We start from the raw sequence: 188,152 nt of genomic DNA on the forward strand, positions 1-188,152 counted from the left end.
CATGGCGTATGTACATCATCCGGCCAGAGATTGATAAAACAGGGCTGTCCTTTATGCCTGCCCAGGAAATCAAGTGTTTTATCTACAAAATACTTTGTCCGGTCCCACCTTTTGATGCTGTCCTTATCCGACCATATCCAGTCTGTGGCGGTAAGGAACGGATCGGGCTGCGGGCTTTCGTAGGTGCTGGCATGTTCGTCAAATCCATATTGTTCAAAACCCGGTGCGTTCTTCACATCCCTTCCTCCACCCATATGCCACTTACCGAAATGCCCGGTTGCATATCCCGCCTTTTTAAAAAAGCGGGCGATGGACGGCGCGGCGGGATCGAGGAAGTCCGCCTGCTGGGCATTCCGGTTGTGTTTTTTGTTATCCAGGTAGGTGGAGAAGTTCCATCTGCCGGGATACATACCGGTGAGGAGCCCCGCCCTGGAGGGCGAACAAATAGGAGCGGCACTGTAATACTGCGTAAATTTCCGGCCGTTTTTAGCGAGCCGGTCTATATTGGGCGTAGGTACAAATTGCCCGCCGAAACAGCCGATATCACTAAAGCCCATATCGTCCGTCAGAATAAAAATGATGTTGGGAGGAGGTTCCTTTGATGCATAAAAGCAATAGGCTGGCATTGTATCCGCCAGCAGGACCATTGTTGTGATCATTGCCGCAAGAAAGGCATATAGCGGGTTTTTCAATTTGTTGGTCATTGGATTTTATTGATTACGCTAATTTGGTTTGCTGTGAGAGCCCTTTAAAATAAGAAATTACGATGATCAAAACAAGTGTTGGCTGGGGTGCTCAGTCAGCGCCGCCGTCCACATTGTCAAATGTTTCCCGCTCTTTTGGCGTGATGCTGTAGCGGAGTGAAAAGATCGGCCCATAATAAATATCAAATTGTGTTCCGTTCGTTCTTAGCTGCATTTGCGCAATAACCCCGGCGAGCGCATGCAGGTTCTTTGTAAGGCCGGCGCTGTAATAAACAGATTGCCGGAAAATATCAAACCGGTTGGGAGCATAGTCTTTATCCGCGAATTTCAGCATCAGTTCCATATAATAGGAAACGTTGGGCGTTTTCAGCCAGGCTTTCGGATTGTCCTGGCGAAGAAAATGATTGAACCCCACTCTTGCCCTCACCCTCGGTATCACCCTGTCTATGCCCTCCCGGTCGTCAAAAAACTTAGTTTCAAACCTGATCTGCTGGAATAGGCTCCCTTTGGGCATCTTCTGGGCAAAGGAGCCCATCACGATCAGCCGTCTTTCCAGGGTTTCATAGTTGCCGGCTTCCTTTATTTCATATTTTTTGTTGTGCGCATAACCCAGCCAGAACTTCATGTTTTTAAGCCCGGAGTAGGATATCCACGGCCTGATAACGAACCGTTGCCCGTAGGCGAACGGATTGCCGTTATCATATGAACCCTGGGTAACGAATTGCAGGTCCACTTCACCGTCCAGTTTCCATTTTTTTACCAGCGGGAAAGAAAAATCCGTTTCGCTGATGGAAGCGGGAATAAAGCCGAAGGTATACGGAGGCGGAGACGGAGTCTGTGCAAAAGCGCCGCTGCATGCGAATAACAGCATAACAGGAAAGATCAGCCTGTATTTGATCGTATGTTCCCAGCTGCACTGTTTGATATTTGTTTGCATTTAGATCGGGTAGTTTAATAAAGAAATACAACCTGTCATCAGAACTTTCTGAAATTGTAATTGTATCCCAGCAGGAAACCAATGGCGCTGTAACGGGCCTGGGTAATGGTGGTAGCTCCCTGGAGGAAATTTTCTTCTGCTATCTTGCTGTAATTGCCGTCCTGTTCTTTGTACGGATCATTTCCCACACTCAATTGCAGGCCGAGGCTGATACTGCTCCTGTTTTTCCGGATAATGCACCCACCCACAAGATGGTAGATATTCCAGGAAGTAAGATCAGGTTTGATGCCTTTTTCTTTGGCCAGCGCTTCATCGTAATAGGATTGATTGTTGCGCAGGCTGAACAGCAATGATATCCGTTCATTCAGGGAATGTTCGTATCCCACGGCGATATTTAAAACGGATTCAGCCGCAGTTTTCACCCGCAGGAAATTATCGCTGCCCAGGGAGGGGTACAGGTCTGCCGGCCGTACAAAAGCCGCGGGTTTTGCCTGCATGATATCATATATGCCCTCCTGGCCGTTATATTGAATGGCAAACGCCAGCAGCGACCGGCGGAAATGGACATTTAATCCGCCGCTTACCGCATAAGGCGACAAATATTTGGTTTTGAGCTTTTCCTGGCGGTCGTTTGCGGTAAGGTCCTGCCGCCTTCCGTTATATTTGATGGCTGTACCGGTGAGGTCTGCCGCCACCGTTCCTTTACCCATAAAACCCAGCCCCGGCGTGGTAACCGTGAGGCCCGCATCGAAACGTTTCGTTTTGTAAGCAGCGGCTATTTTGGCTGCATACCTTACATGATAGTAGTTAAAATTCTGTAGGAAAGTGGCTGTGACCAATTGCCTGTCGGCATTGTTCAGAAAAAAACGGGAAAGGGTGGCCTTGGTATAATTGGCCGTGCGGACCGTAAAAAGGTTGGTGATGCCGATAGCGAATTTCGGATTGAGTTTGTAGCCGATGGCTATGGCGGCCGCTACTTCATGTACCGAAGTACTGATACTTTGCTGCCCGATGAATTCTTCATCTCCCGGGCTTTCACTGTCATCCACGATCTGCTGGAAGCCGTCGAACCGTGCGGTAGCCTTGAAGTCAAAATTCACCGGCGATACAAACCCATACCCTATTTTGAGGCGTGGATTTTTGGTTTCGAACATCCCGGTAACGAGTAAAGGTATGGTGGCGATGTTACTGCTCTTGAAATCCGCCCGCTGCCCGAGCGCATTTTTAATCTTAATGTTCTCAACCTGGTAAAGGTTGGCATTGATGGATACGGACGCTGTATCGATAAAGGCAAGTGCCGCGGGGTTGTAATAGAGGGTTGTATTATCGTTTGTGCCACCTACTACCGCTCCGCCCAGCAGTGCGGACCGGGTTCCGAAGGCCTGCGTCCAGTAATGCGTATCCTGGGCCGGTAAATGAGACACCATGAGCAACAAAATCAGTAAAAGACCGAGAGCTTTCATGCGTTGTGTTTAATATGCGACGTATGGATGGACCTGGTACCGTGCGTTTTGCAAATGCTTTGAAAAGCAGGCGCATAACAATGACCTCATTCGGGCATTGAATGAAAAATTTCCGCGTGGTAATGTTGTTATGCTTAGTGAGAGTGTAGAAGTAGGCAGTAGGTGCCGTCAACCAATAAAAACACTTTTGAAGCCGGTTTGTTCATTTCGGGTTTATTTTTCTAAAAAAAGCCGCTGCAGCCCCATGACCAGGTACAAAGGCGCTGCGGCAAACGCTGGTATTAATAAAAAAGCCGCTAACATTTAGCGGCTTTTTTATTACCTGTACAGAAGGCGGGAGGATATCAACACGGTGGTATCCATACAGGCAAATATGTGAGGTGGACAGGCAATGGACGCGGTATTCTTTGATAGTATCTACCAATTGTCAGTACGGAAGGAAGAGGCCGGCAAACCTTCCGTATTATATAACTCGCCCGTGAACCAGTCTTTAAAGGCATACCGGACAGCTACCGGATTTTTTACCTGGTCAGACCGCACGCGGATACCGGTAGCCGTTATTTTGGCCTCCGCAGCATGAAAGACCTTATCCTCACCTGCTATCTCAAACAGGGTAAGATCCTTTGCTCCTGCATACAGGCCGTTTTGTGCATGGTCGAAAGTGAGATCAACCGTATCCTTGTTTATTTTCATGGACTTGTAAACCGGGCCCTGGAATGGAAGCAGATTGAATCCATAATCCCGTGCCAGCGCACAATAAGCCAGGCGTTTACCGACCGTCATTTTGTCCGGGGGGTGGATGGATAATTCTTTCCCGGCATCAGCGGTTACCGCCATAGATGAATTGGGGATCAATTGCAGGGCTTGCAGCTGTGCTTCCCTGAGATAAGCTGATCTTTTATCGTTGTCGTATTTGAATGGAGCGATCTGTACATAATAAAACGGCCATTCACCACAATTCCAGCGTTTACGCCAGTCGGCTACCATTGCCTGCATCAGTTGCGGATACTCCTGGTAGTTTTTCCGGTTGGCTTCTCCCTGGTACCATAATACCCCTTTGATACTAAAACCAACGATGGGATTGATCATTGCATTATAAAGCACGGCAGGGCTATTCTGATTCAATTTTACGCCATCGCCCGGAGCCGGGACCTTTACCGAAGCAAAGGGCTGTAAACCGGCGGCGCTCATCCATGCTTCAATGCGGGTTCCGCCCCAGGATGTGTGAATAATACCGACAGGGACATCCAGCTTCTCCTGGATGATCCTGGCAAACAGGTAGGCAACTGCGCTCATCTCGCTCACGCTTTCCACATCCGCTTCTTCCCAGGGGAGCACCTTTGCATCGAACTGGGCCCGGTCGGAGGACTGGCGTGTAACCTGGAACAACCGGATCCTGGAATTCTTCGCGTTCATCAACAGGTCGTTTGACCCTTCAATGGGCTGGTTGCGAAATCCTTTAACGGGCATGGACATATTCGACTGGCCTGAGCAAACCCATACTTCCCCGATGAGTATGTTATTCAGCACCAGTTTTTCACCATCGTCGAAAGTGATACTGAAAGGGCCGCCTGCTGCCGGAGTACTTACCGAAACATGCCAGAGGCTGTCGTTTCCTGCCTGGACAGTATACAATTTTCCATTCCAGCCGGTGGTGATCTTCACCTTCGCGGCGGGACGTGCTTTCCCCCAAAGAGCGGCGTTTGTTTTTTGCTGAAGCACCATGTTGTGATCGATGACAGCCGGGAGTATAACCTTGGCGCTGGCAGCCGTATTCACCAGCATAAACAGGCCAATGCATGTTATTATTTGTTTCATATGCCGTATTGATTAGTATATTTTTTGTTGCGGTATAACATTTTGAAAAGCCGGTTTTATCGCTGAAGAAGGATCATTTGTGCCGCGAGGCGCTTGCCCATTTCCGTAGCCGAAGCAGCATCGAAATGGGTTTTGTCTCCCTTGTGAACAAGCCCTTCCGAACTGGCGACAGCGGTGTTTTTTACTTTCCCGGGCAATTGCCTTAGCTGATCATTCACCAGTTTATAGTTGTCACGGTAGCGCCCCAGCTCGCCGGCAACAAAGGGCAGGTTGTTATTTCCGGCCTCCTGCCGCAGGCGGCCGATAAGTGATTCCAGGTCACCAAGGTAGCCGGAAAATTTTTCAATTTTGCTGTTCGCTTCTCCCTGGTGCCAGATAATGCCTTTGATCACGCCGCTTTTCATGGCTATATGCAGCCTGACTACTGCATCATCATATGCATACTTTTTGGTCGCGGGATCCATGGTTGCGGGCTGCCATGATTCGATCGGTGTGCCGCCGACGGCACAGGGGATCAGCCCGATCCGTACGGAAGGGTTGGCTTTCGCCATTTCCAAACCAAATGCAAGACCTGGCCCGACTCCTGCCCGGGCTGGTTTATCAAAATGCAGGGGATGCGACGCTGTTACCCATTTATTCTCTTTATCCAGCATCAGCACACCGGGTTGCGAAAGGTCGCGGTATTCGGCGGTGATGATCCCCCGGCCGGCCATGTTGGATTGCCCCACCAGCAGGTAAAGGTGAAAGGCAGGATCCGGCTGGTCCGGCTTTGAAAATGAAGTTAGCAGCAGCATTGTTGCGAAAAACAAACTTCCGGCTTTTATCCTATTCATTGATGTATGTTTAATGATGTACTGTTTATTAAGGCTCAGGTTGCCCGTTTAGCAGCCATGGCAGGTTAAATTTTTGAAATTCGATGGACCAGTGGCTGTTGGTGGAGGAAGGTGTTTCTTTTTGCTCCACTAAAGCGCCGATAGCAAAGTCAGCTGTTTTGGTCATGCTGGAGTATCCGCCTTTTCCCAGTGCAGCCGCTTCTTCCGGCGTTATAGTATTATGCAGCCGCCGGCTGGCATACCAGGTCTGTCCTTCGTTGTAACTTACACGGGCGGTCATATTGTAACGCGTGCTTTCACTGGCTGAATTCAGGAAAATAATACGGGATCGGTCGCCTGCATATCGTATGATCGAGCCCTGGCAACGCGGATCAGGCAACGCGGCAGCTGGGGTAAATGCTGAAAAGCCCCCTTCGATCGTACCGGTGGAGATATGGCGCCTTTTGGCATCCTGCCAGGGTGTTCCGCCGGGCCGGTCGTTTCGCATAAGCGTGCCGTCTGTCCGTTCAACCAGGGTGCCTTCATCCGTTCCCGCGGGAATGATCTGGTAATGCCAGGTTTGCCCATGGTCGTCGCTGTAAATATTACGCCTCCTGGCAGGGATGATCAGGCGGCCGGGTTGGGGGCCTCCGGTTGTTTGTATACCAACGCCCGGCCCCATAGCATCCCACGTCATCGTGGAAGGTAATAACGTACTCGTTTTATCGACAGGTGTTGCCCAGGTCGCGCCATTATCATCACTCCATGTTAAAAAGACGCGCCTTTCTCCCCAGGTGTCAACCGGTTCCGTATCGCCGCTGCCGTTTTCACTGTGATCGGCATCGTTCCATGACATAAAGAGCCATACCCGGCCGGTGTCCCAGTCAACAACTGCCGTGGGGTTACCCCATGTGCCAAGGGTGGCCCCTGCTACAGTTTTGAGTGATGACCAGGTTGCACCGTCGTTCAGGGATGTTTTATATACGACGTTAATATTGCCGTAATCGTTGTCACTATCCACTCTTCCTTCGCAGATAGCTATGAGCGTACCGTTGGTGGTGCGTACGATTGAAGGGATACGATATGCATGAAAGCCGCCGGTGCCGCCGTCAAACAGCTTAATGCTTGTGTGCACTGGCGCCGCCGCCGCTACATTGGATTGAAGACCGAGCTCGCTGGCGTCGATGCGTTCCGGTATGGCGGTTCCTTTCCGGCAGGCGGAGATAGAAGTGAGGCAAGCGATGGCGGCGATGGCCGTCATTTTCACATGCGGCAGAAACTTTCGCCGGAAACCGTCGTATAATGGTTTACGCGAAAGGCGTGGAAATGGGGATCGAACGGGGAATGGATTCAGGTTCTTTTTCATGATATTGTTTGTTTAGAGGAGATACAAAACAACGGTCAGGGAACTTTAACTTCGATCTCCCGCACAACACTTAACTGGCCTTCATAACTGGCATTGGAAGCGATAAAGACCGCCTTGTAAGTTCCCGGTGTAGTATAGTTGAACGAATAGCTGCCGAGGGTTGGATTAATGGTGCTCTTTATGGCGATGGGCCTGTCAGGTCCCATATCGGTCTTGGTGATCTGAAATGCTTTGCTTATCGCCCACGATTCCGTATGCACATCTTTGTTGATGTGGTTCCCATTGAAGCGGATGGCTCCGGAGCTTTCAATAACCGCGCCACGGCCGGGATCAACGATCGCTCCGTCGTTGATGAGGTTCCAGTCCGCTGTAGTAAGCGTTGCAAGCGAAGTAGCGCCCAGGTCTGTCTCTGATTGCAGCGAAAAGGCACGGATGCGCCAGGTGGAATTGGCCCCGTTCTCTGTTTGCGGTTTGCAGATGTAGCGGTATGCATAATAAAGAGGCTTCCCATCCACCACAAGATTCCTGAGATCTTTCGTTCCGGACGGCAGGGATGCAGATGCCCCTCTCGTATTCAACACATAGTCACCGGTGATGTCCGTCCATGTCGCTGCATGAATGTTTGTTATGTCATAGGTGCCGTTAAAGTCGGAGGAAACCATGACTGACAACTGATCGTCCTGCGTTCCGTTGTTAAGCGTGGTGGAAAACGAGGAGAGCAGTGCCTTAACATCCAGGATGCGCCCTTCCCGGTAGGCGTAATCGTTGCCGAGAACGCCGGGATAAAAGGAAATAACGGCTGCATCGCCGGAGAAGCTGAAGGTGACCTGCCTGACCGCGTTGCCGGCAGAATCGACAATGGAATTGACCTCGTAGCCGGTTATGCCAAAACCGGGCTCGCTGATACCTTCTTTAACACAGGAAGCAAAGATACCAAGGCAAAAAGCGGATATGATATACTTGAGTCTCATATTGATCAGTGTTAGTGAATGATTTTACCATCCCGGGTTCTGAACGAGCGCGCGGTTCAGCGACATCTCATTAGTGGGAATGGGGAACAGATAATTTTTCTCTGAAACGTTGAGGCCCGCTCTTGATTCAAATTTGTAAGCCGAGGCGGCAATCTGGCTGATCTCCGTACCTGCTGCGCGCATCTCGGCGATGAACTCCTGCCAGCGGATGAGGTCGCCTTTTCTCAGGCCTTCAAAGCATAACTCCCGGCTGCGTTCATCGTGGAGGAAGGCGCGGAAGTTATTCTGCGAACTGTAATCGCCGGGTTGAACATCTGCATCGCCGGGCGTGGTGATCTCCGCGATTGCAACGGCTCCGGTTCCGCTGCCGCCTGTGATCGTAACGGTTGGCGCCGAGGTATAAAATGCACCCCGGTCTGTTATGGTGATCGCAGTGATCCTGCCGCCGGAAACCGTCGCGTGTGCTGTTGCTCCGCTGCCGCCACTCCCCGTGATCGTAATTACCGGAAGGTTTGTAGCGGAGTAACCGCTGCCCCCGCTTGTAACGGTTATCCCGCTTAGATTTTCTCCATGAATATTTTTGCCAAAGGCTCTCCGTCTCACCAGGTTTACTGCATCTACAGCCTCGGAGGATGGCATTGCGCTCAGCTCGTTATCCGCTTCCGCAAACATCAGCAGAACGTCTGCATAGCGCAGGATCGGGTAATTGATCGGGGTGAAGCTGGTACTTTTAGGCAGTAGTACTTCATACATCCTGCGGTACTTGCCGCAGCTTCGTTGCCAGGTATTGTTTTCCGGCCAGTATTGCTTTTCAGCATCGTTGGCTCCTCCGTAGATATAGGGTGCAATATTCCAGTCGCGGCGCTCATCGAGCGCCTGGTAACGGTTATAGAAGCGGGGAGTTGCATTGATGCGCCCAAGACTGTAGCCGGTGTCTACATTCATACAGCGGATGCCATTGCGGGAGCCGAGACGGCCGCTTTCCGTGTATGCATCTGAACGGTTCCCCCAGAATTCAACTTCGAAGAGGTTTTCCTTGATGTCATATTTATCGGCCGAAAGATGGATGAATACCTGGCTATAGGAATTATTCAGGGCATGCGCGGCCTCTGCATCGTCAATCACCTTTTTGGCCCAATCACGGGCGTCCGTATATTTTGACCTGTCATTCAGCGGATAACCAGCCATATAAAGACATACCCGCGCGAGTATCCCGCGTACGGCGGACTTGTTTGCACGGCCGCCGAAGCCCACCGTTTTAATAGAGGGGACCAGTATTTCCGCTTCTTTGAGGTCCGCCAGTACCTGGTTGTAGACCTGCGATAGCGGAGCGCGCGGCCGTTGTGTATCGTCGGGCGACCTGGTGGTGTTTAGGATCAGCGGCACATCGCCCCACATCTGCGCCAGCAAAAAGTAGTAATAACCGCGAAGGAAAAGGGTTTCTCCTTTGATCACCTTTCTTTTTGCCTCATCCATCACCGGCCGGTCTATATTTTCCAGGAGCAGATTGGCGCGCCCGATTCCGTTATAGAGCGTTTTCCACGTAGCGGCTACTATCGGGTCTGAGCTGGAAAAATTGTACACCTGCACGCCTGCGGTAACGCCGGCATGACCGTACACCCCTTCATCCGTGATATCGAAGTGGTAGAAGGCATTGTCTCCATAGAGATCAGGACTGCCCAGTACGTCGTACACCCCTGTAAGCGCATAGGTAAGTTCCTTTTCCGTGTTATAGTATGTTTCAGGAGCCAGGAAATCGCTCGGTACGGTTTCAAGGAATTTATTACAGGAGCCCTGGGTTATCAGAGCGATTGCCAGAAGTGATAGGTAAAATGACTTCATGTTGCTATTTATTTAAGAACTAAAAACCAGCCCTGATGCCGAAAACCAGCGTCCGGGCCCTTGGATAGGCGGAATAATCAAAACCAGGCGTCAGGGCGGAGTTCCGTACCGAAACCTCTGGGTCCATACCGGAATATTTCGTCCAGGTGTATAGGTTCTGAGCTGAAACCGTAGCCGATAAACTTTTCACGAAGGTGGGCCGCAGGAGTTTGGCAGGGAGCGAATACGCAAGTGAAACGGTTTTGAGCCGGAGATAGGACCCGTCTTCCAGGTAGTAGTCCGAATAATACCCTGCCGGGCCGTATCCCCCGGTTCGGAACATTTTGCTATCCTGGTTATCTGCTGCCCACCGGTCGTTGTAAGAAGCAAATTGATTCAGGTTGGCGCGGTTATTCACATTGCCCTCAAACATCATCCGGTTGGCATTGTAGATCTGGTTGCCGTACGACCACTGAAAGAATACATTCAGGTCGAAACCTTTGTAGCTGAAGTTATTGTTAAAACCTCCCGAATGTTTGGGCAGTACCCGCCCGATGACTACCCTGTCCTTTTCATCCACAACGCCGTCGAGATTGATATCCTTATACCGGATATCACCGGGCTGAACGCGGTATCTCGCCATACCGTTCGTAGGCTCGGACAGTTTGAGGGTATATGTGCCGGCGGCCGATTTTTCAAAATCATCTACTTGGTACAACCCGTCGGTAAGATAACCGAAGAACATGGCTGCGGGCCCGTTGAGGGAAGCCATGTAAAGCGGTACTGTATTAAAACTGTTTTCCCATCCTACCGTGCTAAGTAAATTATCCTGGTTCTCAGCGAGGCCTGTCACCTTGTTCCGGTTAAAACTGATATTAATATCACTGTTCCAGGAAAATGAATTTGTCCTGACGTTGACCGTGGTTAGCGTTAATTCAAGGCCTTCGTTGCGCACTTCGCCGATATTTTTGAAGACGTTGGAAAAACCTGTGGTCGTTGGAAGACTGGCATTCAGCAACAGGTCGGAAGTGGTTTTGCGGTATACGTCGGCATTGAACTGGATGCGGTTATCCAGGAAACCGAGGTCAAGGCCCACATCTATCTGGGTGGTATTTTCCCATTTGAGTTTGGAGTTGCCCAACGATGTCTGGATGACGCCGGTAGAGGGGCTTCCGTTATGGAAAGAGTATGAAGCGCCTACCGGGCTGGTGAGTGCCGGCAGGGTGGCGAAATCGTTTACGCGGTTGTTGCCCGTTACGCCATAACTTGTCCTGAACTTCGCCTCGGAGATAATTTCCAGTGACTTCATGAAACGCTCTTCCTTCAATCTCCAGGCAAAAGCGGCGGACGGAAAGTAGGCCCAGCGGTTTTCGGGAGAAAACTTGGAGGAACCGTCCGCACGAAAGCTCACCGTAAACAGGTACCGGGAAAGGTAGTTATAGTTCACCCGACCGAGGAACGAACTGAGCCTGTTTTCTGAAGCTGATGAAGACGTTGACCCCGGGATGCCCTGCTCCAGGCCGGCGACGCCCAGCGACTCATTCGGCACGTTCTGCGATAAAAATCCATAGCCGGCGGCTTTTGTGCCCTGCAGGGTAAAACCTCCCAACACTTCCACCTTGTTATACCGGTTGATCCTTTTGGTCCAGGTCAGCGTGTTTTCATTCAGCCAGCTGTTTCTTTCGGCATAATTGACGCTGCCGAACTGGCCGCGCGTGTTATTGGGAAATAACGGCGTGCCGCGTGATGTGAGTGAATTGTAAAAACTTGTATTTCTCCGGATAAGGCTTTCAACGCCTCCGCTTATCCTTAGTTTCAGGTCCGGGATGATATCATATGTAATAAAGGCATTGGCGATGAGATTGTTTGAAACCGATTTACGGTGTTCGTTTTCGGCCGAGAGGATCGGATTGACCCTGTAATCCATCGTCTGATCGATATCCTCGTCAATCAGATCGTCACCAAGATCATCGGTGGCCGGATCCAGGCTTCTACCGGATACCGGGCGGGATCCCCAGACGGAGTACAACAGGTAGCTGCTGGCGCCGTTTCCCGCATTTGCCGCCGAGGCGATCTGCCCGTCGTTGCCAAAGCGGCTGTAGTTTACGTTGATACCCATGTTCACCTTTTTGCCAATGGCCTGATCTAAAACGAACCGACCCTGGTAACGGCTCTGGCCGGTATTTATCAGCACTCCTTCCTGGTCTGAGACGGAGCCTGAAACAGCATATTTCGTTTTGTCGTTGCCGCCGCGGACGGCAAGGTTGTAAACCTGCATAGGCGCCCGGCGGAACAGCCGGTCCTGCCAGTTGATGCCGGAAGTCCGTTTGTAATCCTCCAGCGTTAACCCGTTTGTCAGGTAGGTGTCGGTGGTGGTTTGATCATCCCGTTCGAACTGGTAACGCACAAAATCATAGGGGCTCATCATCGCCATCCGTCTGGTCACTTCCTGGAATCCGAAAGATGCAGTTGCTGTGACGGCCGGAGCACCGGTTTGCCCGTGTTTTGTTTCGATCACTACTACGCCGTTCGCGCCCCTTGCGCCGTAGATCGCAGTAGCGGATGCGTCTTTCAGGATGTTGATCGTCTTGATATCTTCGGGGTTAAGGGACATATTCTCCGGGTCTTCTATCGGGAAGCCGTCTATGACGTAGAGCGGTGAATTGCTTTGCGACAGCGAGTTTGCGCCGCGTACAACAATGTTGATACCTTCGGCTCCGGGCTGCCCGTCGTTAGACGATACCTGCACACCCGCAACCCTTCCCGCGAGCGCCTGATCGAAGGATAGGACAGGGGCCTTCTGCAGATCCTCCACACGTACCTGGGCAACAGAGCCGGTCAGATCTTTTTTAGCGGTGCTACCATAGCCGAGTACGACCACTTCATTCAGGCCGGTGGCGTTGGGTATGAGTGTGGCGGAAACAGATGTTCGCCCCCTGACGGGCACTTCGGCGGTTCTGAACCCCAGGTAGGTAAAAACAAGGATACCTTCAGCGTCAGGAATGCTGATCCTGTAATTGCCGGCCGTATCCGTTCTTGCAGCGGCGGTTCCGTTTTTAAGCCTGATGTTTACGCCTATCAGTGTCTCGCCTTTGCTGTCTGTAACGCGTCCTGCTACAACGACAGGCGGGCGCTGCGCCGAAGCCGTCCAGGGCAACGACAGGACCATGAGCGCCACCGTCATCATTGTTCCCAGGCAGCGAAGTAAAGGCACACTGATGCGAACGAAACCCGTTAAAGTTGTTGGTTCGTGGTACATGTGATAATTGATTTGATTGATAGTTTTCGCCGTACAGGCCTCCGGCAATCCGGGCCCGTCAGCAGCGGTTATTTTTATAATAAATGACTCCGGTCATCAGCTATGTAACGTTGCGTAGCGGAAAATAAAATACAAACAGGGAGATGTTAACCAGTCAACCATTTAAGGCCGTCACATGACTTTTTCTGAGGGAGAGGTCCGTGATCTCATAGTTTTGGATTCTAATTTTCTTAATCGTGGAATTCTTCTTTTGATACACCTGTGTTTTAACAAAAATTGCTAAATGGTATCGAAAACAAATCTAGTAGATATGTAGTACATATCAAAATGTTTTTTTAAAAAAGGTAACATTTTTTACCTGTGTTCTCCATTCGTACCGACCATTGGCGGGCGAGCGGTTTACAAGGGATACTAATCTTTTATTACCGCTGTAACCCTTAGTGTACATCTAACACATCCGATAGGTGTAATTCTGCCGGGCTGGGTTTGTTTATCTTTTTTATTAAAAAAATCTAAAATAGATGAAGGTTATATTTTGTTTTGTATAATTGTAGTACATAAGATATAGAAGTGGCATTTGAAAGAACATTCCATCAGGGATAATACAATGATGAAACTTAAAATGTTGTTACCAACAGTTATGAAAGATCAAAAGAATAATGCGATATTTTTTTATACTGCCAGGCGCACTTTTGTAGCAGTGTCACTATTGATGCTGGCAATGAGCGGCTGCCGGACAAATAAAGGATTGAGCGATAATAAACAGCAGCCCAATATCCTCTTTATCGCAATTGACGACCTGCGCCCTCAGTTGGGATGTTATGCGGATACAATTGTACAAAGCCCTCATATTGATAAACTGGCGGGATCGGGTGTTTTATTCAAACGTGCTTACTGCCAGCAAGCTGTTTGTTCTCCTTCACGGACTTCCTTAATGACGGGAAGAAGACCGAATACGACAAAGGTTTGGGATCTGAAGACACATTTCCGTACTACCATCCCGGATGTAGTTACATTGCCGCAATATTTTAAAAACAACGGTTATCATACACAAAGTATCGGTAAGATCTATCACGATCCCGCGGAAGCACAGGATGCCCTTTCCTGGTCGGCGCCGGAAATTCTTGCACTGACAAAAAAAGACGGCAAATATGTTCTGCCTTCAAACCTTAAGAGTAAATCTTCAAAAGCAGCGGCGACGGAACTTGCAGATGTGCCGGACAACGCATATATCGACGGACAGGTAGCGGATCAGGCACTGGAGGTTTTAGGAAAGATCAAAGACAAACCCTTCTTCCTGGCGGTAGGATTTCGCCGTCCGCATTTGCCTTTTAGCGCGCCAAAAAAGTATTGGGATATGTATGACCGGGAAAAAATCCCTCTTCCCGTTCAGCACACACTTCCTTCCAATATACCGGCCTATGCGGCACATAATAGCGAAGAGCTTAGAGGATACAGCGGCATCGGCTCCGGAAATTCAATCGCTGATTCAATAACGCGGGAATTACTGCACGGTTATTATGCTGCGATCAGTTATACTGATGCACAGATTGGCAAAGTACTGGCGGAACTGGACCGTTTGAATTTAACCAGGAATACCATCATTGTTTTGTGGAGCGACCATGGATTCCATCTGGGCGAAAAAGGGTTGTGGGCAAAAGCAACCAACTATGAACTGGATACCAGGGTGCCCTTAATTATTGCCGCTCCGGGGAAAGGAAGGGGTATCACGTCTGACAGACTGGTGGAATTGGTAGACTTATATCCGACCTTAGCCCAGCTGGGCGGCCTCCCTGTTCCCGAAGGACTGGAGGGCACTTCCCTGGCACCGTTGTTGACGAAGCCGGATCAACCCTGGAAAAGCGCCGTGTTCAGCCAATTCCCCCGGCCCTGGCAGTACAAGGGTGAACCTGCAACTATGGGATATGCTATGAGAACAGAGCGTTACCGTTATGTGGAGTGGCGTAACTTTAAAACAGGTGAAGTGAAAGCGATGGAGCTTTATGACCACCAGTTGGATCCTGGTGAAGTAAATAATATAGCCAATATCCCGGAGAATAGTACTTTGATCCATGAACTACAGCAGCAGCTCCGGGATGGCTGGCAGGCGGCGCGCCCGGGCGGGTTTTAATGTAGCAGGTATTGTTTCCCCTTTGCCGATGAATTTATGGATGGATGCCTGCCGGCAGATAATTTTTTTTATATTGTTCCATACAGCCGGAAAGGAACGATGTCATCAACCCCCATGTCAGCGGTATATGTACTCGGGCCTGGTTCCCCGGCCGGAAAAACGGGAGGTTATGCTGACAACGCCACCCCGAATAAATCAGTAACAAATATCCTGACCCATGATCGTCAAAAAAAACCTGTCACTGAAAGCGATCTTCCGCTTTGCGGGCCAGCACCTGATCTGGCTTTTGCCCTGGATGCTGGTGGTACCAGCACTTTATTATTTTACCCACTGGAAATTCCTCACCATCCCGTTGTTGCCGCTTTCACTGGTCGGTACGGCAGTGGCGTTTTATGTGGGCTTCAAAAATAACCAGTCATATGACAGGGTATGGGAAGCCCGGAAAATATGGGGCGCCATTGTGAACGACAGCCGGAAGCTGGCCACCCTGATAAAAAATTACCGTGCCGAAAAGATCTCTGTTTCGGCTGAGGGCGCCAGAACCAGGAAAGAAGTGGTTCACCGCCACATTGCTTACCTGTACCAGTTACGGGAACAATTACTGCGGCCCACCCAGTGGGAACATGTAAGCCTGAGCGGGATATTCGGGAGTTACAACCAGCGCCGTCGGGACCGTTTCTTTAATAATTTCAAACAGGAACTGGATGAGGTGGCTGAAAGACCTTACCTGTCCGAAGAAGAACTGCAAAGCCTCAATGGGTTCAATAACAGGGCGGCGCAGCTTTTAGACAAACAAACACAATCCGTACAGGCGTTGTATGACATAAAAGAGATCAACTGGATGCAGCAATCGGACCTCCAGTCGGTATTGAACAGTTTTTACAATGAACAGGGAAAGGCGGAACGGATCAAAAACTTTCCTTTCCCACGTAAATATGCCAGCTTCAGTTTTGTATTCGTCTGCATTTTTGTTTTCCTGCTGCCTTTTGGCATGGTGGGCGAGTTTGCGAAACTGGGCGATGGGATGATCTGGCTAAGCGTGCCTGTCAGCGTCATAATTGGGTTTGTATACGTGGTGATGGAATTAATAGGCGACTATTCCGAAAACCCTTTTGAAGGACTGCACAATGATATTCCGATGCTGGCTATCTGCCGGACTATTGAGATCGATATGCTGCAGATGATGGGGGAGAAGGATATACCCAGGCCTGTGCAGCCTAAAGAAGGTATTTTGTTATGATAACAGAAAAGGGGAGGCATTAATATTCTCCCCTTTGCCGGCGGTGATCCCGCTTTGAAACCAATCAGCTTTGTAGAAAAAGGGATTTAATGCATGGAATGCAGCCCCAGCTTGTTACCCTCGGTGTCGGTAAACATTGCGAAGAAACCCATTTCAGGGCTGATCTGCGTTTTAGGTACAAGCACCTTTCCCCCGTTTGGCCCGATCTTGTCCAATACGGTCTGCAGATCATCGCCCGCATTCAGGTAAACAACTGCGCCGTCCCGGGTGGGTTTGTAATCCTTTCCTTTTGCCAATACAATACTGACGCCTTCTCCGTCGCTGGGAAATACACCCATCTGCACCCCGTCCATTTCCGTTTGTTCGATAAGGATGCCTAAAATGGCCTGGTAAAATGTGACCGATCTTGAAAGGTCAGCGGCGGGGATTTCTACAATTGACACTAAGTTTTTCATATTTTCCGTTTTGGTTACTGTTGAATCAGCTTTCTGTGTTTCTGAAACCGGGTTGTTTTGACTATTACAAGCCCAAAAAACCATTACAGGAATAACTGCCGTAACGAATACTGCTTTTCGCATTTTTACACTCATTTAGGTGAATAATGCAAAGTAAAAAAACGGGGAAAATTAAAATTGTAAAAACGCGACATCTCAGTCACCTGTGTAGAAAATAGCGGATAGTGCCATGTTCTCATCATCTAAAAACTTTTTGGGATTGATGCCCGTAAACTCCTTAAAGTCCTTAATAAAATGCGCCTGGTCGTAATACGCGCTTTCATAAGCGATCCGGGTAAGGTTTTCAGTCTTTTGGTTCAGCAGCATTTTTAAGGCCGTCTGTAGCCGGATGACTTTCCCCAGTTGTTTGGGGCTTAAACCTACCTGTTTAAAGAAATTCCGCTCAAGCTGTCTTCTTTTGGATAGGTCTTCTTTCAGGATGGAATGGATCGATGTATTTCCTTTGGTTGATAGAAGGGTGTCAACGGTTGTTTTTACGATATGGTCGATGGTTGCCTGTTCATGGAGTTTATTGGAAAGAAAAGCTTCCACGATCTCAATCCGTTTTGCATTGTTCTCTGCCCGGATAATATTTTGTTCCAGTTCTTTAGCGGATCTTTCTTCAAAGAGCTGGCAGATGGGTGTTTCTTTATTGGCCAGGTCCTTCACGGGTGTTGTGATGAAGTTGGCGAACCCATAAGGATAAAAGCGGGCGGCGAAACACTGAACATAACCTGTCGGTTCAATGATGAACGGCTCCGTAATTTGTCCGACTACTACCGCGCGGGGTTGTATGATAAATTTGGTTTCGGAGGTATACCGTTTTATATCGTCACCCAGTATGAATATCATTTCAATACAGCCGTCCGGCAGGATGCGTTGTTTTTGCGCATCGGTTTCGGCGGGTACTTCCAAAGACCAGTAACATTTTACAAGGGATGCCAGGTCTGTATGCGGCTGAAATGTCTGATAGTTCATGCCAGGAGGTTTAACCAGGGCTAATGTAGGGAAATTTTAAGCGGGTCGGCCGGGGGCAGGTAAAATTTGTCGTAATCCCCTACCCGGAAAGTCGCATTTACCCTGCCGTAACCCGGTTTTTCTGCCGAAATTGTATCGTGAAAATGAGCAGGGCGGCGTACAGCAAACCATCACTTAAAAGATCTGCATATGAGTCAAGTCAAAGTAGCCTGTTTTTCCATTTCCCTGGACGGATTTGGCGCAGGTGTTAAACAGGATAAGGCCGAACCCCTGGGAGTAGGAGGGGAAGAACTGCACAACTGGATATTCCCGACAAAAATGTTCCGGAAGCTGGGACGTAAAGATGACGGAACGGGAGGCCTGGATAATACATTCGTGGAGAAGTCATTTGAAAACGTTGGCGCCTGGATCATGGGACGGAATATGTTCGGGCCGGTCCGCGGCCGCTGGCCGGATGATGCATGGAAAGGCTGGTGGGGCGAAGATCCGCCTTATCATGTCCCGGTGTTTGTTTTGACCCATCACCCCAGAAAACCCGTAACCATGAAAGGAGGCACAACATTCCATTTTGTTACCGGTGGCATCGAAGCTGCGTTACAGGAAGCCCAAAAGGTGGCGAACGGGAAAGGCATCCGTATCGGCGGCGGGGTGTCCACTATAAGACAATACTTACAGGCAGGCCTGATCGACGAACTGCACCTGGCAATTTCACCCCTCTTTTTGGGTTCGGGAGAGCATTTGTTTTCAGGGATCGATATGATAGCGCTGGGTTACAACCAGGTAGAAACCATGGCTGGTGAAAATGCGACGCACATTATCATAAAGAAGGGATAAGCGAAAAGACTAACTGCCTGTCCATCTTTGCATTTGGATGGGCTGTCATTTTTAGATATCTTGGCGCATTAAACCTGGAAGGACATTTAGATGGATACGAACAAAACCGCCACAACTATACTGCAAACAAAACAGCATTTCGAAATTCTCGACGGATTAAGGGGCGTTGCCTCCCTGGCGGTCGTAATATTCCATTTTATGGAATGGGTGTTCACCGATTTAAGCCAGAACTTCATCGGGCATGGTTTTTTAGCGGTCGATTTTTTCTTCTGCCTTTCAGGATTTGTGATCGGATATGCCTATGACGACCGCCTTGCAAAAATGGGCGTCCTTGAGTTTTTTAAATCGAGGGTCATCAGGCTGCACCCGCTGGTGATAGCTGGATCGGTGCTGGGTCTGCTGGCATTTTTATTCGACCCGTTTGGCGGGCATCCCGAATCATACAGCACCGGTAAGATCATCCTGGCATTTGTCAGCTCGCTATTGCTGATCCCCATGCCCGCCATAGCCGACCGCGGATATAACCTGTTCAGCTTCAACGCACCGGCCTGGTCGTTGTTTTGGGAATATGTCGCCAACATCGTTTACGCATTTGTACTGTGCAGGCTCAAACGCGGCTACCTGGTGGTGTTAACCATCATTGCGGCCATGGCGATCTGCTGGGTGTGTTACCGTTCCGGCAACTTACTGGGCGGCTGGAGCGGCCCCACCTTTTGGGACGGGAGCGCCCGGATATCGTATTCTTTTATGGCGGGATTGTTGATTTACCGTTCCAACTGGATCATTAAAAACAAGCTGGGCTTCGTCGGCCTGGCCATATTATTATCCCTGGCCTTTATCATGCCCTTCTCGGAATGGAACTGGTTATCCGAATCCCTGGTGGTACTGTTTTATTTTCCTTTGCTCATAGCTTTGGGCGCCGGAGCTACGTTAAAACCCGCCTTTAAAAAGCTCTGCGTTTTTTCCGGGAAGATCTCTTACCCGTTGTACATGACGCATTATGCCGTTTTATGGATGTTCGGCAATTATTACACCAGCCATAAGCCCGGCAATATGCAGCTGGCTTTCATCGTCATTTCCGGGGTCATCCTGCTGGTGGGAGCGGCGTACCTGGTGATGGTGTTTTATGATATCCCCGTGAGGAAGTATTTAAACGATAAACGGAAGGAAAGGCTGGTCAGGCAGAAGGTCGGAGGGAATTAATCCCGGCGGGATCACGAAAGCAGACAATATTTAAAGCCGCATAAAACGTAGTGTTCATCAAAATCTCCTTCCGGATATAAGGGCCTGTTTCCATATATCAATCGCCCCGGCCATTTCTGTTTCATCCAGGGAACAATAACCTATGCGTATGAAGTCATTCGGTAAAGAAACATTAGGCTTAAAAAAATAACGGCTGCCATCACTGATCTCTAACCCCAACTTTTCTGCATGCAGGGCAACCTCCCGGGCACTTATATTTTTTCCGTAGGCCGCCCAGATGGCCAATCCACCGTTCGGCCGGTCAAACGTAAGATAATCTCCCAACTGCTCTCGCAGCAACCGGCAAGTATTGTCCAACCGCCCCTGATAGATCTTATATGATTTTTTGATGTGCCGGGAAATTTCACCGGTGCTCAAAAGTTCGGCGATCGCTTCTTCCAGCAACTGTTCACCTTGCCGGTCAATTAATTTACGAAGGGCGGCGGCTTCGTTTATCATCACTTCAGGGGCCACCATAAACCCGATCCGGATACCGGGCGCAATGCTTTTGCAAAAGGAACCTACATAAATGATATGTCCGCCCGTATCCAGGCTTGCCAGCGGTAAAAGAGGGTTACTGGTAAAGTGATAATCAAAATCATAATCATCTTCAAGCAATGCAAAACGGTACTTGCGGGCGAGGTTCATCAGCCGCATCCGCCGCTCCGCACTCAGGGTGACCGTAGTAGGCCGGTGGTGATGCGGGATAATATAGATCATCTTGGGCGCTTTCTTTTTACACAACTGCTCAATCCTGTCTACATCCATACCCTCTTTATCTACCGGAATAAATACCAGGTTCGCTCCCGCCAGCTTAAAGGTTTGATTCGCGTCCATATAACCAGGCTCCGGTACAAATACCGTGTCCCCGGGGCGGACGAGCAGCTGCGTAGTCAAATAGATGCCCATCGCCGTCCCTTTGGTGACCAGTATTTCTTTTTCTGTGACCTGCATGCCCCTGGTCTTGTTTAAAAATGTAGCAAGTTCTACCCTGAGACGATAGGAACCTTGTTCCGGGCCATACATGAGCAACCGATTTGTAAAGCGGCTCTTCCCAAATCTTCTGTATTCCCGTACCAGCTGCTCGATAGGGGCAATTCTGGGATCAGGAAAACCGTCATCGATCTTATACAAAGGCGCCTTAGCTCCTGGGATATCGATTTCCACATTGGGGTCTATCCTAGTTGCTCCGTTAGAAGGTCGTTTTATGATCAGGGGAAAGCCCGGCTGCCGGCTTCGTGTCGTATTGGGAGGCACTGCACGGGCAGCCGTATCCGGCAGCTGCCTGGAAACATATACGCCACTTCTGTCCTTTGTTTCCACCCAGCCTTGCGCGCCCAGTTCCTCATAGGTCGCCACCACTGTTTTGCGATTGAGCTGCAGGGCCTGCGCCAGTTCACGGGAAGAGGGGAGGGCCTCCCCGGGTTTCAGAATGCCGCGGCAGATCAGCTGGATGATTTCCGATTCCAATTGCAGGTACAATGGACTATGCTGCCCGTCTTTTTTAAATGAAATTGCAAGGAATTTTTTAATCATAACTGGACCCCTGAATATTTTGAAATTGGACCCTCAAGGTAACCAAAATTGCACATAATTTTATGTGGGGAATGCATAAGATCATAGGTACAACTTTTGGTATAAAATCTTGCTGAAATGCAGTAATGATCAGTGTTAACGCTAAAAACTAAAAAGATGAAAACAGTTGTGTATGGCAACGTTTTTTCAGTAAACGGATGGTTGCCGATAAACAAAAAAGGAGGTGTATTATGAAAGCTATTGTTGTAACGGACCGGGCTGCGGGAACAGCCGGGATGAAACTGGTAGAACGGCCCGAACCCCAGGGGCTTGGTGACCTCACGGGCGCGAACTACGGCGATGTCGTTGTGCAGGTGTATGCATCAGGATTCACCGGGGATGAGCTGTCCTGGCCCTCGACCTGGGTTGACCGCCTAGGCCGCGACAGGACGCCTACGATCCCCGGCCACGAGGTGGCCGGAGTGGTTACCGCTCTCAGCTATGGAACGACGGGGCTGTCGGTAGGGCAGCGGGTATTCGGCCTCACGGACTGGACCCGCGACGGCACACTGGCGGAGTATGTAGCTGTCGAGGCACGCAACCTTGCGCCGCTGCCGGGCGATGTTGACTTCACGGTGGGCGCAGCCCTCGTAATGCCGGGCCTGACCGCGTGGCAAGGATTGTTCGAGCACGGCCGCCTTCGTGCGGGACAAACCGTTCTCGTGCACGGTGCGGCGGGCGTAGTCGGTTCTATGGCCACCCAGCTCGCAAGGGAGGCCGGCGCGTACGTGATCGGCACCGGACGGGCTTCCAGCCGTCAGACGGCGCTCGACTTCGGCGCGCAGGAGTTCGTGGACCTGGAGAACGATGCCCTGGAAGATATTGGCGGAGTTGATCTTGTTTTTGATGTCCTCGGCGGAGATATCGTAACGCGTTCTGCGGCCGTGATCCGCCCCGGAGGAACGCTGGTGACCATCGCCGGCCCGACCGAGGCACGTCCAGTCAACGGCCATACGGTAGACTTTGTCGTTGTACCCGATCGCGCCCAGTTGATTGCGCTCGTTCAGCGGGTGCGGGAGGGACAGCTGCGTACGAATATCGGCACCATCGATACCCTCGACGATGCTGTTGCCGCCTTTAATCCGGCCAAGCGTGCTAATGGGAAGACAATCATCCGCGTTCGTCCGTAAAACGGTCTGAAATCCCAGGATCTTTAATGCTTATTTGTCGAAGTTAAAATCTAAAATAATGATTCGTAAAAAACAAACCCTACGTTTGTTTCCAAAAGATATAACAGGTGATATCATCAAAGACCGCCAGGAAGTTACCGTCAACTGGCGTGCAGGCGAGCTGGTGCTCGATGAACCTACATTCAACGGGGGTAAAGATATCGGCCCCGATCCGTTTACGACTGTCTTGTCCGGCCTGGTAGGCTGTACATTGACGACCTTGCGTATGTATATTAAAAAGAAAGAATGGGATATCACAGACATACATTGCTCAGTGAATATGCTCCAACAAACAGAGCCATTTAAAACTTCCGTTTTCAGGACACTTTCGTTCGGTCAGCCCGTAACTGATGGGCAAAAAGAACGGCTACTCTGGATTGCAATGAATTGCCCGGTTGCAAAGCTGCTCCAGGGAGAGATCAACATAGATACGCGGCTGTCTGATGACCCAACTGTGCCGGCAGGTATGGGAAACTATCCTCCATTGGATCAGGCTTCTACCGATGCTACAGAAGGCTATGCGACCCAGTTATGAGAATGCGAAAAAATTAAGGGGACTACCTATTTTTATTTTTCCTATTCATCCACCCCCTGGCTAAAAAACGCCAGCATTTGTTCCAGCGCCGTTTCCGAGTGCATTTTTTCGCCGTTTTCCAACGTATCCTGCGTGGCTGCCGCGCCTCTTGCGATCATTTGTGTTTCAAAATGTGAGATGGCGGTCTTTATATCCGGAAATTGATCACCGGTTAAACATGCTGCCAGTTCAAATGCATCCTGCATGGCTACATTTGCTCCTTCGCCGGCAAACGGAGGCATACGGTGCGCCGCATCGCCGATCATCGTAAGGTTTTCCTGCGTTTCCCAGGTTTGATCCAGGGGGAAATAATACTGCGGGCGGGGAATAAAAAAGGATTCTTCGCCCATGAAAAATTCGTACCATGCATCGCTCCAGCCTGCAAATTCTTTTTTGAACCAGGCCAAAGCCTGCGCTTTGTTTTTGAAATCAATGCCGCTTTGTGTCACCCAATTTTCGGGTACTTTGGAACTCGCTACAAACATAATGGAACCATCGCCTTTAGTGCCGTACCCGATAAATTGCTCATTGCCAAAAGCCATCACTTTTCCGCCTTTTGTAAATTCAAATAGTTTCGGTGCATTGATGTCTGCGTGATAGATATTTCCTTCGATCAGGGTAATGCCGGAATAGACGGGCTGAATAACGCTGATATATGGACGGATCCTGGAATTGGCGCCGTCGGCACCGATAACGATGTCGGCATAGGCACTGGAGCCGTTATTAAAATGCAGGACCCAGCCATTGTTCTTGTTTTCCATAGAAACGAAATGGCTGTCCCATATGATGGTGCCGGGTTTCAGCGAGTTCAGCAAAATGTCCCGCAAAGGAGCGCGGTCGATCTCGGGGCGGTGTTCCGTAACCGGTTTTTCGGTGTTGTGATCATCCAGCAGGATATGGAGCGATGGATCCACAATGCGCGTCCTGCCGGCAATGGGGCGGTGGTGTGCATAAAAGGCATCCAGCAGCCCCGCACGTTTCATGGCTTCCAGGCCGGTTCCTTCATGCAGGTCGAGCGTAGATCCCTGGACGCGTACATCGCGGCTGGCATCCCGTTCATACACATTTACATCCACGTTCTGCATTTGAAGAAGACGGGCGAGGGTTAATCCGCCCATTCCACCGCCTACAATGGCTATTTTTTTATTTTGTACTAACATAATTTCGGGTTCTGAATTTATGCGACAAAATTATTTTGATGTGAGGGAGGATAATAGTATAAATCGGTCGTTTTTATTTTTTAACAATTCTTTAGGTACTACGCCGGTGAACTTTTTTATCTCTTTGATGAAGTGCGTCTGGTCGAAATAATTCTCCCTGGGGAAAAGTTTCCCTTCCGCTATATGTTCCAGGGAAGCACGAAAACGGAGTATGCTGCAATAGGTTTTTAATGAAATACCGAATTGCTGGTTAAAATAACGGTTGATCTGGCGGCTGCTCCAAAAGACTTTTTCGGAAAGTTCTTTTACCGTGATGGAACCTTTTGAGGCGTAGATCAGTTCAAACAAGTTTTGTTTTCGTTTATCAATTTCTTCCGGCAAAAGTGACTCAATTGTTTTTGTAGTTTTTTCTACAAATTTGTCGAAACGCTCCAGGTCAGTTTCCGAAAAGCCCCAAAAGCCGGGAGGGAGGTTTTTTCCATAGTTTACGATGTCCGAGATGGTTTCGCGGAACAGGTATTCCACGGCAAGTAGTTTAAAACTGACAACAAACATACAAGCCCCGGCGGGTATGACGGTTGGAATGTAATGGGTACCCACACCAAGCAGTACAATACGAAACGGGTCTGTTGCTGATTTGTAAAGGGATAGATCAATGCGTCCGTCGGGTAGTCCGATAGTTTCTTTATTACTTCCGGACCGGTTGTGCAAAAACCAGAAACTGTCTACAAAATCTGAGAGGTTTTTGCCGGGTTTAATGATATTGTAATGCAGATCATTGTCCATGGGTAGTATCTTCTGGTTTATAAAGATACTTCATCGCGCTTTTCTCAACATGGGCCGTAAAACAGGGGAGCTGCCGGATTGAATTTCGCCGATCACCTCGAAACCGTGACGCTCATACAGTGAAATATTCCTGGGATTGGAAGATTCGAGATAGGCGATGGATCCGTCACGGTCAACTGCCATGAGCGCTTCAGTCATCAGTGCGGATCCTGTCCCCGAACCCTGGTGCGCCGGGTCTACGCCTATCATCGGCAGGTACCAGTGCGGTTCGGTTGGATGGAACTTTTCCATTTTCTCAAAAATTACCTCCATATCCTCTTTTATACGATCGTCAGTGTTTTTGTCGAACAGCTGCTTTAGGGCTTCTTCATCCGATTTGGCACCGGGCGGTAACCATAAGGCAACACCGGTGAAACCATCGGCAATGTAAGCCGTCCCCTTCCCGAACGCGCTTCCGCCAAAAGCTTTCGCTATCGAAGGAAATGCTGCCAGGTATTTTGCCGGGTCCGGCAGGGACCATCGGGCCATCGGATCAGTGCTGAATGCCAGCGTTAATACGCCAATGGCGCCGGCCTGATCCGGTGCCATTGCTGTTTTTATGATCATATCGGTACGTTTTTATAAAGATACTTCATTTAACGAAGCGAGTGCCATTATGGAGAATACCCCGCTTCAGCTCATCTTTTATCTATAACTTTGACATAGGTTTGATCATCAGTAATTATTGCAAATACATTCAGTATGCCATTCGAGTATTTTCACTCCTGTTTGGATTTGAGGCCCTATATTCAATCTTTCTGGACGCTTAAAGGTGCCGGTGAAACTTATGATACCCTATACCCGGATGGTTGCGTTGATATTATTGTAAATTTAGGAAAGAGGGTTGTCGTAACCCAGAAAGACATTGTACTGGAAGAGCGGTGCGTCTACCTGGGTGGCGCATTAACGGAATCGATATGTGAAAAAATCCCGGAGGAAGTTTATCTTTTGGGTATTCGTTTTTCACCCGGTTGCTTCGGACATTTTTACGCTCCCCAATTTTTAGGTGACATCAGGGATGATTGTGTCCAGGTTAGTGAAGATTTTGTCCCTCCATGGCAAAACTTACTGCAAGACCCGGTATCTGCATTAAACCTTTTCTTTTGCGAAAAACTGCGGGCATTTCACAACCCGGTTAGGGATGCTGCCGCGAAGATCATACAATCTGGCGGTAATGCTTCATTAAGCGAAATTGCAATAATTTGCAGCAAGTCACCCCGTCAGACCGAACGTGTATTTAAACAGTATGTCGGGCTTACCCCGAAACAGTTTTGTAAAATAGTAAAGTACTCCTGCACACAGGAGTTATTGGCCGCCAGGGCTCCTTCGGAAACCTTATTAGCCATTGCCCTGGCAGCAGGTTATTATGACCACGCTCACCTTACGAAGGAATACAAAAAAATTACCCGGCGAACTCCTTCCGGTAAATAACTTGTCGTTTTTATACAAACGTCCTGGTGACCGATCGGATACCTTTGCTGAAACAATAAGATGTTTTTGCCGCAGCCTTATTGTCATCTTTCACGCAATAAAATAGTAAGGGTATGAAATTTACATCCAAAACATTTTTAAACATCGGCGGCTTCGCGTATTTACTTCTCGGAATTGGGCATATGTCGTATGAATTGTTTTTGACGGATTCAGCGGCCGATTTAAAACTGAGGTCATTTTTAGACAGTTATGACTTCAGTATATTTGACAATTCATTAAGCCTGTATCAATTTCATACTGGCTATAGCATAATGATGGCTACGCAGGATCTTTTAATAGGCGCACTGTGCCTTACAATGCGCAATCCCGGGAGAAGTTCATTGCTGATCCTTATGGTGGCTGGATTAATAACGCCGGTATTGGTCAGGAACTTTTTTACAGGAGGGCCTCCGTTATATTTATCTATCATTGCCGCCGCTGCATTTATACTGGCCTTTTGGAAGTCCTTTCATGTTACAAAGCGGGAAGCGCTATAATATAAGTTGCGATGCGCATTTATTTCTGACGCTCTTCATCTTTAAAGTCCGTGATGGCATTTCCATCATAACGATGCACTCCATTAAAAGATCCAAACCAGAATTTTCCATCAGTAGCTTCTAAGATCCCGAAAGTCATTGATTTATTTGCTATTTCGGTTACCGTTGGCTTTTTATCAGACAGGGACTTTCCGTCATACCGGGAAAGTGCCCAGGCCTTGCCGGCATCCCTTTCTGAACTGGTCCAGATATTACCTTTTTTATCTTCGATTATATAGCCGACAAATTTCTGCGTGAAATTGGTAAATGTACTGCCGTTATAGCGCCAAAGGCCATCCGTTCCGCCCAGCCAGATATTGCCTTTTTTATCTTCGATTAGCGAACGAACATTCTTAAAAGGTTTGTTCTCATGGGTGAAAACGGTAAATTTTTCCCCATCATACACGAAGGTATTGCCTCTTGTAGCAAACCAAAACTTGCCTGTTTTGTCTTCAATAATGGAATTAACTTCATAAGGAGGCCTATTCGGAAAAGTTTTCCCTGTCCGGTCTTCATTCATCGCCTCTCCATTTATGATATAATTCCGAAAGGATTTCCCATCGTAACGGCTTGCTCCTCCAAAAACACCGAACCAGATGTAGCCTTTTTTATCTTCATAAATACAACCCACATCATTATTAAGAAGTCCATCCCTGGTTGTGAAATTTTGAAAGGATTTTCCATCGTAATAGTAAACACCTGAGCCAACAGAAGCGAACCAAAAATTTCCTTTTTTGTCTTGCAAAACAGAGAAAAAGCGGGCCGAACTCACTTTACTTGTAATATTGGTAAAAGATTTTCCATCGTACCGAAAAATGCCATCAAATGCGGCAATCCAAATGTTGCCCTTTTTATCTTGTATGATATTTCGGGTTATACTTTTAGGCCCGTGGGAGGTAATGATATCTTTGGTTTCGGAGTTGATAGTTTTTTTTCCTCCTGTTTGGCTTTGTCCATAGGAAGTGCAAAAAATAAGCAGCAGGAACAAAACATATTTGCCTATATATTTGATCATTTTCTTTAATTTATTAAGTGTTTAAAAAGCCTAAAAGCAGGTTCAGTAAGTGATGGATAGTTTGTTGTTCAGTTTAAAATTTTTGCAACTACTATTTCATTTTCTCAAGACTATCAATCGAAGATTGAATATCTATTAACCGGGTATAAACGGTTCCAAGTTGTTTCTTTTTAGCCTCTGCGCTGTCGTAAACGCCTTTTTGTATGTAGCCACCTATCCTTTCGGTTATATTATTAGCGCTATCTTTTAGGATTTTTTGTTCGTTCAAAAGTTTTGCCCTCACATCATGACGATTGCATCCGCAAGCGAACAGTATGAGAATGCTTAAAACGGCTAAATATTTCATATGAATTTTAAAGTTTTTGTATATTCTGATATTTATTTTTTTGCTACGATTTTCATAAAGAGTTTAACGTCATCCGAAATCGTTACATCACCTGACTTATCAAAGAACTTTTCTGATCTATAATTGATACCCCAATCTGTTCGATCAATGATCAGCGTGCCATTCACGATGACAGTTCCGTCCATTCTGTCCTTAAAATGCATGATGGCTGGAAAAGTAACAGCCTTCGTGATACCTTCAATGGTCAGGTTCCCTGTAACTTTTATATTCTTCTCTGCCACTTTTATATTTTCATTATTCCATGTTTCAACCTTCGTAATGGCGAATGTAGAAACAGGGAATTTTTTGACATCAAAAAATGCAGGTGATTTATTGTGTGGACATTGATCATCAAATTTTTGTTCAATTGTATTCATGTCGACTTCAACTGCACCGCCCACCAGATGACTGTTTTCGAGCAACAATTCTCCTTTTAATATATCGACGTCCCCGGTACTGGAACCATCACCAAGTAACATAGAACCTTCCCATGCACCAAGTAGCGAAGAGCCTTTCCATATTACAGCACTTTGTTTCGTATCTATGATATATTTTTTCTGACCGTCTTTACGATAAAAGTCCGTGATGGTGGTTCCATCATAACGATACACCCCGGTTGCAGATCCAAACCAAATACCTCCGTCGTTAGCTTCCAAAAGCCCCAGAAAGGCATTTCCTGACATAATTTCGGTTACAGCGGGCTTATTATTATACAAGGACTTTGCATCATAACGGGAAAGTGCCTGGATATTCCAATTAGCGGGATTTACTGAGCCAGTAGTCCAGATGTCTCCTTTTTTATCTTCGATTATAGTATAAGCGCCTCTCTGCGATACCTTAGTAAAGGTACTGCCGTCATAGCGCCAAAGGCCGCCGGTCTGGCTTACTTTCCAGCCATTGAAACCGCTGAGCCAGATATTGCCTTTTTTATCTTCCATTATACCCCAAACGTCGAGAAAGGGTTCACCTTTATGGGTTAAAGTGGTAAATTTTTCCCCGTCATAAACAAAGGCGTCGCCCCTTGTACCAACCCACAATTTTCCTGTTTTATCTTCAATGATTGTATTAATATCATTATTCCAATACCCTTCTTTATAAAAAAGCGAGGGGTTCGGGTTTTTAAAATTTCGAAAAGACTTCCCGTCGTAACGGCTCAGGCCATTTCCGGTAGCGAACCAGATAATACCTGCTTTATCTTCATAAACAGACATCACCCGGTTATCTGCAAGTCCATCCTTTGTAGTAAAATGTCTTAGCGCTGCCTGTCCGTTAGACACATGGTCGTTGAATAAAAAAGCACCTGAATCAGTCGTAGCGAACCAAAGATTTCCTTTACGGTCTTCCAGGGCGTCCCAGAATCTATACTGACCTATTTTACTTGTAAGATTTGTAAAGGATTTCCCATCGTATCGAAAGACATCACCAAATGATGAGTTGTTTGGGCCAGCAATCAAAATGGTGCCATTTCTGCCTTTTTTTATATTACGAACCATCATGTTAGGACCTATGTCTTTAATTTCGGACTGGATAGTATCTTTTGGTACGTTTGTTTGGTTTTGCCCACAGGAAGTGAGAAAAAAAGACATTAAGAACAAAACATATAAGTGTGTGTATTTCATGGTTTATTTATTTAATATTGGTAATATTTGGGCGGTTTCAATAGCGGTTTATCACATAAAAGTTGATACGGCGAAATTACTTTGATATCTTTCAGGGGCGGGCATTTGGATTGTAAATAGAAATGTAAACTTTGTAAATAAATGGTAAATAGTATGTCTCAACGCCGAAATTTCCTCCCGGGTAAGCGCAAGTACCTGTTCGGATTGATATTACTCTCGTTTATCGCGCTGGTCTGCGCGGCTTTCAGTATGACCGGCGGTGACGACTTTGCCTTCGCCAGGAGGGAAGTTTTGCTCCGCCGGATCGGGCATGAAATACTCCTGCAGTCGGGGGACAGCACCTCAAGGGTGCTCCCGGTAAAAAAGATCGCCGAAAATGAATACCAGATCAGGTTTGAGAAGGACCTTACTTTTCAACCGGGCTCACTGGTGAATACTACCCGGCGTTTGTTGGCCGATGACCCCCTCGGAAGTGATTATATTGTTAACGTTCTGAACTATGACGGCTCCAGTGTAGCTTATGGATACGCTATATCCAAAAATAAAAAGGAGGATATTGTAGCATGTATAGGAAGGGAGCAACCCAGGGCGCGTTACATGATCAACATTAAATTCAAACCGTCGGGAATAAATACAGCAAAGACCGGGTATCTCCTGGGCAGCCTGCCACTTTTAGCATTTGTTGGTTTTATTTTTTTGAGATCTGCTAAGCCGCGGAGAGTTTTAGCTGGCGATCAGGATACAAATGATACTGGTGATACCAGCCTGTTCACTTTGGGTTCGGTGTTGTTCGATGCGAAGAACCGGCATCTCATCATACATGGAGAGACAATAGACCTGACCGGCAAGGAAGCCCGTGTATTGCACATTTTCGCATTGTCTCCCAACGAGACCATAGAGAGAAGCCGGCTGCAAAAAGAGATATGGGAAGATGAAGGTGTTATTGTGGGGCGCAGCCTGGATATGTTCATATCAAAACTTAGGAAAAAACTGGAAGTTGATCCGAAGATCAAAATTGTAGTTATACGGGGGAAAGGGTATAAGCTTGAGATTAGCTTTCAATGAACTTTTTGAGAACAGTTTAGGGTATAACATAACTTTCATATTCCCGCCACTTTTGCCAAACCCGTGTTAGCGGTTCGGGCTTTTGCTCTTAATGCATTTTTCTTTGAGTTATCAATTTATATGAGTCAATGTAAAAATATTAAAATCAGGATTTTCTTTGTTTGTTTCTGGTGATTGAAGAAAGTTAAATTTCGCCAATAGTTTAATTGAATGTTGATTTTCCTTGTGAGTAACCGCAACTATTTTTTGAAACTGCAATGTCTGAAAGGAATAAGCAATAACTTCCTCTGCCGCTTCTTTCATTATTCCCTGGCTCTGGAATTTTGTCATAAGCTCATACCCGATTTCGCAGCTATTTTTTTCGCCTGAAAAGTCAAAAAGACAAATTGTCCCAACAAATGTTTTTGTTTTCGTCAGCGTAATTACCCAATAAATGGAATTATTTTTTTGAATGTTATCATTAACCTTGTTGATAAAGTTTATTGCATCTTCAATTGTCTTGCTTGGTTCTCTGTCAAGATATTTGTTTATTTCTGTGTCGGAACGCAATGCAAAAATATTTTGCCGGTCATCAGTTGTTAATTGTCTAAGAGTGAGCCTTTCAGTTGTCAAAATTGGGAAAGGTTTGAAATTTCTATTTACCATTCTATCTTATTTACTTTGTCTAAAAATTAGATTATTTTATATCGTTATAACTTTATGCAATGAAAATACATATCCTCTTATATTTTCTATTGATTACTTTACTTCAATTTCCAGCGTCATGCAACCATTGCGATGGGAAAGATTTAGGGTTTTATTTTGTCGGAGGGCGTAAAGATGATGAATTTAAAATTTACATAAATGGGATTCTCCAGAAAGAGAGAAAAATTGAAACTGATTTTAGTAATAACCTATCTCAACCCCCAAGGCCAATTTTTCGGTATTGTTCAGGCAAAGATTCTTTAAAAATAGGCCTCGCTTTAAATAATCGAGATACTATTTTTTATGTACATCCAAAAGATATTAAGGACTGTTATATCGGTGTTGATGTATTGGGATATTTTGTTGTTTACTACAATCATGAAAAAGGCGGATTGGGCCCTTTTAGCCCGGTTAGATAGTTGTAACTGTTATTTTAACATAAAATATTAAACCTGCGCTAGACGCAGGTTTAATATTTCCCAGTGATCCCGCTGGGCAAAAAATAAAGCCTCAATTACCGTGTGTTTCCGGGGCCGAACACCAACGGTCCGCTCAATATGATGATCAACCTGCCGGTAGGTAGCACAAAACTGCTGTTCCTAGCTTTGGGAGATTGAACTCTTTCGGGAAGTGATTCCGAAGTATTATAGAGGATGCCCGGTTAAAATCATAACCGGGCATTCCGATCCTTTATAATTTCAATTTGGTGAATTTGATCTTTGTCACTTTGCCGTCTGCATCCACAAAATTCCCCGAATATAGGCCGTTGGTCAGGCTGCTGATATTGATGGTCATAGTACCTCTCAGGCCTTGTATATTTTTTTCGAGCATTCTGTTGCCGATCATATCTGTAATATAAAAGTTCACCCAGGAACCATCGCCGATGATCCTCAGAGTGATTTCCGAATTGGCTGGGGTGGGATACAGTTGCACTTCGCGGCTATTGTCGCCGTTCAGCAGTGTGAACTCCAGTATGTTGCTGTAATAATCCGCAGGACATGCGGCTACGCCGGCCACCATGCACCTGATCACCGAAGCCTGGTCCGTGGGGCGGTAGGAGAACGTGGAGCGGTTTTCGTTGGGGAAATAATTCCATCCGCCGCCGTTGCTGATCTCCCATACATATCCATATATGTCCATTCCGGGCTCTACGCTGGCCGTGAGGACGGTAGCGTCTCCGCTGAACAGCGTGGTTTTGCCGGAAATGGTCACCTTGGGTGAAGTATGCGGCAATACCTGTATGGTAACCGGTTGACTGGCGGCCCGTTCCATATGGCAACTGGCGGCATCGTAGAATTCCACGGTCACCACATCACCGTTAGCCGGAGTAGAGTTGGTGTATTGCATTTCGTTGTTTCCCACAGCGATGCCGTTCTTTTTCCACTCAAATACTGGCGAACGCGCGCCTTCCGTGGCGGTGGCGTTGTATATGGCAGGCTGGCCTTTACAAAGCATCTTGTCTTGTACGGAGAGGCTCACCTCGGGGAAAAACGCTTCTACCGCTACACGGATCGTGTTGCTTTGAGACACTTTAAGGCCGCAGGGCGTCTGGTCGGAAACGATCACATATACATCGCTTTCCGGGCTGAGCGTACTGGTAGTGAAGTACGGCAGGTTCTCGCCCACCTGATTCCCTCTCAGCATCCATTTGTAATGCAGCGGTTTTCTAGGGCTTTCGGACACCGCAGTAAATGTAACAGGCGTACCGTAACATATCTGGTCTTTTGTGACGGTTATTTTTACAGGCGCCTGGAAGTCGTTCGCCTTTACCACAATGGTGTCGCTAAAGAGTGTAAGTGTATTGCAGTATCCCTGTGTTGTGACGGTAAGGGTTACTACATCGTTATTGTGGGCCTGCATTTCAAAGTTGCTCAGCCAGGTTTTCGAAACACCATTCACTTTCCAATCGTATCTCGTATTAGTGCCTTCATTTCTGATGTTTGCGCTGAATGAGATGTAAGCACCCTGACAAACGCCGGTGTCTGATACAGCTATCGTTACTGAGGGCGTTATTTCTTTTATCAAACGAAGGGTGATCTCGTTGCTTTCTACGGTTACCGTGTCTCCGCATCCATTGGTGGTGGTCATTCTTACCTTTACCCGCTCTACGGAATCCGTCATATTATAGATATGATAGAATTCGTCGGTTTCGTCTCTCGGTGGAGTTGGCATGCCATTCCGTATCCATTTATATTTCGGGGCAATACCTGTATTCGCCGGTGTAGCCCTGAAAACGCCGTTGCGCCCCTGGCAAATGAGCGTATCCGGTATGGCAAGTGTCACAGATGGAGGCAGCGGTGATTTGATATTTACCTGCAGGGTATCGTACCGGGTACCAGTGCAACTTCCGGCGTTGATGGCCTTTATGATGTACTGTGTTGTATCCGGGATACTGATGGATAGTTTTGAAGGGCCTGTTATAAAGGCGCTGCCATTGGTGCTCCATTCGTAAGTCCCGCCTTCGTCCGCAACGCCGATGGTAAGCGGCTCTCCAGGGCATATGGTGGTATCCGGCCCGAGGAATGGCATGCCTTTCAGCCGCACGAGCACAGAATCGCCGGCGGTAACGCCATTGCCCGCGGTAACGGTGAGATAGTACATGGTGGGCCTGGATGGACTTACCAGTGGGTTGGGTTCGCGGGAAACGAATCCAGTGGGGATGGAGGTCCAGTAATAGCGGTAGCCGGGCGTGGCCTGCGCTGTGCCGATACGTACGGTTGTACCAGGGCAGGCGGCTGTATCCATACCTGCGTCAGCCACTGGAGGCTGCTCATCCATACAGAAATCAAGGTTCGTTTTCATGAACACATTACCTGGATTATTCACCGGCATATTAAACATACTGGTGGGCCCTTCGTAATACATGCGCACGGAGCCGCCGAAAAGGAAGTTATTTTCTCCCGCATTCAGGAAGTGATCCGGTACGTGCCAAAGGTCCATACTCCTGCCGCTTTTGCTGATCTTTTTTAATACACCGGCGGTGTCGTAACGCGCTACAAAAAACTCGGAATCCATCAGGCGTACCTCTTTGTGGTTCCCGTCCCTGGAGGTGAGCCTGAATGTCGTATCAGCAATTCCGTTCAGCGCGAGGAAGCCGGTTACGAGCAGTTCCTGGTTTTTGAGCACTACCGTTCCGCCGCGTGCGTAATAAGTAGCGTAACTGGCGTTGTGCCAGCGGTATTTACCTTTGTCGTCAAACTTATATACGGCAAAGCCCTGGGTGCTGTCCCTGACTTCAATGGTGCTGCCGTCGCTGTGGGTGATGAAGTGGGGGATGACCGCTTGGTAATTGTTCGCTTCGGTACTTCCCGCGAGATAGAAATGTTTCCAATCAGCATCGGCTACGACGCTTTTTATCCTGGAACCGCTGCTGAAGGAGCTATCGTTGAAGGTATTTATCCATTCCGCTTTACCGGAGCTGTTATACTTCATGAAAAAGCCCGTGGAGTTGCCTGGGTAGGACTGTTTGAAAGATTTGTATGTTTCGCGTCCGGCATTGTAGATCTCCATCCCGTATTCATACTGGCCTCCGAGGAAAGTATTGCCGGATGGATCCGAGATGATATCTTCCAGCTTGCAGATATTATTGCCGTCATCGAACTTAATATGCGTGCCCCATTGAAGATCTCCGTCCCTGTTGAGCTTCAGGATGTATGTCCCGGTTTCCGGGTTATTATAGTCGTACGACGGGTAATTAAATATCTCATGCCAGCGGTATTCTTTGTAATTGAAATACAACAATCCCCCGTTGAATGTGCCGGTCAGGAAAACGTTTTCGCCGTTGATTACCAGTTTCTTTGGGTGCGGTGCATACCGCGAATTGACCTGGTCGTGCAGCACGGTGTGCCATAGATATTTTCCGTAGGGGTCGAGCTTCATGATAAAACTATAGGAACCCCAGATGTCCCCGTATATAGCTGTCCTCAGCATAACGGAATCGCCGTTCATGAAGTACATATATTTCAGTTCGCTGAAAGCGCCCGCGAGGTAGATATTCCCGTCTTGGTCCGTTTGTGTGGCGGTGATGCCGCCGCCTTTCATGTATACATACCATTTCAGCACGCTTTCACCGCTGTAATTGCCGGCATAGGAAGTGGTTCCTTCCGGCAGGTTAACAGTTACACCGTAGCGGCTGCCCAGCGTGGTGTGGCCGGTGAGCTCCGCCGCTACCAGGAAGCCGCCATCGGGCGCGGTCGCCATATCCTTTGTAGTTACGTTGCCGTCAGCAGAAGGCTGCGCGATATAACATACATCGGGGATGGTGTTTTTATCATAAATATTGACGGCGGGCATCGTAGCGGTGTCCCGGCAACCGTTGCGGCTAATAGCGGTGAGCGTTACGGTTTTCATGCCTGGGCTGGCATATGATACGGCTGGCGGATAACGTTCGCCGCTGCCGGTAATGCTGGCATCTTCGTTGAACTGCCATTGCAAATGCGCGGCATCGCGGGAAAGGCTGTTGAACTTTACCGGTTCGCCCGGTGCGATATTCAGCATGTTTGCCTGGAAAGCCGCAGTGGTCTGTTCTACAGCGATCATTATCTCACCGAAGGTTTTTGATACGTGTGGGGCATTGGGTATGGACGCCCTGATACGGTACGTACCGCTCCGTGATATGGGCCAGCTCGTGAAAGTAAGATCGCCGCCCTGCCCCAAGGCCCTGCCAAATACATTTTCCAGGCTGTCCACCAGTTCGTATACGATACCTGTTACGGACCGCTGGATAGTGAGGCTTACCGGCCCTGTTTTGCAGCGCAGGGGCGTCAGAAGGGTGACCGGCACTTCTTCCGGTTTCTCCAGGTACACAAATCCGGGAACCTGGCCTTTGCCGTTCTCGGTGATCAGGGTGATGTTGCCCGAAGCTCCGTCTTCTACCCTGGCGTGTACTTCAGAGGCGTTATTGTTTCCCCAGGCGTTGGAGCGCACGCCGCCAAAATATACCGCCTTCACACCAATACCGATGTTAAGCCCTTTGAGGATCACCTCGGTGCCTTTGGTGCCTTCCATCGGCCAGGCGGAATAAATTTCAAGCAGGGGTGTGAAATGGACGTATTGTGTAACGGTATCTGATTTTATCCCATTGGTTACGATCAGCGTAATCGTATCTGTTAGTTGTTTGGTGCTGCTCCGCTGGTAGCTGGCATTGTAGGAAGTGGCTATTTCCCGGCCGTTCAGCATCCAGCTGAACTGATATTTCGGAGACGACGCGTTCACCAGGTCCACCGTGTTGTCAATATCATAACCGCTGGTATCCACGGTAAAAAATGCGCGGGGCTCCGGCATGCCGCCGCCGTTATATGCCTGCTCCAACAGCCCGTGGTCGCCGCCTGCCAGTATATAGCCTGAAGGAAACACCTGGAGGTCGTTGTGTGTATAGTTGGCGTACGTAAATCCTCCACTCCTTGGAAGAGGCTCCCATACTTTGCCGGAATCTGTGGTCTTATAGAGGGTATAGGGGTCGGAAGACAGGGCGATGGCCGTACTGGCATCCATAAACCTGACATCCTTTATAAATATGGAGGGGTAACGGGGAGCGGATAACGCGCGCCAGGTATCGCCGCCATCTTCGGTAAAAAACGATTGGGGGCCAGATGGGCCATTGGTGGCGTGCACAAATCCTTTTTGCGGTGTGAAGAAATGCACACCGGTGTTTGGCCCGCCATATACCGGCCCCAGCTTCCAGACGTATTCCGAAGCTTTATCTGTAATAAAATACAAGCCGGCGGAAGATTCCGTATAGGCCACGATGTGTGTGGCATCTATCAGCTGGATGTGATCAAGCCCGGATATCTCGTAAGTGAGCCACCAGCTAAGGCCGCCATTGTTTGTTTTCAACAGCCCGTCCGGTGAAACGGCGTAGCCGGTAACCCTGTCCGGCAGAAAACATATGTCCTGCACCCCCTTGCTTTCCGGCAGCGGTGTGTACACCCGATTACCATGTTGAACGAGTTTGTATTGATCTCCGCCGTCCGTGGAATAAAGGATAGCAGGTTCCAGCCCGTAATCACCATATACCAGCAGGGTATCTTTACTGAAAGCCTTCACCCCGCGGATATTAAACCCGAAAGTAAGGTTCACTGTATGAAATCCGTAGTTGACGTTGCCGGCAGTAATATATTTTTTGATATAGGTCTTGCCACTGTCTACCGTATAGCCGACCCATTTATTGGTGGCAAGATAACCGGTAGATGGAGAGAAGAAGTCAATCTTTTGAATACGGAGGTCTGCATCCTGATCAAGGTACAGCTGTCTGACCTGTGCCTGAGTGGGGATTAAAAAACAAAACATTCCGAGCAACCATACTGAAATACGGAAATTGTAGAAAAAACTCATATGTATTATTCTGAGGTATAGGAAATCGTCGGTCTGGCCTCCGTTTAACTCGCAAATTTAAGTAATCGCAGGCGGAATAGAAAGGCGGGTAGGGGAATGATCCACTTCTGGATGAACCCCATTACTTCCCAATGACTGAGATATTGCTCCGTAATGAAATTTCATACTATTCAATGGAACTATTTCTCCTGCTATAGTCAAGTAAGAAGTCCGCTATTTGAAATGTTTCCGGCATGTCGGAATTCAATGGCATGTTGCGCCGGATTAGCGCACCTACCCGATAGGTCAGTTCTCTACCATCAAAAGGCATGCATAGATAATCGTCGAGCCCGGCAGCAAAAAGGGGCGCTTTATGTAAATAATAAAGTTCCCCGGTTTGCCTAATAAACCGGATGACAACGCGAGAATACGGAAATATTTAATTTTGACGTAATTATTTACGTCAAAATGCTGCATTTTTTCATCATTTTCGTAGCGTGTCACCAAATTTGAACAATGCATCTGGTGTGAAAGGATAGAAAAAAATTCTAGAATGACGTACAAAAATTTAGTTCCTGCAACAGTATTTATTTCATATAGCTGGACGACCCCTGAACATCAGGATTGGGTGACCAGTCTTGCAACAAGGCTAATGCAAGATGGCGTAGAAGTTAAGTTTGATAAGTGGGAATTGAAAGAGGGCCATAATAAGTACATCTTTATGGAAACTATGGTTACATCTGAAGAAATAGATAAAGTTCTTATTGTTGTCGATAAGGAATATGCTAAGCGTGCGGATGAAAGAAAGGGAGGTGTTGGAACAGAAACCCTTATTATTACGCCAAAAGTATATGAAAATGTTAAACAGGAAAAGTTTATACCACTTGTAAGAGAAATAAATGATGAAGGGAAAGCTTATCTGCCGGCATATCTTGACGGCAGGATATATATAGATTTTTGTAACCAGGAACAGTTCGAGACGAGCTATGAAAGACTGCTTCGTAATATTTATAATCGACCTGAACATAGCAAACCGAAGAAAGGGCAACCGCCAGGCTATTTGACAGAGGAAACCCCAATGCATTTCAGAACGACAACTATGGTTCGGGCTTTGGATGTTCAAGTTGATAAACATCCAAGTCGCGTTGAAAGGTCATTCGGCGAATTTCTGGAAGAGTACATTGGGAATCTGATGGATTTCGTTGTTCCTGAAGAAACAGAAAAAACAATTGAAGCTGTGGGTGCCAGAGTATTGGATATCTTTTCGTAGTATTCACTGCTGAAACAAGACTATGTTACCTATTTGGAGAAGTTATTTAAAAGTGGGATTTCGTTTGATTCAGATATAGTACTTCGTTTTTTTGAAAAACTATTCCATGCCAAAGATCCACCGGAAACAAATGGACATACATCACAGCGATACCGATATGAACATTTCGTTTTGATTACGGAAGAGATTTTTCTTTATACCGTTACTATTTCTGTAAAATACAACAAATATGATCTGTTAGCTGATATCTTTCATTCAAGATATCTTCTTTCGAGAGATGGCAGATCAAATGATCCGGAAAGTTTTTCAGCCTTCAATGAAAGTTATCGTCTCATCGATGATTATTATAAGAAATTAAAGGGCAATAATTATTTCAGCGTACAGGCCGAAATAATTATGAATCATTTGAGTACCGGAATCACCCGGCAGCAAATAGTAGAGGCGGATTTACTATGTTATTATATCGCGAGCATAAGAGGCGGCTATTATTTTCCAAGGACGTATGTGTATAGGGACGAATATAGCCGCAATTTTGAGTTTTTTAATAGACTGGTTTCACGGAAGCATTTTGAGAAAGTAAAAGATGTCTTTGATGTAGAAAATACTGACGAATTATTGGAGAAGTTAGCAGAGTTAAATGCAAGGGGGCCTCAAAGGGGATATCCCGCATCTTTTAGTAAGATACCCGCTCCAGAATGGTTTATAAAGAATGAAGAAATTGGGAAATCGAGATAAGCAATTTTATGGAACGCTGTTCGGTAGAATTAATTTGAAGTATAACCGGCAAGAATAGATTAACTTTAATAAAACCTAGTTCTTTACTTCTCGCAAAAACTCAGTCAAAAAGTTTGCTTGCAAATTGTTTGAAATTCTCCTGAAAACAATAAAGGCCTCCTCACGGAAGCCTCTATAACTATTTGGTATTCAGTACCCGGGACGGGAGTCGAACCCGTACGAGCCTTGCAGCTCACAGGATTTTAAGTCCGGCGTGTCTACCAATTCCACCACCCGGGTATCCTGCCTTGTAAATGTAGACATTTGTAAACATTCACAAAGAACTTTAAACAAAAATTCCAAACCGCTTGTGACAGTTTGGAACCTTCATAATGGAGCGGAAGACCGGGCTCGAACCGGCCACCCCGACCTTGGCAAGGTCGTGCTCTACCAAATGAGCTACTTCCGCATTACTGTATAAGAACTTTTTTCTGTTGGGATTGCAAAGATAGGAATTGTTTACAATCTGCAAAGTATTTTTTTATCTATTGAAAAAATTCATACGTGTATCGTACCATGCCCAGCAGCTCTTTCCCTTTACCATAGCAGTCTTCCCGCGCCGGCAATCCCTTTTCGTCATAGCTGTATTTCCATACCAGGTAGTCCCCCGTTTCAATGTTCACCACCGTCATTTGCGCCAGCCTGCCGCTGCCGTCGTACTCAAAATTATAGTCCGGCAGCATCCTTTTGCGGCTCGGGTGGTAGCGCAGCACGTCGGTAAGCCGGCCCTGCGCATCGTAGTTGTAATACACGCGCTGGCGGCCCGGGGCGGCTTCTTCGGTTACGCGGCCGCTGGTATCTGTTTTGAATACCACGATGCTGCTGTCCAGCCCTTCTTTTTTGATCACCAGCTGAGCCAGCCGGCCCGTACTGTCATATACAAAGCGGCGTTTTTCCGAGGTGCGGAACTTGTCTTCCGTTCCCCTGGAGCCCGCCTGGATCTCCGCCAGGGCGCCTTCGGGGGTATACTGGTACTGCATCGTGCTGATGTTGTTCAGCGTGCTATCCACCGTGCGGGTAAGGCGGCCGGAGGCGGAAAAGGTGGAGGTGAGTACGGATTTGCCGCTCACGCTGCTCTGCGTCACCGCCCGCAGCTGCCGGAAAGTGGCGTTGGTACCGCGGATGCAGATGAAGTCATTGTCCGTTTCCTGGTTGGCATCCAGCGTTTTAACGTGCTGGAAGCTCACTTTGTTGGTTTTGAACAGGGCCATGGTAGCCGCCGTCTGGGCGGTGTTGTACACGTCCTGGTAATAATACTGGGCCCGGGCGGCAGTGCCCAGGGCCAAAAGGAGAAGTATGGTGGTCAGTTTACGCATGTTTGGCTTCGATGATCGCAAAAGTACTAACGTTCCGGGCAATTTAAAACGTATATGCATGAGAATAATTCATAAATCTATATCTTTAACCGTCCTAAACCTGCGAACCAGTTTGAAAACACAGCATATCAGAAAAGACAAAAACTGCCTTAACTGCGGCCACGACGTGCCGGACCGTTTTTGCGGCCATTGCGGGCAGGAAAATGTGGAAACTAAGGAATCTTTCGGCCACCTCGTGAGCCACTTTTTCCAGGACATCACCCACTACGATTCCAAACTCCTGCTCACGCTCAAATACCTCTTTTTTTACCCCGGCCACCTCACCAAAATGTATATGCAGGGCCACCGGATGGATTATGTGAACCCCATACGGCTGTATGTGTTCACCTCGTTCGTGTTTTTCCTCATGCTCAGTTTTGTACAGGAGGGGCATAACCCCTACGACCGTCACCGCAAGGAGCCTACCACCCGAATGGTGTTCGACACCACCGGCACCAGGCTGCAGCAGGCGCTGGACAGTGGAAAGGTAGAGGCGGACGAGATCGAAAAAACCAAAGCGGCCATCGCGGTGATGCGGACGATGCGGGAGCTCTCTCATGATACCACCGGCCGCGCCACTGCCCGATACGATTCCCTGCAGGCCGCCGTGCCCGAAAATGAAAAACATGGTTTTATCCTCCGCAATTTCCTCCACCGCTATTATGAAATGCAGGACAAATACGGGGAAAATGTACAGGACGTGATCCGCGACAAGATGGCGCACAACTATCCCAAGCTCATGTTCCTGCTGCTGCCGTTCTTCGCGCTGCTGCTCAAATGGTTCTATTTCAGGAAAGCCCATTATTACGCGGATCATGCCATCTTCGCCATACACATGCATACCTTCATTTTTATGACCGGTATCATCGCCGTGCTGCTGAACCTCCTGCTGCACAGCGATAGTGTCTATGCCTGGTTCATGATACCGGTGTATATTTATTTTGTGTTCGCATTGCGCAATACCTATGCCGTATCGTTCGGCATCGCCCTGCTGGATTCTGTGCTCATATTGATCTGTTATGCGCTGGGTACCCTGATTGTCGCTTTGTTGTTCCTGTTGCTTATTTTCGCGATAGCATAGTTGATGGATGTCAAGATCTGAATCGTTCATTATCCTAAACCCGGATTATAGCTTTGAGTACACAGCACCTGAGAAAGGACAAAACATGTCTCAACTGCGGCCAGGAAGTACAGGTCCGTTTTTGCAGCTATTGCGGGCAGGAAAACGTGCAGACCAAAGAATCCTTCAGGCACCTGGTGAGCCATTTTTTCCAGGATATCACACATTACGATTCTAAATTCCTCACTTCCCTCAAGTTCCTGTTCTTTTATCCCGGGCTGCTTACAAAAGAATACATCAACGGCAAACGGATGGCCTACATCAATCCCATCCGGTTGTACGTCTTCACGTCGTTTGTATTTTTCCTCATCCTGGGCATGACGGGCAATCGTGATAATCCCTACGAACGGGAGGTACAGGCCAAACAGCAGAAGGAGTTCGAAGCGATGCTCATGCAGGCGGACAGTTTGCAGGATGCACTCCGGCAGGGCAGGGTAGCCCCCGCGGATACCGCTTCCACGCGCAACAGGATCCAGGTGCTCAGGGTGATGGGCACGGATACCATCCGCAATGCCGCGCACCTGTACGATTCCATCCAGCAGTCCATGCCGCCGCAAATGCGTGAAGACTGGTGGGAACGCAAAATACAGACCCGCACCCTGGAAATGCGCGACAAATACGGCACAAACATGGGGAAGGCCTTTGCGGATAAGGTACTGTACAGTTTTCCCAAACTGATGTTCCTCCTGCTGCCGTTCTTCGCCCTGCTCCTGAAATGGTTCTTCCGCCGGAAGTCATGGGTGTATGCGGATCATGCTATCTTCTCCATTCACTTTCACACCTTCATTTTTATGTTCGGCATCCTGGGGATGCTCCTCAATACGCTGCTGCATTCGGAAACGCTCTTCGGCTGGATGATGATCCCGGTGTTCCTGTATTTTGTGTTCGCCGTACGGAACGCTTACCAGGTGAGTACCGGCACAGCCCTGCTCCGGTCGCTGGGCATCCTGGCGGCGTATGCGCTGGGTACGATCATGGTCGGGTTTATCTCCATTTTTCTTATTTTCGCTTTCTCGTAACCACCAAAATCATACACCATGACCGGATTCATTATCGTGCAGCCGCAGGTACGGCCTTTTGTGGCGCATATTCAGCTGAACAGGCCCAAAGAGCTGAACGCCCTGAACCTCCAGCTGATGCAGGAATTGAGGGATGCGCTCCGTGAGCTGGACGCCGATGAGCAGGTGCGGGTGATCGTGATCAGCGGGAATGAAAAAGCTTTTGCGGCGGGTGCGGACATCCGGCAGATGGCGGGTCTCACGGCCATGGATATGTATAATATCGATCAGTTTGCGACCTGGGACGCGATCAAAAAGATCAAAAAGCCCCTCATCGCCGCTGTCAGCGGTTTTGCCCTGGGCGGCGGCTGCGAGCTGGCCATGCTCTGCGATATGATCGTGGCCGCGGAAACGGCGAAGTTCGGGCAACCGGAGATCAAAATAGGGGTGATGCCCGGCGCCGGCGGCACACAGCGGCTCACCCGCGCGGTAGGCAAAGCCCTCGCTATGGAAATGGTGCTCACAGGGAAATTTATATCCGCGGAAGAAGCACTGAAATCAGGGCTGATCAACCGGATCGTACCGGTGGACCTGTACCTGGAAGAAGCGTTCCGTCTCGCGGCTGAAGTGGCGAAACAAAGCCCGCTGGCCGTGAAGATGGCAAAGGAATCCGTGTTGCGCGCCTTTGATAGTACGCTGGACGAAGGGCTGCATTTTGAAAGAAAAAACTTTTACCTGCTCTTTGCCTCCGATGATCAGAAAGAAGGCATGAACGCCTTCATCGAAAAAAGAGAGCCGGTATTTACAGGTAAATAACCGATAAAAATTTTGAGTCAATGAATAATCTATTCGAACAACTGCTGGCGAACAACAAAGAATGGGCCGCCGAACAGGTAGCGCGCGACAAGGACTTTTTTAAACGCCTGCAGGACCAGCAGGCCCCCAAGTTCCTCTGGATCGGCTGTTCGGACAGCCGGGTGCCCGCCAATGAGATCACCAATACCCAGCCGGGAGAGATCTTTGTACATCGCAATGTGGCGAATATGGTGATCCATACGGATATGAACCTGCTCACCGTGCTGGAATACGCCGTGAAAGTGCTCGGCGTGGAGCACATCCTGGTAGTGGGCCACTACGGCTGCGGCGGCGTAAGGGCTTCCATGACGCAGACGAACTATGGCATCATCAATCCCTGGCTCAAACATATCAAAGACGTATACCGCCTGCATAAGGACGAGATAGACGCGCTGGGCAGCCACGATGCCCAGGTGGACCGCCTCACCGAGCTGAACGTGATAGAACAGGTGAACAACCTTGCCAAAACCATCACCGTACAGCAGGCCTGGGCCGATGAAAAACGCCCGCACCTGCACGGCTGGGTATACGGCCTGAAAGACGGGCTCATCAACCCCGTGTATCATGTACCGCCCTGCACCCCGCAGGATCCCGTGTATGAGTTTAACCTTAAGTCCTCCTTATGATCAGGCTCGCCGCCGTATGCTGCCTGCTGGCGCTGGCCTGCCAGCGCCCCACCGGCTCCGCGAAGAAACATCACCGGCCCGATTCCGTGTCCATGATCCCGACGGACACCATGATCCATATCACGGACACGACGGTGATGCCTTCGCTCATCGAATCCTGGAAGGCTTTTGAAAAATACAACGGCAAATACGCCGCGGATATCAAACTGCTGGAGCAGAAGCCTCTCCGCGCACGCCTGAAGGAAATGCTCGGCGCGGAAGAAGCGGATTTTATCGCGCGGTATAAAGTGACGCCGCCGGTAGAGGTGGAGTCCGGCGTGTTGTTCAACGAAGGCTGCAAACCGCACAACTGTTCGGTGGAAGAAGCGGCCATCGCCATCGACATGAAAAAGGATGTGATCTATATCGGCATCGCGCGGAACAAAGCGGTGAAGCTCTACGGCGAAAAAGGAGACGCGGCTTATCCCGAAAAGCTGCTCACCTGGATGATGAAGTTCGAAGAGTAAGCCGCCGGCAAGTCAAAGGTTCCCCAGGAAAGTACTGAGGGACTGCCCCGTTTTTAAGCCCAGTTTTTTACGGATCCGGTAACGGTGTATTTCCACGCCCCTCACGGAAATATTATGCAGTTGGGATATTTGTTTGGACGAGAAGTTCAGCCGCAGGTACGCGCACATTTTCAGATCGCTCCGGGACAGGTCCGGGAATTCTTTTTTCAGTTTGCCCAGCAGGTCGTTGTTCACTTCATCAAAGTGCTCGGCGAACTTATCCCAGTTGGCATTGCTTTCTTCCGCGCCTTTCACCAGGGAGATGAGTTTTTTCATTTCGGTTTCCCCGCCGGCGGAATGATTCAGTTTAAATACCTGGTCTTTCAGTTTGCTTAAAGTATCCGTATTGCCCGCCAGCTGCATGGTCGCGCTGGCCAGTTCCTTGTTTTTAAGGGCTACTTCACCCGCCAGTTTTTCATTCTGCAGCTGGATGATCTCCTTTTCATTTTTCTCCCGCTCCAGCTGGTGAATGTATTCCAGCTGTTTTTTCTTTTCATCGAATTTTTTCTGCTGCCGCTGCAGGATCTGTTTGTGCCAGGCACCCAGCAGGTATACGGCCAGGATGGTAAGGGCAAGATAAGCCAGCATGGCCCAGGTGGTTTTGTACCAGGGAGGGTGAATGGTAAAGGCATAAGCCAGCTCTTCGGAGGCATTGTGCAGGTTGTCCCGCGCCTTCACCCTGAAGGTGTACCGGCCGTCCGGCAGGTTGGTATAGTCCTTGGCCGTTTTGCTGCTCCAGGAAGACCATTCTTTTTCATATCCTTCCAGCCGGTAGCTGTATTCAATGTCGTTGGTAAATCCATAGGCGGGCACGCTGTATTCAAAATGAAAAGCGTTGAAGCCGGGGGGCAGCGAATGGATCTCATCCTGCTGTTGGGAATAACCGCCCTGTGCGTTCCGGTAAAAGAAACCGCCGGACAGCAGGCTGTCTTTTTTCCCGATGGCTTTGGCTTCATTCAGGAAAATGGTCAGCGCCCGTTCCTGCGACACGTATTTTTTATAATTGATGTGGATGGCCCCTTTTTCCGAGCCGATAAAGATGTTCTCCGGGTTATAAGGGTAGATGTTGTCGAACTTCGAGAGCATATGCGCTTCCAGCTCCGGGAAAAACGTGAGGGAGTAGGGGCTCTTTGAAGTATCCATAGCGGAAAAACGCGCGAGGCCCACCTTCCTGCCGCTGCAAAACCATATGTTGCCTTCCGGGTCTTCTTTCATATACCGCAATGCCATGCCCGCAAAGACGGATAAAAAATCCGAAGGGATAAACCTTCCTGCCGCCGCGTCAAACTCATACACGCCGGATTCCGTGGGGAACACCACGCGGTTTTTTATTTTGAATACATAATTGTTGAACGCGGAGGGCAGGCCGCTGGCCGCGGAAAAAAAACGGGCGGTATACCGCAGGCTGTCCGGTGATACCTGCAGCCGGTATATGCCCCGGTACGGGTGTGAGGACCATATATCCCCGTTTTCGTCGATGGTCAGGAAGCGGTAAGAGTCCGAAGTGCCTTTCAGCCGGCCCGCGTTTTCGAACCGGCCTTCCCTGAAATGCAACAGGTCTATGCCCCAGTAACCGCCCACAAGAATATTTTGTATGGGATATACGGATGTGAGTGGCAGGAATTTCCAGGAGCCCATGCCCTGCGAGATGGGGAACGCTTCCCGGCCCCGGATCACAAACGTGCCGGTGTTGTGGGTGGACAATAATTGCCCGTTGATCTCTTCCAGCTGCCAGGCTTCGCCGCGGTCGCTGCCTTTTATGAGGGAGAACAGGCTTTTCTGGCTGCTCAGGTCGCCCCCGCTGCCGGCCAGTGGTGCGGCATATACGCCGTTGGAGGTGGAGAGGTACAGGTGATCGTTGTAAATGAGGGTGGAGTAACCGATCACGTCGTTCACCCTGTCCGGCCGGAGGAACCGGATCGGCGAGCTGTAATTGATAAAGGCGATGGCATTGTCCACGCCGGCCCAGATATTTTGGTCCCTGTCAACAAAGACGGCTGTAGCATTGTTATTTTGTAGGCCCTCCGCGACAGATATCCGCTGGATCAGGCGGTGGCAGGCATCGCGCACGAGGCAGCCTTCCAGGGCGGTAGCGGTTACAAAGGCGCTGTCGCTCAGCCTGGCAAACGATGGGGTGTATATATATTCCTGCGGGATACCCTGGATACTGACAACGGAATCCTGGTGCAACCAAAATGAAACATTATTAAGCGTCTCAATGCGATAGTTTTCCTTCCCTGATGGAAACACAGCAGTTACGGTCAGGTCCTGCAGCAAACTGCCATTTACCAGCGGCATCCAGCGGTCGTTTTTATACTCCAGCAGGCCGCTGCCGGCGTCCTGCGCAAAGAGGCGGTTCCCGGCCTTCCCGAGAAAGGACCATTCCCTGGCGGGCTTAAATACCGCGATGCGGTTGTTGTCCAGCTTAAAGATCCGGTCGGACACCCGGAAAAAGACAGATTTTTCATGAACAATGGTATTCCACACGTCTGCAAAATCCTGGTACTGCCTGGGAATGAGTTTTTTGAGAGAGGTATAATGTAGCGTGTTATGACCGCCCGCTTCAAAATACCCGATCTCATCCTGTCCGCCAGCGTAGATCCGGTCGTTTGGGCCGATATAGACAGACCGCAGCACCGTTTTATTGGGCAGCGGGAACAGTTTCCAGAAACTGCCGTTGAAAGTCACCAGTCCCTCATCGTTTGCGAAATACATGATCCCTTTGTTATCCTGTTTGATATCCCAGGTACGGCTGCCGCCATTAAATAAGGCCTTGTGGTAATTCACGACAAAAGGCGTCCCCAAAGTATTCTGTGACCGGGCGGGGAGACTGAAGAGTGTCAGCAGGAGGACTAAAGTTCTCATATACAGGAATTTCCTACTTAGATGAGGTGATGAAGTAATTTGAATTTACTGAAAAATAGGCACTTAGAAATTTTTGATGTGGAAATGATGTAGTGAAATTAAGCGCTCCGGGTAAGAAGGTCGTTAATTTTGAACTACAGTTTGACTAACCGCTACTATAACCTGAATTTAAATTGCCACGTATGAAGTATTATTTATCATTCTGCTTTATTATCGCTATTCTCTTAACAGGGACTTTTGCATCCGCCCAGGCCCAAAGGTCTGTGAAAGGCAAGGTGCAGGACGCCCAGGGCCTCCCGGTCCCCGGCGCCACCATCACTGTAAAAAACACGCCCGGCATCGGCGCCATCTCTTCCGAAGCGGGCACATTTACCATTTCAGTGCCCGCCTCCGCGGATTCGTTGGTGATATCAGTGATCGGGTACAACCGGCAGGCCGTTGCCGTGTCGGACAATGTGGAGATTACGCTGGATATAGCTGACGGGGCTACCCTGGAACAGGTGGTGGTGATCGGGTACGGTACCCAGCGAAAGGGAGACCTCACGGCGCCCATTACCACCGTGAACACGGAAAACATGATGAAACGCACCACGTCCACCCCCATGGACGCCCTCCAGGGCAGCGTGCCCGGGGTGCAGATCATCGGGAACGGTGCGCCCGGCAGTCCGCCGAGCGTGCGCGTAAGGGGCGTAGGCTCGTTTAACAACGAATCTCCCCTGTATGTAGTGGACGGGATGTTCGTCAACGATATCAGTTTCCTGAACGCCGCCGATATTGCGGACATGTCCATCCTGAAAGATGCTTCCGGCGCCGCCATCTATGGTGTGCGTGCGGCAAACGGCGTGGTGCTCATCACCACCAAAAAAGGGAAGCTGAACATGAAGACCCGCGTGACCTACAACGGGTATGTGGGCATACAGGTGCCCGTGAACGTGCTGAAAATGGCCGACGGGAAACAATACACTAATTTTTCGCTGCAGCGGGGCACCACGCAGGACAGCACGACGGTAAGGCTCTCCTCCGAAAGATTCGGCGGCAGCGGTCTGAACCCCACCACCAGCACGGACTGGTACGACGAGCTGCTGCGAAAGCAGGCCCTGATCACCAATCACGGTATAGACCTCCAGGGCGGCAGCGAGCGGGTTACTTATTCGGTAGGGCTCAATTACACCTACCAGAACGGTATCCAGGATGCCAAGAACAGTTTTGAAAGATATAACGCCAGGTTCCAGCTGGAAGCGAAAGCATTCCCCTGGCTGAAAGTGGGCTTTACCACCTATATCACCAACTCTACGACATTTGTACCGAACGCCGAGGCGTTCTCGGATGCGTTTTCCGCCACGCCGTTATTCCCGGTGTATGACGAGCAGAACGTGAACGCATTCCCGGTAAAATTCGCCTCTGCCGCCACCATTGGCCGCGAAGATGCAAACCCGGTGGCTTCCGCCTATTACAATTACAACAAACTGAAACAATTCCAGGTACTGCCTACGCTATATGCGGAAGCCAGTTTCTGGAAAGACAAACTCACCTTCCGTTCCCAGATCAGCCAGCTGTATTCCTCCAGCCTGCGCACCCAATACAGCCCCGAGCGCAACCTGGGCCCGGGCACCAGCGTTACTGTTTCCAATTTAAGGTCCACACAGGAACGTAATACCAATTACATCCTGGATAACCTGCTCACCTACCGCGACGGAGCGGGGAAACACCACTGGTCCCTGCTGCTGGGCCAGTCCACACGTGAGGAACGCTGGAGGCAGACCTGGGTGTCTGCGAACAATGTACCGCTGGTGGAAGAATCCTGGTACGTTGGCCAGGGAACGAGGGATCAGAACGGGTACAATGAAGACGGATTTCGTAATGCGGGCATGTCCTACTTTACACGCGGCACTTACGACTATGACAACAAATACCTGCTCACCGCCACTTTCCGCGCGGACGGCAGCTCCAAATACCAGACCAAATGGGGTTATTTCCCCTCCGTGGGCCTGGGCTGGGTAGTCACCGGTGAGAATTTTATGAAAGGCCAGCGGGTGTTCGACTTCCTGAAGCTGCGCGGCAGCTGGGGCAAACTGGGTAACGACGGCGTGAACGCCAATGCCGGGTATGCCATCGTGAACACAGGAAGTGCGAACTCGGCCATTTTCGGCAGCGGCGCCATTGCAAACGGTGAATATATACCCGGCTATACGGTGAACAGGTTCTTTACGGATGTTACCTGGGAAGTAGTGACGGAATGGGACGCCGGTGTGGACTTTGAAATGATCGGCAGAAGACTGAAAGGTTCCGTGGACTATTACACCCGTAAAACAACGGATGCTGCATTTGACAGGCCCTTCGGGTTTACCTACGTCAGCATTTACGGCAACTGGGCCGAGATGGTGAATAGCGGTTTTGACGTGGCACTGAGCTGGGACGATAAAATAGGGGACCTGCATTACCAGATCGGCGGCAACTTTTCCACCCTGAAAAACGAAGTGACGGACCTGGGCTCGCTGCCCAGCCTGATGAGCGGGGTGTTCCCCTTTGTGGCCGAGTTCCCGAACAAGATAGAAGTAGGGCAGTCGCTCCGGTATTTCTACGGCTATGAAATGGAAGGCGTGTACCAGTCGGCGGACGAGATCGCCAAAGACCCCGTGGCCTCCAATTACAATGCAACGGCACTGTCCAAGATACAACCGGGCTGGCTGAAGTATAAAGACCAGGACGGCAACGGCATCCTGGACAATGCCGACCGTGTGAACATAGGTAGTTACCTGCCGAAGGTCACCTACGGGTTCAACCTGGGCCTGGATTATAAAAACTTCGATTTCAGCATCGCTTTCCAGGGATCGGCGGGCAACAAAATACTGAACCTGAACCGGGGTAAATTATACAAAGCATCCAACTCGCTGAACATAGATGAAGAGTTTGCCAGCAATATGTGGAACGGGGCGGGCTCTACCAATTCTTATCCGTCGGCCCGCGCCATTGCGGACGGTTGGTTTAAGGTGGGCAGTTCCTTCTTTGTGGAAAACGGTTCTTACCTGCGCGTACAGAACATACAACTGGGATATACTTTCAACGTGGGCAGATCCAGCGCGCCATCGAACATACGTTTATATCTCACAGCGGACCGGCCTTTTATTTTCACCAAATACAACGGTTTTACGCCTGAGATCACAGGCCCGGGTTACGACATGAACGTATATCCCGTATCGGCCACGTACAGCTTTGGCGTAAGAGCCAGTTTTTAATGAAAGGGTTATCACTAACACAAAAAATTCGTTATGAAAATAAATAAGCAAATAGCGGCATTGGTAATGGTGATTGCCATGCTGACCGGTTGCTCCAAATTCCTGGACCGCCCCTTGGAAAACAGGGCGCAGGCAACCGAAATTGATTACGCAAACACCTCCCTGATGTACCAGCCTGTATCGGGCGTGTACAGGACTGCCGCCAGCGGCACGTTTGCAAAATGGATCAGCGTTACCATCCGCAGCGTGCGCGGCGATGAAATAGAAACGGGGAATGATGACGCGGGGCAGATCGCCATCCACAATTACCAGAATAACGTGACCGTAAAAAGTTACTGGGGGATCAATGATATGTGGATCAGCATTTACGGCGTAGTGCTGGCGGCAAACAGCGCGCTCGAAGAGCTGGACCAGTTTGGCCAGCGTATCGGTTCCGGCGATGCAGCCAACCAGAAGCTGCACGCGCAATACGAGGCGGAAGTGCGGTTTTTCAGGGCGCTCGGGCATTACTGGGCCAGCAGGTACTGGGGCGATGTGCCGGTGCTCGGTATAGAAAGCAATGACCCGAACGCATTGAGCAACGCCACCAAGACGTCCCGCGCGGATGTATTGGCGCATGTGATGGAAGAAATGGATTATTGCATCGCAAACCTCGAAGACGCCCGCCCGAACCAGGCGGCTCATGTGGGCGGCGTAACCAAATACACCGCGCTGATGCTGAAAGCAAAAGCCGCGATGGACCTGGCCGGCAACAACAACGGAAGCCCGATGTGGGACGTGGTGCTGGATTGCACGAACCAGATCACCACCAGCGGCAAGTTCAACCTGTTCCCCGATTATTACCAGCTCTGGAAAAAACCGGGAAAACTCTCCAATGAAGCGATCCTGGAGTTTCAATATTCAGACTTCGGCAATGCCACCGGCGATATCGTTACCTCCGGCGGTGCAAACGAACTGTGGGGTAATTTCTTCCTTTTCCAGGGACCTGAAAATACCTACGGTATGCCCATATCCGGCGCCGGCTGGATGGTGCCCTCCCAAAAAGCGGTGGACTTCCTGACTGCACGCCAGGATACATTGAGGATGAGAACGACCATCCTCCGTTGCGGGGTGAACGGTGTACCCGGCACTACCGCCGTTACGCCGGATGGTGACCAGGTGTCAGGGAACGCGGGGCTGAAAAAATATTTTAACGGCAAGTCGTATTATCCAAAAAACCAGATGACTGTGGACCGTGTGGATTATTACGGCGCCAATAATAACATCCGTGTATTCCGTTATGCGGAAGCGCTGCTGATGAACGCGGAAGCCAAAGTCCGCAAAGGGCAGAGCGGCGATATTCCTTTTAACGAAGTGCGCGTCCGCGCGAAACTGTTACCGATCAATGGCGTCACCATACAGCAGGTGCTGGACGAACGCCGCGCGGAACTGATATGCGAGTGGTGGGGCGAAAGGTTTAATGACCTGCTGCGCACCGGCCAGGCGGCCACTGTATTACCGGGCTTTATCACCGGGCAAAGCGAATTCCTGCCCATACCGCAGGAGCAGGAAGACAGGAACAGCAATCTTAAGAATTAGTCATATACTGTGGGAGCATTGTAACAACAGCCTTACGGGCTGTTAAAAAAAAGGCCCCGGTGATATACCGGGGCCTTTTTATGTTGTATTGGTAGTGTCTACTTGAATTTCGATTTCAACGCCAGCAGTTTTGCCTGGAAGTCATTCAGCGGCGCTTCTTTGGCGGGTTTGTTCTCCTTGCGTTCTTTACGCTGTCCGCCGCCACCGCCGCCGGTAACGGGTTCATTATCTTTCATGGACAATGAAATACGTTTGCGCTCGATGTCCACTTCCAATACGGTCACCGTTACTTTCTGGTTCAGTTTCACGGCTTCGTTCGGGTTGCTGATGAACTTGTTCGAGAGGTGTGAGATATGCACCAGGCCGTCCTGTTTCACGCCGATGTCCACGAAGGCGCCGAATGCGGTGATGTTTGTTACCACGCCGGGCAGCGTCATGCCGGGGTGTACGTCTTCCATGGATTTGATGCCTTCGGCGTATTCAAAGATGGCGATCTCGTCGCGGGGGTCGCGGCTGGGTTTGGAAAGTTCCTTGAGGATGTCTTCCAGTGTGAGCTGGCCCACTTCTTCGCTGATGTATTCTTTTACGTTCACCTGTTTGCGCAGTTCGTTGCGGCCGATCAGTTCTGATACGGTGCATTTCTGCCCCGCCGCAATGGCTTCTACCACGGGGTAACGTTCGGGGTGCACCGCTGAGTTGTCCAGCGGGTTGTCGCCGTTCTCGATGCGGAGGAAGCCCGCGCACTGTTCAAATGCTTTATCGCCCAGGCGGCTTACTTTTTTCAGTTCCTGGCGGTTTTTGAACGCGCCGTTTTCCTTGCGGTACTTCACGATGTTGTCCGCGAGGGAAGGGCCGAGGCCGGAAACGTACGCCAGCAGGTGTTTGGAAGCGGTGTTGAGGTTCACGCCCACATTGTTCACGCAGCTTACCACTACGCGGTCCAGGCTTTGTTTCAGGTGGCTCTGGTTCACGTCGTGCTGGTACTGTCCCACGCCGATGGCTTTGGGGTCGATCTTCACGAGCTCTGCCAGCGGGTCTATCAGTCGGCGGCCGATGGATACGGAACCGCGTACGGTCACGTCTTCGTTCGGGAATTCTTCGCGCGCCACTTCGGAAGCGGAGTACACGGAGGCGCCGCTTTCGTTCACCATGAACACGTTCACTTTTTTACCGAAGTCGATCTTTTTGATGAAGTCTTCCGTCTCGCGGCCCGCGGTGCCATTACCCACGGCGATGGCCTGGATCTCGTATTTATTCACCCAGTTGCGGAGCAGGTGCTCGGCGTCCTGTGCTTTGTAGTTTTTTTCGAGGGGGAACATCACGTCGTGCGCGAGCATATTACCCTGGTTGTCCAGCGCAACGGTTTTGCAGCCGGTACGGTACCCCGGGTCCACCGCGATCACGGCTTTGGGGCCGAGCGGGGCCGCAAGCAGCAGCTGGCGGAGGTTTTCAGCAAATACGTCGATGGCTTCGGTATCTGCTTTTTCTTTGGCGGCGGCGCGGCTTTCGTTTTCTAGTGAAGGGCGCAGCAGGCGTTTGTACGCATCCGCGGACGCTTTTTCAACCTGCTGGCTGGCGGGGCCGCTGCCGGTTACAAACTGTTTGGTGATGATACCCTGCGCTTCTTCTTCATCGGGAGAAATATTTCCGAAGAGGATGCCTTCCGCCTCGGCGCGGAGGATGGCCAGCACGCGGTGGGAGGGGATGGTATGCAGTTCTTCCTTAAAATCGAAGTAGTCTTTGTATTTCACGCCTTCGGTTTCTTTTCCTTCTATCACTTTGGAACTGAACTGTGCGGTATGAATGAAGAGTTTGCGGAGTTTATCGCGCAGCTCGGCGTTTTCGTTGATCCTTTCGGCGATGATGTCCCGCGCGCCTTTCAGGGCTTCGTCCGAAGAGGCTACCTGTTCATTGATAAAGGTTTTGGCGGCTTCGTCTATTTCACCGGATGCCTGTGCCATGAGGAGGTCCGCCAATGGCTCAAGGCCTTTTTCGATGGCGGCCATGGCGCGGGTCTTGCGTTTCGGCTTATAGGGAAGGTACATATCCTCCAGTTCGGTGAGCACCCAGCTGGTTTCCAGCTTGCCGAGCAGCTCATCGGTCATTTTGCCCTGTTCCGTAATGGTCTTGATGATGAATGCCCGGCGGTCGTCCACTTCCTGGTAGCGTTTGCCCAGGTCTTCCACTTTGCCTATCTGCACCTCGTCCAGGCTGCCGGTATGCTCCTTCCGGTAACGGCTGATAAAGGGTACGGTGGAGCCTTCTGCCAGTAAGCTCATGGTATTCTCAGCCTGCTTCATCGAGATGTTCAGCTCAGCAGAAATGAGGGCCACGTGTTTCGGATTCATATTCGTTTCTTTTGTGATTTTGCTAAGGCCGCAAAGCTAATTAAATTGGCTATTCCGCCAAGAAAAAGAAATTAACAATAAACCGGCCAGCTTTTCCACCCGCGCGGATATCCTGAAATTGCATTATTTTACCGCTTCTTAGCGCCAGATCATTAATATTAAATGTTATGCAGCCGGAACAAGCCTTTAGCCGATTATTACAGATTATGGACGACCTGCGGGAGAAATGCCCCTGGGACAGGAAACAAACCATCCAGTCCCTCCGGCAGCTCACCATCGAAGAATTGTACGAACTGGCCGATGCCATTACGGACGAGGATTTTAAAGGCATAAAGGAAGAACTGGGCGACCTGATGCTGCATATCGTGTTCTACGCGAAGATCGGCGCGGAACAACAGCAGTTCACCATCACGGACGTGATCAACGGCGTGTGCGACAAACTCGTGGCCCGTCACCCGCATATCTACGGGGACGTGCAGGTGGCCGACGCGGAGGAAGTGAAGCAGAACTGGGAAAAGCTGAAACTCAAAGAAGGGAAAAAATCCGTGCTCAGCGGGGTGCCCGTGGCGCTGCCCGCCCTGGTGAAGGCCATGCGGCTCCAGGAAAAGGCCAAACAGGTGGGTTTTGAGTGGGATAACCGGGAGCAGGTATGGGATAAAGTGGAAGAAGAAATGGGCGAGCTCCGGGAAGCCGTCGAAAAAGGCGATCAGGACGAAATAGAGGCCGAATTCGGCGATCTGATGTTCTCCCTGGTGAACTACAGCCGGTTTTTGAAAACAGACGCTGAAAACGCCCTGGAACGTACCAATAAAAAATTCCTCCGCCGGTTTATGCTCATGGAAGAAATGGCCGCCCAAAACGGCAAAAGGTTGGACGAAATGAGCCTGACGGAAATGGATGGCCTCTGGAACAAAGTAAAGGAAGGCGAATAACATATGCTCGATATCAAGGAAATAAGGTTCTTTATCCTCCGGAACGGTTATCTGCTCATCATTGCGGCATGGCTGTTCACCTTCGCGTTCCTGTTCAACAACTACTGGAGTTATTATTCTTCCCCCCATGGTGTGCAGCGCAGCCTGGAAAGCGACATCAGCAGCCGGCAGCAGGCATTTGCCGAACTGGCTGCGGATACGGCGGTGGTGAATAGTTTTTTCAAAGGGAATTATAACGAACGCACGGTAAAAGAAATCTACGGAGAGAACTTCTTCGTGTTCGCGTACGATTCTCTGGAATACGGCCCCCGCCTGAAATTCTGGAGTACAAACACCGTACAGCCGCCGGTGAGCGAAGGTTTTTTTCCCGGCGTTACGTTCAGGAGACTGGCAAACGGGCATTATGTGATCATGTGCCACCGCGCCGGCCCCCGGAAATACCTGGTAGGGCTTATCCCGGTAAAAGAAGAGTTCGCCATCAGCAACGATTACCTGGGCAGCTCGTTCTACGGCCGCCCCGCCATAGGGCATGAATATACCATTCAGAACCGCCCGCCCGGCCTGCCCGTGCTGGATGCGAACCAGACCATCCTGTTTTACCTCCACTACGATCCTTCCAAATCAGAAGCCTCCCCCAGTCTCACCAGCGTATTGCTGCTCACGCTGGGCTGCATCTGCGTGTTTATATTCATCAATCTTTTTGCCACGCTGATGGCCAAAAAGCTCACGCCGGGCTGGGGGTTCCTCTTCCTGCTGGTAGTGGTGGCGGGCTTTCGGCTGCTCACGTACCTGTATCCTTTCCCGATAGACCTGGGTAGCCTGAACCTCTTCAAACCCACGATCTACGCGAAGGATGATGTATTCCGCAGCCTGGGCGACCTCTCGCTGAACGTGCTGCTCACGTTCTGGCTGATCCTCTTTTTCCGGCAGCATGTGCGCACTATCCACCCGCCAGTGCTCCGCAAAAAGTGGCAGGGCTGGCTCATCATCGGCACCGCGGGGCTCGTGATGTTCATCGCCGGGCAGTTCCTGCTGGACCTGATACGCAGTCTTGTAATAGATTCCAAGATATCCTACGACGTCACTAACTTTTTCAGCCTGAACGAATACAGCGTGATCGGCAGCATGAGCCTGGGTTTCATCGCCATCAGCTTTCTGTTCTTTTCGCAGATCGTCAATTACCTGCTGAACCAACTGACGGATTTCCAGTACCGCACGAAATACATCTCCCTGGCGGTGGTGGGCCTCATATGGCTGGCCTTCAGGTTTAACCTGCCGGATTTCAGCGCGTCGGTGGTGCTGATGTTTTGGCTGCTGGGCTATGTGGGGATACTGGATCTGCTGGAGCTGCGTTTTTCCAATAGCTCCGCCACGCTGCCCTTTATCATGTGGATGCTGATGATGACCGTCACCACCTCCGCGGTACTCATTTATTACAACAACCAGAAAGAGCTGACCACCCGCCTCCGCGTGGCGCAGAACCTTTCCAAGCAGCGCGATCCCTACACAGAGACCCTGCTGAACGACGTAGGGGAGCGGCTGACCAAAGACGCATTCGTACGCCAGTATTTCCAAAGTCCTACAAGAGATTACAAACAGAAGCTGGAAGCCATGCTGCGCGAAAAATATTTCCCGCGTTACCTCAGCCGGTTCCTTTTATCCTTCTACACCTACGATGCGGAAGGCCAACCGTTGTACAACAGCGATCCCGTGCCCTTCATCGCTTTGCAGGGCCGCATCATGGGCAATACCCTGGCGCATGTGCTGGGCAACGACCTGTATTACGACGAGCGCAGTTTCCGCGATTACAGTTATATCGGCAAAAAAGAATTCACGGGGTACGACGGCCTGCCCGTGGGATATTTGTTTTACGAAGTACGCTCCGAAGCGGAGATCGCGCAGCCGGACAGGCTGTACCCGGAGCTGCTCATAGAAGCGGGCGCGGACGATCTCGGGCAGGAGATCACGGACCAGTATTCGTACGCCGTGTACGACAAAGGCGTGCTGGTGAACAATCACGGCAATTATCCCTTTAGGACGCGCCTCAGCCCCGGGGAGATCCCTGGCGCCGATGCGGTGTTTGAAGAAGAAGGGAAAAACTCGCTGCTGTATTACAAAGCGTCCAAAGACAAGCTGGTGGTGATGGTGCGGAAGACGGCGAATTTCCTGGAGTTCATCACCCTGTTCGCCTACATGTTCTGCCTGTTCCTGCTCATTATCGGTATTTACAGCCTGCTGGACCTGCTGATCAAAGCAAGGCTCCGCATGTCCAACCTGCGTACGCTGGTGAAGCTGAGCATCCGCACCAAAGTGCAGACCACCATCATCGGCGCTGTGGTGTTCGCTTTCCTGGCGCTGGGCCTGGCCACGATATTGTTCTTCTATGGCCGCTACCGCGCGGAGAATGCGGAAAAACTCAGCAAGACCGTGCACAGCATCGGGCAGGATATCGAAGAAGAATTTTACACGCTCCGCCAGTTCGATGAAATGGATATGATCTATGATTCCATTTTTGCTTCGCGGCTTTCCATTGCTATTGGAGACATTGCCACGGAGCACAACGTGGACATCAATATTTACGATACAGACGGCCAGTTGCAGCTTTCCGCGCAGCCGCTCATGATAGAAAAGGGCCTGCTTTCGGAGGCGATGAACCCCGTGGCGTATTTCCAGCTGAGCAGGCTCAGCAAGATCCAGTACATACAGGAAGAGCGGATCGGCGATATGAAATACATCAGCAGTTATGTGCCGCTACGCAGCCAGGGGCGGGTATTTGCGTATCTCAATGTGCCTTACTTCGCCACGCAGACGGAGCTGAACCAACAGATATCCACCTTCCTGGTGGCGCTGATCAATATCAATGCGTTTATCTTCCTGATCGCGGGCCTGCTGGTGCTGCTGATCTCCAATACCATCACCAAATCCTTCTCCCTGATCACGAATAAACTGCGCAGCGTAAACCTCGGGCAGCACAACGAACAGATACAGTGGGACAACGACGATGAGATCGGCCTGCTGGTGGCGGAGTACAACAAGATGGTGCAGAAGCTGGAAGTGAGCGCCGAAATGCTGGCCAAAAGCGAAAGGGAAGGGGCCTGGCGTGAAATGGCGCGGCAGGTGGCGCACGAGATCAAAAACCCGCTCACGCCCATGAAGCTGAGCATTCAATACCTGCAACGCGCGATCGCCAACGATTCACCGGATGTAAAAGCGCTCTCGCGCAGCGTGGCGAACACGCTGGTGGAGCAGATAGAGCACCTGTCCAATATCGCGTCGGACTTTGCGGCCTTTGCGCATATCACGAAAGTAAATAACGAGGTGTTTTCACTGGGCGAAGTACTGCAATCCGTTACAGCGCTGTATATGAGCAGCCCCGAATGTCATATTTATTATGAGCGGCAGGAAAAACCTTACCGGGTGGATGCGGATAAAACGCAGATCAACCGCGTGTTCACCAACCTGCTGCAAAACGCGATACAGGCCATTCCGGAAGGGCAGGAGGGGCATGTGACCCTCAGTGTACAGGAAGAAGGCGGCGACCATGTGATCGTGGAAGTGATAGACAACGGTACCGGCATTCCGCCGGAAGTACAGCCGAAAATATTCGTGCCGAACTTCACGACGAAATCCTCCGGTACCGGCCTGGGCCTTGCGATGTGTAAGAACATTGTAGAGCAGGCGGGCGGTGAGATCTGGTTCAAAACCACGCCGGGCATGGGTACTACGTTTTTTGTCAGGCTGCCGCTGGTGGCATAGGGTATGAATTTACTTCGCGTCGGCTTTTGCGGTACCTTCCGTAAGCTCTGATTTCAGGAATTCTTTTTTGAAGAAAAAGTGCAGGACTTTTGATCCGCCACCTTCTGTTAACGGATATGCATCCACGAATTTCCAACCCAGCGAACCCATGTAGTTCAACGCGTCTACCACGGAGTTGAAATTTTTCGCTTTGCCCAGGTCGTCTTTGATCCGCGCGTCTTTAAATTCAAAGAACTTTTTTTCCTGCCCGAAGTCGATCTCGATCGTCACTTTCGTGCTGAACATTTTGGCAGTAGCGATCAGCTCGCAGTACTTTTCTACTTTTTCCTGGGCGTAGGTGCTGGCGGATAACAGGAGCAGGGAGAAGAAGATGATTTTTTTCATTTCGGTTAAATGTGGGTTGATGTTTATAATCTGGTTTCCGGGGCTAAGGTAGTGTTATTGCTGAATGCCCCCAAACCCTTTGCCAGAGCGGGTTTAATTTCATGGTTTTCTGTTTTTATGGCTACTGGTTTCCCGGTATTCCGGGCATAAAAAAAAACCGTCCCGGTGATATACCGGGACGGTCTTTACTATTTTTAATGCTGTAAGACTTTAGCTTTCGTTGGTAACAACAAAACTTTCCTTGATCTTATCCAGCAGCTTACTTTCGATCATTTGTTTGGCGAGGTTGATCATGTTGGAGAAAGCCCTGGCGCCGGAAATACCGTGCCCGATGATCACCGGTTCCGCCACGCCCAGAACGGGTGTGCCGCCGTATTGTTCAAAATCGAACCGGTTGAAGTATTCATCCTTGATGTTGCGGCGTACGGCCACGTCATGGAAGGACTCGGCCATTTTCAGTACCACGTTGCCCGTAAAACCTTCGCAGACGATCACGTCCACGGTGTCTTTGAAGATGTCGCGGCCTTCCACATTACCGATGAAGTTGAGGAGGGGGTTCTCTTTCAGCAGGGGATAGGTGGCCTGAGCGAGCAGGTTGCCCTTGCCTTCTTCTTCCCCGATATTCAGGAGGCCTACTTTCGGAGCAGAGGTGCCCATGATGTATTGGGAGTAGAGGGAACCAAGAATGGCGAACTGAACCAGGTTTTCCGGCTTGCAGTCCGCATTGATGCCCACATCCAGCAACAGCCCCAAAGTACCGTTCTCGCGGGGGAGGATGGTCGAAATGGTGGGGCGCTGAACGCCTTCGATAAGTTTGATGGAATAGATCGCGCCTACCATCATTGCCCCGGTGTTGCCGGCGCTGATGAACGCGTCAATCTTTTTGTTCTGTAGAAGATAAAAGCCGATGGAGATGGAAGACTGCGGCTTTTCCTTAAGTGCTTTGGTAGGGTGTTCATTCATCCCGATAACCTGGGATGAATGAACAACTGTATATCTTGATTGGTCCAACTTTGCGCCCGAGAGCAGCGGTGTTAAGGCCTGCTCATCACCAATCAGCACAAGGTGCGCATCTGTTGCAACACTGTCTAAAAATAACTGTACTCCTTTTACTGCTTCTGCGGGGGCATAGTCGCCACCCATCATATCAAGCCCGATTCTCATGAACTGTAATTTGTCTGTTAGCTCGGGTGTAAAATTAGTAAAAATTATTATTTAGCGGCAGCTTGTTTTTCCAAAACAACTTTTCCTTTGTAGAACAGTTTGTTCTCTACCCAATGAGCACGGTGTCTCAGGTGCACTTCGCCGGTAGCGCTGTCTGTGCTTAAAGTGTCAGCAACTGCCTTGTAATGCGTTCTTCTCTTAGCTGATCTTTGTTGCGAGTGTCTGCGTTTAGGATTCGGCATCTTATTTAATTTTTAATTGTCTACGTATTTGTTTTTAATTGTCACGAAACTTTTCCAATCCTTTCCAGATCGGGTTCGTATCGTCGTCGCCCGGTTTGTTCATTTTTGCCAGCATCTCCAGCACTTTCGGATCGCAGCCGCTGGTTCCGTCCGGATTGTCCGGGTGGATGCGCTGCATCGGGATGCTGAGATTGATGAATTCGTACACGAAGTCCGCCACGTTCAGGTGGCTTTCCGTCCGGTTGATATATGTAACATCCGGATCTTCATCAGCATTCATCTCCTCGGGATTCTCCACCAGCTTTACCACCTGGTTAAAATCATCCCATAACTGCATCTCGAAAGGCTGGCCGCAGCGGTCGCAGGTAACTGTCACAGTACCCCCAACCTCGAATTTCAACAGGAAAAACCCCGTTTTCTTGTCAAACTGCAACTTTACAGTGGCGTTACAGTTCGAGAAATCCTGCTGACCGTAGTTCTCAAAGAAACTGTCAGTGATCTGGTATTGGAATGTATGCACCCCGGGCGTCAGACCTACAAAAGCTATGTCGAATTCGCGGAGTTGCTTCATATCTAAAACCTCACTTTTAGAGGGATGCAAAGGTAAACAAATATTCGCAAAAGCAAAAATTTCCTACTTTTGTTGATTGTCAACCAGATATTATATATGAAAATATATAAAAATGTCAGATATTTAGGAATAGATACTTTCGTCAAAATTAATAACTTCATACCGTACTCGGACAATTTCTTGTGTATGCCTTATGAAATCCTATAAAGCCCCCTATTCCCCAGACGATATGGCACCTAAAGGTAGAATAGGCCGGACAAAAAAACGCTCTCTGAAGACCACTCCCTCCCCAACAGAAGGGTTACCGGATATTTTTGCCCTCCCCATTTCAGTTTACCTCCAGAATACCAATGCAGGCGTACTTGTTTCCGATGAAAAACACCGTTTCATCTGGGGCAACGACGTGTTCATGGGTTACAACACCTTCCCGTACTCCGGCAATGTCATCAACCTGGCCTTTCAGCCGTTTATTGACCATATTGCCCCCCTTTTAGCGGAATCAGCCGGATTTGAGCTGAAAATGAAAGAGTTACGGAAAAAGAAAAAACCATTCTTCGGCTGGGAACTGACCTTCAAAACAGGTCATATCCGCGAAATAAGTTATATCCCCGTGTTCGACGGCCGCCGTTTTGCCGGCAGCATCTGGCAGATCGTGGACGTTACCCGTCACCGCCAGTGGCAGGAAGAATTGAAACGTACGGACGAAAAATACCGGGTGATCCTCGATAATCTCAACGCCGCCCTTTGCGAAACGGACCTGGAAGGCATTATCCTCAAAGTATATGAGAGTTTCTGCCGCATGTCCGGCTACACCGAGGAGGAGCTGATCGGCCGCAACATTACGGACGTATTTGTGCCCGAAGAGAACCGGGAATATGCCCGCAACCTCCGCCGTTACCGCGTGGAAAAGAAACTCGCCCTGCTGTACGATATGGAGATCGTGCTGAAAGACGGCACCCGCAAATGGGTGCTGGCCAGCTCCGGCAATATCTACGACCGGGAAGGCAACCCCATCGGCGGCGTGGGCATCCATATGGACATTACCCCCCAGAAAATACTGCAAAAGGAGCTGGAAGTGGCTAAACAGGCCGCCGAGGAAGCCCAGCGCGCTCAAAAGGAGTTCCTGGCCAATATGAGCCACGAAATACGTACACCCCTCAATGCCATCATCGGTATGGCCCACCTGCTGGACGAAACCACCCTCAACGAGGAGCAAAAGGAATACATCAAGATCCTTAAACACTCCTCCGGCATCCTCCACGGCCTGATCACGGACATCCTGGATATTTCCAAGATCGAAGCCGGCAAACAGGAAGTGCATCCCCGGGAATTTGACCTGCGGGACCTCATCCAGAGCATGAAACACACCTTCCAGCTGAAACTGGCCCAAAGGCCGGTGCAGGTGACGGTGGAACTGGACAAACGCATCGATTCCCTGCTCATCGGGGACGATATGATTTTGAACCAGATACTGATGAATTTGTTAGGTAATGCGGAGAAATTCACCAAAGAAGGTGAAATTGCAATAAAGGTTTATCTTGAAAACATACAGGGCAATGCGCTCTGGATCAGGTTTAAGGTATGCGATACCGGCATCGGTATCCAGAAAGACAAGCTGGAACTGATCTTCCAGAACTACAAACAGGCGGAAAAAGACATCCGCGAGCGGTATGGCGGCACAGGCCTGGGACTGGCCATCGCCAAACAGCTGGTGGAACTGCAGGGCGGGAAAATATCCGTGGAAGAAGGGCCGGAATTCAGCACCTGTTTCAGTTTTACGCTGCCTTTCATAGACACCCGGAAGTCCGTGAACCCGGCCGCCGGGGAGGAACTGGAAAACAAATATTCAAGGATCGATTTCGGGCAGGCGAAAGTGCTGGTGGTGGAGGATAACCCGATGAACCTGAAATACATCATCAGCCTGCTGGAAAAATATAAGATACATTACCAGCTGGCCACAAACGGCCCCGATGCGCTGTATTTCCTCGAATCCAGGCAGTATGACCTGGTGCTGATGGACATCCGCATTCCCGGCATGGACGGTTTTGAGCTGGCAAGGAAGATCAGGGAAGATGAAAGCCGGCCGAATGTGGCCACGCCCGTCATCGCCACTACCGCGGCGGCCGTGCCCAGCACGATATCAATGGCGCGCAGCATCGGTATTACGGACATACTGACCAAACCCTATACGCCAGATCAATTGTTGCAGGTGCTGAACAAGTATCTCAACGAAGACGAAACAGAAATCATTATGGAAGTGCAAAATATAAGTGGTTACGAATTCCATCCGGCGCTCGACGTCAGATACCTGAACACCCTCTATGAAAGCAATATCGGTTACGCCATCGATCTCTTCGAGATATTTGTAATGACCATCAAAGAGGAAATGGGGAAACTGGAGAAAGTGGCGCAGGAGAGGGACTGGGAAAAACTTAAATTCCAGGTCCACAAGATCAAGCCTAACTTTTCAATGGTGGGGCTTACCTGGGTGACAGGTAAAATGGAAGCCCTTGAAGGGATACTGCGCAAAGCGGAAGACCTGGACGTGATCCCTGGCATGCTGGAAGAGATCACCACGGAAGTGAACAATCTTTATCCCACTATCGAATCCGAATTACAAAAGATGTATGCGTTCGTGAAGAATCATGAAAATTCCTAATTGTATTGTTGTAACACATCCTTCACATCATTGAAGTAATTCCCGCCGAAAAGATTGAGGTGTACCAGTAAAGGGTACAGCTGGCACAGGCCCAGCCGCTGCTGCCATCCTGATTCCAGGGGGCGGATGGCCTGGTATGTGTAATAGAACCTTGTGTCGAACCCGCCGAACAGGCGCGTCATAGCCAGGTCCATTTCACGGTGACCGTAATATACCGCGGGGTCGAAGATCACCGCTTTGCCATTGCTGCCAACGAGGAAATTACCGCTCCACAGGTCACCGTGCAGGAGGGAGGGCGGCTCGTCCGGGAACAGCTGGGGCAGGCGCCTGCAGAGATTCTCCAGCTGCTGCAACACGGGTTTGTCTATCCTGTAATTGTCAAAAGCCATTTTAGCCAGCGGCATCAGGCGGTTAAACGCATAAAAAACCGCCCAGCTGGAATAAGGTGTATTGTATTGTTTGAGTGATCCGATATAATTGGCGGCATTCAGCCCGAAATAAGGCCTCGTCTGGTCGTGCAGGCGTGCAACGGAGGCCGCGAAGTTCTCCCAGAAATCGGGCGCCGCATTGCCTTTATCCAGGTATTCCAGCAGCAGGAACGCACGGTTGCCCGCGGTACCGAAACAAAGCGGCCTGGGCACGGTGATGACGTTGGCCGCCCCCAGCTCTTCCAGCCCGCTCAGTTCCTTTTCGAACATATCGGGATATTTGCGCGCATCGTTCATCTTGAGGAAATACCGGCCCTCGGAAGTATCCAGCAGGAAAGTTTCATTGATATCACCGCCGTGTATCCGCTCTGCGTGATTTATCTGTATTTTCACCGATAATTGGCGGGACAGGGTTGTGTTCAGCTCCCGTTTGATCATTTCATCAATCATAGTCCTTCAACTTAAAATGGAAACAAGGGTTCAGCTCAGAAAACATGTCATTTCAATTGCGATCAGTATAACGGGTATACTTTTGCTGACCTGGATCATTGCCGCTGATGGGTGGCTGGCAGAGCTCTACTTTCATAGGTGGTACGAGTTTATCAGTACTTTATTAAGAAATATTTTTGGAAGGGTGCCTTTCAGTATTGGCGATGTAATATACAGCGTCTGGGTCGTAATTGGTATAATTTTTTTGTTAAGAACCTTATGGGTGCTCATTCGTGGCCGATGGAAGGAATTGCTGGCGATGGCATTAAAAGGCGTTTCTTCCCTGCTCTGGCTGTATTTTATTTTCCTGCTGTTCTGGGGCGGGCATTACCACCGCACTACCATGGTGGCGCACCTGGGTTTTAAAACGAAGGACTATACCACCGCGGACCTTTACCTGCTCACGGATACGCTGGTAAAACTCGTGAATCGCGACAGGGCTGTGATGGATACAAAGCCGCTCGGCAAAGAAGAAATGTTTAAAATGGCCGCCAAAGGATATAATAATCTCGCGAAATCTGCTCCCACACTGGTTTATCGGCATACTTCCGTAAAATCCTCTATGTTCAACAAATACCTCAATTACCTGGGTGTAACCGGTTACCTCAATCCTTTTACAAATGAAGCGCAGGTGAACACCACGGTGCCCGCTTTCCAGCAGCCTTTTGTGACCTGTCATGAAATAGCTCATCAGCTAGGTTTTGCACCGGAAGAAGATGCGAATTTTGTGGGATACCTGGCTGCCAGCAGGATGGAAGACGGCCGTTTCCGTTATGCCGCCAATTTTGATATGCTGCTCTACAGCATCCGAAGGCTGGGGCGCCGGAATAGTTATCTGGCAAGGGTTTTGTGGGATAAAACGGCGCCGGGCGTGCGGGAAGATGTACGGAAACTGATAAAGTTTTATGAACAATATGAAGGACCGGTAGATGATTATTCGGCGGTCCTGTATGATCAGTACCTCAAAGCGAACCGCCAGAAACATGGTATCCGCAGCTACAGCGAAGTAATAGGATGGCTGATGGCATATTACAGGATATAAATAACCCAAAACGCCCTTCTAAGTCCGGGTAAAGTCCGGGTAAAGTCCAGGTAAAGTCCAGGTAAAGTCCAGGTATGCTACTATGATGCTGGCACTGTATCGGTACAATACCGTTATAATACCGCTCCCTAACCTTCCTCTAACCACCCCCTGATATATATTAGTTCATCATCAGCACATTCACGCTCCGCTGAAGGATGTTAAACGCGATCTCCGCCATCAGGTTTTCCCTGTCCAGCGTGGGGTTCACTTCCGTGATCTCAAAACAGCAGATCTTACGGTGCTGCATAAATTTCGAGATAAGGTCTTCCGCTTCCCTTTCCCTCAGGCCGTTGCTCACAGGCGTGCCCGTGCCGCGGGAGATAGACGCGTCCAGGCTGTCCACGTCAAAGGAAACATAGATATACTCGCAGTCGCTGAGATAACGGAATACGGAACGGGCAATGGCTTCAGGGCCTTTACGGCGCACCTCGTTAGTGGTGAACACCTTCATGCCGTACTTTTTGATCAGGTGCTCTTCTTCTTTTTCATAATCCCGGAGGGAGATGAATACAATGTCTTCCGGCAGTACCTTGGGTGATATTTTCCCGAGGTTTTTCAGGTTGTTCCACATCCGCAGGGTATTATCGTCCAGCTCATGCACCTTGTGGTCTTCATTGTCTTCCGCGATGGAAATGGCCAGCGGCATACCGTGCATATTACCGGAAGGCGTGGTGAAAGGCGTGTGAAGGTCCGCGTGCGCGTCTATCCATATCACGCCCAGCTTGGCTTTGGGCCTTGCTATCTTGAGCCCCGCAATGGTGGCCCCGGCCGTGCTGTGATCGCCGGACAGCACCACGGGAAACCAGTTTTGTTTGATAGTATCGCAAACGCTTTTGCTGATGCGCTCATATAAGGCATGTGTGCCTTTGATACGTTTGGCGTAGGGGGATTCTATCGGTTCAAAAAGAAGTTTGTTCTCTGTTTCGATCTCTTCTGTGGGGAAGTGTACAAAGAAATTGCTCATAAAATCGAGCGCGGCAATCCTGATGGCATCCACTCCCAGGCTGGCGCCGCGTGTGCCCGCGCCAATCTCGGATTTAACCTCAATGATCTTGATGTTTTTCATACAATGTTTTGGTGTGTAACCGCTTATGCTGGAACAAAGGTAATCGTATTACGATAAATTCCAACGTCTAACCGGGTTTATCCCAGTATGCTGCGGCTGATCACGATCCGCTGAACTTCGGACGTGCCTTCGTATATCTGTGTGATCTTCGCGTCGCGCATGAGGCGCTCCACGTGATATTCTTTTACATAACCATAGCCGCCGTGCACCTGCACCGCTTCCGTGGTCACCCACATAGCGGTTTCGGAGGCAAACACTTTTGCCATGGAGCCGCTGAGGGTATAGTCCATTTGATTGTCCTTTTCCCATGCTGCGCGCAGGCACAGCAGCCGGGCGGCTTCTATGCGGGTGGCCATATCCGCCAGTTTGAACTGGATGGCCTGGTGCTGGGAGATCTCTTTCCCGAATGCTTTTCTTGTTTTGGAATATTTTAAAGCAAGCTCGTATGCGCCGCTGGCGATGCCCAGGGCCTGGGAAGCAATACCGATGCGGCCTCCGCCCAGTGTTTTCATGGCGAACTTAAACCCGAAACCATCTTCGCCGATACGGTTTTCCTTCGGCACCTTCACGTCCTGGAACATTACGCTGTGCGTATCGCTGCCACGGATGCCCAGTTTGTTCTCTTTCACGCCAATGGTAATGCCTGGTGTGTTTTTCTCCACGATCAGCGCATTGATGCCTTTGCTGCCCTTTTCGGTGTGCGTTTGTACCATAACAAGGTATGTGCTGGCGGAATTACCGTTCGTGATCCAGTTTTTGGTGCCGTTCAGGAGGTAATGATCGCCTTTATCTTCACCGATAGTACGCTGCGAAGTAGCGTCGGACCCGGCTTCCGGCTCGCTGAGCAGGAATGCGCCGATCACTTCGCCTTTTGCCAGTGGTACCAGGTATTTCTGTTTTTGTTCTTCCGTACCGTAGGTTTCAAGGCCCCAGCATACCAGGGAATTGTTCACGCTCATCACGACAGATGCGGAGGCGTCTATTTTGGAGATCTCTTCCATGGCCAGCACATACGAAACTGTGTCCAGCCCGGCGCCGCCGTATTTAGGGTCAACCATCATGCCCAGGAAGCCCAGCTCGCCCAGTTTTTTGACTTGTTCCGTAGGAAACTTCTGGTGCTCGTCGCGTTCAATTACGCCCGGCAACAATTCGTTCACCGCAAAGTCTCTTGCCGCTTTTTGGATCATCAGGTGTTCTTCCGTTAACTGAAATTCCATGTAAAATTTGTTTTAGGATAAGATTGTTGGTGTCTACAAACCTATTTTAAAATGAGGATGTAAAAAAATCACCCTGTCAGAATTTAACGGTAACAAGCATTTCCCCGGTATTGTTGAATATTTTGCAGCATTCAGGCCGGATTTATGGGGCTTTTACATTTCCGGCCGCGCTTTAAATGCTTAAAGTCTATTATTTTTGTAGGAATATGGCAGTGAATTTTAACAACTACCGGCAGGTGCAGCAGCAGCTCGAACCCTACCATGCCAGGCTGGTAGCGGTATCAAAAACCAAACCCGTTGAAGATATCCGGGAACTTTACACAGCGGGCCAGCGCATATTCGGTGAGAATTATGTGCAGGAAATGGTGGAAAAGGCCGGCCTTCTCCCGGAAGACGTGCAATGGCATTTCATCGGCCATCTCCAATCCAACAAGGTGAAATACATCGCGCCGTTTGTGAGTATGATCCACGGGGTGGACAGCCTGAAGCTGCTTTCCGAGATCAGCAAACAGGCCCTGAAACACAAACGGGTGATAGACTGCCTGTTGCAGGTACACATCGCCACGGAAGAAACCAAGTTCGGCCTGGATGAAACGGAGCTGTTCCAGCTGCTGGACCAGGCGGGGAGCCTTTCCGGCATACGCATCACCGGCCTGATGGGCATGGCCAGCAATACGGACGATGAAACGCAGATCCGTAAAGAATTTGCGGGCCTCAAAATCCTGCGCGATACCATCTGGGAAAAATATTTCCCCGGCACGGCGTTTTTCAAAGAATTATCCACCGGCATGAGCGGTGATTATAAACTCGCGCTCGAAGAAGGCAGCACGCTCGTACGCATCGGCAGCCTGCTTTTCGGTGCAAGAAACTATGCTTAATCAGACACTATGAAAAAATTAATGATCGCTGCCATGATAGGCCTGGCCGCATGCAGCGCGGAAAAAAAGGCAACATTAGCCACCGGCCCCTGGCAGGCTCACCTGCTGCGGGAAGACGGCGGGGATATCGTGTTTAACTTCGACCTGGCGGACAGCTCCGGTAAAAAATCCATTCACATCATCAACGCCGGCGAACGTATGCTGGTGGATGATGTAAGGCAGGAAGGAGATTCCGTGTTTATCCGTATGCCCTTTTTTGATTCCGAATTTAAGACCGCATTACAGCCGGACGGCAGCCTCCAGGGGCTGTGGATTCGCCACCTGGCAGACAAGGACGTGAGTATCGCGTTCAAGGCCATACCGGGCATCGCGGACCGCTTTCTGACCGCCAGCCCTTCCAAGCATAATGTGTCCGGCCGCTGGCCTACTTATTTTACCTCGGCAGATGGGAAGGATACGAGCTTTGCCATCGGTGAGTTCGCACAGAACGGCAGTGAGGTGACCGGTACCTATCTCACCACCACCGGCGATTACCGTTACCTGCAGGGCGTTGTGGACGGCGATACGCTGAAACTTTCCACCTTCGACGGGTCGCATGCCTACCTGTTCACCGCCAAAGTGGAAAACGATTCCACCCTCAGCAGCGGCGTGTTTTTCGCGGGTATCACGAACAAAGAACAGTTCACCGCAAAAAAAGACAGCTCCGCCAAACTCCAGGACGCCACCACCATCGCCACAGTGAAAGAAACCGGCGCCACGCTGGATTTCAGTTTCCCGGATGTGAACGGGCAGAAGGTATCCATCAAAGACGAACGGTTTAAGAACAAAGCCGTGATCATCCAGATCTCCGGCTCCTGGTGCCCGAACTGTATGGACGAAACCGCTTATCTCAGCGACTGGTACAAGCAGAACAAAGACCGTGGCGTGGAGATCATCATGTTGTGTTACGAACGCACGACTGATTTTGATAAATCAAAAAGCGCGGTGCAGAGTTTTATCAAACGGTTTGATGTAACCTATCCTGTGCTCATCACCGGCGTAACACCTTCAGATCCGCAGAAAACGGAGAAAACACTGCCTCAGCTGACGGCGCTGAAAGGTTTCCCCACGACCATTTACCTGGACAAAACAGGCAAAGTGAAAGAGGTGCATACCGGCTTTAACGGTCCTGGTACGGGTGAACATTACGAAACCTACAAAAAGGAATTCAACCACCTGATGGATGGGCTTCTTCAGTAACGTATACACGGCATTTCATCACGAAAGGGCGTCCTGTTATCAAGGCGCCCTTTTTTTATGCGTAATTCCGCGTTATATTTCGGATATCAATCACGTTTATGAAAACAGTATTCCTTTTCCTTGCCAGCGTTTTGATTATCATGCCCTGTATGGCGCAGCAACCGCTAAAGCCGGCAACGAACGCCGCGGAGGCAGGGTTTTCCGCCGAAAGGCTCGCCCGTATAGACAGTTTTTTTAACGACGCTATTGCCAAAGGTTACGCGCCCAACGCGGTGACTTTTATCGCCCACAATGGCCGCATTGTGCATAACAAGGCGTACGGTTACAGCAATATTGAAAAGAAAACACCGGCGCGCACGGACGACTTTTTCCGCATTGCTTCGCAGACCAAACTGGTGACCACCATTGCCGTGCTGATGTTGTACGAGGAAGGAAAACTGTTCCTGGACGATCCCGTGGCCAAATTCCTGCCCGAGTTCAGGGATATGCAGGTGCTGGACAGTGTGGACAAAACGACGGGCCAGCCTGTATTGCATAAAGCAAAAAAAATGGTGACCATCCGCCATTTGTTGTCCCACACCGCGGGCATTCCCTACCAACACCCCACGCACAAGGTGCCCGGTGGCGCCCTCAGCGACCTGGACGGGCTTACGCTGGACTCGCTTATCAGGCAGGTGGCGGCGCGCCCGCTGGTGCATGAGCCTGGAGAAAAATTCACCTATGGTTACAATACCGATATTGCCGGGAGAGTGGTAGAAGTGATCTCCGGTCAGAATCTGAGCGACTTCTTTGCCAGCCGCATCTTTAAGCCGCTGGGGATGAAAGACAGTTATTTTTACCTGCCCGCTTCCAAAGCCGGCCGCCTCGTGGAATTGTATTCAAAAGGAAGGATGAACGACCCGATCACACTCAGCGGCAGCGTGGGCAATCGTACTTTCCCGATTGGGGGTAAACAGACGCTGTTCCTCGGTGGCGCGGGCCTGGTGTGCACTGCGTCGGATTATGCGATCATCTGCCAGCTGATACTCAACGGCGGCAGTTACAATAATGTGCGCCTGCTTTCCCGTAAAACGGTGGACCTGATGGGCCGCAACCAGATCGGCGATAACTTTGTGTGGGACCGCAACGATAAGTTTGGCCTGGGTTTCCAGATCATTACGGACGATACGCGGTATGGGGATCAGGCCAGCCCGGGGTCGCTTACCTGGGGCGGCGCTTATTGTTCAGAGCATACGATAGACAAGAAGGAGGGCCTGATCATGCTGGTGTTTACGAATGTGAGCCCTTACGCATGGTATGGCGATTTTGTAAGGAAGTTCAGGGTATTGACGTATGGGGCATTGGAGTGAAATTTGCAATTTTTTGCTTTGAATATCTCCGAGTTTCGGAGAGTTTCTCGGATGTTTGGACCGGATGGAAAACTGGTTTAAATTGCTTTCGAAATACCAGTGGGGCGGCGATTTGCAGAGGAAGAATTTTACTTAAGGCATACTGTTCTTAATTAAAGTAACTTTGTTGTTATGACTACAACCTCAGCAAATAAAAAAGCGTTGAAAGACGCAAAGAAAAACAAACAGTCAGCGCCCAAAAAAGATGCAAAAAAAGCATCGAAAACCACTGGTAAAAAAGATTCGTTAACCCGTAAAGCGTTATTAATGAAAGCTCAGTTTATCACTGACAGCTCCGGAAAAAAAGTAGCAGTAGTGTTGCCTGTCAAAGCATTTGAAAAAGTGATGGAAGACCTGGAAGAGTTGGATGACATCCGTCTTTTCGACCGTGCCAAACGATCTGCCGCCAAGGGCGTGCCTATGAAGGACGCATTCAGCCAGGTGGAAGCCAGGCGGGGTAAAAAAGCCTGATAAATGTACCGGGTATCAATCCAACCGCGGGTGCTAAAGTTGCTCGAACGGATGGATGACCCTGGCTATACCAGGATCAAAACAGCGATCGCCGCCTTGGCGTTTAATCCGCGCCCGCATGGATACAGAAAATTGAAAGGCAGGGAGGGTTACCGTATCCGGGTAGGGGATTACAGGGTCATTTATACAATAACCGATTTTATACTTTCCGTGGAAGTGCTTGATCTTGGCCACAGGAACGAGATTTATAATCAATAAAAACGAGGTTTTTTATGCTTTCAGGGAATATGAAAAAAGATAAAAAAGAACCATTCACTTTTAAGGTGACAGTTTGCAAAAACATGCAGGACTACAGCAAGGAACCATATTTCGTAAAAAGGCTGGAAGCTGCCAGGGAAGCGATAAAAAAATGGGGCGTGCCGGAGCAAATTCTTACCGGTAAACATTAGTTGCATAAACACCGCCAGTGAAAGTGTGTTTTGGGGAAGTGCTTAACCTTGGCCACGGGATTTACAATCAAAAAAAGCGGCCCCTTCACTAGAAGCGCCCGCTTTTTTAAGGATATCTTGAATTTGAGTGTGTCTTAAAATTCGTTCTTCCACATCATACTTTCCACCGGCCGCACCGTTCTGCCATTGTATTTCGCATTGCCTTTTTTGTTGTAAAGGATTTCGATCTCGCCTTCTACCGCGAAATAGATCAGCTGGCCGATAGGCATGCCCGCGTATATACGCACGGGTTGGGCGCAGGAAATTTCCAGCGTCCAGGTGTTGCAGAACCCAACGTCTCCCTTGCCGGCGGTGGCATGGATGTCTATACCCAGGCGGCCCGTACTGCTTTTGCCTTCCAGGAACGGCACATGCGCATGGGTTTCCGTGTATTCCAGCGTTACACCCAGGTACAGCGTGTTTGGCTGGAGCACAAAACCTTCGTCAGGAATCTCAAAATGCAGGATCTCGTTATGCCTGCGGGCATCCAGCACCCTGTCCGCATAAGTAGCGAGGTATTTTCCCAGGTGCACGTCGTAGGAATTGGTGCCCAGGTATTTGCGATCATAAGGGCTGATCACGATAGTGCCCTTTTCAATTTCCTCTAAAATCCTTTTGTCAGACAAGATCATGATGTGTGGTTTGTTTAGGTTTAGGCCAGTTGGGTATTTCCGTTTAAATTCGCGTTTAATAGCGGCGAATTTATGGCTTTAATACGAACGATACAAATTGACCCCGCCACGAAGCTGGGAGTGTGGAAAATTGGTGAAGAAGAAGCTTTTTTCAGGGCCGCGGTCAACATCGAGCCCGGTGTACACCACCCCCACAAGCGTCTCCAGCATTTTGCCGGCCGTTATCTCCTCCAACTGCTGTTCCCGGACCTCCCCGTGAACGAAATCCGCATCCTCGAAAGCAGAAAACCGTATATTCCCGGAAATCCTTATTATTTTTCCATCTCGCATTGCGGCGATTATGCCGCCGCCATTGTGAGCAAAAGGGAACATGTAGGCATTGATATTGAAAACGTTCAGCCAAAGATAGGCCGTGTGGCGCATAAGTTCCTCGCCCCCAGGGAAGTGGAGTTTATGTCCGCAGCCAATAAACTGCAGCACCAGACCGTCTGCTGGTCCGCCAAAGAAGCGGTCTACAAATGGTACGGGCTCGGCGGGCTGGACTTCAAAGCCAATATGCAGCTGCAATCCTTCCTCTTTCAACCCGCTGGTTTCATCACCTGCGACTTCCTGAAAGACGACCGGATCGCCTGCCTGGACCTGCAATACATCCTGGAAGATAACCTATGCCTGGCCTGGACGGCGGGGGAAAGAAAACAATAAGACAAACATGAAAGTATTTCTGCTCGGTTTTATGGGTGCCGGAAAATCCTATTGGGGCAAACAACTCGCCATACACTGGAACCTTCCTTATTTTGACCTGGACGATGTGATCGTGGAAAGGGAGGAAATGTCCGTAGCCGAGATCTTCGCGGAAAAAGGCGAAACCTATTTCCGGGAGCTGGAAGGCAAAGTGCTGCGCGAGCTGGCGCTGGACAACGATGAATTTCTCATCTCCTGCGGCGGCGGCACGCCCTGTTTTTCAGACACGATGGACTTCATGAACAGCGTGGGAACCACGGTGTGGCTGAACCCTTCCGTGCCCGTAATGGTGGAGCGGCTCCAACGGAAACAGGCCAAAAGACCCCTTATCCAGGATATGTCTGCGGAAGACCTCGCCGCCTTCACGGAGAAAAAATTAATGGAACGCCAGTCTTTTTATGAGCAAAGTCAGGTGATCATCAGCGACGATGAGATATCTTTGGAAACTTTTGATAAATTGATCCCGCATGCATAAAACATTTCTCATATGGGCGGCGCTTTTGGGCGCACTGGCAGTGATCCTTGGCGCATTTGGCGCGCATAAGCTGAAGGAACTGGTGCCCCCTGAAACCGTGAGCACCTTCCAGACCGGCGTTACATACCAGTTTTACCATGTCTTTGCTTTGCTGGCCGTGGGTATCCTGTATGCGCATACGCCCGGGCCTCAGCTGGTATGGGCTGGCAGGCTTTTCCTGGCAGGGATACTTCTGTTCTCCGGTTCCCTGTACGTGCTTACCCTCCTGAAAGCCACCGAAACAGTGGGGCTCCGCGGCATCGGCGCCATTACGCCCATTGGCGGGCTGGCGTTTATTGCCGGATGGGTATGCCTTTTGCTGGGCATTCTCAAAAAATAAAGTTTGTATGATCAGAAAGGCCACCCTATGCCTGTTTTTATTACTGTCCGCCACGTCGTATGCCCAACAGAAGGGTGCATATAAAGACGTCAGCATTCCCAACAAAGACATTACGCTTTCCGGCACGCTGATCATTCCGCCCGGGGACAAACCCGTTCCCGCAGTGATCCTCATTTCCGGTAGTGGCCCGCACGACCGGAACGAAACCATAGCAGGCAAAAAGCCGTTCCTCGTGATCGCGGAATATCTTACCCGGCGCGGCATCGCCGTGCTCCGGTACGATGACCGCGGTACCAGCCGTTCCACCGGCGATTATGAAAGCGCCATACTCCCCGACTTTGCCGCTGATGCGCAGGCCGCTTTTAATTTCCTCAGGAAGGAACCGGGCATCGACCCCGGAAAGATCGGCATATTGGGCCATAGTGAAGGCGCTATGATAGGGCAGATTATGGCAGCAGGGGAGAAATATCTGGGATTTTTTGTGTCCATGGCCGGCCCCGCGCAGGACGGTATCCTCATGGCGAAAGAACAATCAAACTTGCTGTATAAAGACCTGCCCGCGGCCGAAGGCAAAGTGCTGAGAGATATCATGGACACCCTGCGCCAGGTGGTGCTGGAGGAAACAGATACCGTTGTTATGAACAGCAGGATCTTCAATTTTGTCGGGAAACAATACGACAGTGGCGAACTAGGGCTGGGCGGGTTGATCACCAAAGAACAATTTGTGGAGATGTACATCGCGAATTACAGACGGCCTGGTTTTAAGGCTTTGCTGCTGCATGACCCCACGAAATTTTACTCCCGCATCAAATGCCCGGTGCTGGCCGTCAACGGGGATAAGGACGTACATGTGGACTGCGAGGCTAACCTGCGTGCATGGAAAACCGGCCTGACAGCCACTGGCAACTCCAGGGTAACCATAAAAGCCTTCCCCGGCCTCAACCATCTTTTCCAGCGTTGTAAATCCTGCACAATATTTGAATACGGAGAGCTGCCTGAAACAATATCTCCCGAAGTTCTGGCGTATATTCAGGAATGGATAGCCGTACAAACCGGCCTGAAAAAAAGTTAAAAATGAAACTGAGCACGCTCTGTTTATTGTTCCTTTTTCTTTGCCACGGCGCTTTTGCGCAGGAGGCAAAGCCCGCTGTGGAATACATCAGCGAGGATGTAACGTTTCCCAACAAAGTTGATTCCATCACACTGGCGGGCACTTTTTCATTTCCGCAAACCAATGGAAAATTCCCGGCGGTGATCATCATCAGCGGCTCGGGCGGCCAGAACCGGGACGGGCTGATGCTGGGGCATAAACCCTACCAGGTGATCGCGGACCATCTTACCAAAAACGGCTTTGCCGTGCTGCGTTACGACGACCGTGGGATAGGAGCCTCCACCGGCGTAATGAAAGGGGCAGATATCGCGGATTTTACCCGCGATGCCAAAGCCGCGCTGGTTTACCTCCGCAGCCGCAAAGAGGTGGATACAAAAAAGACCGGTATCATTGGTCATAGCGAAGGCGGCGCCATCGGGCTGGCGGTGGCGGCGGAAGACCCTTCATTGGGTTTCCTGGTTTCCATGGCGGGACCGGGCGTGGACGGCGTACAGATGATACTGGCCCAGACGGAAGCCATCTACCGGAATATGGGCATGAAAGACAGCATGGTGCGGATCAAAGTGGCAGAGCAGCGGGCTATGGTCACGGCCATTGCAGAAGAGCCGGATACCGCGAAACTGAAAGCCCGGATCGCGGAGAACGCCCAAATACAATACGCCGCAAACCCTTCGCTGAAGCCGTCAGTGACAGAGGATAACTATACAAAAATGCTGGTGAATGCCTACATGGTACCCGAGTACCTGTCCATCATCCGCTTTGACCCCGCAAAATATTATCCTTCCGTGAAATGCCCGGTGCTGGCCATGAACGGAGCGAAAGACATACAGGTGATCAGCAGTGTGAACCTGGCGGGATGGCAGAAGGGCATCCGCGGTGTGACCATCAAAGAGCTGCCGGGCCTCAACCACCTGTTCCAGGAGTGCAGGACCTGCAGCGTACAGGAATACAAAACCATTACACAAACCATATCCCCGGCCGCTCTGGACGAACTGACCAGTTGGGCACGGCAAATTACCGGGCTGCAGAAATAATTTCCGCGATTGCCCGGGCAATAGTTAATTTTGATTTCGATTATGGCAGGTAACAAACTGAAATCAGAGAAGAAAGAACCTAAAAAGAAAAAAGAGCAACTACCCGATCCAACCACCCTGAAGCCCGATAAGGAGCCTGAAGTGAAGGTGAAGGAACTGGTGAAGGACGAGCGCACCCATAAAGTACTGGGCGCTTTTTTCCTGTTGCTGGCATTGTACTGCTTTATCGCTTTTACTTCCTACCTCTTCACCTGGGAGGAAGATTTCGATAAGGTACACCGGTATTCTTCTTCGGTGCTGTTCAGGCACGAAGTGGAGGTGGACAACCTGCTGGGCCGCCTTGGCGCTTTCACTTCCCACTGGTTTTTCTTCAAAGGGTTTGGCATCGCTTCTTACCTGTTCTGTTATTTCTTTTTCATTATTGGTATCAATTTCATTGTAGGCCGCCGCGTGTTCCGCTTCTGGCGCAATGTGAAATATATCATTTTCGGATTGCTGTTTATCAGCATGACGTTTGCATTTCTTACCGGCAAATCCACCTTCCCCTGGGGCGGCGCGATGGGCGATGCCCTGAACCGCTGGACCAGCGGCTTCCTCGGTAAGACTGGCGCGGGTTTGCTGCTGCTGGTGGCCGGGCTTAGCTGGATCATCTGGAAGTTCAACGTGGATTTCAAATGGCCCGAAAAGAAACCCAAACCGGTGAAGGAAAAAGAACCCTTTGCAGGATTTGGCGAGCCGGATGAAGAAGAGGAAGGAGAGCCGGCGCCGGTATTTACGGCGCCCGCAAAGAGCAACGCCATGAAAGGCGATGGAAGCCAGATAACGGTCATCCCGCCCGCGGAAGAGGAGGACTTTGAGCAGGAGCTTCAGCTTATCGAAAAAGAAGAACCGGCCGCGAAGGTCATTACTTATATTCCGCCCACACCTGTACCGGAACCAGAGCCCGAACCTGAAGAAGAGCTGGTCATGACCATGCATGAACCGGAGCTTGAACCCGAACCTGAGATATACACGCCTCCGCCTGTTTCCAAAAAGAACACCGAAGCAGCAGAAGTAGCTTTCGAGATCAAACCGGTGTACGAAGATCCTTCGGATGAAGAAGTGGAAGAAATTGTACCCGTGCGCGAAGCCGTGCCCGTAGACCCCTACGAGCCCACCCTGGACCTGCGGGATTACAAATATCCTTCGCTGGAAATGCTGGAAAACCATGGATCGGATAAGATCGTGCAGGACACGACTGAGCTGGAAAAAAACAAAAACCAGATCATCGATACGCTGAAGAACTACGATATCGCTATCCAGAAGATCAGCGCCACCGTAGGGCCCACCGTAACCCTGTACGAGATCGTGCCCGCCGCAGGTGTACGTATTTCAAGGATCAAGAACCTGGAGGACGATATCGCGCTGAGCCTTTCCGCGTTGGGCATCCGCATTATTGCGCCCATCCCGGGCCGTGGTACCATCGGTATCGAGGTGCCGAACGTGAAAAAGACGATCGTGTCCCTGCGCAACATGCTGGCCTCCGACAAGTTCCAGCACAGCCAGATGGACCTGCCTATCGCCATCGGCAAAAAGATCGACAACGAAAACTTTATCGCGGACCTTGCCAAGATGCCCCACCTGCTGATGGCGGGCGCCACAGGGCAGGGTAAATCGGTGGGCATCAACACCCTGCTGGTATCGCTGTTGTATAAAAAACATCCTTCGCAGCTGAAGTTTGTGCTCGTGGACCCGAAAAAAGTGGAGCTTTCGCTGTACAAACTGATCGAAAAACACTTCCTCGCCAAACTACCCGGTGAAGAAGACGCGATCATCACAGACACCAAAAAGGTGGTGCATACGCTCAATGCGCTTTGTATTGAAATGGACCTGCGTTATGACCTGCTGAAAGAAGCGGGCACCCGCAACATCCGGGAATACAACGGCAAATTCACCCAGCGCAGGCTCAACCCGCAGAAAGGCCATCGTTACCTGCCGTTTATCGTGCTGGTGATAGATGAGTTTGCGGACCTGATCATGACGGCGGGCAAAGAAGTGGAAATGCCGATCGCCAGGCTGGCGCAGCTGGCCCGTGCCGTGGGTATCCACCTGATCATCGCCACGCAGCGCCCGTCTGTGAACATCATTACGGGTACGATCAAGGCGAACTTCCCGGCGCGTATCGCATTTAAAGTATCATCCAAAATAGATTCCCGCACCATCCTGGACATCGGGGGGGCGGAGCAGCTCATTGGCCAGGGGGACATGCTGATCTCCTTTAACGGGGAGCTGGTGCGCCTCCAGTGCGCATTTGTGGATACACCCGAGGTGGAAAGAGTGGCCGAATTCATCGGTGAGCAGCGTGGTTACCCGGATGCGTTCCTGCTGCCGGAGTACATCGATGAAAAGGACATGGAAGGCAAGGACTTCTCCCTGGCGGACCGTGACCCCCTCTTCGAAGAAGCCGCCCGCGTGATCGTGCAGAACCAGCAAGGCTCCACTTCGTTGCTCCAGCGGAGGATGAAGCTGGGTTACAACCGGGCGGGCCGCCTCATGGACCAGCTGGAGGCAGCCGGGATCGTTGGCCCCAATATGGGCAGTAAAGCGCGGGAAGTGAACGTTAAAACCGAAGCGGACCTCGAGGAAATCCTTAATAGTATGTTATAATTTAAGCCAACTGTATTGCATACTTCCGCATTTGGCGGAAATAAACGAATTTTGCATTTTTTTAACATGGCGGTATAAACTTACCGGCATAAGATTTGGTCTAATTCCCTACAACTACAACATTTAAATTTATGATGATGAAGAAAACGGTATTAACGGGTTTGATCATGTGCGGGATGGTAATAGGCGCCAGCGCCCAGGCCCCAGCCCAGTCGCTCGGTAAAAACGACCCGAAGGCCAAAGTGGTGCTGGACGGCGTGAGCAAAAGGTTCAAATCCCTCAAAACTGTTATTGCCAATTTCATACTCAAGGTGGAAGGCGCCAATAACAGCGTGAACGACACCAAAAAAGGCTCCGTTTATGTAAAAGGACCTAAATACAAGGTGATCATGGACGGGCAGGAGATCATCAGCGACAACAAAACGTCCTGGACCTACGCCAAAGACGTGAACGAAGTGACGATCAGCAACGTGGACCAGAGCAACAGCAGCATGACGCCCGCCAAGATCTTCACCAACTTCTACGACAACGACTTCCTGTACCGCCTGAACGGTGAAACCACCGAAAAAGGCAAGGTATTGCAGAATATAGAACTGACGCCGACCGATAAATCCAAAAACTTCTTCAAAGTGCTGGTGGACGTGGACAAAAAGAACCAGACCCTGGCCCGTATGAAGGTATTTGAGAAAAACGGCAACAGGTATACCTACGAGATCACCAATTTTACGCCCAACGGTGCTGTAAAAGACGATCTGTTCACCTTCGACGCCAAAAAATACCCTGGTGTGGAAGTGGTAGACCTCCGGTAGTTAAACCTTTTCAGCATAATAGTCAACGGCTCCCGTACTGGGGGCCGTTTTCATTTACGGACGCGAGTCTCCGCCCAATGTCATCTGTCTGCCGTAACTAGCAGAACTTTACTTTTTTTTGCTACATTTGCCAAGTTTTATTCTAAAAATCAAGCAATATGGCATACGACGTAATCGTAATTGGTAGCGGCCCCGGTGGATACGTGGCGGCTATCCGGGCTTCTCAACTGGGATTTAAAACAGCAATAGTAGAAAAGGAGAGTTTGGGCGGTATCTGTTTGAACTGGGGTTGTATCCCGACCAAGGCATTATTAAAATCCGCACAGGTAGTTGAATACATCAACCATTCCAAGGATTACGGCGTAACCGTGGAAGGTTCCGCGGTGGATTTTCCCGCCGTTATCAAACGCAGCCGTGGCGCGGCCGATAAAATGAGCAAAGGCGTTCAGTTCCTCATGAAGAAGAACAAGATCGACGTGATCATGGGCACAGCCAAACTGAAAGCCAAAGGCCAGGTGGAGATCACCGATAAAGACGGTAAAGTATCCGTTCAGGACGCCAAACACATCATTCTCGCCACAGGCGCTCGTGCACGTGAACTGCCGAACCTGAAGATCGACGGTAAGAACGTGATTGGTTACCGCCAGGCGATGAACCTGCCTACCCAGCCTAAAAGCATGATCGTAGTAGGTTCCGGCGCTATCGGCGTTGAATTTGCTTACTTCTACGCAGCCCTGGGCACCAAAGTGACCATCGTTGAATTCATGCCGCGCATCGTGCCGGTGGAAGACGAGGATATCTCCAAAGAGCTGGAAAAGATCTATAAGAAAAAAGGTATCGAGATAATGACCAACGCCAGCGTGGAAGCGGTGGAAGGCACCAAGAACGGCGTAAAAGCCAAAGTGAAGACCGCCACCGGCGAAGTAACACTGGAAGCTGACGTAGTACTGAGCGCTGTGGGCATTTCCGCCAACATCGAAGGCCTGGGCCTCGAAACACTGGGCGTGAAGACCGATAAAGGCAAGGTTCTTGTTGACCCGTACTATTCCACCAACGTCCCCGGCGTATATGCCATCGGCGACATGGTTCCGGGCCCGGCCCTGGCGCACGCAGCTTCGAAAGAAGGTATCGTTTGCGTGGAGCAGATCGCTTACAACGAAAAGAAATACGACCACAAACCCCACCCGATCGACTATAACAATGTTCCGGGCTGTACTTTCTGCTCTCCCGAGATCGCTTCGGTAGGCTACACCGAGAAACAGGCCAAAGAAGCCGGTTACGAAGTGAAAGTGGGCAAATTCCCGTTCACCGCATCCGGCAAGGCTGTGGGCGCGGGCGCAACCGAAGGTTTCGTAAAAGTGATCTTCGATGCCAAATACGGCGAATGGCTGGGTACCCACATGATCGGAATGAACGTAACAGAAGCCATTGAGCAGACCGTTACCGCCCGTACCCTCGAAACCACCTATATGGAAGTGCTCAACTCCATCCACCCGCACCCGACCATGAGCGAGTCAGTGAAAGATGCGATCGAAGTGGCTTACGGCGAAGCAATTCACCTGTAAATCAAACGATTGACAAAATACCGCGAAGGCCGTACCGTTTGGTGCGGCCTTTGTTTTTGTAACATACGGGCCTGTAATACAATCATATTGGAGAACTCCATTCCACCTTTGTTTTCCCCGCAAAACCGGCTTGTTAATCCTCCGGTTATCTGTAAATTGCCGCTTTGATTCACCAAACCCATCTTATGAGGCAAAAAATCGCTATGTACTCGCTGATTGCAGTATTATCCCTGGCCCGTCTTTCCGCTTTTGCCACGGAAGGCATGTGGCTGCCGCAGCTGCTCGGCAGGCTGAATGAAAAGGAAATGAAGGGCATGGGCCTGAAGATCACCGCGGCCGATATCTACAATGTGAACAAAGGCAGCCTGAAAGACGCCATTGTAAGTTTTGGCGGCTTCTGCACCGGGGAGATCATTTCCTCCAAAGGACTGCTGCTCACCAACCACCATTGCGGCTACGACGCCATTCAGAAACACTCCTCCGTTCAGAATAATTACCTGGACAAAGGCTTCTGGGCCCGCAGCATGCAGGAAGAACTACCTAACGCCGGCCTTACCGCCACCTTTATCGTGCGCATCGAAGATGTGACGAAGCAGGCACTGGAAGGCGTGGCCGGCAATCTTACCGAAAGCCAGCGCCAGAGCGCGATAGACAAAAACCTGAACAGGATCAAAGAAACCGCGAAAAAGGAAGCCTGGCAGGAAACCCTTATCAAACCTTTTTTTGAAGGCAACCAGTATTTCCTGTTCGTTACCGAAACATATAAAGACGTACGCCTCGTAGGCGCCCCACCTTCTTCCATCGGGAAGTTCGGCGCGGATACGGACAACTGGGTATGGCCCCGCCACACCGGCGACTTCTCCATTTTCCGGGTATATGCCGGCAAAGACAACCGCCCCGCGGAATACTCCGCGGACAATGTGCCCCTTCAGCCCAAACATTTCCTGCCCATCTCGCTGGACGGCATCGACGCAAACGATTTTACGATGGTGTTCGGTTTTCCCGGCCGTACCAACGAGTACCTGCCTTCCGAAGCGGTAAAACTCACCGTGGATGGCCAGGACCCCGCCCGCGTAAGCATGCGCGACGCCGCGCTGAAAGTGATAGACGGGTTTATGCGCAAAGACGAGCAAATCAAAATACAATATGCGGCCAAACAAGCTTCCACGGCCAATTCCTGGAAAAAATGGATCGGGGAGATGCAGGGTGTACGCCAGACAGGTGGTATCCGGCGCAAACTGGATTACGAAGCGCGTTTTCAGCAACTCGTAAAAAACAACGCGGAATACCAGGGCACCTACAGCGGGCTGCTGGATTCGCTGAACAATCTTTACAAAACACAGGCGCCTTATGCCATCGCCCGCGACTACTACACCGAACTGATCCGCAACGCGGAGATGCTGGGTTTTGCGAACAGCGCCATCACCTTGCTGCAGGAAACACGGCTGAAAGGAGAGGAGCAATATGAAACGCTCAAACAGGCCTTTCTCGCCAAAGTAAAACCGCAATACGGGAACTATAACAACGATGTGGACCGCGAAGTGGCCACCGCCCTGCTGGATATCTATTTCAAAGAAGTGCCGTCGAATAAGATCGGAGGAGAAGCATACCAGATATGGATGGAAACGAACAAGGACGGTAAGACCACTGCCAATAAAATGTACAGCCAGTCAGCCTTTACGTCATACGACAAGCTGGCCGCATTCCTCAACAGGTCTTTCAAAACCGTGTCCGCCGATGTATGGAAAGACCCCGCTACCCGCCTGATGATAGGCCTGCGCAACGGTTATATCGACTTTGTCAACAAACCTTACGACGAGCTTCAGCCGGAGATCAACCGCCTGCAACGCCGCTATATGGCCGCGCAGATGGAAGTGATGAAAGACAAACGTTTTTACCCTGACGCGAACAGCACCCTGCGTATCACCTACGGGAAAGTGAACGGCTACGCGCCACGCGATGCGGTAAAATATGACTTCGCGACAACGCTGGACGGTGTGATGGAAAAATATAAACCAGGCGATTACGAGTTTGACGTGCCTGAAAAATTACGTGAACTCTACGCTCAAAAGGATTACGGCCAATACGGCGCCAACGGCAAAATGCCGGTATGTTTTATTGCCAGCAACCACACTACCGGCGGCAACTCCGGCAGCCCCGCGCTGGATGCTTACGGCAACCTCATCGGTCTCAACTTTGACCGTACCTGGGAAGGCACCATGAGTGATATCAATTATGATCCCGCCATCTGCCGGAACATCATGGTGGATATACGGTATGTATTGTTTATCGTGGATAAGTTCGCCGGTGCAAAAAACCTTATTGAAGAACTGAAACTGGTACATCCGAAAAAGGCTAAACCAAAAGTAACGCCGCTAAAAAAAGCAGCGTAATAAAAAAGCCGGTCAGCATTGACCGGCTTTTTTATTACCGAACAGATACTTTACCAGTTCGCGTAGGAAATCATCTTATTTCATCAGGCACCGCGTACAGTGCATATTCATGAAGCCGTTCTTCCGTCATGGCAGATACGATTGTTTGATGGTTGCGAGTTTTTTGCGGCAGATCACAAAATTGATGATAGCCGCTAAAAGGATGCCGATGGTCAGCGTAAATTCAACAGGGATGGTAAGGTGGCTGGATACATTCCGCCAGAAACCGCCTTTCTCCAGCGGGCGGTGAACGATCAGCCAGAAAAGGATGAGGTTTACCGGCAGCAGTACGCCAAATACGAGGGCGGCGTAACGGAAATAGGTCTTCGCCTGTTCATATTTCACTTCCGCATATTCCACGGCGATATATTTCAGCACTTCTTCAATCTCATACGGCTTCAGGCCGTAATGGGTCAGCGCTTCCGGGATGTCAGCGTCATCGTCGCTGATCCGGGCAAGGCCGAGCGCGTATTGCGCGTAGTGATGAAGGGTGCTTTTGTCCATACCGGTTAATATGCTTTTATCTCGTACACGATGGAGCTGCATTTATCTACATGCCGCCATGCTTTCCAGTAGGAGCGCAGGCCGTTCCAGCCGCCGGCTGCCATACCGCTGCCGCCTTTGCTGTTTTTTTCGCTGAGCAGGCTCACGTAGAAGGCGTCGAACACCATGGGATGTTTCTGCACGATCTTCAATTCATGGCGTTGCAGCAGGATGTCCATGGAGCGGGGAGAGAAATGGTAGAGATGGCGCGGCACATCGTATGCGGCCCATTCCGCTCCATAGATGCGGGCATCGGTGGAGGTGTAGTTGGGCACGGCGATCAGCAGCGCGCCGCCGGGTTTCAGCAGGGTGCGGATCTGCGCGAGGTATTTGTGCAGGTCGTGTACATGCTCCAGCACATGCCACATGGTGATGCAGTCGAACTGGGCGGGGGCGAGGGAGAAAAGCTCTTCCACGCTTTGTGTGTCCAGTTTGTAAAGGTTGCGTGCGTTTTCGCGTGCGTCCGCATCGGGCTCAAGGCCGGTAACGTCCCAGCCGAGCAGTTTCATGTGGTGGAGAAACGCGCCGGTGCCGCTGCCGATGTCCAGCAGGCGGCCCTGTTTTACGCCCGCGGCGGTTTTTACCCAGTTCTGTTTGGAACGCATGGTGATCTTGCGCACGCTGTGATACATGCGGTTGATCAGCCCCTCGTGGGTTTCGGTATGTGAAATGTATTCTTCGGATTTGTAATACCGCCCTATTTCATGCTGCGGGGGAACGTCCTGTGTGAAGCGGCCGGTACAGGCTGCGCATTCCCAGATGTCGAAGGTTTCTTTCGATACGGTATAGTCCCTGGCGGTAAGTGATTTTCCGATCTTTCCTGATCCGCAAACAGGGCATTGCTGGTAATGGATACTACTCATGGTTATGATAAAGCTGGCTGCAAGATAAGTAAATTAAATCCCCCTGTACTCCCCCCACACATTCCGCAGGCTGTCCGCGATCTCGCCGAGGGTACAGTAGTTTTCCACCGCTTCCACCACCAGGGGCATCAGGTTCTCCGGAGTCTGCGCGCGGGCCGCGATGGCCTCCAGCAGGGATGTTACCTTTTTGTTATCCCGGCGGCCGCGGAGGTTTTCCAGTTTTTCCGACTGCACTTTCCGGATACTGTCGTCTATCCTGAACACATCCGTGTCCGGCTCTTCTTTGACGGTGAATTTATTGACGCCCACGATGATCTTTTCCCCGTTTTCGATCTCCTGCTGGTACTGGTATGCGCTCTGGGCGATCTCGTCCTGGATGAAACCCTGTTCTATCGCGCTCACGGAGCCGCCCATGGCGTCTATCTTGCTAATCAGTTCCCAGGCACGGGTTTCCACTTCTTTGGTGAGCGATTCCACGTAATAAGAGCCGGCCAGTGGGTCCACGGTATCGGCAATGCCGCTTTCGTAGCCGATGATCTGCTGGGTGCGTAGCGCAATGCGTGCAGCCGCTTCCGTTGGCAGGGAGATGGCCTCGTCATACCCGTTTGTATGCAGGCTTTGCGTACCGCCGAGTGTGGCGGCAAGCGTCTGCACGGCTACCCGCACGATGTTGTTGTGCGGCTGCTGCGCGGTGAGCGTGCTGCCGCCGGTCTGGGTGTGAAACCGCAGCATCTGCGCTTTCGGGTCCGTGGCACCCAGTTCTTTGGTAATGTGCGCCCACATGTTGCGCGCCGCGCGGAACTTCGCCACTTCTTCAAAAAGGTGGTTGTGCGCGTTGAAGAAAAAGCTCAGCCTTTTGGCGAACACATTGATATCCAGTCCCACTGCCTGCGCCGCCTTCAGATAGGCCTTGCCGTTGGATAGGGTGAAAGCCAGCTCCTGTACCGCGTTTGCGCCTGCTTCGCGGATATGGTAGCCGCTGATGGAGATCGTGTTCCATTTGGGCACTTCACGGCTGCAATAGTCAAAAATGTCGGTGATGAGCCGCATGGAAGGCTGCGGGGGATAAATAAAAGTACCGCGCGCGGCGTATTCTTTGAGAATGTCGTTCTGGATAGTGCCGGAGATCTTCTGCAGGTCCGCGCCCTGTTTTTTGGCAAGGGCGATGTAGAGCGCCAGCAGGATAAACGCGGTGGCGTTGATGGTCATGGAAGTGGATACTTTTTCCAGCTCGATGCCGGCAAACAGGATCTCCATATCTTCCAGCGAATCAATGGCTACGCCTACTTTGCCCACTTCGCCTTCCGCCATGGCATGATCGGAATCGTAACCGATCTGCGTGGGCAGGTCAAAGGCCACGCTGAGGCCGCTTACGCCCTGGCCGAGCAGGTAATGGTAACGTTTGTTGGATTCTTCCGCGGTGCTGAAACCCGCGTATTGCCGCATGGTCCACAGTTTGTCCCGGTACATGGAGGCGTGGATGCCCCTGGTAAAGGGAAATTCGCCCGGCATTTCATTCATCGGCAGGGGAGTGGCATACAAGGGCCGTATCTCGATCCCTGAATCCGTCCTGATCTTCTTTTCCATATTTACAATGTTACTTTAAAAACGATAAATTGCGGTAAATTTTGTTGCTCGGCTATGTTTACGTATTTGTTGTTGGCGCTTACGATCGGATTGGCGGCGCTAAGTATATGGTTGATGTACCGGGCTTCCCGGAAACCCCTTGCAGACCTGGTGTTCACCGCAGTGTTCGCCGCTTTCCTGGCTTTGTTCATTTACCTCTACGGTATGTGGGTATTCCTTAGTGTATACCTGAAGTACGTGTTCGGTATCCTGTTCCTCCTCAGCACCGCCTGGTTCTTTATCCGGCGAAAGGTGACCCTTCGCGCCCGTCCTATCTGGATGAAGTTTATTTTTACCATTTTGCTGGGCATTGCGAGCGTTTTATACTTCACCGGCACCACCGGGGTGCCCAGGACGGTTGAGCTCGATTTTCCGCTTAAAAAGGGCCGTTATTTCGTTTTACAGGGCGGGAAGGGACTGCCCACCAATATCTTTCACTTCAGCCTGCGCGGCGCGATCTACGCCATGGACATCGTGAAGCTGAACAAATACGGCAACCGCGCCAATACCGTTTTTTCCCGCAACCTGGAAGATTACGCCATTTTCGGCGATACGATCTACAGCCCCTGCGCGGGCAAAGTAGTGCGGGCATACGGCGACAATCCCGACAATATTCCGCCTAATATGAACCGCGGACCGAAGAATACAAACATGGTGGTGATAGAAGGCGAGGACTACATCGTGTTCATGGGCCACCTGAAACGGGGCAGCATAATGGTAAAAGAAGGGGATATCGTGAAGATGGGCCAGCCGCTGGGCTGCGTGGGCAATTCCGGCTTCAGCACCGAACCGCACCTGCATATACAGGTGCATTCCATAGAAAAAGACAAGCCCTGGTATGCCAGCCCGCCGTTGTACATACGGTTCAATGGGAAAACTTACCTGCTGAACGAAATGATCAGGGAAAAAAATCTATAAAAGAAAAAGAGACCGCCTGGTCTCTTTTTCTTTTATAGTTGATATCGTTTTACCGTTGCATCAGTTTTCTTGCTTCGGCGTTGATGATCTCTATCGCAATATCCGAAGGGGATTCCGGCTGCAGCATGAATAGTTCCAGTATCTGTTTGTTCAGCTCAATGGAAGGCGCATCCGGCGGCAGTTTCAGGGCAATCTGGTTGATGATGGAGATCGTTTGTTCCTTCACCGTTTTCACCGCTTCCCAGGCCTGCGCCGTTACATATATCTGCTGCGAAACATTATGATCGTATTCGGATTTGATGCTGGACACCATGCCGATCTGCATATCCAGTACGGAAAACCCCGGCTGGTTCACCCGGCTGATCAGGTTCTGCGGGGCAATACGCTCTACGAACAGCACGATCCTTTCGTATGCCTGCAGCTGCAAAGGCAGCACCACATCACCCTGGCCGCCTTCGGTTTTACCTGAAGCGGATTTCAACCCTTTTTCCCTTTCTTCTTTTTCTTTCTTTTCGCCTTTTTTCAAGGTGTCTTTCAGCGTCCAGATAACGAGCACTACCGCACCTGCAATAATTACAATAAATAAAAGTTCCTGACTGGATGGCATAATCGGGTGTGTTTTAGAATCACAAATATAACAGGTTTTTATTATTTGTAAGTTAAAACCTGCGGATTTAAAATATGCCAGGCCTTGTGATACTATTTTCACCATTCTTCTCCTTGCTCTCTCCTTGCTCCTTCCTTCGACGATCGTTGCTCTATCGTTCGACCAGGCTATAGGTTAATCCAGTACCAGTATGGGCCATTTTTATCCTCCCGGGCGCGGATTTCTCCTCCCCGGCGGGCAGTTTAAATGGCTGTTGATGGCGGGAAAAATGTTAACATTCGGGCAAACTGATCGGGATATTCACCGCCAGGCCCCCGTCAGAGGTTTCCTTGTACTTGGAATTCATGTCCTGCGCGGTTTCCCACATGGTTTTCACCACGGCGTCCAGCGATACTTTGGCCAGTTCCGGGTTGCTCTGGAGGGCGAGCTGCGAAGCGGTGATGGCTTTGATCGCGCCCATGGTGTTCCTTTCGATGCAGGGCACCTGCACGAGGCCGCCGATAGGGTCGCAGGTGAGGCCGAGGTGGTGCTCCATGGCTATTTCCGCCGCCATCAGCACCTGGCGCTGGCTGCCGCCCATACATTCCGTAAGGGCCGCGGCTGCCATGGCCGAAGACACGCCTATTTCCGCCTGGCATCCGCCCATGGCGGCCGAAATGGTCGCGCGTTTTTTGAAGATGCTGCCCACTTCAGAGGCGGTAAGCATAAACTGGATGATCTTTTCGGTATGCAGGCCATCGCAGAAGGTGATGAAATACTGCAATACGGCGGGTATCACGCCCGCGGCGCCGTTTGTGGGGGCGGTCACCACCCTGCCGAAAGAAGCGTTCTCTTCGTTTACGGCAAGGGCGAAACAGCTTACCCAGTCCAGCGTGTAGGAGAAATGTTCCCCGCCCGCGCGGATGGCTTCCACCCAGCTGTTATAGTCGGTGTAGGTTCTTCCTTTTAAAAGTTTGGTGTTGAGCGCCGCGGCCCTCCGGCCTACTTTCAACCCGCCGGGCAGCTCACCCGTGGTATGGCAGCCGCGGTAAATGCAGTCGCGCATCACCTGCCAGATCTGCATAATGCCGGCTTTGGTGTCCGCCTCGCTGCGCCAGGCCTGTTCGTTTTCCATCACCACTTCGGAGATGGAATAACCGGTTTTGATGCACCATTGCAGCAGCTGTCTTGCCGTATCGATGGGAAAAGGCAGGTCCACGCTGTTTTTCCCGCCGCCTGCGGTTTCTCCTTCCTTTATCACAAAACCGCCACCGATGGAATACCAGGTGGATGCCAGCTGTTCGCCGTTTTGCAGCGTTACCAGGAAAGTGAGGGCGTTCGGGTGGAAGGGGAGGGATTCATCGTAGAGGAATTCGATGTCTGTGAGCGGATCGAAATGGATCCCGTATTTGCCTTGCAGCAGGAGCTTCTGTTCGCGGCGTATCTTTTCGATCTTCGCGTCTATATCGTTCACATCGCAGGTAACGGGGTCTTCGCCGCCGAGGCCCAGCTGAATGGCTATATCCGTACCGTGGCCATGACCTGTTTTGGCAAGGGAGCCGTACAGCAATATACCGAGGCGCTGTACAGAAGGGAGCGTGCCCGCTTCTTCCAACTCACTGATAAAACGCATGGCGGCGCGCCAGGGGCCTAATGTATGTGAGCTGCTGGGTCCTACGCTTATCTTGAAAATATCAAATACTGAGATACACTCGTGTGGCACAATAAACAGGTTTAATCTCCAAAGTTAAGGGATTTGGGTCCACTTCTGTTCCGCGCAAAAAAAATACGCGCTACCGCAAGCAGTAACGCGCATTATGTTGACAGATAGAGAAAGACTTACTTATTCCACCACACTTTTCCGTAGAGGCCGTCTCCCGCACCGCCGAACTGGCGGCTAACGGCGTCCGTGTAATTGGTGGCGTTGTTGAACACCTCGTCCGGCGGATAGCCCTGGCGGTTAGGCACGTCCCTGCCTTGTGGTTTCACGAAGGTGGGGAAACCCGTTCTTCTCCATTCGGCCCAGGCTTCGAAGCCGTGCATGAAGAGGTGGATCCAGCGTTGATTGCCGATCTGCTCGTACCCGGTGGCGGCGCTGTAGGCCATACCGGGGGAAGCCATCATTACACCATAACCGGTGGTATCGTTTTTATTCCACTGGCGCAGGGATTGTTCAATAGCCTGTTTGTAGAACCCTTCCGCGGCGGCGTCTCCACCGCCTATCCAGCCGAGCTTGGCGGCTTCGGCCTGTGCGAAAAGGGCTTGTGCATAGGTTACGAGGTATACCGAAGCATCCTGTTTGCGCTGTTCCGCGCCCAGCAGGCTGAATGCCGTGGTGCTGAGGCCGTCCAGCGCGCCGAACGGAAGGCCCACGTATTGGCCGCCGGTGTTTTTATCTCCGTATATGGGAAGGCGGGGATCGTTTACCGGTTTCATTTTGTTCACCAGCAGTTCGCTGAGCGCCCACCATTTGCGGTTCTGATCCGTGATCTGGTCGTACCAGTAACTTTCGTTCGCCGCTTCCGCCAGGTGTTTGAACACGAGGTTGCTGGTATTGCTGGTCATAATGCCGGCTGCGATCGCTTTGTTGAATTCGTCGCGGCCTTTGGTGGCATTGGCTTTGGAGATGCGCAGCGCCATCAGCAGGCGGATGGTATTGCCCAGTTTTTTCCAGTGGTCCATGTTGCCGTTGTACAGCACATCGTTGCTGATACTGCCGGCCACGATGGATTTGTCCGCTTCGTCCAGCATGGAGAAGAGGGCATTGTAGATGGATTCCTGGGAATCGTATACGGGCGTGAATTTCTCCGCGCCTTTGAGCGATTCTGAATAAGGGACATCGCCCCAGCGGTCTGTAATATGCCAGAAATAATAAGCCTTCAGGATCTTCGCTACCGCCAGCTGGTTGGGTATGGGGCCTTCTTTGGCGTCCAGCTGTTTGGAGGTGATCACTGTTTCGAGGTTCATAAGCGGCCCCTGGTAAATACCGTAGAAACTGGCTGATACCTGGTTGTATAATGAAAGGTTAGGATACTGTGTTTCCGACAGATACTGCGCGTTGTATTCGCCCTGCGGAGATTCCTGCAATACGGGCAGGTACAGCTCCGAATTGGCGATCAGCTGCGTGTTGGAAGCCTGGCTGGGCAGGTTTGTATCGACATTGATGTCGCCAAATTTGTTGCAAGCCCCCAGGATGAAAGTGATTCCTGCTAGAACAATTATTCTTTTCATGGTGTGTGGCTTTAGAAATTGACGATAAGGTTTACTCCGTAAGAACGTACCGTGTTGGCCTGGCCTGATTCAAGCCAGCTGATGCTCTGGCTGCCGCTTGAAAGTTCTGTCGGGTCAAGGCCCTTCGGTGCTTTCTGCCATATCATCCACGGGTTACGCGCTATCAGCGCCACATTGATGCTGCTGAAAGGAAGCTTAGCCAGTTTCGCCTTATTGAAAGTATATCCCAGCCTCAGTTCCCTCAGTTTGATATAATCGCTTTCGTACAGCCATTCTTCGTATACATGTGTGCCCAGTACGGTGCGGTAATAGGCACGGGCGTCCACGTAGGCGGTCACCATCTGTTTGGTGGAGGCGCTCATGCCGGTTACTTTCACGCCGCCGCCTTCCGCCAGCGGGTCACGTACGTTTTTACCGTTTTCGTTGATGGCCGCGGTTTCTTCCGCCATACCGGTTTTAACGGCCAGCATCCTGGATCGGCTGAAGAACATACCGCCCACCTGGTAGTCGATCATCGCACTCAGGTCGAAGTTGCCGATGGTAAAGCTGTTTTGCCATCCGCCGGTGGCATCGGGCAGTACGGAGCCGAAGTTGTGGGTGGCTTCTGTGTACAGCGGCATATTGTTCGTGCCCAGCAGGATGTTCCCGGTAGCGGAATCGCGCTGGTATGCCTTGCCGATGAGGCTGCCGAAAGGTTTGCCCACATATGCGTTGAGATAAGCCGTCACGCCGGAATAGGTGGAGGAGTACAGCGGGTAAACGCTCTGGTTGGGCGCCAGTTCCTTCACCATGCTTTTGTTCATGCTGATGTTGAAAATGGTGTTCCAGGTGAATATCTTTCCGCGTACGGGAGTGGCCGATAGCGCTATTTCAAATCCTTTGTTCTCGATCAGCCCCGCGTTGATGATGGTGCCGCTGTAGCCACTGGTGCCGGAAAGCGCGAGGGGGATGATCTGGTTTTTATTTTTCTGGAGGTAATAAGTGAAGTCCAGTCCGAGCCTGTTGTCCAGGAACTTGAGGTCCACACCGGCTTCGTAGGAATGTGCGAAGGACGGTTTAAGGTTCTGGTTCACGAGGTTGTCCAGCACATAGAGCGAGTTCACCGCCGCGCCGGTAGCCGGTCTGTAAATGCCGCCCACGCCGTAGTTCAGCGAAGTGGCGAACACGCTTACGTCCGAGCCGGCCTGTGCGTAGCTGAGGCGCAGTTTGCCGTAGGTGAGCGGTTTCCATTTCAGCACATCGCTGAAAATAAAGCTGGTGGACACGGAAGGGTAATAATAAGAGTTGTTGTTTTCGTTGAGCGTGGAGGTATTGTCGTTACGCAAAGATGCTTCGAGGAACAGCAGGTTCTTATATCCTACGGAAGCCATGCCGTATGCGCTGCGGATCTTTTTCTCCAGCAGGTAGGAGTTCACAACGGGCCGGTCTATCGAAGCGGCGAGGCTGTAATAACCGGGGCTGGAAAGGCCGCCGGCGGTGGCTCCCGTGATATAAGTGTATTTGCGGCTGTAGATGTTCCCACCCAGGTTTACGTTGAAGGAAAAGTCGTTCACCGTTTTGTTGTACTGCGCGAGGAACTCGTAGTTCATCTCTTTGTTCTGGTATTTATCGTTGGAGTAGGCGGGTACTCTTCTGCTGCCGAAGGCGATCCTGGTCTCGATGTTCTGTGTATACATATCCGCGCGTACAAATCCGCTCAGTTTGAGGCCGGGCAGTACGTTGTAGGTGAGGCCCACATCGCCGAAGAAACGATCACGGCTGTCGTTGCTGGTGTTTTCGTATGCGTCGAAATAGGGATTGTCCCAGTAAAGCGGTTCAAAGTCCGTCACGATGCCGCTGCCGCCGGTGGTGGGAGGGGTGATGTTCCAGTGAAGGTTTGTACCGTCCGCGTATTTGTAGTTCCGCATACGTTTCATATCCATGTTTCGCTGGAACCATTGCACGATATAACGGGAGCCCCACTCGGAGCCCTGTGAGGGGCGCTGGGCATTGTTGTTCGCGTAGTTGATATTGGTGGACACCTGGAGTTTGCTGGTAAGGTCCAGTGAGGCGCTAACGCCCAGGTTGTTCCTTTTCAGCCAGCTGTTCGGCTCCACGCCGTTGATATTGGTGTTGTTGTAACTGAGGCGGAAGGTCGCGTTTTCGCTGCCGCCGGTTACATTGATGCCGTTGTTGAACGTGGTGCCTGTTTCATAAAAGTCCTCGATGTTGCTGGGGTGGGGCAGGAAAGGCGTTTCCTTGCCGTATTCGGCGTCGAGGGGATAGAAGCTGTACACCTGGCGTACGGGCGTGCCGTCCATTTTAGGCCCCCAGCTTTCGTCCCAGTCTGTCTGTACTACTTTCTGGCCGTTGGCGAGGGTGTTCCAGGTCTGTTTGGAGCCTGCGCCGTAAAGGTTTTGCAGTTCCAGGAAGTTGGCCGCTTTTTCTATGGAGAAGGCGCTGTTCAGCTGTACGTTCACTTTTTTGGCGCCGCGTTTTCCTTTTTTGGTGGTGATCATGATCACGCCGTACTGGCCGCGGAGGCCATAAAGGGCGGAGGCGGTGGGGCCTTTCAGTACGCTGATGTCCTCTATATCTTCGGGGTTGATGTCCTGTGCAAGGTTGCCATAATCCGCGCGGTCGCTGCCGGCGAAATTTGAGTTGGAGATGGGTGTGCCGTCCACCACGATCAGCGGCTGGTCTCCTCCTGAAATGGAGTTTACGCCGCGTATCTTGATCTTCTGGGTACCGCCCATGCTGGCGCCGGAAGAGCCTACCACCTGCACGCCGGCCACTTTGCCGGCCAGTGCGCCCAGTACGTTCTGGTCTTTGGCATAGGTGAGGTTTTCTCCTTTCACGCCTTGTGTGGCATAGCCGAGGGCGCGCTGGTTGCGGGTGATGCCGAGTGCGGTCACGACTACTTCGGAAAGGTTGGTGTCACCGTCCTCGAGGCTGAACTCGGCGGTGGCGGTCTGGTTATTCACCACGGTCACTTCGGAGATAATGGCTTTGTACCCCATGGCGGTGGCCTGGAGCTTGTAGGTGCCGGGCTCTACGCCGGTGATGGAAAAACGGCCCTGATCGTCTGCCACGGCACCTTTGGTGGTGCCTACGATCTGCACGGTGGCATAGGCCAGCGGCGCACCGGACGCATCGCGTACCACGCCCCTGATACCGCCATCAAAAGGTGCCGGCACGCTCCTGCTGGCCGCGTTGGCCAGTAAGGGGGCCGCTCCTTTTTTGATGACGATATTGGCGTTCACCTGCTCGTAGCGGAGGTCTGTAGTGCGCAACAGCTCCTCAAGCAGGCGGCTGACGGGGATGTCTGTCGCGTGATAAGTGATATTGTTGTAACCTGCAACGTCCTGGGTTCTGTAAGTAAAAGAGCAGTCGGCCAGCGCTTCGATCTTTTTGAATGCCTGTTTGAGCGAAGCATTTTTCAGCTCAATAGACACTGTGATCTTGTTCAGGTCCTGCCCGCTGCCGGAAGCGGCCATCAATAAGCCGTTGATTGTGAGCAATATGGCCAGAATAGAAATCCTCATAATACACCTTTTGAATTGGAGCCGCCGGAAGATGGGCACCGGCCGCTGTTTTTCATTGCATAGCGGCGCAATGAAATTGCTTTTTTCTACATACAAATTCATAGCTTTGGTAAGTTTAATAATTCACGAAAAGGGATTATTCTACTGCAAACAGGAGCCGCTGCCAGGTCGCAATTGGAGCGGCTCTCTGCTTTTTTGTAACAATCAGCCGGATGCAGGAGTGCACGGATGGTTCATGATCTCTAGATTTTGGTTAATGTATCGTATATACCCCTTCTGTCAGTGACAGCCGGGTGTCTGTAAGTTTGCACAGTACCTGCAGCGCCTGTTCTACGCCAATGTTCCGCTTAAACGAAGTACTTACCGGCACGGACTTCAGTCCTTCCTGCAATATCATCACTTTTACGTCGTACACTCTTTCGAGGTCCGCGATGATGTCCGCCAGCGTTTCCCCGTCATATTGAAGGTCTCCCTGCTTCCAGGGCGCCGCTTCGGCCACCAGTGTTTTTTTGCCGGTATGCGCGAAGTTGGTGATGTCCACTTTCAGCTGCTGGCCTTTGGTGAGGGTGGCAGGGGCGTTTTCCCCGTAATTCACGCGCACTTTGCCCTGGCTTACGCTCACCACCACATTTTTCCGCCCGGGATAGGCCTTGATGTTAAAAGCCGTGCCCAGCACCGTGGTGGATACTTTCCCGGTGTGGATGATGAAGGGTTTCTGCTCGGCGTGCTCCACGTCGAAGTAGGCTTCGCCGGTGAGGTATACCTCTCTTTTATCTTCTCCGAACTTTTCCGGGAATTCCAGTGTGCTGGCTGCGTTCAGCCATACTTCGGAACTGTCCGGCAGCAGGATGTGTTTGTATTCGCTGCGGGCGGTATGCTGGCGGGCCATATGCGAGGGCTGCACCGGTTTTTGCGCCGGCATGAGCCAAAGGGCGGCGCCTGCGGCTGCCACAAAAAAGGCGGCCATGGCCAGCGCTTTCCGGAGAATGGCCCGGTTGCGCCGGTAGGGTACCACCAGCTGGCCGTTTTCGTCCACGTAGGCATCCGCGGGAACGTTGGCGGCCTCCGCCTGGTAAGCCTGGCGGATCAGCTCGCGCACCGCCCCGTCGTGGGCGCTCTGGCGCAGGAGTTCGAAGAACTCTTCGTACTCCTGCCGGGTACAGGTGTTGTCCCGGTATCTTTTGAATAAATATTGTATCCGTTCTTCCATCGCGGTTGGTTGTATTGGTGTATATATCCGGAAGACGGAGCAGCGGGAAAATGTTCCTATCGGGTTTAAAAAAAAAGTGAAGATTTTTTCGAAAGGAAGGGGGAAACCTGTAACCTGGTGATAAAGTGGAATTTATAAAAGCGGGAGGGTTCAGCCTGGTGGATCAGAAAAGGAAAGGGAAAATAAAAGAAAGCGGCCCGGCCGTTTTGGCCACAAAACTCCGGATGGCCTGGAGGGCGGTGGATAGCTGGTTTTTGACGGTATGACGGGAGATTTTCAGCTCTTCGGCTATTTCCTGATAGTTGAGCCCCTCCTCCCGGTTGAGGCAATAAATGAGCTTCCTTTGAGGCGGCAGGCGGTCTATCGCCTTTTGCAGGATGTGATGATATTCCCGGGCTTCCACCATACTGGCGGTGGCCTGCGCGTTTGGCGGCATGGATTCCCAGATGGTCTGGCGCAGGCGCTCATCCGCGGCGGCTTTGCGCAGGAAATCTATCACCCTGTTTTCGGTGAGGCGGTACAGCCAGGCATCCATATTACGGATCTGGCCAAATTCGGCCCTGTGCTCCCATAGCTTGATAAATACGTCCTGGATCACATCCTGGGCGTAAGTTTCGGACTTGGTGAGCCTGAGGGCCAGGGCATACAGCCTGCCTTCATGCTGGCGGAATATCTGCATAAATTGCAGTTCCACCGGGTCCTTGCATGGGGTGCGGTATCTCGTTTCATTGTGCATGCAGAAAGCGGGAATAATTACAGCGATTTGGTTGATCTCGGTCTTTTTAAATGTAGTACATTTTCCCGGAAATATAAAATGCCTGTTGCGGTGAACAACAGGCATTTTTATAAAAAATTCAGTCTGAACTAGTAATAATAGTTATTCAGCTTTACTTCGAAGATCAGCACGGAGTTCGGGGGGATGGTTCCTTTATCCTGGTACTGGTAGCCCAGCACGGAAGGAATGAAGTAACGCACGGTGCCGCCTTTGGTGGTTTTCATCGGGCCTACCTTAAAACCCGCGATAAGACCGGGCTGGCCCAGGCGCATGTCGCCAAAGGTCTGGCCTACAGCGGAGTCGAAGCGCGTGCCGTTTAGCAGGAAACCTTTATAATCGATGTTAAAACGGTCTGTCAGTTTGATGGTATCCCCGCCCTGGCCGTTCGTAAGTACTTTAAAATATACGCCGGTGGTATCGCGCACGTAACCGGTGAGGTTGTTCGCGGCAATGTAGTCCTTGATGGACTGCTCGTCTATCGCAGCCTGTTTGTCATAGTCATACGGGGGCTGGTCGTCATCTTTTTTGTTGCAGGCAAAGATCAGAACGACCGCCAGGAGGCTCACAAGGCCTAAAATGTTTCTCTTCATATATTGTTCCGGTTATTTAATATCGATAAGGCTTACGTCGCATTCAAGAATGGCATTGGGCGGGATGGTGCCGGGCACGCCTACCTGGCCGAAAGCAAGCCGTGAAGGAATATACAGTAAAATGCGCCCGCCTTTGGTGATCAGCGGCAGGCCTATCTGCCAGCCGGCGATATGGTTTTTAAGCTGCCGGTTGTCAAAAGAGGTGGGCAGCAGGCTTTGTTCCACGATCCTGGGGTTGCCCAGGATGCGGCGGGTAAAGGTCACTACCGGCACCTGGTTGAACTTGATCGTGTCTTTTTCATTACCCTTGTCCAGTATTTTATAGACCACGCCGCTGGGATGGTACAGGACGCCGGAGTCCTGGCGGCTGTCTTTCAGGTAATCCCTGATCTGCTCGGTGTCTTTATACACTTCCTCGAGTGCGGCGTCCAGGCTTACATCGTCACCTTTCGAACAGGAGGCCAGGAGCGCAATTTGTACCGCAAGTATGAATAATGTCAGAATTCGCCGGTATAACATGCCTGAATTTAGTGTTTTTTCAAAAATACACCCGTTAAACGGCCGGGAAGGGAGGAAAGTTACAAAGAAAAAATCCCGCCCGTGGAATACCAGGGGCGGGACTTGGAATTTTTATTCCCGGAAGGATTAATAATCCATACCCATACCGTGACCACCTGGCATAGAGGGGGCAGCGGATTTAGGCTCGGGTTTATCAGCGATCACGCATTCAGTGGTCAGCAGCATACCAGCGATGGATGCGGCGTTTTCCAGGGCAATGCGGGCTACTTTGGTAGGATCGATTACACCGGCGGAGAGCAGGTTTTCGTATACTTCAGTGCGGGCATTGAAACCGAAGTCACCTTTGCCTTCTTTCACTTTCTGTACTACGATGGAACCTTCGATACCGGAGTTTTCGGTGATCTGGCGCAGGGGCTCTTCGATAGCGCGTTTTACGATCGCGATACCGGTCTGCTCGTCTTCGTTGTCACCTTTCAGTTTGTCCAGGGATTCGATGGCGCGGATGAACGCAACACCACCACCGGCGATGATACCTTCTTCAACGGCAGCGCGGGTAGCGTGCAGGGCGTCGTCCACACGGTCTTTCTTTTCTTTCATTTCCACTTCAGTGGCAGCGCCAACGTACAGTACAGCTACACCGCCGCTCAGTTTGGCGAGGCGTTCCTGCAGTTTCTCGCGGTCATAATCGGAAGTGGTTACTTCGATCTGTGACTTGATCTGGTTGATACGGCCCTGGATGGCAGCTTTATCACCTTTACCGCCTACAACGGTCGTGTTGTCTTTGTCGATGGTTACGGATTCAGCGCGGCCGAGGTAAGTCAGGTCGGCGTTTTCCAGTTTGTAACCCTGCTCTTCGGAGATTACCACACCTGCGGTGAGGGTAGCAATGTCCTGCAGCATTTCCTTCCTTCTGTCGCCAAAGCCGGGAGCTTTAACAGCAGCTACTTTCAGGGTGCCGCGCAGTTTATTTACCACCAGGGTAGCCAGTGCTTCACCTTCGAGGTCTTCGGAGATGATCACCAGGGGAGCGCCCTGCTGGGCTACTTTTTCCAGGATGTGCAGGATGTCCTTCATGGTGCTAACCTTCTTGTCGTAGATCAGGATGTAAGGATTCTGCAGTTCAGCCTGCATTTTTTCGCTGTTGGTAATGAAGTAAGGGGAGAGGTAACCACGGTCAAACTGCATACCTTCCACTACTTCTACGGTAGTTTCAGTGCCTTTTGCTTCTTCAACGGTGATAACGCCGTCTTTGGTCACTTTCTGCATCGCTTCGGCGATCAGTTTACCGATCTCTGCGTCGTTGTTTGCGGAGATAGCGGCTACCTGTTCGATCTTTTTATTGTCGTTGCCTACTTTTTCGGACTGGCTTTTCAGGTTTTCAACAACCACTTTTACAGCTTTGTCGATACCGCGCTTCAGGTCCATGGGGTTGGCGCCTGCGGCTACGTTTTTCAGGCCTTCGCCGATGATGGACTGGGCCAGAACGGTAGCGGTGGTGGTACCGTCGCCTGCAATGTCAGCAGTTTTGGAAGCCACTTCTTTTACCATCTGGGCGCCCATGTTCTCGATGGGGTCTTCCAGTTCTATTTCTTTCGCTACGGTTACACCGTCTTTGGTCACGCTGGGAGCGCCGAATTTCTTCTCGATCACCACGTTACGGCCTTTGGGGCCCAGGGTCACTTTTACAGCGTTAGCCAGGGTGTCAACGCCTTTTTTCATTTTGTTGCGGGCGTCTGTATTAAAAAATATCTGTTTTGCCATAGTTGTACTATTTTCTTTGGTCGTGTTTTAAAAATGATTCAGGATGGTAGTGGATTAGATAACCGCGAGAATGTCTGATTCGCGCATGATCAGGTAATCGTCGCCTTCCAGGCTGATTTCGGTACCGGAGTATTTGCCATACAGCACGGTATCGCCCACTTTCACACTTACGGGTTCATCTTTTTTACCGGGGCCGGCTGCTACTACCGTACCACGCTGCGGTTTTTCTTTAGCGGTATCGGGGATGATGATGCCGCCTGCGGTTTTTTCTTCAGCTGCTGCGGGTTTTACGATCACCCTGTCTGCCAGAGGTTTAATACTTAAATTTTTAGCCATTGTGATTCTATTTTTAAAAAGATGAGTGTTTGAATAACTGTATTTGACGGTTTTTCCTTTAACGAAGATTATGCCAACCGGCCTGTTTGGCCGTTTAACGTGCGGGAACGAGCCAAATTTTCAGGAAGCAAAGATACACAATTAGAAACGGGACTGTCAAGAAATGACATTTTTTCATTTTTTACCTGTCAGGCGCCCTTCCGTGGCAGTTTAAAGCCGGCCGGATCGCCCGCCCCGGGAAGTATTTTTTATAAAGTCCTTGTAAAACAGTAGATTTGCGGCCATTTTCCTAAGCGTACAATGATCAGTAGAAGAAACATCCGGGTAAAAGTAATGCAAACGCTGTATGCCATGGATACCATGGAGCAGGAGACGGTGAAACCAGGCACTGCTACAAGTTTGCTCAATGAGAAGCTGGACCAGACCTGCCAGATATTCACCTATATACTCTACACACTGGCCCGCGTGGCCCAGTATGCGGAGACCGACGCGCAGGCCAGGGCCAACAAGCACCTGCCCAGCGCACAGGATCTTGCGGTGAATACCAAAGTGGCGGGCAACGACTTTGTGTTCCAGGTACTGGGAGACAAAGGGTTCCAGGTGAATCTCGAGACATGGAAGCTTCGCAAGTACGAAGATATGGACCTCACCCGAAAGCTGTACAACCAGCTGGCGGAAACGGAAGTATATAAGACCTATATCGCCGAACCCTCCAGGGAAAAGGCTTCCGAGAAACATATCATCGAATATATCTATAAAAACATCCTGGAAAAGAACGAGCTTTTCCGCCAGCATATGGAAGATACCTTCCTGCACTGGGGCGATGATGAGGATATGATGGGCATCCTGATGGGCAATTACCTGTCAAAACCCCAGCTGTTCAACTTCCTGCAGCTTATCAGCCGTGAAAAGCTGGAGTACGCCAAGGACCTGCTCACCACCGTGATCAACAAAAAGGATTACTGCATGGAGCTGATCAAACCGAAGCTCCAGAACTGGGACCCTGAGCGCATCGCGGCCGTGGATATGCTCCTGATGGAAATGGGGGTCTGCGAATTCCTGTATTTCCCCACCATCCCCACCAAAGTGACCATCAATGAGTATATAGACCTGGCTAAAGCCTACAGCACGCCGCAAAGCGGGCAGTTTGTGAACGGCATCCTGGACAATATCCTCAAAGACCTGCAACAGTCGAACCTGGTGGAGAAAACGGACCGAAACAAGAAATAAAGTTCATTTTATATGCGACCGATCTTATACCTGTTTTGCGTTGCGGTAATGGCCGTTACAGCCTGCGGCAGCCAGTCCGGCAAAGAGTCTTCCAGGGCTACAGACGCTATGGACACCACAAAAGGGATCTACCCGGTGATGACTTTTGAAAAGGAAAGCCATAACTTTGGCAATGTGGAAGAAGGGGAACAGGTGGAATATTCGTTCAAATTCACCAATACCGGCAAACGTGACCTGCTGATCACCAAGGCGGAAGCCAGCTGCGGATGCACCGTGCCGGAATGGCCGAAAGAACCGCTGAAACCGGGAGAAAGCGGGTATATGAAAGTGAAGTTCGACAGCAAAGGCCGCCCGGAAGGCTATACCGAAAAAGAACTGTATATTCAGGCCAATACCGATCCTCCCATGATCAACGGTCCCAAGATTCAGTGCGTGATCGTGGCAAAGAAATAGTAATTTTACCAGCTTCAAATCAATAAACAACATACGATGTACAACTTATTAAACGTATTTCTGATGACGCCTCCCGCAGGTGGCGGTTCCGGTGGTGGAATGGGCAGCATGGGCACCCTGCTGTTCTTCGGTGGTATGATCCTCGTGATGTGGCTCTTTATGATCCGCCCGCAGACCAAAAAAGCAAAAGCACAGAAAACATTCATCGATAACCTGAGAGAAGGTGACAAGATCGTAACCATTGCCGGCATTCACGGTAAGGTGAAAAAGATCAACGACAACAACACCCTCCAGATCGAGGTGAGCCCCGGTACTTTCTTCACTGTAGAACGTTCTGCCGTGAGCATGGAATACACCGCCGCTATCAATAAAGCTACCGAGACCAAATAATCCGGTCACCGGCCGAAATAATGAAAAGAGAGAAGGTAATATTCCTTCTCTCTTTTTTTGTTTATTTTGCCCTAATATGCAGATCATAGGCATTACCGGAGGCATCGGGTCAGGTAAAACGACCGTCGCGAAGATTTTTTCCCTACTGGGCATTCCCGTCTATTCGGCGGACGATGCGGCTAAGGAAATCATGGTAAACGACCCCTTGCTCGTGTCCCAGATCAGGGATCATTTTGGCGATGCGGCCTACTTCGAAGACGGCACGCTCAACCGTAAATATATCTCCAATATCGTGTTTGCCGACAAGGAACAGCTGGCCGTGCTCAACTCCCTCGTGCACCCCGCCACCATCCGCGATTCCGAAGCCTGGGCCCGCCGGCAGAGCAGCCCCTATGTGCTCAAGGAAGCCGCGTTGATGTATGAAACGGAGTCGTTTCATCATGTGGACAAAGTGATCGTGGTATCCGCCCCGCAGGCCATGCGCATCCAGCGGGTGATGAAGCGCGATAGCGTGGACCGCAACGCCGTGCTGGCACGTATGCACAAACAGCTGGATGAGGCCATCAAACTTAAACTGGCGGATTACATCATTTACAACGACGAACAGCAGATGGTGATACCCCAGGTGCTCAGCCTGCACCGGAAACTGCTGGAAGATGCCCGGCAGGCCGGTAAAAACTTTTCCTCGGACGGGCAGGCATGATTTCCCGCCACTGGTTTAACTTTTTCTTAGCACCGCCAGCCCGGCTTTTAACTTTTCCTTAGAACGCTTTGCTATAGTTTCAGGGCATGACTTCCCGGTTCCTGGCCCTCATGAGCGCGTCCGTATGGTGTACCACCGCATCCGCGCAGCAATTCCTGAAAAGGGATACCCTTCCTTTTCCCCGCTATACCTTTCCCCTGAAGGATTCCCTGAAAAAAGACACTGTGCCCATGCGCGTCTACCAGCTAAAGGAATTTAACGTCCGGCACCGCAATTTCAGTGAAGATTCGTTGCAGCTGGCGAAGCTGCAAAAGAAGGGCTTTAAGTTCATCATGCCCAAACTGGATGGTGAAAAAGGGATCGCTTACGAAAAAGACGGCAGAACGCACCATCTGCCCGGCGTGGCGGTGAATGTGGCGGCTATCGCATCGGTATTTGACTTTAAGAAAAAAGCGCGGGACGAGGCTTTCCGGCGCAGACTGGTGAGCACTATGCAGGAGCGGGAAGTGGATAAAATGTACAATGCCTACCTGGTGGGACGGTTCATCCCTCTGCAGGGGGACAGTCTCTATGAATTTATTGATAAAACCCGGCCCAATGCCGCTTTCCTGGCCGGTATCACCGCTTATGACCTCGGCGTGTACGTGAAGCGGCGGTATAAGGAATACCTGGATACGATACCCGGCGGGGCGAAAACGGAATAAGCGTTATTTTTTAATAAAAGCGGAATGGCGCCCGGTAAGGCGCCATCCATCTATCTTTCAGCCGGTTTTTGCTTATTTCAGCTTAGCCAGCCATTCTTTCATTCTTTTCATCCCTTCCTGTATGCGGTCCATACCGGTGGCGTAAGAGATGCGGATACACTCCGGCTGCTCGAAAGCCGCCCCGGATACCACTGTTACGTTTGCCTTGTGCAGCAGGTACATGCAGAGATCATCCGCATTGTTCACCGTAGTATCGTCAAAAGACCTGCCATAAAAGTGGCTCATGTTCGGGAACATATAAAATGCGCCGTCCGGTTCGTTCACTTTTAATCCTTCGATCTCTTTCAAAGCGTTGTAAATAAAAGCGCGTCTTTCACGGAAAGCGGCCACCATTTCATTGGACGTATCCAGCGGGCCGCGAAGGGCGGTGATGGCGCAGCGTTGTGTGATGGAGCAGGTCGCGGAGGTGAACTGGCTTTGTACCATATCGCAGGCCTTTGCTATTTCCAGCGGCGCGGCCAGGTAACCCAGGCGCCAGCCGGTCATGGCAAAACCTTTGCTCAGCCCGTTGATGATTACCGTACGGTCTTTCAGCGTGCCGAAGCTGGCGATGCTGCTATGCGGCGCCACGTAGTTGATGTACTCATAAATTTCATCGGAGATGATGAAGATCTGCGGATGTTTTTCGAACACTTCCGCCAGGCCTTTCAGTTCTTCGTGCGAATACACGGAGCCGGTGGGGTTGCAGGGGGAAGAAAACATAAACAGCTTCGTTTTCGGTGTGATGGCCGCTTCCAGCCTTTCCGGCGTGATCTTGTATTCATCTTCGATGCCGCAGGGCACGAACTTTACCACGCCCTGGCAGAGTTTTACTAGTTCTGAATAAGTGACCCAGTAAGGCGTGGGGATGATCACTTCATCGCCGGGATTGACGATGCTGAGCACGGCGTTGGCAATGCTTTGTTTGGCGCCGGTGCTCACTACGATCTGCTCGGGAGAGTATTCCAGCGCATTGTCCCGCTGCAGCTTATATGCCACGGCCTGTTTGAGGTCTGCATATCCCGCTACGGGCGTGTAATGTGTGAAACCTTCATCGATGGCTTTTTTGGCGGCTTCGCGGATGTGCTCGGGCGTGTCAAAGTCCGGCTCGCCGATACTGAGGTCCACAATATCAATTCCCTGTGCTTTCAGTTCGCGGCTGAGCTTTGCCATCCTGATGGTTTGCGGCACGGATATCCGTGTTAATCTTTCGGCTAGTTGCATAGACGTTATTTTTTTGGGTTGACCGCGGCAAACCTACTGCAAAAAAATGAAAAAAGGTCCCGGACTTATGCCCGGGACCTTCTTAAATAAACTGGAGCGTATCGTTATTGGTAAGCGACTACTTTGATCACCGGTTTAGTGGTGCCGGTAGCGCCTTTCTGGCCCATCAGGTAGATGTTGTAAGCACCGCCGGTGGCAGTCAGCGCGGCATCGCCTTTCACGGCAATCTCAGCACCTGCTGCGTCTTTTACCGAAATAGTGGTGGTACCTACGTCCACTGCTTCAAACTGTGAATATCCGCCGCCTTCGAAGTCCGCGAAATAACGGGAAGGGAATATTTTATTTGCACCGATGAACACGTCCACGCCGTCGGGGCCTGGCATCAGGTTGTAGAAACGTACGTTGGTCTTGGTCCTGGAAATGCCGTCGAAGTCTTCATTCAGGCGGAACACTTCAACGCCGCTGCCCTGGTCGCCATACACAATGATGGTGTTGTATGCGGAGGTGTCATAAAGCGCGGTAAGGGTGTTCAGCGTACTGTCCGCACCGCCTTTTTTGAAATCGAATTTGTAGGTGTTCGGTTTAAAACGTGCTCCTACCGCTTCGCCGAATGCGATGGGGGTGGGAGTGATCTTTGTACCATCCTGGATGATGTCCAGTCCGTAAACGGGGCTGGCCACACCATTCACGAACGCGATCAGTGTCTGCGGTTCGGGAGGGGTGGGATCACTGTTTTTCAGACAGGAGGAAAAACCGGTAATTGCAACTGCCATCGCGGCCAGTGTCCATAAACGGCTCTTTTTAGTTACCATGCGCTCTTTCATTTTATGTTTTAATACTTATAGGTTTACGGTTGTTGTGGTTTCCGGCTGTAAGTCACTTTATAACGCTCAAGGTCCGGTTTGTATTTTCTAATGCGGTTCAGCTCTGTTTCGTAGATCACATTCCCGAGTTCTTTCAGAAATGGCTGGCCGGTTGATTCAAAGTCGTAGGTATCATCCCCGATGATGCCGTCTTTATTGACATACACTGTTGCGGAAAGCATGAACTCCACGCCGTTGGCAAAGTCTGCAAAATAAGCCACATCTGTTAAAAAGCCATACGCCCAGCCCGGTTTGTTGAATATCCTGAGGCCTGCGGGCAGCTCCGTTTTGGCATCCGCCCCGCCCAGCAGGTATTTGACGTAGTTACGGTGAAATTCCGTGGTGTCGTATACGGGCCAGTCCGTCTCAGTTGGCAATTGGGACATATACCGGTACAAAAACCGGTAATCCTCCTCCGTTAAACGAAATCTGCGCGAAGAAGTTACACTTCCGGGAAAAATTACGCTCCGGAGGATATTATGGAGGTCTTCCAGCACGATCCGGTTCTTTTCGGAGAAGTTAAACGGCGTTTCCACTAATTTTTTCCCGTCATAATGGGCTTTGCCCACGGAGTCTTTCCGGGGGGCGAAGGCGAGGGTGCTGCGCTGCTCGGGCTGGAAATAGAGGGTTTCGTCCTCCTCTCCGTCTTCCCCGGGCCTCACGAAGCGGATGCCGTTCGTCAGGCGGTTCGCCTCCTGCGGCAGGGCGATATCGAGGCGGTGGCGGATCTGGGCGGAGGTGTACCCCTTGTCCCACAGCCCGCGGTTGATCCCTTCCTGCCCGAGGAATTCGTAGAGACGATTAAAGGCGTCGTTGTCGCTGACGAGGAATATTTTTTTAATATAATGAGCAATGGACGGCTGCAGGTCCTCCGCACTGCTGTCTGTGGACACGGCCGGGGTAATGGCTGACAGACTGTCCGTATGCATGGGCGTGTATTTGTCGATCCCCAGCCGGTTCATTTTCTCCAGGGCCAGGAAGGCGGCCGGCATTTTTACCGTAGAAGCAGGGTAGAAGTAGGTTTCAGGGGAAAGGCGATAGGTAAAATCCGTGAAAACCGGGCGGTTACGGGCATCCCGGTCTATCCGGGTGTAAATAACCTGCAGGCGGTATTCGGCCGGATCGGCCATGACAGGGCCAAGGCGCTGACTGTTGGCTTTCAGCAGCGAATCCAGGAATACATCCGTATTTTTTTGCATCGAAGTAGAAATTATCGCCCTGGGAGTTTGGCAGTTCGTAAAAAAAACCAATATTGCACCTGCCAGAAAAAACCGTTGCGCCATAGAAGGAAATTTTTATGCCGGAATGCAGCTCAAAACCAATCACATAGTGGTTTTTGAACTGTTTGTAACCGGGCTTTAATATATCAATTTAAATTCTATCTTTGCAACTCTTAAAAAATTTATATTAATAATCAAACAAAATGCAACTAAAAGGACTGGTTAGATTTTTTGCTGTCGCACTGATCCTTATCTCTTTGTATCAATTGTCCTTCACGTTCGTGGTGCGGAACTATGAGAAAAAGATAAAGACCTCGGCCGAAGCCTATGTGGCCGGGCAGTACCCCACTGCGGAACAGAAGTATCCCGGTAACAAGGAAGCACAATCCCTGTACAGAGATACATTGAACGATTACACAAAAGCGCGTTCGGAACAGTTACTGGATAGCGCCAGTGGCAAAGAGATTGCAGGATTCCCCTGGTTTACCACCTATACCAAAGCAAAAGAAAAGCAGCTGAACCTGGGCCTCGACCTCCAGGGCGGTATGAACGTAGTACTGGAAGTGAGCGTAGAAGATGTTGTACGCCAGCTTGCCAATCAATCCAAGGATCCCGCATTCAACAACGCGATCGCCAAGGCAAAAGAACGTAAAAAGAGCAGCCAGTCCGACTTTGTGACCCTGTTTGGCCAGGCTTACAAAGAAGAAGCTCCCAATGGTAAACTGTCTTCCCTCTTCGCCAGCGCGCAACAGAAGCAGATCACCTTCAACAGCAGCAATGACGAGGTGCTGAACATCATCCGCAACGAATCCAGGGCGGCGATCAAAAACACCTATAAAGTATTACAGAACAGGATCGACAAGTTCGGTGTGGCTTCACCTTCCATCAACCTGGACGAGAACCGCGGTATCATTTCCGTGGAACTGGCCGGTGTGGATGACGCGGAGCGCGTACGTAAGTACCTGCAGGCCAGCGCCAACCTTGAGTTCCGTGAAACATACAAAACCAGCCAGCAGTTCTACGACGAAGTGCTGCTGCCGATGAACGAAGCCATTAAAGCATCCCAGGGCAATGCCAGGAAAGTGGACACCGGTGCCGTGAAAACAGACTCCGTTACCGCCGCCGCTCCTGCCGCTGCTCCCGGTGATACTACCGGCTCTCTCTCCTCGCTCCTCGCGAAGGATTCTTCCGGCAAAAATGTAGCCGGCGGTGATTCCGCCGCGCTTGCGCTTGCAAGGGACCAGAAAGAGATGCCCCTGTTCATGGTTTTCAAGATCAACCCTGAACCCAGCTCCGTATTGGGCCAGATCTTACCGAAAGATACCGCTACTTTCCGCCGTTACCTGGAGCTGCCCGCTGTAAAAGCGGCTATGCCCAAGGACCTCGTGTTCCTTTACGGCCCTTCCAATAAAGAAGACCGTACCCAGCCCCTGCAGATATTCGGGGTGAGAGTGAACCCGGCCAACCCGAAAGCGAAGATCACCGGTGAAAGGGTGATCGCCGCCCGCGCGGACTTTGGTGAAAACCACCAGGTGGAAGTGACCATGAGCATGGATAACATCGGTACCCGTGACTGGCGCAACCTTACCCGCCAGCTGAAACCTACCAATCCTGACGACCGCAGCACTTATAGTTATGTAGCGATCGTACTGGACAATGTAGTGTATACCGCACCTTCCATCATCAACGAGATCCCGAACGGTAACTCTTCCATCAGCGGCAGCTTTACCCTCGAAGAAGCGGATGACCTTGCGAACATCCTGATGTCCGGCCGTATGCCCGCCCCCGCCAAGATCGTGCAGGAGCAGGTGGTAGGCCCCACCCTGGGACAGGAATCCATCGAAGCCGGCGCAAAATCATTTATCATTTCCTTCGTGGTGATCTTCATCCTGATGCTGGTATACTTCAATACCGGCGGCTGGGTGGCAAACATCGCGCTGATACTCAACCTGCTGTTCACCGTAGGCATCCTGGCCTCGCTGGGCGCCACGCTCACCATGCCCGGCATCGCCGGCCTGGTGCTCACCATCGGTATGGCAGTGGATACGAACGTAATTATCTTTGAAAGGATCAAGGACGAACTGAGCCGTGGTAAAACCTACCAGCAGGCGGTGGAAGACGGTTACAAACGTTCTTACGCCCCTGTACTGGACGGTCACATCACCTCCCTGCTCACGGCCTGCATCCTGTTCTACTTCGGCCTCGGCCCCGTACTGGGCTTCGCCACCACGCAGATCATCGGTCTGCTCCTGTCCCTGTTCTGCGGTATCCTCGTATCCCGTATGATCACCGACTGGTGGACGAACAAAAAAAGGCACCTGGAGTATTTCACACCGCTTTCCCGCAGGATCTTCAGACATGCCAAATACGACTTCGTAGGCATGCGCAAATACACCTATATCATCTCCGCTGTAGTACTGGTACTGGGTATCGGTTCCTTCTTCAACGGATTTGACCGTGGGGTGGACTTCAGCGGCGGCCGCAGCTACACCGTGCGCTTCGACAAACCGGTGAACCGCGAAGCTGTACACGAGGCACTGAACAAAGAATTCGAATCTGAAACCTTTGTAAAGACCATCGGTACCAACAACCAGCTGAACATCACCACTGCATACAAGATCGATGATAACTCAGACGCTGCAAACCAGGAAGTACAGGCCAAACTGGTGAACGCCATCAAACCGTACTACGACGGCGGCCTGGACAAAGCCACCTTTGAAAGCAAATACCTCGTTGGGTCACAGACTGTAGCCCCCACCATTTCGGATGACTTAAGGAACGGCGCTATCAAAGCCACCATCCTGTCCCTCCTCGTGGTGTTCCTCTACATCCTGCTGCGATTCAACAAATGGCAATACTCTATCGGTACCATCTTCTCCCTGCTGCACGACGTACTCGTAACGCTGGCGGTGTTCTCATTCTGCCGCAACATCGTACCGTTCGCACTGGAGATCGATCAGCACTTTATCGCGGCGATACTGACCGTGATAGGCTTCTCGATGAACGATACCGTGATCGTGTTTGACAGGATCCGTGAGAACTTCCGCCTGACCAAAGGCGGCGATACCAAAACGATCATCAACCGTGCGATCAACGAAACGCTGAGCCGTACGATCATGACCTCTGTGACGGTATTCCTCACCATCCTGATCCTTTTCATCTTCGGTGGCGAAGTAACCCGTGGTTTTGCATTCGCGATGCTGATCGGCGTACTCACCGGCGCTTACTCTTCCATCTTTGTAGCGGCTCCCGTTCTCGTGGACTTCGATAAGAAGAACACCCTGGGCAATGAGGCTGAAGCAGTGAAGATTGAAAAAGCTCCGCCATTAGTGAAAGGCAAATAAGCTGAAAGAAATCTTTAGATAAAAGGCCGTCCCGGTTGGGGCGGCTTTTGTTTTTTTCGGGAATGCCGGGCCGTTTTGGAATATCCGGAGGAGGTTTGAGGTGAAAAAAGAGGAAGTTGCAGCATTCCGGGCGATCTCTTTTGATGGTATTTTAGCAAAAAGGGGAGCTTATACGATAGATATAGGATCGTTATAGGAGAGATATAGGAGAGCGTTCCGGTGGGAGGGTTAATATAATATAAGAGGCCGTCTCCTTTGCTGGGAGACGGCCTCTGTTGTAATAGTATTTTTACCTCAGCTACACGGCAAATGAGGTGCCGCAGCCGCAGCTGGAGGTGGCGTTCGGGTTGGTAAAGGTGAATCCGCGCGCGTTCAGCCCGTGCTGGAAGTCAACTTCCATGCCAAGGAGGTACAGGCCGTGGGATTTCTTCATCACTACCGGGATGCCTTCAATTTCGTAAACCTCGTCATCTTCCATCTTAGCGTCAAAGCCCAGTATATAGGAAAGGCCGGAGCATCCCCCGCCTTTTACGCCGATGCGGAGGTATTGGCTCTGGTCAAAGCCTTCTTCCGCACGGAGGCGTTGCAGCTCCTGGATGGCGCCGCTGGTGAGATTTATAGGTGCGTTGGTGATTGTTTCCATTGTTTTGATCCGATTTATTATACAAAAATACGGAAAAATGAAGAATGTGTGTTGTCACATGATAGTCAGTGAAGCAGACATGAAAGTAAAAAATTGTATGTAATTTGTTTCCCGGTGTCTAACCCTTCTTATATGCAAAGATTACTATGCCTAGCCGTGGCCGTTTTATTAGCCAACCAGGCGGCTGCACAATTATTCGGCGGAAACCCGCCTTCCCAGAAGTGGCAACAGGTGAATACGGATACGGTGCGGGTGATCTTCCCCAAAGGCATGGATGCGCAGGGCCGCCGGGTGGCGGACCTGGTGCAGCATATGAGCCGGTACAACACCGGTACCCTGGGGACAAAAGTGAAAAAGATCAACATTATCCTGCAGCACCAGACGCTGCAGTCCAACGGTTATGTGCAGCAGGGGCCTTTCCGCTCCGAATTTTACATTACCCCGCCGCCGAACAGTACGGACCTGGGGTCCATCAACTGGGTGGACCAGCTGGCCCTGCACGAATACCGGCATGTAGTGCAGAACAACAACTTCAATAAAGGCGTCAGCAAGGTGTTTTCCATCCTTGGCGGCGAGCTGGGGCAGGGCGCGGCAAACGGCGTTGCCGTGCCGGACTGGTTCTGGGAAGGGGATGCCGTAACCATGGAAACCGCCCTCAGCCTGCAGGGCAGGGGCCGCCTGCCGGCCTTTTTTGACGGCTTCCGCGCGCTCACGCTGGCGGACAAAGATTATACGTATATGCAGGTGCGCAACGGCTCCCTGCGCAAATACATGCCCAATCATTACAACACCGGTTATCTCATGAGCAGCTACGGACGGCTGCAATACGGAACGGACTTCTGGAAAGGCGTTACGGACGATGCGGTGTGTTACCGCGGGGTATTTTACCCCTTCAGCCAGAGCCTGAAACGCCGGACCGGCAAAAATGCCGCTGCGTTTTTCGCCGCCTCGCTGGATTATTACAAAAAAGCCTGGGAGCCGAAAGAACACGAAACGGCCGATACGCTTACGCCCGCCGGCCGCACGGTATCCAATTACCGCTATGTGTACGCGGTGGACGACAGCACGCTGATCTACCTCTATAATTCCTACAAACAGATCGCCAGCTTCAAACTGCGGCACGCGGACGGGCGGGAAGAGCTGATCACGCGGCCAGGTATAGGGTTTGACGATTATTTCAGCTACCGCAACGGGCGCATCCTGTGGACGGAAAGCCGCTATGATCCCCGCTGGAACAGGAAAGACTATTCCATCGTAAAAGTATTCGACCGGAATACCGGGAAAACTATGACGCTGAACCATGCCCGCCGTGTTTTTTCGCCGGACCTGAGCCATGACGGGAAAATGATCGTGGTGAACGCGGTGACGCCGGAACAGCGGTACCAGCTGGAGATACTGGATGCCAATACCGGAGAAGTGCGTGGAGCGCTGGTTAACCCGGCCAACTGGTATTATACTTACCCGAAATTTACCGGGGATGACCAGTACATCATCAGCGCGGTGCGTAACCAGCAGGGAAAAATGGCTTTGATCAGGCAAAAAGCGGATATCCTTGAAACAGATAAAAACGGCGTCATGAAAGGCAAGTGGAGGTCGTACCCTCCCATGCGCGATAAAGGCGACTTTTCCATCGGCGGCAAGTGGGGTGCTGATCCGGCCCGCAGCACAGGGGATACGGCTACCGACCAAGTGCTGTCCATCCTTGAAGAAGCAGGAGAAATTCAGGTCCTCATTCCCTTTGGCAACCCCACCATCGGCATTTCCAGCATAAAAGGGGATATGGTGTATTTCCAGGCTTCCTTCGGCGATGCGGACAATGTATACGCCATACCGCTGAATGGCGGGCCGGTACAGCAGGTCACTCACCGGCCAAACGGCGTGAGCCATATGGCAGTTCAGGATAACAAAATCATTTTCAGCGAGTTTACGGCCGAAGGGTACAAACTCCTCCGGAAACCGCTGGAAGGCAGCACGCCTTTCGATCCGCAAAAGGATAACCAAAGCGCATGGTTAAAGCCCGATTTAGGCGAAGAAGGCAACATCCTTGACAAGGTGCCGGTCAGCGATCTGAAGGCCCGTAAATACGCTAAAACACACCGTCTTTTTAATTTTCACAGCTGGATACCGAGCATCAACGATCCGGAGTACGGCCTGTACCTCTATGGGGACAATGTGCTGGGCACCCTGCAAACAGCCATAGGCGCCTACTACAATACGAACGAAAACAGCCCCGCCATCAGCGGATCGCTCACCTACGCGGGCCTTTTCCCTTACCTGCGCACCGGCGCGGATTACCGCATGGACCGTTACCTCTACGTAAACGATACCGTATCGGTGGAATGGAACGAGCTGGACTGGTTCGGCGGCATGAGCATCCCGCTCACGTTCTCCGCCGGGAAATATCTGACCGGTCTCACCATCGGCGGTAATTACCACGAAGTGAACCGTAAGAGGGCGAACAATTCGAAATACCGCTTCCGCGACAGCCACATCCAGTACCTGGACCTGAGCCTCGGCTTCTCCAACCAGCGGATCAAGGCATTGCAGAATATTTATTCGCACTTCGGGCAGTCGCTGAGCGTGCGGTACAACAAATCCGTGAACAATGTGCCGGCGGAGCAGATCTATGGCCGCCTGGACCTTTACCTACCCGGGTTTTCCGCCAATCACAGCATTGTGTTGCAGGGCGCTTTCCAGCAGCGGGATACCATGCTGAGGTATTCTTTTACAGATAACTTTGTGTATGCAAGGGGTTACAACAAACCGTTTTACGAAAGCATCTGGAAAGTGGGCGCCAACTATCATTTCCCGATCGTATACCCGGACTGGGGATTTGCGAACCTGCTGTATTTCACACGCATCAGGGGGAATGTTTTTTATGATTACAGTTCCGCTTACAACTTTAGAAGCAAACAGGATGTTACTTATGCATCCACGGGAGCAGAGCTTTTCTTTGACACAAAAATCGGGAACACGCTGCCTTTCACTATCGGGGTGCGATACAGTTACCTGCTGAATACGAACCCCGGAGATCCCTCGCGGAAAGACCGTTTTGAAGTGACAGTACCTTTGCAGCAATTATTTGCCTTTTAAAAAATGAACATGAGACCATCGTTGAATAATAAGCAGCCTTTTTATATCAAGCTGAGCCATGTGCTGCTGAGCCTCGTGCTGATCGTGGTGATACTGCGCACGATGAAGGAAATACTGGCGCCGGTGGCTTTCGGTTTCCTGTTTGCCGTGCTGCTGCTGCCGCTGGCGCAGGGTTTGGAAAAACTGAAGTTCTCCCGCGCCTGGGCTTCCACCGTGGCGGTACTCCTGTTTGTGATCTCGATGCTGGGCCTCGTATATTTTATTTCCTGGCAAACCACTTCTTTTCTCACGGACCTGCCGGTGCTGGAAAAAAGAATGATGACGCTGGCCAACGATCTGACCATTTGGATAGATGAAAAATTCAAGATCGATTCCGACCAGCAGGTGGCCTGGATCAATGAGACGGCGGCCAAAAGCGTGAGCACGGTATCCGCGTTTGCGGTGAACGCGGTGTCTTCCGTTTCTTCCATGCTGATCTTCCTGGTGTTTATCCCGTTGTATACTTTTTTCCTGCTCTTTTACCGCCGCCTGCTGATGAACTTCCTGCTGAAACTTTTCAAACGCGAACATGCGGATGAAGTACATGAAATAATGGCGCATTCGCGGCTGGTGATCAAAAGTTACGTGGTGGGATTGTTCATTGAAATGATCGTGGTGGCGGGGTTATACATTATTGCACTGCTGTCGCTGGGTGTAAAGTATGCGGTGCTCTTAGGCACGCTGGGTGCTATTTTTAACGTGATCCCCTACATCGGGATGGTGGTGACGATCTTTATAACGGTGTTGGTAACGCTTACTACAGGCACTCCCGCGCTGGCTTTGTGGGCGGCGCTGGCGATGTTCGGCATTCACCTGCTGGATGCGAACGTGCTGTTGCCGCGCATTGTTGGTTCCAAAGTATCCATCAATGCAATGATCACTTTGCTGGGCGTGTTTATCGGCAGTATGGTCTGGGGAATTGCGGGAATGTTCGTTTCCATACCCGCGATGGCATTGCTTAAGATCATCTTCGACCGTATCCCGAATATGCGTGCCTGGGGATTGCTGATGGGGCAGGGGGAATGATCAGTTCACCACGATGCGCAGCTCCGGTACCCGGTAGAATTTATCGCCGGTATAACGGATCACGATGTTGGAGAACAATAATACTTCGCCTTTCTGCACGGTTTCTTTCAGCCGGGTGCTCCATAAAGTACTGAGCTTGTCGCTTTTGAAGGAATCGCCGGTGGTTTCCGTGTAAAAGCCCACCTGCTGCGTGGTATCGTTCAGATGCGCTTCTTTTGATTCATAGGTAAAATCAAAAGACACGACCGGGAATTTGTTGTTTTTCTGATCACGCACGATAAGCGAAGAATCGAGGAGTTTTACCACTTCGGGGCGGGGGAGGGTATCGCTGAGGAAGATGCCCCAGGTAGTGCGGAAACCAAGCGGTTTTTCCTTTGCAGCTGCCGGTTTTGCAGCGGGCTTCGGGGTGGAGGGTTTCCTCACCTGAGCCGTGGCCGCAGCGGAGCAGCAAATAAAAAACAATACTGTGTAAAATAGTTTCTGCATCATAGGGAATTAAAAGAAAAGCCCGTCCGGTTACTAAAACGCCGGACGGGCTTTTAAATTATAACAGTTTAAGACTTTCTTCGATAGCCTGGATGCGCGCCTCGCAATCCGCTTTTTTGCGGCGTTCCGCTTCTACGGCTTCCGGCTTGGCGTTCTGCACAAACTTTTCGTTGGCAAGCTTGGCGTCTACGGACTTCAGGAAACCTTGCTGGTAGACGAGGTCTTTCAGCAGCGATTCTTTCTGGGCCGCGGGGTCCACCTCGGTATCCGTCACCATGTAGAACTTATCCTTGCCCACTACCAGCGATACAGCGCCGGGAATGGCTTCTTTTGTGTAGGTCAGTTCGCGTGCGTTCAGCTGTTTGGCCAGTATACTTTCGATGCGTTGGAAAGCATTCTGATGGCGCGTCTCGATATGCAGCGCGATGGTGTCTTTGGGTTTCACCTGGTTTTTGTTGCGCGCGTCGCGGATGCTGGTGATCACTTCTTTTGCCAGCGCGCCTTCCACCAGGATAGGCTGGTGAGTGGCGGCGGGAGCAACAAACTGGCGGATCACGAGGTCATCGCCGGGCTGTCGCTCGCGCAGCAGGTGATACAGCTCTTCCGAAACAAATGGCATGAACGGATGGAGCAATTGCAAAAGGCGTTCGAAGAAACCGATGGTCTTTTCGTACACGCCTGCGTCTATCGGCTGTTCAAAACCGGGTTTGATCCACTCCAGGTACCAGGAGCAGAAATCGTCCCAGATGAGGCTGTATATGGCTTTGAGGGCTTCGCTGAGGCGGAAGTCCTTAAAAAGTTTTTCTACTTCGGCATGTACTTCATTCAGGCGGTTTTCCATCCATTCCACGGCAAATTCCGGAACGGGCGCGCCGGTGTTCTGCCCGGGTTTCCACATCTTCACCAGTTTGAGCGCGTTCCACATCTTGTTGTTGAAGTTGCGGCCCTGCTCGCAGCTGGTATCGTCAAACAGCAGGTCGTTGCCGGCGGGGGAAGAGATCATGATGCCAAAACGCACGGCATCCGCGCCGAAGCGTTCGATCAGTTCCAGCAGATCGGGCGAGTTGCCGAGCTGTTTGCTCATTTTGCGCCCCAGCTTGTCGCGCACCATACCAGTGAAGTATACGTCGCTGAAAGGTTTTTCGTGTTTGTATTCCAGGCCCGCCATGATCATACGCGCCACCCAGAAAAAGATGATATCCTGGCCGGTTACGAGCACTGAGGTGGGGTAATAGTAGTTGATGTCCGCATTATCGGGCTGGCTGATACCGTTGAACACTTCCATGGGCCAGAGCCAGGAGGAGAACCAGGTATCCAGGCAGTCTTCGTCCTGGCGGAGAGTGGTGGCCGTTTTGCCGAATTTCTCCGCATACAGTTTCAGTGCGTCGTCATGCGTTTCAGCTACTACAAACTGGCCCGCATCGTCGTACCAGGCGGGGATCTGCTGGCCCCACCAGAGCTGGCGGGAGATACACCAGTCCTTCACGTTTTCCATCCAGTATTTGTAAGTAGCCAGGAAGCGGTCGCCGGGGTGGATCTTCACCTCTCCATTCACTACGGCGTCCAGCGCGGGTTGCGCCATGTCCGCCATTTTTACGAACCATTGCGTGGAGATGCGGGGTTCTACAACCGTATCCGGGTTGCGCTGGCTGTAACCGAGGCGGGTGGTGTATTCCTGTTCTTTTACGAGCAGGCCTTCTTCCGCGAGGGCGGCTATTACTTTTTTACGGGCGCGGAAGCGGTCTTCGCCTACGAACACGATGGCGGCAGCGCTCAGCGTGCCGTCGTCGTTCAGCGTGTCTACTACTTCCAGGTTGTGTTTCAGGCCGAGGTTATAGTCATTGATGTCGTGCGCGGGCGTTACTTTGAGGGCGCCGGTGCCGAACTCTTTGTCTACATATTCGTCGAAGATCACGGGCACCTTGCGGTTCACCAGCGGTACCACGGCGTAGTGGCCTTTCAGATGGGCGTAACGTTCATCGTCCGGGTTTACGCAGATGGCGGTATCGCCCATGATGGTTTCGGGGCGCTGCGTGGCGATGGTGATGAATTCACCGGTGGCTTCCCCGGCGGCATTTACCACGGCGTATTTTACATGATAGAGTTTGCCATTGATCTCTTTATATTCCACTTCCTCGTCGCTGAGGGCGGTTTTGGCTTTGGGGTCCCAGTTGATCATACGGGCGCCGCGGTAGATGAGGCCTTTATTGTAAAGGTCTACGAACACGCGGATAACAGCCTGGTAATAATGATCGTCCATGGTAAAGGACACACGGTCCCAGTCCACGGAGCAGCCCAGTTTTTTGATCTGGTGGTAGATGATGCCGCCGTATTTTTCCTTCCATTCGTAGGCATATTTGAGGAATTCCGGGCGGGTGAGCTGGCTTTTCTCGATGCCTTTTTCCTCTTTCAGCATGTTTACCACCTTGGATTCGGTGGCAATGGAAGCATGGTCGCTGCCGGGCACCCAGCAGGCGTTGAAGCCGCTCATGCGGGCATGGCGCACCAGGATGTCCTGCACGGTTTCGTTCAGCGTATGGCCCATGTGGAGCACGCCCGTTACGTTTGGCGGGGGGATCACGATGGTAAAGGGAGGCCGTTCGTCGGGAACGGAGCGGAAATACTGCTTGTCCATCCAATACTGGTACCATTTGTCTTCTGCCGAGGCAGGGATGTAGTTCTTCGAAAGTTCCATGCTGTTCATAATAAGGTCTGCAAAAATAGCGGAGATTCAGGAGAGAAGGAAATCAGCGATCAATATATTGAATTTTTGTGATAGGAAATACCGCTTACCGGGGCTGATGGGGGCCGGAGATGAGGTGCTCTGCCTGGTAAAACAGGTATTTTTACGGGTGTTGCGGTTGAAATTTAACTTTACTTTCGAATTATAGCAGCGATTGACCCCGAGTATCCAGAATGACCCCTGTCAACTCAAAACCTACATATATGCAAGTTTTAATGAAAGTCCCCTTTCTTTTGCTGATTATCAGCTTAATGGCAATTTCCTGTAAGAAGGACGGCCCTGCAGGCCCGGCGGGTAAGGACGGTAATGCGAATGTGACTGTTTTTAATTTCGGCAGCCGGGTGGTTACCACAGCTTCCAATTATGTGCTTTCGGGTATATCGCGCGGGCGGATAGACAGCAGCATGGTGCTGGCATATTACAATCCCGTTCCGGAGGATGAAAGCGCATGGTACCCGGTGCCCGGCCTTGGTTCATTGGGCGCTTACGAAACGCGTTACTTTATTTCCCAGACCTCAAATGATTATACTTTTTCTGTAAGACTGGTAACCCCTGCCGGTGCTGCTTACACTACACCCGTAACGTTCCGGAAAATGAGGATATTTATTGTACCGGCAAACAACGTGGTGAATGTGAACGGCAGGATGGCAGGGCCTGATCTGAAAGATTATTATGCGGTGAAGGAGTTTTACAACATACCGGATTAAACGTTTATGCTTCACTGTAACAGTGCCGCAGGGTTTTAAACCTTGCGGCATTTTGTTTTTAAGAAAAACCGGTCATCTGTTAAGTGAATTCATGCAACGGTTAACCAGCCGGAAGAGTTGGGCGCGGGTGAAATAGTTTTACGGAAGAAATCAAATCCTTACCTGAAAACAATTCAATATTATGAAGATGATCCCCCAAAACGCATTATTCCTGCTGTTATTCACTGTTACACTGTTTGCCTGCAAAAAAGAAGGCCCGGCAGGTCCGGCGGGCGCTGCCGGCCAGCAAGGCGTTCCCGGTCCGCAGGGCCCCGGCGGCACGCAGGGTAAAACGGGCAGCGCAAACGTGACCGTGTATACTTTTCCCTCGAGGACCTTCGTGGCGTGGAGCGATTTCGAGATCCACAATATTTCCAAGGGAAGGGTGGACTCCAGCCTGATACTGGGATATTTTAATACCGGTTCTGATGCGGCGCCCAGCTGGTACCCGATCCCCGGCCCGGGCCCGGTTGCAGCCTATGAAACAAGATATGCAACGTATTTCGGCGGTGCCGTGCCTAATCAATACCTTGTTTTTTCGGTGCGTGTCTCAAAGCCGAACGATCTTGCGACGCAATATCCCAGTGCGGTAACTTTCTACAAAACGAAAGTATTCATCATACCGGCGGCCACGGTGATCCCCGGGGGTAAAAAAGCGCTGCCTGACCTCAATAACTACTATGAAGTGAAGGAATATTATGGAATAGAAGACTGATATGACCGGATACCCGCCATAAAAAAGCCGTCCCGAATGCTTTCGGGACGGCTTTTTCGTATAGTGAATGCTGTTATGCCATGGTACGGATGGCTGCAATGGTCTTTTCCACCATTTCGGGCGTGATATCCAGGTGCAGCACTATTCTCACCTGTGTTGTGGAGATGGCCATCACACGGATGCCTTCGCGCTCCAGGTAATCGCGGAACTTAACGGGCGTCCAGCCGCCGTGCACTTCGAAAATGAGGATATTGGTCTCCACGGGCAGCATATGGCCTACGAAAGTCTGTTCCAGCAGTGCCGCGGCTATCATTTTGGCGTGAGTGTGGTCATCCGCCAGTCTTTCCACGTGATGCTCCAGCGCATAAATGCCGGTAGCGGCCATAAAACCTGCCTGGCGCATACCGCCACCGAGTTTTTTACGCACGCGCCGCGCTTCTTTGATGAACGTTTTGCTACCCAGCAGTACGGAGCCCATAGGGCAGCCGAGGCCTTTATTGAGGCAAACGGAGATACTGTCGAACACCTGGCCGTACTGCGCGGCGGTTTGCCCTGTGGCAAGCAGCGCGTTGAACAGGCGGGCGCCGTCCAGGTGCAGTTTGAGGCCGTGTTCGGTACAAACAGCTTTTATCTTTTCGATCTCTTCCCAGTTGTAGCAGCATCCGCCGCCGCGGTTGGACGTGTTTTCGAGGCAGACGAGGGAGGTGCGGGCCTTGTGAACGTCATCGGGATTGATGGCGGCTTCCACGTCCGCCGCTGTGATCATGCCGCGGTCGCCTTCGAGGGGGCGTACCTGTGCGCCTGCGTTGAAGGCGATGCCGCCGCCTTCATATATATACACATGAGCGAGGGAGCTGCAGATCACTTCGTCTCCGGGCTGCGTGTGTACTTTAATGGCGATCTGGTTGCTCATTGTGCCGGAAGGGCAGTAAAGTGCCGCCTCCATGCCAAAAAGTGCTGACATCCTGGCTTCCAGTTCGTTTACGGATGGGTCTTCGCTGAAAACATCGTCCCCGATGGGGGCTTTAAGCATGGTCTCCAGCATGGCCGGAGTGGGTTTTGTGAAAGTGTCGCTCCTGAAATCCATTAAATAATTTGCAATAGGTGGTTAGATAAATTAGAGAAGTTATTAATTTGAATAAGTATATTTTTCAATTGTTAAAATTTAGATAAACCCCCGGAAATACTGACGATTTCGCTATTAAATTCCGTTTATATAAAGTACTTTGTTATACTGAACAGGCATTGAGACTGTTCTGATTAAGTGCTCAGCTATTGAAAGTGAACAGGTAACGAGCATTCTTGCCCCGGTATAAGTAACCCAGCCTAACCATATCACAGCAATTTGGAAGAGTGGGGGATTAGCACGATCTTTGCAGACTTATTTTGGCAACCGTGTAAGATATACCATTTAAATGTTACAACAAAATTATCTTTCGGCTGTTAATATAATATTCTTAAACTAATACTTGTAAAATATGAGGCAACTTAAAATTGCCACCCAGATCACCAATCGTGATTCGCAGGCGGTAGAAAAGTACCTGCAGGAAATCTCGAAGATCCCTTTGTTAACTCCAGAGGAAGAGACGATTCTGGCACAGCGCATAAAAATGGGCGACCAGCGGGCTCTTGAAAGATTAACTACAGGAAACCTTCGTTTCGTTGTTTCTGTGGCCAAACAGTATCAGCACCAGGGCTTAAGCCTCTCCGACCTCATCAATGAAGGTAATTTAGGGTTGATCAAGGCAGCACAACGTTTCGACGAGACCAAGGGTTTCAAATTCATTTCATATGCCGTATGGTGGATCCGCCAGTCCATATTACAGGCATTGGCTGAGCAGGGCCGTCTGGTCCGCCTGCCACAGAACAAAATTGGCACTTACAATAAAGCGAATAAAGCCTACATGGCATTTGAGCAGGAGAACGAGCGCGAGCCTTCCACGGAAGAGCTGGCCGAGATCCTGGAAATGTCCGAGTCAGAAATCAACAATATCTTCCAGAGCAATACCCGCCATATGAGCCTCGACGCACCTGTGCACGAAGCTGAAGATGTAGCCATGGGTGATCTCCTGGAAGGTGGCGATGTGACGGACGACGATGTGATGCAGGATTCGCTGAGAGAAGAGATCCGCCGCGTGCTCAAGTCCCTGAGCCCCCGCGAAGCGGAAATTGTGAACGCGTACTTTGGTCTGGATGGTGAAAACGGCGCAACAATTGAACAAATAGGACAAAAGTATGATTTGACTAAGGAACGTATCCGCCAAATCAAAGAGAGAGCCATCAAAAGGCTGCAGAAGGCCCGCTATAGCGGTGCACTGAAATCCTATCTGGGATAATTGGTTTTAGTTTAATATAATCTTTCGAATCTGGGATAAAAGCATCCCGCCCTATGTAAATGTGGCGGGATGCTTTTTTTTATACCTATAGGGTCCGTCTATAGCTATATAGAGTCAAATAGCAACCATTCGTACCCTCCCGATTCGAAAATCTCCTCTTTACCCTTTATTTTTGCAATCCTATGCGAAAGGCATATTTCACACTCGTTTTTCTGACAGTAACCGGAGCGGCTTGTGAAAAAGAGATCAATGTTGACCTTCAGCGCACCGAAGACATGCTGGTAGTGGAGGGGATCATTGAGCAGGGGGCCTTCCCCATGGTGCGGATCAGCAGGAGCCTGAACTACTTCAGTAAGATCACCCCGCAGCAATTGCTGGAATCATTTGTGCACGATGCGAACGTGACCGTCAGCAATGGCGCACGTACCCATCGGCTGCGCGAATACAGTACGGACACCACGGGAGGCGTGGCGCTGTACTTTTACACAATTGACACGGCGGACCTGCAGACAGCTTTTCTCGGTGAAGCCGGTAAAAGTTATACCCTCCGGATAGAAGCCGAAGGGAAAGTGCTGCATTCCATCACTACCATCCCCGAGCCGAGGCTTACGCTGGACACTATGTGGTGGAAAAACGCGGGGGGAGATGATACGGGGCGTGCCCGTATATTGGTGAAAGTGACAGACCCGCCTGAAAGAGGCAATTATGTCCGTTACTTTACATCCAGGAACAAAGAACGTTTCCTGCCGGGGCTGAACTCGGTGTTTGACGACCAGGTGGTGAACGGCACCAGCTTTGACGTGCCGCTGGACCCGGGAGTGGACAAAAACAGGAGTATCGATTTTGATGATTACGGCTTTTTCAGCAAGGGGGATACGGTCACACTGAAATTCTGCAACATAGATCATAATACCTATGATTTCTGGCGCACGGCGGATTTCGCCTATACCTCCACGGGCAATCCTTTTGCATCGCCCACACGCATACTGGGCAATGTGACCGGCGCGCTGGGTTATTGGGGAGGTTACAGCATTACTTACAGAACCATTACTATTCCAAAATAAAATCAAAACCAACACCAACACATTAAACAACAGCATGGAAAACAAGACTTCACAGGAACATGTACATGTACTGATCATCGGGTCAGGCCCGGCGGGGTACACGGCAGCCATTTATGCCGCCCGCGCGAACCTGAAGCCCGTCCTATACCAGGGCATACAGCCCGGAGGCCAGCTTACTATCACTACCGAAGTAGAAAATTATCCCGGTTACCCCGAGGGCATTCAGGGCCCGGAAATGATGGTGGACTTTGAAAAACAAGCCACCCGCATGGGGGCGGACATCCGTTACGGTTTAGCCACCGCGGTGGATTTCAGCTCACAGCCTTATAAAGTGGAAATAGACGAAGAAAAGACCATCACCGCCGATTCCATCATTATCGCCACGGGCGCTTCCGCCAAATGGCTGGGCCTGCCCAGCGAGCAGCGCCTGAACGGCAGCGGCGTATCCGCCTGCGCGGTGTGCGACGGGTTCTTTTTCCGTGGTAAAGAAGCGGCGATCGTAGGCGCGGGAGATACCGCGGCCGAAGAAGCCCTGTATCTTTCCAAGATCTGCTCCAACGTACATATGCTGGTGCGCCGTCACGAAATGAGGGCCAGCAAGGTAATGCAGGACAGGGTGCTGAAAACGTCCAACATCATGGTATACTGGAACACGGAAACACTCGAAGTGACCGGTGAAAACAAGGTGGAAGGCGTACGCATCCTCAACACCCAGACTAAAGAGGAAAAAACGATCCCCATCAACGCATTTTTCGTAGCCATCGGTCACCAGCCTAACTCCGGCATCTTTGCGGGCAAGCTGGAGATGGACGACCAGGGGTATATCAAAACCATCCCGGGCAGCACCAGGACGAGCGTGGAAGGCGTATTCGCCTGCGGCGACGTGCAGGACAAAACCTACCGCCAGGCCGTAACAGCCGCGGGCAGCGGGTGTATGGCCGCACTGGACGCGGAAAGATATCTTTCCGCCAAAGGACATTAATATTTATCACGGGGCTGATTTAAAAGGAATTCAGCAGGAGAGCGGCCACCCACGGTTCCTCCCTGCCACACAGGATGCCTTTCAGATCGGCCCTTTATCTTTATCATCATGCTGACCATTGCGCTGGAAAGTATCAAATTCTTTGCTTATCACGGTTTGTATAAGGAAGAACAGGTGCTTGGCAATCATTTTATCCTCGACGTGCAGGTGAGCATCCCTGAGCCGGAGCATCCATCGATGCTTTCGGAATCTGTGAACTACGAAGAGCTGTACAGTATCGCCCGCCGCGTGATGGAAGTGCCGCAACCCCTGCTGGAGCAGGTAGTGCACGACATTACCGCCGCTATCCGCGCAAAATACCCGTACGTCACCCATTCCAAAGTAACGCTCCGGAAACAAGCTCCGCCGTTCGGGGGCGACCTGGCATTTTCCGTGGTGAGCCTCGAAAAACAATATTGAGCGGAGGCTGTTATTTACAGGCAAGAAAACTTATTTTTGGTGACCCTTAAATTCAAGTCCTATGCTTAAGAAAACCATCTTCATGCTTATGCTCTGCGGCATCGCGCTGGCTGTAAAGGCCCAGAGCGCGGAAGAACTGCTCGCGCAGGCGCAGCTGCTTACCAAACAATACAAAGAAACCGAAGCCCTTGCCAAATACAGGGAACTGTTGCAGGTATCCCCTGGTCATGTAACCGCTTTTGTACAGTCGAGCCTCATCTGTAGCCGCGAAAGCACGCGCCAGAAAGACAAGGCCGTTAAACAGGAATGGCTGGAGCAGGCCAGGATAGCCGCGTACGAAGCGTTGAAGGCGGAGCCCGAGAACCCCGAAGCCAATTACGCCCAGGCCGTGTATTACGCCAGGCTGGCGCAGATATCCGGTGCAAAGGAAAAAGTGGCTGCCGCTAAAGAAGTGAAAAAGTATGCGGACCTTGCCCTGAAGTTTAAACCGGATTATGCGGAAGCCTTTCACCTGATCGGCAAATGGAATTTCGATCTGTATAACCTCAGCTCCATTGAAAAAACGGCGGCTAAAGTACTATTCGGCGGCGTGCCGCCCGGCACGATGGAAGAAGCGATCGCTAATTATGAAAAATGTATGCAGCTGAAACCGAATTATATCGTCAACTACCTCGACCTTGCCATAGCATTCAAACAGAACAACCAGGAAACACAAAGCATGGAAGTGCTGAACAAAGCCATGAAGCTCCGACCCATGTTCCAAGATGATATTGCGTACAAAGCCGAATGCAAAAAAATGTTGGACGCCATGCAATAGCCCGGAAAAGGCGACGGTAAAACACGAAACATGGTAAACCGGCTATGGTTATAAGCCACGATCAGCCGGGGATGGCAGACCCCGGCGCCCTACAATCACACAACCACTAAGCCAGTACCTTCCCTTTCCATCGCCCGCTGCGCAGGTACAGCCACGCCAGCCCGCCCATGGTGATCCAGTATACGAACTCGGCGCCCCAGGCCCAATGCAGCGGGCTCCGCCATTTCTCGATGATCACGATACAATAAGTAAGATATACGATCACGGAAGCGAACTCGATCAGCAGGTTGATGCGCGTATTGCCCGTGCCGGTCACCCCGTTGAATGTAATGGCCGTCATGGCGGAAAGCAGCATCACCAGCGTACACACCCTGATGGAAGGGATGGCGTCCGTGATCAGCGTAGTGTCTGAAGTATAGATCTGTAACAACTGGTAAGGGAAAAGATTGATCAGCAGGCAGACAAACGACGCGCAGAGGAATGCAATACCGATGATCCTTTTTACCAGTTTCAGAACATCCCCTTCACGCCCTTGCCCGATAAGGTTGCTCACCATCGTATTGCAGGTGGAAGCCAGCGCCCAGGTGAATATCCCGAACAGCCCGAACACACTCCTCATCATGTTGGACACTGCCAGCGGGCGCTGCCCCAGGTGCTCAATAAATATAAAGAACACCAGCCAGCTGCCGATGCTGAAGAGGAACTGCACAATCAGCGGCGCGGAAATGGTCAGTATGTTTTTTATCACCTGCCAGTCCGGTTTAAACCGTTCAAACAGCCTGAACTTAGCCGGGAACTTCAACAGGAAAAGCAGGCAATAAGCCGCAACAAAGCCCGTCATCTCCGCAATCACGGAGGCGTAGGCCGCCCCGTTCAGCCCCAGCGCCGGCATACCGAGGTTCCCGAAGATCAGTCCATAGTCCAGCGTGATATTCGCTATTTCCTGGAAAATGGAAGTGATAGCCAGTAATTTAGTGTTGCCGGTACCGATATAAAAGGCGTTGCAAAGGCTCATGAGCATCAGGAAAGGAAGTCCCCATATCCGGATGCGCACAAAACCAGAGGCGGCATCCCGGATGGCGCCATCGTGGAGGGATGCGGAGAAAAACGCAGGAGCGAAAGCGTAAGTGATAAAGATGGCGAAAGCGGAGAAGACCAGTGCAAGGAAAAAACCGTTGGAGAATATCCGGCCCATGCCACCGTAGTTCATTTCACCGGCCCTCCGCGCGAAAAGCACCTGCAAGCCGTTGTTCAGCCCGTAGGAGATCATATGCATGACAAGGTAATAGATGCCCGCGATGCCGTTCACCGCAAAGGGGAATTCTCCCAGGTGGCCGAGGAAGGCGGCATTGGTCATGTGATTGATCTGCGGAAGAATAAGGGCGAGACAAATGGGCCCGGCGATCTTTATAATCTGTTTGTACGATAAGTTAACTTGCATATGTCAGGTTTCCGCGCGAAAATTTAGGCCAGCAAGTTATTGAAAAAGAAGCTCCCGGCGATGAGTTTGGCGCCTAAAAGGAGCAATTCCATTCGTCCGTTTTAAATCAGGTTTCTCCTGCCTGCTCCAACGGATATCAAAGTTTTCATAAAAAGAACCGGGCTATGTGTTTCAGGGCTGTGGGCACAGCTTTTTATGGAAATTTTAGTATCCGTTGGAGCTTTTTGTTTATTATTGTGCCTTTAGTCTGTTAAACTTCTTTTTCAAAAATGCCCGTGGCATACACCATACAACCGACATACGCGATAGACGACGCCTCCCTGCTGGAGACGGACCTCACTACCTGCACCCTGCTTGTGCTTATCGGCGCGGGCACGTTCAGTTACGCGGTGATGTCTCCCCTGCACCGGAAGTTCCTGGCGCTGAAGAGTTACAGCTACCAGCCTAAGACGGTGGCGATGGCGGACCTGGAGATGATCGAGCAGATATTTGATGCGGACAAACTTCTTTTTACGGCTTTTAAACAGGTGCTGCTGGCTTTCGATTCGCCGGACAACACACTGGTGCCGGAAAAACATTTCCAGCCGCACCTGAAAAAGGATTACCTGAGGGCCGTGCTGCCTGAAAAACTTCATGAAGCCGTGCTGACCGATATGCTGCCGGACCTGGGGCTGGTGAATGTATTTGCGGTGGATAAGGATACGCTGGGATTCCTGCGGAAAGAATTTTCCACAGACAGCGTGATCCACGCGCATTCCGCTTTGCTGAAAGCTTACCAGGGAGACCGGGACATCCACCAATCCGAAGGACTGGCCTTTATTGAAGTGGCCCCCCAGCAATTTACATTAACCATTTACGCCGCCGGCAAGCTGCAGATGCAACAGCAGTATATTTACCGGAGCGGGCTTGATATCGTTTATTACATCGTCAATTCCCTGCGCCAGCTGGGCTTTGCGGAGCAGCAGGCCAGGATCAAACTGGGCGGCGCGGTGACACAGGATTCCCAGGTATACCAGGAGCTGAACCGCTTCCTGCCAAGACTGGAATGGGTACACAAACCTGACGGGTACCTGTATATCCCGAGAATGAACGAATTGCCGCCGCATCATTTCCACAATCTTTATGCTCTGGCATTATGCGTATAATAGGAGGCACATTGGGCGGTCACCGGATCAGCCCCCCTGCGAATATGCCGCATACACGGCCCACTACGGACATAGCGAAAGGCGGACTTTTTAATATCATCGAAAACAACCTGGATATCTCCACCCTCAAAACGCTGGATATCTTCGGCGGCACCGGGGCCATCAGTTATGAACTGGCTTCCCGCGGAGCTACCGATCAGACGATCGTGGAGAAAGATAACGCCATGGCGGACTTCATTGCCAAAACCGCCGCCACGCTGGGCGTAAATCTCAAGCTGGTGCGGATGGACGTGTTCAGGTTCCTGGAGCAGTGCAACGAGCAGTTCGATTTTATCTTTGCCGGGCCGCCTTATGCGCTGGGAACGATAGACGAGCTGCCGAAGATCGTTTTCAAAAAGGAGCTACTGAAGCCGGAAGGCTGGTTTGTGCTGGAACATACGCCGCGCAACGACTACAAACAATTCAGCTATTACCGCTCTCAACGGAATTACGGAACCACTATTTTCTCTATATTCATCAACCGGGAAGAATTACGGAAACCCTCTCCCGGAGAATAACACATCAAGTATGCAAAGAATCTGCTTATTCCCCGGTACTTTCGATCCAGTAACGCTGGGCCATACCGATATTATCGACCGGGCGCTGCCGCTTTTTGATGAACTGGTGATCGGCATCGGGGTGAATTCAGGAAAAGAACCAATGTTCAGCGTGGAGCAGCGGGTGGAATGGATCAGGGAGATCTACCGCGGCCAGCCTACCATCAGGGTAACTTCATATGAAGGGCTGACGGTGAATTTCTGTAAAGAGATAGGCGCTAAGTTCATCCTGAGAGGTATCCGTTATGTGAGTGATTTTGAATATGAAAAAGCGATCGCGGACATCAACCGGAAAATGGATCACGATGTGGAAACCATATTCCTGACCTGTTCCCCCGAATATTCCACCATTGCCAGTACGCTGGTAAGGGATGTGATCCGGCATGGCGGGCCCGCGGCGCAGTTCCTCCCGGAGCAGGTTGCGGAATCGATCATCGGGGCGGCAAAGAAAAAATCGTAAAAAGCTATATAACATGAAACCAATCTGGTTTTCGCTGGATATCTCACTGGACCAGCTCAATGAAAATGCTGCGAATACGATGGGCCCTTACCTGGGTATGGAGTTCACGGAGATAGGCCCGGATTACCTGCGGGCGATGATGCCGGTGGACCACCGTACTATCCAGCCTTACGGGTTGCTGCATGGCGGAGCTTCCGCGGCATTGGCCGAAACGGTAGGGAGTGTGGCTTCCGCGCTGGTGATAGACCAGCAGAAGCAGATATGCGTGGGGCTGGAAATCAATGCAAACCACGTGAGAGGCGTACGTGAAGGGTATGTGCATGCCATTGCCAAACCTTTGCATCTCGGCGGCACCACGCATGTATGGGACATCCGTATTACGGACGACCATCACAAGCTGGTGTGCGTGAGCCGGCTCACGGTAGCCGTATTGCCGAAAAGAGAGCAGGTTTAATACCGGTTAAACCGCTTCAGTAAATAGTTCGCACCCTCCAGGCATTCCGGCGGGGAGTACCGGTGAATCATGGGGCTCCGTGTCATTCCACGGAGGAGTACGGCGGGGCCGAAAATCGTTTACCCCCTGTTCTTTTCCGCCACCAGGTAATGCATCCGGGCAATCACTTCGTGATCCAATACGTTGAAGCCGGCCGCGGTAAGCATCATTTTTACCTGTTCAATCCCCAGCCGCAGTTTTTGATAGCTGCTTACTTTCTGTATCCACTGCCCGTTTATTTTTTCCATCAGCACATCAAACACCCTTACAAATCCCGGGAAATATTCCAGGAAACAGGTGTGTATGCGCTCATCCTCCGCTTTTACGGGAATGAACCTTTCCTCCCCGTGCAGCTCCTGGGTGAGATCGCGGAAAGACAATACCAGCTTGCCTGAAGCCGGCAGCATCCGTTGCCATTGCTCCAGCAGGGTACTTACCTGCTGCACGCTTTCAAGATGGGTGAGGGTATCGCCCATACAGGTGATCAGCTCCGCATCCATGGCGTACTGCGCGCTGTTTGTGAGGTTTGCCAGGATGGTGCGTACAGGCATGCCCTTGGCGCGGGCGTTCAGCTCGGAAAGAAGGTGCTGGTTGAAGTCCACGGCAAATACAGTGAACCCGAGATTGGCCAGGGAGATGGTCTGCAGGCCATGGCCCGCTCCAAGATCAACAGCCACGCGGTTGCCGGAGGGGGTAATGTGTTTGCGGGTGAAGTAGGCTTCCTGTTCCTGCTGCTTCGTCTCGAAATTCCCGGTCATCCAGGCATAGAAGGCAGCCAGGTGATTGTCATAATGGTCTTTGGCATTCATAGGTTAGAGTTTATATCCTGCTTTTACTACCACATCAACGATGTTCTGGTAAGAGTATTGCATGTACTTGCCCAGGTTATCCGGGCGTATCCACTGGATGTCCATAATATCTTCTTCGATCTGGGGGATGGTGAGTTCCGTGCCGGTAAAGTACATACGGTACCAGTAGCTGTGTTTCAGCACTTTTTTCTCTTTGAGGGGGTAATAATGGTAAGTTTCGGTGATGAGGTGGCCCAGCCGTACGTTCCGGAGGCCGGTTTCTTCCTGCACTTCGCGGAGGGCGCATTGTTCGAGGGTTTCCCCGTCATCCAGCTTGCCTTTGGGCATATCCCACTTACCCCGGCGGAACATCAGCAGCACCTCGCCGGTGGCATTGGTGATAAGGCCTCCCGCCGCGACAAACTCCGTAAAGTGACTTTTCACCTGCGCCAGCACGGTTTCGGGGTTTGGGCTCCGGAGCACGGCCATGGGCAGTTCGCCTTTGTCCAGCAGGCGGATGGTCTGGGCGGTCTCTTCGTCAGAAGGGGAAAAAAGGGTGGCGGCATTTACGAATTCGGGGGAGAGATGTTGTTGCAGACCGGCTATTACCAGCGGCTTTTCATTTATATATATATTAACGGGTGTTTCCATGCTGCAAAAATAATCCTTTGCATTATTCATCGTACTTTTGCCCCCGTTATGAATAATGTCAGCGAAAAACAGGTAGCTGAAAAGCTGCTCCAGATCCAGGCCGTGAAACTTAGCCCGGCTCAGCCCTTTACCTGGGCTTCAGGTTGGAAATCTCCGATCTATTGTGATAACCGCACGGTGTTATCTTATCCGTACGTTCGTGATTTTATCAAATCCGAGCTGTGCAACCTGGTATTTGAAACATTCCCGGACGCGGCCGTTATTGCCGGCGTGGCTACGGCGGGCATCCCGCATGGTGCAATGGTGGCGGATCAGCTGAAGCTGCCCTTTATTTATGTACGCTCCAAGCCGAAGGAACATGGCATGGGCAACCGGATCGAAGGCGTATTGCAGCCCGGGCAGCCCGTGGTGGTAGTGGAAGACCTGATCTCCACCGGCAAAAGCAGCCTGGAAGCCGTGCAGGCTATCCGTGAGGCAGGCGGCGAGGTGATCGGTATGGTGTCTATCTTCAATTATGGGTTTGATATAGCCGTAAAAGCATTCGAAGCAGCAGGCGTACCGTTTAAATCCCTGAGCAATTACAGCGCCCTGATAGAACTGGCGGTGGAAAAAGGCCAGGTATCCGCGGATGAGCAGGATACCCTGAACGCCTGGAGATCAGCTCCCGATGTATGGGGGAAATAAACGGGATATATTTACGTTTATTTGTATATTGTGAGTCTCTAAATAATCATGCTATGCGTATCATTCAATTAATGCTGGTGTTCATGTTGTGCGGTGCAGGAGCTGCCATGGCCCAGGCTAACAAGCAGACGCTCGTTACGGCAAAGATCAAGGTGCCGACGGTGCAGTGCAATATGTGCAAGGATAAGATCCAGCGCTATTTCCTGAAAGAAGAAGGTGTAAAGAGTATGGTGGTGGACGTTAAAAAGAAAGAAGCTACTGTAAAATATTATACCGACCGTACGAATATCGAGAACATCAAGACCGGTATTGCCAATGCGGGTTATGATGCGGACGATGTGACGGCGAATGAAGATTCCTACAACGATCTGCCCAAGTGTTGCAAGAAACCGGAAGATGGCGGCGGGCCTGTGAAGAAAAAAGGATAAAAAGAAAGATATTGATGTTGGCCGTCCCGGTATTCCGGGGCGGTTTTTTTGTGCCTATACTTCCCCGTCATCTTCTTCCTCTTCCTCAGCATATTCCCAATCGTCTGCTGTAGAAGCCCGCCATGCCTGGCCACCAAACGGTAAGCTAAACAGTTCATTTATTGACGGGTCAAGCCGGGTTACTTCCTCAAAGCTTACCAGAATTATATCCTTTCCGTCGGGTTCCGGGGTGGTGTGGAAATGCCAGGCACCGTCCTCATCGTGGTAAACAGACAGTACGGGATCACCCTTTAATGCCTGTTTTGTGACAAAAACCGCCGTATTTCTTTCTTCATAAAATTTAAAATCCGTACTCCTGTCGAGCAAGGGTTGTTTGAATTTCCAGGCAGGATTAAACTCCGGATCCCATGGGAAATGGTGTTGTTTATCCGGCCAAACGAGCTGTAACAGGGGGAAATCGAATGTCATATCATAAAACCAGCCTGCATATCCTACATAATCCTGGTAATATTCTTTGTCCACCTCAAGGAACCGTATCTCAAAACCCTCCAGGAAACCGGTATAAGTTCTGTTCGCCGTCAGGGTTTCTCCTTTTTTGATAAGGTCGCAGGCATGGTTAAGAATGGATCCCATTACCGCAGGTTTTAAGCCGAAGCAGATCAGTTCCGGGTGCCCAAACTCCTTGTAAAGACCGATGGAATAAACAAAACCAGGCAGCGCATCTGTATTGATCTGTACCAGATGGCAGCCAAATTTTGAGATGTTATCGAGGATAGTTTGCCTGGCGTCCTGGCCGGAGGGGTCTTGAAGGTCTGACATCTTAATAGTTTGAGATGAATTACGCGGTTGTAAACTTGTCGTCATAAGGACAAAGAAGGGGGGATTTTACGCTTGCCTGAACGATCCGATCAGAAAAAATCCAATTTCTGTTTCGTTTCGCAACGGATCGGGAAGGGAAGAAAAACGCCTTTTTTACCCACTTTGCAGTTTCCGGATGCCTTAATCGTCACTTCTTTATTCCCCAGGGCGCCGAGCACATTTTTAAAAACGTTGCCCATTTCCACCTCCAGTTTCACCGGGAAATAAAAAGTGTCCCGCGCCGGGATATCGATCAGGGTATCCTGGAGGGAGTGGCCCACTTTTGTATCGTCCAGGAAAACGTCGAATTCCGCATCCTTCAGGCGGAGGGAAAAGTTGTTCGGGTTAAAATAAGCAAGCTCCATTTTAACGGTGCTTTTTGAAAAGCTCAGGCTCTCAAAATCGAAGCTGGCTACCCGGAGAAATTCCAGGTCCTTCATTTTATCGCAGGAGCTAAGACCTCCCCAAATGAGCACAATAACGAGACACCATTGAAACCGTTTCATGAACTGCTGATTAAGAATTTTATCAAACCTACGAAACTCCCTCTAAACAATACGTTAAAGATTCCTTTTTGGAAGGCTGGGAGCGGGCCTCCTACTTCACATTTTACTTCAAATAAAAACGAGTCAAAATCAATCATTTTTCTCACTAAGAACTTTAGTATTTTTGTTGACTTTTAGAATTCAGCTTAAAGTAGCGGTTTACTAAAGTAAATAGCATATTTAATATAATTCTATGAACTGCATTTCAATAAATTATGCCGTTACACCAAGAGCTTAACATTAAATTTCAAACAACAGGTTTTGATCGTTTTTACACTCGCAAAAGTTCAAAAGTGACTATATGACAGAAGTAGCCAATTCAAAAACATTACTAATTGAAAGTCAATATTTTCCATCAATTTATTTTTATAAAACTTTAATTGAAGGGCAAATATTACAAATAGAGAGATATGAGCACTACCAGAAGGTGAGTTTCAGGAACCGTTGTTACATCGCCGGGCCAAACGGCGTCATACTTTTGAGCGTTCCCCTTTCGAAAGGAAAAAATCAGCGGACGGTGATGAAGGACGTCCGGATCAGTAATGAAGAAAACTGGCAGGGTCTCCATTGGAAGACCCTCACTTCGGCTTACCGCCGGTCACCCTTTTTTGAATACTTCGAACCGGAGCTGGAAGGTTTGTACGAACGCCGGTTCGATTTTTTGCTGGACTGGAATATGGCCTGCCTGGAATGGGCGAACAAAGCTTTGGGGATCAGCCCGGAGATCAGGCTGACCGATTCCTTCCAGAAAACCTACGACCCGGCGGCGGGTATCATCGATAAAAGGGATCATATGGTGCCTGGTCAGCTGCCGGCTGCGGGAGCCCCGGAATACACCCAGGTGTTCGGGGAAAGAACCGGCTTTTTCCCGAACCTTAGCATTCTCGATCTGTTATTCTGTGAAGGAAAAAGGGGACTGGAACTATTAAAATGATTCTGAAGCAATTGTAATATTCCTGTCATGCTCTTATATATGAGGGATAAAGCTTCTGGATGATTGATATTTTAATTGAACATAAATGCATTCAATGAATTAAAAATCAGTGAATTAATCTAGTTTTCCACCTTTCATAAAAAAGAGGGAAAATTTTTGGATTTCCATTGGAACAAAATAGTAGATTTGCATCCGATTTTGCTGGTCAAACGACTTACGTAGGTGTATAAACCAGAAGTTTCCAGCTCATTTATACTGTAGTTTAAGTTTTATTACTAACTCTAAAATTCATTCACAGCGTTAAATGAACAACACCTACACGGACCTCGTTAACCAAACCTTCGAGTTCCCCCAGGAGGGTTTCGAAGTGAAGGAAAACAACCTGATATTTAACGGGTTGGATATCCGGGCCCTGATCGATAAGTACGGGACGCCTTTCAAACTGACCTATCTTCCCAAGATCGGGATGCAGGTGAACAGGGCGAAAAAGATGTTCCATGATGCGATCAAAAAGAACCGGTACGATGGCAATTATTATTATTGTTATTGCACCAAAAGTTCTCACTTCTCCTTTATAATGGAGGAGACCCTGAAGCACGATGTGCATATCGAAACCTCCTTTGCCTACGATATTGACATTATCAATAAACTGTACGAGAGGAAAAAGATTTCGAAAGACACGTTCATCATCTGCAACGGTTATAAGACCAAAACTTATACCCGGAGCATAGCCAAACTGGTGAATAGCGGTTTTACCAACGTAATACCCGTGCTGGACAATAAAGAAGAGCTGGAGGACTATTCCAAGTTCGTTCGCGGCAAGGAACCCCTGAAACTCGGGATCCGGATCGCGGCGGAAGAGGAGCCGACATTCGACTTTTATACCTCCCGTTTGGGCGTAGCCCCCCGCGACATCCTCGAGTTTTACGTGGACAAGCTGAAGGGCAATCCGAAGTTTGAGCTGAAAATGCTCCACTTCTTTATGAACAAGGGGATTAAGGATGATATATTTTACTGGAGCCAGTTCAACAAAGTGTTGAACCTCTATTGCCAGCTGAAGAAGATTGCTCCCGAACTGGAGAGCATCAACCTCGGCGGCGGCTTCCCGATCAAACACTCCCTCGGGTTCGACTACGATTACGCTTATATCGTAAACGAGATCGTGGCCAACATCAAGAGCGTTTGTAAAAAGAACAAAGTGCCCGTTCCGGACATTTACACGGAATTCGGGTCGTTCACAGTGGGAGAGAGCGGCGCGGTGATCTACAGCGTACTGGGTGAAAAACAGCAGAATGACCGTGAGGCCTGGTATATGATAGACAGTTCTTTCATTACCACGCTGCCGGATACCTGGGGCATAGGGGAGAAATTCCTGATGCTGCCTATCAACAAATGGGACCAGGAATACCAGGAGGTGCATCTTGGAGGGCTTACCTGCGACGGGTACGACTTCTACACCTCGGAAGAGCACATCAACGCCGTGTTCCTTCCGAAGCTGACCAACGGAGAGCCGCTGTATATCGGTTTCTTCCACACCGGCGCCTACCAGGATCAGCTGAGCGGGTACGGGGGCATCAAGCACTGCCTGATCCCTTCCCCCAAACACGTGATCGTGGGGTACGACAAAAACGGACAATTAAAAGATTGGTTATATGCCAAAGAGCAAACCGCTCAAAGCATGTTGAAAATTTTGGGTTATTAAAAAAATGGGTTAGTAATCCACTTAAAAACCCTCCGGTTCTCCGGAGGGTTTCTTTTTTTATAGCGGTTATAACCCGGTGCAACCGTTCGTACCAAAACGGCCGGTATTCCCAAAGGGGTTCAGTAATTTAAGTAAGGATAACCCGACGACTACGTTCTCTTTCCGCCCCTTTCGTTTTACGGAACCTGACTATCACATAATTGAATAGGCTCTCCACCCGGAGAGCCTACAATTTCATAGGATAGATCGATCCAACATTCATAGCAAGGGAATAAACGGAATACGAGGTATAAGGCAAAAGGGACAATTCACGGTACAAGGTAAATGGAACAAATCATGGCATAAGGAAAAAGGAAATCTCAAGGTATCGGGCAATAGGTTACGATTAATTGCTTCATTCAAAATTAGTTCGCCGGAATCCGATTGCAAATACCACTTAGTTGTATCTTTTAACAACTTTTTTACACAAAATGCGTTGCGCTACTTTTTATTCCATACCCGATAATATTAAATTAGGCTGATTTATCTATTATGAAATACTTGCATCTCATCCCGTTCGTTTTATTAATTATATGTTCCCGCCCGGCGGCAGCACAGCATTCAGAGGAAGAATCTGTAAAAAGTGCCATCCGTCAGCTATTTGAAGGAATGAAACGTGGGGACAGCGCGATGGTAAAGGCTGTGTTCTATGAAAACCCTGTAATGCAGACCGCGCTTACCACCAAAGACGGTACCCTGAAACTGGTCACCGCTTCCCTTGAAAAATTTCTAACAGCAGTAGGTACGCCTCACACGGACGTGTGGGATGAGCGGATTACGTTTAGCAAGGTTTTAGTGGACGGCCCGCTCGCAAGTGTCTGGACGCCATACTCGTTTTACCTCAACGACAAGTTCTCCCATTGCGGGGTCAATTCCTTTCAATTATTCAAAAGCCCGGAAGGATGGAAGATCATTTACCTGGTGGATACGCGAAGAAAAGATAACTGCCTGTAAAGGATCTATTCAGGCTGCCCGCCGTCCAGGTACTGGATGGCGGTATCGCATTGTTTTTCAATCTCGGAGAAACAGGCGTCCAGCATTTCGGTGTTGCCCTCTATATTTTCGGTCTTGCCCGAGCGCGAAAGCCCTTTTACCAGCAGGAACTGCCTGGACAGCTTCTGGGTGATCATGGCGGTGAACTGCTGCTGCTGCTCCAGCCTTGCCTTCTGTTCCAAACGCGTGATATTCAGGTAATACACTCCCCATACCCGCAGGCATACGATCATGTAACCCGCCATCAGGAAGGGGGTAGCCAGGTATTTGTCAATAGCGGAATAGGTTGCCGGCAGCAGTACGGGTACGTTGTTTATTTTGATAAACGCCACCAGGCCCAGGTACAGGAACAAAACGGCGCTTAGTCCCGTCGCCGCCCGGAGGTTGATCACAAAATAACCAAGCAGGCAGGCCATCATCCAGGGTATGGCATAAATGGGGGATACGTCCAGGTCGTTTGTAAAGGAGCTGAGCATGGGTATCACCAGTGTATTGAGCGAGGCTACGGTGCCGGCTATGGCAATATTTACCCCGGCGGCCATGAGCAGGGCGCATAACACGAAAATGGAAACAAAGGAAACGGTGATAAAGGTGTTTGCCCAGTCGTGATGGTAAGCCACGGCGCCCAGGAAAGGCAGTAATACAAGGCTGTAGAAGAAAAGGTAGTCGAACAGCATTTTGATACGCGCCTGCTCATAAGGGCAGGAGGTACTGCGTATAAGCCTGCCTGTTACCCATTTTTCGGCGATGCCGTAAAGGGTGTTGGAAAGGCGTCGTATGCTGCTCGCTGTGGCTGACATGATAGGGGACAGGCTTTATATGGTTCTTCAACAAGGTACTCTCATCCGGCAAGCCTGCCATTCAACGTTAGTGGTAAATTTGGGGCATAAAAAAGGAGCCGCTCTTGAAAGAGCAGCTCCGTAATGTTGAAATTCGAATGTCAAATCGCAACTATTCCTAACCCTTATGCAACTGTAATTTCTTTTACGGCTTCCTGTTTTGCCTCTTTTTTAGGCAGGGTCAGTTTCAGGACACCGTTATCGTATTTCGCGTTGATCTTCTCCGCGTCCACGTTCTCGTCCAGGTTAAAGGAGCGGGAGAATGAACGGAAGCTGTATTCGCGGCGGATGTGTTTGTCGGTCTCTTCTTTCTGCTCCACTTTCTTTTCGGCGCTGATAGTCAGGGTCTGAGCGTCCAGTTTGATCTTGAAGTCTTCTTTTGCCAGGCCGGGGGCTACTACGTCCAGTACATAAGCTTCTTTGGTTTCGCTGATGTTCACCGGGGTGTGGCTGCCGAAGAAATCGGAAGTGGCGAAGTCGCGGTTAATGAATTTGCCGTTGAAAATATCGTCTACAAGGCTGCTAAAGGTCTTAACCGGCTGATGATTAAATTTTACGAGTGTCATAGTGTTTATAATTTTTTGAGTTAAACCATTTTTTTCGGTTACGTTGGGTGTAGATCAAACGGGATACCAATGCCGGAAAACGGTAAATTCAGCAGGAAAGGCGCTACTTTTAATGACAAGTTGTCAAATAATCTTCAAAATATCGGACAAATTGACGGAATCAGGATTCTGAGGCTGTCGTCCGGGGTAGGATGCGGGCCATGCTTGCCGGGCCGTAGAGAAGCCTGTTATGGTAGTATTTTGCTTTTTACCTGGAAAGTTGCCGTTCACTACCGGTGAAGCTACGGGAACCAGCCATGGTGCATATAGGAGAGATACAGGGAAGGCGGAGTTGAGGTGGACTTGATGTGGACTTGATCCGGCGTTGATCCGGTTAATATGCCATCAGGGGAGGAGGTGAGCCTGCGGAGTTTTCAAGAGAAGGCCGCTGGAACAGGATATTTATTGAAGTATGTCGATATATTATTAACTTTGTAAAAAATATACAATTATGTACCCTGCGGAACTCGTGATGCCGATGAAGGCAGAATTAACAGATAATGGTTTTGAAGAATTACTGACGCCCGGAAAAGTGGATGACGTATTAAAGGAAAGCGGTACTACCCTCGTGGTGATCAACTCCGTATGCGGCTGCTCCGCCGGTACAGCCCGCCCCGGTGTGCTGATGGCGGTGGCTACCAGCGAAAAGAAACCCGACAGGCTGACGACCAGCTTTGCGGGCTTTGACGCAGCTGCGGTACAGCAGATCCGTACGCACCTGATGCCTTATCCCCCTTCTTCCCCGTCCATCGCCCTTTTCAAAGACGGCCAGCTGGTGCACTTTATCGAGCGCCACATGATCGAAGGCCGTTCGGCTCAAATGATCGCAACCAACCTGTTGGCTGCTTTCGACGAATACTGTTAATAAATAGGAATAACGGTTACGGATGCTGTTTTTAAATTCGTAATGGTTAATTCATATTTGAAATGTAACTTGGTGGTTTGATTTTCCAACTGACTCAATTCGGCTTTGTTCATAGGAAAACAGATCACCATTTTTTTTGCCTATGTATCCTAACTTGTATTACGCTTTTAAGGATTTGCTCGGGGTGGAAATCCCCTTTCTTAAAGTATTGCAGACGTTCGGTTTTTTTGTTGCGCTGGCCTTCCTGGCAGCGGCTTATGTGCTCACCTCCGAATTACGGAGGCGCGAAAAGCTCGGTCTGCTTCATCCCGTACCTGAAACCACCACCATCGGTAAACCCGCATCCATGGGGGAGATCATCACCAGTGCGGTGATCGGTTTTATTATAGGTTTTAAAGTATTGGGTCTTATACCCGGCTTTGGCGGCAACGCAGGGGGCGACCTCCGCGATTATCTCCTCTCCGCACAGGGCAGCTTCATCGGCGGCATACTCGTGGCGGCAGCCATGGGATACTATAAATATTATACAAAGAAAAAGAAGGCCCTTCCCACTCCCAAACAGGAAAAAGTAATGGTATACCCGCACCAGCGGGTGCCGGACTTTACCATCATGGCCGCGGTGGCCGGTTTGATAGGGGCGAAGGTGTTCCATAACCTGGAGAACTGGGGAGAATTCATGAAAGACCCCTGGGGATCCATCTTTTCCGCCAGCGGCCTCACCTTTTATGGCGGCCTGATCGTGGCGGCATATGTAATTATCCGTTATGCCCACAAAAAAAGCATCAACTGGAAACACCTGATAGACAGCGCAGGCCCCGCCCTGATGCTGGCTTATGCCATCGGCCGCATGGGCTGCCAGTTTTCCGGCGATGGCGACTGGGGGATCAACAACAGCGCGTATGCTACAGACCCTTCCGGCAAAGTCGTGAAGATCGCGCCCGCGCAGTACCAGGAGATATTGCACAGGGATTCCGCGTATTTCACGCGGCAGTTCGGCAGCCTGGAAAATGTGCCCCACCGCAGCTTTGAGAAGCCCGCTTCGCTCAGCTGGCTCCCCGATTATTTTGTGGCTTACAGCTACCCGCACAACGTGGTGAACGATGGCATCCAGCTGGAAGGCTGCACCGGAGAGTATTGCAGCGCCCTGCCCGTGGGCGTTTTCCCGACGCCATTGTATGAGATCATCGTGTGCGGCCTGTTCTTTATCGTGCTGATGGCCATCCGCAAAAAAGTGACCACGCCCGGCGTGATCTTCGGTATTTACCTGATCCTCAACGGCGTGGAGCGTTTCTTCGTGGAAAAGATACGCGTCAATACAAAATATGATATCTTCGGCTTCCATCCCACCCAGGCAGAACTGATCGCCAGCCTGCTGGTGATAGGAGGGGCTGTACTGATCTGGTACGCCCGCAAAACGAATACGCCTAAAACAGCCTAGATGCAGCGTCATCCGAATTTAATTCCACTTTCGCACGAACATAAAAGCCTGCTTTTTGTGTGCAGGTACCTGAAAACAGATGCGGCCCCTTACGAGGGTTACCCGCTGGACACCAATGCCAAAATGGATTACATGGTAAAGGTTTTCCAGGAAGTAATGGTGCCGCACATCCAGAAAGAAGATCATTTGTTTGAGCAATGCAGGGGCTTTTTTCCTGAAATGGATACGATGCTGGACGAGCTGCTGGACGAGCACCGGGTGATTTCCGGGATGTACAGCGCGCTGGTGGACAGCAAAGACCTTATAACGGATATGGATACACTGGCGCGGAATCTCGAGGAACATATCCGGAAAGAAGAACGGGTCGTTTTTGAGAAAATGCAGGAACTGTTGCCCGATGTATTGGATAAGCTGAAGTTCGACTAAACGTTTTATTATCAATCTCCCTATATCATGAAAAAAACAATCCGGCTAATGGTTTGCGCGCTGGCCGTATGCCTCACCGCACACGCGCAGCTTGATACAAGTGGCCCCAGGGCAACGGAAGAAGAGCCAGAACAGGAGCTTTCCGAAGCAGAATACCTGGCCATGGCCAAAGTTTACACCGATTCCGTCAACGCCACATTTTCCTACAAAACAGGTATTATCAAACTGGGCAGCGGCGCCGTGCTGAACGTGCCCAAAGGTTTCCGTTACCTGGATGAGAAACAGAGCCACCGCGTGCTGGAAGACTTGTGGGGCAACCCCAAAGCCGCCACCCTCGGCCTGCTGGTGCCGGATTCGCTGGGTCCCATGAGCCCCGGCTGCTGGGTGTTCGATATCTCTTTTGAAGAGATCGGTTATGTGAAAGATGAAGATGCGGACAAGATAGATTACAACGACCTGCTGAAAGAACTAAAAAAAGAAACGCTGGAAGGCAATGCGGAAAGGGAAAAGCAGGGATATGACCCGATCGAGTTCATCGGCTGGGCTTCCACGCCTTATTATGATAAAGACAAGAAAACCCTTCATTGGGCGAGGGAGCTGAAATTCGGTGACAATGAAGATCATACGCTGAATTACAACGTGAGGATACTGGGGCGCAAAGGCGTGTTGTTTATGAATGCCATTGGCAATATGGAGAACCTGGAGGCGATCCGGCAGAACATCCCGGCGATCCTGGCCGCTACCACTTTCGAGAAAGGCGATGCTTATGCGGACTTTGACCCCGGTGTGGATGAAGTGGCCGCCTGGACCATCGGCGGGCTGGTGGCTGGAAAGGTATTGGCTAAGGCCGGCCTTTTTGCCCTGGTGCTGAAGTTCGGGAAGTTCATCGTGCTGGGCCTCATCGCTGGCGGCGCCGCTCTCTGGAGATGGATCACCGGCCGCAGGAGGAAAAATGAACTGGAAGACGGCTGGGTGATGCCCGCACCGAAAAAGGAAGGACCGTCGGAGCCGGAAACAGCTGCTTTGCCTGAAGCCGGGGAGGACCGGAAAGACGGCGGAAGCACATCATCCTGATCCGCAGCATATATATTATTATATAAAGGGAACCACCGGAAAGGGTGGTTCCCTTTTTTCTTTTGCCCCCATTCCACCCCCGATAAGCCCCGCTCATCAACTTACCAGGAAAACTTTGCAACATATTTAAAACCCGGTCGTCTTTTATCTGAATGCGATTTGCGAACGGAACAGCATGGATTTAACCTAACTAAGTTTTCCAGATTCAATTCCCGGTTTTTACCAATCGTCACCAGAATACGACCACTTGTGTATAATTATGTACTATGTAAAGCATACTACCTACCTTTACACTGTAGTTGATAAAGAAAGGAACTATACGAAAACACAAAAACTACAAAATCTACAATCCTCCTTATATGAAATCTAACTTTATGCTCCTGATCCTCAGTTTGTTACTAATAGGTAACAGTTTTAACGGACAGGCCCAGACCACCCCCACACAGATTAACGAAAAAGGTAAAGTGACCGGCGTAGTTTTAAAATCAGGTAACAAACCCGTTGAATTTGCCACTGTAACGCTCCTCAAAGTAAAAGACTCCTCCCTTGTAAAAGGGGCTATTGCGGACATCGAAGGGAAATATGTTTTTGAAGGCATCGCCGAAGGCCAGTACCTGGTAGCCGCCGCGAACATGGGTATGAAAAAGAATTTCAGCCAGGCCATTAAAGTGAACGGCTCTCCCGTGAAAGTGCCTGCCATCCTGCTGGGAGAGGAGACCCGCAGCCTGAAAGAAGTAAACGTAACGGGTAAACGCCCTTTTATAGAACAGAAAGCCGATAAAATGGTGGTGAACGTGGAGAACAGTATTGTGGCCGCGGGCGGCACCGCGCTGGAAGTGCTCCAGCAATCACCCGGCATCCAGGTAGATAAAGACGACAATATATCCATGCGTGGCAAGAACGGTGTGATCATCATGATCGACGGCAAACCCACAAATATGACTCCCCAGGACGTTGCCCTGCTGCTGAAAAATATGCCCAGCTCTAACATTGACCAGATAGAGCTGATCGCCAATCCTTCCGCCAAGTACGATGCAGCAGGCAACGCCGGGATCATCAATATCAAACTGAAAAAGAATTCCAACTTCGGTACAAACGGCAGCGTGAACGCCACCTACGGACAGGGCGCCCTGCCCCGCGGCAACGCCGGCATCAACCTGAACCACCGCAACAAGAACATCAACGTGTACGGTTCTTACAACTACAATTACAACCGCCAGTTTGAAGCCCTGGACATTTACCGGGACAACATCGAGAACAACGGGCGTATTGTATTCGACCAGCATTCGAATCTGAACAAAACGAGCCAGTATCACGGCGCCAAAGCGGGCATAGACTGGTTCCTGAACAAGAACCACACCCTGGGCGTGATGGTGAACGTGGCGGGCAACCGCTGGAAAGGGGATGGCGCCAGCCAGACCTGGATCGGTAACGGCGAGAGGGTCGATTCCAGCCTGAAAACCATTACCGTGAACACCCAGAATATGAACCGCCAGAGCTACAATCTCAACTACAAAGGGAAGCTGGACAGTACGGGGAAAGAACTGAACATCGACCTGGATTACTCCCGCAATGCTGAAAATCAGTACTCAGACCTGTACTCCGGCTACATGGACGCACACGGGAAAATTTATTTCCGCGGCGACACTACCCGCAGCCAGCAGCCTTCTGTGATCAATATCAAAACCGCGAAGATCGATTATACCCATCCGCTGAAAAACAACGCCAAGTTCGAAGCCGGTATCAAACTCAGCTTCGTGAACTCGGACAACAATTCCCGTTTCGATTCCCTGCGGTATGGCAACTGGGAGTATGACTACAACCGCTCCAACTATTTCATTTACAAAGAGAATGTGAACGCGGCGTACATCAACTTCAGCAAACAATTCAAAAAATTCGGTGTACAGGCCGGCCTGCGCGCGGAACAGACCAATGTGGAAGGCAATTCGGTAACGCTCAAACAGGTGAATGACACCAGTTACCTGAACTTTTTCCCCAGCATCTTCCTGAGTTATGCCGCCGGCAAAGACCACCAGTGGGGCGTGTCTTACAGCCGCAGGCTCCAGCGCCCGAGCTACGACGACCTGAACCCCTTTGAGTTTTACCTGGACCGGTACACCAAAGCAGGCGGTAACCCGAACCTCCGCCCGCAGTACTCCAGCAACTTCGACATCACACATACTTTTAAGTCTATCCTGAGCACAGCCATCGGTTACAGCCATACAACAGACATGCTGTCCCGCATCCTGGAGCCCGGTGTGGACCCGGAAACAGGGGATACCACCATCATGGTGTACAAATACATGAACGTGGCCAAAAAAGACAATATCAACCTGAACATCTCAGCGCCGTTCCCCATTACCAAATGGTGGAATTCATTCACCACGCTGTCTGTTTTTTATAACGCTTTCGAAACAACTGTACAGAAAGAGTTGATCAAACGCGCTTCCGGTGGCTTCTTCGGCAACACACAACATACGTTCACACTGGGTAAGGGTTATACCGCCGAAGCCTCCTTCTGGTACAACTCCGCGCAGATCTCACAGGAAGGGCTCTTTAAAATGAACCCGATGTACGCCTTCAACCTGGGTTTCCAGAAAACCGTGCTGAAAAAGAAAGGCACCATACGGCTGAATGTGAACGATGTATTTAACACCCAGCGCTTCGGCGGCACATACAACGTTACCAACCGCGAAGTCAAACTCGCGAACCGTTGGGACAGCCGCCAGGTAAGGGCCACTTTCACCTACCGCTTCGGCAACTCCAATGTAAAAGAAGCCCGCAACCGTAAAACCGGGCTGGAGGATGAGCAGAACAGGGTGAAATAACACAAACACGTACCTAATCATGTTTTAGGTATATAAGGATGGAAAGAACGCGGCCTCTTGCAGGTCGCGTTCTGTTTTTATATCCCAATGATTTTCAGTATTTTCAAAATAGTTGTATCCCAAATGCAACCATCGTTTTAATCCCGCGTCTTTAATATGACTTTATACCCTGACAATTTGGAAAATACGCCTGTAACTAATCAAATCGTGGTACGCTGCCGCAAGGGAGACGTAAGGGCATACCGCGAACTGTATGAGGCGTACTCCAAAGCGATGTACAACATCTGCCTGAGGATGACGGGGTATTCGGCCGATGCGGAAGATGTGTTGCAGGAGGCATTTGTACAGGTGTTCAAAAACCTGGACAAACTGGCGACGGACAGCAGCCTCACCGCCTGGATCAAAAGGATCGTGGTGAATCACTGCCTGAGTTATCTCCGCAAAAAGAAAGTGTATTTCGAAGAAGTGGGGGAGACGGAGTATGAAGAAGAAAATAAGGTGGACGAATCGGAACACGCCATGACGGTGTCCGCCGTAAAAGAAGCCATCGGCCAGCTGCCGGACGGCTACAGGACAGTGATCAATCTTTATCTCTTCGAAGAGTACTCCCACCGCGAAATAGCATCTCTGCTGGGCATATCGGAATCTACCGTCAAAACCCAGTATATGCGCGCCAAAGAAAGAGTACGGCAATTGGTGAAAATAAAAACGAGAGAAGTATGAAACTGGAAGATTTTATTCAGCAAAACAGAAGTGCGTTTGAAGAAGAAGGGCCCGGCCCGAAAGTGTGGGCTGCGCTGGAAAAGGAGCTGCCGGTAAAGCAGAAGACCAGGGTGATCACGATGATGGCCCGCCACTGGTGGAAAGCTGCCATCCTGGTTGCACTTGTGGCAAATGCGGGCATCCTCCTCACTTTCCTGCAAACTAAAAAGGAAGTGGCTGTGGTGATCCCCGAAATGCAGGAGATGGAGCAGTTTTATACCACCCGCATAGAGCAGAAGCTGGATGAACTGAAACAGATACCGGCCGCCGAACTGGGGCTGGACAGCACTACCCGCAACGAACTGGAGCTGCGCAACGAAACCTACCGGATGCTGGAAAAAGAACTGGCCGGCAACCCGGGAAACGAACGCATCCGCTCCGCCATGATCCGCTACTACCAGATGAAACTGGAGCTGCTTGACAAGATACTCGATGAGCATAATAAATATAACAACGACGCTAACACTAACTCCACACCGTTAAATAAGAAAGATGTTCTCTAAATCTACATTATTACTCTTGTTGTTTTGCCCGCTCCTGGTGTTTGCCACCAAGGGTGACGAAGAACATAAACTACGTGTCACCAGGACATTCAAAGCCGGCGACGGATCGAAGATATTCGTCCAGAACAAATATGGAAAGATCGTGGTGAACATCTGGGACCGCCAGGAATGTAAGGCTGATGTTGAGATCGTCGGTTTTGGCAACAATGCGGAACAGGCCCGCAGAATGGCTGAAATGGTTGAAATAAAGGCGAATGAAAGCGGGAACGTAGTAAAGCTGGAAACCGTGTACAATGCAAGCGGTACGGGCAAATGGTTCAACTTCGGCAAAAAGGATTCCCGCGATTATGTGAACGTGAATTACAACCTCTACGTACCCGAAAATATCGCGATGCTGATGCTGGAAAACAATTTCGGCGATGTACTGGCCCGTAAACTGCCCATGTACAGCATGATAAAGGTCAACTACGGTTTTATAGACATCACCGAAGCCACTCAAAAATTGCAATTGCATATCAACTATACGGACAAATGCCGCATCGGCGCGGCCAGGGATATGGAAATACACGCCAATTATTCCAGTATGCGGGTGGGCAACGCGGGCGACATCGAGCTTCATTCGAACAATGGTTCCTATACATTCGGTACTGTCGGCGCGATGAATATCCATTCCAATTACGATGACTTTAAGATCCAGGGCATGAAATCCCTTGACCTGGATGCGAACTATACAGATATCAGGTCCGAAAAGCTGAACGGCGGCCCGGTATCGGTAAAAGCGAATTACGGCGATGTAGCCCTGCGCAATATCAGCAGTGAATTCAAGACCCTCAGATTCAGTATAAATTACACCGATGTGAGGGTGGGCCTCAGCTCCCGCGCGTCCTTCCGGTTAAAGGCCGTGATGAAGAACGGTGATCTGAAAACGGGTGATTTTGACTTGAAAAATGTAAACCAGATACGCAACAATTCGAACCTCTCCTTTTCCGCCATAACTACCAACGGATCGGATGCTTCGCCCTCCATCATTATAGATGGAAGGTACAGCGATGTGAAGTTGGAAGGAGAATAACACAAACTCCTCTTAAATCCAAAACCATGAAGAAAACTGCAACCTTGTTATTTGCTGCGCTCATTGCCATCTCCGGAAGCCTGCTTGCGCAGGAAAGAGTGAGCGGCAATGGCACCCTGAAGAAAGAACAACGCACTGCCAGCGGTGCTTTCAGTGAGATCTCCACCGCCGGGAAATTCAAAATTTTCCTAAAACAGGGCAATTCCCACTCCATTGAACTGGAAGCTGACGAAAACATCCTTCCCTACATCGAAACGGAAGTAAAGGGCGATGAGCTGGAACTGAAATTTAAGAAAGGGTATAACATCAATCCCAGCAAACCCATTACAGTATGGCTCACGCTGGCCAAATTTGAGGAAATAAACGCCAGTGGCCAGGTTGAACTGGTTTCCGATGGTGCTTTTAAAGGCTCCAAACTTGAAGCGAACTTCAGCGGCAGGGTGGACGCCAAACTGAACCTGCAGTATGACAAGCTGGAAGTGGCGATGTCCGGTTCCGGCAAAATGAAACTCGACGGCCGTGCGGACGATACCGAGATCAGCGTATCCGGCTCAGGGGAAATTGATGCGCCTGAAATGCAGTCCCAGAACATGGAGATACATATTTCCGGCAGCGGCAACGCCAATGTGAACGTATCCCAAAAACTGGAGATCGCGATTTCCGGGAGTGGCAGCGTAAATTATAAAGGTGCTGCGAGCGTAGAGCAGGCAGTGTCCGGCAAGGGCAAGGTGACCCACCAAAACTAAGCTGCTTTCCGTATCTTAGCGTATAAAAATATGCCGCTTATGAGAAGAGACATTTTGTTAATCCTGGGCCTTGCTTGCAGCTTACAGGCCATAGCGCAGGAACATCCCGTAGCTATTAACGCGCCCGCGGAAGCGGTGACCGTTATCAGGAATAACACGGCCACTGAGGTCAAAGACCAGGGAAACACCGGCACATGCTGGTGTTTTGCCACTACATCCCTTATCGAAAGTGAATGTGTGAAGAAGGGGGGAGAAAAACCTGATCTTTCTGAAATGTTCACCGTCCGCAATGTGTACCTGTACAAAGCCCGTAATTACGTTATGCGCCAGGGCGACGCGAAGTTCGGCGAGGGTGGCCTCGGCCACGACGTATTGATCGTAGCCGCAAAATATGGCCTCATGCCTGAATCCGCTTACAACGGCCTCGCAGCGGGCCAGTCATCGCCGGATCACAGCAAGATGGCGGACACGCTTAAAAAATTCCTCGACACGATGTTGCGCAAAAGGCCCATCCCCGTTAACTGGGAGCAGCAGTACGCCGCGCTGATGGACGAATACATGGGAGGCGCGCCCCCCGCCACATTCGAATATCACGGCCGTTCCTACACCCCGCAGCAATATGCAAAGGAAGTGGTAAAGTTCAATCCGGACGATTACGTGAACCTTACCTCGTTCACCCATCATCCTTATTACAGCAATTTTATTCTTGAACTGCCGGATAACCACGCCAACGGCAGCTTTTATAATGTTACGCTGGAGGAGCTGATAGGCGCCACCAAAACGGCGGTGCAGAAAGGGTATACCGTGATGTGGGACGCGGACGTAAGCAACCGTGGCTTCGTATCCTCCAGCGGGTATGCATTTTCGCCGCAGGCGGACAGTCTTTTTAACCGCAAAAAGCCCAACCCGGATTTGCAGGAAGTGAACGCCACACCGGCTTACCGCCAGGAGCTGTTCGAAAAGCTCGTTACGCAGGACGATCACCTGATGCACATCACCGGTATCGGGAAAAGCCCGGAGGGTAAATCCTTTTTTATCGTGAAAAATTCATGGGGTAAACAATCGTCACCATTCGGTGGTTATGTATATGTGTCGGAACCGTATTTTGCGGTGAACACGATTAATATTATTGTCCCGAAAGCAGCGCTGGACAAGAGCTTGCTCAAGAAGCTGCAGATCAATTAAGGTTTAAGAGAAATAGATTTAAAACGGCGGCAGGAGTTTTTCTGCCGCCGTTTCTTTTTAAAGTTGGCATAGGGGGAATATAATGATGAGTGCTGTTTATACGAGTCTTTTGATCAGCAGGTCTATCACCCGTGTGTCCAGCGCGTCCGCCAGCTGTGCGGCCGTGCGAAGGGTTACATTGATATCTCCTTTTTCCATGCGGGAGATGTCCGCATTGTCCACATTGCAGCGGGAGGACAGTTCCCGTTGGCTGTATCCTTTCTCCTGCCTGATACGCCGGAGGTTGTCGCCGAAAATTGATAGTATTTCAGATTCTTGCGATGCCATTGATTGTTTGTTTGCTCTGCGGGCAAATTGGATTTTTTTGTTGATGTAAGTGCTGGGTAAAAACCCTACATGCAAAAATGAATACGCTGTTAAGTTGGTGTAATTAATTCATTTAAGCATTGGGTCTTTGCCCTTCATGGGTGTTTGTGCCGCTGAAACGATCTGTGACAGAGGGTTTCGGGAGATGTGTCAATCAAAGGCAGTGTGAAATATTTTAGCTGTGTAGTATTTCAAAACCTGAAATATTCTCCAATGGTCCTTCTGTGATATCCAGCGCGGATACTTTTGCGCCGGAGGGGCCAATGCGGCACCAGTCGATAAATTCGTCCATGGCGTGCCGCGGGCCTTCCGCAACGATCCATACATGGCCGTCTGGCAGGTTTTTTACAGCGCCGGTGAGTCCCAGCCTGACGGCTACAGACCTTGCGGTGGCCCTGAAATAAACGCCCTGTACTTTACCTTTCACTACAATTTCTTTGTGGATCATGTTCTCTTAACAATTAATCGGGTAATAAATATAACAATGATGAGTGGCCGCGGGTTTTACCCGGCGGTGATGCAACGTTGCAATTGCCCGATATCAGAGGCAAAAGCCGTTGCGCCGCCGGGGTAAAAGATAAAGAACCGGGACGGGCCGTTGTCCGGTTCCTGCACTTCGTGCACCTGGATGTATAATGACGGATGAAAGTAAAAATATTCAACGGCAGCGGGGGAGATGTTCCTTTTTTGCTGCTCCAGCTGGAAACCGGCCCTGGAAAGCCAGGAGAACACGGTTTGTGCTCCGGAGGGTTTCATGCGCCCGTTTGTATATAAAGGTTTGATATTGACCCATTCCATGTTTTCTAAATTTAGCGGGGACTGATTCAAAAGCTGTTGGGCATTTGACCAACAGCTGCATTTTTTTTGATTTGTATAAATATCCGCGTGCATCAGGCCCTGGCAAAGGTTGCCCCTCCGCCATGGTCTGTGCGGTTCCTTACAGGACGCGGCAGTTAAATCATTATTGTGTAACTCATGGCTGAAACGGCAGTTCCAGGAACGCCGTTCTCCGCGATGAATTGACCGGGCGCAGTTTCCCCGGGCGCGGACGAATAACCGTTATGCGCCGGGGCTTCCAGCCCGTAGAATGCAAATGCAAAATACAAGGGTGAATCGGATGGGTCGTAAGTAGGGAAAAGAGGGGCCGGGAGATTAACGCCCGACCCGATGAGATATGATACTGACTCTTAAAAAAATAGGTTGTGTCTCTTAAGCTGCGTGGTTAAACAGGGGATGCCTGGCCGGCGTATCCTTTCCAAACAAAAATTCCCGCACCATTTCATATTTGCCGCCGCCCGCCGGTTTTCTCAACAGGCTGAAACTATGACAATGAAAACTGCGCACAAACATCTTGTTGGCAAGATAAGGCACCAGCTGGTTGAACTGCTGCTGGTTGACGGAACGCGCCAGCGTGATATGCGGCTTGTAAGCGCCGGTCCTCAGCTCGAACGCATCCAGGATCCTGCGGTGCAATTCTTCCACCGGGCGGGGATTGGCCACGTTCACATAAAACATATGTTTCGTGTCTCCCTGCCTGCAATGATCTATCCGGGAGGTATACACCGTGAAAGCCGACTGATCCGTTACCAGGGCTTCGAGCATCTTTACGAACTCGGTTTCATACCGCTCCGGAAATTCCGAACGGAAAAGAGCGATATGAGCCTGTGAAAACGCACCCGGGAAAGGGCCTAGTTCTTCCGCGATCAGGTGCTTGTACATGCTCACATCCTGCACCGTTTGTGCGTCAGGTTGTAACACCAGCATGTAGTCATATAATACTTCCTGTTCCATGTCTTTATGATTAAGCAATCATCAATTTGAAACAATCACTATCGTTTACAGCATCGCGATAATGATCCCCTCTTTTCACAATACAAATATAAAACTATTTCCTGAAATACTAAAATTATTAGCAAAAAATACTAAAAAAATGGCTGATGGTTTTTGCCCATCAGCCGTCCCTGCTATGTTTCCGCAGTTATTACAAGCTTTTGATGATCGCAGCGAAGTCCGCGGCCACCAGCGAAGCACCGCCGATCAGCCCGCCGTCCACGTCAGCACTGGCAAACAGCTCGCCCGCGTTGGAAGGTTTCGCGCTGCCGCCGTACAGGATCGTAATGCCCAGCGCCGCTTCACGGCCGAATTTTTCGGCAATGCGGGAGCGGATGAATGCATGCATGTCCTGCGCCTGCTGCGCACTGGCCGTCAATCCGGTACCAATGGCCCAGATCGGCTCGTATGCGATGACAATATTTTTGAGCGCGGCCGCATCCAGGTGATAGAGGCTTTCCTCCAGCTGGCGGGCCACAAATTCATTCTGTGTTTCTGCTTTCCTGATCTCCAGCGGCTCTCCGCAGCAGAAGATGGGTTTGATGCCGTTTGCCAGCGCCAGGTCTATCTTTTTGGCAAGCTGCGCATTGGTTTCGGAGAAATACTCCCTGCGTTCGGAATGCCCGAGTATCACATAATCCACGCCCACGGACGCAAGCATTTCCGCGGATACCTCGCCGGTGAAAGCGCCGGATTTTTCGCCGGCGCAGTTCTGTGCCGCCAGGTAAATACCAGGATAATTGCGGATGAGCTGTTTTACCCGCGCCAGGTAAGGGAAGGGGGGAGCTATTACCACTTCCTGGCCTTCCGCCAATTTGATGCCGGCGGAAACGATGTCATTCACCAGCTGTTCGCCCTGCGCCAGTGTGAGGTTCATTTTCCAGTTGCCTGCTACAATCTTTTTTCTCATAGACGTTACGTTACTTTTGATAAGAGGCGCGAAAAATACACATTTATCCCTGAAATATCCGCGTAAGTATTTGCCTGTCCTGCTCGCTGAGCGAAACGCCTTTCAGCTGCATCCACGAATCGGCGTCCCGGAGGGCTTCCGTGAGCCGGTACCGGTCTGTGATACCCGCGCCTCCCCAACTGAATGAAGGCAGGAATTTGGGCGGAAAATTGCCGCCAAACACATTGCAGCTCACTCCCACCACGGTACCGGTATTAAACATGGTATTGATACCGCTCCGGCTGTAGTCACCCATCATCACGCCGCATTTGGTGCCGGCGGGCCAGGCTTCCTGTTTGGCTTCCATCCACACCCTCACTTCGCCGGCATTGTTCTTCAGGTTGGAACAGCTTGTATTGGCGCCGAGATTGCACCATTCGCCGATCACGGCATCGCCCAGGTAACCGTCGTGGCCTTTATTGGAATGGTCAAAAAATACGGAGTTTTTGATCTCGCCGCCGGCCACGCAGCGGTGGCCAAGCGAGGTGGCGCCATAAACGCGCGCGCCCATCTTCAGCACGGAATGTTCGCCCATCCCGAAAGGCCCCCGGATAAGGCAGCCTTCCATCACTTCGGCGTTCCTGCCGATGTAAATAGGGCCGGTGGAGGCATTCAGCACGCTGTGCTCCACTTTGGCGCCGGGCTCCAGGAAGATCTGAGAAGGGTTCTCAATACGGTTCGTTTGGGAAATGGAGGCGCTTTTACGGCCTTTGGTGAGCAGCTCAAAATCGGCACGGAGCGCCGCATCGTTGTACTGTGCGATATGCCAGGGCTGGTCTATACGGATGATTTCACCTTCAAAATCAATACGGCTGGCTGTGGGCACAAAAAAGTCATCACCACTTACGGCTTTGGCCAGCAGGCGGCCGTTTTTATAAATTTCCTGGCCGGGCTGCAGTTTCACTATCTCTTCCACGATGGCTGCGGAGGGGAGCAGGTGCCCGTTCAGCAGGATGGTAACGGCATTTTTGGGCGCCTTTATGAGCGGGAATTTATCCTGCAGGTAATCCATTGTAAAATGGCTGATAGGGCTGATCCCCATCCACTTTTCCCACTTTTCGGTAATGGTAAGAAGGCCGATGCGGCAGGCCGCAACCGGGCGGGTATGGGTAAAGGGGTAGAGCTGGTCGCGTTCAGGCGAGTCAAACAGGATGTAGTGCGGGTTCATATTGGTAAAATAAAAAATCCCGCCGATATGTTACCGGCAGGATTTGTTAAAATATTTCCAAACGCTTATTTAGCGTCTTTCTTGTAACGTTTGTTGAACTTGTCGATACGGCCTGCGGTATCTACCAGTACGTTCTTACCTGTATAGAAGGGGTGAGAAGTATTGGAGATTTCAAGCTTGATCAACGGATACTCGTTACCATCTTCCCATTTCACGGTCTCGCGGGTAGGAGTGGTAGAACGGCTCAGAAAGCTATGCCCGTTAGACATATCTTTAAACACTACGAATCTATAATTTTCCGGATGGATTCCCTGTTTCATATCAAAAAAGTTAAATACAGAGCGCAAAGGTAACAGATTATTTTAAATAAGCCAAGAAGTTTTTAGCTTTTCATATTTACATACTGAAGGGGAATACCCAGGTTCGCCTCCTTGCATTTTTGTATAACTTCCTGTAAATCATCTATTTTCTTGCCAGTTACCCGTACAATATCGTCCATGATCGCGACCTGAACCTTTAAACCGGCGTCTTTGATCATTTTCACTATTTTTTTGGCATCTTCCTGCTTAATGCCGTTGCGGATCGCGACATCTTTTTTAACCACCTTGCCGCTCTGGTAATGTTCCTTGCTGAGATCGTAAATAGAAGCGTCCAGCCCCTGGCGCATGGTACGGCTGATCAGCACATCTATCACCTGGTCCAGCTTCATATCAGACTCCACTTCCAGTTTCAGTACCAGTTCTTTTTTATCCAGCTCAATGCTCACATGCGAGCCTTTGAAGTCATAACGGGTAGTGATCTCTTTTTTGACAGTATTGATAGCGTTGTCCAGAGTTTGAAGGTCTACTTTGCTCACGATGTCGAAAGACGGCATAAACGGGCTTTTTTAATGGTGAATAAACGAGGGGCAAATATAATAAAAAACCGCTACCAGAAGGGCAGCGGCTTTTAAATAGAATGGCGGAGTAAATGGTAACATGGACGGAAAAGAGCCGGAGGCAACTACTTGTTGTCAGTAGTCTGGATACTCAACTCGTTTTTGCTTCCACGTATACTAACGTTATCGTTCTTGAGATATTGTCCGTATTTCTTTAATATGTCATCCGGCTGTTTTTGGCCGTTGATGAAGAGGGCGCCGTCTTTTTTTTCCACGTTATAGCTGGAATTACGGTCTATCAGCTTGTCTGATTCCAGGCCTTCCAGCAGCAGGCGGTAGTTTTTGTTTGTGGCTTCGGCCCTTTCGCGGTCATGTTGGGCCCGCTCACGTTGTCTTTCCGCCTGGAGTGCCTGTCTTTCACGGGCTTCTTCATTGATAGCCCTGGTCCTGGCCATGTTCTGCGCATGGATCTCCCTGGTCCTGGCTACGTTTTCGTCGTGGATGGCGCGTGTGCGGGCTACATTTTCGGCTTGCTGGGCGCGTACACGCTCCGCATTTACATACTGTTGGTCACGGGTGCGGGCAATGGCCCTTTCATGCGCATCACGGGTGCGGGCCCTGGCTTCTTCCGTCCTGCGATGGGCGTCTTCGTTGTTAGACCCGTCGTAGTCGAAGTTGTACTGGAAGCTGCTGTCCCATTTATGATTTTCCATGGCTTTTTTTACATCACTTTCGATCTTTTTCCAGTCGATCTTGTCCATGGATTCTTTGATCTCTTTGCTCATTTTATCCCAGTCCTGGCTTTTCATCTGGTTCTTCATCTGCTCGCTGATCTTGTCCCACTGGATGTCTTTCATCTGTTTGGCGATATCGGCGTTCATCTTTTTCCAGTCGATGTTTTTCATGCCTTCGGCCATCTGTTTGTTCACCTTTTCCCAGTCCACGTTTTTCATATTGGCCTGTATCTGGGCGTTCATCTTGCTCCAGTCGATCTTTGCAATGGCGTCCTGCGCTTTTTTCATCGCTTTGGCCATCTCGTCCTGGTTCACTTTGTATTGGAAACGCATGTTGGATTGCGCCTGCTGCATTTTGTAGAAAGACTCTTCCATCCGTTTGCGGTCCGCGGCGGGCATTTCGTCGATGCTGCTGTATTCTTTTTTGACGCCCTTGTCATCTATGATAATGATCTTCTGACCGGGGGCAAGGGTATCGAAACTGTAACTGTAACTGCCGTTGTAACTGCCGCTGTAGTAGCTGCGGTTCCCATTCCCGTTCCAGTTACCATTATAGGCAACCCATTCCGGGGGAGTGGGAGGTGTGGGCGGAAGGGGCGGTGCTGCGGGCCTGGGCATTGCTGACGGGCTCGGCGGAGCGGGCGGCAGTGGCGCTGCGGCCGGGAATGGATGGGGAGTGGGTGCCGCCGGCGGAACCGGAGGTGCCGGGGGCGATTCAAGGTCTTCGGCTATCGGCGGCGGTGGCGGCAGAGGCGGCGCGGGCACTACACCCGGCGTAACAGGCGCTTTTGCCGGAGCCGGAATGGTATCGCTGAAGACAGACAGTTCTTTGGCGGGCAGTTCTTTTTCTTTTTTATCGTTTTTCCTGCCCGGATTCAGCCAGGCGATGGACACAAGGCCTGTCAGAATGATGAGCAATGCCAGGAACCGCTGGCTATAATTGAGATTTTTCGTTTTCATTTCCATGATGCGTTTAATGCGATGAAGTAAGAAATGTTTATCATGCGCAGCCGCCATGGCCATCGGGTTAGCGGTGATCCGGTACTCCTCAAGCGCCACAAGGGCTTTGGCATAATGCATGGGCTGAACGGTGCCTGCGATCACCAGGTCGTCACAGCAATGTTCCCTTTCCTGGCGGATGTTCCGGGATATCCACCATACAAACGGGTTAAAGAACAGGATGGTTTCAACAATGGATTGGAAGATATTCAACAGATAATCATTACGCTTGATGTGGGCGAGCTCGTGCAGCAGGATGGCTTCCAGCTGTTCAGGGCTCAGGTTGTTCACCATGGCGGCCGGCAGCAATATCACCGGTTTAAGAAAACCGATCATTACCGGCACCTGCAGGTGATCTGAAATAAATAACTGCACTTTTTTCGTGATCCCCAACCGCATGCCCAGCCCCCGCAGGTGCTGATCCCAGGCTTTGCCCATGGGCGTTACGCCCTGCTGGCGCACCTGGCGCAGCTGTGAAAGGTCCAGGCAGAGTTTGATCGTCATCACCGATACACCGATGATATACACCGCCACCAGGATGGGAAAATAACTTTCCATGCCCGGGAACATCGTCTGCAGCCCGCTTTGTCTGGCAGGTGCCTGTTGTACCGCACGGGCGATAAAAGCCGGGTCCAGGTTCAGCGTCACCGCCTGCAGCTCCTGTGCTTCCCGCAGGACAGACAGCTGGGTGTACAGCGTAGCCATAAACCAGCCGGTAATGCCGGCCAGGCTCAGGTAAGACAGGTGGTATTTGATGGATGCGCTTGCCTGCGGCCAGAGCCAGAGCACAATACGCAGGCATGCGAATACAAAAAAGGCCTGCCAGAAGGAGTGCAGCAGCGTCCAGCCGAATGCACGAATCAGATCTTGGGTAAAAGGAAGCAACGAAGTCATGGCAAAATGTTTATTTCTGCTTTTTTTCCATTTCGTTCAGGTATTGCCGGATCATGTCCAGCTCCTCTGGGGAGGAACGGTGATGACCCAAAGCCTGCATCACCAGTTGTGAGGCAGAGCCTTTAAAAACGGTATCTATCATTTTGTTCAGCAACTGCCGTTGGGTAAGCTCCCGGTCCACCGCCGCCTCGTAAATATGCGTTTTGGCGCTGGCGTCCCGCGTCACCAATCCTTTTTCATGCATGATCTGCATCAGCTTCAGGGTAGTGGTATAACCCGCTTCCTTCTGCTGCTCCAGTATCTCATGTATTTCCCTTACCGTACTGGCGCCTCTTTCCCAGAGGATAGCCAGTATCTCCAGTTCACTTTCCGTAGGCTTGATGGGCTTGTTCATGTGATTTGTATTGTAATGATCTCTTTGTACGAATATCTTCGTAAACGAATGTACGACACTTTTCGTAATAACAAAACTTACCCTGTTATTTTTGGATAAATGGTATTCCGGGAGGAGGAGCGGAAGCCTTGCGGGCCGCTTCCCTCAATTGCCGGGTGGTTTGCCTGCTGCCGTCCGGGCTCCAGCCCGGGGCGCCAAACAGATAATGCCAGGCATCGCGCCAGGAGCGGGCTTTGCGGAGGTCTTTCCCGATGGAAGCCCATTCGTGGGTGGCTATCTTTAATGGATTGTAGGTATGAATGTTCGACGTAAGCCCGTACACCGGTTTTTCCTCTTCCGGCTGAAAGGTGCCGAACATCCGGTCCCAGATGATGAGCACGCCGGCATGGTTCTTATCCAGGTACTTCAGGTCGGAGGAATGATGGACGCGGTGATGGGAAGGCGTGTTCAGCACAAACTCCAGCGGCCTGGGGAGTTTGTGGATAGCTTCCGTATGGATCCAGAACTGGTAAATGAGGCTGATGGCCTGCATGGTCATGACCATGGCGGGATGAAAACCCACCAGCGGCATCCAGCACCAGAAAAGGAAAGTGCCGGTAAGGTTGCCCGTCCAGGTCTGGCGGAGGGCGGTGGAAAGGTTGTAACGGCGGCTGGAATGATGAATGACGTGGCTGGCCCAGTAAAAACGGATGTTGTGACTGAACCGGTGGAACCAGTAATAAGTGATGTCGTCCGCAAAAAAACACAGCGCCCATACCCACCAGAGGCTGGCGTCGAGGGTGAAGAGGCGGAACTGGTAAACGAAGTCGTAAATAAGGTAGATGACGCCTTTGATAAAAAGGCCGATAAACACGTTCCCAAGGCCCATGGCGATGCTGCTTGCCGCGTCTTTGGTTTCGCAAAGGTTGCGGTGGCTCCAGGCCGAGAAGATCACTTCCGCGAGCAGCAGCAGTACAAAACCAGGTATAGCTAAATGTATCGGGTCCATTGGTTACGGATTACGAATGGAGGTGATATTCCTTTTGCCAAAAGTTACTGAATATCTGTGGAATTCAGGCGACATTTCCTAAAAACTCCCGCCCCCCATCCGCTATCCGTAAGAAGTTCTGAAAGAACCTGCCCCACTTACCTGAAGTGAGGCAGGATTCATATGCATGGTTTCAGTCAGCCGGTATTAAAACCTGCCTGCTTTGATGGTAAAGTGCGCAGCCGGGCCGCTCAGCTTTTCGTCTGTAATGCCCGTGGTATTTGAGCCGCTTACGAACCGGTACGATCCGCCCACAGCCAGGCGTAGGTAGGAGGTGATATTCATTTCAAAGTTCACATGCGGCTCGCCTACAAAAAAGCCGCTATAGTCGATACTTTCAGTCTCATCATACCCTTTGTACCGTTCGTTTTTCATCACACCGCCGCCGCCGATCAGGGCGCCTACGGCCATATGGAAAAGTTTATTGGATCTGATGGTGTATTCGGGCACAAAGCCGGTATACCACATGTTCCAGTAAAGAGTAGGGTCCAGCGCATTGGTGCGGGGCGCTTCGATATTGTTCACGAGGGCATATGCGCCAGCTCCCAGCATCAGCCTGCTGTTCAGCATCACGCCGGCGTAGCCGCCCAGCAGGATGCCCAGCTGATCGTCGAAAGTGGTGAACTTGATGCCGGGCGCACCGAAACCGCCTACCCGGATCTTTGTATTGCCTCTTCCCGCGAGGCTCTCGATGGGGGCGTCTTGTGCAAACCCAAAGTGGGAGAGCAATACCGCCGCTGTCATGAAAAGTAACTTCCTCATTTTCATAATTAACGTGTTTAAGATTGTTCTGTCTTTTTGGGGGGATTGTTTTTTAGTTGTGATATCACAGGCCCGCCTATAAGTGCTTAGCGGGCCCGTGTTGTATTATTTAGTGAAGCATTACGCGTTCCTTGAACTGTACGGCGGAGGTGCCGAACCAGCCCAGTACCTTCGCTTTGCTGCCGGTATTGACGTTTTTGAGATTGCTCGGCACATTGGCGAGGATTTCGGCAAACAGGCCGCCGTTATTCAGCTGCGACTGTACCATTTCCAGGAAGTCGTGGCTGGGCTCCGTCACGGAAGCAAGGCGCACGATCACTTTTTCGTTCAGCAGGAAAGGTTTGTCCTCGCGGGTGATCGCTTCGCTGAGCGGGTAAATGAACACGGAGCCGTCCGCTACTTCCGCCTCAAATGAACCGTCTATCGCAAAAGCATCCGCCACGCGGTTGTCTGTATTGTTGCGGTAGCTGCGGATCCAGTAATAGTCCGTAGCGCCGGCGATGTCTTTGCCATACCAGCGGGCGTAGAACCCTTCTTCGCCGCTTGCGGCGTTTTCCGCGGTCTTAAACTCGTAGCTGATAGAATCTATCACCGGCACTCTTTTGAGCGTGTCTATGGCCTCAAAAGTGGATTCTTTCAGCTCCACGCGCAGCTTGTATATATGCCCCACCACGCCGATGCTCACCGCGGCACCCGGATCGTTGCTGTATTTGCCATTGGCAAAAGCAAAGGGATACACCTGCCCGCTGGTCATGTCGGTAAGTGTTACCACGGCGTCGCTTACAATCGGAGCGGGCGCCTGGTTCGTATAAGGCACGCTCTGGGTGATCCGGAAGTCCTGCCTGCCGGGCGTGTTCGTAAGCCATGCGTCTACTACCGTATACGTTTTGCCTTCCGGCACTTCCACGTCTATTACATCCTCACAGGCGGTAAAAGCCGCGGCGGTAAAAAGGATAGCGAATATTTTGCCCGGTTTGATCCGTGCAAATATGCCTTTTAAAGGCCGGATAGAACCTCGCTGTTCTCTCTGTGTATTGTATGTTATATTGCTCGGTTTCATATAATCGAATGCTTTTGCGGATAATTAGAATTTGAAGTTGTAAGTGATCCCCGGAATGATGGAGCCGATGATGGACAAACGCACGGCTTCTTTTTTGCCTGGATCGTCGGGATTCTGGCGGAAGTACACGGTGTAGGCGTTTCTGCGGGCATACACGTTGTACAGGGAAAATACCCATTCGCCTTTCCAGCGTTTCAGCTGCTTGCCTTTGTAGGTAACGGAAAGATCAAGACGGTGGAAGGGTTTCAGGCGGTAGTTATTCCTTTTTTCGGTGGTGTTGTAAGGAATGTCCCAATCCTGGAACTCCAGGCGCGCGTCCGCAAAGGTAGCGGGCGTGCCGGATGCGAATACCCAGTTGCCGCTGAGGCTGAGGCGTTTGGTGAACTCATGGCTTACCACTACGTTCACATTGTGGGTGCGGTCGTAACGGTTGGTGAACCACTCGTTCAGGCTCAGCCCGGGCGTCTGGCGCTCTGAGCGGCTGAGGGTATAACTTACCCAGCCTGTCGTATTGCCGATATCTTTTTTCACATACAGCTCCAGGCCATAGGCGCGGCCTTTGGAAGCCAGCAGGTCACCTTCGATGAACTCGTTCAGGTCAAGGTCCGCATCGTCTATATAATCCAGCTGGTTTTCCATTTTTTTGTAGAACACTTCAGCGGATACTTCAAACTGGTCACCGGGGGCGTTGTAGAAATAACCCGCGGTTACCTGGTCTGTCACCTGCGGCTTCACGTTGTTGGATACGGGCGTCCAGATGTCCACCGGAGTGGGGGATGCGGTGTTGCTCAGCTGGTGCATGTATTGCGCGCTGCGGCTGTATGCCACTTTCACGGCGGAAGTGCTGTTGAGGGCGTAACGGGCGGAAAGCCTCGGCTCGAAGTTGTAATAGTCGGCGATGGTTTTGCCGCTTTCGAAATCCTGTGTGCCGGTGAAACGTTTACGGATACCGGCCGTTGTGTCCGCATAATAATAAGCGGTGCCTTTGCCGCGGAACTGGAAGCCGGAGTAACGTACGCCATACTGGATGCCGAACTTAGTGCCGATCTTCAGCTCATGGTCGAGATAAACGGCTCCTTCGATGGAGTTTTTATCTCTCAGCGTCTTGACTACCTCGCGGTCGTCTTCGCGGGAAGTACCGGTGCCGGGTTTAAAGGTATAATAGGTGCCCTGTACGCCGAAATGCAGGGTGTTGTTGGAATTGATGTAGTAGGTGAAAGCCGGTTTCACGCCGTAGTTGATGATGTTGGACGTCCATTTGAACTGCTGTTTCACCGGTTCGTCCTCGTCTGTTTTAAAGTCCAGGCTATAACTGTATTTTGTATAATAAGTGGTCAGGTTGAGGAAGAGTCGGTTGTTGAAGATGTGGTTCCAGCGGATGGAAGCTGTGTTGTTACCCCAGTTCATGTTTGCCGTGCCGCCAAACCCGAACACGTCGCGGCCGAAGTAGGTGCTGACGAACAGGTTGTTGTTTTTGTTCAGGTTGAAGTTCACCTTGGCCGTAACGTCGTAGAAGTACAGCTTGGTATCTTCCATATCGCCTTTCAGGAAAGGTTTCATGAGTACGTCCATGTAGGAGCGGCGGGCTGCCACGATGAAAGAGGATTTGTCTTTCTGGAGAGGCCCTTCTATCGCCAGGCGGCTGAAGATGTTGCCGATACCGCCGGTGAGGCCGAATTTCTGGTTGTTCCCGTCCTTCATCCTGATATCGAGCACGGAGGAGGTTCTGCCGCCGTATTCAGCAGGGAAGCCGCCTTTGATCAGGTTGATGTTTTTTACGGCGTCCGGGTTAAATACAGAGAAAAAACCGAGCATGTGGGTGGAGTTGTACACGGGCGCTTCATCGAGCAGGATGAGGTTTTCGTCGCCGTTACCGCCGCGTACGTTGAAGCTGGCCGCGCCTTCGCCCACGGTATTTACACCGGGCAGGGTCTGGATGGTGCGGATCACGTCCACTTCACCCATGAGGGTAGGCAGCTTCCTGATCTCGGAAATATCCAGCTTGTTCACGCTGGTATTGAGGGTATTGATATTTTTTTCCTGCTGTTTGCTGGTGATCACCACCTCGTTCAGCTGGCGGTCCGACTGGGCAAGTTTAATGTCATGTCTTTTGTTGGAAGTGAGGTTCACGGTGAATTTCTGGGCGGTGTACCCCATGTAGGAAAACTGAATTTCATGTGTTCCCGCGGGCAGCGTCAGCGAATAAAACCCGTATTCGTTGGTCACGGTGCCTACCGAAGTGCCGGGCTTGCCGATGGAGATCCCGATGAGGGATTCGCCGGATTGCGCGTCTTTTACGTAGCCGCTGATGGTAAAACGTTGCTGTTGTGCCGATGAACTGAATGCTGTCAGCATTAACAAGCAAAAGGGCATAAGCCAGTTTGCGATCCTTTTCATTTGGTTTTCAGGTTTTTATATGTTAAATGGGGAAAAGGGAAGGTGGTTTCCGTCGTTTTCCGAAAGTATGACGTGCAAAATAGAACATACCCCTATGGGAAATAAATAAATCACATATTCGTATTGTACGTGGGGGAGGGGTCAACTGACAAACGTCATGTTTTTTCCGGTAAATAGAGTGCAATTTTAATTATTCCAGAACGGAACACTGGTAGCCGAGGCTGCATACGAGGGTGATCACATGTTGTTCTTCCAGTTGCTGGCTTACTACCACGCGCAGCACCTTGTCGCAATCTTCCAGGTCCAGCGTGCAGGCGGTAACAGGGAACCGTACGGAAACCGCGTCTATTACCTTGATTTTATCCTGCAGGGTAGAGATATTTGTTTTGAAGATCCCGATCATGTGTCTAATTTGATAATTTCACACAAAATTCGGACCCGCACGGCAAACCTGCTTATACCAAACGGATTATTATTTATACTTAACGGATTATTATGCCTGTCACTATTACGAACGACAACCGCGAGATCCTCCTGCACGACGATACCGTCTTTTCGGCGGAAATGTTCATGAAACCCGAGCTGGTAGAGCAAACCCATCGTATGGACTACAAATTCGGGAAAGCCGAAATGAAGGAGTTCCACTTCGACGGGTTTATGCTGGGGTTTGGCAGCGCCAGTACAAACCAGCGCCTGCACATCGAAAGCACCGAGGAAATGCAGCGGATCGGCATGCATTTTATGATCCGGGGTGAAGTGACCTCTCACATCAAAGGCGCAGTCAAAAATCTTGTTACTTCCAGCTACCAGCATAACATCGTATACAGCCCCGAATCGGAGGAATTCGTGCAGGTGGATAGCCAGCCCGATATCCAGATGTTCGCCCTCGGGTTTGTAAAGGAAAAATTCGTGCAACTGGCCGCCAACAATGGCCCGATACTGGACCGTTACGCGGAGAATGTGGCGGCGAACAAACCCGTTTTCCTTACCCACGGCTATACCATCACCGCGCGTATGATGCAGGTGATAGAAGAAGTACGGCATTGCCATTTCACGGGTGGCCTGAAAAAACTTTTCCTCCAGTCCAAGGCGATTGAGCTGCTGGCGCTGCAATGCGAGCAGATAGAAGCGGAAACGTTGCGCAAGCCGGAAACCGTCAGGGTGTCCCGTACGGATGAGGAAAAGATCTACCATGCCCGCGACCTGCTGCTGGCGAATGCGCAGGAGCCGCTGTCGCTCATGGAACTTGCGCGCAAGGCGGGTTTGAATGAGTTTAAACTGAAGAATGGGTTCAAAAAAGTATTCGACAATACCGTGTTCGGTTACCTGAACGATTACAGGCTGGAGCAGAGCCGGGAAATGATGCGGGCAGGGGAGGTATCTTTCACCGAAATAGCGGATACGCTGGGGTATTCGTCCTTACAGCATTTCAGCAATGCATTCAGGAAAAAGTATGGCATGAGCCCGAGGGAAGTGAGGAAGTGGATGTGATCACTCCTTTCTGATTCTTATAGCATTAGGTTGGATGACAGTGAAGGCATTGGGCAGCTTTGCCCCGTATTCAAGCAAGACTCTTGTCAGAAAATCGGCTTTTTGAGATGGAGGTTGAGTGCCGAGCCTTATTAAAATTATTCCAAAATGGACTTTTTGAAGACGATAGACCAATTCTCCAAAATCTTTATCCTGGGTTAACAATATTCTTTCCTCCGCATTAGCAATGGAAAGCACTGTTTCATCGTCAGCTCCCTGGTTTGTTTCAAGAATATAATGCACATCAAGACCTGATAGCCGCAGTTTATCAATTATAGGTTTGTCTACCCCTTCATCAGCGAGTAATCTCATATGGCAACAGGATAGATTTCATCGCCTCTGATAGCCTGCGCGGCGAAAGAAAGCGCTGCATGTACCTGATCTTTGTTTAATTGGGGATGTGCTTCAAGGATTTCCTCAATAGAATCACTGACGGCAAGCTCTTCCAGGATTTGCTCAACGGTTATCCGTGTGCCTTTGATAGTGGGTTTTCCCATCATTATCCTTGGATTGATTTCAATAAGTTCCATGTTGATTGATTAACGTACCGAAAGTACGAATTAATCTAATTAGGCATTGCATTAAGCAATAGGAAATTGCTTAATGCAATGCCTGTCAGCATATTAAAAGTTTCCCGCATTCACCTGCGCAAACGTATCAAAACTACGCGGCTCCCTGCCCGTAATATCTTTCACTGCACTGGTCACCACGGCGTTGGCGCCGCTTCTTACGCTTGCCATCAGCATGGCGAGGTACTGGCCTACGCTGTCAGGCGCGCCCTGGGCTTTTATGCCGCTCAGCAGGTCTGCTTCTGAAATCGGCAGGTAACTTACGGTCTTGCCGGCATGACGGGTGATGATGTCCGCCGCTTCGTGGTTGCTGATCGCAACGGGGCCGGTAAGTGTCAGCTCCCGGTTGTTCAGCGTATCATTCAGCAGCAGCTCCGCGGCCACCGCGGCGATGTCTACGGTGGAGATCATGCTGTACACGGCGTCGTCCGCGGCAAGGATGATCTGGTTGGTTTCTTTCACCGGTCCGCTGAACGGGCCTTCGGAGAAGTTCTCCATAAAAAAGTTCGGGCGTACGATGCCATAGGGAATGCCGGATTGCTGCACATAGACCTCGATCTGGCGCAGCGGCGCGCTGTCGTGATGCTCCACGCCCAGGGCAGACAGGAACACGATCTTTTTGACGCCTGCTTTTTTGGCCTCGTCCACAAAAGGAACGAGTTTTTTGAATGCATCCGCATCCAGGGGAAGGGCGGAAAGGAATACCTTATCCACACCGGCCAGGGCAGGGGCGAAAGTAGCGGGGTCTTCCTGCACGAGGTGCACGGGTGTTACGTTCGGGGCGGGGGACCGGAACTTTTCAGGCTGGCGGGTGGCGGCTTTTACCTGCACATTTTTATCCGCGAGGATCTTTACCAGCTCTTTACCGGCCAAACCGGTGGCTCCTAATACCAGAATAGTCTGTGACATGTTTATGTATTTAATGTTATAAAAATTATTACAGTTATGGGTAAAAAAATTAGAAATACTTACGGGTGAATTCTTCAAGTGTGACGGCGTGCAGTTGTTTGTATACGGCTTCATCGATACCGGAGAACAGGGCGTTCAGCGCTTCGTTGATCCCTTTGCCTACTTTGCAGTCCGGGTTCGGGGTGTTGGGGGCGTATCCGAAAATATGTTCCTCTTTTACGAGGTTGAACACTTCGGACATCCTGATGTCTTTCATAGACCTGGCCAGGCGGTTGCCGCCGTTTTTGCCTTCTTTGCTTTCCACCAGGCCGGCGTCGCGCAACATACTCAGCTCTTTCCGTACCAGGGCTGGATTGCTGTTCAGCGAACCGGCAATGAACTCCGAAGTAAGCCACTCGTCGGGAAAGCCGGCGAGCAGGGAAAGGATGTGAATACTGATGGCGAATTTGCTTTTGACCAATTCTGTAATGTTTTTGATTACAGTACAAAGGTAAGGGGAAGAATAATCCCCGCCAAATATTTTCCGGAAAAAGCAGGGGGCTACTGACATCCTGCTGACATTCCCGACTAAATTACTGGACTAATAACCCGCTATCATGGCCGTTTACCCGGTAATCCTACTGACATCCTCCTGCCATCCTTCGGTGATCCTTCGGTTGTGTTCGGTCGTGGTACGGGTTTGAGGGTGTTTCACCGAAGGATCACCGAACGATCACCGAAGGATCACTGAAGGAACAGGGGTGGAAAAAGAAAAAGCCGGCTGGGATTTTATCCTTCAGCCGGCCTGTTCATATCGTGGAACTGCTTATCTCTTACAATTTTACGGTCGGTTTGGAGGCTGTTTCGGCCTTTTGAACCATTTCCTTCACCTTTTCCTGCTGTGCGTCCGTTACAGCGGGCGTATTACGGTGTAATTCGGCCAGTGTGGGGGCGATCACCAGGGAAACGATGGACATCAGTTTGATCAGGATGTTCATGGACGGGCCGGAGGTATCTTTAAAAGGATCGCCTACGGTATCGCCGGTTACGGATGCTTTATGCGGTTCTGATTTTTTGTAATAGATCTCGCCGTTGATCTCCACGCCTTTTTCAAAGGACTTCTTGGCATTGTCCCATGCGCCGCCGGCGTTGTTCTGGAACATACCCATCAGTACGCCGCTCACGGTAGCGCCCGCGAGGAAACCGCCCAGTACTTCAGGGCCGAAAATGAAGCCCATCAGGATGGGGGACAGCAGGGCGATGGCGCCGGGCAGCATCATTTTTTTGATGGATGCCTCGGTGGAAATGGCCACGCATTTGTCGTACTCCGGTTTGCCCGTGCCATCCATGATACCGGGGATGGTGCGGAACTGGCGGCGTACTTCCTCCACCATGCTCATAGCGGCTTCACCCACCGCGCGGATGGCGAGGGAGGAGAATATGAAGGGGATCATGGCGCCTACAAAGAGGCCTGCCAGTACATCCGCTTTATAGATGTTGATAGCGTCTTCCAGGTCGTAACCATTGGCCTTTACCACGCCCACATAAGCCGCAAACAGGGCCAGTGCGGTAAGCGCGGCGGAAGCGATGGCAAAACCTTTACCGGTGGCAGCAGTGGTATTACCCACAGCATCCAGGATATCGGTTTTTTCACGAACGTCTTTCGGCAGTTCGCTCATTTCGGCAATACCGCCGGCATTGTCCGCGATCGGGCCAAAGGCGTCGATGGCGAGCTGCATGGCGGTGGTGGCCATCATACCCGCTGCTGCGATCGCTACGCCGTACAGGCCGGCCAGCGCGTAAGAGCCATAGATACCGCCTGCCAGCACCAGGATGGGCAGCATGGTGGATTCCATACCTACAGCCAGGCCGCCGATGATGTTCGTGGCATGGCCGGTGGAAGACTGGCGGATGATGGATTTCACCGGGCGTTTGCCCATGGCGGTATAATATTCCGTGATAATGCTCATGAGGGTACCTACCACAAGCCCTACAATGATAGCGCCGAACACACCGTTGCGGGTGAATTCATGGCCGCGGAGGGTCATGCTTTCAGGCAGTATCCAGTTCACGGTAAAGTAACACACAATGGCGGTGAGCACGATAGAGCCCCAGTTGCCCATATTCAGCGCGCGCTGCACGGCGGAAGTGTTCAGCCCGCTGCTTTCGCTGATGCGTACAAAAAAAGTACCGATGATGGAAAGGATGATGCCGAGGCCGGCGATGAACATCGGCAGCAGCACGGGAGCGAGGCCGCCGAAGTTGTCCGTGGAAGTGGTTTCTACGCCCAGTACCATGGTGGCCAGTACGGTGGCTACGTATGAACCGAAAAGGTCCGCGCCCATACCGGCTACGTCACCTACGTTGTCCCCCACGTTGTCCGCAATGGTAGCGGGGTTGCGGGGATCATCCTCGGGGATGCCCGCTTCCACTTTACCAACGAGGTCCGCGCCTACATCCGCAGCTTTGGTATAGATACCTCCGCCTACGCGGGCGAACAGTGCGATACTTTCAGCGCCAAGTGAGAAACCGGTGAGTACTTCAATGGTTTTGATCATCTCAGCGGTATTGGCTTCAGCGCCGAAATATGCTTTCAGGATGATAAAAAGACTGCCCAGGCCAAGAACGGCAAGTCCTGCCACGCCCATGCCCATTACGGAGCCGCCGGTGAAAGAAACTTTCAGGGCGCGCGCCAGGCTGGTGCGTGCAGCGTGTGCTGTGCGTACGTTGGCTTTGGTGGCTATTTTCATGCCTATAAAACCGGCGGTAGCGGAAAACACCGCGCCGATTACAAAGGCCAGTGCGATCGTCCAGTCAGAGCTTGCGTGGGAATAGCCCATATAGCCCAGCAACAGGGCCGCGATGATCACGAAGTAGGTGAGGATTTTGTACTCAGCCTTCAGGAAGGCCATAGCGCCTTCGGCAATGTGTTTGGCAATGTCCTGCATCCTTTCATTGCCGGCATCCTGGCGGGTAACCCAGGCACTCTGGATGGCTGTAAATAACAGTGCAATCAGTCCGAACAGTGGAATAACGTAAACTATACTCATACTCATATAAGCCTTTTAAAATTTACAAGGTTGACGAAGATAATGTATTAGAATTTATTTTACTAGTGCTCACATATATTCGATTGAAGTGTAATATGGACGTTATTTCTTTATGTTCAGGTAGGCCTGTCCGAGATAATGAATGATATCTTCGGCAACGAGGGCTTCTTCGGAGAGATCGTCGGCAGCCAGGTCTCCGGCCAGCCCGTGCAGCCATGCGCCCAGCAGCAGTGCGGCTTTAGGGGTATATCCCTGGCTTAGCAGACCGGTCAGGATGCCGGTAAGTACGTCCCCGGCGCCGGCGGTGGCCATGCCGGGATTGCCGGTGGGGTTAAAATAAACGGCGCCATCCGGGCAGGCCATGGCGCTGTACTTTCCTTTCAGCAGGATATAGAGTTGCAGCTCGCAGGCCTTGCGGGTAAGGAGTTCCAGCCGTTCAAAGTGATTGTCTGTTGATCCAAAGAGGCGTTCAAATTCTTTGGGGTGGGGGGTAAGGATGGAATCTTTCGGTATTTGCGGCAGCAACGCCGGGTATTTCCCGATGATGTTCAACGCATCCGCATCCAGTACCATGGGCTTGTGAAAGGCCTGCAGCAGGCGTTCCAGCGCTTTGGCGGTGGCAGTGTCCGCACCAATGCCGGGGCCGATGCCCACTACCGCATAATCCGGCGCCTGGCGAAGCCTGAAAGGCTCGTCGAAGTGGGCGGAGTAAAGGGCGGACTCCTCGGTATCGCACATTGCTTCCGGCACGGCCGTCTGCATGATCTCGTAACCGCAGCGCGGGATATGTGCGGTGACCAGCCCGGCTCCCGCGCGCAGGCAGGCGCGTGTGGCCAGCACGGCCGCGCCCATTTTCCCGTAACTCCCCGCTATCATCAGCGCATGGCCATAGGTGCCTTTGTGCGAAAATGCATCGCGGGGGCGGTAAATGGTGCGGATGGTTTCGGGATCGGTGAGATGGTATTCCGTCTGCACCTGCGCGGTATAGTCCGGATGTATGCCGATCTTCAGCAGCTCCGTCTTCCCCGTGCGCTCACCGTTCTCCGGCAGCAGGAAAGCCAGTTTGTAATATTCAAATGTGAGGGTATAACGGGCATGTACACACGGAAAGTGAAGGGAAGGTTCATCGGCCATCATACCGGAAGGCATGTCTATGGACACGATCGTGTGGCGGTGCCGCTGATCGTTGATCTTGTGAATGACGCCGGCAGCCCATCCTTCCACGGGACGGTTCAGCCCGGTGCCAAACAATGCATCCACGATGATGCCGGGCTCTTCCAGCAGGGGGAATTCCCCTGGTTCACGGATGTGTTGCAGCTCCGGGTAATAAGGCTGGTTCGCAGCGTTATCCGCCGAAGGCGTATCGGCCGTATGCACCAGCCATGCCTGCACGGCAAAGCCCTGTTCCTGTAGCCTGCGCGCAATCACCAGGCCATCCCCGCCGTTATTGCCCATTCCGCAGAAGATGTAATAAGGCGGCGGCGTTTCGCCAAAGGTATGCACCATCCATCCCGCGCACTCCATGGCAGCCCTTTCCATCAGCAATACGCTGCTGATGGGCTCGTGTTCTATCGTATAGGCATCTGCTGCCCGGATCTGCTGTGCGGAAAGTATCTTCATTACCTTCCCAAGATAATAAAAAAGCGGCTGCCTCACGCCGGGACGGGATAACCAAACGAGGAGCAGCCATGATGGCTGTTGCCGCCTGACGTTGGCACAAAAAAAAGCGGCTGCCTCTTCACGAAGCAGCCGCCTGACTTGTATTCTTCAAACTTATTTGAACGTATACCGCACGGAGAAACCGCCGATCTGCTCACCGATGAAATCGTTGTACCCGTTGAAGTTTACATACGGTTTCAGGTCGGCGCTGAGGTTCAGGGGGATTTTCTTGAAGGTGTATTCCACCCCGAAGATACCGTCCAGGCCCACGGCTACGTCTGTGCCTTCGCCTCTGCGGCGGCCGTTGTCCCAGTAATAATCCCTCCAGAAACCAAGGTGGGCGCCGCCGCCGGCGTACATGTTCCATTCGGATTTGCCGAATACGTTCCAGTGGTATTCGTACAGACCGGTGAACGTTACGTTGGAGGCATCGTCGCCGTTTTCGAAGTAATGATGCACAATGCCTTCAATTGCGTGCGGCCCTTTGATGAAGTGCTTTACGGTGAAACCCACCAGCCAGGGATTAACCCTTACACCGAGCGCAGTATTGTAATCGGCCGGGGAGCTTCCGCCGCCGGATGACCTGCGTTGTGCGTTTGCCTGGAAGGCCATCAGGGAAAGTACTCCGAAGAGCAACATGATCCTTTTCATATGTTCGTCTTTAAATTAGCAAGTGTATTTATTTCTTCCATCCGAAGCGGTACCGGGCCGATATGGCAAAGTCCGCAAGGTTGGGAGAGGTGGTGAAATGTATGGCGGGCTTCCAGTCCAGGCTGAGATTGAGCGGTATTGCGGGGAAGTTGTAATTGATGCCCGCAATGCCGTCCACGCCTGCCAGGAATTTCTGGCTGCCGTCTATCTCCCTGGTGCCGAGGTGGGCGCCCGCGCCCGCGTACCAGCCAAAACCTTCCACGGTGAGTGCCGACAGGTCCCAGTGGTACTGGTAGAGCCCGGTAACGGAAAATGTTTTGTTATATAAGGCTACTATTCCTTCCGCGGCGGAGCGGTCTGTGAAAAAATACCTCCCTGTGATCCCAAGCGGCAGGCCCAATCTGACGCCTGCTTCAATCTGTCCTGTTTGTCCGGCCGCCTGCTGTGCCTTTGCGTTCACGGCAAAGCCCAAAGCCAGCATGGCAGCAATGATGCGATATTTCATGCGATTAGATATTTGCAATAACAATGCCAAAGGCGGTGACAGGAGGGGAATCCGGTTGCATAGGTTGATTCAAAAACGGCTATTCCGGTATTTTATTTTGAGCGGGCTTAGGTTGTTTTGTTTTGGGCTCTCCCGTCAGCGTTTTCAGGAATATAAACCCGCCAGTGGCCGCAATGACCGATGCGGCGATGACGGACATGATGGATACTACCTGTATTTCAGCGTCATCAAATGCCAGGGTGGCAATAAAGATGCTCATGGTAAAACCGATGCCCGCAATCATGCCCACGCCCCATAACTGTTTCCAGTTGGTTTGCGAGGGAAGGCTGGCCAGTTTCAGTTTTACGGCGAGGTAACAGAAGGTGAAAATGCCCAGCGGTTTCCCCAGTATGAGGCCGCTCATGATGCCAAAGCTCACGGCGTGGCTGAAGGCATTCAGGAGGTCCGCCGGGAAAGGAATAGCGGTGTTGGCCAGGGCAAATACCGGCATGATCAGGAAGTTCACGGGGTCGTGAAGATTATCTTCGAGGTGGTGGATCTTGTCCAGCGGGATGGTGAAAGCCAGCAGTACACCGGCAATGGTGGCGTGGATACCGGAATTAAAGACACAGTACCAGAGCACCAGCCCGGGAATGAAATAAAAGATCAGCCGCCGTACTTTTAGAAAATTGAGAATCAGCAGGAGGGCGAAAATGCCTGCCCCGGCATACAGGTAAACGGTATGCAGCTCATCCGTATAAAACAGGGCAATGGTAAGGATGGCGCCAAGGTCATCTATGATGGCCAGGGCCGTGAGGAACACCTTGAGGCTCAGCGGTACCCGTTTGCCCAGCAATGAAATGATGCCGAGGGAAAAAGCGATATCTGTGGCCATGGGTATTCCCCAGCCGTGATGATATTCGGTGTTGTGGTTAAATATGACGTAGATCAGCGCGGGCGCCACCATCCCGCCTACAGCCGCCAATGCGGGCAGCATCGCTTTGCGGATGCTGGCAAGCTCGCCTACCGTCAGTTCGCGTTTTATCTCCATGCCTACCAGGAAAAAAAACAATGCCATAAAACCGTCGTTGATCCACAACAGCAGGGAATTGGGCAGATGCAGGCCGCGGTATTCGTAGTGATGCCCGCCGGCGGGGTCAAAGAGGGTAGTGAAGAAGGAAATGTATTGCTGCTGCCAGGGTGAATTGGCAATGATCAGCGAGATGACCGTGCAAACAATCAGTACGATGCCAACCGCCCGGCTGTCCTTTAAAAACTGGAAGATCGGTGAAATAACACGTGCTCTGATGGTCTTTTGTAAGGTCATCTTATAGGTTCAGGTGAAAAAATAATGTTGTTATTGCCCTATCAGCTCATACTTCGATTTAGGCTTGCGGTGTATCTCCCATTTGAAGCCGGGCAGCAGCTTTTGCTCTTCCGGCATCTGGGTGAACGGGTACATGGTGGCTTCCGGTTCTTTTACAAACACGATCCTTTCCAGTTCGCCATTCTCGAAATACACGCGGGTATTGGCGGACAGCAGGCGGTTGATGCTGATGAACGCGCTGTCGTCGTCCTGAACATAATAAATATTCTCCGCATTTCCATTCACATACATGGAGTCCAGCTTTTCATCCCCGAAGTAACCGAGGATGGTATTGCCTTTTATCTGGTTGTACATATCCGGGCCGGGACTGTTCACGATGAGCGCGTTCTGGTCCAGCAGGAGTTTGTCCGCCTTCTGGTTTTTGGTGAACAGGAAGATGGTGTCTCCCGTGAGCTGGTTGTTGCTGGCCCACAGCACGGGGTTGCGGTACAGGCGGAAGATGGAATCCACGCTGGAATAATATACGCTGTCCGCCACGCCCTGCAAGGAATCCGAATAGATCTTTACATGATGGTAGGCGATGAGGAAACGTTTATCGGCGGTATCGGACTTGTTTGTGTTGGAGGTATCTCCGCGTGCGATGCGGGCGCTGTCTTCAGCGAGGGTGGCGCTGTCTTTCAGGAAAGGGATGACGCCGGAGAACAGCGTGTCTCCCGCTACGAACAACGTGTCGTCCTTTCCTTCCAGCAGCATCACGGGTTTCTGTGTGGCCAGCACGGTTTTCACGTTCTGGTTCACTATGCCGTAATTGGCCAGCACGGCTACTTTCTGGGCAGTATCGCGCCAGATCATGTTGCCGGTGGCAATGGAGATGCCGGTAGCTTTATCCGTCTGTATCTCGTTTGCGGTGAAAGTATTGGTGCTGTCTTCGATGGTGGGGCGCTGGGCGAAGTTGCCATAACCCAGGTCCGTATTATAATACCCGGAAGTAACGTACATGGTCATCTTACCATCGTTGATGGTGGTAGGGGCCATGATGGTGGCTATTTTGGTCACGGAGTTGTACATGAGGGTGTCCGTACCGAGGGTAAAGCCGGGGTCCACCACTACTACTTCTTTTTTGAAATAAACATCTTTGGTTTCACCATAATAGATCCCTTCGCGGCTGGTGAGCACGGATTCGCCGTTCACCAGTTTGCCGCCCTGGTCGTACGTTCCGATCTTGGTGTTCAGGTCGTAATTGAGGGTAGGGCTGGTGAGTACGATCTTGGTGTCCGTCAGTTTGGCGTTGCCGGTGAGGGTGGCCAGGCGCTGGTTGCCGCGGTAGAGCAGCTGGTCGGAATAGGTGTGTACGCTGTCATCCTGGTTGATGTGCACATGGCCCCAGGCTTCGATGATATTGGTATTGGCGTTGAAGGATGCACTGTCACAGGAGAGCAGGCTGGTGCCCTGTTTGAAGATCACGTCTCCCACGAAACGCCTTTCGCTGAGGGTATCTGTCTGGAGATTGACTACGCTTTTTGCCTGTATCAGTTGGATCTTTTTGGAAGTGTCTTCCTGAACGGGCACGGTTTCCGTTCTATGTAAAGGCAACCTGGCCGGGGCGCGGTAAGCGGCCGTCAGCAACCCGGATGCACCTATTCCTCCTAAAAGGACCAGGCCGTATAATGCGTTCTTGAACATGTTCCTTATTGTAATTGAACCGTGTCTGAGGGGATGGGCACTACTTTGTTTTTCCTGCCAAACACGCTCAGGTGTACGTATCTCCAGGGATTGTACCGCAGGTCTTCCAGCAGTTTGTTAAGGCTGCCGAGGGAGGTTTGCAGGTTGTTGTACGCTTTCCGGTCGTTCACCAGCATGCCGAGGGAGCCGTCTGTACTGCTCACTTTGGCCACTACATCGTTCAGCCGCGTCATGGTGTTGCGGAGCTGATTGAGCGTGGTATCCAGCTGGCCGTTCGCGAATGCGCCCGATGCTTTGTCGAAGTTGCCGAGGATATTGGAGATCTTGTCGTTGTTGTTCTTCAGGTTTTCGGACACTGCCTGGAAGTTGTCGAAAGTGCCGGTGATCTTGCCATTGTCCGCCAGCATACCGTTGATGGAGTGAGTAGCAAGGGACAGGTTGTGCATGGTTCCGTTCAGGCCGGCGATGGCGGTGCGGAGGTTATGTTTGGTAGTGGTGTCGAACACGGAGTTTACGGTGATGAGCAGGGTATCTACCGCGCCGAGGGTGGTCTCCAGTTTTTTCACAAGCGGGCTGAGCTGTTCTTTCAGCGCGTCTGTAATGGAGTTGTCCACCGCTGCGTAAATGGTGTCTTTATTTTTCAGTATGTCTTCCGTATTGCCAAAGTCGATCTCCACCTTGCGGGTGCCGAGCAGGTCTGAGCTGATGCGGGCCACGGAGTTCTTCGGGATCTCGATATCTTTATTGATCTGGAGGGTCACCAGGATGCGGCCCGCGCGTTTGTCCATGACTTCCAGGCTCAGCACGCTGCCAATGGCAAGACCGTTCACCGTCACAGCATTAGACGGCTGGAGGCCGTTAACCTGCTGATATACTGCGTATATGGTTTTTTTACTGGAGAAGAGGCTCCGGCCTTTGAGGATATTAAAACCCAGGATCAGCAGCACAATGGCAACAGTGGTCAGAATACCTACTTTTGTTTCATTATTTATTTTCAGCATCATCATTATAGAGTGTTCGTGTCGCAAAAATAGTTAAAACAACGGTGCGGCAGTGGTAGGTAAACATAATATCTGCAAAAGGCGGGCCAGGGGGCAGGGGTCAGTCTATGCGGCTGCCATCTTTGTAAGTGAGCATAAAGGCATCTGAAAAGCCCTGTTTGCGGGCTTTATAGACGGCAGCCTGGGCTTCGGCCTCTGTGCGGAAGCTGCCCCATATATATTTGTTAACTTTTTTCTTTCCCTGCTTAAATTCCTCACGCTCAATGGTTCCTTTCAGGTTTTTGAAAAGGGTATTGGTGCGGGCGTAGACTTTTTCGGTGGTCATCAGCTGCACCTTGTAATTGAGGTTTTCAGCGTCAGCGGCGGGGGCATCCGGCGTTTCGTTCGTGGTGCTAACGGTGGCGGGTATATGGTTTACTACCTGGCGGGCCGGCACGGTTGGGGCGCTTGCCGGTGCCGGGGCGGGGTCCAGCGCGGGGCGGGCTGCTTCTCCGCTCTTATATACCCTTTCCAGTTCGTCCTTATATCTTTTTACCGCGCGGTAGATGCAGGTGGCCAGTTCGTTCTGCCCGTCCGCGGAATTGAGGTATTCCTCCTCTTCGGGGTTGCTGATGAAGCCCAGTTCCACCAGTACGCTGGGCATGGCGGTGGCGTGCAGCACCAGGATGCCTTTTTCGTTCCGCTGGCGGGCGCCGCGGTCTATACGGCCCACACGGGAGAATTCGTCCTGCACGAGGGTGGACAGGCGCACGCTCTGGTCGAAATACACGTTGCGGAGGGTATTGAGCATAATAATGGTCTCAGGGTCCTGCGCATCCATGATGGCCTGCGTCTCTTCGGAATTGGCGTCGAATACGATCACGGAGTTGTTCCGCAGCGATTCGGTCTTGGCGGCGTTTTTGGCGGTGGCCCATATATAGGTCTCCGTGCCTTTGGCAGGGTTGGGATGACTTTCGTATACATTTACCCTGCGGGTGCGTTTCTTTTTCTTTACGTAGTAGGTGCGTGTTTTGTACCCCACGATCTTTTTAATGGGAGGGGCGGCATTGCAGTGTATGGATATAAAGAGGTCGCCTTTCGCCTCGTTGGCAATGGCGGCTTTGCGGTGCACATCGTCGAACCGGTCCGTTTTGCGGGTATACACCACTTTTACATCAGGCATGGCATCCTCCAGTATCTTCCCCAGCTTCAGGGCTACGTCCAGGGCTATATCCTTTTCATGGGAGTACCGCCCGCCGGCTCCATGATCGCTTCCGCCGTGGCCCGCGTCTATCACTATCGTACGGATCGGTTTGTCCTGCAAGGGTACAGGTAAATCCGGTGTAGTTTTTGCATGAATGAACAAGGTATAGATCAGTCCTATGCCTAAACCTGAAAATAAAACTCTTTTCCAGCGCATGTCAACAATTTATTTTAATGGGTTGTATTCAATCGGGAACCGGTCCTTCGTTAATTGTTCACTATAATTTTATACTCGTATGATGCACGTCCGCTACACATTCCATACCTTTTACCCTTGCGGGGACATTAGCGAACTATGTAATAATTTGTATAAAATCATGTAGGTTTGTGCCCGCTTAACACATGGACCCTTTCTGCAAAAATAATTATAAAAACTTTTTAAGGCGGTTCTTCCTGCCTTTGATTCTTCTTTTGTTCACGGCCTGGTCCCTGCTAAAAGACGATATCGCCCGTGCATCCGCACTTCCCGCTTTTTACTTTAACAAAACTTTCACAGATACCGTGCCAATGCCGCATCCCGTCACTTTCCCCAACAGGGACTCCCTGGCGAAAGATACGGCACGCCCGGTAATTAAACGCGTAATTGATACAATTCCGTCTGTGATGCCCGATTCTCTTCACCTCTCGGATACTTCACGCATCGGCAGGGACAGTACCGGGAGGGATACTTCAGGTATCCGCATCTCCAAAGACAGCCTTACCGCCCCCGTATTTTATAAAGCGCAGGATTCTATCGTGATGTTTGTAAAAAAGAAAGAATTCCGCCTGTATAACAAAGCGGACGTAAAGTACGAACAGACACAGCTGACGGGCAACACCATGGACTTCAACCAGGCTACCGGCATCCTTACCTCCCGCATGGGGGTGGATACGGCGGGCAAACCGATAGACAAAGCCGTGCTGAATGACGGTTCCACCAGTTCGGACATGGATTCCGTGCAATACAATTTCAACAGCGGCAAGGCGATGATCTACCAGACCCGCGCCCAGTACGGGGAAGGGTTTGTAAGCAGCCAGAAAGTAAAAAAACAGCCGGACAATACCGTATTCGGCTTCAAAAACGGCTATACGACCTGTAACCTGGATACGCCGCACTTCGCTTTCCGCGCCCGCAAGATCAAAGTGATCCCTAACACTTTAATTGTATCAGGCCCGGCCAACCTGGAGATTGAAGGCATTCCCACACCGCTGTTTATCCCCTTCGCCATATTTCCCATCAGCCAGGGCCAGCGTACCGGCCTGCTGCCGCCGCAATATGTAGTGGACCAGCAGAAAGGCCTCGGCCTGCAGAACGGCGGGTATTATTTCGGGCTGGGGGAGTACCTGGACCTCACGGTGCGGGCGGACGTATATTCATACGGCAGCTGGGGCGCGTCCCTGAGCCCGACCTACCGGAAACGGTATAAATACAACGGCGGTATGAACCTGTCCTACGCCCTCACCCGCATCGGCGACCCCGAGGTGAAGGAAGACTACACGCGCTCGCAGGATTATAAGATCTCCTGGAGCCACAGCATGGACGGGAAAGCCCGCCCCGGGACCAACTTCAGCGCCAGCGTGCTGTTTGGTACCTCCACTTATAACCAGTACAATGTTACGGATGCGGCCACGAGGCTTAATAATAATATGAGCTCCTCCATCACTTATTCCAAAAGCTGGATAGGCAAGCCATATAACTTCTCCGTAGCCGCGAACCATAACCAGAACACATTGTCCCGCCAGGTGACCATCAACTTCCCTGACGGATCTTTCAACGTCAATACCCTGTACCCCTTTCAGCGTGAAGAGATGGTGGGCACGCCCAAGTGGTACGAAAAGATCGGGGCCAGCTACAACCTGCTGTTCAGGAACAATATGAATTTTGCGGATTCCAGCTTTGGCAAACCCGCGATGTTCGACCGTCTGCAGGCCGGTATGCAGCACCAGATCCCGCTTACCCTGTCCATCCCCCTGTTCAACAACCTGACCCTTTCGCCCAGCGTGAGTTATACGGAGAAATGGTATATCCGCCAGCAGGTGATGTCCTGGAACGAACAGAAAAGGAATTACGACACTACGTACAACAGCGGGTTTTACAGGAGCAGCGCCATGTCCACCGGCGCATCCCTGGCCACCGCCCTGTACGGGATGTATACTTTCAAAAACAAAAACTCTAAGATCCAGGCCGTGCGCCACGTAATGCGCCCGAACATCGGGGTGAGTTATTCGCCGGACCTGGCCAGCAAGGATTATTATATGGTGCAGTCGGATACCACCGGCCGCCAGAGCCGGTTTTCCTACTACGACGGCGCCCCCTTCGGCCCTTCCCCCGCTGAAACCTTTGCGGGTCTTAACTTCGGGATAGACAATAACCTGGAAATGAAGGTGAAGTCCGACAAGGACACGTCCGGCTACCGCAAAGTGAAGATACTGGACGGTTTTGGGGTGAACAGCAGCTACAATTTCGTGGCGGATTCGTTTAACCTGGCGCCGTTTACCCTGAACGCGCGCACCAACCTGTTCGACAAGGTGAATATTTCCTTCAGCGGCGTGATAGATCCTTACCAGGTGGACAGCATGGGGTACCGCATAGACAAATACACCTGGAAAGGCGAGAAGTTCAGCATCGGCCGTCTTACCCAGGCGAACATTGCGATCAGCACCTCCTTCCAGAGCCAGGACGCCAAAAGCAAGGAAAAACAGAAACAGAAGCAGGAAATGGAAGATGAAGAGGGCGTGCTGCCCGAAGCCCAGCTGGAAGAGCAGCGGCGGCAGATGGAGCTGATGCGTACGAACCCGGGGGATTATGTGGATTTTGACATACCCTGGCGCCTCGATCTTTCTTACAGCCTGAACTATACCCGCGGCCGCTCACAGGACCGCCTGCGGGATACCACGATATTTACCCAGGGCCTGAACTTCAGCGGCGATTTCAGCCTTACGCCCAAATGGAAGATCATTATGAGCAGCGGCTTCGATTTCCGCCTCAAACAGATTTCCTACACCACCCTCACCGTATCGAGGGATATGCACTGCTGGCAGATGAGCATCAACCTGGTGCCGTTCGGTACCTACCGGCAGTTCAGCATCACGATCAACCCCAAGGCAGGCATCCTGCGCGACCTGAGGGTGAACCGAACGCGGCAGTTCTTCGACTTGTAGCGGGCCGGCAGCTTACACCCCGGCCCTTCATAACATAAATTAAGAAAGGGGGCGTCTCTGCAGAGATGCCCCCTTTATTTTGTATGTACAGAAAACCTGTTAGAAGTTAAACAAGCAGGACAAACCGAAAAGGTTAAGCTCGTTGTCATCCAGCCCCTTGAAATAGGATAGTTTTATTTCGATGTTCTTGCCCCGTCTGCCTACACCGATGCGCATGCCCGCGTTGGCTGCCGGGCCGAAGGTAGTGCCGCCGGTAGTGCGTTCCACGCGGTTGCCTTCCCCATCCAGGGATGATATATCACTGTTCGCGCTCCAGTTCAGCCCGAAGCCCGCGCCCACAAACCCGCCGAGGCGGCTGTCATTTTCGCGGGAGGAGCCAGCGCCGAAGTTGAAGTTCGCCATTACGGGCGCGTTGAAGTTGATGCCCACACTCATGTCATCATCCAGGTAAATTTCGTCATTAAAACTGTAGGCCGAGTAACTGGCGCTGGCGGCAACCACCAGGCTTATGGGAATACCTACGGAAACAGATGTGTTTTCCGTTTCGGCGAAATTAAAACGGGGGGAGTAGGTAAAACCATAACCGGGGCGGGCCTCCAGGTCCCTGATCTTGTCCACCGTAATTACGACGCCTACACCGTGTGTGAAGCTTTGGGAGAAAGCGCTGGCGGATGTAAGGAAGACGGCCGCCAGGAGTAACAGTTTTTTCATGTTGATTTAATAGATAAAGGGATTAGAGAATAGTGTCGTGATCAAATATAATCGATTGATCCTACAAAAGAACCATGATAAATTAAGCCTTCTTTAAAAAAAGAAACCGGGCAGGAATGCCCGGTAAGTTTGTATGTCCATTTTTTAAATTTCACCGGAGTGAATATCATTGAGTTTCTTTTGTTCGCAGAATAACGGTGGATTCGATGTCTGTTGCCGGAAAATAATGCTGCGAGGTGAATGGTTTTCCATCCAGCAGCATGGTATCGATCTTTACATCGGGGAGGAAATGTGATTCGTCTCCTGCTATGCTGAGCCCGATATAACTGATACCATCATCTTTCAGGCTGTTGATGAAAGCGATGATCTTTTGTTGAAGCTGAATGGCGGGGCTCGTTTCCATACCGTTTTTTGGGTGTAAGGGTCAGTACTGTTTACGGAAAGATAAGAAAAAAAATGTTCTGTTGGGCAATAGCCCAACAAGTTGTGGATAGAATCCCCGCACCCTGAAAGCCGCCTTCGCAATATGCGGATTTTTCCCTCCCCGGCCGGCATAATTGCCGCGCCGGGGAGGGAATAAGAAACGCCGGCTGAACGGATGCTTCACTTTTATTGCCTGTTTACCCCCTTCGCCGGTGCCGGTTTCTGCCTGAAGAAAAGTTACAGGGAATATGTTGCCACGCGGAAATTTTCCGCCGGATGAAGTCCTGTAAACCTTTGTAGTAAAGGATCCTGGAAAGAATTTTTGCCTGTAGGGGAATAGCCCGACATCCGTGGAGGGGATTTGATTGAATTTGAGCGCCGGTTCGCGGAATGGGAAACGGCAAGCGACATATGGAACGGGTAGCCATTGGTCAGACGATACGGAAGATCAGGGAAGCGGCGGGGTTCAGTCTCCGTGAGCTGGCCGCGTTATCTGAAGTTGACCATGCCGATATTGCAAGGATAGAAAAGGCGGAAACAAATGCAGGGCTGGCCAATATCCTTGAGCTGGCCTTTGCGCTCAAGGTGCCGCCGGAGGATTTTTTTACAGGGGATCTAAAAAAGATCAAACCTTCTTCAAAGTAATTCCGGCGCTTTTACAGCGCCTTTTTGTTATCCTTAAGGGTTTGGGCACAAGCTCCCGGGAAGGCCGGGGAAGGCTTTAAAACCTACCCGGAATTGCGTATATTGGGTGTACTATGACCACCGGGAATCCCTTACCTGAAATCAATAAAAAACGCCTTTGGTTATCTACCGGCGTAACCGTGCCCGTTGCGGGCCTTCTTACCCTGATCGTGATTTATAAGGCAGGCGAATATGGCATGGCGCTGTTCGTGCTGATACCGCTTTTCCTGGGCGTCAGCTCGGCCGTTATTTATGGGCGAAAACAGCCGATCAGCCGTCGCCAGGCCGTCGGGGCGGGTTTGATATCGCTCGGGGTGTATGCCGCCGCGCTGCTGGTTTTTGCCATCGAGGGGATTATCTGTGTTACCATGGCCGCGCCGATCGTTGTGCCCATCACCTGCATCGGCAGCATCATCGGGCATGGGATACTAAACGCAAAAAATGACAGGGCCGCCTGGGTGATCCTGCTGCTGATCGGCAGTATACCGGCAACGGCTTTTATGGAGAACAGCCCGCCGCCGTTGCATACGGTGGTCACTTCCGTTGAGATCAATGCGTCGCGGGAAGAAGTGTGGAAACAGGTCGTGGAGTTTTCCGAACTGAAAGAGCCGGATGAATTTATTTTCAGGATCGGCATCGCGTATCCCATCCACGCAAAGATAGACAGGAAGGGCGTGGGGGCCGTGCGGCACTGCAACTTTACCACCGGCAGTTTTGTGGAGCCTATCACCGTATGGGATGAGCCCGGGCTGCTGAAGTTTGACGTGCTGGAGCAGCCGGCGCCTTTGAGGGAGCTGAGTTTCTGGAACATCAACGCGCCGCACCTCCATGATTATTTTATATCCAAAGAAGGCCAGTTTAAGCTCACCGCGTTGCCCAACGGTCATACGCTGCTGGAAGGCACCACCTGGTATTATCACGACATCAGGCCGGCGTTTTACTGGCGGTTGTGGAGCGACTATATCATCCACAAGATCCACGGCCGTGTATTAGAACATATCAAAACAAATGCGGAACATGCGGAATAAAATCTTTGCCTTTACATTATCCGGACTGTTTGGTTTTACAGGAAGTTTTGCGCAGACAGGTAAGATGCGTGTCAGGGCTGTCATGCAGGATCATGTGCCGATAGCGGCCGGCAGCGTCATATTTCCCTTGCTGAAGGACACGGTGGTGATTGATACAACTAACTACCCCGGGGTAGAGATCGATATCACACAAAAGGGAAGGGAGCTGTTCTATTACAGCTGGGGAGACTGGAAAAGCCGTGTGTACCGCTATCCCGAAGGCGGAGTGACGGATACGCTGGTGGAGCTGGCGGCTCCGGACACAACCTATTACGCTTCTTTTGTGAAGCGGAAAATATGCCCGCTTTGTTTGTCGGGAAAAAACATCATACCGGTCGTATATGGTTTTCCCAGCCCGGAACTATTTAAAAAAGCCGGTAAGGGAAAGGTTTACCTGGCCGGCTGTGTTATTTCCGAAGTACGCCAGAGTCTTTATTGCAGGAAAGACGATTTTGTATTTTAGCTGATCACCGTCTTTTTTTCCAGGGCTGTTTTTTATAAAGCCAGAAAATAAAAACCACGAGGAAGATCCCCCAGATCCATAATAAGCCCATCAGTCAATATGTTTAGTTTTTTCAATCGCTGTTTTCCAGTCGTCGTAGAGCCTGCGTAGTTTCAGGAGGTAAGGTATCAGCGCGATCAGTTCCAGCCGCATGCTGATGACAAATCCCGGCCCGAGGAACGGTGAAATGAACATCTGGTACACGCAAATGCCGATCCCGATGAGGGCGTCGATAATGCCTGCCTGGACGGCCCATTCTTTTTCCATCCACAGGCCATACGCCACCAATGCTTTCAGGGCAAAGAGGGCAAACAGGCTGAGGCCCGTTAAGGACAGCGGATGGTTCGATTCCAGGCCGTACAGGGCAATTTCATAATTGATCCCCGCAATGCCGGCAATAAAACCCAGCGGCAATAACCCGCCGAATACCAGGAATATCCATGTGAAAACTTTGATCCACCAGGGCAGGAGGGATCTTCTTCTTATCAATACTTCCGTTCCAAGATCGGAATCAGTGAGGAGGTCTTGTTGTTCGTTCATTGTATCAGGTATAGGAATTCAGCCGGAAGATAGAGATTTCCGGTTAAAGAAGGAAACTGCTTTGAAATCCGGATGGATACATTACCCCCGGCCGATCTCCAGCTCCATCTGGATATTACACCGCTCATACGGCGTTGGATGCCCTGCTACTTTTTTGAACCCCAGTTTGTGATAAAGGCTGATCGCCGGTTTCAATATGGTGTTGCTTTCAAGATAAAGCCTGAATGCGCCCATGGCGGCTGCTTTTTCGATGATGGCCCGGCCCAGCAGCCAGCCGATGTTTTTGCCCTGCGCTTTGGGAGACACGGCCATTTTTGCCAGCTCGAAATCGTAGTGAGGGTCATTCATTTTGATGAGGGCGCATACGCCTACCGGTTCATCGTTGTATAATGCGACAATTATGGCCCCGCCTTTCTGAAGGATGTAGGAGTCCGGGTTGTCCAGGGCTTTGTGGTCCGCTTCTTCCATTTTAAAATAAGCAGAGATCCATTCTTCGTTCAACGTCTTGAATGCCCCGGCGTATTCGGGGGAATAGTCCACTATCCGCACCTGGCTGCCTTCGCGGAGTTTTTTCTGCTCCTGTACACGGCGCAGCAGGCTTTTTTGTTCCAGTACAAACTCCCATTCTTCGATCGCTTTCCAGAGATCGTTCCGCGTGCTGCCCAGTATGTCTTCGATGGCACTGTTCACATCCGCCAGCTGGTCTTTGATCTGGTCCGCTATTTCTTTCCCTTTTTTGGAAAGGGCTACGAGGTTTCTCCGGCCGTCGCTTTTGTCTTTTTTCTCGGTAACGATGCCTTTTCTGGACATCTCGGTCACGATCTTACTCACAGAAGGGTGGGAGTGGCCGATGATCTGGGCGATTTCCGTGATGGTGTTCTCCTTTTGGGATAAGGCATGGAAAACGGGGAACCATTTCGGGTGCAAATCAACATGATAGAGCTTGTAAATCTCCGCCGCGTCCTCGGTGATCTTGTCCGTGAGCAACCGGAGCCTGCTCCCGATCGCCATTTTGCCGGTTTGAGTGTAAAAGTTCATAGTGTACTTAATTACGTTCCTGGTTACGCAAATATATTAATAATTATATTCACAGGGCAATACGGGGGATATTTTTTTCGGAAACAGGTAGTGCCGTGGCAATCCTGTTCCGAATCCACCTACTGCTCTTTTACTACTTGTCTGCTACTTCTGTACTTGCTTAGGAACATGTCTCCTCCTAAATAAGCTTTACAGATTGCGGTAGAAAATATATAGATTCAAACTACCCAATATGAAAAAGAAGCGACAGGGGAAGCCCCCCATTTACGAAGATGCCTTTAAGATATCCGTGGCG

167 protein-coding genes and 2 tRNA genes (1 of these 169 only partly in view) are annotated in these 188,152 nt (G+C 50.9%); 78 read left to right on the forward strand and 91 right to left on the reverse strand.

Annotated features, from left to right (window positions below; translation table 11 throughout):
* From EG028_RS09220 to EG028_RS09260, 9 genes are all read right to left on the reverse strand, one after another.
* On the reverse strand, window positions 1-704 hold the 5' end (the start) of the coding sequence (locus EG028_RS09220; RefSeq protein WP_241559091.1) for a sulfatase-like hydrolase/transferase. Its footprint begins 709 nt before the window's first position; only the first 704 of its 1,413 coding nucleotides appear in the window; it begins with the start codon at window positions 702-704; the stop codon falls past the left edge of the window.
* A gap of 91 nt (window positions 705-795) precedes the next feature.
* A complete protein-coding gene (locus tag EG028_RS09225; RefSeq protein WP_206614420.1) occupies window positions 796-1,641 on the reverse strand; it encodes a DUF2490 domain-containing protein in 846 nt (281 codons plus the stop codon).
* A 38-nt stretch (window positions 1,642-1,679) separates the two neighbouring features.
* Window positions 1,680-3,104: a porin family protein gene (locus EG028_RS09230; RefSeq protein WP_120516188.1), complete on the reverse strand. Its 1,425-nt coding sequence runs from the start codon at window positions 3,102-3,104 to the stop codon at window positions 1,680-1,682.
* Window positions 3,105-3,521: 417 nt separating this feature from the next.
* Window positions 3,522-4,922, reverse strand: coding sequence for a sialate O-acetylesterase (locus EG028_RS09235; protein WP_120516187.1), 1,401 nt, complete (start codon window positions 4,920-4,922; stop codon window positions 3,522-3,524).
* Window positions 4,923-4,978: 56 nt separating this feature from the next.
* Entirely contained in the window at window positions 4,979-5,755 is a 777-nt protein-coding gene (locus EG028_RS09240) for a sialate O-acetylesterase (protein ID WP_241559090.1), read from the reverse strand.
* 28 nt (window positions 5,756-5,783) lie between these two features.
* Window positions 5,784-7,100: a sialidase family protein gene (locus EG028_RS09245; RefSeq protein WP_120516185.1), complete on the reverse strand. Its 1,317-nt coding sequence runs from the start codon at window positions 7,098-7,100 to the stop codon at window positions 5,784-5,786.
* Window positions 7,101-7,135: 35 nt separating this feature from the next.
* Window positions 7,136-8,071 (reverse strand): DUF5017 domain-containing protein, encoded by a 936-nt coding sequence (locus EG028_RS09250; RefSeq protein ID WP_120516184.1) that lies wholly within the window; start codon window positions 8,069-8,071, stop codon window positions 7,136-7,138.
* Between the two features lie 24 nt (window positions 8,072-8,095).
* Entirely contained in the window at window positions 8,096-9,913 is a 1,818-nt protein-coding gene (locus EG028_RS09255) for a RagB/SusD family nutrient uptake outer membrane protein (protein WP_120516183.1), read from the reverse strand.
* 19 nt (window positions 9,914-9,932) lie between these two features.
* The gene (locus EG028_RS09260) at window positions 9,933-13,151 is read right to left on the reverse strand and encodes a SusC/RagA family TonB-linked outer membrane protein (RefSeq protein WP_241559089.1); all 3,219 of its coding nucleotides are present in this window, start codon (window positions 13,149-13,151) and stop codon (window positions 9,933-9,935) included.
* 577 nt (window positions 13,152-13,728) lie between these two features.
* On the opposite strand from EG028_RS09260, the gene EG028_RS09265 reads away from it, so the two are divergent.
* Both EG028_RS09265 and EG028_RS09270 read left to right on the forward strand, forming a co-directional pair.
* A complete protein-coding gene (locus tag EG028_RS09265; protein WP_206614419.1) occupies window positions 13,729-15,282 on the forward strand; it encodes a sulfatase in 1,554 nt (517 codons plus the stop codon).
* A 217-nt stretch (window positions 15,283-15,499) separates the two neighbouring features.
* The gene (locus EG028_RS09270; protein WP_120516181.1) at window positions 15,500-16,522 is read left to right on the forward strand and encodes a bestrophin family protein; all 1,023 of its coding nucleotides are present in this window, start codon (window positions 15,500-15,502) and stop codon (window positions 16,520-16,522) included.
* An 86-nt stretch (window positions 16,523-16,608) separates the two neighbouring features.
* On the opposite strand, the gene EG028_RS09275 is transcribed toward EG028_RS09270, so the two are convergent.
* A complete protein-coding gene (locus EG028_RS09275) occupies window positions 16,609-16,977 on the reverse strand; it encodes a VOC family protein (protein ID WP_120516367.1) in 369 nt (122 codons plus the stop codon).
* 195 nt (window positions 16,978-17,172) lie between these two features.
* The gene (locus EG028_RS09280) at window positions 17,173-17,994 is read right to left on the reverse strand and encodes an AraC family transcriptional regulator (protein ID WP_120516180.1); all 822 of its coding nucleotides are present in this window, start codon (window positions 17,992-17,994) and stop codon (window positions 17,173-17,175) included.
* Window positions 17,995-18,183: 189 nt separating this feature from the next.
* Between EG028_RS09280 and EG028_RS09285 the strand changes: the two genes are divergently transcribed.
* Together EG028_RS09285 and EG028_RS09290 are read left to right on the forward strand one after the other, a co-directional pair.
* Complete coding sequence (locus EG028_RS09285; protein WP_120516179.1) at window positions 18,184-18,828, forward strand: dihydrofolate reductase family protein; 645 nt, start codon at window positions 18,184-18,186, stop codon at window positions 18,826-18,828.
* A 90-nt stretch (window positions 18,829-18,918) separates the two neighbouring features.
* Window positions 18,919-20,031, forward strand: a complete 1,113-nt coding sequence (locus EG028_RS09290; protein WP_120516178.1) for an acyltransferase family protein — start codon at window positions 18,919-18,921, stop codon at window positions 20,029-20,031.
* 57 nt (window positions 20,032-20,088) lie between these two features.
* Here EG028_RS09290 and pdxR read toward each other — a convergent pair whose 3' ends face one another.
* On the reverse strand, window positions 20,089-21,606 hold the full coding sequence (gene pdxR / locus EG028_RS09295) for a MocR-like pyridoxine biosynthesis transcription factor PdxR (protein WP_120516177.1): 1,518 nt from the start codon (window positions 21,604-21,606) through the stop codon (window positions 20,089-20,091).
* 230 nt (window positions 21,607-21,836) lie between these two features.
* Here pdxR and EG028_RS09300 point away from each other — a divergent pair, with 230 nt between their 5' ends.
* Window positions 21,837-22,775: an NADP-dependent oxidoreductase gene (locus EG028_RS09300; protein ID WP_120516366.1), complete on the forward strand. Its 939-nt coding sequence runs from the start codon at window positions 21,837-21,839 to the stop codon at window positions 22,773-22,775.
* A 58-nt stretch (window positions 22,776-22,833) separates the two neighbouring features.
* Window positions 22,834-23,349, forward strand: a complete 516-nt coding sequence (locus EG028_RS09305) for an OsmC family protein (protein WP_120516176.1) — start codon at window positions 22,834-22,836, stop codon at window positions 23,347-23,349.
* A gap of 41 nt (window positions 23,350-23,390) precedes the next feature.
* On the opposite strand, the gene EG028_RS09310 is transcribed toward EG028_RS09305, so the two are convergent.
* From EG028_RS09310 to EG028_RS09320, 3 genes are read right to left on the reverse strand one after another with little or no spacing between them, the layout of a single operon-like run.
* Complete coding sequence (locus tag EG028_RS09310; protein ID WP_120516175.1) at window positions 23,391-24,548, reverse strand: FAD-dependent oxidoreductase; 1,158 nt, start codon at window positions 24,546-24,548, stop codon at window positions 23,391-23,393.
* Between the two features lie 30 nt (window positions 24,549-24,578).
* On the reverse strand, window positions 24,579-25,334 hold the full coding sequence (locus EG028_RS09315) for a helix-turn-helix domain-containing protein (RefSeq protein WP_120516174.1): 756 nt from the start codon (window positions 25,332-25,334) through the stop codon (window positions 24,579-24,581).
* 30 nt (window positions 25,335-25,364) lie between these two features.
* Window positions 25,365-25,940 (reverse strand): GNAT family N-acetyltransferase, encoded by a 576-nt coding sequence (locus EG028_RS09320; RefSeq protein WP_120516173.1) that lies wholly within the window; start codon window positions 25,938-25,940, stop codon window positions 25,365-25,367.
* Between the two features lie 135 nt (window positions 25,941-26,075).
* Between EG028_RS09320 and EG028_RS09325 the strand changes: the two genes are divergently transcribed.
* Both EG028_RS09325 and EG028_RS09330 read left to right on the forward strand, forming a co-directional pair.
* A complete protein-coding gene (locus tag EG028_RS09325) occupies window positions 26,076-26,804 on the forward strand; it encodes a DUF6597 domain-containing transcriptional factor (RefSeq protein WP_120516172.1) in 729 nt (242 codons plus the stop codon).
* A 113-nt stretch (window positions 26,805-26,917) separates the two neighbouring features.
* On the forward strand, window positions 26,918-27,340 hold the full coding sequence (locus EG028_RS09330) for an LIC_13387 family protein (protein ID WP_120516171.1): 423 nt from the start codon (window positions 26,918-26,920) through the stop codon (window positions 27,338-27,340).
* A gap of 19 nt (window positions 27,341-27,359) precedes the next feature.
* Here EG028_RS09330 and EG028_RS09335 read toward each other — a convergent pair whose 3' ends face one another.
* From EG028_RS09335 to EG028_RS09345, 3 genes are all read right to left on the reverse strand, one after another.
* Window positions 27,360-28,394, reverse strand: coding sequence for a ligand-binding sensor domain-containing protein (locus tag EG028_RS09335; protein ID WP_120516170.1), 1,035 nt, complete (start codon window positions 28,392-28,394; stop codon window positions 27,360-27,362).
* A 91-nt stretch (window positions 28,395-28,485) separates the two neighbouring features.
* Window positions 28,486-28,740, reverse strand: a complete 255-nt coding sequence (locus tag EG028_RS09340) for a hypothetical protein (RefSeq protein ID WP_120516169.1) — start codon at window positions 28,738-28,740, stop codon at window positions 28,486-28,488.
* Window positions 28,741-28,772: 32 nt separating this feature from the next.
* Window positions 28,773-30,398, reverse strand: a complete 1,626-nt coding sequence (locus EG028_RS09345) for a YceI family protein (RefSeq protein WP_120516168.1) — start codon at window positions 30,396-30,398, stop codon at window positions 28,773-28,775.
* A 153-nt stretch (window positions 30,399-30,551) separates the two neighbouring features.
* Between EG028_RS09345 and EG028_RS09350 the strand changes: the two genes are divergently transcribed.
* A complete protein-coding gene (locus EG028_RS09350; protein WP_120516365.1) occupies window positions 30,552-31,463 on the forward strand; it encodes a winged helix-turn-helix domain-containing protein in 912 nt (303 codons plus the stop codon).
* A gap of 111 nt (window positions 31,464-31,574) precedes the next feature.
* On the opposite strand, the gene EG028_RS09355 is transcribed toward EG028_RS09350, so the two are convergent.
* The gene (locus EG028_RS09355) at window positions 31,575-32,108 is read right to left on the reverse strand and encodes a GNAT family N-acetyltransferase (RefSeq protein ID WP_120516167.1); all 534 of its coding nucleotides are present in this window, start codon (window positions 32,106-32,108) and stop codon (window positions 31,575-31,577) included.
* A gap of 59 nt (window positions 32,109-32,167) precedes the next feature.
* On the opposite strand from EG028_RS09355, the gene EG028_RS09360 reads away from it, so the two are divergent.
* Complete coding sequence (locus EG028_RS09360) at window positions 32,168-32,566, forward strand: hypothetical protein (protein WP_120516166.1); 399 nt, start codon at window positions 32,168-32,170, stop codon at window positions 32,564-32,566.
* Between the two features lie 271 nt (window positions 32,567-32,837).
* On the opposite strand, the gene EG028_RS09365 is transcribed toward EG028_RS09360, so the two are convergent.
* Window positions 32,838-38,480, reverse strand: a complete 5,643-nt coding sequence (locus EG028_RS09365; protein WP_123864612.1) for a hypothetical protein — start codon at window positions 38,478-38,480, stop codon at window positions 32,838-32,840.
* A gap of 532 nt (window positions 38,481-39,012) precedes the next feature.
* On the opposite strand from EG028_RS09365, the gene EG028_RS09370 reads away from it, so the two are divergent.
* The gene (locus EG028_RS09370) at window positions 39,013-39,729 is read left to right on the forward strand and encodes an SEFIR domain-containing protein (protein WP_120516163.1); all 717 of its coding nucleotides are present in this window, start codon (window positions 39,013-39,015) and stop codon (window positions 39,727-39,729) included.
* A gap of 33 nt (window positions 39,730-39,762) precedes the next feature.
* Window positions 39,763-40,464, forward strand: coding sequence for a hypothetical protein (locus EG028_RS09375; RefSeq protein ID WP_123864613.1), 702 nt, complete (start codon window positions 39,763-39,765; stop codon window positions 40,462-40,464).
* A 193-nt stretch (window positions 40,465-40,657) separates the two neighbouring features.
* On the opposite strand, the gene EG028_RS09380 is transcribed toward EG028_RS09375, so the two are convergent.
* The 3 genes from EG028_RS09380 to EG028_RS09390 form a co-directional block, all read right to left on the reverse strand.
* Window positions 40,658-40,743: transfer RNA gene (locus tag EG028_RS09380), tRNA-Leu, on the reverse strand.
* Between the two features lie 93 nt (window positions 40,744-40,836).
* Window positions 40,837-40,912 (reverse strand) — tRNA-Gly (locus tag EG028_RS09385).
* Between the two features lie 76 nt (window positions 40,913-40,988).
* Window positions 40,989-41,819: a hypothetical protein gene (locus EG028_RS09390; RefSeq protein ID WP_162946408.1), complete on the reverse strand. Its 831-nt coding sequence runs from the start codon at window positions 41,817-41,819 to the stop codon at window positions 40,989-40,991.
* Window positions 41,820-41,931: 112 nt separating this feature from the next.
* Here EG028_RS09390 and EG028_RS09395 point away from each other — a divergent pair, with 112 nt between their 5' ends.
* From EG028_RS09395 to EG028_RS09415, 5 genes are read left to right on the forward strand one after another with little or no spacing between them, the layout of a single operon-like run.
* Window positions 41,932-42,939, forward strand: coding sequence for a DUF3667 domain-containing protein (locus EG028_RS09395; protein WP_162946406.1), 1,008 nt, complete (start codon window positions 41,932-41,934; stop codon window positions 42,937-42,939).
* A 53-nt stretch (window positions 42,940-42,992) separates the two neighbouring features.
* Entirely contained in the window at window positions 42,993-43,997 is a 1,005-nt protein-coding gene (locus tag EG028_RS09400; RefSeq protein WP_162946404.1) for a DUF3667 domain-containing protein, read from the forward strand.
* Window positions 43,998-44,015: 18 nt separating this feature from the next.
* Window positions 44,016-44,792, forward strand: coding sequence for an enoyl-CoA hydratase-related protein (locus tag EG028_RS09405; protein WP_120516158.1), 777 nt, complete (start codon window positions 44,016-44,018; stop codon window positions 44,790-44,792).
* Window positions 44,793-44,812: 20 nt separating this feature from the next.
* Complete coding sequence (locus EG028_RS09410; protein WP_120516157.1) at window positions 44,813-45,457, forward strand: carbonic anhydrase; 645 nt, start codon at window positions 44,813-44,815, stop codon at window positions 45,455-45,457.
* On the forward strand, window positions 45,454-45,963 hold the full coding sequence (locus EG028_RS09415; protein WP_120516156.1) for a hypothetical protein: 510 nt from the start codon (window positions 45,454-45,456) through the stop codon (window positions 45,961-45,963). The genes EG028_RS09410 and EG028_RS09415 overlap by 4 nt, the downstream gene beginning before the upstream one ends.
* 12 nt (window positions 45,964-45,975) lie before the next feature.
* Here EG028_RS09415 and EG028_RS09420 read toward each other — a convergent pair whose 3' ends face one another.
* The gene (locus EG028_RS09420) at window positions 45,976-48,867 is read right to left on the reverse strand and encodes a triple tyrosine motif-containing protein (protein ID WP_120516155.1); all 2,892 of its coding nucleotides are present in this window, start codon (window positions 48,865-48,867) and stop codon (window positions 45,976-45,978) included.
* A 182-nt stretch (window positions 48,868-49,049) separates the two neighbouring features.
* On the opposite strand from EG028_RS09420, the gene EG028_RS09425 reads away from it, so the two are divergent.
* The gene (locus tag EG028_RS09425) at window positions 49,050-52,103 is read left to right on the forward strand and encodes a SusC/RagA family TonB-linked outer membrane protein (protein WP_120516154.1); all 3,054 of its coding nucleotides are present in this window, start codon (window positions 49,050-49,052) and stop codon (window positions 52,101-52,103) included.
* Between the two features lie 33 nt (window positions 52,104-52,136).
* On the forward strand, window positions 52,137-53,681 hold the full coding sequence (locus tag EG028_RS09430) for a RagB/SusD family nutrient uptake outer membrane protein (protein WP_120516153.1): 1,545 nt from the start codon (window positions 52,137-52,139) through the stop codon (window positions 53,679-53,681).
* Window positions 53,682-53,779: 98 nt separating this feature from the next.
* Here the strand turns inward: EG028_RS09430 and EG028_RS09435 are convergent, their stop codons facing one another.
* Window positions 53,780-56,029, reverse strand: coding sequence for a Tex family protein (locus tag EG028_RS09435; RefSeq protein ID WP_120516152.1), 2,250 nt, complete (start codon window positions 56,027-56,029; stop codon window positions 53,780-53,782).
* A 167-nt stretch (window positions 56,030-56,196) separates the two neighbouring features.
* Between EG028_RS09435 and mazG the strand changes: the two genes are divergently transcribed.
* Window positions 56,197-56,961, forward strand: coding sequence for a nucleoside triphosphate pyrophosphohydrolase (gene mazG, locus EG028_RS09440; RefSeq protein ID WP_120516151.1), 765 nt, complete (start codon window positions 56,197-56,199; stop codon window positions 56,959-56,961).
* Between the two features lie 3 nt (window positions 56,962-56,964).
* Complete coding sequence (locus EG028_RS09445) at window positions 56,965-60,717, forward strand: sensor histidine kinase (RefSeq protein ID WP_120516150.1); 3,753 nt, start codon at window positions 56,965-56,967, stop codon at window positions 60,715-60,717.
* Between the two features lie 9 nt (window positions 60,718-60,726).
* Here EG028_RS09445 and EG028_RS09450 read toward each other — a convergent pair whose 3' ends face one another.
* From EG028_RS09450 to EG028_RS09465, 4 genes are all read right to left on the reverse strand, one after another.
* Window positions 60,727-61,101, reverse strand: coding sequence for a hypothetical protein (locus tag EG028_RS09450; protein WP_120516149.1), 375 nt, complete (start codon window positions 61,099-61,101; stop codon window positions 60,727-60,729).
* A gap of 210 nt (window positions 61,102-61,311) precedes the next feature.
* On the reverse strand, window positions 61,312-62,265 hold the full coding sequence (gene plsX, locus EG028_RS09455) for a phosphate acyltransferase PlsX (protein ID WP_120516148.1): 954 nt from the start codon (window positions 62,263-62,265) through the stop codon (window positions 61,312-61,314).
* 47 nt (window positions 62,266-62,312) lie between these two features.
* Entirely contained in the window at window positions 62,313-62,507 is a 195-nt protein-coding gene (rpmF, locus tag EG028_RS09460) for a 50S ribosomal protein L32 (protein ID WP_120516147.1), read from the reverse strand.
* 34 nt (window positions 62,508-62,541) lie between these two features.
* Window positions 62,542-63,078 carry a YceD family protein gene (locus EG028_RS09465; RefSeq protein WP_120516146.1) on the reverse strand — a complete coding sequence of 179 codons (537 nt, stop codon included), beginning with the start codon at window positions 63,076-63,078 and terminating at the stop codon, window positions 62,542-62,544.
* A 229-nt stretch (window positions 63,079-63,307) separates the two neighbouring features.
* Between EG028_RS09465 and EG028_RS09470 the strand changes: the two genes are divergently transcribed.
* Entirely contained in the window at window positions 63,308-65,737 is a 2,430-nt protein-coding gene (locus tag EG028_RS09470; RefSeq protein WP_162946402.1) for a PAS domain-containing hybrid sensor histidine kinase/response regulator, read from the forward strand.
* Here EG028_RS09470 and EG028_RS09475 read toward each other — a convergent pair.
* Window positions 65,734-66,615, reverse strand: coding sequence for a fructosamine kinase family protein (locus tag EG028_RS09475; RefSeq protein WP_120516144.1), 882 nt, complete (start codon window positions 66,613-66,615; stop codon window positions 65,734-65,736). The two genes, EG028_RS09470 and EG028_RS09475, sit on opposite strands and share 4 nt — an antisense overlap.
* A gap of 16 nt (window positions 66,616-66,631) precedes the next feature.
* On the opposite strand from EG028_RS09475, the gene EG028_RS09480 reads away from it, so the two are divergent.
* Window positions 66,632-67,696 (forward strand): DUF3810 domain-containing protein, encoded by a 1,065-nt coding sequence (locus EG028_RS09480; protein ID WP_120516143.1) that lies wholly within the window; start codon window positions 66,632-66,634, stop codon window positions 67,694-67,696.
* Window positions 67,697-67,856: 160 nt separating this feature from the next.
* Here EG028_RS09480 and EG028_RS09485 read toward each other — a convergent pair whose 3' ends face one another.
* Window positions 67,857-68,804 (reverse strand): arginase, encoded by a 948-nt coding sequence (locus EG028_RS09485; protein WP_120516142.1) that lies wholly within the window; start codon window positions 68,802-68,804, stop codon window positions 67,857-67,859.
* Between the two features lie 77 nt (window positions 68,805-68,881).
* Window positions 68,882-70,021: an acyl-CoA dehydrogenase gene (locus EG028_RS09490; RefSeq protein WP_120516141.1), complete on the reverse strand. Its 1,140-nt coding sequence runs from the start codon at window positions 70,019-70,021 to the stop codon at window positions 68,882-68,884.
* 206 nt (window positions 70,022-70,227) lie between these two features.
* Between EG028_RS09490 and EG028_RS09495 the strand changes: the two genes are divergently transcribed.
* From EG028_RS09495 to EG028_RS27670, 6 genes are all read left to right on the forward strand, one after another.
* Complete coding sequence (locus EG028_RS09495) at window positions 70,228-70,899, forward strand: YggS family pyridoxal phosphate-dependent enzyme (RefSeq protein WP_120516140.1); 672 nt, start codon at window positions 70,228-70,230, stop codon at window positions 70,897-70,899.
* Window positions 70,900-70,908: 9 nt separating this feature from the next.
* Window positions 70,909-72,138, forward strand: coding sequence for a TlpA disulfide reductase family protein (locus EG028_RS09500; RefSeq protein WP_120516139.1), 1,230 nt, complete (start codon window positions 70,909-70,911; stop codon window positions 72,136-72,138).
* Window positions 72,139-72,236: 98 nt separating this feature from the next.
* A complete protein-coding gene (locus EG028_RS09505; protein WP_120516138.1) occupies window positions 72,237-73,487 on the forward strand; it encodes a serine hydrolase domain-containing protein in 1,251 nt (416 codons plus the stop codon).
* A 171-nt stretch (window positions 73,488-73,658) separates the two neighbouring features.
* Window positions 73,659-73,997, forward strand: a complete 339-nt coding sequence (locus EG028_RS27825; RefSeq protein WP_206614418.1) for a hypothetical protein — start codon at window positions 73,659-73,661, stop codon at window positions 73,995-73,997.
* A gap of 3 nt (window positions 73,998-74,000) precedes the next feature.
* Entirely contained in the window at window positions 74,001-74,255 is a 255-nt protein-coding gene (locus EG028_RS28065) for a type II toxin-antitoxin system RelE family toxin (RefSeq protein WP_120516137.1), read from the forward strand.
* 14 nt (window positions 74,256-74,269) lie between these two features.
* The gene (locus tag EG028_RS27670; protein ID WP_162946398.1) at window positions 74,270-74,446 is read left to right on the forward strand and encodes a hypothetical protein; all 177 of its coding nucleotides are present in this window, start codon (window positions 74,270-74,272) and stop codon (window positions 74,444-74,446) included.
* Window positions 74,447-74,580: 134 nt separating this feature from the next.
* Here the strand turns inward: EG028_RS27670 and dcd are convergent, their stop codons facing one another.
* Window positions 74,581-75,117, reverse strand: coding sequence for a dCTP deaminase (gene dcd / locus EG028_RS09520; RefSeq protein WP_120516136.1), 537 nt, complete (start codon window positions 75,115-75,117; stop codon window positions 74,581-74,583).
* A 72-nt stretch (window positions 75,118-75,189) separates the two neighbouring features.
* Between dcd and EG028_RS09525 the strand changes: the two genes are divergently transcribed.
* The 9 genes from EG028_RS09525 to EG028_RS09565 all read left to right on the forward strand — a co-directional run bounded on the left by EG028_RS09525 (window position 75,190) and on the right by EG028_RS09565 (window position 86,270).
* Window positions 75,190-75,819 carry a 4'-phosphopantetheinyl transferase family protein gene (locus EG028_RS09525; RefSeq protein ID WP_120516135.1) on the forward strand — a complete coding sequence of 210 codons (630 nt, stop codon included), beginning with the start codon at window positions 75,190-75,192 and terminating at the stop codon, window positions 75,817-75,819.
* Between the two features lie 7 nt (window positions 75,820-75,826).
* Window positions 75,827-76,333: a shikimate kinase gene (locus EG028_RS09530; RefSeq protein ID WP_120516134.1), complete on the forward strand. Its 507-nt coding sequence runs from the start codon at window positions 75,827-75,829 to the stop codon at window positions 76,331-76,333.
* Window positions 76,326-76,712, forward strand: coding sequence for a DUF423 domain-containing protein (locus EG028_RS09535; protein ID WP_120516133.1), 387 nt, complete (start codon window positions 76,326-76,328; stop codon window positions 76,710-76,712). Before EG028_RS09530 ends, EG028_RS09535 begins: the two co-directional genes overlap by 8 nt.
* Before the next feature lie 7 nt (window positions 76,713-76,719).
* Window positions 76,720-77,784 carry an alpha/beta hydrolase family protein gene (locus EG028_RS09540; protein WP_120516132.1) on the forward strand — a complete coding sequence of 355 codons (1,065 nt, stop codon included), beginning with the start codon at window positions 76,720-76,722 and terminating at the stop codon, window positions 77,782-77,784.
* 2 nt (window positions 77,785-77,786) lie between these two features.
* Complete coding sequence (locus EG028_RS09545) at window positions 77,787-78,857, forward strand: alpha/beta hydrolase family protein (RefSeq protein ID WP_162946396.1); 1,071 nt, start codon at window positions 77,787-77,789, stop codon at window positions 78,855-78,857.
* A 42-nt stretch (window positions 78,858-78,899) separates the two neighbouring features.
* Complete coding sequence (locus tag EG028_RS09550) at window positions 78,900-81,503, forward strand: FtsK/SpoIIIE family DNA translocase (protein WP_120516130.1); 2,604 nt, start codon at window positions 78,900-78,902, stop codon at window positions 81,501-81,503.
* 131 nt (window positions 81,504-81,634) lie between these two features.
* The gene (locus EG028_RS09555) at window positions 81,635-82,312 is read left to right on the forward strand and encodes a LolA family protein (RefSeq protein WP_120516129.1); all 678 of its coding nucleotides are present in this window, start codon (window positions 81,635-81,637) and stop codon (window positions 82,310-82,312) included.
* 158 nt (window positions 82,313-82,470) lie between these two features.
* The gene (lpdA, locus tag EG028_RS09560; RefSeq protein ID WP_120516128.1) at window positions 82,471-83,877 is read left to right on the forward strand and encodes a dihydrolipoyl dehydrogenase; all 1,407 of its coding nucleotides are present in this window, start codon (window positions 82,471-82,473) and stop codon (window positions 83,875-83,877) included.
* Window positions 83,878-84,062: 185 nt separating this feature from the next.
* Window positions 84,063-86,270 (forward strand): S46 family peptidase, encoded by a 2,208-nt coding sequence (locus EG028_RS09565; RefSeq protein WP_120516127.1) that lies wholly within the window; start codon window positions 84,063-84,065, stop codon window positions 86,268-86,270.
* A 126-nt stretch (window positions 86,271-86,396) separates the two neighbouring features.
* On the opposite strand, the gene EG028_RS09570 is transcribed toward EG028_RS09565, so the two are convergent.
* Genes EG028_RS09570 through EG028_RS09580 form a run of 3 tightly spaced genes read right to left on the reverse strand, consistent with a single transcriptional unit; the run spans window position 86,397 to window position 89,302 of the window.
* The gene (locus EG028_RS09570; RefSeq protein WP_120516126.1) at window positions 86,397-86,813 is read right to left on the reverse strand and encodes a hypothetical protein; all 417 of its coding nucleotides are present in this window, start codon (window positions 86,811-86,813) and stop codon (window positions 86,397-86,399) included.
* A gap of 5 nt (window positions 86,814-86,818) precedes the next feature.
* The gene (locus EG028_RS09575; RefSeq protein ID WP_120516125.1) at window positions 86,819-87,715 is read right to left on the reverse strand and encodes a class I SAM-dependent methyltransferase; all 897 of its coding nucleotides are present in this window, start codon (window positions 87,713-87,715) and stop codon (window positions 86,819-86,821) included.
* Window positions 87,716-87,748: 33 nt separating this feature from the next.
* Window positions 87,749-89,302 (reverse strand): acyl-CoA mutase large subunit family protein, encoded by a 1,554-nt coding sequence (locus EG028_RS09580; RefSeq protein ID WP_120516124.1) that lies wholly within the window; start codon window positions 89,300-89,302, stop codon window positions 87,749-87,751.
* 54 nt (window positions 89,303-89,356) lie between these two features.
* Between EG028_RS09580 and EG028_RS09585 the strand changes: the two genes are divergently transcribed.
* Window positions 89,357-90,259 carry a M23 family metallopeptidase gene (locus EG028_RS09585; protein WP_120516123.1) on the forward strand — a complete coding sequence of 301 codons (903 nt, stop codon included), beginning with the start codon at window positions 89,357-89,359 and terminating at the stop codon, window positions 90,257-90,259.
* Between the two features lie 49 nt (window positions 90,260-90,308).
* Here the strand turns inward: EG028_RS09585 and EG028_RS09590 are convergent, their stop codons facing one another.
* From EG028_RS09590 to EG028_RS09635, 10 genes are all read right to left on the reverse strand, one after another.
* Window positions 90,309-90,866: a DUF7935 family protein gene (locus tag EG028_RS09590; protein WP_120516122.1), complete on the reverse strand. Its 558-nt coding sequence runs from the start codon at window positions 90,864-90,866 to the stop codon at window positions 90,309-90,311.
* Between the two features lie 271 nt (window positions 90,867-91,137).
* Window positions 91,138-92,568: an L-serine ammonia-lyase gene (locus EG028_RS09595; protein ID WP_120516121.1), complete on the reverse strand. Its 1,431-nt coding sequence runs from the start codon at window positions 92,566-92,568 to the stop codon at window positions 91,138-91,140.
* 116 nt (window positions 92,569-92,684) lie between these two features.
* The gene (locus tag EG028_RS09600; RefSeq protein ID WP_120516120.1) at window positions 92,685-94,076 is read right to left on the reverse strand and encodes a SusD/RagB family nutrient-binding outer membrane lipoprotein; all 1,392 of its coding nucleotides are present in this window, start codon (window positions 94,074-94,076) and stop codon (window positions 92,685-92,687) included.
* A gap of 11 nt (window positions 94,077-94,087) precedes the next feature.
* Window positions 94,088-97,600, reverse strand: a complete 3,513-nt coding sequence (locus EG028_RS09605; RefSeq protein ID WP_206614416.1) for a SusC/RagA family TonB-linked outer membrane protein — start codon at window positions 97,598-97,600, stop codon at window positions 94,088-94,090.
* 253 nt (window positions 97,601-97,853) lie between these two features.
* Window positions 97,854-98,810, reverse strand: coding sequence for a FecR family protein (locus tag EG028_RS09610; protein ID WP_120516119.1), 957 nt, complete (start codon window positions 98,808-98,810; stop codon window positions 97,854-97,856).
* Between the two features lie 163 nt (window positions 98,811-98,973).
* Entirely contained in the window at window positions 98,974-99,546 is a 573-nt protein-coding gene (locus EG028_RS09615; protein WP_162946394.1) for an RNA polymerase sigma factor, read from the reverse strand.
* 128 nt (window positions 99,547-99,674) lie between these two features.
* On the reverse strand, window positions 99,675-100,175 hold the full coding sequence (locus tag EG028_RS09620) for an FKBP-type peptidyl-prolyl cis-trans isomerase (protein WP_120516117.1): 501 nt from the start codon (window positions 100,173-100,175) through the stop codon (window positions 99,675-99,677).
* A 12-nt stretch (window positions 100,176-100,187) separates the two neighbouring features.
* Complete coding sequence (locus EG028_RS09625; RefSeq protein WP_120516116.1) at window positions 100,188-100,694, reverse strand: FKBP-type peptidyl-prolyl cis-trans isomerase; 507 nt, start codon at window positions 100,692-100,694, stop codon at window positions 100,188-100,190.
* Window positions 100,695-100,820: 126 nt separating this feature from the next.
* The gene (groL, locus tag EG028_RS09630) at window positions 100,821-102,455 is read right to left on the reverse strand and encodes a chaperonin GroEL (protein ID WP_120516115.1); all 1,635 of its coding nucleotides are present in this window, start codon (window positions 102,453-102,455) and stop codon (window positions 100,821-100,823) included.
* 54 nt (window positions 102,456-102,509) lie between these two features.
* Complete coding sequence (locus EG028_RS09635) at window positions 102,510-102,791, reverse strand: co-chaperone GroES (RefSeq protein WP_120516114.1); 282 nt, start codon at window positions 102,789-102,791, stop codon at window positions 102,510-102,512.
* A 300-nt stretch (window positions 102,792-103,091) separates the two neighbouring features.
* On the opposite strand from EG028_RS09635, the gene nusB reads away from it, so the two are divergent.
* The 5 genes from nusB (at window position 103,092) to EG028_RS09660 (ending at window position 106,271) form a co-directional block, all read left to right on the forward strand.
* Window positions 103,092-104,021, forward strand: coding sequence for a transcription antitermination factor NusB (gene nusB / locus EG028_RS09640; RefSeq protein WP_120516113.1), 930 nt, complete (start codon window positions 103,092-103,094; stop codon window positions 104,019-104,021).
* A gap of 12 nt (window positions 104,022-104,033) precedes the next feature.
* Window positions 104,034-104,474 carry a DUF1573 domain-containing protein gene (locus EG028_RS09645; protein ID WP_120516112.1) on the forward strand — a complete coding sequence of 147 codons (441 nt, stop codon included), beginning with the start codon at window positions 104,034-104,036 and terminating at the stop codon, window positions 104,472-104,474.
* 36 nt (window positions 104,475-104,510) lie between these two features.
* Window positions 104,511-104,864, forward strand: coding sequence for a preprotein translocase subunit YajC (gene yajC / locus EG028_RS09650; RefSeq protein ID WP_120516111.1), 354 nt, complete (start codon window positions 104,511-104,513; stop codon window positions 104,862-104,864).
* Between the two features lie 76 nt (window positions 104,865-104,940).
* A complete protein-coding gene (coaE, locus tag EG028_RS09655) occupies window positions 104,941-105,567 on the forward strand; it encodes a dephospho-CoA kinase (RefSeq protein ID WP_120516110.1) in 627 nt (208 codons plus the stop codon).
* Window positions 105,568-105,653: 86 nt separating this feature from the next.
* Window positions 105,654-106,271, forward strand: a complete 618-nt coding sequence (locus EG028_RS09660; protein ID WP_120516109.1) for a hypothetical protein — start codon at window positions 105,654-105,656, stop codon at window positions 106,269-106,271.
* 72 nt (window positions 106,272-106,343) lie between these two features.
* Here EG028_RS09660 and EG028_RS09665 read toward each other — a convergent pair whose 3' ends face one another.
* The 3 genes from EG028_RS09665 to EG028_RS09675 form a co-directional block, all read right to left on the reverse strand.
* Entirely contained in the window at window positions 106,344-107,534 is a 1,191-nt protein-coding gene (locus EG028_RS09665; protein ID WP_120516108.1) for a pyridoxal phosphate-dependent aminotransferase, read from the reverse strand.
* 104 nt (window positions 107,535-107,638) lie between these two features.
* A complete protein-coding gene (locus tag EG028_RS09670; protein ID WP_123864614.1) occupies window positions 107,639-108,346 on the reverse strand; it encodes a DUF4397 domain-containing protein in 708 nt (235 codons plus the stop codon).
* 35 nt (window positions 108,347-108,381) lie between these two features.
* Complete coding sequence (locus EG028_RS09675; protein ID WP_162946393.1) at window positions 108,382-109,596, reverse strand: serine hydrolase; 1,215 nt, start codon at window positions 109,594-109,596, stop codon at window positions 108,382-108,384.
* 224 nt (window positions 109,597-109,820) lie between these two features.
* Here EG028_RS09675 and secDF point away from each other — a divergent pair, with 224 nt between their 5' ends.
* Window positions 109,821-112,961, forward strand: coding sequence for a protein translocase subunit SecDF (secDF, locus tag EG028_RS09680; RefSeq protein WP_120516105.1), 3,141 nt, complete (start codon window positions 109,821-109,823; stop codon window positions 112,959-112,961).
* A 298-nt stretch (window positions 112,962-113,259) separates the two neighbouring features.
* On the opposite strand, the gene EG028_RS09685 is transcribed toward secDF, so the two are convergent.
* Window positions 113,260-113,604, reverse strand: a complete 345-nt coding sequence (locus tag EG028_RS09685) for a HesB/IscA family protein (RefSeq protein ID WP_120516104.1) — start codon at window positions 113,602-113,604, stop codon at window positions 113,260-113,262.
* A 132-nt stretch (window positions 113,605-113,736) separates the two neighbouring features.
* Between EG028_RS09685 and EG028_RS09690 the strand changes: the two genes are divergently transcribed.
* Window positions 113,737-116,697, forward strand: coding sequence for a hypothetical protein (locus tag EG028_RS09690; protein ID WP_123864615.1), 2,961 nt, complete (start codon window positions 113,737-113,739; stop codon window positions 116,695-116,697).
* Window positions 116,698-116,706: 9 nt separating this feature from the next.
* Complete coding sequence (locus EG028_RS09695; protein WP_162946392.1) at window positions 116,707-117,762, forward strand: AI-2E family transporter; 1,056 nt, start codon at window positions 116,707-116,709, stop codon at window positions 117,760-117,762.
* On the opposite strand, the gene EG028_RS09700 is transcribed toward EG028_RS09695, so the two are convergent.
* Together EG028_RS09700 and EG028_RS09705 are read right to left on the reverse strand one after the other, a co-directional pair.
* A complete protein-coding gene (locus tag EG028_RS09700) occupies window positions 117,763-118,251 on the reverse strand; it encodes a hypothetical protein (protein WP_120516101.1) in 489 nt (162 codons plus the stop codon).
* 55 nt (window positions 118,252-118,306) lie between these two features.
* Window positions 118,307-120,943, reverse strand: a complete 2,637-nt coding sequence (locus tag EG028_RS09705; protein WP_120516362.1) for a valine--tRNA ligase — start codon at window positions 120,941-120,943, stop codon at window positions 118,307-118,309.
* A gap of 299 nt (window positions 120,944-121,242) precedes the next feature.
* On the opposite strand from EG028_RS09705, the gene EG028_RS09710 reads away from it, so the two are divergent.
* Both EG028_RS09710 and EG028_RS09715 read left to right on the forward strand, forming a co-directional pair.
* Window positions 121,243-121,698: a hypothetical protein gene (locus EG028_RS09710; protein ID WP_120516099.1), complete on the forward strand. Its 456-nt coding sequence runs from the start codon at window positions 121,243-121,245 to the stop codon at window positions 121,696-121,698.
* 181 nt (window positions 121,699-121,879) lie between these two features.
* The gene (locus tag EG028_RS09715; RefSeq protein WP_123864616.1) at window positions 121,880-122,452 is read left to right on the forward strand and encodes a hypothetical protein; all 573 of its coding nucleotides are present in this window, start codon (window positions 121,880-121,882) and stop codon (window positions 122,450-122,452) included.
* 73 nt (window positions 122,453-122,525) lie between these two features.
* On the opposite strand, the gene EG028_RS09720 is transcribed toward EG028_RS09715, so the two are convergent.
* Window positions 122,526-123,539, reverse strand: coding sequence for a threonine aldolase family protein (locus EG028_RS09720; RefSeq protein WP_120516097.1), 1,014 nt, complete (start codon window positions 123,537-123,539; stop codon window positions 122,526-122,528).
* A gap of 391 nt (window positions 123,540-123,930) precedes the next feature.
* Between EG028_RS09720 and EG028_RS09725 the strand changes: the two genes are divergently transcribed.
* From EG028_RS09725 to EG028_RS09745, 5 genes are all read left to right on the forward strand, one after another.
* Window positions 123,931-124,788, forward strand: coding sequence for a sigma-70 family RNA polymerase sigma factor (locus EG028_RS09725; protein WP_109698810.1), 858 nt, complete (start codon window positions 123,931-123,933; stop codon window positions 124,786-124,788).
* A 182-nt stretch (window positions 124,789-124,970) separates the two neighbouring features.
* Window positions 124,971-125,852 carry a DUF4249 domain-containing protein gene (locus EG028_RS09730; protein WP_120516096.1) on the forward strand — a complete coding sequence of 294 codons (882 nt, stop codon included), beginning with the start codon at window positions 124,971-124,973 and terminating at the stop codon, window positions 125,850-125,852.
* Between the two features lie 34 nt (window positions 125,853-125,886).
* Window positions 125,887-126,834 carry a thioredoxin-disulfide reductase gene (gene trxB / locus EG028_RS09735; protein ID WP_120516095.1) on the forward strand — a complete coding sequence of 316 codons (948 nt, stop codon included), beginning with the start codon at window positions 125,887-125,889 and terminating at the stop codon, window positions 126,832-126,834.
* Window positions 126,835-126,942: 108 nt separating this feature from the next.
* Entirely contained in the window at window positions 126,943-127,293 is a 351-nt protein-coding gene (gene folB, locus EG028_RS09740) for a dihydroneopterin aldolase (RefSeq protein WP_120516094.1), read from the forward strand.
* A 61-nt stretch (window positions 127,294-127,354) separates the two neighbouring features.
* On the forward strand, window positions 127,355-128,110 hold the full coding sequence (locus EG028_RS09745; RefSeq protein ID WP_120516093.1) for a tetratricopeptide repeat protein: 756 nt from the start codon (window positions 127,355-127,357) through the stop codon (window positions 128,108-128,110).
* Between the two features lie 106 nt (window positions 128,111-128,216).
* Here the strand turns inward: EG028_RS09745 and EG028_RS09750 are convergent, their stop codons facing one another.
* Entirely contained in the window at window positions 128,217-129,551 is a 1,335-nt protein-coding gene (locus tag EG028_RS09750) for an MATE family efflux transporter (protein WP_120516092.1), read from the reverse strand.
* Window positions 129,552-129,820: 269 nt separating this feature from the next.
* Between EG028_RS09750 and EG028_RS09755 the strand changes: the two genes are divergently transcribed.
* The 4 genes from EG028_RS09755 to EG028_RS09770 are packed head-to-tail and all read left to right on the forward strand — an operon-like array spanning window position 129,821 to window position 132,206.
* On the forward strand, window positions 129,821-130,696 hold the full coding sequence (locus EG028_RS09755) for a DUF3822 family protein (protein ID WP_120516091.1): 876 nt from the start codon (window positions 129,821-129,823) through the stop codon (window positions 130,694-130,696).
* Window positions 130,687-131,253, forward strand: coding sequence for an RsmD family RNA methyltransferase (locus tag EG028_RS09760; protein ID WP_120516090.1), 567 nt, complete (start codon window positions 130,687-130,689; stop codon window positions 131,251-131,253). The genes EG028_RS09755 and EG028_RS09760 overlap by 10 nt, the downstream gene beginning before the upstream one ends.
* 10 nt (window positions 131,254-131,263) lie before the next feature.
* On the forward strand, window positions 131,264-131,752 hold the full coding sequence (gene coaD, locus EG028_RS09765; RefSeq protein WP_120516089.1) for a pantetheine-phosphate adenylyltransferase: 489 nt from the start codon (window positions 131,264-131,266) through the stop codon (window positions 131,750-131,752).
* 13 nt (window positions 131,753-131,765) lie between these two features.
* A complete protein-coding gene (locus tag EG028_RS09770) occupies window positions 131,766-132,206 on the forward strand; it encodes a hotdog fold thioesterase (RefSeq protein ID WP_120516088.1) in 441 nt (146 codons plus the stop codon).
* Window positions 132,207-132,325: 119 nt separating this feature from the next.
* Here EG028_RS09770 and EG028_RS09775 read toward each other — a convergent pair whose 3' ends face one another.
* On the reverse strand, window positions 132,326-133,054 hold the full coding sequence (locus EG028_RS09775; RefSeq protein ID WP_120516087.1) for a class I SAM-dependent methyltransferase: 729 nt from the start codon (window positions 133,052-133,054) through the stop codon (window positions 132,326-132,328).
* Between the two features lie 3 nt (window positions 133,055-133,057).
* Window positions 133,058-133,684 carry an NUDIX hydrolase gene (locus tag EG028_RS09780; protein ID WP_162946388.1) on the reverse strand — a complete coding sequence of 209 codons (627 nt, stop codon included), beginning with the start codon at window positions 133,682-133,684 and terminating at the stop codon, window positions 133,058-133,060.
* A 48-nt stretch (window positions 133,685-133,732) separates the two neighbouring features.
* Between EG028_RS09780 and pyrE the strand changes: the two genes are divergently transcribed.
* Both pyrE and EG028_RS09790 read left to right on the forward strand, forming a co-directional pair.
* Window positions 133,733-134,368 carry an orotate phosphoribosyltransferase gene (pyrE, locus tag EG028_RS09785; RefSeq protein ID WP_120516085.1) on the forward strand — a complete coding sequence of 212 codons (636 nt, stop codon included), beginning with the start codon at window positions 133,733-133,735 and terminating at the stop codon, window positions 134,366-134,368.
* Window positions 134,369-134,421: 53 nt separating this feature from the next.
* Entirely contained in the window at window positions 134,422-134,796 is a 375-nt protein-coding gene (locus EG028_RS09790; RefSeq protein WP_120516084.1) for a heavy-metal-associated domain-containing protein, read from the forward strand.
* 54 nt (window positions 134,797-134,850) lie between these two features.
* Here the strand turns inward: EG028_RS09790 and EG028_RS09795 are convergent, their stop codons facing one another.
* Together EG028_RS09795 and EG028_RS09800 are read right to left on the reverse strand one after the other, a co-directional pair.
* Entirely contained in the window at window positions 134,851-135,615 is a 765-nt protein-coding gene (locus tag EG028_RS09795; RefSeq protein ID WP_162946387.1) for a DUF4262 domain-containing protein, read from the reverse strand.
* A gap of 89 nt (window positions 135,616-135,704) precedes the next feature.
* Window positions 135,705-136,160, reverse strand: coding sequence for an LEA type 2 family protein (locus EG028_RS09800; protein WP_120516082.1), 456 nt, complete (start codon window positions 136,158-136,160; stop codon window positions 135,705-135,707).
* 340 nt (window positions 136,161-136,500) lie between these two features.
* Between EG028_RS09800 and EG028_RS09805 the strand changes: the two genes are divergently transcribed.
* The 3 genes from EG028_RS09805 to EG028_RS09815 all read left to right on the forward strand — a co-directional run bounded on the left by EG028_RS09805 (window position 136,501) and on the right by EG028_RS09815 (window position 139,828).
* Window positions 136,501-137,133, forward strand: coding sequence for a WbqC family protein (locus EG028_RS09805; RefSeq protein ID WP_120516081.1), 633 nt, complete (start codon window positions 136,501-136,503; stop codon window positions 137,131-137,133).
* 304 nt (window positions 137,134-137,437) lie between these two features.
* Window positions 137,438-138,835: a type III PLP-dependent enzyme domain-containing protein gene (locus EG028_RS09810; protein ID WP_120516080.1), complete on the forward strand. Its 1,398-nt coding sequence runs from the start codon at window positions 137,438-137,440 to the stop codon at window positions 138,833-138,835.
* A 531-nt stretch (window positions 138,836-139,366) separates the two neighbouring features.
* Window positions 139,367-139,828 carry a nuclear transport factor 2 family protein gene (locus tag EG028_RS09815; protein WP_120516079.1) on the forward strand — a complete coding sequence of 154 codons (462 nt, stop codon included), beginning with the start codon at window positions 139,367-139,369 and terminating at the stop codon, window positions 139,826-139,828.
* 5 nt (window positions 139,829-139,833) lie between these two features.
* On the opposite strand, the gene EG028_RS09820 is transcribed toward EG028_RS09815, so the two are convergent.
* Together EG028_RS09820 and EG028_RS09825 are read right to left on the reverse strand one after the other, a co-directional pair.
* Complete coding sequence (locus tag EG028_RS09820) at window positions 139,834-140,667, reverse strand: hypothetical protein (RefSeq protein WP_120516078.1); 834 nt, start codon at window positions 140,665-140,667, stop codon at window positions 139,834-139,836.
* A 164-nt stretch (window positions 140,668-140,831) separates the two neighbouring features.
* The gene (locus EG028_RS09825) at window positions 140,832-141,272 is read right to left on the reverse strand and encodes an Hsp20/alpha crystallin family protein (RefSeq protein ID WP_120516077.1); all 441 of its coding nucleotides are present in this window, start codon (window positions 141,270-141,272) and stop codon (window positions 140,832-140,834) included.
* 490 nt (window positions 141,273-141,762) lie between these two features.
* Here EG028_RS09825 and EG028_RS09830 point away from each other — a divergent pair, with 490 nt between their 5' ends.
* The 10 genes from EG028_RS09830 (at window position 141,763) to EG028_RS09875 (ending at window position 152,210) form a co-directional block, all read left to right on the forward strand.
* Complete coding sequence (locus tag EG028_RS09830) at window positions 141,763-142,176, forward strand: BrxA/BrxB family bacilliredoxin (protein ID WP_120516076.1); 414 nt, start codon at window positions 141,763-141,765, stop codon at window positions 142,174-142,176.
* A gap of 142 nt (window positions 142,177-142,318) precedes the next feature.
* Window positions 142,319-143,614 (forward strand): prolipoprotein diacylglyceryl transferase, encoded by a 1,296-nt coding sequence (locus tag EG028_RS09835; protein ID WP_120516075.1) that lies wholly within the window; start codon window positions 142,319-142,321, stop codon window positions 143,612-143,614.
* Complete coding sequence (locus tag EG028_RS09840; RefSeq protein WP_120516074.1) at window positions 143,615-144,040, forward strand: hemerythrin domain-containing protein; 426 nt, start codon at window positions 143,615-143,617, stop codon at window positions 144,038-144,040.
* A 27-nt stretch (window positions 144,041-144,067) separates the two neighbouring features.
* Window positions 144,068-145,114, forward strand: coding sequence for a DUF2167 domain-containing protein (locus tag EG028_RS09845; protein WP_120516073.1), 1,047 nt, complete (start codon window positions 144,068-144,070; stop codon window positions 145,112-145,114).
* A 359-nt stretch (window positions 145,115-145,473) separates the two neighbouring features.
* Complete coding sequence (locus EG028_RS09850) at window positions 145,474-147,942, forward strand: TonB-dependent receptor domain-containing protein (RefSeq protein ID WP_123864617.1); 2,469 nt, start codon at window positions 145,474-145,476, stop codon at window positions 147,940-147,942.
* A gap of 177 nt (window positions 147,943-148,119) precedes the next feature.
* Window positions 148,120-148,665, forward strand: coding sequence for an RNA polymerase sigma factor (locus EG028_RS09855; protein WP_162946386.1), 546 nt, complete (start codon window positions 148,120-148,122; stop codon window positions 148,663-148,665).
* Window positions 148,662-149,207: a hypothetical protein gene (locus EG028_RS09860; protein WP_120516070.1), complete on the forward strand. Its 546-nt coding sequence runs from the start codon at window positions 148,662-148,664 to the stop codon at window positions 149,205-149,207. The genes EG028_RS09855 and EG028_RS09860 overlap by 4 nt, the downstream gene beginning before the upstream one ends.
* On the forward strand, window positions 149,197-150,279 hold the full coding sequence (locus tag EG028_RS09865; RefSeq protein ID WP_123864618.1) for a DUF4097 family beta strand repeat-containing protein: 1,083 nt from the start codon (window positions 149,197-149,199) through the stop codon (window positions 150,277-150,279). The genes EG028_RS09860 and EG028_RS09865 overlap by 11 nt, the downstream gene beginning before the upstream one ends.
* 26 nt (window positions 150,280-150,305) lie before the next feature.
* The gene (locus EG028_RS09870) at window positions 150,306-151,025 is read left to right on the forward strand and encodes a head GIN domain-containing protein (RefSeq protein ID WP_120516068.1); all 720 of its coding nucleotides are present in this window, start codon (window positions 150,306-150,308) and stop codon (window positions 151,023-151,025) included.
* Between the two features lie 39 nt (window positions 151,026-151,064).
* Window positions 151,065-152,210 carry a C1 family peptidase gene (locus EG028_RS09875; RefSeq protein ID WP_120516067.1) on the forward strand — a complete coding sequence of 382 codons (1,146 nt, stop codon included), beginning with the start codon at window positions 151,065-151,067 and terminating at the stop codon, window positions 152,208-152,210.
* A gap of 96 nt (window positions 152,211-152,306) precedes the next feature.
* Here EG028_RS09875 and EG028_RS09880 read toward each other — a convergent pair whose 3' ends face one another.
* The 15 genes from EG028_RS09880 to EG028_RS09950 all read right to left on the reverse strand — a co-directional run bounded on the left by EG028_RS09880 (window position 152,307) and on the right by EG028_RS09950 (window position 166,070).
* A complete protein-coding gene (locus EG028_RS09880; RefSeq protein WP_120516361.1) occupies window positions 152,307-152,537 on the reverse strand; it encodes a helix-turn-helix domain-containing protein in 231 nt (76 codons plus the stop codon).
* Window positions 152,538-152,751: 214 nt separating this feature from the next.
* Entirely contained in the window at window positions 152,752-153,024 is a 273-nt protein-coding gene (locus EG028_RS09885; protein ID WP_120516066.1) for an acylphosphatase, read from the reverse strand.
* A gap of 56 nt (window positions 153,025-153,080) precedes the next feature.
* Complete coding sequence (locus EG028_RS09890; protein ID WP_123864619.1) at window positions 153,081-153,374, reverse strand: hypothetical protein; 294 nt, start codon at window positions 153,372-153,374, stop codon at window positions 153,081-153,083.
* A gap of 411 nt (window positions 153,375-153,785) precedes the next feature.
* Window positions 153,786-154,367 (reverse strand): 2'-5' RNA ligase family protein, encoded by a 582-nt coding sequence (locus EG028_RS09895; protein WP_120516064.1) that lies wholly within the window; start codon window positions 154,365-154,367, stop codon window positions 153,786-153,788.
* A 190-nt stretch (window positions 154,368-154,557) separates the two neighbouring features.
* Entirely contained in the window at window positions 154,558-155,316 is a 759-nt protein-coding gene (gene tpiA / locus EG028_RS09900; protein WP_120516063.1) for a triose-phosphate isomerase, read from the reverse strand.
* 43 nt (window positions 155,317-155,359) lie between these two features.
* Complete coding sequence (locus EG028_RS09905) at window positions 155,360-156,523, reverse strand: putative sugar nucleotidyl transferase (RefSeq protein ID WP_120516062.1); 1,164 nt, start codon at window positions 156,521-156,523, stop codon at window positions 155,360-155,362.
* Window positions 156,524-156,588: 65 nt separating this feature from the next.
* Window positions 156,589-156,843, reverse strand: a complete 255-nt coding sequence (locus EG028_RS09910; protein WP_120516061.1) for a type B 50S ribosomal protein L31 — start codon at window positions 156,841-156,843, stop codon at window positions 156,589-156,591.
* A gap of 62 nt (window positions 156,844-156,905) precedes the next feature.
* On the reverse strand, window positions 156,906-157,397 hold the full coding sequence (locus EG028_RS09915) for a YajQ family cyclic di-GMP-binding protein (protein WP_120516060.1): 492 nt from the start codon (window positions 157,395-157,397) through the stop codon (window positions 156,906-156,908).
* A 128-nt stretch (window positions 157,398-157,525) separates the two neighbouring features.
* Window positions 157,526-160,027, reverse strand: coding sequence for a M56 family metallopeptidase (locus tag EG028_RS28005; RefSeq protein ID WP_120516059.1), 2,502 nt, complete (start codon window positions 160,025-160,027; stop codon window positions 157,526-157,528).
* 10 nt (window positions 160,028-160,037) lie between these two features.
* Window positions 160,038-160,421, reverse strand: coding sequence for a BlaI/MecI/CopY family transcriptional regulator (locus EG028_RS09925; protein ID WP_120516058.1), 384 nt, complete (start codon window positions 160,419-160,421; stop codon window positions 160,038-160,040).
* Window positions 160,422-160,506: 85 nt separating this feature from the next.
* Complete coding sequence (locus EG028_RS09930) at window positions 160,507-161,409, reverse strand: sterol desaturase family protein (RefSeq protein ID WP_120516057.1); 903 nt, start codon at window positions 161,407-161,409, stop codon at window positions 160,507-160,509.
* 186 nt (window positions 161,410-161,595) lie between these two features.
* Window positions 161,596-162,210, reverse strand: a complete 615-nt coding sequence (locus EG028_RS09935) for a hypothetical protein (protein WP_123864620.1) — start codon at window positions 162,208-162,210, stop codon at window positions 161,596-161,598.
* A 109-nt stretch (window positions 162,211-162,319) separates the two neighbouring features.
* A complete protein-coding gene (locus tag EG028_RS09940; protein WP_120516055.1) occupies window positions 162,320-163,270 on the reverse strand; it encodes a DUF4249 domain-containing protein in 951 nt (316 codons plus the stop codon).
* A 24-nt stretch (window positions 163,271-163,294) separates the two neighbouring features.
* Complete coding sequence (locus EG028_RS09945; RefSeq protein ID WP_241559087.1) at window positions 163,295-165,667, reverse strand: TonB-dependent receptor; 2,373 nt, start codon at window positions 165,665-165,667, stop codon at window positions 163,295-163,297.
* 190 nt (window positions 165,668-165,857) lie between these two features.
* Window positions 165,858-166,070 (reverse strand): hypothetical protein, encoded by a 213-nt coding sequence (locus tag EG028_RS09950; RefSeq protein ID WP_120516054.1) that lies wholly within the window; start codon window positions 166,068-166,070, stop codon window positions 165,858-165,860.
* Between the two features lie 92 nt (window positions 166,071-166,162).
* On the opposite strand from EG028_RS09950, the gene EG028_RS09955 reads away from it, so the two are divergent.
* Entirely contained in the window at window positions 166,163-167,158 is a 996-nt protein-coding gene (locus tag EG028_RS09955; protein ID WP_120516053.1) for a helix-turn-helix transcriptional regulator, read from the forward strand.
* Here the strand turns inward: EG028_RS09955 and EG028_RS09960 are convergent, their stop codons facing one another.
* From EG028_RS09960 to EG028_RS10015, 12 genes are all read right to left on the reverse strand, one after another.
* Entirely contained in the window at window positions 167,159-167,509 is a 351-nt protein-coding gene (locus tag EG028_RS09960; RefSeq protein ID WP_120516052.1) for a DUF5615 family PIN-like protein, read from the reverse strand.
* Entirely contained in the window at window positions 167,506-167,727 is a 222-nt protein-coding gene (locus EG028_RS09965) for a DUF433 domain-containing protein (protein ID WP_120516051.1), read from the reverse strand. The genes EG028_RS09960 and EG028_RS09965 overlap by 4 nt, the downstream gene beginning before the upstream one ends.
* Window positions 167,728-167,820: 93 nt before the next feature.
* A complete protein-coding gene (locus tag EG028_RS09970; RefSeq protein WP_162946385.1) occupies window positions 167,821-168,675 on the reverse strand; it encodes an NmrA family NAD(P)-binding protein in 855 nt (284 codons plus the stop codon).
* A gap of 49 nt (window positions 168,676-168,724) precedes the next feature.
* Complete coding sequence (locus EG028_RS09975; protein ID WP_120516359.1) at window positions 168,725-169,135, reverse strand: RrF2 family transcriptional regulator; 411 nt, start codon at window positions 169,133-169,135, stop codon at window positions 168,725-168,727.
* A 352-nt stretch (window positions 169,136-169,487) separates the two neighbouring features.
* Complete coding sequence (locus EG028_RS09980; protein WP_120516049.1) at window positions 169,488-171,704, reverse strand: sodium-translocating pyrophosphatase; 2,217 nt, start codon at window positions 171,702-171,704, stop codon at window positions 169,488-169,490.
* A gap of 102 nt (window positions 171,705-171,806) precedes the next feature.
* Window positions 171,807-173,324: an NAD(P)H-hydrate dehydratase gene (locus EG028_RS09985; protein ID WP_120516048.1), complete on the reverse strand. Its 1,518-nt coding sequence runs from the start codon at window positions 173,322-173,324 to the stop codon at window positions 171,807-171,809.
* 153 nt (window positions 173,325-173,477) lie between these two features.
* The gene (locus EG028_RS09990; RefSeq protein WP_120516047.1) at window positions 173,478-174,014 is read right to left on the reverse strand and encodes a hypothetical protein; all 537 of its coding nucleotides are present in this window, start codon (window positions 174,012-174,014) and stop codon (window positions 173,478-173,480) included.
* 28 nt (window positions 174,015-174,042) lie between these two features.
* Window positions 174,043-174,519, reverse strand: coding sequence for a hypothetical protein (locus tag EG028_RS09995; protein ID WP_120516046.1), 477 nt, complete (start codon window positions 174,517-174,519; stop codon window positions 174,043-174,045).
* Window positions 174,520-174,598: 79 nt separating this feature from the next.
* Window positions 174,599-175,825, reverse strand: coding sequence for a Na+/H+ antiporter NhaA (nhaA, locus tag EG028_RS10000; RefSeq protein ID WP_120516045.1), 1,227 nt, complete (start codon window positions 175,823-175,825; stop codon window positions 174,599-174,601).
* A 30-nt stretch (window positions 175,826-175,855) separates the two neighbouring features.
* The gene (locus tag EG028_RS10005) at window positions 175,856-177,508 is read right to left on the reverse strand and encodes an OstA-like protein (protein ID WP_120516044.1); all 1,653 of its coding nucleotides are present in this window, start codon (window positions 177,506-177,508) and stop codon (window positions 175,856-175,858) included.
* 5 nt (window positions 177,509-177,513) lie between these two features.
* The gene (locus tag EG028_RS10010; RefSeq protein WP_120516043.1) at window positions 177,514-178,515 is read right to left on the reverse strand and encodes an MlaD family protein; all 1,002 of its coding nucleotides are present in this window, start codon (window positions 178,513-178,515) and stop codon (window positions 177,514-177,516) included.
* Between the two features lie 94 nt (window positions 178,516-178,609).
* Window positions 178,610-179,908 carry an N-acetylmuramoyl-L-alanine amidase family protein gene (locus EG028_RS10015; RefSeq protein WP_120516042.1) on the reverse strand — a complete coding sequence of 433 codons (1,299 nt, stop codon included), beginning with the start codon at window positions 179,906-179,908 and terminating at the stop codon, window positions 178,610-178,612.
* A gap of 254 nt (window positions 179,909-180,162) precedes the next feature.
* On the opposite strand from EG028_RS10015, the gene EG028_RS10020 reads away from it, so the two are divergent.
* Complete coding sequence (locus EG028_RS10020) at window positions 180,163-182,892, forward strand: putative LPS assembly protein LptD (protein WP_123864621.1); 2,730 nt, start codon at window positions 180,163-180,165, stop codon at window positions 182,890-182,892.
* Between the two features lie 99 nt (window positions 182,893-182,991).
* On the opposite strand, the gene EG028_RS10025 is transcribed toward EG028_RS10020, so the two are convergent.
* Entirely contained in the window at window positions 182,992-183,603 is a 612-nt protein-coding gene (locus EG028_RS10025; RefSeq protein ID WP_120516040.1) for a hypothetical protein, read from the reverse strand.
* 166 nt (window positions 183,604-183,769) lie between these two features.
* Entirely contained in the window at window positions 183,770-184,006 is a 237-nt protein-coding gene (locus tag EG028_RS10030) for a hypothetical protein (protein ID WP_120516039.1), read from the reverse strand.
* Window positions 184,007-184,437: 431 nt separating this feature from the next.
* On the opposite strand from EG028_RS10030, the gene EG028_RS10035 reads away from it, so the two are divergent.
* The 3 genes from EG028_RS10035 to EG028_RS10045 all read left to right on the forward strand — a co-directional run bounded on the left by EG028_RS10035 (window position 184,438) and on the right by EG028_RS10045 (window position 186,240).
* Window positions 184,438-184,671: a helix-turn-helix domain-containing protein gene (locus EG028_RS10035; RefSeq protein ID WP_162946384.1), complete on the forward strand. Its 234-nt coding sequence runs from the start codon at window positions 184,438-184,440 to the stop codon at window positions 184,669-184,671.
* Between the two features lie 113 nt (window positions 184,672-184,784).
* The gene (locus tag EG028_RS10040; protein WP_120516037.1) at window positions 184,785-185,738 is read left to right on the forward strand and encodes a hypothetical protein; all 954 of its coding nucleotides are present in this window, start codon (window positions 184,785-184,787) and stop codon (window positions 185,736-185,738) included.
* Window positions 185,728-186,240, forward strand: a complete 513-nt coding sequence (locus EG028_RS10045; RefSeq protein ID WP_123864622.1) for a hypothetical protein — start codon at window positions 185,728-185,730, stop codon at window positions 186,238-186,240. The genes EG028_RS10040 and EG028_RS10045 overlap by 11 nt, the downstream gene beginning before the upstream one ends.
* 90 nt (window positions 186,241-186,330) lie before the next feature.
* On the opposite strand, the gene EG028_RS10050 is transcribed toward EG028_RS10045, so the two are convergent.
* Together EG028_RS10050 and EG028_RS10055 are read right to left on the reverse strand one after the other, a co-directional pair.
* Window positions 186,331-186,819 carry a hypothetical protein gene (locus EG028_RS10050; RefSeq protein WP_120516035.1) on the reverse strand — a complete coding sequence of 163 codons (489 nt, stop codon included), beginning with the start codon at window positions 186,817-186,819 and terminating at the stop codon, window positions 186,331-186,333.
* Between the two features lie 81 nt (window positions 186,820-186,900).
* Complete coding sequence (locus tag EG028_RS10055; RefSeq protein WP_120516034.1) at window positions 186,901-187,857, reverse strand: bifunctional helix-turn-helix transcriptional regulator/GNAT family N-acetyltransferase; 957 nt, start codon at window positions 187,855-187,857, stop codon at window positions 186,901-186,903.
* Window positions 187,858-188,152: the final 295 nt, after the last annotated feature.

The sequence above is a fragment of the Chitinophaga barathri genome, from assembly GCF_003807585.1.
Taxonomy (GTDB): Bacteria; Bacteroidota; Bacteroidia; order Chitinophagales; family Chitinophagaceae; genus Chitinophaga; species Chitinophaga barathri.

Excerpts from the sequence above, each read along its gene's own strand:
- EG028_RS09225 (WP_206614420.1), bottom strand. The coding sequence starts at position 1,641 with ATGCAAACAAATATCAAACAGTGCAGCTGGGAACATACGATCAAATAC.
- EG028_RS09230 (WP_120516188.1), bottom strand. The coding sequence starts at position 3,104 with ATGAAAGCTCTCGGTCTTTTACTGATTTTGTTGCTCATGGTGTCTCAT.
- EG028_RS09235 (WP_120516187.1), bottom strand. The coding sequence starts at position 4,922 with ATGAAACAAATAATAACATGCATTGGCCTGTTTATGCTGGTGAATACG.
- EG028_RS09240 (WP_241559090.1), bottom strand. The coding sequence starts at position 5,755 with ATGAATAGGATAAAAGCCGGAAGTTTGTTTTTCGCAACAATGCTGCTG.
- EG028_RS09245 (WP_120516185.1), bottom strand. The coding sequence starts at position 7,100 with ATGAAAAAGAACCTGAATCCATTCCCCGTTCGATCCCCATTTCCACGC.
- EG028_RS09250 (WP_120516184.1), bottom strand. The coding sequence starts at position 8,071 with ATGAGACTCAAGTATATCATATCCGCTTTTTGCCTTGGTATCTTTGCT.
- EG028_RS09255 (WP_120516183.1), bottom strand. The coding sequence starts at position 9,913 with ATGAAGTCATTTTACCTATCACTTCTGGCAATCGCTCTGATAACCCAG.
- EG028_RS09260 (WP_241559089.1), bottom strand. The coding sequence starts at position 13,151 with ATGTACCACGAACCAACAACTTTAACGGGTTTCGTTCGCATCAGTGTG.
- EG028_RS09270 (WP_120516181.1), top strand. The coding sequence starts at position 15,500 with ATGATCGTCAAAAAAAACCTGTCACTGAAAGCGATCTTCCGCTTTGCG.
- EG028_RS09275 (WP_120516367.1), bottom strand. The coding sequence starts at position 16,977 with ATGAAAAACTTAGTGTCAATTGTAGAAATCCCCGCCGCTGACCTTTCA.
- EG028_RS09280 (WP_120516180.1), bottom strand. The coding sequence starts at position 17,994 with ATGAACTATCAGACATTTCAGCCGCATACAGACCTGGCATCCCTTGTA.
- EG028_RS09285 (WP_120516179.1), top strand. The coding sequence starts at position 18,184 with ATGAGTCAAGTCAAAGTAGCCTGTTTTTCCATTTCCCTGGACGGATTT.
- EG028_RS09290 (WP_120516178.1), top strand. The coding sequence starts at position 18,919 with ATGGATACGAACAAAACCGCCACAACTATACTGCAAACAAAACAGCAT.
- pdxR (WP_120516177.1), bottom strand. The coding sequence starts at position 21,606 with ATGATTAAAAAATTCCTTGCAATTTCATTTAAAAAAGACGGGCAGCAT.
- EG028_RS09300 (WP_120516366.1), top strand. The coding sequence starts at position 21,837 with ATGAAAGCTATTGTTGTAACGGACCGGGCTGCGGGAACAGCCGGGATG.
- EG028_RS09305 (WP_120516176.1), top strand. The coding sequence starts at position 22,834 with ATGATTCGTAAAAAACAAACCCTACGTTTGTTTCCAAAAGATATAACA.
- EG028_RS09310 (WP_120516175.1), bottom strand. The coding sequence starts at position 24,548 with ATGTTAGTACAAAATAAAAAAATAGCCATTGTAGGCGGTGGAATGGGC.
- EG028_RS09315 (WP_120516174.1), bottom strand. The coding sequence starts at position 25,334 with ATGGACAATGATCTGCATTACAATATCATTAAACCCGGCAAAAACCTC.
- EG028_RS09320 (WP_120516173.1), bottom strand. The coding sequence starts at position 25,940 with ATGATCATAAAAACAGCAATGGCACCGGATCAGGCCGGCGCCATTGGC.
- EG028_RS09325 (WP_120516172.1), top strand. The coding sequence starts at position 26,076 with ATGCCATTCGAGTATTTTCACTCCTGTTTGGATTTGAGGCCCTATATT.
- EG028_RS09330 (WP_120516171.1), top strand. The coding sequence starts at position 26,918 with ATGAAATTTACATCCAAAACATTTTTAAACATCGGCGGCTTCGCGTAT.
- EG028_RS09335 (WP_120516170.1), bottom strand. The coding sequence starts at position 28,394 with ATGATCAAATATATAGGCAAATATGTTTTGTTCCTGCTGCTTATTTTT.
- EG028_RS09340 (WP_120516169.1), bottom strand. The coding sequence starts at position 28,740 with ATGAAATATTTAGCCGTTTTAAGCATTCTCATACTGTTCGCTTGCGGA.
- EG028_RS09345 (WP_120516168.1), bottom strand. The coding sequence starts at position 30,398 with ATGAAATACACACACTTATATGTTTTGTTCTTAATGTCTTTTTTTCTC.
- EG028_RS09350 (WP_120516365.1), top strand. The coding sequence starts at position 30,552 with ATGTCTCAACGCCGAAATTTCCTCCCGGGTAAGCGCAAGTACCTGTTC.
- EG028_RS09355 (WP_120516167.1), bottom strand. The coding sequence starts at position 32,108 with ATGGTAAATAGAAATTTCAAACCTTTCCCAATTTTGACAACTGAAAGG.
- EG028_RS09360 (WP_120516166.1), top strand. The coding sequence starts at position 32,168 with ATGAAAATACATATCCTCTTATATTTTCTATTGATTACTTTACTTCAA.
- EG028_RS09365 (WP_123864612.1), bottom strand. The coding sequence starts at position 38,480 with ATGAGTTTTTTCTACAATTTCCGTATTTCAGTATGGTTGCTCGGAATG.
- EG028_RS09370 (WP_120516163.1), top strand. The coding sequence starts at position 39,013 with ATGACGTACAAAAATTTAGTTCCTGCAACAGTATTTATTTCATATAGC.
- EG028_RS09390 (WP_162946408.1), bottom strand. The coding sequence starts at position 41,819 with ATGCGTAAACTGACCACCATACTTCTCCTTTTGGCCCTGGGCACTGCC.
- EG028_RS09405 (WP_120516158.1), top strand. The coding sequence starts at position 44,016 with ATGACCGGATTCATTATCGTGCAGCCGCAGGTACGGCCTTTTGTGGCG.
- EG028_RS09410 (WP_120516157.1), top strand. The coding sequence starts at position 44,813 with ATGAATAATCTATTCGAACAACTGCTGGCGAACAACAAAGAATGGGCC.
- EG028_RS09415 (WP_120516156.1), top strand. The coding sequence starts at position 45,454 with ATGATCAGGCTCGCCGCCGTATGCTGCCTGCTGGCGCTGGCCTGCCAG.
- EG028_RS09420 (WP_120516155.1), bottom strand. The coding sequence starts at position 48,867 with ATGAGAACTTTAGTCCTCCTGCTGACACTCTTCAGTCTCCCCGCCCGG.
- EG028_RS09425 (WP_120516154.1), top strand. The coding sequence starts at position 49,050 with ATGAAGTATTATTTATCATTCTGCTTTATTATCGCTATTCTCTTAACA.
- EG028_RS09430 (WP_120516153.1), top strand. The coding sequence starts at position 52,137 with ATGAAAATAAATAAGCAAATAGCGGCATTGGTAATGGTGATTGCCATG.
- EG028_RS09435 (WP_120516152.1), bottom strand. The coding sequence starts at position 56,029 with ATGAATCCGAAACACGTGGCCCTCATTTCTGCTGAGCTGAACATCTCG.
- mazG (WP_120516151.1), top strand. The coding sequence starts at position 56,197 with ATGCAGCCGGAACAAGCCTTTAGCCGATTATTACAGATTATGGACGAC.
- EG028_RS09445 (WP_120516150.1), top strand. The coding sequence starts at position 56,965 with ATGCTCGATATCAAGGAAATAAGGTTCTTTATCCTCCGGAACGGTTAT.
- EG028_RS09450 (WP_120516149.1), bottom strand. The coding sequence starts at position 61,101 with ATGAAAAAAATCATCTTCTTCTCCCTGCTCCTGTTATCCGCCAGCACC.
- plsX (WP_120516148.1), bottom strand. The coding sequence starts at position 62,265 with ATGAGAATCGGGCTTGATATGATGGGTGGCGACTATGCCCCCGCAGAA.
- rpmF (WP_120516147.1), bottom strand. The coding sequence starts at position 62,507 with ATGCCGAATCCTAAACGCAGACACTCGCAACAAAGATCAGCTAAGAGA.
- EG028_RS09465 (WP_120516146.1), bottom strand. The coding sequence starts at position 63,078 with ATGAAGCAACTCCGCGAATTCGACATAGCTTTTGTAGGTCTGACGCCC.
- EG028_RS09470 (WP_162946402.1), top strand. The coding sequence starts at position 63,308 with ATGGCACCTAAAGGTAGAATAGGCCGGACAAAAAAACGCTCTCTGAAG.
- EG028_RS09475 (WP_120516144.1), bottom strand. The coding sequence starts at position 66,615 with ATGATTGATGAAATGATCAAACGGGAGCTGAACACAACCCTGTCCCGC.
- EG028_RS09480 (WP_120516143.1), top strand. The coding sequence starts at position 66,632 with ATGGAAACAAGGGTTCAGCTCAGAAAACATGTCATTTCAATTGCGATC.
- EG028_RS09485 (WP_120516142.1), bottom strand. The coding sequence starts at position 68,804 with ATGAAAAACATCAAGATCATTGAGGTTAAATCCGAGATTGGCGCGGGC.
- EG028_RS09490 (WP_120516141.1), bottom strand. The coding sequence starts at position 70,021 with ATGGAATTTCAGTTAACGGAAGAACACCTGATGATCCAAAAAGCGGCA.
- EG028_RS09495 (WP_120516140.1), top strand. The coding sequence starts at position 70,228 with ATGGCAGTGAATTTTAACAACTACCGGCAGGTGCAGCAGCAGCTCGAA.
- EG028_RS09500 (WP_120516139.1), top strand. The coding sequence starts at position 70,909 with ATGAAAAAATTAATGATCGCTGCCATGATAGGCCTGGCCGCATGCAGC.
- EG028_RS09505 (WP_120516138.1), top strand. The coding sequence starts at position 72,237 with ATGAAAACAGTATTCCTTTTCCTTGCCAGCGTTTTGATTATCATGCCC.
- EG028_RS27825 (WP_206614418.1), top strand. The coding sequence starts at position 73,659 with ATGACTACAACCTCAGCAAATAAAAAAGCGTTGAAAGACGCAAAGAAA.
- EG028_RS28065 (WP_120516137.1), top strand. The coding sequence starts at position 74,001 with ATGTACCGGGTATCAATCCAACCGCGGGTGCTAAAGTTGCTCGAACGG.
- EG028_RS27670 (WP_162946398.1), top strand. The coding sequence starts at position 74,270 with ATGCTTTCAGGGAATATGAAAAAAGATAAAAAAGAACCATTCACTTTT.
- dcd (WP_120516136.1), bottom strand. The coding sequence starts at position 75,117 with ATGATCTTGTCTGACAAAAGGATTTTAGAGGAAATTGAAAAGGGCACT.
- EG028_RS09525 (WP_120516135.1), top strand. The coding sequence starts at position 75,190 with ATGGCTTTAATACGAACGATACAAATTGACCCCGCCACGAAGCTGGGA.
- EG028_RS09530 (WP_120516134.1), top strand. The coding sequence starts at position 75,827 with ATGAAAGTATTTCTGCTCGGTTTTATGGGTGCCGGAAAATCCTATTGG.
- EG028_RS09535 (WP_120516133.1), top strand. The coding sequence starts at position 76,326 with ATGCATAAAACATTTCTCATATGGGCGGCGCTTTTGGGCGCACTGGCA.
- EG028_RS09540 (WP_120516132.1), top strand. The coding sequence starts at position 76,720 with ATGATCAGAAAGGCCACCCTATGCCTGTTTTTATTACTGTCCGCCACG.
- EG028_RS09545 (WP_162946396.1), top strand. The coding sequence starts at position 77,787 with ATGAAACTGAGCACGCTCTGTTTATTGTTCCTTTTTCTTTGCCACGGC.
- EG028_RS09550 (WP_120516130.1), top strand. The coding sequence starts at position 78,900 with ATGGCAGGTAACAAACTGAAATCAGAGAAGAAAGAACCTAAAAAGAAA.
- EG028_RS09555 (WP_120516129.1), top strand. The coding sequence starts at position 81,635 with ATGATGATGAAGAAAACGGTATTAACGGGTTTGATCATGTGCGGGATG.
- lpdA (WP_120516128.1), top strand. The coding sequence starts at position 82,471 with ATGGCATACGACGTAATCGTAATTGGTAGCGGCCCCGGTGGATACGTG.
- EG028_RS09565 (WP_120516127.1), top strand. The coding sequence starts at position 84,063 with ATGAGGCAAAAAATCGCTATGTACTCGCTGATTGCAGTATTATCCCTG.
- EG028_RS09570 (WP_120516126.1), bottom strand. The coding sequence starts at position 86,813 with ATGGACAAAAGCACCCTTCATCACTACGCGCAATACGCGCTCGGCCTT.
- EG028_RS09575 (WP_120516125.1), bottom strand. The coding sequence starts at position 87,715 with ATGAGTAGTATCCATTACCAGCAATGCCCTGTTTGCGGATCAGGAAAG.
- EG028_RS09580 (WP_120516124.1), bottom strand. The coding sequence starts at position 89,302 with ATGGAAAAGAAGATCAGGACGGATTCAGGGATCGAGATACGGCCCTTG.
- EG028_RS09585 (WP_120516123.1), top strand. The coding sequence starts at position 89,357 with ATGTTTACGTATTTGTTGTTGGCGCTTACGATCGGATTGGCGGCGCTA.
- EG028_RS09590 (WP_120516122.1), bottom strand. The coding sequence starts at position 90,866 with ATGCCATCCAGTCAGGAACTTTTATTTATTGTAATTATTGCAGGTGCG.
- EG028_RS09600 (WP_120516120.1), bottom strand. The coding sequence starts at position 94,076 with ATGAAAAGAATAATTGTTCTAGCAGGAATCACTTTCATCCTGGGGGCT.
- EG028_RS09605 (WP_206614416.1), bottom strand. The coding sequence starts at position 97,600 with ATGAGGATTTCTATTCTGGCCATATTGCTCACAATCAACGGCTTATTG.
- EG028_RS09610 (WP_120516119.1), bottom strand. The coding sequence starts at position 98,810 with ATGGAAGAACGGATACAATATTTATTCAAAAGATACCGGGACAACACC.
- EG028_RS09615 (WP_162946394.1), bottom strand. The coding sequence starts at position 99,546 with ATGCACAATGAAACGAGATACCGCACCCCATGCAAGGACCCGGTGGAA.
- EG028_RS09620 (WP_120516117.1), bottom strand. The coding sequence starts at position 100,175 with ATGAAGAGAAACATTTTAGGCCTTGTGAGCCTCCTGGCGGTCGTTCTG.
- EG028_RS09625 (WP_120516116.1), bottom strand. The coding sequence starts at position 100,694 with ATGTTATACCGGCGAATTCTGACATTATTCATACTTGCGGTACAAATT.
- groL (WP_120516115.1), bottom strand. The coding sequence starts at position 102,455 with ATGGCAAAACAGATATTTTTTAATACAGACGCCCGCAACAAAATGAAA.
- EG028_RS09635 (WP_120516114.1), bottom strand. The coding sequence starts at position 102,791 with ATGGCTAAAAATTTAAGTATTAAACCTCTGGCAGACAGGGTGATCGTA.
- nusB (WP_120516113.1), top strand. The coding sequence starts at position 103,092 with ATGATCAGTAGAAGAAACATCCGGGTAAAAGTAATGCAAACGCTGTAT.
- EG028_RS09645 (WP_120516112.1), top strand. The coding sequence starts at position 104,034 with ATGCGACCGATCTTATACCTGTTTTGCGTTGCGGTAATGGCCGTTACA.
- yajC (WP_120516111.1), top strand. The coding sequence starts at position 104,511 with ATGTACAACTTATTAAACGTATTTCTGATGACGCCTCCCGCAGGTGGC.
- coaE (WP_120516110.1), top strand. The coding sequence starts at position 104,941 with ATGCAGATCATAGGCATTACCGGAGGCATCGGGTCAGGTAAAACGACC.
- EG028_RS09660 (WP_120516109.1), top strand. The coding sequence starts at position 105,654 with ATGACTTCCCGGTTCCTGGCCCTCATGAGCGCGTCCGTATGGTGTACC.
- EG028_RS09665 (WP_120516108.1), bottom strand. The coding sequence starts at position 107,534 with ATGCAACTAGCCGAAAGATTAACACGGATATCCGTGCCGCAAACCATC.
- EG028_RS09670 (WP_123864614.1), bottom strand. The coding sequence starts at position 108,346 with ATGGTAACTAAAAAGAGCCGTTTATGGACACTGGCCGCGATGGCAGTT.
- EG028_RS09675 (WP_162946393.1), bottom strand. The coding sequence starts at position 109,596 with ATGCAAAAAAATACGGATGTATTCCTGGATTCGCTGCTGAAAGCCAAC.
- secDF (WP_120516105.1), top strand. The coding sequence starts at position 109,821 with ATGCAACTAAAAGGACTGGTTAGATTTTTTGCTGTCGCACTGATCCTT.
- EG028_RS09685 (WP_120516104.1), bottom strand. The coding sequence starts at position 113,604 with ATGGAAACAATCACCAACGCACCTATAAATCTCACCAGCGGCGCCATC.
- EG028_RS09690 (WP_123864615.1), top strand. The coding sequence starts at position 113,737 with ATGCAAAGATTACTATGCCTAGCCGTGGCCGTTTTATTAGCCAACCAG.
- EG028_RS09695 (WP_162946392.1), top strand. The coding sequence starts at position 116,707 with ATGAGACCATCGTTGAATAATAAGCAGCCTTTTTATATCAAGCTGAGC.
- EG028_RS09700 (WP_120516101.1), bottom strand. The coding sequence starts at position 118,251 with ATGATGCAGAAACTATTTTACACAGTATTGTTTTTTATTTGCTGCTCC.
- EG028_RS09705 (WP_120516362.1), bottom strand. The coding sequence starts at position 120,943 with ATGGAACTTTCGAAGAACTACATCCCTGCCTCGGCAGAAGACAAATGG.
- EG028_RS09710 (WP_120516099.1), top strand. The coding sequence starts at position 121,243 with ATGGCAATTTCCTGTAAGAAGGACGGCCCTGCAGGCCCGGCGGGTAAG.
- EG028_RS09715 (WP_123864616.1), top strand. The coding sequence starts at position 121,880 with ATGAAGATGATCCCCCAAAACGCATTATTCCTGCTGTTATTCACTGTT.
- EG028_RS09720 (WP_120516097.1), bottom strand. The coding sequence starts at position 123,539 with ATGGATTTCAGGAGCGACACTTTCACAAAACCCACTCCGGCCATGCTG.
- EG028_RS09725 (WP_109698810.1), top strand. The coding sequence starts at position 123,931 with ATGAGGCAACTTAAAATTGCCACCCAGATCACCAATCGTGATTCGCAG.
- EG028_RS09730 (WP_120516096.1), top strand. The coding sequence starts at position 124,971 with ATGCGAAAGGCATATTTCACACTCGTTTTTCTGACAGTAACCGGAGCG.
- trxB (WP_120516095.1), top strand. The coding sequence starts at position 125,887 with ATGGAAAACAAGACTTCACAGGAACATGTACATGTACTGATCATCGGG.
- folB (WP_120516094.1), top strand. The coding sequence starts at position 126,943 with ATGCTGACCATTGCGCTGGAAAGTATCAAATTCTTTGCTTATCACGGT.
- EG028_RS09745 (WP_120516093.1), top strand. The coding sequence starts at position 127,355 with ATGCTTAAGAAAACCATCTTCATGCTTATGCTCTGCGGCATCGCGCTG.
- EG028_RS09750 (WP_120516092.1), bottom strand. The coding sequence starts at position 129,551 with ATGCAAGTTAACTTATCGTACAAACAGATTATAAAGATCGCCGGGCCC.
- EG028_RS09755 (WP_120516091.1), top strand. The coding sequence starts at position 129,821 with ATGCCCGTGGCATACACCATACAACCGACATACGCGATAGACGACGCC.
- EG028_RS09760 (WP_120516090.1), top strand. The coding sequence starts at position 130,687 with ATGCGTATAATAGGAGGCACATTGGGCGGTCACCGGATCAGCCCCCCT.
- coaD (WP_120516089.1), top strand. The coding sequence starts at position 131,264 with ATGCAAAGAATCTGCTTATTCCCCGGTACTTTCGATCCAGTAACGCTG.
- EG028_RS09770 (WP_120516088.1), top strand. The coding sequence starts at position 131,766 with ATGAAACCAATCTGGTTTTCGCTGGATATCTCACTGGACCAGCTCAAT.
- EG028_RS09775 (WP_120516087.1), bottom strand. The coding sequence starts at position 133,054 with ATGAATGCCAAAGACCATTATGACAATCACCTGGCTGCCTTCTATGCC.
- EG028_RS09780 (WP_162946388.1), bottom strand. The coding sequence starts at position 133,684 with ATGGAAACACCCGTTAATATATATATAAATGAAAAGCCGCTGGTAATA.
- pyrE (WP_120516085.1), top strand. The coding sequence starts at position 133,733 with ATGAATAATGTCAGCGAAAAACAGGTAGCTGAAAAGCTGCTCCAGATC.
- EG028_RS09790 (WP_120516084.1), top strand. The coding sequence starts at position 134,422 with ATGCGTATCATTCAATTAATGCTGGTGTTCATGTTGTGCGGTGCAGGA.
- EG028_RS09795 (WP_162946387.1), bottom strand. The coding sequence starts at position 135,615 with ATGTCAGACCTTCAAGACCCCTCCGGCCAGGACGCCAGGCAAACTATC.
- EG028_RS09800 (WP_120516082.1), bottom strand. The coding sequence starts at position 136,160 with ATGAAACGGTTTCAATGGTGTCTCGTTATTGTGCTCATTTGGGGAGGT.
- EG028_RS09805 (WP_120516081.1), top strand. The coding sequence starts at position 136,501 with ATGACAGAAGTAGCCAATTCAAAAACATTACTAATTGAAAGTCAATAT.
- EG028_RS09810 (WP_120516080.1), top strand. The coding sequence starts at position 137,438 with ATGAACAACACCTACACGGACCTCGTTAACCAAACCTTCGAGTTCCCC.
- EG028_RS09815 (WP_120516079.1), top strand. The coding sequence starts at position 139,367 with ATGAAATACTTGCATCTCATCCCGTTCGTTTTATTAATTATATGTTCC.
- EG028_RS09820 (WP_120516078.1), bottom strand. The coding sequence starts at position 140,667 with ATGTCAGCCACAGCGAGCAGCATACGACGCCTTTCCAACACCCTTTAC.
- EG028_RS09825 (WP_120516077.1), bottom strand. The coding sequence starts at position 141,272 with ATGACACTCGTAAAATTTAATCATCAGCCGGTTAAGACCTTTAGCAGC.
- EG028_RS09830 (WP_120516076.1), top strand. The coding sequence starts at position 141,763 with ATGTACCCTGCGGAACTCGTGATGCCGATGAAGGCAGAATTAACAGAT.
- EG028_RS09835 (WP_120516075.1), top strand. The coding sequence starts at position 142,319 with ATGTATCCTAACTTGTATTACGCTTTTAAGGATTTGCTCGGGGTGGAA.
- EG028_RS09840 (WP_120516074.1), top strand. The coding sequence starts at position 143,615 with ATGCAGCGTCATCCGAATTTAATTCCACTTTCGCACGAACATAAAAGC.
- EG028_RS09845 (WP_120516073.1), top strand. The coding sequence starts at position 144,068 with ATGAAAAAAACAATCCGGCTAATGGTTTGCGCGCTGGCCGTATGCCTC.
- EG028_RS09850 (WP_123864617.1), top strand. The coding sequence starts at position 145,474 with ATGAAATCTAACTTTATGCTCCTGATCCTCAGTTTGTTACTAATAGGT.
- EG028_RS09860 (WP_120516070.1), top strand. The coding sequence starts at position 148,662 with ATGAAACTGGAAGATTTTATTCAGCAAAACAGAAGTGCGTTTGAAGAA.
- EG028_RS09865 (WP_123864618.1), top strand. The coding sequence starts at position 149,197 with ATGTTCTCTAAATCTACATTATTACTCTTGTTGTTTTGCCCGCTCCTG.
- EG028_RS09870 (WP_120516068.1), top strand. The coding sequence starts at position 150,306 with ATGAAGAAAACTGCAACCTTGTTATTTGCTGCGCTCATTGCCATCTCC.
- EG028_RS09875 (WP_120516067.1), top strand. The coding sequence starts at position 151,065 with ATGAGAAGAGACATTTTGTTAATCCTGGGCCTTGCTTGCAGCTTACAG.
- EG028_RS09880 (WP_120516361.1), bottom strand. The coding sequence starts at position 152,537 with ATGGCATCGCAAGAATCTGAAATACTATCAATTTTCGGCGACAACCTC.
- EG028_RS09885 (WP_120516066.1), bottom strand. The coding sequence starts at position 153,024 with ATGATCCACAAAGAAATTGTAGTGAAAGGTAAAGTACAGGGCGTTTAT.
- EG028_RS09890 (WP_123864619.1), bottom strand. The coding sequence starts at position 153,374 with ATGGAATGGGTCAATATCAAACCTTTATATACAAACGGGCGCATGAAA.
- EG028_RS09895 (WP_120516064.1), bottom strand. The coding sequence starts at position 154,367 with ATGGAACAGGAAGTATTATATGACTACATGCTGGTGTTACAACCTGAC.
- tpiA (WP_120516063.1), bottom strand. The coding sequence starts at position 155,316 with ATGAGAAAAAAGATTGTAGCAGGCAACTGGAAAATGAACCTCACACTG.
- EG028_RS09905 (WP_120516062.1), bottom strand. The coding sequence starts at position 156,523 with ATGAACCCGCACTACATCCTGTTTGACTCGCCTGAACGCGACCAGCTC.
- EG028_RS09910 (WP_120516061.1), bottom strand. The coding sequence starts at position 156,843 with ATGAAACAGGGAATCCATCCGGAAAATTATAGATTCGTAGTGTTTAAA.
- EG028_RS09915 (WP_120516060.1), bottom strand. The coding sequence starts at position 157,397 with ATGCCGTCTTTCGACATCGTGAGCAAAGTAGACCTTCAAACTCTGGAC.
- EG028_RS28005 (WP_120516059.1), bottom strand. The coding sequence starts at position 160,027 with ATGACTTCGTTGCTTCCTTTTACCCAAGATCTGATTCGTGCATTCGGC.
- EG028_RS09925 (WP_120516058.1), bottom strand. The coding sequence starts at position 160,421 with ATGAACAAGCCCATCAAGCCTACGGAAAGTGAACTGGAGATACTGGCT.
- EG028_RS09930 (WP_120516057.1), bottom strand. The coding sequence starts at position 161,409 with ATGGACCCGATACATTTAGCTATACCTGGTTTTGTACTGCTGCTGCTC.
- EG028_RS09935 (WP_123864620.1), bottom strand. The coding sequence starts at position 162,210 with ATGAGGAAGTTACTTTTCATGACAGCGGCGGTATTGCTCTCCCACTTT.
- EG028_RS09940 (WP_120516055.1), bottom strand. The coding sequence starts at position 163,270 with ATGAAACCGAGCAATATAACATACAATACACAGAGAGAACAGCGAGGT.
- EG028_RS09945 (WP_241559087.1), bottom strand. The coding sequence starts at position 165,667 with ATGAAAAGGATCGCAAACTGGCTTATGCCCTTTTGCTTGTTAATGCTG.
- EG028_RS09950 (WP_120516054.1), bottom strand. The coding sequence starts at position 166,070 with ATGATCGGGATCTTCAAAACAAATATCTCTACCCTGCAGGATAAAATC.
- EG028_RS09955 (WP_120516053.1), top strand. The coding sequence starts at position 166,163 with ATGCCTGTCACTATTACGAACGACAACCGCGAGATCCTCCTGCACGAC.
- EG028_RS09960 (WP_120516052.1), bottom strand. The coding sequence starts at position 167,509 with ATGAGATTACTCGCTGATGAAGGGGTAGACAAACCTATAATTGATAAA.
- EG028_RS09965 (WP_120516051.1), bottom strand. The coding sequence starts at position 167,727 with ATGGAACTTATTGAAATCAATCCAAGGATAATGATGGGAAAACCCACT.
- EG028_RS09970 (WP_162946385.1), bottom strand. The coding sequence starts at position 168,675 with ATGTCACAGACTATTCTGGTATTAGGAGCCACCGGTTTGGCCGGTAAA.
- EG028_RS09980 (WP_120516049.1), bottom strand. The coding sequence starts at position 171,704 with ATGAGTATAGTTTACGTTATTCCACTGTTCGGACTGATTGCACTGTTA.
- EG028_RS09985 (WP_120516048.1), bottom strand. The coding sequence starts at position 173,324 with ATGAAGATACTTTCCGCACAGCAGATCCGGGCAGCAGATGCCTATACG.
- EG028_RS09990 (WP_120516047.1), bottom strand. The coding sequence starts at position 174,014 with ATGAAAAGGATCATGTTGCTCTTCGGAGTACTTTCCCTGATGGCCTTC.
- EG028_RS09995 (WP_120516046.1), bottom strand. The coding sequence starts at position 174,519 with ATGAAATATCGCATCATTGCTGCCATGCTGGCTTTGGGCTTTGCCGTG.
- nhaA (WP_120516045.1), bottom strand. The coding sequence starts at position 175,825 with ATGACCTTACAAAAGACCATCAGAGCACGTGTTATTTCACCGATCTTC.
- EG028_RS10005 (WP_120516044.1), bottom strand. The coding sequence starts at position 177,508 with ATGTTCAAGAACGCATTATACGGCCTGGTCCTTTTAGGAGGAATAGGT.
- EG028_RS10010 (WP_120516043.1), bottom strand. The coding sequence starts at position 178,515 with ATGATGATGCTGAAAATAAATAATGAAACAAAAGTAGGTATTCTGACC.
- EG028_RS10015 (WP_120516042.1), bottom strand. The coding sequence starts at position 179,908 with ATGCGCTGGAAAAGAGTTTTATTTTCAGGTTTAGGCATAGGACTGATC.
- EG028_RS10025 (WP_120516040.1), bottom strand. The coding sequence starts at position 183,603 with ATGAAAAAACTGTTACTCCTGGCGGCCGTCTTCCTTACATCCGCCAGC.
- EG028_RS10030 (WP_120516039.1), bottom strand. The coding sequence starts at position 184,006 with ATGGAAACGAGCCCCGCCATTCAGCTTCAACAAAAGATCATCGCTTTC.
- EG028_RS10035 (WP_162946384.1), top strand. The coding sequence starts at position 184,438 with ATGGAACGGGTAGCCATTGGTCAGACGATACGGAAGATCAGGGAAGCG.
- EG028_RS10040 (WP_120516037.1), top strand. The coding sequence starts at position 184,785 with ATGACCACCGGGAATCCCTTACCTGAAATCAATAAAAAACGCCTTTGG.
- EG028_RS10045 (WP_123864622.1), top strand. The coding sequence starts at position 185,728 with ATGCGGAATAAAATCTTTGCCTTTACATTATCCGGACTGTTTGGTTTT.
- EG028_RS10050 (WP_120516035.1), bottom strand. The coding sequence starts at position 186,819 with ATGAACGAACAACAAGACCTCCTCACTGATTCCGATCTTGGAACGGAA.
- EG028_RS10055 (WP_120516034.1), bottom strand. The coding sequence starts at position 187,857 with ATGAACTTTTACACTCAAACCGGCAAAATGGCGATCGGGAGCAGGCTC.